A 230,686-nucleotide genomic window follows, 5' to 3' on the forward strand; every position below is an offset into this window, starting at 1 on the left:
GCGCGACCTGGCCGCCCGCCGGCACGGTCACGCCATAGCCCTCCCCGTCCAGCGCCGCAGTGCCCGCCGGCGACAGCCGCATCACCCGCAGCCGGCCGACGCGCTGCACGCGATCGGCGGCCAGGGTGAAGCGCGCGGTGACCGGCGTGTCGGACTGGTTGGCGAAGGCGAGATAGAGCGCATCGCCGCGATAGCCCGCGACATAGTTGAGTTCGCTCGCATCCGTCTTCACCAATCCGCGCGGCATCCACAGCCACACATCCCTGTCGCCATGGAAGCGGCCGGCACGATGGCCGTAGAAACCGTTCTGCAGATAGGCATAGCCCTCGATGAACTGCGCCGGAAAGTCGATCGCGCCGCCCGAACGGACATGCGCGTCGCTCACCAGATAGTCGAGCAGCATCGTCGCCATCGGCCAGATGTGATTATAGTGGAAGGAATTGACGCTGAGTTGCTTGTGATCGTGCAGCGGATAGTCCGCCGCCTCGTAGATCGTCGTGCGCGCGGTGTTGATGTGATAGCCGGGGAAGTTGCGATAGCGGCCGATGATCGCCGCCTTGGCGATGTCGCGCAGGAAGCCGTCCTGCGCATCCGCGCCGATGCGCAGCATCCACGGCGCGTAATTGGCCATGAAGATCGCGCGGTGGCCGGTGCTGGTGCCCGACGATTCCGCGGTCAGCCCGATTTCGGAGAGGCGCCACGCCGGCACCTGTTCCTCGGGCGCGGACATCGGCGTGTGGCCCTTGCCCTTGAGGTACCAGTAGACCGGCGCCTTACCGCCCGGATTGACCGTCACCGTCGCATCCGGGATCGCCGGTGCCATCCAGACGAACATCGCATAGCGGCGGGCGCCGCTCTGCGCGGCGGCGAGGAAACGGCGCGCGCCGGTCGCCTCGTAGAGCCGGTAGAGATCGACGAAGTCCGGCACGAATTCGGGCCAGAAGAAGAAGGCGCCATCCTCGAAGCGCGTCGCCGGTGTCACGACGCGGCGCTGCAGATAGCGGTCCGCCCCCGCCACCGCCTCGGCGAGAAGCGCGCGGTCTCCGGTCGCGGTGTAGAGCGACAGCGCGTTGGGCCAGGTGCGGCCGGATTCGGCGACGTCGAGGTTGCGGGTGCGATTGCCCTCGAACTCGCCGCGCGCCAGTGCCAGATAGGCAGGGTTGCGGCGATCGAAGATGTCGTAAAGCGCGGCCAGTTCGGAAACCGGCGCCGCCGGCCCCAGCAATTGCCGCGAGGGGTGCTGGATCTTCTGTTCGGGATCGAGGCTGAACAGGAATTTCTCCCGCGACAGCATGAACTCGACATAGGGGACGACGCGATCGTCGAAGATGTCGCGGCGATCGGTGACCAGCGCCAGCATCAGCGGGTTGAGGCTGCTGACATTCTTAACCGCGCCCGGCACGTCGGTGGAATAGGAGGATCCCTTGAGCTCCGCGATCCAGCGCGCATAGGCGCTCATCGAATAGTCGGTGATGGTGTCGAACGCGGCGTTGAGCGATCCCACAGCGTTGCTGCGATAGTCGCGAAAGCCATAGACGGTGCGTGCGAGCCGTTCGTAGAGCTGCGTCAGGTCGCGCGCCTCGCTGCGCACCAGATAGGCCGAAAAGCCGGTGCTCGCGCCCGCCGCCAGCTTCGAGCCTGCGCCGCCCATCACCGGCGCGAAGATCTGCGGGCTCGCCTGCCCATCCTCCGTCCGCACCGCGACGCCGAAGCGGCTGTTGTCCGCGGTGGGCAGCGGCTGGAACGGAAATTCGGACGGATGCGCGATCGCCGCATAGGCGGTGCCGCCGCGGCGGACCATCGCGGTGGGCAGGGGCGCGCGATAGGCCATCGTCAGATAGGCGCGATCGGGCATGCGCTTTTCCTGCCAGACCAGCGGCTGCCACACCTCGTCCGCCGCCGCCGGCGCCACCTGCGGCGCGCCGACATAGCCGACCGAAAAGTTCCCCGGCACCTTCGCGGTCAGATGCCAGCGCAGCAGCGGATAGGGCTTCGCCGCCAGATCGACCTCGGCGGTGAGCGTGAAGCGCGGGTCTGCCGGATAGTGGGCGATCAGCCGCGATCCCTGCCGGGCGATCCGCGCCGGGGCGAGGTGGATGCGTTCGCCGCTGTTGAAATAATCGGCGCTGCGCTTCTCCGCCCTGCCGTCGAGGATGCGGTCGTCGAAGCCGTCGCCCTGGCTGGAATCGTCGCGCTTGCTGGTGGCGAGGTCCGCCCGGGCGGGATCGAACGCGCGCCAGCTGGCGACGTTGTAGACGAGGTTGGGAATGCCCGCCGGCCGCAGCGCCATGCCCGGATCGTCGGCGCGATAGAGCACGACGAAATCGAGATCGAAACCGGCAAGTTCGGCGGGCAACGCCGCCACGGCGCTGGTGCCGGCGGGCGGCGATTGCGCGGGCGGCGATTGCGCCGGCAGCGCCGCCGCGCCCGCCCCCAGCATCATCGCCAGGGCCAGCGCGCCTGCGCCGATCCGGCGGCTCCTCGTCTGCAACACGATCGTCCCCATGCCTAGAAGCTGAACCGCAGCGCCGCGGTGAAGGTGCGGCCATTTTCGAGATAGGTGTTGGTCGCCTCCTCGAAGCTGCCATATTTGCGGATCGGCGCGTTGAGCAGGTTCGATCCCGACAGGCTGAATTTCACCTGCCCGGTGAGATCATAGTTGAACGAGGCCGAGAGCGTCTCGAACGCCTTGTAATACACGCCATCGCCATTGACGCCGATCTTGTCGAGGAAGCGGTCGCGCCAGCTATAGGCGATGCGCAGGCCCAGCGGCCCCTTTTCATAATAGGCCACCAGATTGGCGCTGTGCTTGGAAAGCCCCTCGATCGGCAGGTCGGCGCCGGTGCGCAGGTCGGCGATGCCCGAACGGCTGCTGATATAGGTGTAGGTGGCGCTGATGCCGAGGCCGTCGAACGGGCGCGGCAGGAAGCGGAAGGGCTGCTTCACCTGCGCCTCGAACCCCTTGATGGTCGCGCCGTCGCCATTGAAGGTGCGGTTGATGCGATAGGGCGTCTCGGGATCGTCGTCGGTCACGTCGGCATCGAGCCCGGGCAGCACCTCCTCGACGAGGCGGGTGTAGATGAAGCTTTCGACATCCTTGTAGAACAGCGCCACCGACACCAGCGATCCGCGCCCCGGATACCATTCCAGCGCCGCGTCGAACTGGTTGACGCGGAACGGCTCCAGCGCCGGATTGCCGCCCGATCCGCCGCCCGAGGTGGTGATCGAGAAGGAGGGAGACAGATCGCGCGTGTTGGGCCGCGCCATCACCCGCGCCGCGCCGAGGCGGAACAGCAGATCGGGCGTCACCTCCAGCCGCAGCGCCGCGCTCGGTAGCCAGTCGTCATAACGCAGCTTGATATCGACCGGATCGAAGGAGCCCGGATCGGCGGCGCCGCGGATGCCGAACGCGCCGGCCGCATGCACCTCGGTGCGGACGTAGCGCAGCCCGGCATTGCCGCTCATCGGCAGGCCGAACAGCGTCGATTCCACATTGGCCTGGGCGTAGGCCGCGTAGATCGGCTCATCGAGCGTGTAGCTGGAGGTCGGGTCATAGGCCTCCGGCGTGCAGTCCGGCCGGAACACGCGGCACACGCCGGCAAGATCGCCGAATTCGGGCGTGGCGACGAGGAAGCTGTCGGGGAAGCTGCCGGAGGCGCTGCCCAGCAGCCCGTCGAACGCGACGGTCTCATAATTATCGGGAAAGCCGCCCACCGCGAACGCGCCCGCGCCGGAAGCCGGGAAGGTGCTCTGGTCGCGATAGGTCGCGCGGCCGGTCGAGATCTTGCTGTAGCGCACGCCCGCCTCGATGCTGCGCAGGAAGGGCCCGCCGACATCGAAGTCCAGATCGACGCGGCCGGTGATCTCGTCCGACGTGTAGACGAACAGATTGTCGAAACTGGTGCGGTAGATGTAGAGCGCCGGATCGGTGAGAGAGAGGTTCGACGGCAAGCTGATCGACGGCACGTCGGTATCGCGGAAGTCGAAGCCGATCTGATAGGTCGAGCGGGTGTCGGCGCGCAGATAGGATTGCTGATAATCCTGCGTGCCCTTGGTGTAGGAGACTTCCGCGCTCAGTTCGATGCGGTCGCCCGCCTGCCAGCGCCCGCCGAATGCGCCCGAATAGATGTCGGTCGGCAGCGAGATGCGCTCGCCATTGCCCTGCACCGCGGCGCGCACCGTGCCGGCGACGATATTCTCGTTCTCGGAGACGACGAGATTGCTGTAGGCGGAACCGCTGCCGCTCAGCGGCACCGACAGCCAGCGCCGGTTCCGGTCGGTCTCCGCATGCGCATAGAGGAAGTCGGCATAGAGATCGAAATCGCTGCCGGGCGTGAAGGTGATCCCGGCGGTGACGCCCAGCTTGCTGCGCTTCTCCTCCAGCCGCTGGTAGCGGATGTCGTTGAAGTAGAAGATGTTGGTGCCGTCGCCATTGGGATCGCGCACTGCCGGGTTGCTGCTGAACGTGTCGGGCACCTCGCGCCAGCCGTTGAAGCTGTCGGTCGAATCCTGGACGATGTTGAGCTTCTGATAGTTGACGCCCAGCGACAGGCCGAGCTTGCCGTCCATGAACGACTTGGTGATCAGCCCGGTGGCGCGATAGGAGAAATCGTCCGCCTTGTCCTTGTAGACGAGTTGCAGCGAGCCGCCGACAAAGAGATCGTCCTTCGCGGACGCGCGGCGGGTGAGGATGTTGACGGTGCCGCCCAGCGACCCCTCGATCGCGGAAGCGGACGGCAGCTTGGTCACGTCCATCCGCGCGACCAGTTCGGACGGGATCAGAGTCAGCACATTATAGGCGCCGTCGTCGGGGCCGTCGGGCCCGCGGCCATAGGGGCTGATCAGGGTACGGCCATTGAATTCCAGCCGGTTCTGGCGAAGCCCGCGGATCGAGATGTCGCTCGCCTCGTCGATGCCGCGGCGAACCTGCACGCCCGACACGCGCTCCAGCGATTCAGCGACATTCTGGTCGGGCAGCTTGCCGATATCCTCCGCCACGATCGAATCGACGATCTGGTCGGACCGGCGCTTGATGTCGATTTCCTCGGCCTGCGTCGCGCGGATGCCGGTGACGACGATGTCCGCGCCGGCACCGGTCGCCTGCGCGGGTTGCGGGGGCTGTGCGCGTGCGGGCGGCGACTCGGCGTTCGCCTGAGCGAAACATTCGCCGGCACTCGCAGCCAGTGCCACCCCCAAGGCAAACCGTGCGATTTCGCAGGAAAAACCCATCATCCCATCCCCTCGGCAGCGAACGTGACGGTCGGTTGCCGTCCTGTTGTCGTGGCCTTTTTGTTGCTATTTTAGATATAGGTCAAGCGCGTTCGCACGGCAGCTGCGAGCGATCAGACTTTTTCCTCCTCGCGCTCCGTTCAGGCAGGGGGACCGCCAGCCGAAGGCTGGTGGTGGAGGGGCCGGCGCCGAAACATCCTGATCGTCGCGCAGTCGGATCGAGGGCTTCGGCGCCGGCCCCTCCAGCATTTGCTGCGCAAATGCTCCCCTCCCCCGCGCTGCGCGCGTGGGAGGAAAACAGCCTATCTGCGCGCGACAGCGCCTCAGATCACCCGCCCCGGCTCCGCCGCCATCGCCGCCCCAAGATGCTGGATCAGCAACGATGCAGCCGTCGATGGCGGCCGGCCGCTCGCGGTGATCAGCGACAGCGCCGACAGCGCGAACGCCGGGCTGCCGATCGGCACCAGGCACAGCCGACCCGTCGCAACCTCCTCGGCGACGTCGATCGGGGTCAGGAAGCCCATGCCGACGCCGTTCAGCACCAGCGACTTGATCAGGCTGATGGTGCTTGCGGTGGCGACGAAGCGCGGCGGGGTGCCGACGCTCGTGGCCCACGCACGATCGAGGATCTCGCGCAGCGCATTGCCTTCGATCGGGCCGATCAGCGCATGATCGGCGCAGGCCGAAAGCGCGATCTCGGTCTGCGTCGCGATCGGATGATCGGGCAGCACCACCGCGCCGAGTTGATAGACCAGCGTGCGCTCGACGCGGATGTCGTGGCGCGCGGGCGGGTTGAAGCAGATGCCGAAATCCGCGTCCCCCGCCAGCACCAGATCGGTGACCTGCGCCGACATCGCCATGCGCAGATGATAGACGATGCCCGGATAGACGCGGCTGAACGCCGCGAGGCTGCGCGTGACGAAGGCAGCGCTGCCCTCGACCACCGCGAGGTTGATCTCGCCGCGACGCAGCCCCTTCAGCGCGTCGAGCTGCGATTCGGCGTTGCGCAGTTCGCGGCGCCAGTTGCGGACGACGCCGATCATCACCTCCCCCGCCGCAGTCAGCCGAAGGCCCTGCGGGCGCCGCTCGAACAGCGCGGTGCCGAGTTGCCCCTCCATCTTCAGGATCTGCCGGTCGATGGCAGAGGCGGCGACGTTAAGCCGTTCGGACGCCTTGCGGATCGAGCCCGCGCGCGCGACCTCGTCGAAATAGATGGCGAAGCGAGACAGCATCGAGAAGGCCCTCCGGAACCGGGTGTTGCCTTTTTTAGAACGCATACCCCCGAAAATTGAACTGGATTTGCACGCGGCCGCGGTCAACATCTGCGTTCACGGCAAAAATGCCGGCAAGTGGGGGCGCACAGGTTGGACGGCCAGACGAACAGACGGGCCCTTTTGGGGGCGATGCCGGCCGCAGCTATCGGCCTGGCGCTTGCAGGATGCGGGCAGAAGGCCGCGGCAGACGGCAAGCAGAGCGGCCATCTCGGCGCCGCGCGCACCGTCGCCTGGGCCATCGGCACCACCGGGTCCGACTTCGTCACCGAAATCTCGCTGGGGATCGCCGACGCCGCCGAGATGCTCGGCTGGCGGTTCAACCGCATCCTCAACGCCGCCGCCTCGCCCGATGCGCATATCAGCGCGATCCGCCAGGCCGTCACCTCGCGCGCGGACGTGATCATCACCGTCGACTGGTATCAGGCGGTGGTCGATGAGATCGCCAAGGGCATGAAGCAGGGCGCGCGTTTCGCGCTGGTCAATTCGGCCAACAATCCGGACACGCTGGCACCCCTGAAGGTGCCGTTCGTCGGCCAGGACCCGCGCACCACCGGCAAGCTGATGGGCGAACGCATCGCCGAGGCGCTGAAGGCGAAGGGCGTCACCAGCGGATCGGTGCTGGTCGGCAACCCCTTCCCCGGCTCGCTCAACGTCGAGGAACGCATCGCCGGCGTCGGCGAAGGGCTGGCGTCGGCCGGCGGCGGGCTCAAACTCGTCGCCTTTCCCGACAATGCCGCGCAGGATTCGGCCGCGTCGGTCGGGCTTTACAAGGCCAAGATCACCGGCACCGGCGATGTCGTCGCGCATGCCGTCGCGGGCAGCGAGATGTCCGCGATCCCGCTGTCCAAGGCGCTCGCCGAACTCGGCTCCAGGCCTGGGCAGGTCATCGTCGGCGGCTGGGCGAGCAGCCTCAAGGTGCTCAACCTCGTCAAGGAGGGCGCGATGAGCTTCGCGCTCGACGAGAACCTCTATTATCAGGGCTTCTTCGCGACCTTGCTCGCCTGGTCCGAACTCGAACGCCAGATCCCCGCGATCGACCTCAGTTCCGGCCATGTCTGGGTGACGCCCGACAGCGTCGACGGCATGATCGAGAGCTATAACAACCGCATGAAGCGCGCGGCGGCCTATGGCCTCTCGTGACGCCACCGTCCTGCGCTTCGCGGAGCGGCCGGCGGTGAGCGCGGCCGAGGCGCCCGAACGACCGCCCGAACGACCGGTCCTGCTCGGCATCGGCGGGCTGACCCGCCATTTCGGCAGCGTCACCGCGGTGGCGGACATCGATCTCGACGTCCGCGCCGGCGAAGTCACCGCGCTGCTGGGAGACAATGGCGCGGGCAAGTCGACCCTGGTCTCGATGCTCTCGGGCGTCACCGCGCCGAGCGCGGGCGAGATGCGGATCGACGGCCGGCCGGTGAGCTTCGCCGACCCCGCCGAGGCGCGCGCGGCGGGCATCGCCACCGTGTTCCAGAACCTCTCGCTGATCGAGGACCGCAGCATCGCCGAGAATCTGTTTCTCGGCTGCGAACTGACCCGCTTCGGCTTCATCCTCGATCGCCGCCGCATGAAGGCTGAGGCGCAGGCCGTGCTCGATCGCATGCGCGTCAACCTGCCGCCGGTGACGACCGCGGTGCGCCACCTCTCCGGCGGCCAGCGCCAGGCGGTGGCGGTGGCGCGGACGATCCTGCGCGGCGCGCGGCTGGTGATCATGGACGAGCCCACCGCGGCGCTGGGCGTGCGCGAGACCGCCAAGGTGCTCGATCTGATCCGCTCGCTGCGCGACCAGGGATCGGCGGTGCTGCTGGTCAGCCACAACATGGACAATGTTTTCGACGTCGCCGATCGCGCGGTGATCCTGCGGCTCGGCCGCAAGGTCGCCGACCTGCGCATCGCCGCGACCAGCAAGGCGGACGTCGTCGGCCTCGTGATGGGAACCGGCGCATGAGCCGCGTCGCCGCCCTCCTCGCCAGCCGCCAGTCGGCGATGCTGGTGGTCGCGGTCGCGCTGTTCGCGCTGTTCGCCACCAACGCGCCGCACTTCCTCGACGGGCAGACCCAGTTCGAGATCCTGCGCATCACCGCCTTCACCCTGATCATCGGCCTGCCGCTCACCTATCTGGTGATCGCCGGCGAGGTCGACCTCTCGATCGGCTCGAACTACGGCCTGTGCAGCGTGGTGACCGCGCTGGCGATCGTCGACTGGGGCTGGAACCCGTGGGCCGCGGCGGCGCTCGGCGTGATGCTCGGCACCGCGATCGGGCTGTTCAACGGCGTCGCCACGGTGCGGCTGCGCATCCCCTCCTTCATCCTCACCATCGGCATGCTCAGCCTGCTGCGCGGGCTGGCGCTGGTGCTGACGATGGGGCTGTCGATCGACATTCCGGCGACGATCGAGAGCAGCTTCTTCGCGGTCTCCGGCGGCATGATCGGGCCGGTGCCGGTGCAGGTGCTGTGGGCGCTGGCGGCGTTCCTCGTCAGCGGCTTCGTGCTGCGCCACACCCTGTTCGGCGCGCGGCTCTACGCGACCGGCGGCAATGCGAAGGCGGCGCTGCAGATGGGCGTCAATCCGGGGCGGGTGAAGATCTGGACCTTCACCGTGCTCGGCTTCGCCTGCGGCCTCACCGGCGCGCTCACCGCCGGCTGGCTGCGGATCGGCGCGCCGACGACGGGCGCCGGCACCGAACTGGCGATCATCGCCGCGATCATCATCGGCGGCGCCGCGCTCAGCGGCGGCATCGGCACCGCGACCGGCACTTTGCTCGGCGCGCTGATCGTCAGCATGATGCAGACGGGCCTGATCCTGCTCGGCGTGCAGGGCAATTGGGTGCAGGTCTATGTCGGGCTGCTGATCGTGCTCGCCGCCGGCATCGAACCCTATCTGCGCCCCGACGGGGCGTTGAGCGAATGGCTGCGCGATCTGGGACGACGACGACCGGCCGGCTGACCCGCCCGCCCCCGCCGTCCCCGGCGCAGCATGACGACCGGAGTATCGACAGCGGCCGCCGCCCGGAAAGGGCGACGCGCCGGACGGGCCCCTGCGGCCTTTCGACCCAGTGTTTTTCGAGGTGAATGATGAGTGGTGAAGCGCTGCACTATGCCGAGGCCGAGGCGATCGGAAGCGAGGAGATCCCGATCGTCGATTTCGGCCGCTTCCTGAACGGCGACGCCGCCGATCGCGCCGCGGTGGCGGCGGAGATCAGCGCCGCGTGCCGCCGCATCGGCTTCTTCTACGTCACCAACCACGGCGTACCCGAAACCCTGCGCGAGAACGTGCTCGGCGAGGCGCGGGCCTTCTTCGCCGAGCCGATGGCGCGCAAGATGGAATGCGCGCCGCTGAAGGAAGGCCAGTGGTGCGGCTTCGTTCCCTCGCGCGGGGCGATGGAAGGCTGGGAACCGGGCGGCTCGTTCAAGACCGCGGATGCCGAGCGCGTCTCGGGCGGCACGCTCGAACAGTTCAACATGATGCGCGTGCTCAATGCCGACGATCCCAATTATGGCGGCGCCGATCCGGTCTATCAGCGCAACCTGTGGCCGCGCTTCCAGCCCGGCTTCGTCGAGACGATGATCGTCAACCAGCGCGCGGTGCTGAAACTCAGCGGCGAACTGATGGCGGCGCTGTCGATGGCGCTGGGCGTGGAGGAGGATTTCTTCGCGCGCTTCCACCGCAGCCCGCTCGCCACCTTCGGGCTCAACCATTATCCCGCGCGCACCGATACCCAGCCTTCGGACGCGGTCGGCGTCGGCGCGCATTGCGACGCATCCTCCTTCACCGTGCTGCTGCAGGACGATGTCGGCGGGCTGGAAGTGCGCGATCCCTCGGGCCGCTGGATCGCCGCGCCCTATGTGCCGGGCGCCTATGTCATCAACATCGGCGACACGATGATGGCGTGGACCAACGGCCATTTCGTCTCCACGCTGCACCGCGTCGTCAGCCGCCGACCGGTCGACCGCTTCTCGGCGACGATGTTCATGAATCCCGATCTCGACGCCCGCGTCGCGCCGCTCGACGCCTTCCTTGCCGAGGGTGAGGCGCCGCGGTTCGAGCCGTTCGACAATGGCGACTATATGAAGAGCTTCTACCAGAGATTCTACAACGTCTGGAAGAAGGTTTCACCGATATCCCAGTAAGGCGTGCAGAACATAAACAATAAAAATCCGTCAGAAGAACGAGAGAGGGGCCCGAAATTGAAGCCAGGGCAGGCTTGATTGCAAAGGGATATAAGAAATGACGGTCAAGACCAGGGAGATCTACCGCGCCGGCCTGCTCGCCTGCGCACTCGCTTCGTTCACCGCCTCGCCGCTCTGGGCGCAGAGCGCAGGCAGCGCCGCGCCCGCGCCCGAAGAGGCGCTGGACGACGAACCCAATGTGCTGGTGGTCACCGGCGCGCGCAACAAGTCGGCGATCCTGCCGACCGAGACCAGCGCGCTCGGCCTCGACATGAGCCAGCTCGAAACGCCGCGCGCCACCTCCACCGTGTCGCTCGCGATGATCGACCAGTACAGCCTGACCACGGTGCGCGATCTGATCGCGGTGACGCCGGGCGTGTTCACCGCCAGCTTCTATGGCGTCGACGGCACCGTGAACATCCGCGGCGAATATGCCGACAATTTCTTCCGCGGCTTCAAGCGCGTCGAGAACCAGGGCACCTACGTCACCCCGATCGAATCCTTCCTGGGGCTGGACATCGTCCGCGGCATCGCCTCCCCCGCCTACGGCACCGGCCGCGCCGGCGGCTATATGAACACGACGCCGCGCGTCGACCGCTCGGACCGCTTCCGCCGCGGCCAGGCTGCCGCGGGCGAGGTCGTCGCCTCGGTCGGCACCTATGATTATTACCGCGCGTCGGCCGAATATGGCACGCCGATCAAGCTCGGCGCCTATGATGCCGGCATCGACGTCTATGTCGAGAAGGCGCAGTTCTCGCAGTACTTCCATGGCATCGAGCCCAGGCATACGCTGGGCCAGATCGGCTTTTCGACCGACCTGCCGGGCGGCTTCACCCTCAACGCCGGCCTGCAATATTATGATGCCAGCGGCATGCAGGGCACCGTCGGCATCAACCGCATGACGCAGGATCTGATCGACAACCGCAACTATGTGTCGGGCAGCTTCCTCGCGCAGATCGCGCAGCCGGGTGCCGCCTATATCAACCCGGCGGATATCGTCGCGATCGGCGGCGTCACCAAATATTTCGGCGCCGCCAACGCCTATTCGACGATCGATCCGGCGACGATGCAGACGGTGAAGCTCGGCCGTCGCACGATCATCACCTCGCCCTACGACTTCGGCGATTCCGAGACGACCACCGCCTATGTCGACCTGATCCATGACCTGGGGCCGGGCACGATCAAGCTGCAGGGCTTCCTCGACGATCTCAACGCCGATTCCTACAACGGCTATGGCTTCGCCAAGCAATTGCGCGACCGCGCGGAGGAACTGCGTCTCTCCTACCAGGCGAAGTTCGATCCGGCGCCATGGCTCAGCGCCAACATCGTCACCGGGCTCGGCTATCGCCGCTACGAGGCGGACGAAGGCTATGTGTTCGCGCGCGGCTATCTCGTGCTCGACCGGCAGGACATCAGCGTCGGCGCGACGGCGGACAGCATCTTCAACCCGGTCTATGTCAACGGCCAGCCCTTCGACCAATATTATCACTCGACGGTGGACGGCTATGGCGCCTTCCTCAACGCCGACCTCAAGCTGTTCGGCGGGCTGAAGCTGACCGGCGGCATCCGCTATGACGATTATGACGTGGAGTCGATCAACACCGGCCTGCTCGACTATTCGGTGGCGCTCAACCGGCTCTACGAGGCCAGCGAGGATGCGACGAGTTGGTCGGCGAGCATCAGCTATGTCACGCCCTGGGGGATCGTGCCCTATTTCACCAAGGGCAGGTCCTACGCGCTAGAGACGCTGCAGGGTGGCGCGGTGACGCCGGGCAACGTCGCCAACAACACCTTCCTCTCCCCCACCAAGCTCACCGAAGGCGGCGTCAAGGGCTCCTTCTTCGACGACAGATTGTTCGTCAGCGCCTCGGTCTATCGCCAGCAGCGCCGCCAGTCCGAACTGCTCACCGGCAATTTCGTCGGCGCCACCACCCGGGGCGTCGAGGCCGAGCTGCGCTGGGCGGTCAACCGCCATTTCGGCCTCTCCGCGGTGGCGACACGCCAGAAGACGCGCATTGCCGGCTCGTCCTTCCTCGTCGTCACGCCGGACGATGTCGGGCTCGATCCGCTGCGCGGCTGGGGTTTCGTCTACCAGGCGGCGTCGGCGAGCTATGCCGGCCTCGCCACCGGCTATGTCGACCGTACCCAGCCGCGCTACGTGTTCGGCCTGTTCGGCAATTACGAGGCCGGCAACGGCTTCGGCGTGACATTGGGCGGCAATTATGTCGACACCACCAGCGGCCACCTGCCCGGCGCGATCCGGTATCCGGACTATGTGCTGATGCGCGGATCGCTGCACTATGATGTCGGCCGCTATCGCTTCGCGATCAACGTCAACAACATCCTCGACAAGCGCTACTACATCCCGCAGCGCAGCACCGATACCGAAAGCGTCGCGATGCCCGGGGAGGGGCGCACCGCGATCCTCAAGGTAACGGCGCGCTTCTGACGCGCGGGGCGCGCCGCCCCGCCGCCGGGCAAGGGGGCCCCGGGCGGGGCGGCGCGATCTCTGGCAGACATGGATCCGAAGGCCGACGATGGACGATCCCGAAACCATCCCGATGATCGACATGGCGCCGCTGCTGGGCGGCACCCCGGGCGCCGCCGCGCGCGTCGCGGCGGATATCGGCGCGGCGTGCCGCAGCACCGGCTTCTTCTCCATCGCCGGCCACGGCATCGATCCGGCATTGCTCGCCTCGGTCTATGGCGAATCCGCGCGCTTCTTCGCGCTGCCGGAGGCGGAAAAGCAGGCGCTGGCGATCAGCCGCTTCGGCGACAATCGCGGCTATGCCGGCTTCGGATCGGAAAGCCTCGATCCCGACAAGCCGGCGGACGCCAAGGAAGCCTTCAACATCGGCCGCGACGAGCCGCCGGACATCAACCACTGGCCCGCCCTCCCCGGCTTCGTCGACGTCATGTCGCGCTATTACGCGGCGATGCGGCGGCTGAGCGAACAGCTCCACCGGGCGATCGCGATCGACCTGGCGCTCGATCCGGATTTCTTCGCGCGCCGCATCGATCGCCCCCAGGCGACCTTGCGTCTGCTCCATTACCCGCCCCACCCCGGCCGCTTCGACGGCGATCGCTACGGCGCCGGCGCGCATACCGACTATGGCAATGTCACCATCCTCTCGCAGGACATGGTCGGCGGGCTGGAGGTGCGCACGCGCGACGGCCGCTGGATCGCGGCGACGCCGGTCCCCGGCACCTTCGTGTGCAACATCGGCGACTGCCTGATGCGCTGGAGCAACGACGTCTACGTCTCGACCCCCCACCGCGTCGCCAATCTCAGCGGGCGGGAGCGCTACTCGGTCGCCTTCTTCTTCGATCCCAATCCCGATGCGCTGGTCGCATGCCTGCCGACCTGCACCGATGCCGGCCGCCCGGCGCGCTACCCGCCGATTCTCGCCGCCGACTATCTGCGCGAGCGGCTCGATGCGACCTATGCGCACCGCCAGAAGGGCTGAGCGGACCGGGCCTTGGCGCCCGGGATCACGGCCCCGAGGCAAATCCTGCTTGATTTGAGCGCCGGTCCCGCCTTTTGTGCAGCCGGCTGTTCAAGACCGCCGCACCCCGGGGCAAGGCTGACCGATCGACAATGTCTCAGGACTTCACACTCATCACCTTCAACGACGGTTCGTCGCAGGCGCGTCTCTACACCGTCGAGCAGTGCGAAATCGCCGTGCAGGAAGGGCGCATCCGCCCCGACACGATGGTCACGGTCTATCGCGGCACCGAAAGCCGGACGGTTCGCGCCGACGCCTTCCCGCTGCTGGGGTCGCTGCTGTCGGTGATGCGCAGCGGCGGCATCGATATCGACAAGCGCCCCGACTATGACGAGGATCCGGGCGAGCGCGCGACCGAGATGACGCCCGGCTGGGTCGGCCGTTCGCTCGGCTGGAACCAGTCCCCGCAGGCGCCGGATGCCTATGACGCGGGCCAGCCCAGGACACGCGCACCGCATGACGATGGCGGCCGCCCGACCGAAGTCTATCGCGAGCCGCCGCCGCGGGAGCGGCGCAGCGACCCCGGCCGGGATCGTGGCGCGTCCGATCCCTATGGCAGGCGGCAGCCCCCCGGTCGCCAGACATCGGGCGGCGGCCAGGGCGGCGGCAATGATGGCCGTGGCAGTGGCGGCGGCGGCATGTCGGCGAAATGGTTCCTGCTGCTGCTCCTGCCCGTGCTGATCCTGCTGGGCGGCGTGGTCTATGTCCTCGGCGACCAGCTCGAATGGTGGCAGGGCGGCGGCAAGAGCGAGGACGTCGCCGACAACAGTTCCGATGCGGTCGACGGCGTCGAGCGCACCTTCTACACGGTCCGCCAGGTGGACGTGCAGGACAAGGCGCGCGCCGGCACGCCGATCACGACCCTGCCGCGCGGTACCTCGCTGAGCGGCGTCGTCGTCGAGGACGAGAATGACAGCGCCCGCAAATGGCTGCGCATCCGCTACGGCCCGCAGACCGGCCGCTTTGTCGCGCTGGTCGATCTCAGCGACAAGACGAGGCCGCTGCTCGATACCGCCGCGCTCAGCGGCGAACGCAGCCTGTCGGTCGCGGAGACGCTGCGCACCGAACCGTCGAGCAGCGCGCCCGCGGTCGAGGGCGGCGGCGCGTTGAGCGCGGGCACCAGCGTGATCGTGGCCGGCAAGGTCAACAGCGACTGGGTGGAAACGCTGCCGAGCGGCGGCGGCGTCGGCTATCTGCCGATCAGCGCATTCGGCGAGTCCACCGCCGGCGCCACGCCCACGCCCACGCCGGGCGACACCAGCGGCGGCATGCACCAGATCCTCGTCTCCAACACCTGCGCCACCAAGTCGCTGACGATCGCGATCTATTATTATGACGGGCAGCGCTGGCAGACCAACAACGGCCTGATCTGGACCTTCACGCCCAACAATTCGAGCTATCCGGTGATCGGCGAAAAGCGCCTGCTCGCCGCCAGCGACGTGATCTATTACACCGCTTATTATGGCGAGGGCTCGATCCGCGGGTTCGACGATGGCGACATCGAGGTGAATTATGGCGGCGAGAAGGTGAAGATGCGCCGCGCCTCGCTGAACAAGCTCGACGACGGCGACTATGAGATTCCGTTCAACTGCGACAGCTAGGCCGTGAATTTTCCTCGCCCACGCGCAGCGTCGGGGAGGAAAATCCTCGCCTACGGATACCGCACCGGCGGCGGCGGATCGGCCGGCAGCGGGATGAACTCGCTCTCCTCGGGCACCGCCGCAAAGCGCTGGTCGCGCCAGTCCGCCTTCGCCTGCTCGATGCGGTCGCGCGACGAGGAAACGAAGTTCCAGTAGATGAAGCGCGGTTCCGAAAGCGGCTCGCCGCCCACCAGCGCCAGCCGCGTCGCGCCATCGCCGCGCACGACGATCTCGGCACCGGGCTTCAGGAGCACCAGTTCGCCCGCCTCGAAGCGGCCGACCTGCCCTTCCACCGCCAGCGCGCCGTCGATCACATAGATCGCGCGTTCGACATGGTCGGTGCCGACGTGATAGCGCGCGCCGTCCGCCAGCGTGATCGCCGCGTAGATCATCTCCGAAAAGGTCTCGACCGGGGAGACCAGCCCGTCGAGCGCACCGATCACGAGGTTGATCGAAACGCCGCCCGCCGCGGCCGACGGGATCGCATCCGCACCGTGATGGACGAAGCTCGGCGCGGTTTCCTCATGCGTGCGCGGCAGCGCAACCCAGGTTTGCAGCCCGTGCAGCGCCCCGCCGGCGGCACGCACCGCGGGCGCGCTGCGCTCCGAATGGACGATGCCCGAGCCGGCGGTCATCCAGTTGACCTCGCCCGGGCGGATCGGCTGCACGCTGCCCACCGAATCGCGGTGCAGGATCTCGCCCTGGAACAGATAGGTGACCGTCGCGAGGCCGATATGCGGGTGCGGGCGCACGTCGAGGCCATGGCCGGCCTCCAGCGTCACCGGCCCCATCTCGTCGAGGAAGATGAACGGCCCCACCATCCGGCGATGCGCCGAGGGCAGCGCGCGCCGCACCTTGAAGCCGTCCCCCAGGTCGCGCAACGGCGGCAGTACCACCGTCTCGACCCCTTCGATCCCGCTTGGCCGCGTCGTCATTCTGATGCTCCCTGGTTGCCGGGCGACGATAGCAGGTCCGCCGCGCCGCTCCACCCGCTCAGCCCGGGTCGGAACCCGCTTCGGGCAAGGTCGTCACGAACGCCACCCGGCTAAGCCCCGGGGTGATGCGCGTTCCGGCATCCAGCCGTACCGGCTCGCCATCGAACAGCGCAAGCACCGGCTGCCCTTCGGCCAGCCGCAGCGCATCCGTCTCGGCCTCGTCGACCGCGCGGGCGCGCACCCAGTCTCCGGTCAGCCAGTCCCACCCCAGTTCGGCGATCGCACGCCAGTCGCGCGCATCGATCGCGGCGACGGCGAGGCGGGTGGCCCCCGGCTGGACGAACACCGCCTGATAGCGGGCCCGCAGCCCGGGCGCACCGGATATGCGGACGCCGCGGCCGAAGGTGCGCCGCCACGCGCCGAGCGCGGCGGACAGCATCCGCCGCGGCCGCCCGGCGCGCGCCATCTCCCGCGCGCGATACCAGTGCGCCGCCGGCCCGAGGATCAGCCCGACGAAGGCGCGATGGGGGCCCGCCTCGATCAGGGGGAGCGCGATACGGCGGGCGTCTTCATGCGCCGCCGCGACGATCGCCGCCGGATCGGCATCGCCATGCAGGCTGCGTGCGAGCAGGTTCATCGTGCCGCCCGGCAGGATCAGGAAGCCGCCCTCCCACGTCGCCAGCGCGCACAACGCGGCGTTGATCGTGCCGTCGCCGGCGAAGAGCACGACGAGATCGATTTCCGCCGCATCGAGGGCTGCCGCGTCCGGAAGCGACTCGGCGGGAAACGCGGTGCGTCCGCCAAGCGTCAAACCCCGATCGCGCAACAAAATCTCGATGGCCTCGCATTTGGCGGGGCTGGAAGAACCCGACGCCGGATTGGTGATCAGCCAGAGTTTCCGCATGTCACCCCACATTTCAGCAGCCGAAAAACGCATGCACTCGCGCGAAAACCGTCAACGCCGGTGATCGTTGCGCAGTCATGACAATGTCATGCCGATCTTTCGCGAGCGTGGATCGCGGCCCTGTCGAAAATTTGATCCGAAATGAGGGTTGGGAAAATGATCGACGGCTTATTAACCATTTGAACCCATAGCTGCCCTCGCCAACCACCGGAGCGATCGATGCGCCAGGATGCCCGCAGCTTACTCGAGAGATTGAACCGCCAGGACTTTCGCTATCGCGAATTTCCCGATCAGTTCGCCGATATGGAACTCTGGCCGCTGTTCCAGGCGCTGCTGACCGACGAGCGCGTGATCGGGGGCTACGACACGGAACTGCGCGGTGCCGACGTGGAAGTGCGGGAGCGCCTTCTCGAGGCCAGGCGCGGCCCGGCCGATCGTGGCGCCTCCGATCGTGGCCCCGCCGATCCTGGCCCCGCTCAGCATGGTGAGGCGCATGCGCCGTCGCGCACCGGCTTGTTCAGCCGATATGGCGGCGCCGCGCCGGAGCCGGCCGAGCGCAGCGGCAATCTGCGGCAGTTCCTCGGCCGCCTCGCGGACAAGGACTGATGTCTCTCATCCTCTTTCATTCGCCCAAGGGCGGCGTCGGCTCGAGCTTCCTCGCCGCACAACTGGCGATCCAGCTCGCGCAGCGCGGCCATCAGGTGACCGCGATCGATTTCACCTTCCAGGGCGCGTTGAAGCTGAACTTCGCGATGCTGCCGAGCCAGAGCCTCGCGAACATGAGCCGCACGCCGGGCGACGTCACCGTCGTCAACGGCGTCGAACTGCTCAACGGCTATGATCTGGCGCAGGAACGCGATTTCCGTGAAGCATTGGCGGCGGGGCATGCCGGCCTCTTCAATCCGGAGCATATCACCATCGCCGACGTGGCATCGGGCGATCGGGAGATGAAGTCGATCCTCTACGACCGCTGCGATCTCCACATCTGCACGCTGATGCCTGAGGCGGCCGCGCTCGCCACCTTGCCGCTGGTCGTGCCGGGCACCGCCACGGTGGCGCTCAGGAAGACCGCCTTCGTGCTCAATGCGATCGACGACACGCGCCGCCTGTCGCGCGACAGCAACAGGTTCGTGCGCCAACTGCTGGGCGATGCCCTCATCGCCAACGTCCGCCGCGACGAGGCGGTCAACGAGGCGCTGGCGCGGTTCGAACCGCTCACCAAGGCGGCGGCGAGCAGCCCCATTCACGGCGATGTCGCACGGCTCGCCGTCGCGGTCGAACAGCGCCTCGGCCGGGCCCCGGAGGCGGCGGAAGACGCCGGTGACGGCGCGCCCCGCGGTACGACGAAGCGATAGGACGGGACGATGGCAAAACAGGGGAAATCGTCGCTTCTGAACCTCGCGCTGAACGCGGCCGGCGCGGTCGCGGTCGGCTCGCTGGCCGTCCTCGTCATCACCGTGCCGATGGACCTTCAGGAACAGTGGATCTTCGCAGCCGTCTCGATTCTGGGCGCGATGGTCATGACCCGCGTGAAGGGCCAGCGCGCGACGCTGGCGATCGCCGCGCTCTCGCTGCTGGTCTCGACCCGCTACATCGTGTGGCGGACGACGACCACGCTCGATTTCGATTCGCCGATCGGCTTCTTTCTCGGCACCGGCCTCTATCTGGCCGAACTCTATGCCTGGATCATCCTCGTGCTCGGCTTCCTCCAGACCGCGTGGCAGCTGCCGCGGCCGGTGATCGAGCCGGAAGGCCCGCCCGAGGCATGGCCGACCGTCGACGTCTATGTGCCGACCTATAATGAGAGCCTCGAGATCGTCGCCAATACGGTCTACGCCGCGATGGATATGGACTATCCGGCCGATCGCTTCCGGGTGTTCATTCTCGACGACGGCCGGCGGCCGGAATTCCAGGCGTTCGCGCGCCAGGCAGGCTGCGGCTACCTGACCCGCGCGGACAATCTCCACGCCAAGGCCGGCAACATGAACGCGGCCATGAAGAAGACCGACGGCGAACTGATCGCGATCTTCGATTGCGACCATGTGCCGGTCCGTGCCTTCCTGCAGCTGACCGTCGGCTGGTTCGGCAAGGACCCCAAGCTGGCGCTGATGCAGACGCCGCACCATTTCTATTCGCCCGATCCCGTCCAGCGGAACCTGGGTGAATCGGTGAGCGACCTGCCGGGCGAAGGCGATCTCTTCTACGGCGCCGTCCAGCGCGGCAACGATCTGTGGAACGCCACCTTCTTCTGCGGTTCGTGCGCGATCATCCGCCGCGAGGCGCTGATGCAGACCAACGGCTTCGCCGGCGAGACGGTGACCGAGGATGCGCACACCGCGCTCAAGCTGCAGCGGATGGGCTGGAACACCGCCTATCTCGGCACGCGCCTGTCCGCCGGCCTCGCCACCGAGCGTCTCGTCATCCACATCGGCCAGCGCATCCGCTGGGCGCGCGGCATGACGCAGATCTTTCGCATCGACAATCCGCTCCTCGGCAAGGGCCTGAAGTTCACCCAGCGGCTTTGCTACCTGAACGCGATGCTGCACTTCCAGTTTCCGCTGCCGCGCATCGTGTTCCTCACCTCGCCGCTCGCCTATCTGCTGTTCGGCCAGAACATCATCCACGCCTCCGCGGCGCTGATCTTCGCCTATGCGCTGCCGCACCTCGTGGTTTCGGCGCAGTCGAGCGAGCGGACGCAGGGCGGCGATCGCCGGCCCTTCTGGGGCGAAGTCTATGAGACGCTGCTCTGTTTCCACCTGGTGAAGCCCACGGTCTTCACGATGTTCCAGCCGCGCAAGGGAAAGTTCAACGTGACCGACAAGGGCGGCATGCTCAACGATACCTATTATGATTTCACCACGGTGCGGCCGCACCTGTTCGTCGCCGGGCTGCTCGTGGCCGGCATCGCCTTCGGTTGCGTGAAATATTTCCTGTTCCCGCACATCTTCAACATCCAGCTCGACACGCTGCTGCTCAATACGATCTGGGCAGTGTTCAGCCTGGTGACGCTGATCGCGGCGCTCTCGGTCGCGCGCGAGCGCCGGCAGACGCGCCAGCACATCCGTATCGACGTCGCGCTGCCGGTGACGCTGCATTTCGAGGACGGCTATGTCGTGGAAGGCGTGACGCGGGACATTTCGATGGGCGGCTTCGCCGCAACCATGCCGCAGGGCTTCACCCTGCAGGGGCGTTCGGTCACCGCCGTCTCGTTGCCGATGGGGGATGATTCGCTGACGATCGAGGTCGAGACGGTCCGCATGGATCGTGGCGTCGCCCAGGTCCGCTTCGAACCGCTCGAGCCCATCCGCGCCCGCCTGCTCGTGCGCGCCGTAATGGGCCGCTGCGACGCGTGGCAACAGGCCAGGCCGACCGCCGCCGTCTCCAGCATGCGCTCGATGGCGGATATCCTGAAGGTGGACAGCCTGACGCTGCGGCGCATCTTCGCCTCGCTACGGCCCGGCAACAAGCGCCGGGCAGCCGCCGCCACGATGGTCGCGCTGCTCTGCGCCGCGGCCCTGTTCTTCACCGCCGGCCCCGCCTTCGCGCAGGCGATGCCCGACGCCGCGGTGCCAAACCCGGATGCGACCGCGATGGCGGGGGCGCCCCCCGCGCTGCCGGCGGGCCCGGGCGCCAAGCGCGAACGCGTGACGCTCAAGGATCTGCGCGTCGCCACGCCGATCCGGCTGGCCGGCGTCCGCGGCGAAATCGGCATCCCCTTCGGCATGCGCGGCGACCAGGTCGTCGCCGATGCCATGCTGACGCTCGACTTCGCCTATTCGCCCTCGATGCTGGGGGATCTCAGCCAGCTCGTCGTGCTGCTGAACGGTGAGGTCGTGCGCACGATCCAGCTCGATTCGGGGTCGGCCACCGGCCAGGTGCTGTCGATCCCGGTCAATCCGGCGCTGTTCCTGCCGGGCAACAATCAGCTCAACCTGCGGCTGCTCGGCCACTATGCCCGCGACTGCGAGGATCCGTTTCATTCGTCGCTGTGGGCCAATGTCAGCAATGTCCGCTCCTATTTCGAGCTGACGACGCAGCCGCTGCCGCTCGCCCCCAACCTCCAGCGCCTGCCGAACCCGTTCTACGACCAGTATGACATCAAGCCGCTGACCCTGCCCTTCGTGTTCGCCGGCTCGCCCAACGATCAGGAGCTGGAAGCCGCGGCGAGCGTCGCATCCTGGTTCGGCGGCATGGCCAGCTATCGCGGCTTCGCGTTCAAGCCTTCGTTCGGCCGCCTGCCGCAGGGCAATGCGGTCGTGTTCATGACGCCCGGCCGCGGCCTGCCCGGCATCCCCAACGCCATCGCCGGCGCCTCGCTCGGCGTCATCCGCAACCCGGTCGATCCCACCGGCCAGCTCCTGCTGGTGATGGGCCGCGATGCACGCGAGCTGAAGCTGGCCGCCGCGGCGCTGGCGAGCGGCCGTGGCGTGTTCGGCGGCACGCTGACTTCTGTCGACAATGCCCGCATTCCCGCCTACCCGCGCTACGGCGCGCCCAAATGGCTGCGCACGGACCGTCCGGTGCGGCTGGGCGAGATTGCGCCGTCCTACCGTCTGGAAGGTCTCGGCCTGCCGCCGGGTCCGCTCACCACCGACTTCCGCGTCGCGCCGGATCTCTTCTTCTGGCCGCGCCAGGGCGCCAATCTGAAGCTGCACTATCGCTATCCGGGCGCCAGCTGGCTCGATCGCCGCGCCTCGCGCCTCGATCTCTCGGTCAACGGCCAATATCTGCAGACGCTGCCGCTGGGCGGTGCGCGGTGGTGGGATCGCCTGTTCGCGCAGGAATATGCGACCGCCTACACCTCGCGCGCCGACGTGCTGCTGCCGCGCTACAACCTGTTCGGCCAGAACCAGCTCATCTTCGACTATAATCTGGTCATCGCCGACAAGAAGAAGTGCCAGGGCACGGTGCCGGACAATGTCCACACCAGCGTGCTGCCCGACAGCACGATCGACCTGACCCACGCCTATCATGCGCTGCGCATGCCCGACCTCGCGGCCTTCGCGAACGCCGGCTATCCCTTCACCATCCGCCCCGATCTCGCGGAAACCGCGGTGGTGATGGCGACGCAGCCGAGCAGCGCGACGGTGGAGGCGTATCTCCAGCTGATGGGCCGCTTCGGCGACGCCACCGGCGCGCCCGTCACCGGCATCATGGTCACCCGCTCGGTCGACAGCGAGGCGCTCGGTTCCAAGGACATCATCGTCATCGGCGGCATGCAGCTCGCCCAGTCGGAACAGCTCTTCGCCAAGGCGCCGGTGCGCTTCGAGGACGGTCGCCTGCGCGTGCCGCAGCGGTCGATGGTGGAACGGGTGTTCTACGGCTATTCGCCGTTCGATCGCGCGCCGGAAGCGGCGGATTCCTTCCTCTACAACACCGACAGCTTCACCGGCCTCGTCGGCTTCGAATCGCCGTTCGACAAGGCGCGCAGCGTCGTCGCCCTGCTCGCAAGCGATACGGTGACCCTGCCGGGCATGATCGAGGGCCTCGCCGACGTGAAGGTCAACGCGCTCGTCCAGGGCGACCTGTCGGTCGTCAATGGCGAGGGCATGGTGAGCTACGCCGTCGGCGACACCTATTGGGTGGGCGACCTGCCGTGGTTCATGCGCCTGGCCTACTGGTTCAGCCAGCACCCGATCCTGATGGCGCTTTCCGCCATCATCGTCGCGATCCTCGTCTGCGGTCCGATCTACCACATCCTCAAGCGTCAGGAGCGCAAGCGCCTGGCTGCCATCGACAAGGCCTGACCGATGCGAAACGCGTTGCTTTCCGTTTCCCTCCTCGCGCTGGCGATCACGGCGGTTCCGGCCCAGGCGCAGCAGGGTGTCGAAACGCTGCTCAGCCAGGGGCGCTACTGGCAGAGCAAGGGGCGGCAGGATCTGGCCCGGCAGGCCTTCCGCCGCGTGCTCGCGATCGATCCCGACAACGCCGCCGCCAAGGCAGCGTTGAGAGGGCCGGCACCCGCGCCCTCACCGGCGCCGCGGCCGGCGCAGGCGCAACGTCCGCAGCCGGCGCCCCGCCCCGCCGCCCCCGCCGATCGCGGCGGCGACGCCCGGGCCGCAGGCTATCGCGAGCTCGATCGCGGCAATCTCGCTGCGGCGGCCCGCCAGTTCCAGACCGCGATCTCGCGCAACGGCAATGATCGCGACGCGCTCGGCGGTCTCGGCATCGTCCGGCTGCGCGAGGGCCGCTTCGCCGATTCGCGCGACCTGCTGCTGCGCGCCTCGCGTGGCGGCGATGCCGGCAAATGGGCCGAGGCGCTGGGCTCCGCGCGCTTCTATGCCGGGATCGACGAGGCGAATGCCGCCGCCGATGCGGGCCGCACCGAGGATGCGCGCCGGATGGCCGAGGCGCTGATCGCCTCGGAGTTCCGCGACAAGGCGGCCGCCTACGATCTGCTGGGCAGCATCTACGAGCGCGAGGGGCGCTACGACCAGGCCGCCCAGCTCTATGCGCAGGCGGGCCAGGGCGCCGCCAAGGCCGATCCCAAGCTGCAGGCGCGCACGATCCGCGCGCAGGCGCTCGCCGCCGCCAATGCCGGTGACGCCAACGCGGCCAGCCAGCTCTTCCAGCGCGGCATCCTTGCCGATCAGAGCGATCCCTGGATCCGCTACGAATATGGCCGCTTCCTCGACCGGCAGGGCCGCCGCGCCGAAGTGGACGGCGTGATCGCCGGGCTGCGCAACAACACCGACGCGGACTCGCTGTTCGCGGCGGCGCTGCTCGCGCAGCAGATCGGCCGGCCCGCCGAGGCGGCCGCGCTGATCGAGCGCATTCCGTTCAGCCAGCGCACCGCCGAAATGGCGACGCTTTCGCGCAGCATCGGCGCGGACAATGCGATCTCGCGCGCGAAGCAGCTGACCGCGCAGGGCCTGACCACGCAGGCCGGCGCTGCGCTGCGCGAGGCGGCGGCGCAACCCAACCTCTCGATCTCCAACCGCAGCGCGATCGCGCAGGCGCTGCTCGACGCCGGGGACTTGGCGGGCGCCGCGCAGGTCGCGCAGGCGGCGCTGAACGAGCCGGCCGGCGACCCCGCCGACTATGAGGGCATCGTGCGCGTGCTCGCGCGGGCGGGGCAGGACAGTTTCGCGCTCTCCGCCATCCGCACCGCCAGCGAGCGTGCCGGCGGCACGATGGACGGCCAGCGCGCCGTCGCGCGGCTGAACGGAGTCCTCGCCGCCTCGCAGTCGGACCGGCTGCGCGAGCAGGGGCAATATGCGCAGGCGTTCGACCTGCTGCAGGGCCAGTGGAACCAGTCGCCCGGCAATCTCGATATCCTGTCGGCGCTCGCCCGCCTCTATCAGAGCGGCGGCCTCAACCCGCAGGCGGCGCAGACCTTCCAGATGGTGCTCAACCAGGCGCCGGCGGACAAGGGCGCCCTCCTCGGCCTGATCGACACCGCCGCGGCCTCGGGCGACTATGATCGCGCCCGCGCCGCCACCCAGCGCGCGATCGCGCTGAGCCCGGGCGATTACACCATCTATCTCGCCGCCGCACGGATGGAGCGCGCGCGCGGCAATGAGGGCAATGCCAAGCGCTACCTGCAGCGCGCGCGCCAACTCTACATCGGCCAGTCGGGCGGCGCGACCGGCGGCTTCACCGCGAACAACCCCTTCACCAACATGCAGCGCCAGGCGCCGGGGGCGCCGATGCAGGTCAATCCGTTCAACCTGGACGGCCGCGGCCAGCCGGTGGGCGTGCCCCCCGCCTATGATGCGGCGGTGCCGCAGGCCTATCCGCAGCCGCAGCCCGGTTATGCCGCGCCCGCGGCCCAGCCCTTCCCGGCTGCCCCCGGCTACGCCCCCCAGCCAGGCTATGCTCCGCAGGGCGGCTACGCTCCGCAGGGCGGCAGCGACTATGCCGCGCAGGCCTATCCGCCGCAGGCGGGCTTCCCGCCGGCCGCCCCTGCCGCCGGCGGCTTCCCCGCACCGGCCTATCCCGCGCAATCGTCCGGCCTGCAGCCGGCGGTGCCGGGCGACCCGGTGCTGGCGCAGATCGACCGCGACATGCGGGACATCGAGAGCGGCGGCGCGCCCCGCGTCGACGTCAACACCGGCTACCGCCAACGGTCGGGCGAGACCGGGCTCAGCCAGCTCCGCGAGTTGACCGGCGATGCGAAGATCTCGACCGGCCTTGCCGGCGGACGCGTCTCCGCCAAGGCGACCGCGGTGGTGCTCGACAGCGGTCGCCCGACCGGATCGGGCCTCGCGCGGTTCGGCCGCAACGGCACCCGCGAGGCCGAGGGCATCGTCGCGGCACAGCCGTCGCAGCTCGTGAACGCGGAAACGCAGCGCGATTCCGGTGTCGCGCTGTCGGCGGCCTATGAGCATGAACTGGTTCAGGGCGATGTCGGCATCACCCCGATCGGCTTCATCAAGACGCACATGACCGGCGGCATCGCCGTCACCCCGCGCCTGTCGCGCTACAGCACCGCGCGGGTGTGGGCGGAACGCCGCGCCGTTACCGACAGCATCGTTTCCTACGCCGGGACCTATGATCCGGTTTCGGGCCAGATGTGGGGCGCGGTGACGAAGACGGGCGGCGGCGTCTCCTTCTCCTATGATCGCGACGGAACCGGCGTCTATGCCGACGGTTCGTACCATCACTATGATGGTACCGCGGTCCGCGACAACGAAGGCGTTCAGGTGAATGTCGGCGGCTATCTGCGCGTCTGGAACGACAGCCGCTCCTCGGCAACGGTCGGCATCAACGCGAACTACCAGCGTTTCGACAACAACCAGAACTATTTCACGATCGGCCATGGCGGCTATTTCAGCCCGCAGAGTTTCTTCAGCGTCAGCTTCCCCATGCGCTACCAGCGGCGGACCGACCTGCTGGAAATCGAGGCGAGCGTAACCCCCGGTTATCAGAGCTTCGATCAGGACGCGGTCGGCCTCTACCCGGTGGACGTGGCCGCGCAGGCGGCGCTCGACGCGCTGAAGGCGCAGAACGACGATGTCCGCGCGCAATATGATTCGCTCAGCCGGACCGGCTTCGGTATCACGGCTGGCGGATCGGCCTATTATCGGGTCAGCGACGGCACGCGGGTCGGCGGCGAACTGAACTACAACACGTTCGGGCAGTATAAGGAATTCCGGAGCCTGCTCGGCATCCGTCAGACGATCGGAGGCAATAACTGATGTTCATGGGCCGTCTCGACCAGGATCGCCAGGATCCGGGCGTGAAGACGGGGCCGTCGCTCGTCAGGTCGTTGCCGGCGGTGGTGACGCTGATGCTCGACGAGATCCTTGCGTCGACCGACGATGCGCAATCGGCCGGCTTCTTCCGCAAGATCGGCGAGCGGATCGCAGGAGAACTCGACGTCGACGGGATCGAGGAGGCCGAGGATCTGGTCGATGCGATGAACGGGCTGTGGCGCATCCTCGGCTGGGGCGAAGTGCGCCTCGAACTCGATGACGAGGGCATCGACGTCTATCACCGCGGCATGCCGATGGACCTCGAAAGCGATGAAGCGGGCAATTGGGGCAAGGTTGCGCCGCACATCCTGGTGGGCGCTTATGAGCACTGGTTCCACCGGCTCGGCAGCGGCACGACCATCGCGACACGCATCCTGCGCCGATCGTCCGACCTGATCCTCCTTCGACACGGCTATTGACGCCATGGCTATCCTGCGCCGGACCGTGCTGTTGGGGGGATTGACGACGCTGATGGCCGGATGCGCTCCTGCCGCACCGCCCAAACCCCAGCGTATCGATGGCTGGGGCGATTTCCGGACGCGCTTCGTGCAGCCCGACGGGCGGGTGATCGATACCGGAAATCGCGGCATCAGCCATACCGAGAGCCAGGGCTATGGCATGCTGATGGCCGAAGCGGCGCACGACCGCGACGGCTTCGAGCGGATCTATGGCTGGACGCAGCGCACGCTCGCGCGGCAGGACGATGCGCTTTATTCATGGCGCTACGATCCGTCGCTGCCGGTGCCGGTCAGCGACCCCAACAACGCCACCGACGGCGATATCCTGATCGCCTGGGCGCTGATGCGCGCGGCGCAGCGCTGGAAGGTGCCGGCCTGGCGGACGCGCGCCGCGCAGATCCGCACGTCGATCCGCCTGCTGCTCATCCGCCAGCGCGGGCGGAGGACGCTGCTCGTTCCCGGCCTCCAGGGCTTCCTCCACCCCGACCGGACGACGATCAACCTGTCCTATTATATCTGGCCGGCGCTCGATGCGTTCCGCCAGGCCGATGGCGATGCCGCATGGGGCCCCGTGATCCGTGACGGGGAGGCGCTGCTGACCGACGCGCGCGCAGGCCCGCTCGCGCTGCCGACCGACTGGACCGACGTCTTCGATGACGGGCGCGCCTTGCCGGCGACCGGCAAGGATCCCTATTTCGGTTTCGACGCGATCCGCATCCCGCTCTATCTGTCGCTGGGCGGCCGGCCGGAGATGGCGCCGACGATCGCGCGCTTCTGGCACAGCTATGCCGACCAGAACCGTCCGATCCCCGCCTGGGTCGATGTCGTGACCGGCGCCACCGCGCCCTATGCCGTATCCGAAGGCGGCTGCGCGGTGGTCCGCCGCCTGCTGGGCAGCGCAGCCCCGCCCTGCGCGGCGAGCGGCCAGCCCGACTATTATGCGTCCGTCCTGAAAACGCTCGCGACGCTCTGAGGCGAGACTGCCGCGATCCGGCCTGGTCAGTGCGCGGCCGTGCAGCTTCCGGTGTGGCGACCCTCGAACGTATCGGCGAACGGCGCGCCGTTGCGGATGCCCTGGGTGTCGATCTGCACCAGTCGCGGCGTTTCGACGCGCACCGTCGTCAGTCCGTTGCCCGCACCCGGGCAGCTATAATGGACCGTCACCGTCTTCGGATCATTGGCGACGATATGGCGGCTGCACGCGATGCCGGCATGCTGCACCTGCAGCAACGCCATGCGGTCGCCCAGGCACATGCGCCGGGTCCCCTCTTCGCCGGCGATGCGCAACGTCCATTCGCCCCCCTCCAGCGCGGCGAGCGCGGGCACAGCGGGCGCGGCCGCGGGTTGCGCCGCGGCGAGACTTGCCAAACCGATAGGCGCGCACAGAAGCAGCCGCGCCAGACGCGTCGTCATCATTGCTTCGGATCCCCAGCCTGTGCCGTTTTCCCGGCGGTCGTGGCGACGTCCCTATGCGCTCACGACTCTCTTTCGATAAACGACCTATAGCATGATACGCACGCCCGGTCGCTGCCGATGGAGATAGGACGTCAGGCGGGTCTTTCCAGCGGGATCGGGAAGGTTCGCGAACAAAATTCGCAATTGACCGCGATCACGCCATCGGCGTCCGCCATCTCCGCGCGTTCCTCGTCGGGGAACTTCAGCAGCACCTCGGCGATATGGTCGGGGTCGCAGCGGCAGCCCTTGGCCAGTTGCGCGGCGCTCAGCACGCGCACCTCGGCCTCGTCCTCGTTGAACAGGCGCCAGATCAACGTCTCCAGCGGCAGCGACGGATCGACCAGTTCCTCGCCCTTCACGGTGCCGCCGATCACGCTCGCATGCTCCCAGGCGGCGTCATTCTCGCGCACGTGCAGCCGCTCGCCGCCCTCCTCGCCCTCGGGCAGGTGCTGGAGGAGCATGCCGCCGGCGACGCAGCCGATGCCGTCGATCCGCTCGACATGCGCGCGGATCAGGCTGGGGATCTGCTCCGATCGCTCGAAATAGTCGGATACCGCCTCGCACAGCGACGCGCCCTCCAGCGGCACGATGCCCTGGTAACGCTCGTTGGTCGCAGCCTGGTCGAAGGTGATCGCCAGATAACCCTTGCCGAACAGCGCGAACAGGCTGGGCTCGACCGGCATTTCCGCCAGCCGCTCCGCGTCGAAGCGCACATAGCCGCGCAGCTCGCCGGCACGGTAGTCGGCGACCAGCAGGTCGACGACGCCATTCTCGGTCTGGGCCTGCAGGGTGAGCTGGCCCTGATCGTCCTTCAGCATCGCGCCGAGCAGCGCGGTCAGCACCAGCGCCTCGCCCAGCAGGCGCTCGATCGGCAGCGGATAATTGTGCGCGGCGAGGATCTCCTCCAGCGCCGGCCCGATGCGGACGAGGCGGCCGCGCACGCTGCGCGACAGGATCGCGAAGCCGAGCGCGCGGTCGAGGTCGAGGGTCGGGGTATCGCTCATCAGAGCTTGCCCAGCGCCCACAACAGCACGGACTTCTGCGCATGAAGGCGGTTCTCCGCCTCGTTCCACACGCCCGACCGCGGGCCGTCGATCACCGCATCGACCACTTCCTCGCCGCGGTGCGCGGGCAGGCAGTGGAGGAACAGCGCGTCGGGCTTCGCCAGCGCCATCAGCGCCGGCGTCACCTGATAGGGCGTCATCGCCGCGAGCTTTTCCTCGGCATGCGCCTGTCCCATCGAGATCCAGGTGTCGGTGACGACCACGTCCGCATCCGCGACCGCCGCCTGCGCATCGCGCACGATGCGCACCGCGGCACCGCGGGCATTGGCGTCCGCCGCCCAGCGCGGCGCCGGCTCATAGCCCTCGGGCACCGCGACATCGACCGCGAAGCCGAGCAGCCCGGCCGCCTCGATGATCGAATGCAGCACGTTGTTGCCATCGCCCAGCCACGTCCATTTGAGGCCGGGCAGGCTCTTGCCGTCCTCGATCACGGTCAGCAGGTCCGCCATGATCTGGCACGGATGGCTGTCGTCGGTCAGGCCATTGATCACCGGTACGCCGGCATGTGCCGCCATCTCGGTCAGCTTGGCGTGATCGTCGGTGCGGATCATGATCGCGTCGACATAGCGGCCGAGCACGCGCGCGGTATCCGCCACGCTCTCGCCGCGTCCGAGCTGCATCGAGCCCGCGTCCATCACGATGCTGGTGCCGCCGAGCTGGCGGATCGCCATGTCGAACGACACCCGCGTCCGCGTCGAGTTCTTCTCGAAGATCATCGCCAGCGTATGGCCGGCGAGCGGCGCGTCCGCGTCCGCCCTGCCCTTGGGCCAGCCCTTGCGCGCCGCCTTGCGGTCAAGCGCGTCGGCGAGCATCGCCGCGACGCCGTCGCCGCCGGCGTCGCTCAGGTCGAGGAAGTGCCGGCTCATCAGGCCGGCGCCTGATAGCTGGCGGCTCCCGCCGACAGCCGCTCGATGAACTCGTCGACATGCGCCTGTTCGATCACCAGCGGCGGCAGGATGCGCATGACATTCTCGCCGGCGGCGACCGTCAGCAGGCCATGGTTGCGCAGGTGCGCGACGAAGGCGCGGCTGTCGCTCTTCATCTTGAGGCCGAGCATCAGCCCCTTGCCGCGGACGCTGTCGAACAGATGGTCATGGTTGGGGATGAACTGCTCCAGCGCCTGCACCAGCCGGTCGCTCATCTGGCGGACATTCTCGAGGAAACCGGGCTCGAGGATCACGTCGAACACCGCCTGCCCCGCCGCCATCGCCAGCGGGTTGCCGCCATAGGTGGAACCGTGCGTGCCGAACACCATGCCCGCCGCGGCCTTCTCGGTCGCGAGGCAGGCGCCCATCGGGAAACCGCCGCCGATGCCCTTGGCGCTCGCCATGATGTCCGGCGTCACGCCATACTGCTCATAGGCGTAGAGCGTGCCGGTGCGCGCGACGCCGCACTGGACCTCGTCGAACACCAGCATCAGGTCATGCTCGTCGCACAGCGCGCGCAGCCCCTGGATGAAGGCGTCGCTGCCCACGCGGATGCCGCCCTCGCCCTGGATCGGTTCGACCAGGAAACCGGCTGTGTTCTCGGTCATCAGCGCCTTGGCGCCTTCGAGATCGTCGAACCTGGCATAGGCGAAACCGGGCAGCAGCGGCTCGAAGCCCTCGCGCATCTTCGGCTGGTCGGTCGCGCTGATCGCACCGAGCGTGCGGCCGTGGAAGGCGTTGCCGAAGGTGATCAGCTCATGCTTGTGGGCGTTGCCCTTGGCATAATGATAGCGCCGCGCCGTCTTGATCGCGCACTCCACCGCTTCCGCCCCCGAATTGGTGAAGAACACGGTGTCGGCGAAGCTGTTGTCCACCAGCCGCTTCGCGAACGCTTCCCCCTGCGGGCTGCCGTAGAGGTTGGAGACGTGCATCAGCGTGGCGGCCTGATCCTGGATCGCCTTGGTCAGCACCGGATGGCCATGCCCCAGGATGTTGACGGCGATGCCGCTCGCGAAATCGAGATAGCGCTCGCCCTGCTCCCCATAGAGGTAGCAGCCCTCGCCTCGGACCGGACGCACCTCGCACCGCGGGTAGACGGGCATGAGTGGCGTGATGGTCATCTCAGTCTCTCCTGGCGAGGTTGCCGAAAACGCAAAAAGGCGACCAGAATGGTCGCCTGAGCGAGGCGGGCATATACCCGCCTGCCACAAGCGTCGTCAATGGCAACCCCCCGTCCGCGCCGGCGCTGTGCGGGGGAGATGCGCGTCGTTCCAACTGCTGTACGATGCCCGCATGGCTGGAGCCGCCCAACGCCGTCCTATCGGTGCCGCTGCGACGCTGGCAGTGCATGCCGCGCTGCTGGCGGCACTGCTGCTCATCCGCATGCCCCAGCCCCCTGCGCGGGTGCGCGCCGACGCGCTCCAGCTCTTCGACCTGCCCGCGCCGCAGCCGCCGCCCCAGCCGAGACCGGCGCCGTCTCCGCGCGCTGCCGGCTCAGCAGCCCCCGCCAACCTGCACAGCCTTCCCCGGCCCATCATCGCTCCCCAGGCCCCGATCCTGATCGCGCGGCCGCTCCCGGCACCGCCGATCGCCGCGACCGGCCCCGAGTCCACCGCCGGCGCAACCGACCATGCCGGCCCCGGCACCGGTGCGGCCGGGATCGGCGCCGGCCGCGGCAGCGGCAATGGCGGCGCCGGTATGGGCGGTGGAGGTACGGGCGGTGGCGGCACGCGCGCACGGCGCATCGCCGGGGGGATCAATGCCGCCGACTTGCCCCGCAAGGCGCGCGCGCGCGCCGCGGGCAGCGTCCTCATCCATCTCGCGGTCGGCGCCGACGGTCGCGTCACCGGCTGCAGCATCGCCCGGTCGAGCGGCGATGCGGCGCTCGATGCCGCCACCTGCCGGCTGGCAACGAGGCGCTTCCGCTATCGCCCCGCCACCGACGCCACCGGCCGTGCGATCGCCGACACCGCCGGCTGGCGGCAGGACTGGTGGGTGGAGGCCGATCAGAACTGAACCGAGGCGCCCGCATAATAGGTGCGGCCATAGCGCTCGTTCTGGATGATCCAGTCGCGACGGCCGCCCTGATATTGCCGGGTCGGCTCGTCGGTCAGGTTCTGCCCCTCCACGAACAGGCGGATGTTGGGCGTCAGCGCGAAGCTGGCCTTGGCGTCGAGCCGGCGCAGATCGTCATTATACTGGTCGGTCAGCGCCTCGCCGCCCAGCGCGATCAGCGCGCGGCCGGTGTGGTGATAGGCGACCGAGGCCTCGATCGGCCCCTTCTGGTAGAAAAGCTGCGCGCCGTAGAGCAGCCTGGACTGTTCGGGGAACGCCGCAGGCTCGCCGCGGCCGTCGACCTTCAACGTCGAGTCGATGAAGGTCGCATTGGCCTCCAGCCCGAAGCCCGAGAGGAAGCCCGGCAGGAACTCGAACTGCTGGCGATAGGCGAGTTCGAGGCCGACGATGTCAGCGCTGGTGCCGTTCTGCCGCTGCGAGATCGTCAGTTGATCATAGCTGTTGCCGCCATAGACGGTGTCGAACAGCGTGATCGTCTCCGTATAGATCGGGTTCTGGACGAACTTGGCGAACGCGCCGACCGAGATCAGGCCGCCGCGGGCGAAATACCATTCGGCGGAAGCGTCGAGCGCATCGGCAATATAGGGCTCGAGATTGGGGTTGCCGAGCGATACGGTGCCCTCGATCGTGTCGATGGAGCCGCCGGGGGTGAGGTCCGAATAATTGGGCCGGCCGACGCTGCGCGTATAGGCCAGGCGAACGACAACCTCGTCATTCGGCCGGATCCGGACAATCATGCTCGGCAGCCAGTTGGTGTAGCGGCGCTCGCCCGTCACCGGGATCACATCGCTGCCATCCTCAAGCTGGAAACCGCTTATGTCGAGTTCGGTGCGCTCGACGCGCAGGCCCGGCGTGATCGTGATCGCGCCGAAATCGATGTTCGCCATCGCATAGCCGGCCGCGATATTCTCCGAGAGGTCGAGATCGTTCAAGGTCGCGTTGGCGAGCGAAGCGTTCTCATCGAGCACGAAATATCTCGAATTGGCCGGGTCCGCGGTGAAATCGATGATCCTGTCGGCATCGATCACCGGCGTGATCAGATAGGGCCGCCCCTTGCGCGGGTAGGAAAACACATCCTCGCCCGCGAGATCGAACTGGCCGAGCGAGAAGCGCGTCGCGGAGCCGCCGCCGCGCGTATAGACGGTGTTGTTGGAATCGAAATCCTTGTCGGTCGCGCGATATTTGCCGCCGACGCGGATGAAGCTGTCATTGCCGAACGCCAGCTTGCGGGTCACGTCCAGCTTGCCCGTCCAGATATATTCGTCGCCGCGCTCGTCCTGCTCCGAATATTGGCGGAACTGGAGGCCATTGGCGGTCAGCGGCGTACGCGGCGTCGCGGTGAACAGCCTGTCCGAGAAGTCGAAGTCGACCGTGCCCGGATTGCCGCGGAACTGCCAGAGCTGGTTGGGCTCGATCACCTCGTTGTGCGAACGCGCACCGCCATAATCGAATACCCAGTCGTCTGTTTCGGTGCGGCCGCCGATCATGCCGATCAGCACCGACTTCTCCTTATATTCCAGCCGCAGGTCGGAACGCTGCTCGGTAACGGTGGAGGTGCCGGTCAGCCCGTCCGGATTGAAGCTGACGGTGCCCGCCTCGATCTGCGCCGCGGTCGCGAAGTCGAGCCGGTAGCGCTGGCGATACTCGTTCTCGGTGAACCTGCTGTAGAGGCCGCGGACGTACAGCCGCGTCGAGGGCGTCGCCTGCCAGTCGAACGAGGCGATGCCGCCGATGCGTTCGCGCTCCAGGTTGTAATCATTATATTTGATGTTGATCGGCGCGGCGCCGCGCGCGGCATCCCCATTGATCGCCCAATCGTCCGGATAGAGCCCGAAGCTCTGGAAATCGCGCTTCGAATAGCTCGCGCCCACGAGGATGCCGAACTGCTCGTCGCTGCCGAAACGGCCGCCGATGCTGGCGTCGGCGCGCACCGGCACCTTCTCGTTGAGCGTCTGGTAGCCCGCCTGCGCGGTCACCGAGACGATGAAGCGATCCTTGAAGTCGAACGCGGTCTGGGTGACGAGGTTGACGGTGCCGCCGATCCCCTGCCCGTCCAGCTCGGCGGTCTTGGCCTTGGTCACCTCGACGCGGTTGAGCAACTGGCCCGAGACGATGTCGAGCGGCAGCCGGCGGGTGTTGCCGTCCGGATTGCCCAGCTCGAAGCCGTTGACGGTATAATTGTTGAGGTCCGAAGGGATGCCGCGGATCGCGACATAGCGGCCCTCGCCCTGGTCATATTGCACGCCCACGCCCGGCAGCCGCTCGATCACCTCGGCGACATTCTTGTCGGGAAGCTGGCCGATCTCGTCGGACGCCGCGACATCGACGATGCCGATCGACTCGCGCTTGATCTCGATCGAGCGCTGCTGCTGCGCGCGCTGGCCGGTGACGACGATCTCGGTTTCGCCGGTTTCGGTCGCCTCCTGCGCGAAAGCCTGCGTGCCCGCGAACAGCGCGACCATGCTCACACCGATGGCCAGCGATTTGAACGCCATGATCTCTTCCCCACTTTTTATGAATGGGGCGCGGTTAGGCGTGCTGTGCGACAGTCGGGTGACGATCCCGGGACGCGAAGATGACAGCGTCCTTACCGGCCGCCGCGCCAGATCTTGAGGGGCGCGTCGTCGCCTACGCCGCGGTCGCCCCGCGCGCAGGCGCGCGGCTTCATCCTCGGCCCCAGGCACAGCCGCACCTCCTCCAGCCAGCCGCGCGGGTTGGCATCCACCGCCACCATGTCTGCCGTGATGCCCGTGTTGCGCTTGGCAAAGGTGCGGCGGAACGCGCCGGCGGTGAGCGGCTGGCGGGAAAGCGCGTCCATGTCCGGGAAGCGGACGGCGCGGTAGAGCATCGACGCCGCCTGGAAATAGCCGGCGGGGCTCCGCGCCGCGCAGGTGCCATGCTTCGCCCATTCGCGCTGCATCAATTGGACCGAGGGGGTGTCGCACAGATGGCGGCGGACGAGGTCCGCCGGCAGCGCCCCGGCCGGGCTGCACCAGCGCGGATCGCCGCCGCGATCCGATTCCGGCCACAACCCGTGGAGCACGAAGCCGAAGCGGTTGGCGCGGCCGCATTGCAGCCGGTCCGCCGCGCTGTCCTTGCGGGTGCGGCAATATTCGGGCGACCAGCTCATCGCCAGCAGATAGCCATCGACCGGCGTGCGGCGCGGCGCCTCGCCGCGCGGCGGGACGATCGCGCGCGCGGGCGGAATGGCGTCCGGCAAGCGGCAGGAAGGCGCCGCCGCCTGCACCGGCGTGGCGACGAACGCCAGCGCCAGCGCCAGCGCTGCGACCAGCTCAGACCGCCGCAAAATCGAGCCCGATATCGGCGGCGGGCGCGGACTGCGTCAGCCGGCCGACCGAGATACAGGTCACGCCGGTTTCGGCGATGGCGCGGATCGTATCGAGCCGCACCCCGCCCGAGGCTTCGGTCGGCACGCGCCCGCCGACCAGCGTCACCGCGCCGCGCAAGATGGCGGGCGCCATATTGTCGAGCAGCAGGTGGGTGGCGCCGGCGGCGAGCGCGGGTTCGATCTGGTCGACCCGGTCCACCTCGACGATGATCCGGGTGATCCCCGCCGCCGCGGCGCGGCGCACGGCCTCCTCGACGGAACCCGCGACCGCGACATGATTGTCCTTGATCATCGCCGCGTCCCACAGCCCCATGCGGTGGTTGGTCGCCCCGCCCATCCGCGTCGCATATTTCTCCAGCAGGCGCAGGCCCGGGATGGTCTTGCGGGTGTCGAGCAGGATCGCGCCGGTGCCGATGATCTTGTCGACATAGGTCCGCGTCATCGTCGCGATGCCCGACAGATGCTGCACGGTGTTGAGCGCCGACCGCTCGGCCGTCAGCATCGCCCGCGCATTGCCGCGCAGCCGCAGCAGATCGGTGCCCGCCGGAACGCGATCCCCCTCCTGCACCAGCCACGCGATCTCGACCGCCGGATCGAGCCGGCGGAAGAACGCCTCGGCGATGCCGAGCCCGGCGACGGTGACGGCGTCACGGCTGTCCATCACGCCTTCGAACCGCGCATCGGCGGGGATCACCGCGGCGGAGGTGATATCGCCCGCCTCGCCGAGATCCTCGGCCAGCGTCGCGGTGATGAAGGCGTCGATATCGAAACCGGGAAGAGAAAAGGTCATCAGTGATCCGATCGGCGGTGGACGCTCGGCCCTCCTAGTCGGTCTTCTCGCGGGCGAAAAGCTGAAGGGGTGCATCCCTTTTCCCGCTCGCGCGCATCCCTTTTCCCGCTCGCGCGTTTGCGCGTCCGGCAGCGGCAACGCGCAATGCGGTGCCGGCCGAGGTGCAGGGAGAGCGAAGATGCGGACGCGATGGATGGTCGCCGCGGCTTTGATCGCAGTGCCGGTTGCGGCGCAGGCGCATCATGGCTGGAGTTCCTATGATGCGGAAAAGACGATGACGGTGAAGGCGCCGCTCAGCGCGGTCACATGGGGCAATCCGCATGGTGCCGCAAAGGTCGAATGGCAGAAGCGGACATGGGATGTCGTGCTCGCGCCGGTCGCGCGGATGGAAGCGCGCGGCCTGACCCGTGAGATGCTGGCGCCGAAGAAGGCCGTCACGCTGGTCGGCTATCCCCGCCGCGACGGCACGCCCGAGATGCGCATCGAGCGGGTGATCGTCGACGGCAAGACCGTCGAGCTGCGCTGAGCCGTCCGGGCACGCGGCGCGGATGATCGACAGCTTCGCCGCCGCGGTCGAGGCATCGCAACTGGGCATGGTCGCGCGCGGATCGGCCTGGGCCTATCCGATCGCGAACCTCGTCCATCTGCTCGGGCTGGTGCTGCTGGTCGGCGGCATCGGCATCCTCGACCTGCGCATCCTCGGCGCCTTCCCGTCGCTGCCGTTGCCCGCCCTCTCGCGCGCGCTGACCCCGCTGGCGATCGCGGGGCTGATCCTGATGCTGCCGAGCGGGCTGGTGCTGTTCGCGGCCGACGCCGGCGCGCTGGTGGGATCGGACCGGTTCCGACTGAAGCTGGTGCTGATCGCGCTCGCCCTGGCCAATGCGCTGGCGTTCAGGGTCGTCGGGCGGGCCGATGCGCGGCCGACCGGAACGATGCGGCTGATGGCCGCGGTCTCGCTGGCGCTGTGGCTCGGCGTCGCCGCGCTGGGGCGGTTGATCGCATATAGTTGAGCCTCATTTGGTTGGGCCTCATTCCATCTCCCCTCGCGGGCGAAGGGATTCGCGCCTTCAGCGCAGCCCCAGCATCTTGTGGGTCTGCAAGGTCAGCCGCCACAGCGGGCGCGTCATCGCCAGCGCCACCGCGGCGTCGCGATTGGCCGGATAATCGGCATCGTCCATCGGCTGGACGAGGAAGTTGGCGAAGTCCCACCTCTCCAGCGCGTCGATATCGATCCCTGGCTGCGGCCACACCAGCTTGAGCTCATCCCCCCGCGTCTGCACCACGGCGCTGCCCGCCTTGGGGCTGATGCAGACCCAGTCGATCCCCGCAGGCGCCGCGATCGTGCCGTTGCTTTCGATCGCGATCTCGAAACCGGCATCATGCAACGCGTCGATCAGCGCCGCATCGACCTGCAGCAGCGGCTCCCCGCCGGTCAGCACGACATAGGGCCGTGCGCCCTCGGCCACGCCCCATAGCGCGCTGGCATGCGCGGCGAGCGCGGCGGCATCGGCGAAGCGGCCGCCCCCATCGCCGTCGGTACCGACGAAATCGGTGTCGCAGAACCGGCAGACCGCGGTGGCGCGATCCTTCTCGCGCCCGGTCCACAGATTGCAGCCCGCGAAACGCACGAACACCGCGCGGCGGCCCGCGCGACGGCCTTCCCCCTGCAATGTGAGGAAGGCTTCCTTGACCGCATAGCTCGCCATGTCAGGGCTGCTGCGCGTAGCCGGTCGGATCGGGCAGCCCCGCTTCCTCGAAGCCCCTGGCGCGCAGCCGGCAGCTGTCGCACAATCCGCAGTGAAGCCCCCCCGGCGCCGGATCGTAGCACGACCAGCTCATCCCCGCGTCGAGCCCCAGCCGTGCCGCCTCACGGACGATTTCGGCCTTGGTCATGTGTTGCAGCGGCGCACGGATGCGGAACCGGTCCCCCTCCACCCCCGCCTTGGTCGCAAGGTTGGCAAGCGCTTCGAACGCGTCGATGAATTCGGGGCGGCAATCCGGATAGCCCGAATAATCGAGCGCGTTGACGCCGACATAGAGGTCGCGCGCGCCCGCCGCCTCGGCCCAGCCCAGCGCCAGCGACAGGAAGATGGTGTTGCGCGCGGGTACATAGGTGACGGGAATGTCGTCCCCCACCCCGTCCTTGGGCACGGCGATGTCGGCGGTCAGCGCCGATCCGCCGAAGCTCCGCAGGTCCATCGGCAGCCGGACATGCCGTTCTGCACCCAGCGCCTGGGCGATCCGGCTTGCCGAGGCGATCTCGACCGCGTGGCGCTGGTTATAGTCGATCGTCAGCGCGAGCAGGCGAAAACCGTCTTCGCGGGCGCGCGCGGCGCTCACCATCGAATCGAGGCCGCCCGAAAGCAGCACGACCGCAAGCGGCGATGTGGATTGGGACATGTGCGTGCGGCTATCCCTCAAGCGCCGGCAACGCAAGCGCTGACACCGTAAATCCCCCGATTCCCCTTGACGTACGCCCCGCCGCCATGACCACTCGCGCGCTGGGTGTTGCCGGGGGGCGTGTGATGATCAGCTTCCATCGATCGATCCAGTTCAAGATTCTGGGCGTAGCGATCGGGCTGCTGGTGGCGATGGTGGCGGCGATGATCTTTGCGACGCAATCCACCGCACGGGTCAATCGCCAACTGGCGACCTTTACCGAAGCGATGCTGCCCTTCGCGCTGACCGCCAAGGACATGCGTGCCGCGATGCTCGGGGAGCAATGGGCGATCCTGCATCGGCAGCCCGGGCTGTGCGGCGCTGCCTTCGCGGCCCGCAGCAAGTCGATCCAGCAGCAGCTCGCAACGATGGAGACGTTCCGGCGGCATGGCGAAACGATCGCGGTCCTCGAGATCAACCGGTCCAAGTTCGTCGAGCTCCGGCCGCTGGTGGCGGAGATCGGCGAGCGCCATGGCCAGCTGATCGCCGACGTCGGCCGGCTGTGCGCGGCGGGCGATACCGAGGAGGGGCGCATCGCGGCGGCGCTGGCGCGCGACCGTGCGATCGAAATCGAGCATCATGTCGACGATCTCAGCGACGACATCGCCGCATTCTCGCGCCAGAGCGTCGATATGGTGCAGGCCAACGAGCAGCGCGCGCTCTATGCCAATCGCCTGCTGGTGGGCATCGCCGCGCTCGTCGGCCTCTACCTCGCCTGGCTGATCGCGCGCGGGCTGACGCGGCCGATCGAGCGGCTGCGGCAGGGCGCGCTGGCGGTGCAGTCGGGCAATCTCGAGCGCGAGGTGCCGGTGACGACCTCCGACGAGATCGGCGAGGTGACCCGCGCGTTCAACGCGATGATCGGCGAGCTGCGGCTGAAGGAAGAGATCAAGGCGACGTTCGGGCGCTATATCGACCCGCGGATCGTCTCCACCCTGATCTCGGCCGATGCCCAGCGATCGATGGCGGGGCAGCGGCAGCTGGTGACGATCTTCTTCTCCGATCTGGTCGGCTTCACGCCCATCGCGGACCGGCTGACGCCGGACGGGCTGGTGACGTTGATGAACGCCTATTTCACCGCGATGTCCGAAGCGATCCGCGCCGAAAACGGCATCATCGACAAATATATCGGCGATGCGGTGATGGCCTTCTGGACCGCCCCCTTCATCGCCGAGGGCAATCAGGCGGAGGCGGCGTGCCGCGCCGCGCTGGCGCAGTTCGACCGGCTCGCCGAATTCCGCCGTCAATTGCCCGACCTGATGCGGCTGCGGCATGATCTGCCGCCGATCGACATCCGCATCGGCCTGTCTTCGGGCGAGGCGGTGGTGGGCAGCATCGGATCGGATGCGGCGCGCAACTTCACGGTCATGGGCGATGTCGTCAACGCCGGGTCGCGGCTCGAAAGCGCCAACAAGTTCTACGGCACCCGCATCCTGATCGATCAGGCCGTGCGCGATCAGGCGGGTGCGTCCATCGCCGTACGGATGGTCGATTGCGTCATCCTCAAGGGCCGCAGCGAGGCCAGCCCGATCTTCGAACTGCGCGGCCTTGGCGGCGAAGGCGCGCAAGACGAACTGGTCGAACGCTATGACGCCGCCTTCGCCGCCTATAGGGAGGGCGATTGGGCGACGGCACAGAGCGGGTTCGACGCCTGCCTCGCCATCGCCCCCGCCGACGGCCCGGCGCGCCTGCTCGCCGCGCGTACCGCGATGCTGGCGGCCGAGCCGCCACAGGTCTGGTCGGGGGTGTGGAAGATGGAAACGAAATAGCGCGGCCCATATTCAATTCGCCTCGATATGCCGCTCCGCCTCGCTGATCAGCGCGACCTCGGCGAAATCCGGATCTTCCTGCTGGATCAGGAAGGCATCCGCGCGCGCTGGCTGCCTGCCGGGCTTGGCAGTAACTGTCGTGGCGCATGAAACTTCCCCGCGGCATCGTCGTTCTGTGGGCCGCCATTCCAACCCGGAGACACCGATGTCCGCCATGCCGACCGACCTGCTGAGCGCAGCCGACTTCGAATTTCCCGCGATCATGCTGACCGGGCAGGTCGACTACAACATGTATCAATTCTTCCGGCAGGCGCTGTCCAACGTGCCGCGGGACGGGCTGGTCATCGTCGAATTGTCGACCCTGGGCGGCGACCCCGAAGTCGCGCGGATGATGGGCGAGGATATCCGCTATCACAGCGATCTCCACCCTGAGCGCCGCATCGTCTTTCTCGGCAAGACCGCGATCTATTCGGCCGGCGCCACCTTCATGGGCTTCTTCGCGCGCCAGAACCGCTATCTCGCCCGCGGCACGCGGCTGATGATCCACGAACGCATCATCACCAAGCAGATCAACCTCCAGGGCCCCCTCACCTCGTGCATCGCCACGCTCAAGCAGACGCTGCATGAGATCGAGGCCTCGATCCAGATCCAGAACGAGGGGTTCCAGAACCTGATCCTGGGTTCCAGCGTGACGATGGACGACGTGCTGACCCGCGCCACCGAGAACTGGTATCTGGAGGCGAACGAGGCGAAGCAGCTCGGCCTGATCGAGGCGGTGATCTGAGTTTCGGCGCCGGCGCAAATTCATGTTGCGCCGCACCACCGGATGACGTTCTTTAGCGGCCATGCTCAAGGCCGCCGTTCACCACCTCACCGCCTATCATTATGACCGGCCGATCCGGCTGGGGCCGCAGGTCATCCGCCTGCGGCCGGCGCCCCACAGCCGCACCAAGGTGCCCAACTATGCGCTCAAGATCGAGCCGCAGGGGCATTTCCTGAACTGGCAGCAGGATCCGCACGGCAATTGGCAGGCGCGGATCGTGTTCCCCGATCCGGTCGACCATTTCCAGATCGAGGTGGACCTGCTGGCGGACCTCGACATCATCAACCCGTTCGACTTCTTCGTCGAACCCTATGCCGAGCAGTATCCCTTTACCTACGACGATGCGCTGACCACCGATCTCGCCGCCTATTTCGAGGTGGACGAGGAAGCCAGGGGCCCGCTGTTCGAGGCGCTGGTCGCCGGGCATGAGGGGCATGAAGGGCGCACGATCGACTTTCTCGTCGAGATCAACAGCGGGCTGCAGAAGCGCGTCGGCTATGTGATCCGCATGGAATCGGGCGTGCAGACGCCCGAGGAAACATTGGAGGTCGGCACCGGATCGTGCCGCGACAGCGCCTGGCTGCTCGTGCAGCTGCTGCGCCGGCTGGGCTTCGCCGCCCGTTTCGTCTCCGGCTATTCGATCCAGCTCGTCGCCGATGTCGAGCCGGTCGACGGGCCCCGGGGTGTCACCCAGGATGTCGTCGATCTTCACGCATGGGCGGAAGCCTATGTGCCAGGCGCCGGCTGGGTGGCGATGGATGCCACATCGGGCATGTTCGCCGGCGAGGGCCATATCCCGCTGTGCGCAACCCCGCACTATCGCTCCGCCTCGCCGATTTCAGGCATGGCCGAGCCCGCCGAGGTCGATTTCCGCTTCGAGATGAGCGTGGCGCGCATCGCCGAAGCCGTGCGCATCACCAAGCCCTTCACTGATGCGCGGTGGGCAGCGGTGCAGGCGCTGGGCGCGCAGGTGGACAAGGATCTCGTCGCGCAGGACGTGCGGCTGACCACCGGCGGCGAACCCACCTTCGTCGCGGTCGGCGCGGGCGAGGCGCCCGAATGGAATGGCGAGGCGGTCGGCCCCACCAAGGCGGGCTTTGCCGACAAGCTGGTGCGCGAGATGCGCGATCGCTTCGCACCGGGCGGCATGATCCATCACGGCCAGGGCAAATGGTATCCCGGCGAAAGCCTGCCGCGCTGGGCCTTTTCGGTCTATTGGCGCGGCGACGGCACCCCGGTGTGGCGCGACACCGCGCTGATCGCCACCGAGGACGCCGATGGGCGGCCCGCGACGACCGCCGACCAGGCGGAAAAATTCCTCGAGGGGCTGACCGACGCGCTCGGGGTGAAACGCGACTTCATCCTGCCGGTCTATGAGGATCCGGTCGCCTGGTCGCTCAAGGAAGCCGAGCTGCCCGCGAACACCGAGGCCACCGATCCGAAGATCGACGATCCCGAGGTCCGCGCGCGCATCGTGCGGACGTTCGAGCGCGGGCTCGGCAATGCGGTGGGCTATGCGCTGCCGGTGCAGCGCTGGCAGACGAAGCAGGCGCAGGGCTGGCTGAGCGAACGATGGTCGGTGCGGCGCGGGCGGCTGTTCGCTGTGCCCGGTGATTCGGCGCTGGGCTATCGCCTGCCGCTGGAATCGCTGCCCTATGTGCCGCCGGAAGACTATCCCTATATCAACCCGCGCGACACCAGCGAGCCGCTGGAACCGCTGCCCGATTTCCACGCCCCGAGCCAGGGCGGCGGCAATGGCACTGCGCCGCGCGCGCAACGCGCGTTCTCCGCACCGCCGCCGCCGCAGCAGCAGCGCGTGGAACAGGGCACGGCGATCGGGGGCGCGGTGCGCACCGCGATCACGGTGGAACCCAAGGCGCACTACCTGACCATCTTCATCCCGCCGACGCGCGCGCTGGAAGATTATCTGGAGCTGATCGCTGCGGTCGAGGAAACCGCCGAGGCGCTGCAGATCCCCGTCCGCATCGAAGGCTATGCCCCGCCATCCGATCCGCGGCTGAAGGTGTTGCGCGTCACGCCCGATCCCGGCGTGATCGAGGTCAACGTCCACCCGGCGGCGAGCTGGGCCGAGACGGTGGATATCACCGAGGAACTCTATGCGATGGCGCGGCGCCACGGGCTGACCGCGGACAAGTTCATGGTCGATGGCCGCGCGGTCGGCACCGGCGGCGGCAACCACATCGTGCTGGGCGGCCCCAGCATCAATGATTCGCCCTTCATCCGCCGGCCCGACCTGCTCAAGAGCTTCGTGCTCTACTGGCAGCGCCACCCGTCGCTCAGCTATCTGTTCTCCGGCCTGTTCATCGGCCCGACCAGCCAGGCGCCGCGCATCGACGAAGCGCGGCATGACGGTCTCTACGAGTTGGAGATCGCGCTCGCGCAGGTGCCCGCGCCCGGCGAGGGCGATACGCCGCCGGCCTGGCTGGTCGACCGGCTGTTCCGCAACCTGCTGGTCGACGTCACGGGCAACACCCACCGCACCGAAATCTGCATCGACAAGCTGTTCTCGCCGGACGGGCCGACCGGCCGGCTCGGTCTCGTCGAGTTCCGCGCCTTCGAGATGCCGCCCGACGCGCAGATGAGCCTTGCCCAGCAACTGGTGCTGCGCGCGCTGACCGCGTGGTTCTGGCGCGAGCCACAGCGGGGCAATCTCGTGCGTTGGGGCACCACGCTGCACGACCGCTTCATGCTGCCGCATTTCGTGTGGACCGACTTCGTCGAGGTGCTGGGCGACCTGCGGAGCGCCGGCTATGCGTTCGATCCGGCCTGGTTCGAGGCGCAGCGCCAGTTCCGCTTCCCGGTGCACGGCACCGTCGAGGCGGGCGGCGTCAGGCTCGAGATCGCGCATGCGCTGGAACCCTGGCACGTGCTGGGCGAAACCGGCGCGATCGGCGGAACGGTGCGCTATGTCGACAGCGCGACCGAGCGGCTGCAGGTCCATGCCACCGGGCTCGTGCCCGGCCGCCATGTCATCGCCTGCAACGGCCGCCGCGTGCCGCTGACCGGCACCGGCGTGCCCGGCGAGGCGGTTGGCGGCGTACGCTACAAGGCGTGGGCGCCCGCGAACACCATGCACCCGCGGCTGCCCGCGAACGCCCCGCTGACCTTGGACGTCCTCGATCAGTGGAGCGGCCGGTCGCTGGGCGGCTGCGTCTATCATGTCGCGCATCCGGGCGGGCGTCATTATGACGATGTGCCGATCAACGGCTATGAAGCGGAGGCGCGGCGCAAGGCGCGCTTCCAGGATCATGGCCACACGCCGGGTCGCGTGCCGATCCCGCCCGAAGAACTGCCGGGCGAATTCCCGATGACGCTGGATCTGCGCCGGCCGCCGGGGATCTGAACGATCGGCCGGCCCCTTCCCGTTCGGAGGGAGGGGCCAGTATTCGCTTGATCTCCCGGCTTCATCCTGCACCTTAAGGCCATGCGTTCCTTCGTTTCCCTGTCCGCGCTGCTGCTCGCGGCAGCCGCTGTCCCGCTCGCCCCTGCCCGCGCCGATGCGCCGCCGTTCGACCTGGCGGGCCCCACCCTGCGCGCCAAGGTCACGCGCAACGGGGTCACGCTGCCGATCGCCCAGGTGCCCGCGCTCGCCGCGGGCGATACGATCGAGATCGGCGCCGACCTCCCCTCCGACCAGTCGGCCAAATATATGCTGGTCTCCGCCTTCCTCCACGGCGCGACCAACCCGCCCTCCACCAAGTGGATCGACAGGGCGGAGACCTGGAAGAAGAAGGACAAGGACAGGCTGCTGAAACTGACCGTGCCCGAAGGCGCGCGGCAGCTGGTGCTGTTCATGGTCCCCGAAACCGGCGGCGATTATGGCAGCGTCACCAAGGCGGTGCGCGGCAAGCCCGGCGAGTTCGTGCGCGCGGCGCAGGAACTCAACCAGGCCTCGCTCGATCGGTCGCGGCTCGATACGTTCATGGCGGCGATCCGCGCGCAGGAAAATCTGCATCCCGAATATCTCAAGCGCGTCGCGCCGGTGCTCGCCAGCAGCCTCAGCACCAAGCTCAACGCCGAATGCCTGCAGAAGGTGATCGAATTGCAGGCCAACTGCCTGCTGGAGAATCGCGAATCGCTGGTGCTGGCCGATGTCCACACCAGTTCGATGACCGAGACCCTGGTCGGCGCCCCCACCGACCTCGCGCTGCAGATCAGTTCCACCCGCGTCGGCGGGCAAGGCTATTACAGCGCCTATATCGCGATCGCGCGCGATCTCGCGAAGATCTTCGGCGCCTTCAACAGCCCGCAATTCGATTATCTGCCGGCACTCGGGCTGCAGCGAGACGACAAGGTGTCGCTGATGCTCAACAGCGCGCCATCGTTCACCGCGCCCAAATCGGTGCTGGTCGTTGCCATGCCGACGGTGGAGGCGGATCAGCCGCCGCCGCTGCGCAACGGCGCGGACGGCGCGCTGTGCGCGACGCGTCCGGGGCTGGTGCTGCCGGTGGAAGGCGCGCCGCTGATCTATTCGACGGGCTATGCGCGCGAAGCGACGTTGCAGCTGACCGCCGCCAACGGCAGCAAGGTGGACGTGCCGCTTACCGCGCGCGCGGATCGCGGCGGCTATGTGGTGAGCGATGCGAACTGGCGCCCCGAAGGCTTCGGCACCAGCGCCACCGGCCATCTGCGCGCCATCTGGGGCTTCAAGCCCTTCGACGGCCCCGATTTCGCGCTGCAGTTCGCCACCGACGCGCCCTGGCGGCCGCTCGACGAGAATGCGCTCGTGGTCGGACGCGACAATGTCCTGCGGCTGAAGGGCGATGCGGCGGCGTGCGTCGACAGCATCAGCCTGCGCCAGCCCAATTCGGCGCCGCGCCCGCTGACCTGGAAGACCGTGGGGGGCGACATGATCGCGGTCGACCTGCCGCTGAAGGATGCCCGCCCCGGCGAACTGACCCTCGAGATCCGCCGCGCAGGGATCGACAAGACCGCGACCGTGCCGGTCCGCGCCTTTTCCGAGGCAAGCCGGCTCGACGCGCTGACCTATCATGCGGGGGACGACTGGGCGGTGCTGGCCGGCCGCCGGCTCGATCAGGTCGCGGGCGTGGAGATCGGCGGCCGCCGCTTCCGCCCCGACGGACTGACGCGCGAGGGCGATAGCGACCGGCTGCGGATCGTCGCCGAGGGCGCAACCGGGGCGGCGGCGAAGCCCGAAGCCGGCGCCAGCCTGTCCGCGAAGATCGCGCTCAGCGACGGGCGCAGCGTCGGGCTGCCCGTGCGAATCGCCGAGCCGCGCGTGCAGGTCGCGCTGGTCGGCAAGAACATCGCCCCCGCCGGCGAGGCCCCGGCGCTGCCGCTCGTCCCGGGCAGCGCCGACGTGCTCCCCGACTTCGCACGGCTGACCTTCTCCGTGCGCGCACCCGCGGGCATCCGCTTCGGCGCGACCGACGCGATCGAGATCGCCACCGCCGACGATCGCATCGCCGCGCAGCTTTCGGTCGGGCGCGGTCTGCAGCTCGAAAGCGCCGAGATCCTGATCGCCAACGTCGATGCCGCCGCGCTCGGTCCCTCCGCCTTCGGCCCGTTGCGCTTCCGCGTCGTCCGCCAGGGCGTGGCGGGAGACTGGCAACCGCTCGCCACGCTCGTCCGTCAGCCGCGCATCGATGCAATATATTGCACAGCCGAAAATTGCGAGATCCGCGGCAGCCGTCTGTTCCTGATCGACGCGGTGTCCGCCACGCCGGATTTTTCCGGGGCAAACCGGGTGCCGCAGGGGTTTACCGGGGGGGTATTTACGGTGCCGGTCGCCGTCGACGGCAAGCTCTATCTGCGGCTGCGCGACGCGCCCGAACTCGTCCACAGCGTGGCGGTTCCGGCGGCGCGGCCATGAGGGCGCTTCCGGTCGCGCTTGTAGCCGCGACATCGCTGATCGCCCCCCCCGCCGCCGCGCAGGATGCGGTGCCTGGCGCGGTGCAGGTCTTCGCCGACTGGGCGGTGGGCTGCGACAATGTGAGGGATTGCGAGGCGCAGGCGCTCGCCACCGAGGGGGAGGAGGTGCCCGCCTTCGTCACCGTCTCGCGGCGCGCGGGCGCCGGCGGACAGCCGACGATCGCGATCCCGTTCGCGGCGGGGCGGCGGCCGATCGCGCTGCTCGTCGACGGCAAGCGCTGGCCGCAACCGCTCAGGATCGAAGACGATCAGGTCCGGTTCGGCGCGGTCGCCACCGATCTATTGCTGCCGGTGCTGCTCAAGGCCGATCGCATCGAACTGATGGACGTGCAGGGCATCGTCGTCGGCCGGGCCTCGCTGACGGGCATCTCCGCCGCGCTCAAATATACGGACGAGGCGCAAGGCCGCACCGGCACCCCGACCGCGATCGTCGACAAGGGCGATCGCCCCGCGATCGAGGTGCCGCGCCGGGCGATGCCGGCGCCGATCGCGATCCCCGTCGCGACCCGCACCGCACCGCCCGACCGGCTGAGCGCCGGCTCGGTCAGGACCCTGCGGGAAACGAACGCCTGCGAAGCCGGACCGGACGCCGCCCCGCCGGAGGAAAGCTGGTTCCGGATCGACGAGCGGCACACGCTGCTGCTGCTGTCGTGCGGCGGTGGTGCCAACAACCGGTCCGCGCTGCCCTTCATCGTCACCAATGGCGGCCGCAAGAAAGGGCTGGCGGCAGACTATGCGCGGTTCGATCACCCCACCGGCTACACCGCCGAGCACGGCCAGACGCTGTTGCCCAACCCCGAATGGGACAAGGATGCCGGCACGATCACCAGCCGCATCGTCGGCAGCCCCAGCGGCGATTGCGGCAGCAGCCAGCGCTTTGCGTGGGACGGCGAGGCGTTTCGACTGATCGAGCAGCGCGCGATGAGCACGTGCCGCGGCAGCCTGCAATGGATCCGGGTTTGGACCGTACCGACGGCCGTGCCCAACGCCCTGACCGGGCGCTGAAGCCACCGATCAGGCGGGGACGTTCACCGCGAACAAGGTCGTGCCCTCATACCGGGGCTCGGCCGGGTTGAACAACGACTGTGGCTCGAACGCGCGATCGGACAAGGCGACGTCGTTGAGGCCGGTCAGCTTGAAGGCGCCGAGCTTCAACTCACGCGGCGGCCGGCCGTCGCGCTCCATGGTGACCCCATCGACATAGAGTTCGCCATGCTTGGTGTAGAGGATGTGGGGCGCCAAGGTGACCGCCATCTTGTTGTAGACGGCCGTTACACACAGTTGGCGGGCGATGCCCTCGAGAATGAGCTTGCTCGACATATTCGGGCGCATTTGGGCGTTCGCGTCTTCCCATGCAACCCGTTTTTGCGGCCGAACAGATGTGATCGCTGCAACCACTGTTGCAGGATATAACATCCGCCGGAGAGAAAGGATGCCGGAGCGGGGGGAACCGAACAGATGGGGGGGTATCGGTTCATCGACGCGCGGTGGGGGGCCCGCCACGATCAGACCCGGCAACCTGATCATCCCGCTTGGTTAACACGTACCAGCATAATTGCGACGGGCGACAGTGCGGCGGGGGTAACACGCGACGAAGCGGCCGAAAAAGACGGCGTGTAACCCGTGTCGCTTCACTTTAGATCCGCGCGCGCCGCTAAATAGGCGGACATCGCCGCCTGTGCCCGGGAGGTGAGCGTTATCAGCACGCGACGCGCATCGTCCGGATCGGGCCGGCGTTCGAACAGCCCCGCCTCCGTCAACATGCCTATCGCGCGCAGCGCAGTCGTCGCCGGCACCGCCGCGGCAATGCACAGGCTGGAGACCGACACCCGTTTGCCCTCGATCTGCGCCGCCATCAGGTCGAGCAGCATGTCCCATGCCGGCTCGCCGAACATCGCTGCATCGAAGAAGCGTCCGCGCAACCGTCGTTCCCGGATCATGCCGCGGATCGCCGTGGCGTCGAGAGCGCGCGCGTCCGCGGCAAACTCCGGCACTGCGGGGTTTGGGGCGCCCCAGCCGTCGATGGCGGGATCCCCCGACATTTCCGCGAGGGCGCCGGCGATGCGTGCCACCTCGGCGCTCAACGCCTTGAGGCGTGCGACGTCGCGCGCATCGCCATCGGCAACGCGGCTGCGCCGCCGACCGATGAGGGCGATGCCGAGCGCAGCGGCCCGCTCGGCCGGCGAAGGATTGCACAGCAGATCGACCGGCCCCGCCCCTACCCGGGCGAAGACAGGATCGAGCAGCGCCGGCACGACGCTGACGATCGCGGAGAGCCCGCCTGACCGAGCGCCGGCGTCGATGCGATCGAGCAGACGGTCGAGCGCGGCGCCGCCATCACCGTCGAGGTCGACCCACACGACGCCGATCCCCGGCCGCGCGGCAAGCGCGGCCTCCGCCTCGCCGGGCGCGACGATGGCAACGACGCGTGCACCTGCAGCCTCCGCCGCGGTCGCCGCACAGGCTGCGCCGCCCGGCGTATCCGCCACGATCAACAGCGGCGTTTCGCCCATGCTCCAGTCGTCCTGCGCATTCTCCCCGCGTTGATCGTATCGCACCGCTACCTCGCTTCACCCAGCTGCCATCGGCATGCCACCGGAACTCAGGCCGCTTGCCGTCGTTCGTCCACAGAACCTGAGGAGGAGCATCGCAATGTCCGGAGACTATGCCAAGCGTAACAGCCAGGGCGATCATCGCCTCAAGCAGGACGATCCCGTGGCGATCCGCCTGCTCAAGGAAGAACATCACATCTTCCGTACCCTCTTCGACAAGGCCGAGGCCAGCGACGGCGCGGCGCTGGTGCCCATCGCCCAGGAACTGTGCATGCGGCTGGCCGTCCACATGACGATCGAGGAGGAAATCCTCTACCCCGCGCTGAAACCCGTGATCGGCGAGGAAGAGGTGGACGAGGGCATCGTCGAACACCAGTCGGGCAAGCGGATCGTCGCGGAGCTCGAAAATCTCGACGGCACCGAAAAGCTCTACAAGTCCAAGGTCCACGTCCTCGGTGAGGAGACAGTCCACCATATCGACGAGGAGGATGAGGATCTGTTCGAGGAAGCCAAGGAAGCGCACGCCGCGGGCAAGATCGATCTGGACGCGCTCGGCGAGACGCTCCGCACCCGCCAGGCCGCGCTCTATGACGAGATCGCGGCGAAGGGCGAGGCGGAGAAGACCGGTGACGCCGTGGCCGAGGAACTGGAGACGGTCGGGCGCGGTTGAGGGGCCTCGGGCCCCTCCCCTCGCCCATCGTCAGTGGGCCATGGCCTTGACGATATCCTCGACCATCTTCTTGGCGTCGGCGAGCAGCATCATCGTGTTGTCCATGTAGAACACGTCATTGTCGACGCCGGCGTAGCCGACGCCGCCCATCGAGCGTTTCACGAACAGCACGGTCTTGGCCTTTTCGACGTCGAGCACCGGCATCCCGTAGATCGGCGAGGTCTTGTCGGTCTTGGCGGCCGGGTTGGTCACGTCGTTGGCGCCGATCACGAAGGCGACGTCCGCCTGCGCGAATTCGGAGTTGATGTCCTCCAGCTCGAACACCTCGTCATAGGGGACATTGGCTTCGGCGAGGAGCACGTTCATGTGACCGGGCATGCGGCCCGCGACCGGGTGGATCGCATATTTGACCGAGACGCCTTCCTTCTTGAGAACGTCACCCATCTCGCGCAGCGCGTGCTGCGCCTGCGCGACCGCCATGCCGTAACCCGGCACGATGATCACGCTTTCGGCCTGCTGCATCAGGAAGGCAGCGTCTTCGGCCGAGCCGCGCTTCCATGGGCGGTCCACCTTCGCACCGCCGCCGCCTGCGGCCACCTCGGTGCCGAATCCCCCGGCGATCACGCTGATGAAGCTGCGGTTCATTGCGCGGCACATGATATAGCTGAGGATCGCGCCCGAGCTGCCGACCAGCGCCCCGGTGATGATCATCGCCGAATTGCCGAGCGTGAATCCCATCGCCGCGGCCGCCCAGCCCGAATAGGAATTGAGCATCGACACGACCACCGGCATGTCCGCGCCGCCGATCGGGATGATCAGCAGGAAGCCGATGACGAAGCTGAGCGCTGTGATCGTCCAGAAGATCCATGGGCTTTGGTCGGTCAGGAAATAACCGATGAGGCCGAGGATCGCGGCGAGCGTGCCGAGGTTGATGAAATGCCGCGCCGGCAGCATGATCGGCGCGCCGCTCATATTGCCGTTGAGCTTGAGGAAGGCGATCACCGAGCCCGAGAAGGTGATCGCGCCGATCGCGATGCCCAGCCCCATCTCGATCCGGCTGACGGTGAAGATGATGCCCGCGCTGTCGGCAATGTGGAACGCCTGCGGGTTCAGGAACGCCGCGGCGGCCACCAGCACCGCCGCCATGCCGACCAGGGAGTGGAATGCCGCGACGAGCTGCGGCATCGCCGTCATCGCGATGCGGCGGGCAATGACGAAGCCGGCGATGCCGCCGATCGCGATTGCGACCAGGATTTCGGGCAGGCTCGCAATCTCATGCGTCACCAGGGTCGTGACGATCGCGATCGTCATGCCGATCATGCCGTAGCGATTGCCCTCGCGGCTCGTCGACGGGCTCGAAAGGCCGCGCAGGGCGAGGATGAAGCAGATCCCCGCGACGAGATAGGCCAGCGCAACCCAGGGATTGACAGGTGCGACCTGGTGCATCGATCGGTTTCCCCCAATTCAGTCCATTGATCCGGGGCGCAGCCGCGCGCCCGGCCGGCGTCCGAACGCCGCTTACTTGTCTTTCTTCTTGTACATGGCGAGCATGCGTTCGGTGACCGCGAAGCCGCCGAAGATGTTCACGCTGGCGAACACCACCGCGATCAGCCCGAGCCATTTGGCGGTGGGCGATCCTGCGGCCGCGCTGGCGATGAGGGCGCCGACGATGATGACCGACGAAATCGCATTGGTCACTGCCATCAGCGGCGTGTGCAGCGCCGGGGTGACCGACCAAACGACATAATAGCCCACGAAGCAGGCCAGCACGAAAATCGAGAGGATCGAGATGAAGTCCACTTTAGCCTCCCCCGGGTTGGCTCAACATCGTTATCCACCATTGCTTTTGTCGCATGGCGTTACCGTTAGCCCGTCGCATCGTTGGAAGAATGGCGCAAGCCGGTTTCAGCAACGAATTGCGACAAATCGAAGCAAAATGTGCATCGAACGCGGCGTCGGACGCGGTTCGCGCGCAACCCGGCGTGGCTGAACCGGCACCTGCCACCACCGCCTTCACCTCGCGGCGCACCCGGTGTAAGGGCCACGGCTTGCTTCAGGATGAGAGATGACGCGCAAATATTTCGGTACGGATGGCATCAGGGGGCGCACCAACACCGCGCCGATGACGCCTGACATCGCGATGAAGGTGGGCATGGCGGCGGGTGCGCATTTCCGGCGCGGCGCGCACCGCCATCGGGTGGTGATCGGCAAGGACACCCGTCTGTCCGGCTACATGATGGAATCGGCGATGGTCGCGGGCTTCACCGCGGTCGGCATGGACGTGGTGATGGTCGGGCCGATGCCCACCCCCGCGATCGCGATGCTGACGCGCGAGATGCGCGCCGATCTGGGCGTGATGATCTCCGCCAGCCACAATCCCTTCGCGGATAATGGCATCAAGCTGTTCGGGCCCGATGGCTACAAGCTTTCCGACGAGGACGAACTGGCGCTGGAGGCGCTGATCGACACGCCTGCGCCCCTCGCCGCTTCGGGAGACATCGGCCGCGCCCGCCGTATCGAGGATGCGCGCGGTCGTTACATCCACGCCGCCAAGAACAGTTTCCCCCAGCACCTGCGGCTCGACGGTCTCAAGATCGTGGTCGATTGCGCGAACGGCGCCGCCTATTCGGTGGCACCGGCGGCGCTGTGGGAACTGGGCGCCGAGGTGGTTTCGATCGGCGTCACCCCCAATGGCACCAACATCAATGACGGCGTCGGATCGACCGCGCCGGCGACCCTGCAGGAAACCGTGGTCGCCAGCGGCGCCGCGATCGGCATCGCGCTGGATGGCGACGCTGACCGGCTGATCGTGGTCGACGATGAGGGCCGCGTGGTCGATGGCGACCAGTTGATGGCGCTGATCGGATCGCGCTGGGCGCGGTCCGGGCAGTTGCGGGGCGGCGGCGTCGTCGCCACCGTCATGTCCAACCTCGGCCTCGAACGATTCTTTGCCGGAGAAGGTCTGTCGCTGGTGCGCACCAAGGTGGGCGACCGCTATGTGCTGGAGGCGATGCGCGAGGGCGGCTACAATGTCGGCGGCGAGCAATCGGGCCACATCATCCTGGCGGACCATGGCACCACCGGAGACGGGTTGGTCGCGGCGCTGCAGGTGCTTGCAGCGCTGGTCGAGAGCGGCAAGCCGGCAAGCGCATTGCTCCATCTGTTCGATCCGGTGCCACAGCTTCTGAAGAATGTGCGTTTCGCCGGCGGCAAGCCGCTGGAGGCGGACAGCGTGAAGGCCGCGATCACGGCGGGCGAGCGCGCGCTCAACGGATCCGGCCGGCTGGTCATCCGCCCCTCCGGCACCGAACCGGTGATCCGGGTGATGGCCGAAGGGGACGATGCCGCGACAGTCGAGGCGGTGGTCGATTCGATCTGCGATGCGGTGAAGGCCGCGGCCGCCTGATGGGCGGCGCAGGGGTTGCGACGCCACGCGTGCTGATCGTCGCCGGATCCGATTCGGGCGGCGGCGCCGGCATTCAGGCCGACATCAAGACGGTGACGATGCTGGGCGGACACGCGATGACCGCGATCACCGCGATCACCGCGCAGAACACGCTGGGCGTGACCGGCGTCCATCCGATCCCGACCGCGATGGTGATCGCGCAGATCGACGCGTGCGCGTCGGACATCGGCGTCGATGCGATCAAGATCGGCATGATCGGATCCGCGGAAACCGCCGACGCCGTTGCCGACCGGCTGGCGACGATGCCGGGCATCCCGGTGGTGTTCGATCCCGTGATGATCGCAACCAGCGGCTCGGTGCTTGCCGACGCCGGCACCATCGCCGCATTCGAGCGGTTGATGGCCGACGCTGCGGTGATCACCCCCAACGCGCCCGAACTGACCGCGCTGACCGGCCTGCCCACGGGCGATCATGTCGAACTGGCCGAGGCCGCGCTGGCGCTCGCCCGGCGGACGGGCACCGCGGTGCTCTCCAAGGGCGGGCATGTGGATGGCGATGTGGTACGCGATATCCTGATTCTTCCCGATGGCGGGCGCACCGATTTCAGCGACCCGCGCATCGACACGCGCCATACCCACGGCACCGGCTGCACCCTGGCGAGCGCGATCGCGACCGGCCTTGCCGAGGGTCTCGCCCTGCCCGCCGCCATCGCCCGCGCCCGCCGTTTCGTCCGCCTCGCCCTGCTCAATGCGCCCGGGCTTGGCCGCGGCCACGGCCCGATGGGCCAGCAGGCGGCGCGGCTGGACGCGATCCCGCGGCCGAGGAACGTCTGATCATGACCATCGATACGACCCCCAGCACGATCATTGCGGGCGTTGACGAGGCCGGGCGCGGGCCGCTCGCGGGGCCCGTGGTCGCCGCCGCGGTGGTGCTGTGCCCACACGGTATCGCCGGGCTGGACGACAGCAAGAAGCTGAGCGCGGCGCGGCGCGAGGCGCTGTTCGCGCAGATAAGCGCGGAATGCGTCGTCGGCGTCGGCATCGCCACCGTGGCGGAGATCGACGAGATCAACATCTTGTGGGCGACGATGCTGGCGATGACCCGCGCCGTCGAGGCGCTGGGGCTCGAGGTGGACGAGGTGCTGGTGGACGGCAATCGCTGCCCCGGCTGGCGCTGGCGCTCCCGCGCGATCGTCGGGGGCGATGCGCTGGAACCCTGCATCTCGGCGGCGTCGATCATCGCCAAGGTGACGCGCGACCGGATGATGGTGGAAGCCGACGCGCACTATCCCGGCTATGGCTGGTCGTCGAACAAGGGCTATGGCGCGCCGGTGCATCTGGAGGCGCTGCGCAGGCTTGGGCCGACGCCGCTGCACCGGCGCTCCTTTGCACCGGTGGCGCAGGCGCATCTGGACTTTTGATCGGGTGCGGAGCGCGCCTTCGCGCGCACCCTACAACTCCAGCGTCATGAACATGCTGTACGGATCCAGCACATAATCCCCGAACGGCGGGCATGCCACGAAGCCGTGCCGTGCATAGAGGCGCTGCGCCGGCTGGAAAGCCACCGGGGTTCCCGTCTCGAGGCTCAGCCGCCGGTACCCGCGGCTCCGCGCCACCGCGATGATATGCGTCAGCAATGCCGCCCCAACGCCGCGCTTCAGATAGGCATCGTCGGTGCGCATCGACTTGATTTCGCCATGCGCCGGATCGAGTTGCTTGAGCGCGCCGCAGCCCGCGAGCCGATCGCCATCCCAGATCGACCAGAAGCTGATTCCCGGCGCGCGCAGCCCCTCGATCGGCAGCACGTGGCAGCTTTCGGGCGGCGAATGTTCGAACATGCTTGCGAAGTGACGCGCGAGCAGCGCGCCGATTTCGGGCCCGGTCAAATCGTCTTCGATGATCCGCATCGCGTGACGGTAACCCGTCCGGATCATTTTTGCGACGAGTTGAGTCATTTTTCCCACACCACAAGGGATGGGGCGGCCGCGACTCCCGGTGACTCCATATTTCGTGGCGGACTCCTTACGTTCTCCGTGGTTAACGGATTATTTGGAATCCTTGTGCCCTAACCCCGTATTGACCGCGGACTCCGGCTCGCCAAAGGGTCTGCCCGCAACAAGACAGGGGGCGGCAGTTCATGGGTGTCATCGGCAAACTCAGGGTTCAGAAGGCGGAACCTACGGTCGAACTGCCGCTCGACCGCATCCTGATGGACGACTGCATCGCCGCCATGGCCTCGCTGCCCGATCGCTCGATCGACATGATCTTCGCCGATCCGCCCTACAACCTGCAACTCGGCGGCGACCTCCACCGGCCCGACGGCAGCCAGGTCGATGCGGTCGACGACGACTGGGACAAGTTCGACAGCTACGCCGCCTATGACGCCTTCACCAAGGCATGGCTGAAGGAAGCGCGCCGCATCCTGAAGGACAATGGCACGATCTGGGTGATCGGCAGCTATCACAACATCTTCCGCGTCGGTGCCGCCGTGCAGGACGAGGGGTATTGGATCCTCAACGACATCGTGTGGCGCAAGGCCAACCCGATGCCCAACTTCAAGGGCACGCGCTTCACCAACGCGCATGAGACGCTGATCTGGGCGTCCAAGTCCGAAGGATCGCGTTACACGTTCAACTATCGCGCGATGAAGACGCTGAACGACGAACTGCAGATGCGCTCGGACTGGTCCTTCCCGATCTGTTCGGGCCAGGAACGCATCAAGCGCGGCGGCACCAAGGCGCACCCGACGCAGAAGCCCGAGGCGTTGCTCTATCGCATCCTGCTGGCCTGCACCAAGCCGGGTGACGTGGTGCTCGATCCCTTCTTCGGCACCGGCACCACCGGCGCGGTCGCCAAGCGGCTGGGCCGCCGCTGGATCGGCATCGAGCGCGAGGCGACCTATATCGAGGTCGCGTCCGAGCGCATCGAGGCGGCGCTGCCGCTCGATGAATCTGCGGTGACGACGATGATGTCGCCCAAGGCCGCGCCCAAGGTGCCCTTCGGTACGATCGTCGAAACCGGCATGCTGGTGCCCGGCACCATGTTGTCCGACGCGAAGCGCCGCTGGCATGCGATCGTCCGTGCGGACGGATCGCTGCAGACCGAGGGCGAGGAAGGCTCGATCCACAAGGTGGGCGCAAGGCTGCAGGGTGCCCCCTCGTGCAACGGCTGGACGTTCTGGCATTATGAGGAAGCGGGCAAGCTGACGCCCATCGACGCGCTGCGCCAGCGCTACATCCTCGCTACCGAACCCTGATTCGATCCGGCTGGGGTTTGGCAGCCCCCGTCAGCGGCGATAAGGCAGGTGGATGGCCCGCATCTATCTTCGTCCCACCGGCTTCGTCGGTCCGCCCGCAGCGCCCGATGCGCGCGTCGATCGGTTGGCCGGCAGCGCGCTGCACTTCGCCGCCTACGAACTGATCGCGGTCACCGATGGCCAGCGCACGCGGCAGGATCTGGTGCCCGTCGCGGCGCTCGACGATGTCATCGCCGCGCTGCCCGATGCCCAGGCGATGGCGGCGGCGAAGATGCGCTACCGCCTGCTCGCCGCGCGCGCGCCAATCGAGATCCGCGGCGCGACGGTGGCGATGGATGCGCCGCAGGTGATGGCGATCCTCAACATGACGCCGGACAGCTTCTCGGACGGCGGCCGCCATATCGACGACGCCGGTGCCGCTGCGGCATCGGGCATGGCGATGGTCGCGGCCGGCGCCGCGATCATCGACGTCGGCGGCGAATCCACCCGCCCGGGCGCCGAGACCATTTCCGATGCCGACGAGATCGCGCGCACCGCGCCGCTGATCGAGCGGCTCGCCTCCGCCGGCGCCGCGATCTCGATCGACACGCGCAAGGCTGCGGTGATGGAGGCCGCGCTCGCGGCCGGCGCCGGGCTGGTCAACGATGTCGCATCGCTGCTGTATGACGATCGCGCGCTGGAGGTGGTCGTCACCGCCGGCTGCCCCGTCGCGCTGATGCATTTTCCCGGCACGCCGCAGGACCCGCATGGCAACGCCCGCTACGGCGACACGCTGATCGAAGTCTATGACTGGCTGGAGGCGCGGGTCGCCGCGGTCGAGGCGGCGGGCGTGCCGCGCGAGCGGATCATCGTCGATCCCGGCATCGGCTTCGGCAAGGCCCCGCACGAGAATATGGCGCTGATCGACGGCCTCGCGCTGTTCCACGGCCTCGGCTGCCCGGTACTGCTCGGCGCCAGCCGCAAGCGGCTGATCGGCGCGCTCGCCGGCGAGGCTCCCGCCGACCGCCGTCTCGGCGGCTCGATCGCACTGGCGCTGAAGGGCGCCGCGCTGGGTGCCCAAATGCTGCGCGTGCATGATGCATTCGAGACCGTGCAGGCGCTGCGGGTCTGGCGCGGCGGCGCCTGATCCTTCAGCCCAGCCAGCCGAGATCCTGCAGCGGCGCGACCATGCTGCGCGCCACCGGCGCCTCGATGCCGCCGGCGAGACGAAGCCGATAGTTGCGCCCGTCGCGGCGGACATCCTCGACCGCGCCACGGGCCACCCACCAGCTTCGGTGGACCTGTGCGCCGTCGATGCCGTCAAGTTCGGGTACGGCGTCGCGCATCCGCATCAGCAGCAGCGCCGAGCCTCGCGGCGTGTGGGCGCGGACATAATGATCCTCCATCTCCAGTGCGATCAGGTCACGCCCCAGGTGCGGCGGCAAACGATCGAGCAGGCGCGGCTCGGGCACCGAGGGCACCGAAGGCTCCGATGCCCGTGGTTCTGGCGCAGCCAGCGGCTCCGGCGGCTCCGGCGGCTCCGGCGGCTCCACGTCGGCCCGCACCGTCCGCGCGACCGTGGCACGGCGCGCTGCGGATCCGAACCAGAACAGGGTGCAGGCGATGCCGGCCACGATCAGCACATGCGCGTAGGTGCCGGCCAGTTGCTCGAACCGCGGCCAGGCATAGGGTAGCCCCAGGACGAAATTGGCGCACCAGATGATCAGCGTCATCGGCACCGCGGCGAGCGCACAGGCCGCCGCCCACAAGGCCTGCACCGGCAGGTCGAGGCGATAGGCGGTACGGGTGGCCAGCACCATCGCAGGCATGAACAGCGCATAGCCCGGAAGCGCGAGCAGCAGCCAATAGATGAGGCGGGCGGCGAACGGCAGTGCGTACATGCCGAACGGCCCGAGCAGCGCGAGCGCGACGGCGAGCGCCAGCATCACGCCGAGATCGATCGTCAGTCTGCGCGCGTCCGGCATCGGCCCCCTCATATCCCGCCCCTTCCCTAAGGCCCGTTCGCGCTTCGCGAAATGGCAAACGCCCGGAAATGGGCGCGTTTCACGAAGCTTTGGATCCGCTGGCGCAACCGCGGTTGCCGGCGAGCGGGCCGAGTCCAGCTTGGCCGGCACCGCCTTCAAAGGAGATCGATGATGAGAGTCCGCACTGCCCGCGCCACCGCCTTCAGCGACGTCTCCGCGCCACTGCGCGGCATTGCGTTTGGCGCGGCAGGCATAGTGTCGGTGCTCTCGGTCGTCGCGATCGGCAGGGCGGCAGCCGGCTTCGCCGACATACCGGCAGGCGCGAAAGAGATCGCGGTCATCATCCATATCGCGGCGGTGCTGCCCGCGGTACCGCTCGGCCTGTATGTGTTGATGACCCCGAAGGGCGATGCCCGGCACCGCATGCTCGGAAAGGTCTGGATGGTGCTGATGCTGGTGACGGCGCTTTCCGCACTGTTCATCCGCCATATCAACGGGGGGAATTTCAGCTTCATCCACCTCTTCGTGCCACTCGTCGTCGTCATGATGCTGCGTGCGATTTCCGCCGCGCGCCGCGGCCGGATCGACGCGCACAAGCGCCATATGGTCAGCCTGTTTCTGCTCGGGCTGCTCCTGCCGGGCCTGTTCGCGTTCGTGCCCGGCCGCCTGCTGTGGCATTGGCTGGTGGACTGAGCCCCTCGCGGGGGTTGAGAGGCGTGCGCCAGCCGATTAAGCAGGACCGAATCACAAGCACAGGGGTGGATATGGCAAGCGACAACAGCGGCGAGTTCGCCCAGCACCGGCAAACCTACGACGGCTTCATGGTGATGGTGAAATGGGGCACCGCGGCGGCCGTGATCGTCGCTGCCATCGTCATCATCCTGATCGCGAGCTGAGCGCGGCGATGAAGATCGCGATCCTCAAGGAAGGCGCGGACGGCGAGAAGCGCGTTTCCGCGACGCCGGAGACGGTCAAGAAATTCACGGCGCTGGGCGCCGAGATGGCCGTGGAATCCGGCGCCGGCGCCACCGCATCGATCGCCGATGCCGACTATCAGGCGGCGGGCGCCACCGTGACCGACCGGGTGACGGTGCTGAAGGATGCCGACATCGTGTTCGGCGTGCAGGGCCCCGATCCGATGAGCATCGCCGGCACCAAGCCTGGCGCATGGATCGTGGCGGGGCTCAACCCGTTCGGCGAACGCGCGCGCGTCGATGCCTATGCAGCGGGCGGGTACGAAGCGCTGGCAATGGAATTCATGCCACGCATCACCCGCGCGCAGTCCATGGACATCCTCTCCTCGCAATCCAACCTTTCCGGTTACAAGGCGGTGCTCGACGCGGCTTCCGAATATGGCCGTGCCTTCCCGATGATGATGACCGCGGCGGGCACCGTTTCCGCCGCGCGCCTGTTCGTGATGGGCGTCGGCGTCGCCGGGCTGCAGGCGATCGCCACCGGCCGCCGCCTTGGCGCGCAGGTTTCCGCCACCGACGTCCGCTCCGCCACCAAGGAGCAGATCGAGTCGCTGGGCGCGAAGGCGATCTTCGTCGAGAATGTGAAGGGCATCGAGGGCGAGGGCTCGGGGGGCTATGCCACCGAAATGTCCGACGAATATAAGGCGGCGCAGGCCGAACTGGTCTCCAGCCACATCGCCAAGCAGGACATCGTCATCACCACCGCGCTGATCCCCGGGCGCGCGGCGCCGCGGCTGATCAGCGACGCGCAGATCGCCTCGATGAAGCGCGGCAGCGTGATCGTCGACCTCGCGGTCCAACAGGGCGGCAATGTCGAGGGTGCTGTCGCGGGGCAAGTGGTCGAGCGCCACGGCGTCAAGATCGTCGGCCACCGCAACGTACCGAGCCGGCTCGCGGCGGATGCCTCGGCGCTCTACTCGCGGAACCTGTTCAACTTCCTCTCCGCCTTCTGGGACAAGGAAGCGGGACGGCCGGTGCTGGACGAAGAGATCGGCAACGCGATCCGCCTCACCCAGGGCGGCAAGGTGGTCAACGAGCGGCTCCTGGCGGCCTGATTTAACGGCCCGCACGAAATAATTTCGCTGGGCTGTCGATTCCGCGGCGCCTCGTTCGTCGTGAGAGTGAGGCGCTGCTGCCTCGCGATCGAAGGAGACGAACGATGCGTGTGATGGTCCAGATCCGGGCGACCGCCGACAGCGAAGCCGGCATCATGCCCGAGACGGAGATGCTCGAGGCGATGGGCAATTTCAACGAGGATCTGGTCAAGGCCGGCGTGCTGCTGGCCGGTGAGGGCCTGCACCCCTCATCGCGCGGCAAGCGCGTTGCCTATGACGGCCCCAACCGCATCGTCATCGACGGCCCTTTCGCCGAGGCGCGCGAGCTTATCGCCGGCTTCTGGATGTGGGAGGTCAAGGACATGGACGAGGCGGTGGCATGGGCGAAGCGCTGCCCCAATCCGATGCCCGGCCCCAGCGAGATCGAGATCCGGCCGGTATTCGAGGCCGCCGACTTCGGTGAGGCGATGACGCCGGAACTGCATGCGCAGGAAGACCGGTTGCGGGATCAGATCGCCGAACGGTGATGCCTCGAGCCGTTCGCAAGGCTTGAGCGGAGGGGCTTTTTGCCCGCGGCAAACCCCTCTAATCCCTCCAATGTGCCCCCGAACGACACCCAGCGGACCATCGAGGCGGTCTATCGGATCGAACAGCCCCGCCTGATCGCCGGGCTGGCGCGCATGCTCCGCGACGTGAGCCTTGCCGAAGAGTTCGCGCAGGATGCTTTGCTTGCAGCGCTTGCGGAATGGCCGGCGAGCGGGATCCCCGCCAGGCCCGCCGCCTGGCTGATGGCCACCGCCAAGCGCCGCGCGCTCGATCGCATCCGCCACGATGCGATGCGCGCCCGCAAGCAGGAGGAGATCGTTCGCGCGATGGACGCGGCGGAGGATGGCGGGTTCGGCGCCGTCGAGGCGGCGATCGACGACGAGATCGGCGACGAGCTGCTCGCGCTGATTTTCACCGCCTGCCACCCGATCCTCTCACCCGATGCCCGCGCCGCGCTGACCTTGCGGCTGATCGGCGGGCTGACCGTGCCCGAGATCGCCCGCGCCTTCCTGAGCGCCGAGGCGACGATCGCGCAGCGCATCGTCCGCGCCAAGAAGACGATTGCCGCCGCCGGGCTCGATTTCGAGGTGCCGCGCGGCGCCGCGCGCGCGGCGCGGCTCGCAGCGGTGCTCGAGGTCGTCTACCTGATCTTCAACGAGGGCTATGCGGCGACCGCGGGCGACGACCTGGTCCGCCCCGGCCTGTGCGCCGATGCGCAGCGGCTGGGCCGCATCCTCGCCGATCTCGCGCCGGAGGAACCCGAAGTCCACGGCCTGCTCGCGCTGATGGAGATCCAGGCATCCCGCCTGCGCGCGCGCACCGCGCCCGACGGATCGGTGGTGCCGCTGCCCGAACAGCATCGCGGGATGTGGGATCGGTTGCTGATCCGCCGCGGGCTGGCGGCGCTCGCTCGCGCCGAAGCGCTGGGTGGAGCCGACGGCATCTACGCGCTGCAGGCCAGCCTCGCCGCCTGCCATGCCCGCGCGGCGCATGCCGACGAGACCGACTGGCGGCAGATCGCGGCGCTCTACGACAGGCTGCTCGTCCGCCTCCCCTCCCCCATCGTCGCGCTCAACCGCGCGATCGCGATCGGGATGGCGTTCGGCCCCGAGGTCGGGCTGGTCGTGCTCGAAGCGCTGGCGGACGAGCCGATCCTCGCCGGCTATGCGCCGTTGCCCGCCGCGCGCGGCGACATGCTGGCGCGCTCGGGCCGGCCGGAGGAGGCCCGCACCGCGTTCGAGCAGGCGGCTTCGCTCACCCGCAACGCTGCCGAGCAGCGCCATTTGCTGGCGCGCGCCGCCGCCTGCGCGTGACGCTCGACGACGCGGCAGTCGCCGCCTTCATCACCGCCAACCTGCCGCTGGTCGAGACGCCCGGCATACCCGAAATCCGGCTGCATCAGGCCGCGCCCACCAGCGGGCTGCACCGGCTGGCGGCGGGGACCAAGACGTTCGCCTCGCCCTATTGGGCCTATCGCTGGGGTGGCGGGCTCGCGCTCGCGCGGCATGTGCTGGATCGGCCGGAGAGCGTCGCCGGGCGGCGCGTGCTCGATCTCGGCGCGGGTTCGGGGCTGGTCGGGATCGCGGCGGCTCTGGCCGGCGCGGCGGAGGTGCGCGCGGTGGACGTCGATCGCCACGCGACGATCGCCGCCGGGCTCAATGCCGTGGCGAACGGCGTCCGCATCGCGGCGGAGACCGGCGATCTCACGCGCGGCGGGGCGCCGGATACCGGACTGATCCTGGTCGGCGACCTTTTCTATGCGCCGGCATTGGCGCGGCGGGTGACGCGCTTCCTCGATCGCTGCGTCGGGGCGGGGATCGACGTGCTGGTCGGCGATCCGGCGCGGGCGCATCTGGCGCTGTCGCGGCTGGAGGAGATCGGCCGCTATGCGGTGACAGAGACCGGCGTATCGAAACCAGGTTTCGTCTATCGCTATCGCGCGAAGGATTAAGCCGCCGCGACTGCCCGCGCAGGCGCCACGCTGGCCGCCCGCCGCCGCCCGTGCCCCAGCACCACCAGCGCCGCGAGCCCGCACAGCACCGGCGGCAGCGCATAGGCCAGCCGGATCGCCCAAAGATTGGCCTCGGCGGCAGCGCCCGTCGCGCTAGTGCCGCCGATCGCGGCCAGCGCCGCCCAGGCCCCCAGCCCCATCGCCAGTTTCAAGGTGATGTTGCTCACCGAATAGCAGCTCGCGCCCTGGCGCAGTCCGGTGAGTGCAGCGGCGCGGGTGATTTCGGAGACCATCGTCCGCAGCAGCAGATAGTCGACGCCCATGAACAGGCTGCGCGCGATCAGGAAGAGGATGGCGGGAGCGACGTGCCCTGCAGGCAGCAGCAGCGCCAGCGGCATCACCGCGACCTGCCAGCCATAGCCCAGCGCCAGCAGGCGGCGATGCCCGATGCGGCCGGCGAGCTTGCCCCATAGCGGCAAGGTGAGCAGCGGCACCGCCGATTGCGCGAGCAACAGGCTGCTCGCCCAGCCCTCCAGCGCCAACCCGCGTTCGATGAAGAGCAGGAAGGTGGCGAACATCGCCGAATCCGACAGGCCGGCGAACAGGTAGAGCAGGAGCACCGGGTGCAGCGCCCGCGTGCGCAGGATCTGCCAGAACAGCCGCAGCGGGTTGCCGAGTTCCGCACGACGATCGTCGGCGATCACCGGTTCGGCGACGAAGCGCAGCACCATCGCCATCGAGAAGGGCGCGAACAGGATCAGCGTCAGCCCGAGCGCCGCGACCTGCCCTTCCCGCCCGATGCCGAGCATCCGTTCGAGCAGCGCCGGCAGCAAGAGGATGGCGATGCCGCCCGCCACCGCGAACCAGGTCTTTGCGCCGATGATGCGCAGCCGTTCCGCCGCGTCGCGGCCGAGTTCGAGCGCCCAGCCGCCATGCGGCGTGACCATCATCATGTAGCCGAGATGGAGCAGCAGGCAGGCGGCGATCAAGGTCGCCGGCCCCGTCCACGGCCATATGAAGAAGCTGCCGAGCGCACCGATGACGATCAGCGGCGTGCCCGCCGCCAACCAAGGCCGGCGATGACCGTAGCGGGTTGGGAAACGGTCGCTCGCCCAGCCGATCAGCGGATCGACCAGGCTGTCGAACAGCCGCGCCGCCATCAGCACGAACCCGGCGACGCCCAGCGACAGGCCAAGCGTGGTCGAGGAAATTGGGCAGATAGACGCGCCACGCCGTCTCGATCGTCTGCACGACGACCATCGGCAGTGAGAATGCGACAAGCCCGATCAGGCTCAGCCGCTCGGCCGATTCGCTCCGCACGGTGGCGCCCCTTTCGAGCGCGCGCTGTGACGATCCCCTGTGACGGGGGTATGACGCGGCGGTTCAGCTCGCGCCGGCGTCCAGGCGCGCGAGCACGGGCGCATAGTCGCTATCCGGGCCCGGCACGCGGCCCGAGCAGATGAGCGCACGGTTGCGGCCGCTGGCGAAGGCCGAGATGATCGCACCGTCGATCACCGACGCGGGACGGTTCGCCCCGAGCATCCCCTGCAGCATCCGGCCCGAGGTTCTCCCGCGCAGATAGCGCAGCCGCGCCGCGAAGGGCTGCAGCGCCGGGTTGCGTGCACAGGCCATGAACAATTCCTCCGTAGCGAGCATGTGCGCGCGTTGCGGCAACAGGCCGCCGAGCGCGGCGAGCGCCTCCGCGCGGCTCGGCAGCGGCGCATCGAGACCGCTTTCCTGCGTCATCCGGCGGTAGATCGCCTCGAACGCGCCCTGCAGCAGTTCGGCGCTGGTGCGAAACTTGTAGGAGACGACGCCGAGGGTCACACCCGCTTCCGCCGCCACGGCACGGTGGGTAAGCCCGGCCACCCCGCGCGCGGCGATCGTCCGCGCCGCCGCCGCCGCGACCGCATCGGCCACCGCATCGTCGCGCGGTGGTGGCGGCAGCAGGTCGTCGGCATCGGCACGGGCGCGTTCGAACCAGGGCGCCATCGTGCCGATCCGCCCATCGAGCCAACCCGCCCAACCATCGCACAGTTCGGCGAGCGCGGCCCGGTCCACCGGGCGGCGCCAGCGCAGCAGATGCATGCCCGTAACACCGTCGAACAGCCAGGCGAGCGCGGTTGCCATGTCCGCCAGGCCCAGCCGGGCGGCAAGTTCGTCCCAGAACAGGTGCCATAGCGCGTCCCACTTGGCCGAGCCGGCGATGTGGCGCGGATCGCGCAGCGCCGCGATCTGCGCCTCGCGCCGCGCAAAGGCGAGCGGGCGCTGCATCTCGCACCAGTCGTCGGCGAGCGCCGCGAGCAGGGGGCCGACCGCCGGGGCACCGGTTCCGATCGCAGACAATTGTTCCTCGCACCAGCGGTTCGCAGCGAGTCGCGCTGCCTGTTGCGCGTTTTCCAACAACTGTTCCAGATCGCCGAAATGATAATAGATCGAAGAGACCGGGAGCCCCGCAGCGGCGGCAAGCGGCCGCGCGGAAATCGCCGCCATACCTTCCGTCTCAAGCGCTAAAAATACCGCAGAAATCAGCTTTTCGGGCGAAGTCGGCGCCGCGGCGGCTGGCGGCAGAGGTGTATCGGGCATCGGATCTTCCTGTGTCTCGGCGCGCATCATCGTTCGATCGGCGCCAGGATACAAGTGTCACAGAGCTTACATACAAACGTTCTAATTGCCCGCCGACTCAAAGCGGGGATCGATCATGAAGCGCAGTTTTTCGACACGGATACGAACGTTCGCACTGGCCGGCGCGGCACTGTGCGCCGCCGCCCCGACGCTGGCCGCTGCGGCGGATGAAGCCGCGGCCGATGCCGCGCCCGAGCATGCGCAGCAGGATGCCGAGGGCGGCCTCGTCGACATCGTCGTCACCGCCGAGAAGCGCGAGACCAACCTGCAGAAGACGCCGATCGCGATCTCGGTGCTGGGCACGCAGGATCTCGCCAACCGCCACGTCCAGAGCCTGTCGGACCTGATGGACGGCGCCGTACCCTCGCTGCGCATCGCACCCTTCTTCTCGCGCAATTCGGCGCTGACGGTCGGGATCCGCGGCATCGTGCCGTTCGACGCCAACCAGCCGAGCCGCGACTCCGGCGTCGGCGTCTATATCGACGGCGTCTATCTCGGCCGTTCGCAGGGCCTCGGCATGGCGCTGATGGACGTCGAGCGCATCGAGGTGCTGAAAGGCCCGCAGGGCACGTTGTTCGGCCGCAACTCGACCGGCGGCGCGGTGAGCATCGTCACCAACAAGCCCTCGGGCGACTTCCAGCTCCGCCAGACCGTGGGCGTGCGCAATTTCGGCGGCTATTCGAGCGAGACGCACCTCGACCTGCCGTCCTTCGCCGGGATCAGCCTGAAGTTCGACGGGCTCATCTCCAAGCGTGACGGCACGGTGAAGAACACGCTTGCCGACGAGAAGGATTTCAACGCCTTCGACCGTCGCGGCATCCACGGCGCCGCGCTGTGGGAACCCAGCAGCCGCTTCAGCGCGCAGCTCGATGCCGATTACACCTATGACGTCACCACGCCCTATTACGTCCAGCTGCTCAACAAGAACCCGGCGGCGCCGGCGCTGGCACCGATCGTGCAGGTGCAGCCGGATCGGGCGAAGACGGTGGATATCGGCGTGCCGCAGCGGGGCAATGTCGGCGAGACCTGGGGCATCGGCCTGCACATGAACTTCAACGCGTCGGACGGGCTCGAGCTGCGCTCGATCACGTCCTACCGCCATCTCGAGCAGGACCAGTGGGACAATGGCATCGGCGCCCATGCCGGCGTGTTCCGGCCCAACGCCAATTTCGCGCGCTACAGCCTCGCCTCGCTGCGGCAGGAACAGTTCAGCCAGGAACTGCAGGCGCTCGGCAGCGTCGGCCGGCTCGATTATGTCGGCGGCCTTTATTATTATCACGAGTCTGGCGACGACGACGCCTGGAGCCCCAACACGATGCGTTGGAATGCCGACGGCACCGCCGCCACGCCGCTGCCGTCGCTGGAAGCCGGCGCCACCGGCCCCTTCCCGGACCGTGCGAGCACCGCGAAGGCGGACAGCTATGCGGTGTTCGGCCAGGCGACCTGGACGCCGCCGGTGCTGGACGACATGCTGAAACTGACGGTCGGCGGCCGCTACACGCATGACGACAAGAGCGGCCGGCTCTACAAGGTCAACGGCGCCGACGCACCCTATAGCTTCACCTTCACCGCCGACCGTTTCGATCCGCAGGTGACGGTGGCGTTCGATCCGAGCAACGCCGTGCAGCTCTATGGCAAATGGGGCACCGCTTATCGCGCCGGCGGCGCCAATTCGCGCTCGCTCACCTATCGCGCGTTCGGGCCGGAGAAGGTCTCCACCTTCGAGGCGGGGATGAAGTCCAGCTTCTGGGATCGCCGCGGCCGCTTCAACATCGCTGCCTATACGACCCGCTACACCGACATCCAGATCGACTTCAGCGCGACCAATCTCGACAACAGCAACCGCACCACGCTGGAAACCGTCAATGCCCCGGGTCATGGCACGATCCAGGGCATCGAGGTGGACGCCTCGATCGCACCGGTGCGCGGCCTGACGATCTCGGCGGGCTATGCCTATACCCACGGCGATCTGCCGCAGGCGGCCAATCCGTTCCGCGCCGGCGCGATCCAGGACGTGTTCGTGGTCTACACCCCCGAACATGCCGGCAGCGCCTCGATCGACTACACGGTGCCGGTGGCCGGCGACACCGTGATCCGCGCGCATCTCGATGCCAATGTGGCGGAAGGCTATCGCGCGCTTTCGGGCGAGGACACGATGACCGACAGCTCGTTCGTGGTGAACGGCCGGCTCTCGGTTGCCGGCATCTCGCTGACCCGCGGCGCCAATCTCGAACTGTCGCTGTGGTCGCGCAACCTGTTCAACGAACAGCATCTCTTCCTGCGCAGCGCCGCTGCCTACGCCGCTGGCGGCGATTACGGCATCTTCAACGAACCGCGCACCTTCGGCCTCGACGGCACGATCCGCTTCTGATCCTTTGGGAGTTCCTGACCATGCGTAACCTCAAATTCGCCAGCGCGCTCGGTGCGCTCGCCCTCCTCGCCGCCGGCGTCGCGACGAGCCTGCCGGTCGATGCCCGCGCGCCGGCGCAGGCCGCGCCCGCACACCCGCGCCTGCTGCCGCTGGAAGGCGGCCAGAATTTCCGCGATCTCGGCGGCTATCGTACCCGCAACGGCAAGACGGTGCGCTGGGGCGTGCTGTACCGCTCGGGCGCGATGAACGCGCTCACCGCCAACGACTATGCCTATCTGGACAGGATCGGCGTCCGCACGGTCTGCGATTTCCGCAGCACCGCCGAGCGCGATGCGGCGCCGGTGCGCTGGCCGGGCGGTCAGACGCCGACCATATTTGCGGACGATTATGTGCTCGATATGGGCGGCATGGACTTCCGCGCCGCGGCAAGCTGGTCCGCCGAGGATGCAAAGCGCAAGATGGCAGCGCTGTATCCGCACCTGCTCGACCAGTTCAACGGCCAGTATCGCCGTATGTTCGCGCAGCTGCTGGCGGGCAACGTACCGCTCGCCTTCAACTGTTCGGCGGGCAAGGATCGCACCGGCGTCGCCGCCGCGCTGATCCTGACCGCGCTCGATGTGCCGCGCGAAACGGCAATCGCCGATTATCTGCTTTCGAACCGATACTTCGACCCGAAGAAGGCCATGGCGAGCGACCCATCGACCGCGGCCTGGACGAAGCTGCCGCCGGCGGTGGTGAACGCGTTCATGGGCGTCGACCGTGCCTATATCGAGGCGGTTTTCAAGGTGATCGACACGCATCCCGGTGGTGCCAGGGCCTATCTGCGCGACAGGCTCGGGCTGGGCGATGCCGAGTTGAAGCAGCTTCGGGCGCGCTACACCGCCTGATCCCGTCTCCGGCAGTGCGGGAAGCCAGCCGCTTCCCGCACTGCCGAAGTCCTGCTCAGCGCTCGATGGGTTCGGGCGATGGCGTCCGGCCGCGAAGCGCATCGATCTCCGCCTGCCGGGTGCGGAGGTAGTTCGCGCGAACGGCCGCGTAGGGATCGTCGGCGCCCGCGCGCACGGCCTGGATCGCGCCATCGGCTTCCGCGCGCTCGTCGAGGAGGCGGAGGGTGGTCGTCGGCAGCACATAGGCCGGGTCGTTGAAGGGGCGCCCCACCGCGACCGGCAGCACCGAGAGATCGCCGATCCGCCCTACGAGATCGCGAACCGTCGTCGGCCCCATCAGCGGCAAATAGAGATAGGGTCCCGGCTTCACGCCATAATAGCCCAGGGTATAGCCGAAACCGTTGCGCCGCTGGGGAAGGTTGAACGGGGGCCGCTTCGCCATATCGAAAAGGCCGGCGACGCCGATCGTCGAATTGATCGCGAAACGCCCCAATGTTTCCGCGCTCTTGCCCGGCTTGAGTTGCAGCAGATAGTTGAGCGCGACGATCGGCTCCTGAAGATTGCCCAGCGCGTTGCGCAGCCCGCTGCGCACGGGAGATGGCACGGTGCGGCCGTAGGCACGGGCGACAGGCCCCGTAACCGCCTCGTCGACCGACTGAACGATGGCGAAGGATTCGGCATTGAGCCCCTGCAGCGGATCGCCGGCAGGCGTTCCGGGTCGCGCGGTCACGACGATCGCGCCATCCTGAGGCGGCGGCGGCTCCGCCGCCGCTTCCGGCTCGGCCATCGGCTGCGGATCCGCCCCCTCCACGGGCACCGCACTCTCCATGATCGGTGGAGATTCGGGGGCCTGGGCGGGGTCGATGACGGGAACGGCCTGCGCCCCGATCAAAGGCATCGCTATGATCGAAGCAAGGATACTCATTCACTCTGTCTCCAGCGCCCCATTCGGCTCGCCATTTTGACTAGAAGTCATGTGCGATGATCGAAATGCCCGATACGGCAATAAATCTGCCCATTCCTGCAGATGATCCGGTTTCGATGTTTCACAGGATCGGGCATATTGTCTGTGAAATCAGGCATGGTGCTCCGCCGCGGATGGCGCATTCTTCCCTCTCCGCCGGTTCGCCCGCGCAGCAAGAGTGAGCCCCCGTTCGAGATGACGAGAAGCACCATCCTGATCCCCCGCGCCGCGGGCATCGATCGCGTCCACGCCGCATCGGGCAATGTCTTGCCTGGCATCGCATTGCGTTGGAGCGGGCTGATGCTGGTGGCCGTGAGCTGGATCAGCGGCGCCATCTTCGCTGCCTATATCATCGCCTTTTTCGGTGGTGCCGCACTGGGCGGTGCCGGGGAGCGGTGGAACGAGTCGCTGCCCGATCTCTATGATGGCCGCGCGCTGGCCACGACCGCGGCGATCGGCGCGCATTTCATCGCCGGGGGCGTGCTGTTGCTGCTCGGCCCCATCCAGCTGATCGGCAGCGTCAGGCAGACGATCCCCGCGCTCCACCGCTGGCTGGGCCGGGTCTATCTCGTCTCCGCCGGGCTGGCGGGGCTCGGCGGGCTGGGCTTCATTGTCGGGCGCGGCACGATCGGCGGCACGCTGATGGATGTCGGCTTCGGCATCTATGGCGCGTTGATGGTGCTGTGCGCGGTGATGGCCTATGCCCATGCGCGGGCGCGCAACATCCGGGAACATCGCGGCTGGGCGATCCGCCTGTTCGCACTGACCGTCGGTTCTTGGCTCTACCGGATGGAATATGGCGCCTGGTTCCTGCTGACCGGCGGTGCCGGCATCGGTGACAGCTTCACCGGCTGGTTCGACGCGATCATGATGTTCTTCTTCTATATCCCCAACCTGATCGTGGCCGAGCTGTTCATCCGCAGCCGCCCGCAGGATCGCGGCACGGCGGCCGGCCTCGGCACGACGGCGGTGCTGCTGCTGGCCAGCACCTTCATCGTCTTCGCGACATGGACCTTCACCATGCGCAACTGGGGACCGCGGATGATCAGCGGTATCGCCGAAGCGTCGCGATAGGCCCGCCGCGGGCCGGCGCATCCCGCGCCCGAGCAACGGAACCGGACTTTCAGCGCCGGCGTGGCGACGATCGCACGCGCCTGCGCGCCCTCATGAAACGATCATCGGAGTAAGCGTATGGATTGGGCGGACGGCTATTTCACCGAACTCGAATATGTTCACGGCTATTATCGCGAACTGAACCCCGCGATGCTGCGCATCGCCTGCCTCGCCGCCGGCATCCAGCCCCCGCCGGCCGCGAACCCGGTGTATCTCGAACTCGGCTTCGGCCAGGGCGTCTCGATCAACATGCACGCCGCCGCTTCCGATGGCGATTACTGGGGCACCGACTTCAATCCCGCGCAGGCGGCGCATGCCGCCATGCTGTCCGCCGCGTCGGGCGCGCGCGCCTCGTTGTTCGACGAATCCTTCGAGGAATTCGCGGCGCGCGACGATCTGCCCGTGTTCGACATCATCGCGCTGCATGGCATCTGGAGCTGGATCTCTGAGAAGAACCGCGGCTTCATCCTCGAGATCATCCGCAAGAATCTCCGCGCCGGCGGCATCGTCTATATCAGCTACAACTGCTTTCCCGGCTGGGCGGCGCCAATGCCGATCCGCCACCTGATGTCGCAACACATGGCATTGGCCGGATCCGACCACCTCGGCCCCGCGGCCAAGATCAACGACGCGTTGAGCTATGTCCAGAAGATCGCCGGATCGGGCGCCTTCTATTTCGCGGCCAATCCGGCGATCGCCGCGCACATCCAGCAGATGAACGGCCACAGCCGCAATTATCTGGCACATGAATATTTCAACCGCGACTGGAACATCATGCATTTCTCGCAGGTCGCGACCTGCCTCCAGGGCGCGAAGCTGGGTTATGCCGGATCGGCGCGGCTGCTCGATCATATCGACGAGTACAACATGGTGCCCTCGGCGCAGAAACTGCTCGCCGAGGTGACGCATCCGATGCTGCGCCAGACGGTGCGCGACTATATCGTCAACCAGCAGTTCCGCATGGACATCTTCACCCGCGGCGCCCGCCGGCTGATCGGTCTGGAAATCCGCCACGGCTGGTATCAGGAGCGGTTCACGCTGATCGTTCCCGCCGCGACGATATCGATGACGCACAAGACGTCGACGGGCGAACTGACGCTCGACGAGAAAATCTATGGCCCGCTGATCGAATGCCTTGCCGAAGGCAATTATGCCGCCAAGACCGTCGAGGAGATTTGCGACGCGCGCCGCCTGGCCGCATTCGACATTCGCGAGATCGTGAGTGCGCTGCTGATGATGACCGGCCTGGGTTATGCCCAGCCGGCGCAGGCACCGGACGCCGACCGGCGGAATCGCTGCCGCGCGCTCAACCTGCACCTGTGCCAGCGCTCGCTGTCGAGCGGCGAGATTTCGACATTGGCCTCACCCATCCTCGGCGGCGGCAAGACCGTGGCGCAGGAGCATCAGATGGTGATCCTGGCGATGCTCGCCGGCATGGCCGATCCGCTCGACCAGGCGATCTATCTCAACAGCATCTTCGCGGAGAATGGCGGCAATCTGAACCGCGAGGGCAAACCCGTCAGGATCGGCGACGAGGCGATCGGCCAGTTCAAGGCGATCGCCGAAAAGTTCAGGAACGACGGCCATGTCCAGCTGCTTTCGGCGCTCGGCGTGCTTCCCGAAACACGGGAAAAACAAGCTCATGGATTGACTTTCGGCGCCAGTCGGTTGCTGACAGACTCTCCCGCCGTTCGGCTCTGACACCATGCCACGCCCCGCTTCGAGACCCCTTTCCATGAATCGACAACCCGTCGCCGAGACGTTCGGCTTTTTCCGGGCCTGGCTGCGGAACCCGCTCGGCGTCGCGGCCATTGCCCCATCCGGCAATGTCCTCGCCGAACTCATCACCTCACGCATCTCGCCCGAAACCGGGCCGGTCATCGAACTCGGCCCCGGCACCGGCGTGTTCACCCGTGCGCTGATGGCCAGGGGCGTGCGGCAGGAGGATCTCGCGCTCATCGAGTTCGAAGCGCACTTCGCAACGGCGCTCACCATCCGCTATCCGAATGCGCGCACGCTCAGGATGGACGCGGCCCGGCTGCACATGGTCGAACTGTTCGGCGGCCGGAAAGCCGGCGCGGTGGTCAGCGGCCTGCCGCTGCTGTCGATGCCGGCGCGCAAGGTGATCGCGATCGTGGCGGCGGCATTCAGCAAGCTGACGCCGGATGGCGCGCTCTACCAGTTCACCTACGGCCCGCGCTGCCCGGTGCCGGCGCTGTTGCTCGACCGCCTCGACCTGCGCGCGCAACGGATCGGCGGCACGCTGGCGAACCTGCCGCCGGCTTCGGTTTATCGGATCGATCGGCGATAGAGGGTAACGGATGTCCTCCCCGGCGCGCAGCGCCGGGGAGGACATCAGCCGCCTACCCTCCCAGAAACGGCAGCCGACGCGTCGGAACGCCCGTCAATGTCAGCATGGCATTCGCCACCGCCGGCGCAATCGGCGGGACGCCCGGTTCGCCCATGCCGCTGGGCCGGTTGGTGGAGGGCAGGATGTGCGTCTCGACCGTCGGCATCTCATTCATCCGCAGCACGCGATAGCGGTCGAAGTTCGTCTCCTGGACGATGCCGTCCTTCAACGTCACCGCGCCGTGGAGCGCCGCCGAGAGGCCGAAGCCGATCCCGCCCTCCATCTGCGCCCGGATCTGGTCGGGCGCGATGGCGATGCCGCAGTCGACGACGCCGGTCACCCGGCGGACGATCGGGCGCCCGTTCTCGATCCTGACCTCGGCGACCTGGCCGACCACCGTGCCGAAGGCTTCGTGGACCGCGATGCCCTGCGCCCAGCCGGGCTCCAGCGGCTTGCCCCAGCCCGCCGCGCGACACAGCGCATCGAGCACCGCGAGCCGCCGCGTCGCACCCGCCTTGCGGTAGAGCGCGCGGCGATAGTCCGCGGGATCGCGGCCGGCCCGACGGGCAAGCTGGTCGGCGATATGCTCCATCACCATGCCGTTGTAGGAATGCCCGACCGATCGCCAGAAGCTGACCGGCACCGGATAGTCCGGCGTGAAGAGCTTGCAGTCGACCAGCAACGCGGAGGCGAAATAGGGCGAATCCTTGACGCCCTCCGCGGCGATGTCATTGCCGATGGGCAGCAGCGACTGCGCCACCACGTGCTGCCGCCAGCGCGCAGGGAAGCCATCCGGCCCGAGTTCGATCCATGCGCGATGGTGCGCCATCGGCCGGAAGCAGCCCGCCGCCATCTCATCCTCGCGCGTCCACATCAGCTTGACCGGACGGCCGTCGACGCGCTTGGCGACGCGCAGGCATTCGACGAGATAGTCCGAGGTCATGAGCCCACGCCGGCCGAAGGATCCGCCGGCGGGCAGCACCTCGATATCGACCTTGCCGGGAAGGGTCAGCACCACGCGGGCAGCCTGGATCTGATCAACCGTCGGCAGCTGGCTGGCGGAAATGATCCTGACATCCCAGCCCTTCACCTGCGCGACGCAGTTCATCGTCTCCATGGGCGCGTGGGCGAGATAGGGGAAGTCCATCGCGAATTCGATCGCATCGCCGCCGAACGCCGCGTCGGGATCGTCGCCCTTGCTCTGGAAGCTGCGTGGTTCGAGGTCGGTGCGGCCGGCGCCGGCGTCGTGATAATGGCGGACCAGTTCGTCCGACGAGCGCATCTCGGCTTCGCTGTCGTCCCAGTGGATGCGTAGCGCCTCGCGGCCGCGGTGTGCGGCGATCATGGTCTCGGCGACCACCGCCACGCCGGTCTCGATCGCGAAGACGTCGACGACGCCCTTGATCCTGCGGGCGTCCGTGGCGTCGAAGCGCGCCAGCTTGCCGCCGAAGCGCGGGCTGTGCGCGACCAGCGCGGTCAGCATGCCCGGCAGCTGGACATCCTGCACATAGATCTGCGCGCCGCGGCTCTTGGCTGCGCTGTCCTTGCGCCGCACGCGGTCTGTACCGATCAGCCGATACGCCTCCGGCCGCTTGAGCACGGGCTCTTCGGGCGGCGTCTGGCGCGCGGCTTCGGCGAGCAGTTCGGCGAAGCTGGCCGCGCGCCGCGAGGGCGGATGCATCACCACCCCATCGCGCACGGCGATCGCTGCGGGCGGGACGTTCCACCGCGCCGCGGCAGCGGCGACGAACATCGCCCGCGCGGCGGCGCCCGCCTGGCGGAGCGTATCCCAATTGCCCGCCACCGACCCCGATCCGGCCGTCAGCTGCACGCCATAGACGCGGAAATTGCCACGGGCATCGACCACCCGCACCCGATCCCAATTGGCGTCGAGCTCCTCCGCCACCATCGCGGCGAGGCCGGCATGGATGCCCTGCCCCATTTCATGCTGCTTGTTGACGACCGTGACCCAACCATCCTGCGCGATGCGGATGAACGGGCCGAAGACGCTCGGCTCGGGATCGCTGCCGCCGCCCTGCAGGATCGCGCCGGCGACCTGCATCGGATGCGTCGCGGCATAGCCGACGACAAGCGCGCCGCCGACGAGGGTGCCTCCCAGGATCATCCGGCGGCGTGTCATCCGGAAGCCGGGCTTGGCGATGGTGGATTCGGTCACAGGCGGTCTCGCGCAAGGGAGGGAGGGGTCATGCTGGGCACCGCGCGCCGGTTTCGAGCCACGCCGCGATCAGCGCGCCGAATTCGGCCTGCGTGCCGGGCGCCGGGGTGCGGCTGCCGCCAGGATGCCAGGCCCAGCCGACCAGTTCGTCCTCGGCCATGTGGTGGAGCAGGGTCTCGCGGCCCATATGCGCCCGCGCCGGATCGAGCAGCTGCCGGCAGATCTCGCCCAGCGACTTGCCCTGCCAGGCCATCTCGATCGGCGCGAGCTGCCATTTGGGATTGCCCGGCACGCCCGCGGGGTCGAAGTTCGCCGCGCGATGGCAGGTCGAACAGCGCAGCGTCGACGCGCCGCCATCGGCGCCGCGCACCACCCAGGGCGAATGCGGCCGCATCGTGTCGGTCTGGGTCGGGCTGTCGGTGCGCGGATGGCAGTTCAGGCAGCGCGGGTGGCGGATCACGCGGCCGGCTTCCTCGAACAGCGCGACCGATCGCGCCGCCGGATCGGCGATGGCGGCGAAATCGGCGACCGGGCGCAGGTGCACGCTGCGCGCCCCGATCCGGGCGGCCGGCAGCGGCGCGCTCGCGGGCATCTCCCGCGGCCACAGCGCGATGGCGAGGGACAGGATGCCGATGGCGATCAGCACGGCGAGGATGGCGAGGCAGCCGAAGCGCCGGCGCCGGCGTCGGGTGGTCATGCGCGCGCTTGCCCGTCGAGCGCCGCGGCGACGTCATGGATCGCCGCGCGGATACGGTGGTAGGTGGCGCAGCGGCAGATATTGCCGCTCATCGCCAGATCGATGTCGCCGTCGCCCGGCGCGGGAACGGTCCGCAGCAAGGCGATCGCGCTCATGATCTGGCCGGATTGGCAGAAGCCGCACTGCGGCACGTCACGCGCGATCCAGGCGTCGCGGACGGCATCGGCCTGCGCGCCGGCGACCGCCTCGATCGTAACCACCTTCGCGCTGCCGACCGCCTCTAGCGGCACCGAACAGGCGCGCACCGGCTGTCCATCGAGATGCACGGTGCACGCGCCGCACTGCGCGACCCCGCAGCCATATTTGGTGCCCGTCAGCCGCAGCGTATCGCGCAGGATCCACAGCAGGGGCGTCTGCCCGTCCTCATCGATGCGATGCATCCGGTCATTGACTGAGAGATCATAAGCCATGGCCAAGGATTACGCCGGACCGCGACGCGGGCGAACGCCGGATCCTTCAGAAAAATTGCCCGATGCTGCGACGTTATCGCCCGCCTGCCATGGAGGATCGGGCATGAATCTCGTGGAACCCGGCATTCATCGCCCGCCGCGGCCGGCATAGCTTCGGTCCCAGTCGGCAACAGTCCGCCGCGACGCTGGCCGGCGCCCGCTCCCCCCAACTCCGGCAAGGACCGAACCATCATGCCCCTCATCATCCGCCAGCCGCTGGCGATCGCCTCGATCATGTTCATGGCCGTCACGCTTCCCGCCCGCGCCAGCTTCGCACAGGCATCCGCTGCGGCGGAGGTCATCGGCATCTGGGAGACGGAGGACCGCGGCATGAAGTTCGAGATGTTCGATGCCGGCGGCAGCTATTCGGGCCGGATGCTCTTCGGCCGACGCGCCATGGAGGCGGACGGCAAGACGTTCAGGAAGGATTCGAAGAATCCCGATCCAGCGCTGCGCGGCCGATCGCTGCAGGGTGTCGTCTTCCTGACCGGGTTCAAATGGGATGCGCGCAACCAGCGTTGGGACGGCGGCAGCATGTATGACGGCACGTCCGGGCGGACCTATTCGGCGCGGATCACGATGGCGAAGGGCGCGATGGAGCTTCGCGGCTATATGGGCACACCGATGCTCGGCCGCACGCTGAAGCTGCACCGGGTGCGATGACGCTCGTCCCGTTTGCGGGAGGGCCTCACAGGCCCCCCGCCGGCCCCGCCCGCGATCGGGCGGGGGACAGGATCAGACGAGCCGGCTCTGCTTGACCGCCGCTTCGATGAAGCTCTTGAACAGCGGGTGCGGGTCGAACGGCTTGGACTTGAGTTCCGGGTGGAACTGCACGCCGACGAACCAGGGGTGATCCGGCCGCTCGATGATCTCGGGCAGCGCGCCGTCGGGCGACATGCCGGAGAAGATCAGGCCGCCCTTTTCGAGCGGCTCGCGATAATGGACGTTGACCTCGTAGCGATGACGGTGGCGTTCCGAGATGTCCGTGGCGCCATAGATCGCCGAGACATGGCTGTTGCCGTCGAGCACCGCCTCATAGGCGCCGAGGCGCATCGTGCCGCCGAGATCGCCGCCGGCCTCGCGCTTCTGCAGGCCGTCCGCCGTCATCCATTCCTCGATCAGGCCGACGACGGGCTCGTCGGTCGGGCCGAATTCGGTGGTGGAGGCGTTGGCGATGCCCGCGGTGTTCCGCGCGCCCTCGATGCAGGCCATCTGCATGCCGAGGCAGATGCCGAAGAAGGGCGCCTGGCGTTCCCGCGCGAAGCGCACCGCGGCAATCTTGCCCTCCGAACCGCGCTCACCGAAGCCGCCGGGAACGAGGATGCCGTGCATCGGCTCGAGATAGGCGGCGATATCCGAATCGTCCTGCTCGAACAGTTCGGCATCGAGCCACTGGATGTTGACCTTGACGCGGTTGGCGATGCCGCCGTGGACCAGCGCCTCGTTCAGCGACTTATAGGCATCGGCCAGCCCGACATATTTGCCGACGACGCCGATCGTGACCTCGCCCTCGGGGTTGGTCAGCCGGTCCATGATATCGGTCCAGCGGCCGAGATGCGGTGCCGGGCCGACATCGACGCCGAAGGCGTTGAGCACTGCCATGTCGAGGCCCTCGGCATGATACTGCACCGGCACGTCATAGATGCTGCGCGCGTCCAGCGCGGGGATCACCGCTTCCTTGGGCACGTTGCAGAACAGGGCTATCTTGGCGCGCTCGCCGTCCGGCAGCGGGCGTTCGCAGCGGCAGACCAGCACGTCCGGCTGGATGCCGAGCGAGGTCAGGTCGCGCACGCTGTGCTGCGTCGGCTTGGTCTTCAGTTCGCCGGCGGCCGCGATGTAGGGCACCAGCGTGACATGGACGAAGATCGAGTTGTTGCGGCCGAGATCGTTCCGGAGCTGACGGATCGCCTCCATGAACGGCAGCGATTCGATGTCGCCCACCGTGCCGCCGATCTCGCACAGCACGAAATCGACATCGTCGGTATCGGTGCGCGCGAATTCCTTGATCGCGTCGGTCACGTGCGGGATCACCTGGACGGTGGCGCCGAGATAGTCGCCGCGGCGCTCCTTGGCGATGATCTGCTGGTAGATCCGGCCCGATGTGATGTTGTCCGCCTGGCGGCCGGGAACGCCGGTGAAGCGCTCATAATGGCCGAGGTCGAGGTCGGTCTCGGCCCCGTCGTCGGTCACATAGACCTCGCCATGCTGATAGGGGCTCATCGTCCCCGGATCGACGTTGAGATAGGGATCGAACTTGCGAATCCGAACCTTGTAGCCGCGTGCCTGGAGCAATGCTCCGAGGCTGGCCGCCATCAGGCCTTTGCCCAAGGATGACACCACGCCGCCGGTGATGAAAATGAACCGCGCCATGGGAATCAACGCCTAGCCCGAGTTGGTCGATGGGGACAAGCGCGCGAATCCGCGCGCTTGCATTTTTACGGTCGAACGAGCGCGCGGAGGCGCCGGTCGATGCTTATTGGGCGGGCGCGGCGCCGTTGGCCGGAGCCGCGCCATTGTCCGCGCTCTGCGCCGCGGCGGCGAGCGGATCGTCGCTCACCGGTGCCGGCGCCGCCGGCGCGCTCTGCTGCGACGGCTGCCGCGCGAGCGAGGTATCGATGTCGCCGGTGCGGTTGCTGACCGAGGCCAGCGCCGCGATCGCGATCGAGAGCACGACGAAGATCGTCGCGAGAATCGTCGTCGAACGCGTCAGAAAGTCAGCCGCGCCGCGCGCCGACATCAGCCCCGTGGGGCTGCCGCCCATGCCGAGCCCGCCGCCTTCGGAACGCTGGACGAGAATCACGCCCACCAGTGCCAGGGTAATCAGCGCGTGAACGACGAGGAGAAAGGTGAACAGCATGGGGCTCGATCTGACGATGCTTGGGATTGCGGGGCGACATAGCGAGAGGGGGGCCACTGTTCAACCGGCATCGTTCAACAAGCATCGCCACGGCCGGCGCAGCGCGCCCCCTTCGCCTTTCCACCTGCATCCCCTATCTGCGAAAGCGGCACCGCCGCCGATCGAGGAGACTGCATGAACCGCATATATCGCGCCGTTGCCGCGACAGGCCTGTCACTGGCGCTGCTGCTGGCCCCGGCCGCGCAGGCGCAGACCCCGGCGGCATCCGCCGCGGCAGCGCAGCGCCGTGCAGATCCGGCGCTGTGGGTGGTGAAGGACAAGGACACCACCGTCTATCTGTTCGGCACATTCCATCTGCTGCCGCCCGGCTACGGCTGGTTCGACGGCGGCGTGAAGAAGGCGTTCGATTCGTCGAGCGAGCTCGTCACCGAGGCGATCGAGCCCGACGCCAAGACGCTCCAGCCGCTGATGATGCGGCTGGCGATCAATCGGGACGGGCCGCCGCTGACGCAGAAGCTCTCCCCCAAGGCGCAGGCCGATTATCGGAAGGCGATGACGGAACTGGAACTCCCCATCGACATGTTCGAGCCGTTCGATCCGTGGGCGGCGGCGCTGAACATCCAGGTGGCGCTGTTCGAGAAGATGGGGTTCGGCCCCGATTCCGGTGCCGAGACGGTGCTCGAGGCGGCGGCGAAGGCCAGCGGCAAGGCGCGCCAGGAGCTTGAGGGTGCCGAACTTCAGATCCGCATTTTCGATGCGATGCCCGAGCGGGCGCAGATCGCGCTGCTCGAAAGCACCGTCCAGTCGATCCCCGAACAGCGTGCCGTGCTCAACCGGATGCTGGCGAGTTGGGCGGCCGGCGACGCGAAGACGCTGAGCACGCTGATGAACCAGTCGCTGGAAGAGACGCCCGAACTCTACAAGATCATGGTCACCGACCGGAACGCGCGCTGGGCGCAATGGATCGAACGCCGCATGCAGCAGCCGGGCACCGTGTTCGTCGCGGTCGGCGCCGCGCACCTCGCCGGCACCGGCAGCGTGCAGGATTATCTGAAAGCGCGGAAGCTGAGGGCGAAGCGCGTCAAATATTGATGCCCCGCCCTGCCCGCCAGAAACAAGGTTCCCCGATGCCGCGTCCTCGCTTCGTTTCCGCCCTGCTGCTGTTCCTCGCGGGCTGCGGCACCTCCACCCACGCCGAACCCGCCCACCCCGCGCTCTGGTCGTTCGCGGATGCGGACACCACGGTCTATCTGTTCGGAACCATCCACGTGCTGCCCGAGGGGGTGGACTGGGACGGCGGCCGCGTGGGCAAGGCGATCGGCCGCGCCGACCGGCTGATGCTGGAAGTTACCGACCCGGAGGGGCAGGCCGGGTTACAGCGCAGCTTCCAGGCGATGGCGAGCGCGCCCGGCCTGCCGCCGCTTGCCGAGCGCGTGGCGCCGGAGCATCGCGCGGAACTGGCCGCGATGCTCGCCAAGGCGCGCATTCCCCCGACCGCGCTCGATGGCATGGAGACCTGGGCGGCAGCGCTGACATTGGCCGCGACGCTCTATCCCGAGATCGGCGTCAGCGCCGACCAGGGCGTCGAGGCCCGGTTGACCGCGCGCTTCGCCGATGCCGGCAAGCCGGTGTCCGGGCTGGAGACCGCGACCGAGCAGTTCGGCTATTTCGATCGCCTGCCCGAAGCCGCACAGCGCATCTTTCTCACCAGCGTGATCAGCGAGCGGAACGAGGCCGGCAAGCAGTTCGACGCGATGATCGCGGCATGGCGCAAGGGCGATGTCGCGACATTGGCGATCACCGAGGATGACGAACTCAGCCTCTCCCCCGAACTCGCCGACGCGCTCAAGCGCCAGCGCAACGCCGCCTGGGCGGCGCGCCTGCAAAAGGCGCTCGACCAGCCCGGCACGGTGCTGGTGGCGGTGGGCGCCGCGCATCTGGCGGGCAAGGATTCGGTGCAGGAGATGCTGGAAGCGCGCGGCATCAAGGTGAAGCGGGTGCAGTAAACCAACCTCCTCCCCTTGTGTGCGAGGGCGGTGGGCGCTTGCATTCCCGCCCTTCCCCCGCTATGCGCCCCGGCTTCCGTCATGGTCATCCCTGGAGGCGTGGCGGAATGTTTAACCCAAGCGAATTGGAGATATGCGATGAGCGATCAGCTGACGCTGTCGGCCGAAGCGCGTGAGCGGAATGGCAAGGGAGCCTCCCGCGATCTGCGCAACAACGGCCGCGTGCCTGCCGTGATCTACGGCAACAAGGAAGACCCGGCCTCGATCCACGTCGAGGAAAAGGCGCTGTTCAAGCTGCTGCACACCGGCCACTTCATGAACTCGGTGGTGATGGTCGAGGTCGGCGGCAAGGCCGTCCGCACCCTGCCCAAGGACGTCCAGTTCCACCCGGTTACCGATCGCCCGCTGCATGTCGATTTCCTGCGCATCTCCGAGCACGCCACCGTCACGGTGCAGGTGCCGGTGATCTTCACCAATGAAGATGCCTCGCCGGGCCTCAAGCGCGGCGGCGTGCTCAACATCGTCCGCCACGAGCTGGACCTGGTGGTCGACGCGGCGCACATCCCCGACGACATCACCATCGACCTCTCCGGCTACGAGGTCGGCGATTCGATCCACCTCTCCAACATCACCCTGCCCAAGGGTGCTGCTTCGGCAATCGAAGACCGCGACTTCACCATCGCGACGATCGTTGCCCCGTCCGCGCTGAAGAGCAGCGACGGTGACAGCGATACGGCCGCCGAGGGCGAAGGCGAAGCCGAGGCTTGATCCAGCCTGGCCTGTCTTCGGGGACGGGTCATCGGATAGAGGGATGCCCGGCGCCGCCACGCGGTGTCGGGCATCTTCATGTGGATCGCCCGGCGAACGGGCGCTGATCGGGGAACCGGCGATGCAGATCTGGGTCGGCCTGGGCAATCCGGGCGCGCGCTACGCGCTGCACCGGCACAATGTGGGCTTCATGGCGATCGATGCGATTGCCGAGGTCCATGGCTTCGATCCGCCGCGCCAGCGCTTCCAGGGCTGGGCGCAGGAAGGCCGCATCGGCGGCAGCAGGATCCTGCTGCTGAAGCCCGCCACCTTCATGAACGAAAGCGGCCGCGCCGTGGGCGAAGCGATGCGCTTCTACAAGCGCGAGGTGGGCGACGTCACCGTCTTCCACGACGAGCTCGACCTCGCGCCGTTCAAGGTGAAGGTGAAGACCGGCGGCGGCACCGCCGGCCACAATGGCCTGCGCTCCACCGAGGCGCATATCGGCAATCCTTTCCGCCGCGTCCGCATCGGCATCGGCCATCCCGGCCACAAGGATCGGGTGACCGGCCATGTGCTGGGCAATTACGACAAGCGCGAGATGGATCCGCTCGTCGACATGCTGGGTGCGATCGCCGCCGAGGCGCCGCGCCTCGCCGATGGCGACGATGCGCGTTTCATGAATGACGTCGCGCTGCGCCTGCAGGACGACTGATCCGCGCTCAAGGCGTCACATTGACGATGACGCGCCGATAGCGCGTCAGGCTGGGCGTGCCGCTGTCGCTAACGGCGAGGACGATGTGCATCGTGCCGGTGTGGAGCACCCGGTCGGTCGGCACCGTCAGCACCGCTTCGGACGTGTCGGCGCCTTCGATCTGCACGGGAGAGGCGACGCGCGCCGACGAGACAGTGAAGCTGCCCGGTTCGGGATAGTGAAGCCACTGGTAGCGCAGCGTATCGCCATCGGGATCGCTCGATCCGGCGGCGCTCAGCCGGATTTTCTGCCCGGGGCGTGCGCTGATCTCGTCCGGCACGCCAAGGCGCGCGACCGGCGGATGGTTGGCCTCGCGATAGGGCTTCACCGTCCAGTCCATCCGCGCGGCGAAATCATTCTGATAGGCGCTGCGCCACCGCCAGATCGTCGCCTTGTTGCTGGTGTGCCACTGGCCGTCGACGCCCATCACCTCGTCTTCCCCATCGGACCAGAAGGCGCGCGTTTCGGGACGCAGGAACCATTTGCGGAAACGCGGCTGATAATATTCGTAGCGACCGCCCCAGCTTCCCCAGTCGGGATGCTCCGGGCTGCCGAGGCCATTGGGGATCAGGTAGAGGAAGGAGGGCGTATCGCCTTCCATGATGAATTCGGTGTGGGGATATTCGGCGCCAAGCGGTCCCTTGGCGCGGACATGCGTGTCGAGCCAGGGATTGTCGACGATCGCGAAGTCGGCACCGCCGAAGCGGCCATGGAAGCGATCGCCGCTGATCCCGCTCCAGATCGCAGCATGATACGCGCCGCCAGCGTGGAAACCGGGGCTGGCGATATAGAAGAGGTCCGGGAAACGGCTGCGGATCCAGGGGCCGCTATCGTCCTGATCGGAAATCGTATAGACGCGCAGCTTGGCGACGAAGCGCGCGACCTCCGCCGGCGAGCGCGTCGCCTGCACCTTCCACAGCGCCTGCGCCAGCACATTGGGCCCGCCCCAGACGATCACCCATACCGGCCGCACATCCTTGGCATCGACGCGATCGATGATGAGCTGCGATCCCGGGGAGTCATGCCGTTCCCCTACCGCCTCGAGGCCGTAGCGCGGGATGCCGGCACGGATCACCGATGCCAGCGCCGCCTCGGTCGGGAAGCCGCGCTCGTGCCGCTCCAGATTGGCGCGCACCTTGCCGTAGGCTGCGACGATCCTGCGGATGCGCTCCGGGGCGATGCGGTCCCGCTGGTGGATCGACGTCGTGGCGACGAGCCCCTCGACGTCCCACTGGTTGGCATAGGTCAGAAAGCGGACAAGCGACTGGGCATCGTCCGGCTCATTCTCGATATCGGTCAGGACGATCAGGCGCAGCCGTTCCGCCTTCGCGGGAGGTTGCGCCACAGCCGCGCCAGCCGCCAGCGCGAGGACCGCGCCCATGATCCACCGCACCAAGCCCATGCCACCCTCCTGCCCGCCAAGCGCTCTAAGGGCGCCCGACGGGCAGTTACGCTGGGTTTCCGAAAAGCGTCAATGCCGATTCGAAAATAGTCGAAATGCCATCGAAGTTTTTCGGACGCTCCCGCCGCGCCGCGGGGGGATGCGACGATTCACGCAGCCATCTGTATTTCACCCGGCTTCAACGCGTCGGTCACCACATCGAACTTCGTGAGCGTCGTGGCGCCGAAGGCGGTCGTCAGCGCCACGTCGGTGGCATCGCGGCCCCGCGCCATCAGGATGCGACCGATGCGCGGCTTGTTGTGGCGCGCATCGTAGGTGTACCAGCCGCCATCCACATAGACGTCGAACCATGCGCTGAAATCCATCGGGGCATCGACCGCCGGCACGCCGATATCGCCGAGATAGCCGGTGCAGTAGCGCGCCGGGATGTTGACGCAGCGGCACAGCGTCACTGCCAGATGCGCGAAATCCCGGCAGACGCCGACCTTTTCGCGATAGCCGTCGCTAGCGGTGCGATCGCAGCGCGCATGATGATAGCCGAACTCGATATGGTTGTGGACGAACGCGACGATCGCCTCGACGCGGCCACGCGCCGAAGGAATATGGCCGAACAGCGCCCACGCCTCATCCATCAGGTGCTGCGTCTCGCAATAGCGGCTACCCATCAGATAGACCAGAACGTCGTTGGGCAGCGCCTCGACCGGCGTCACCGGCACATCCGGGGCGCGCACATCAGGCCGGCCGCTGTCCGAGATCATGAAATCGGCTTTCAGCGTGATGCCGCCGGCAGGGATCGTCAACCGGGTCGCGACATTGCCGAACCCGTCTACGAAATCATACATCGGCACCTGCGGCGTCGTGACGATCCGGTGCGGTGAGCGAAGATCGCGGTTGCGCGACGGATGGATGCTCAGCAAGGCCACCATGCTCGTCGGTGCCGCGGCGTCGAAGGTGATGTCGTAACCGGCTCGGATCAGCATATTCAGGCCTCTACGCTTTATTTGTTCGTGTGGCGGGAGAACGTGTCGGATCGCGAATCGATCCGGTGCGACGATTTCGCAGAGCGGAACCGGCGACTTGTGCCAGGCGCTATGGCATCCTGTTTCATTGATCCATCGGAGTCCGCCCTTGCCGCCACTCACCTGCGCCCATTGCCGACAACTGCTCCAGGCCGAAGCGCGGGCCTGCCCGAGTTGCGGCCACGGCGCGGGCTTCGATCCGCTGACCAACGCGTTCCTTCATCTCGATATCGACAAGGGCCGCTGGCGCAACGCCGCCGGGCGAACGATGCCGCTGAAGCTGTGCGACAATGCGCGCTATGGGGTGTGCAACTGGCTCGTCGAGGCAGACAGCGTCCTCAACCTGTGCCGCTCATGCCGCCACAACCGCACCATTCCCGATCTTAGCGTGCCCGGCGTGCTGCAGCGCTGGGCGCAGGCAGAGCATGCCAAGCATCGTGTGATCTCAAGCCTCATCCAGTTGGGCTTGCCGCTGGAGACGCGCAACGAGAGCCCCCAGGGGCTGGCCTTCGATCTGCTCTACGATCCTTCCGCAGAGCAGGGCTATGCGCCGCAACTGCTGACCGGCCACGCCGGAGGCGTCGTGACCCTCAACCTGATCGAGACCGACGATTCCGCGCGCGAGCGCATCCGCCGCGACATGGGGGAGCCCTATCGCACCCTGATCGGCCATTTCCGGCATGAGGTGGCGCATCACTTCTGGCACCGCCTGGTCGAGTTCAGCCCCGACCTCGAACCCTTCCGCCAGCGCTTCGGCGACGAGCGTGCCGATTATGCCGCGGCACTGGCTGCGCATTACCAGAATCGCCAGCACGCTCCGCTTGCGGACTGGGAAGAAGCCTATGTCTCGGCCTATGCGACGGTCCATCCTTGGGAGGATTTCGCCGAAACCTTCGCGCACTACCTCCACATCGTCGACACGCTGGCGACGATCGGCCAGTTCGGCACCCGCATCGACGCACCGCCCGGCGCCACAGCGCCCGAGCCGCCGACGGTGGATTTCGATCCCTATACCGCCGACACGCCGACGCTGGCGCGCTGCTGGATCCCATTCGCCTTCGCGATCAACGCAATCAATCGCAGCATGGGCCAGCCCGATCTCTACCCGTTTCGGCTGACCCCGGCGATCATGCTCAAGCTCGACTTCATCAACCGCCTGGTCGCCTTCGCAGCGGGCCGCTGGGCGCCGAGCGAGAATGAAGGCGCGGATATCAAGGCGATGATGGCGGTGCTCGGCCTGGGCGTGGATCTGGCGTCCTGACGGTCAGTCGAGGTCGGCAGGCGGCGCTACCCGCCCGAACTCGCCGGCTCGAAATCGAACGCACCCGTCGCGCCATCGCCGGCCGGCGCCCTCGGAAGGCTGCGCGCTGCCTGTCGCAGCGCCGCCACCAGCGCCATCGGATCGGCCCCTTCCGCGCGCATCTCCGCCAACGACCGCGCACCATCGCGCTTGGCGAGGCGGCGGCCATCGGGGCCGGTCAGCAAGCGATGGTGATGATAGACCGGGCTCGGCAGGTCGAGCAGCGCCTGTAGCAGGCGGTGGACATGGGTGGCCGCGTAGAGATCCTCACCGCGGACGATGTCCGTGACGCCTTGCGCAGCGTCGTCGATCGTCACCGCCAGATGATAGCTGGTCGGCGCGTCCTTGCGCGCAAGGACGACATCGCCATGGATCTCGGGCGTCGCCGGTACCGCGCGATGCGCGCCATCGCTCCAGACCAGCGGCCCCGTCGCAGCCATCGCCGCAGCGACGTCGAGCCGCCAGGCGTGCGGCTCCGTTTCCATGCGGCGCGCGCGTTCGTCGGCCGGCAGCCGCCGACAGGTACCGGGGTAGAGCGGCCCATCGGGCCCGTGCGGCGCAGCGGCGCTCGCGGCGATCTCGGCGGCGATCGCAGCGCGCGTGCAGAAACAGGGATAGACCAGCCCCGCCGCCTTGAGCCGATCGAGCGCCGCCGCGTAGAGCGGCAGCCGCCCGGACTGGCGGACGACCGGCCCATATGGTGTCAGCCCGAGCCAGGCGAGATCCTCCACGATCCCCTCGACGAACGCCTCGCGCGTGCGACCGGGGTCGATATCCTCGATCCTCAGCAGGAAATGTCCTCCCGCATCCGCCGCGAAATCATGCGCGGCGAGCGCCGAAAAGGCATGGCCCAGATGCAGCCGGCCGGTGGGGCTCGGCGCAAAACGTGTCGTCACTGCCATGGAATCAGCCTCTTGACGCAGAGTCACGCGATCTGCTGTCATGCTCCCGTCACGTTCCTTGAGCAAAGAACGCGACGAGCAAGGGGGACGAGGCACCCATGTACCATCCCGATCTGATCCGGCATCCGGACAGTTGCCCCACTCTTGTGCTGAACGCGGACTACACGCCGCTCAGCTATTACCCGCTGAGCCTGTGGCCGTGGCAGACCGCGATAAAGGCGGTGTTTCTGGACAGGGTGGATATCGTCGCAACCTATGAACGGCAGGTGCGAAGTCCCACCAGCGCGATGAAGATCCCGTCGGTCATCGCGCTCAAGCAATATGTGAAACCCTCGCAATATCCCGCCTTCACCCGCTTCAACCTGTTCCTTCGCGACAAGTTCGCCTGCCAATATTGCGGCGCGACGAGGGACCTCACATTCGACCATGTCATCCCCCGCGCCTACGGTGGCCGCACGACCTGGGAGAATGTGGCAACCGCCTGCGCCCCCTGCAACCTGAGGAAGGGCGGCCGCACCCCGAACGAGGCCAAGATGCCGCTGCACCTCGCGCCGATCCGGCCGACGAGCTGGCAACTGCAGGAACATGGCCGCAGCTTCCCCCCCAATTTTCTGCACGAAAGCTGGCACGACTGGCTCTATTGGGACATCGAACTGGAGGCCTGAGATTCCCCCGTCCGCGTGCGGCGGGACCCGGTCCGATACCGTGCGGAAGCGCATGCACATGCCCTCCCCTCAACCCTCCCGCCAGCGGGAGGGGAATTACGCCAGGGGCATCGTCGGCAGCTTGCTGCCGCCGGACGCACGCTCCGAGCATGCGGGCAGCGCCAGCGCGACGAGAAGCAGGGCAAGGAACAATCGGGTTGCAGCCATGACGGTGCCGCCTTAGCCGCAAACGCCGCATTTTGAAATGAGCCCGGCGGCAAAAAAGGAGAGGCAGTCCATGCAAACCCCAGTTGACCGACCGTCCGCTGCAATGCAGCATCAGGGCATGGCCGCCGCTCCCCCCATCACGCAGAATCCCGACATCCGCTATCTCGGGCGGCTGCTGGGCGATGTCATCCGCAGCTATGGCGGCGAGACGCTGTTCCGCCGCACCGAATATATCCGCTCGGCCTCGGTCGACCGGCATCGCGGCGTCGCCGGCGCCGACGCGATCGACACCGGGCTCGATGCGTTGAGCCTGGACGATACGATCGCCTTCGTGCGCGGCTTCATGCTGTTTTCGATGCTCGCCAACCTCGCCGAAGACCGCCAGGGCGTCGCGACCGACCCCGGCGCGGACGTTGCGCACGCCCTCGAACGGCTGAAGGACGAGGGCGTCGATGCCCGCGCCGTCGCGGCGATGCTGGAAAAGGCGCTGGTCGCGCCCGTGCTCACCGCGCACCCCACCGAAGTGCGCCGCAAGTCGATGATCGACCATCGCAACCGCATCGCCGAACTGATGCTGTTGAAGGATATGGGCCACGCCGAGACGCGCGAGGGCGACAAGGTGGACGAGGCGATCCTGCGCCAGATCGCGCTGCTGTGGCAGACGCGCCCGCTGCGCCGCGAACGGCTCTATGTCGCCGATGAGGTGGAGAACGCGCTCGCCTATTTCCGCGATGCCTTCCTCCCCGCCCTTCCCGCGCTCTATGCCCGCTGGGATCGCGCGCTCGGCCAGCGCGTGCCCAGTTTCCTGCGCCCGGGAAGCTGGATCGGCGGCGACCGCGACGGCAACCCCAACGTGACTGCCGCCTCCCTTCAGCTCGCCCTCGCCCGCGCCGCCGAGACGGTGATCGGCCATTATCTCGAACAGCTCCATGCGCTGGGTGCCGAACTGTCGATCTCCACCGAGTTGGCGAGCGTCAGCGATGCGGTGGTGGCGCTGGCGGAAAAGAGCGGCGACGACAGCGCCGCGCGGCGCGACGAGCCCTATCGCCGCGCGATCAGCGGCATCTATGCACGCCTCGCCGCGACCTACAGCGAGATCAGCGGGCGCGCCGCGCCGCGCGCGATCACGATCAAGGCCGAGGCCTATCCCGATCCGCAGAGCTTCCGCGCAGACCTCGTCGCCATCGCGCTCGACCTTGCGCAGACAGGCGGTGGCGCGCTCAAGTCCGGCGGCGCGCTCGGGCGGCTGATCCGCGCGGTCGAGACCTTCGGCTTCCACCTCGCCACGCTCGACATGCGCCAGAACTCTTCGGTGCACGAGCGCGTCGTCGCCGAACTGCTCAAGGTCGCGGGCGTCGAAGCGGATTATCTGGCGCTCGACGAAGCCGCGCGGGTCGCGCTGCTGCGCCGCGAACTCGCCAATGCCCGCCCGCTGACCAGCCCCTTCGCCGGCTATAGCGACGAGACGCGCGGCGAACTCGACATCGTGCATGCCGCCGCGGCGGCGCATCGGCGCTACGGCCCCGCCTGCATCACCAATTACATCGTCTCGATGGCGCAGAGCGTGTCCGACCTGCTCGAGGTCAATATATTACTCAAGGAAGCCGGCCTCTACCGCCCCGGCGACACGCCCACCGCCGCGATCATGGCGGTGCCGCTGTTCGAGACGATCGGCGACCTCGACAAGGCGCCCGGCATCATGTCCGACTGGCTCTCGCTGCCCGAGATCGCCGGCATCTCGGCGCTGCGCGGCCATCAGGAAGTGATGATCGGCTATTCGGACAGCAACAAGGATGGCGGCTACCTCACCTCCACCTGGGGCCTCCACCAGGCCAGCCGCGCGCTGGTGCCGGTGTTCGAGCAGCATGGTGTGGCGATGCAGCTGTTCCACGGCCGCGGCGGTTCGGTCGGCCGCGGCGGCGGCTCCAGCTTCCAGGCGATCCGCGCGCAGCCGCACGGCACCGTCGCCGGCCGCATCCGCATCACCGAACAGGGCGAGGTGATCGCGGCCAAATATGGCAATGTCGAAAGCGCGATGACCAATCTGGAGGCGATGGCATCGGCGACGTTGCTCGCCTCGCTGGAGCCCGATCCGATCGGCGAGGCGGATCGCACGCGCTTCGCCGCCTGCATGGACCAGCTTTCGGACGATGCATTCAGGGCCTATCGCGGCCTCGTCTACGAGACCGACGGCTTCCGCCAATTCTTCCGGCAGATGACGCCGCTGACCGAGATCGCCGACCTCAAGATCGGATCGCGCCCCGCCAGCCGCAAGAAATCCGACGCGATCGAGGATCTGCGCGCGATCCCCTGGGTGTTCAGCTGGGCGCAGGCGCGCGTGATGCTGCCGGGCTGGTATGGCGTGGGCGAGGCGCTGGCGGCTTTCCGGGACCAGGCGCTGCTGCGCGAGATGGTGGAGGCATGGCCCTTCCTGCAATCGACGCTCGCCAACATGGAAATGGTGCTCGCCAAGTCCGACATGTTGATCGCCGCCAAATATGCCGAGCTGGTCGAGGACAAGACCGCCGCGCAGGCGATCTTCGGCCGCATCCGCGACGGCTGGCAGAAGGCGCATGACGGGCTGCTGACGGTGACCCGCCAGACCCGCCTGCTGGAAAAGAACCCGGCGCTGGATCAATCCATCCGCCTGCGCCTGCCCTATATCGAGCCGCTCAACCTGCTGCAGGTCGAACTCCTCAAGCGCCACCGCGCCGGCGAGGACGATGCGCGGATCCGCGAGGGCATCCAGCTGTCGATCAACGCGGTGGCGACGGCGCTGCGGAACAGCGGGTAAGACCCCTTTCCGCCCCGGGGGAGAGAAGACTCAGTCCGCGCTCGCCACGTCCCGCAGCATCTGCCCCTCGCGCCACCCCGCGATCGCCTCGACATCGACCCCCAGCCGCTCCAGCACGGCCACCGCCGCGTCGAGCCCCGGTGTTCCGGATTCCACGACCGGCACCAGGCCGATCTCGGCGAAGCGCGCCGCCTCCGCAGGATCGTCGACGATGGCGACGCGGGTGAGGCCGGGAAAGAACTGCCGGGCGATCGGTGTGATGCCGCTCGACGTTTCGAGGGACGGCGTGGTGATCACGCTGATGCGGCGGCCGGCCATGCCCAGCGGCTCCCAGATGCGCGGGTCGAAATAGTCGCCGAACACCACGTTGTAGCCATCGGCGGTCGCCTCGCGCAGGCGCTGCTCGTCATTCTCGATCGCGGCATAGTCGATGTCGAACGCGGCCAGCGCGTCGGCGACGGTGCGGCCGCGCTGGTTCATGCCGACGATGAACACCGGCGCGGTCAGCCCGCGCGGCTGCAGTTCGGGGTCGGCCGCGATCACCCGGCGCTGGCGCAGCCGCCCCGCCAGCGTGCGGCCGAACTGCGCGACGTTGGGCGTTACCGCGAGGCTCAGCGCCACCGCGGCGATCAGCACCGCACTATGCTCCTCGCCGATCAGCGCGCGCACCGGCGGCAGGCTGAAGATCACGAAGGCGAATTCGGAGCCCTGCGCCAGCAGGAAGCCGAGTTGCGCGGAGCCGGGCACCGACCAGCGGAAGGCGAGGCTGGCGATCGCGTTGAGCACCACCTTCCCCGCCACCAGCAGCGCTGCCGCGACCAGCACCCCCGGCCACAGCTCCGCCAGCGCCACGACATTCAGCGACAGGCCGACGGTGACGAAGAAGAAGCCGAGCAGCAGCCCGCGAAACGGCTTGATCTCCGACTGGATGATCGCGCGGTAGGGCGTTTCGGTGATGATCATGCCGCCGAGAAACGCGCCCAGGGTGAGCGACAGGCCGAGTTGCCCCGTCGCCCAGCCCGCCGCGAGCGCGATCAGCAGCGCCATCGCGGTGAACACCTCTTCATTGCGGTTGCGCGCGACGAGATCGAACAGCGGCCGCACCACCAGCTTGGCGAGCCCGGCCGCGACGAGGAAGGCGCCTACCGCCTTGAGCAATGCCATCCCCGCAGCCGGCGCGATCGCCTCCCCCGTGCCCAGCGCGGTGGCGACGATCAGCAGGAAGATCGCCGCGATATCCTGGAAAACGAGGATCGAGGTGGCGGTGAGCCCCACCGGGCAGTTCTGCTGGTGACGCTCCGCGATCAGCCGCGCGACCACAGCGGTCGAGGAAAGCGCCAATGTGGCGCCGACCAGCGCCGCCGCATAGAATGGCAGGCCGAACGCCATCGCGATCAACCCGAGCCCTACCGTACCGGCGATCATCTGCACCGGGCCGAAGCCGAACACGTCCGCCGCCTGATCCATCAGGTGGCGCGTCGAGAAATGCAGGCCGATGTCGAACAGCAGGAAGATCACGCCCAGTTCGGCGAGGATCTTGATGATCTCATTGGCTTCGACCCAACCGGTCGCGCGCAGGAAGATGCCGAGCGCGAGATAGCCGACGATCGGACTGAGCCCGAGGAGGCGCGATCCGATCGCCGCGACCACACCGCCGGCAAGCAGCAGGATCACCGGGGACAGCGCCTGGAGAACGGTCAGTTCCATCGCGGCGGCGCCGGCGGGCAGGACCGATCGGGGCCGTTCATCGCTCTATCATCCCTGTTCCCGCTGCCCGAGCAAAAAACTAGATCATGCCGTTGGTTACGGAGTGTAAAAAGATGTAAATCGGCTCAGGCGCAAGGATGTGCAATCCGGTTCGGCGCACATTTCAGGCCGAGCGGGTCTTTCCTGCTTCGGCGCGCCGCAGCAGCGCCGCGGCAGCAACCAGATCGCGCGTCGCGAGCCCCTCACCGAAACGGCGGCGAACCGGCGCGAGCAGCGTTACCGCCTCGGCGAAACGCCCCGAATCCACACGCTGTGCGGCAAGATCCGTCGCCACGCGCAGCTCGAACGCCAGGGCCCCGATCGCACGCGCGTCGGCCAGCGCCGCCCGACGCAGCGTCTCCGCCGCCGCCGTCTGCCCCGCGCGCTCGAGGATCGCGGCATCGATCCGCTGGGTTTCGGCGTGGCACCACCGCTCGCCCTGCGCCGCATTGTAGCGGTGCGCATCGGCGATCGTGGCGATGGCCTCTTCAAGCCGGCCATGGCGCGCGAGCGCGTCGGCGAGCAGGCCGAGGTGCATGCCGATGCGCATGGTGAAGCGCGCTTCCAGCAGCCCATCGATCGCCTCGCGCATCGCCGCGGTCGCATCGCTGCCGCGTAGATCGGCCAGCGCGGCGGCGAAGAAGCGCGCCACGGGCGCCCACAAGGCGATCGGCTCGCGTTCCAGGTTGGCGCGCAGCAGCGCGGTATAGCGGTCGAGCGCGGCTTCATCGCCAGTCCACAACGCCACCGGCAAGGCGGCAAGCCCGAGCGCGTTGGACTCCGAGACGATATGGCCGAGGCTGCCCGCCGCCGACACCGCGGCGTCTGCCGCCGCCGCCGCGGTGTCGGCATCGCCGCCCAGCCACGCGACGAACGGCAGGTAGCAGCGGATACCGATGAAGCGATCGACCTGGATGCCCGCCATGCGCGACCGGCCGTCGGGCCGGTCATAGGTTGCCGCAAGCCGGTCGAGCACCGCGCGGCTCTCCGCCAGTTCGCCGCCGAAGGCGCGCGCCCACGCACGCATCCGCTCGATCTCGGGTGTGATCGCCCCCGCCGCATCCGGTGCGCCGACGAACATCTCGGCATAGGCCGCCGCCTCGGCCATCCGGCCGGTCTGGATCAGGAAGAAGCAGAGGCCCACCTGCGCGCGCAGGCTGTGCCCTTCGCTGCCGGCCCGCTGGGCGAGAGCGATCGCATCCCGCCATGCAGCCTCGATGCCGGGCAGCAGCGTGCGGGTATAGATCATGCTCCACGCCCGGAAGCCGGCGAGCTTGGCCTCCAGCAGATCGTCGCACGGCACCGATGCCGCACGATCCAGCGCGCGTTCGACCGCCGCCTGCGCCTCGCTCATCAGCGAGGCCTCGAACCACAGCGGGATCGCGGCCACCGTCAGCCGGATACCCAGCGCGGCATCGCCGCCCTCGCCGAAGGCCCAGGCGAGCGCGGCGCGCAGATCGGGCAGGCGCCGGCGGTAGAGCCTGGTCCACTCGGCGGTATCGCGCCAATGCCATTCCTCCTCGGCATGCTCGAAGATGGCGAGCAGGCGTTCGGCATGCGCGGGCAGTGCCCGCACGTCCCCGCCCTCCTCGCGCCGCCGCCGCGCGGCGTGGCGGCGGGTGCTGTCGAGCAGGCGATAGCGCAGCGCCGGGCCATCGACCTGCGCTGCCAGCAGCGACTTGGCGACGAGGCCGCCCAGCGCCACCGCGACCGCAACCGGCGCCAGCGGTGCAGCGGCGGCGATCGCCACGGCATCGTCCTGTTCGAACGCGTCCGCGAACACCGAAACGAGCCGATGAACCGCCGCCTCGTCGCGCGACAGCAGGCGATAGCTCCAGTCGATCGTCTCCATCAGCGTTTCATGACGCAGCGGCGCCGTCCCCGCCTGGCGGTTGCGGAAGCCGAGATGCTCGTTGAGCATTGCCGGCAGCGTGCCCACGGGGTGCTGATCGACCTTCGCCGCGACCAGTTCGATCGCCAGCGGCACCCCGTCCAGCGCGCGGCAGACGCGCGCGATCGCGGCGCAATCGCCGTCGACGAGCTGATAGCCCGACCATTCGGCCGCGCGGCGGACGAACAGGTCGATCGCGGAGAAGCCCAGGGCCGTGGCGGCGGTCAACGGCATGCCGGGGGGCGGCACGGCGAGGGCATCGAGCCACACGACATGCTCGTCGGCCAGGCGGAGCGGTTCGCGGCTGGTCGCAAGCAGCAGCGCCGCGCCGCCGGCCGCGGCGAGGCGCCCGGCGAACAGTGTCGCCGCGGGCAGCACATGCTCGCAGCTGTCGAGCAGCACCAGCATGCGGCGACCGCGCAGATGCTCCACGGCGGCGGCGAGCAGGTCACCGGGATTGCCGCGCAGCCCCAGCGCCGCCACCAGCGCGGAGGGCAAGAGCAGCGGATCGTCGATCGTCGCGAGATCCACGAAGCAGAGCCCGTCGGGACAATCCGCCTCGAACGCGTGCGCCGCTGCCAGCGCGACCGTGGTCTTGCCGATGCCCCCCGCACCCACGACGCTCACATGCCGATGCGCCCTGAGATCGGCGAGGATCGCCGCCACCTCGGTGTCGCGGCCGACCATCTCGCGCGCCGCCGGAAAGCTGCGCGGCTCGACGTCGCCGGGCGCGGCCTCATCCTCGCCCATCGGACGATCGCCGACCTGGACGGGTGCGACGAAGCGGTAACCGCGCCCGGCGATCGTCGCGATATAGGTGGGCGGCATCTGCGTATCGCCCAGCGAGCGCCGCAGATTGTGCATGTTCACCTTGAGATTGCTGTCATGCACGAACGTGTCGGGCCACGCGGCTGCCATCAAGTCCTTCTTGTCGACCAGCGTGCCGCTGCGCTGGACGAGCAGGCATAGCAATTCGAACGCCCGGCCGCCCAGCCGCACCGGGAGATTGCCGTGCAGCAGCCGCTGCCGGCTGGGGATCAGTCGATAGGGCCCGAAGGCGTAGATCCGCTCCCATCCCGCCTCATCGTTCGACTGCCCGGCCATCCCGCATTTCCCCCGCCGCAACATCGCCCCCGCGCCGCCCCCGCCGCGGGTTCGCCCCGATCATGACGGGCGAGACCGCCATTACTCACTGTTAACCAAAGTCTGGCAAGAGGCTGCTGATTTTCCGGGAAAGAGAAGCGTGTTCCAGCTGCCCGACCTCGAGACGTTGCGTCTGTGCAGTACGGTTGCGACGATGTCCTTCGCCATCGTCTTCGCCGTGCTGTGGTTTGCACGCCGCAGCGAGACTCCGTTGCTCTACTGGTCGGCCAGCATGGGTCTCTATGGCCTGGTGCTGATCGCGTTCGGTTACGTGCCGCACGGCTCATGGATCGCAGTGAGCACCCTGATGGTGGTGCTGGCCTTCACCAACATCCTCGTCCTCGCCGGCATCCGCCGCTTCGAAGGGCTGCCGCCCTTCCACCCCTGGATGCTGCTTCCCATCCTGCTTCCCGCATCGGGCCATGCCCTGGCGGAATTGCTGCCGACGCCCGCGGACCCGATCGCGGCGATGGTGCTGGATGGCGCCGAGGGGCTGGCCCTGCTGTTGTCGATCACGATGATCGCCAGCGCCACGCTGCTGGGGTTCCCCGCAAGGCCGAGCCGCGGGCGGACGATCGCCGCAGTCGCACTGTTCGGCTATGTGCCGGCCTATGTCGCCGCGGCGGTTCTCAGCCAGGGCGCGGCGTCACCGGATATCGTTGCCATCATACCCCTGCTCGCCGACCAGGTCTTCCTCGGCGTCCTCAGCCTTGCGCTGCTCTCGATGGCCGGCGAGCGCGCGCTCGCCCAGCTGCGCCAGGTCGCGTTGCGCGACCCCCTGACCGGTGCGTGGAACCGCGCGGGGCTGGCGGCGGCGCAGGCCCGCCTGCTGGTGGAGGGCGCGGTGGTGGTGGCGGTGGACATCGATCATTTCAAGGCGATCAACGACCGCCACGGCCATGACGCCGGCGATCAGGTGCTGATCACGCTTTCCCATCATGCCTGCACGCTGGCGGACCAGCTTGGCGGATCCTTCGCGCGGGTGGGCGGCGACGAGTTCGTCGCCATTCTCCCGCCGGGCAGCGACGCGCATCGCTTCGCCGACCGGCTGAGTGCGCTCGGCCGTCGCCATCCCGTCCATCAGGGCACATGGACGATCAGCATCGGGCTGGCGCATGTCCAGGCCGGCGACACCAACTTCCACGATGCACGGCGCCGCGCCGATGGCCGGCTCTACGCGGCGAAGGCCGCAGGCCGCGACCAGGTCGCGGCCTGACCGTTTCGCGATGATGCTCGAAACACTGGTTGCCCGTTACGGCCTGATCGCGCTGTTCCTCGGCGCGGGGATCGAGGGGGAAACGGTCGTCATCCTCGGCGGGATCATGGTGCACCGGGGCATATTGCCGCCGCTGCCTGCGATCGCGGCGGCGGCGGCGGGCTCCTTCGTCGCCGACCAGATCTTCTTCGCGCTCGGCCGGCGCTTCCGCGACCATCGCTTCGTCCGCCGCATCCGTGACCGGCCCGCCTTCGCCCGCGCGCTCGCCACGTTCGAACGGCGCCCGACCGCCTTCGTCTTCGCCTTCCGCTTCCTCTACGGGCTGCGCACGGTAAGCCCCGTCGCGATCGGCACCACCACCTTGCCCACCGCCCGCTTCATGGGCGTCAACGCCGCCTCCGCGACGCTGTGGGGCACGACGTTCGTCGGCGCCGGCTATCTCTTCGGCCAAGCGATCGAAACCGCGTTCGGCCGCATCCGGCCGCTCGAACATGTGCTGATCCCCGCGGCGGCGGTGATCCTGCTGCTGGCCATCGGCGTGCGCGGGTGGCGCCGACGGCGATAGCCGGCGCTCAAAGCAGCGGGCTGACCAACCGCGCCAGGTTTTCCGCCAGCCGCGCGCCCCGCGGCCGCGCCCGCCATTCGTTCAGCGTCAGCAGGTCGCTGCTCGCCATGCAGGCCTGCTGCACCCGCTCCAACGCCGCGCAGGCCTGCGCATCGTGGAGGATCAGGCTGATCTCGGCGTTCAGCGTGAAGGACCGGACGTCGGCATTGCTCGATCCGACGACGCCGACGATGCCATCCATCGTGACGGTCTTCGCGTGGAGCAGGCGGTCGCGATAGCGATGGAGGCGCACCCCGGCCTCGAGCAGTTCGTCATAATAGGATCGCTGCGCCAGGCTGACGAAGCGCTGGTCGACGACGCGCGAGACGATGAGGTCCACCGCCACACCCCGCGCCACCGCATTGCCCAGCGCGGTCAGCAGCGCCTCGTCCGGAATCAGATAGGGTGAGACGATCGCCACATGATCGCGCGCGCCGTGGACGATCTCCACGAGCAGCCGCTCGAAGCCCGGCACGCCGAAATCCGGTCCGCTGGGCATAGCCTGCAGCAGCGTGCCGCCCGCCGGCGCGGCGATCGGCAGCGGTGCCGGCACCACCTCGGTCTCCATCGCCCAGTCGCTGGCGAACACCGCGTCGAGCGCCGCGACCACCGGTCCCTCGACCCGCGCGACGAGTTCGTCATTGACGATGCCCGGTTTGAAATCGCGATCGACGATGTTCTGCGATCCGACGAACCCCAGCGCGCCATCGACCAGGCACAATTTGCGATGATTGCGCAGGTCGCTTCGCGCGCGACGCAGCGCTGCAAAGCGCACCGGCAACACCAGCCGGGCGTCGACGCCTCGATCATGGAGCATCGCAAGGCTGCGCTTCGCCCAAGGGCGCGATCCCAGCGCGTCGATCAGCACGCGCACCACCACGCCCCGACTGCGCGCCCGGCCGAGCGCATCGGCGATGGCCCGGCCGGTCGCATCGTCGGCAAAGATATAGGTCAGCAGATGGACCCGCTGCGTCGCGCCGTCGATCGCCGCCACCATCGCGGCGATCGCCGCCTCATAGCCGGGGATCAGGCTGATCGCGTTGCCGCGGACCGCCGGGAAGCCGCCGAGGGTGCGGGCGAGGCGCGCGAGCTGCGACGGGTCCGGCGACGGTCCGCGCAATTCCCCCGCGATACCGACGCGCATCTTGGCGGTCGCCTCGAACCGCGCCCGCCGCCACGCCGGAAAGCTGGCGCGCCCGATCAGGCGGTAGAGCAGCAGCGCAGGCACGGGCAGGAACAGCACCAGCAGCAGCCAGCTGCGCGCCGCTTCGGGCGGACGGCGCAGCGGGATGATGATCACCATCACCGCGCGGATCGCCCATTCGAGCAGCAGATAGCCGAGCGCGAAATGCGATGCGTCGATCATCGCGCTCCCTGGCGCAGCCCTTTCATCTCAATCGAGCGCCGAAAAATCATCGCCGTACCGCGCCTCGATGAAGCGCATGTTCGCGGCAAAGGCGTCGAGATCGCCCTGCGCCAGCGAGCGCGACATGCCGCGGAGCCTGGTCGCCATCTTGTCGAGCCCCTCGTTGAGGATGAAACTCGCCGAATGGCCGGTCTTGCGGAAAATCTCGGCGCGATGCTCGGCGGGGATCTCGACATAGCTCTTGAGCAAGGTCGGCAAATGATTGTCGCGCATCTGCTGCAGGTCGATCAGGTCGGTCGCGGCGATACCGCGCGTCCGCGCGCGCGCCTCGACCTCGGCGATCAAGGTGCGGATCGTCAGGATGCGCGGCCGCGCGCCGTCGGGCAGGCGCGGATCCTCATAATCGAACGGCACCGGCGGGCGCGGGTCCGCCGACGGCAAGGGCGGGGGCGCCGGCGGTGCTGCGGGCGAAGCCGATGGCGGCTCGTGCGGCGGTGCGGGCGACAATCCCAACAGGCGCGCGAAGAAGTCGGACCAGCTCATATCCGCATGCCTTCCGGAATCCGGTCGCCGCGGTCAACTCCGATCATGGCGCATCGACCATCCGCCGTTTCCCGATTCCGTTTGGATTCCGTTTCGCGAAGCCCTAAATGCAGTTCATGAACGTGCTTCTCGTCCTGCTGATCGTGGCCGCCGTGATCGCGACGGTCGTTGCGCTTGTTCGCGGCATCGTCTCCTTCCTGCAGGAGACCGAGGCCGATCTTAAGAATGGCGGCCCCAGCCCTTCGGGCCTGCGCCAGAACCGCATGATGATGGCGCGCGTGATGTTTCAGGCGGTCGCGGTGCTGCTGGTGGCGGTGTTGCTGCTGCTCAATCGCTGATTCTCCGACGCCGGTGGTCAAGCTCAACAAGATCTACACGCGCACCGGCGATGGCGGCACGACCGGGCTGGTCGATGGATCGCGCGTCGCGAAGCATGATCTGCGGATGCAGGCGATCGGCGATGTCGATGAGGCCAACAGCGCGATCGGCGTGGCGATTGCGTCACAGGGCATGGAGCAGGCGGCCCGCGGCCGGCTGTTGACGATCCAGAACGACCTGTTCGATCTCGGTGCCGACCTTGCCACACCGGGCGAGGATTTCGCCCCGGGCGAGATGGTGCTGCGCATCGTGCCCGGGCAGGTCGCCCGGCTGGAAGCAGAGATCGATGCGATGAACGAGTCGCTCGCGCCGCTGCGCAGCTTCATCCTGCCCGGCGGATCGCCCGCGGTCGCCGCGGTCCACCTCGCCCGCGCGGTGATGCGTCGTGCCGAGCGGTCGGCAACCGCGGCGGCGGCGGACATGCCGCTCAACCCGCAGGCGCTGGCCTATCTCAATCGCCTGTCCGACCATCTTTTCGTTACCGCGCGCTGGTTGGCGGCGCAGGCCGGCGGCGACATATTGTGGGTGCCGGGCGCCTCGCGGTGATGCGCCCGCCTATCCGGAAGGATGGGGTTTGCCTTCGCCGATGTTCCCTGTATGTTCGCCCTCGCGGCACTGGCCGGATGAACCTTTGGCCGCAATCGCGCGTTTGGTAAGGGACGAGGGGCAGCAGGGATGCCGGAAAAGATGATGGCGACACGGCGCGACGCCGCGGTTTTGTGCGATCCGCTTCCCGCATTCTTCCGGCAGGTCCGCACGCTCAGCGCAGCGCTCGTGGCGTCGCTGTCGGATGCCGATGCGACGGTGCAGGCGATGGACGATGCCTCGCCCGCCAAATGGCACCTCGCGCATACGACCTGGTTCTTCGAAACCTTCGTGCTGCGCGATCACGTGCCGGGCTATGCGCTTTACGACGAACGCTGGCCCTTCCTGTTCAACAGCTATTACGAGGCCGAGGGAGAGCGCCACGCGCGCGCCCGGCGCGGCATGCTGACCCGGCCGGCGCTGGACGAGGTGCTCGAGTGGCGCGCGCATGTCGATGCCGCGGTGGAAGCGGCCCTGCCGGGGCTTTCGGCGGAAGCGCGCGCGCTGGTGACGCTCGGCTGCCATCATGAGCAGCAGCATCAAGAATTGCTGCAAACCGACATCCTCGCGTTGTTCGCGCTCAACCCGCTGGCGCCGGCCATATGGGCGGAGCCGCGCACGCCCCCTGCCCCCGCCCCCGCGCCGATCCGCTGGATCGAGGGTATGCGGGGCATCGTCGAGATCGGCGAGAATGGCGCGGACGGCTTCGCGTTCGATTGCGAGGGGCCCCGCCACCCGGTGCTGCTCCACCCCCACGCCATCGCCGACCGGCCGGTCACCAACAGCGAATGGATCGCCTTCATCGACGATGGCGGCTACCGGCGCCCCGACCATTGGCTGTCGGACGGCTGGACCTGGGTGAAGGCCAATGCAGTCGAGGCGCCGCTTTATTGGCGGCGCGCAGCGGACGGAGGCTGGAACGCCTTCGCCCTCGACGGTCTCCACGCCGTGCGCCCCGCCGCGCCCGTCACCCATATCAGCTATTATGAGGCAGAGGCGTTCGCGCGCTGGGCCGGCGCAAGGCTGCCGACCGAAGCCGAATGGGAAAGCGCCGCCCGGTGCTTCGATCCCGAAGGCGGCAACCTGCTCGATCGCGCGGGGCCGGCGAGGCCCTGCGCTTCGCCTGCCGGCGAAGGCGTCGGCCAGATGTTCGGGGATGTCTGGGAATGGACGGGCAGCGCCTATCTGCCCTACCCCGGCTTCCGCCCGGCCGCGGGCGCGGTGGGCGAATATAATGGCAAGTTCATGAGCGGGCAGTTCGTGTTGCGTGGCGGGAGCTGTGCCACGCCGCGTGGCCATGTCCGCGCCAGCTACCGCAACTTCTTCTATCCCCACCAGCGCTGGCAGTTCGCCGGCGTGCGTCTGGCAAAGGATCTGTGATGGCGACGATGCTCAACGTGGATCCGGCGTTTCGCGCCGACGTGCTGACGGGGCTGTCGCTGCGCCCGCGTGCGATCCCCGCGCGCTGGTTCTACGACCGGCAGGGTTCGGAACTGTTCGAGGCGATCACCCGGCTGCCCGAATATTATCCCACGCGCGTGGAGACGGCATTGCTCGAGCGGCACGCGGGCGAAATCGCGCAGCTCGTCGGCCCCGGCCGCGCGGTGGTCGAGTTCGGATCCGGATCCTCGACCAAGACGCCGCACATCCTCTCCGCGGTGGAGCCGGCGGCCTATGTGCCGATCGACATTTCGGGCGAGTTCCTGCGCCAGTCCGCGGCGGCGCTCGCGGCAGACTTCCCCAAGCTGCGCATCGAGCCGCTGGAAGCCGATTTCACCCAGCCGATCCAGCCGCCGGACAGCATCGCGGGGCTCCCCCGGCTGGGCTTTTTCCCGGGCTCGACGATCGGCAACATGGTTGCGCGTACTGCGGTCAACCTGCTGCGGGCGATGGTCGAAACGCTGGGGATTGGCGCCAAATTGCTGATCGGCATGGACCGTCGCAAGTCGCCCGAGGTGCTGATCCCCGCCTATGACGACGCGGCGGGCATCACCGCGCGATTCAACCTGAACCTGCTCGAGCGGATCAACCGCGAACTCGACGCCGACGTACCGGTGGACGCGTTTCGCCACCGCGCGGTGTGGAACGACGGCCATTCGCGGATCGAGATGCACCTGCAGGCGATGCGCGACCTGCGCTTCGCGATCGACGGCCGGCCGTTCGAGATGGCGGCGGGCGAAACGATCCATACCGAGAACAGCCACAAATACGGCCCCCACGACGCCCGTCTGCTGCTGCGCGCCGGCGCGTGGACGCCGATCGCCGAATGGACTGACCCGCAGGACCAGTTCGCGATCCTCCTGTGCGAGGCACAGGCGCCCGGCACCGCGCCGTAACACGCATCTCCCCGCCCGCTTGCGGGAGGGGACTCACGCACGCAAGACAGCAGCAACCTCGCCATCGTCCGTGCGTTTCTCCTGCGCCGCGTACGCCAGCCCGCCTCGCGACAATTCGCGACACAAAAGCCGGGCTGCGGACAAACGCAGGCGACACTCCGGGACCAAAAAGGTCTCGTTCAGTATGCACCAGGAGGTTCACATGAAGCGTCTTTCGATCCTGGCGGGTTTCGCCGCCATTGCCACCCTCACCATGCCGATCGCGGCACAGGCGGCGCCGTGGCAGAACATCAACGCGCGCCAGCAGCGGCTCGATACGCGGATCGATCAGGGCGTGCGCAGCGGATCGCTCAACCGCGCGGAGGCCCAGCGGCTGCGCGGCCAGTTCAACGATCTGGTTCGTCTCGAGGCGAGTTATCGCCGCAGCGGTGGCGGGCTCTCGGCCCGCGAGCGCGCCGACCTCGACCGCCGTTTCGACGGGCTGAGCGCGCGCATCAAGGTGCAGAAGAACGATCGCCAGGGCCGGGGCTGGTAAGCCCGATAAGGTGCCCCCGGAGAAGCGTGAGCCTTCTCCGGGGGCACCTTCGAAGTTTCAAACGCGTAAGTACCTTGGCCCGGATGGAAACGGCCTTGCCGCCGAGGAATTACGCCCGCCGCCTCACTCAATAGCGAAGATAGGCCCGCCGCTCCTCGGCCCATGCCGCCTCGTCGGGCAGCGTCAGCGCATCGAGATCCGCCGGCGTCGCGGCGGCATCATCCACCCATTCGCGCAGCAACGGGCTGCCGTTGATGACGTCGATCGGCAGCTTGCCGAACGCATATTCATAGGGGAAGTCGCGCCACAGCGGATAATCCGGGTGAAGCAGACGGATCGCCTTGAACGCCAGCGCCTGCAGCCGCCATGGCCGGAACGCGTCATGATCGTAACCCGGCGCCTCGGCATGGATGTGGATGCCGCTGCACAATTGGCCGACATGCTTGTGGAAGGTCGGCTCGAAGCTGCAGTGACGCAGGATGCAGCCCTCCAGCCATTGCGGCGCCAGATCGCGCATCACGCCGATCACCCGCTGCGCGGCGATGTCCGGCGCGCCGAACAGTTCGAGCGGCCGCGTCGTGCCCCGCCCTTCGGACAGGGTCGTGCCCTCCAGCATCACCGTACCGGCATAGGCGCGTGCCATGAACAGGTTCGGCGCGTTGGGGCTGGGGTTGATCCAGATACGTTCACCCAGCGGCCAGCCGAAGCCCGGTGCCGCGTCCGGCGCCCAGCCTTCCATCTCGACGATGCGATAGTCGAGGTCGAGCTTGTGGCGATCGATGAACCACAGGCCGAGTTCGCCCAAGGTCATGCCATGGCGCATCGGCATCGGCCCCGCACCGACGAAACTCTCCCAGCCCGGCTGCAAGGTCAGCCCCTCGATCGGACGGCCGGCGGGGTTGGGACGGTCGAGCACATACACCGCCTTGCCATGCTCCGCCGCGGCTTCGAGCACATAGAGCAGCGTCGTGATGAAGGTGTAGATGCGGCAGCCGACATCCTGCATGTCGACAAGCAGCACGTCGAAGGTGTGCATCGACTGGCCGGTCGGCCGGCGCACCTCGCCGTAGAGGCTGAACACCGGAATACCGTGGATAGGATCGTCGAAATCCGGCGATTCAACCATATTGTCCTGCTTGTCACCGCGCAGCCCATGCTGCGGCCCGAAGGCGGCGGTTACGTTCACCCCGGCCGCGACCAGTGCGTCGAGCGAATGGGTGAGGTCGGCGGTGACCGAGGCGGGGTGCGCGAGCAGCGCGACGCGGCGCCCCCTGAGCGACTGGAGCAGCGCCGGGTCGGCGAGCAGGCGATCGATACCGAAGTGCATGGGATCAGCCTGCTGCCGGGAGTTGCGCGACAAAGCAATCGCGATCATGGAAATCCGGCTTGTCGGCAGGATGGGCGAGCGCCCACCAGGATTTGCCGCCGCTGCGATCCTCGATCACCGCGGAAAGGCCGAGCGCGCCGACCTCCGCGAGCATCGGCAGCGGCGCCAGCCGCACCGTCAGCACAAGACGTTCGGGCGCTGCTTCCAACCGAATGTCCGGCGCGGGAAAGGCCTCCGCCGGGGCCATGCCCGCACGATAATCATCGAAGCGGTAGGCCGCCCAACGCTGCGACGGCGCGAAATTGGCTTCGAGATAGGCGCCGCTGCCGAGCGCGAAGAACGCCTCGAAGCAGGTGTGCTGCCACAGCCCGTCCCGCCGCTGCGGCGCCTCCGGCGACGGCAGCAGGATGCTGCCGACGGGCCCCGTCACGACATAGGCGATTTCCAGCGCGCTTTCCGCCCGCCGCGTCAGTTCTGCCTCGATCGCAAGGTCGGGCACGGCGGTGCCCGGAAACGGATACAGGCGGAATCTGTCCAAAACGCTCCCCAAATCGTTCGCCCCATGCTAGGCGCGCCGCGCCATGACCGAATATCAGTCCGATCTCCTAAGCCTGCTCGCCTCGCGCGGCTATATCCATCAAGTCACCGACGGCGGCGCGCTCGACGCGCTGGCGGCGAAGCAGGTCGTGCCGGGCTATATCGGCTTCGATCCCACCGCGCCCTCGCTCCATGTCGGCAGCCTCGTGCAGATCATGATGCTGCGCCGGCTGCAGCAGGCCGGCCACAAGCCGCTGGTGCTGATGGGCGGCGGCACGGGCAAGATCGGTGATCCGAGCTTCAAGGACGAGGCTCGCAAGCTGCTGACCGACGAGACGATTGCGGCCAATGTGGCGTCGATCAAGCGCGTCTTCGCCCGCTTCCTGACGTTCGGCGACGGCCCCACCGATGCGGTGATGCTCGACAATGCCGAATGGCTCGACCGGCTGGAATACATCCCGTTCCTGCGTGAGGTCGGCCAGCATTTCTCGGTCAACCGTATGCTGAGCTTCGATTCGGTGAAGCTGCGGCTCGATCGCGAACAGTCGCTGAGCTTCCTCGAATTCAACTATATGATCCTGCAGGCCTACGACTTCCGCGAGCTTTCGCAGCGTTATGCCTGCCGCCTGCAAATGGGCGGATCGGACCAGTGGGGCAATATCGTCAACGGCGTCGAACTGGCGCGTCGGATGGACGGTACCGAGGTGTTCGGCCTCACCACCCCGCTCATCACCACCGCGGACGGCGGCAAGATGGGCAAGACGATGTCGGGCGCAGTCTGGCTCAATGCCGACATGTGCAGCGCCTATGAGTATTGGCAGTTCTGGCGGAACACGCAGGATGCCGATGTCGGCCGCTTCCTGCGCCTGTTCACCGATCTGCCGCTGGACGAGATCGCCCGGCTTGAGGCGCTGGAAGGCGCCGGCATCAACGAAGCCAAGCGCGTGCTGGCGAACGAGGCGACCGCGATGGCGCATGGCGCCGAAGCCGCCGCAGAAGCCGCCGAAACCGCGCGCCGCACGTTCGAGGAGGGTTCCGCGGGCGACGCTCTGCCGACCTTGTCGGTGGAAGGCGGCTCGATCTCGATCGTCGATGCGTTGGTCGGCCTCGGTCTCGTCGCCTCAAAGGGCGAGGCACGCCGCCTGATCAAGGGCGGCGGCGCCCGCGTGGACGGCGAGAAGGTGGCCGACGACGCGCTGACGATCAGCGTGGGCTCGGCGCCGGTGAAGATCTCCGCCGGCAAGAAGGCCCACGGGGTGCTGGCGGGGTAATCCCCCGCCCCTACCCTTCGGCGCCTATCCGTAGGTCTTTACGCATGCGTCGAGAACGCGGATCGGCGGCCCGAGCTTGATCATTGTCGCCATCGCCTTGTAGCGGGCCTCCTGCTGCGCCTCTGCGGCTGACTGGCCGCGTGCTCGCAACTTCACCGCGATGCTGTCGTCCAGCTTCGCGCGCATGTCGTTATAGGCGGTGATCTGCTTGACCGCCGCCTCGTCGGTGGTCTGGATGCCGCGACCGATGAAGTCGGCGACGCCCGCACAGCCGAGTTCGGCGTCGAGCGGATCCTTCGGAAGATCGATCGGGCCGCTAGCGACGGTCGCCGGAAACGCCTGATCGCAGGCGCCCACCGCGTCCTTCCACTTGGAACCGGTCACCGGCTTTTCCAGTTCAGGCATGCGCTTGACCACCGCAGCGGCCTTGGACGGTTCGAAGCGATCGCTCTCCGCGCCGGCCAACATGGCATAATGGACGATCTTGCCCTGCGCATCGAGCGGCAGCGAGCCCTGGATCGTCTTGCTCTTCTCGCGCGCATCCACCGCCGTGACCACACCGCAGGTTGCCGCCTTCTCGATGGGGTCCGCAGGCAGGTCCAGCGCCTGTTCGCCACACCCGGCGAGCACAAGCGCCGTCGCCCCCAGCAGCATCACTCCACGCATATGTCCACTCCGCAACCGTAATGAGTGCAGGGTCTACGTATCGGTCAGGCATATGGTTCCGCCGGTGGAACCATGCAGGCAGCCGAACGCCCGGCGAGCAGGGCTCGCCGGGCGTTGGTCAAACCGGTCGTCTTTCCATCGGCGATGCGCCGATGGGCAAGGCATCAGACGTGGATGGGCTTACCCAAAACCGCCATCGCCGCTTCTTTGATCGCCTCTGAGTGCGTCGGGTGGGCATGGCAGGTGTAGGCGATATCCTCGCTGGTGGCGCCGAATTCCATCGCTTGGGCGACCTGCGCGATCATCGTGCCGGCAACCGACGTGATGATCCAGGCGCCGAGCACGCGGTCGGTCTTGGCGTCGGCGATGACCTTCACGAAACCGGTGGTGTCGTGGATGGTCTTGGCGCGGCTGTTGCCCGCCATCGGGAACTTGCCGACCTTGATCTCACCCTTCTCGCGCGCCTGTTCTTCGGTCAGGCCGACGCCGGCGATCTCGGGCAGCGTGTAGACCACGCTCGGGATCACATCGTGGTTCACGATGCCGGTCAGGCCGGCGATGTTCTCGGCGACGGCGATGCCTTCGTCCTCGGCCTTGTGCGCGAGCATCGGGCCCGGGATCACGTCACCGATCGCCCAGATGCCGTCGACCTTGGTCGCGAAGCTGTGATCAGTTTCGATCTGGCTGCGCTTGTTGAGCTCGATGCCCGCCTTGTCCAGGCCGAGGCCCTCGGTGTTCGGACGACGGCCGATCGAGACCAGCACGACATCGGCCTCGATCGTCGAGGCTTCGCCGCCGGCGGCGGGCTCGACGGTCAGGGTCACGCCCTTGTCGGTCTTGGTGGCACCCGTCACCTTGGTGCTGGTGACGATCTCGATGCCCTGCTTCCTGAAGATCTTGGCGGCTTCCTTGCGGATCTCGCCGTCCATGCCCGGCAGGATCTGGTCGAGATATTCGACCACGGTCACCTTCGCACCCAGGCGACGCCACACCGAGCCCAGTTCGAGCCCGATCACGCCCCCGCCGATGACGACCAGATGATCGGGCACCTTGGGCAGTTCGAGCGCGCTGGTCGAATCGATGATCGACTGATGGTCGATCTCGACGCCGGGCAGCGGGGTGACGCTGGAGCCGGTGGCGATGACGATGTTCTTGGCACGGTAGGTCTTGCCGGCGACCTCGACGCTGTCCTTGCCGGTGAAGGTCGCGAGGCCCTTCAGCCAGTCGACCTTGTTCTTCTTGAACAGGAAGGCGACGCCGCCGGTGAGGCCGGTCACGGCTTCCTTGCGGCTCGCGTGCATCGCATCGAGGTCGAGGCTGGCGCCTTCGACCTTAACGCCCCAGCGCGCAAGCGCGCCGGAATGCGCTTCCTCATAGAGGTGCGAGGCGTGGAGCAGCGCCTTGGAGGGAATGCAGCCGACGTTGAGGCAGGTGCCGCCCAGCGTCTCGCGGCTCTCCGCGCACGCCGTGCGCAGGCCAAGCTGCGCGGCGCGGATCGCGGCGACATAGCCGCCCGGGCCAGCGCCGATCACGAGGACGTCATAGTCGTAGTCAGCCATGGTGTACTTCACCTTTCACGCCGATTGCATTCCGGCAGTGTCCCCCCTCCCGCATGCGGGAGGGGGATGTTTATCAGAGGTCGATCAGAAGACGCGTCGGATCCTCGATCGCGTTCTTGAGCGCGACGAGGAAGGTCACCGCCTCGCGGCCGTCGATCAGGCGGTGATCGTAGCTGAGCGCCAGATACATCATCGGGCGAGCGACGATCTGGCCGTCACGAACCACCGGACGCTCCTCGATGCGGTGCAGACCGAGCACTGCCGACTGCGGCGGGTTGATGATCGGGGTCGACATCAGCGAGCCGAACACGCCGCCGTTGGAGATGGTGAAGGTACCGCCCTTCATCTCGTCCATCTTCAAGGTGCCGTCCTTGGCGCGCTTGCCGAAGTCACCGATGGTGCGCTCGATGCCGGCGACAGACAGGTCCTGCGCGTCGCGGATCACCGGCACGACCAGGCCGTTCGGCGCGGAGACCGCGACCGAGACGTCGACATAGTCGCGGTAGACGATCTCGTCGCCGTCGATCGAGGCGTTGACCGAAGGCACGTCCTTCAGCGCCTGGCAGGCGGCCTTCACGAAGAAGCCCATGAAGCCCAGGCGGACGCCATGCTTCTTTTCGAACAGGTCCTTGTACTTGGCGCGCGCCTCCATCACCGCCGTCATGTCGACGTCGTTGAAGGTGGTGAGCATCGCGGCCGTGTCCTGCGCCTCCTTGAGGCGGCGGGCGATGGTCTGGCGCAGCCGGGTCATCCGCACGCGCTCTTCGCGGCGGCCGCCGGTGGCGGGCAGCGCCGCGGTCGCGGGCGCGGGCGTCGTGGCGGGCGCCGCCGCCGGCTGCGCGGCGCCGGACTTAACCGCCGCCATCACATCGTCCTTGGTCAGGCGGCCGTCCTTGCCCGAACCCTTGATCGACGAGGGATCGAGGCCATGCTCCAGCACCAACCGGCGCACCGCCGGCGAGAGGGGAGGCGGGCCGGATTCATCGTCCGCGGCGGGCGCCGGGGCGGGCGCGGGTGCCACGATCTGCGCGGGGGCAGCGGCCGGAGCCGGCTTGGCCGCGGCTGCCGGAGCGGAAGCGGCGGCGCCGCCTTCCTCGATCACCGCGATCACCGCGCCGACCTCGACCGTGTCGCCCGGCTTGGCGGCATGCGCGCCCATCACGCCGGCCACCGGCGAGGGCACTTCCACCGCGACCTTGTCGGTCTCCAGGCTGGCGATCGGCTCATCAGCCTTCACCGGATCGCCCGGCTGCTTCAACCATTCGCCGATCGTCGCTTCGGTGATCGATTCGCCCAGAACGGGCACCTTAACGTCTGTCGCCATGATGAAACTTAGCCCTTCTTGCGGCGCTTGATCTCGGCGCGAACGCTGAGGCCGAGCGCATCGGCCACAAGCGCGCCCTGTTCGGAAAGATGACGGCTCGCGAGGCCGGTCGCGGGGGAGGCCGAAGCCGCACGGCCCGCGTAGCGCGCGCGCTTCGACTTCGTGCCCGCCTTCTTGAGGCACTCCTCGATGAGCGGCTCGACGAAGAACCACGCGCCGTTGTTCTTCGGCTCTTCCTGCGCCCAGACCACATCCTGAAGGTTGGTCAGGCGCTCGAGGCGCGCGACCAGCGGTTCGGACGGGAACGGATAGAGCTGCTCGACGCGGACGATCTCCGTATCCTTGACCTCGGCGGCATCGCGCGCCTCGATCAGGTCGTAGGCGACCTTGCCGGTGCACAGCACCAGCCGCTTCACATCCTCCGCCTTGGGCGGCGTCGGATCGGACTTGAGTCGCTGGAAATGCGATGCGCCGATGAAGTCCTCGGCGCTCGACACCGCCATCTTGTGGCGAAGCAGCGACTTGGGCGTCATCATCACCAGCGGCTTGCGGAAGCTGCGGTGCATCTGGCGGCGCAGGATGTGGAAATAATTGGCAGGCGTGGTGACGTTCGCCACCTGCATATTGTCCTGCGCGCAGAGCTGCAGATAGCGCTCCAGTCGGGCCGACGAATGCTCCGGCCCCTGGCCTTCGTAACCGTGCGGCAGCAGCAGCACGATACCGTTGGCGCGCAGCCACTTGGCTTCGGCGGCAGCCATATACTGGTCGATGATGATCTGCGCGCCGTTGGCGAAGTCACCGAACTGCGCTTCCCACAGCACCAGCGTCTTCGGATCGGTCATGGCATAGCCATATTCGAAACCGAGCACGCCATATTCGGACAGCGGGCTATCCAGAACCTCGATCCGACCATGAGGCACGGTCGCGAGGGGGATGTATTTCTCCTCGCTCTTCTGATCGACCCACACCGCATGGCGCTGACTGAACGTACCGCGGCCCGAATCCTGGCCCGACAGGCGAACGCCGAAACCTTCGGACACCAGGCTGCCGAACGCCAGCGCTTCGCCCGTCGCCCAGTCGAAACCCTGGCCGGACTTGAACATCTCGCGCTTCGCGTCGAGCACACGGCCCAGCGTCTTGTGGATTTCGAGATCGTCGGGAACCGTCGTCAGGGTGCGGCCGAGGCTGTCGAACAGCTTCTTGTCGATGCTGGTCTCGACGTTGCGCGGCGCATTTTCCGGATCGGCCGGGCGGTTCAGCCCCGACCAGCGACCGCTGAACCAGTCCGCGGCGTTGGCCTTGTAGCCTGCCGCCGCCTGGAACTCCTGCTCCAGCACCGCGACGAAGCGGTCGGCATATTCGCCGGCATAATTGCCGTCGATAACGTTCTGCTCGCGCAGCTTCTTCGCATAGATCTCGCTCACCGGCGGATGCTGGCGGATCTTCGCGTACATCAGCGGCTGGGTGAAGCTCGGCTCGTCGCCCTCATTGTGACCGAAGCGGCGATAGCACCACATGTCGATCACGACGTCCTTGTCGAACTTCTGGCGGAACTCGATCGCCATTTTGCAGGCGAAGGTCACCGCCTCCGGATCGTCGCCGTTCACATGGAAGATCGGCGCCTGGACGCCCTTCGCCACATCCGACGGATAGGGCGAGTTGCGCGCGAATTGCGGGCTGGTCGTGAAACCGATCTGGTTGTTGATGATGAAGTGGATGCAGCCGCCGGTGGCGTAGCCGCGGATGCCCTGGAAACCCAGCGTCTCCCAGACGATGCCCTGCCCCGCGAATGCGGCATCGCCGTGCAGCAGGATCGGCAGCACCTGATCCATTTCCTCGAGATCGTCGCGCATCTGCAGGGTCGCGCGCGCCTTGCCGAGCACCACCGGATCCACCGTTTCGAGGTGCGACGGGTTCGGCACCAGCGACATATGGACCTTGATACCGTCGAACTCGCGGTCGGTGGAGGTGCCGAGGTGATACTTCACGTCGCCCGAGCCGCCGACATCGTCCGGATTGGACGAGCCGCCCGAGAACTCGTGGAAGATCACGCGATAGGGCTTGGCCATCACGTTCGCCAGCACGTTGAGGCGGCCACGGTGGGCCATGCCGATCACGATCTCGCGCACGCCCATCTGGCCGCCATATTTGATCACCGCCTCGAAGGCCGGGATCATCGATTCGCCGCCATCGAGGCCGAAGCGCTTCGTGCCGACATATTTGCGGCCGAGGAACTTCTCGTACTGCTCGCCCTGGATCACCTTGGAGAGGATCGCGATCTTGCCCTCGGGCGAGAACTCGATGGCCTTGTCCTTGCCTTCCATGCGCTGCTGGAGGAAGTGGCGCTCCTCCGTATCGGCGATGTGCATATATTCGAGGCCGACATTGCCGCAGTAGTTCGCGCGCAGGATGTCGACGAGTTCGCGAACGGTCGCGCGATCGAGGCCCAGCGTGCCGCCCAGATAGACCTGGCGGTCGAGATCCTCGCCGCTGAAGCCGTGATATTCGGGCGTCAGGTCGGCGGGAAGTTCGCGCTTGCTGAGGCCAAGCGGATCGAGATTGGCAGCGAGGTGACCGCGCACGCGATAGGTGCGGATCAGCATCTGCGCGCGGATCGCATCACCCGCGGCGCGAGCAATTTCGTCCGCAGACACCGGCGTCGGCGCAGGAGCGCGCTTCGGCGCGGCCTTCGGCTCCACCTGCATCTGGGTGGGATCGAGCCCCGCGGTCAGCGCATCGGTGTCGCTGGGGGGCCAGTTCGGCCGCGCCCAGCTCGGAGCCGCGGTCGTCTGCTCGACGCCCTCGAACCAGTCTCGCCACGCCGGATCGACCGACTCGGGACTGGCGACATAGCGACGATAGAGCGTCTCGACGAACCCCGGGCTCACGCCCTCGATACCGTCGAACTCCTGGCCTTCAAAACCCATCTTCACACTCCTGGGGCTTTCCCGTCCGCGGAAAGCCCGCTCCTCTGCAGCGCCGACCGCGCCCCGCCGGCTGGGCGGGGCGCTTCGATCAGCCCTTCAGCACTTCGGCCAGCGTGGTGCCCAGCTCGGACGGGCTGGACGCCACCTTGATACCCGCCTGTTCCATCGCCGCGATCTTGTCTTCGGCGCCGCCCTTGCCGCCCGAAACGATCGCACCCGCATGGCCCATGCGACGGCCCGGAGGGGCCGTGCGGCCGGCGATGAAGCCCGCCATCGGCTTCTTGCGGCCGCGCTTCGCCTCGTCCTTGAGGAACTGCGCAGCCTGCTCCTCGGCGTCGCCGCCGATCTCGCCGATCATGATGATCGACTGGGTCTCGTCGTCGGCCAGGAACAACTCGAGCACGTCGATGAAGTTCGTGCCATTGACGGGGTCGCCACCGATGCCGACCGCGGTGGTCTGGCCGAGGCCGATCGCCGTGGTCTGGAACACGGCCTCATAGGTAAGCGTGCCCGAGCGCGAAACAACGCCCACCGAACCCTTCTTGAAGATCGAGCCCGGCATGATGCCGATCTTGCATTCGTTCGGCGTCAGCACGCCCGGGCAGTTCGGCCCGATCAGGCGCGACTTGGAGCCGCTGAGCGCCCGCTTGACCTTGACCATGTCGAGCACCGGAATGCCCTCGGTGATGCACACGATCAGCGGCACCTCGGCGTCGATGGCCTCGAGGATCGAGTCGGCCGCGAAGGGCGGCGGCACGTAGACGACGCTGGCATCGGCACCGGTCTTGGTGATCGCCTCGGCGACGGTATCGAACACCGGCAGGCCGATGTGCGTCTCACCGCCCTTGCCGGGCGTGACGCCGCCGACCATCTGCGTGCCATAGGCCAGCGCCTGTTCCGTGTGGAACGTGCCTGTGGCGCCGGTCATCCCCTGAGTGATGACCTTGGTGTTCTTGTTGACGAGAATGCTCATTCGGTCCCGCTTCCCTTCGCGTTTATCCTCTGCGCCATCAGGCTGACGCCCACGACGTGTAATTGCGCTGCGACTTCGCTGCCCTTCGGCACGAAGCCGATCTGGGTCTTGCTGTGGTCCCTGGCGACGACGCCGGGTTCCCAGATGTAACTCAGGAAAACCTCCGGAATGTCGGTCTTCCTGAACCCTTCGCCGCCGAACCGCCGAACCGCCGCGTCGGACAGCGGCGCATCGGCGGTCATGTCGTAGACGCGGCATCCGACGGTGATGCCCTCTTCGCCATTGTCCACCGCCGAGAGCGCGAGCTCCAGCGGGCGGCCGGCCACGGTGCGGCGATATTCGCCGCCCTCATGGGGCAGCGGCACCGATTTGCCGAAGGCGACAAGCTCTCCGAACGGACTGTCCGGGTCTGGCGTAAACCGTTCCCAGCCGGCGGCACGGATCGCAGCGTCAGCCGTTGCCGCGCTCTCCAGCGAGGTGCAGGCCCCCTTGAACGCCGCAAGCACGGCATCCTCGGGATAGGCGGGCGACGCTGCCGCCGCCTGGGCCTGCATCACCAGCAGCAGAGCGGGCAGCAGCATCACGCCAGGCTTTCGTCGATCCCCTTGCAGGCGACCAGCAGTTCCTTGACCGCATCGACGGAGACGGCGAGGTTGGCCTTCGCCTCATCGTTGAGCGCGATCTCGATGACCTTCTCGACGCCGCCGGCGCCGATGATCACCGGCACGCCGACATAGAGGTCGTTCACGCCATACTCGCCGCTCAGATAGGCAGCGCAGGGCAGGACGCGCTTCTTGTCCTTCAGATAGGCCTCGGCCATCTCGATGCCCGCGGTCGCCGGCGCATAGAAGGCCGAACCGGTCTTGAGCAACGCGACGATCTCGCCGCCGCCGCCGCGCGTGCGCTTGACGATCTCGTCGATGCGCTCCTGCGTCGACCAGCCCATCTTGATGAGGTCGGGGATCGGGATGCCGGCGACGGTCGAATATTCGACCACGGGGACCATCGTGTCGCCATGGCCGCCGAGGACGAACGCGGTGACGTCCTGAACCGAGACCTTGAACTCTTCGGCGAGGAAGCTGCGGAAGCGCGCCGAATCGAGCACACCGGCCATGCCGACGACCTTGTTGTGCGGCAGGCCCGAGAATTCGCGCAGCGCCCACACCATCGCGTCGAGCGGGTTGGTGATGCAGATGACGAAGGCGTCGGGGGCGTTGGCCTTGATGCCCTCACCCACCGCCTTCATGACCTTCAGGTTGATACCCAGCAGATCGTCGCGGCTCATGCCCGGCTTGCGGGCGATGCCGGCGGTGACGATGATCACGTCGGCGCCAGCGATGTCGGCATAGTCGTTCGTGCCCTTGAGGGCGACGTCGAAGCCTTCCACCGGAGCGCACTGCGACAGGTCGAGCGCCTTGCCCTGGGGCACGCCTTCGACCACGTCGAACAGCACGACGTCACCGAGTTCCTTGGAAGCTGCGAGGTGCGCGAGCGTGCCGCCGATATTGCCTGCGCCGATGAGCGCGATCTTCTTCCGGGCCATCCAAATGGTCTCCCTAGCGATTCCGAATGCCCGGACTTGACACTTTGAGACCGGAGCGCGGCCCGCTTAGGCCTATCGGAACGCGGGGACAACCTGCAAAAAGCTTAGCCACCCGGAAATCTTTGCAACTACGAATTAGTTGCAATAAACCACATCCCTGCCGCGATATCAAGCATCGCCCGCAAGATCCTGATACAGCATCAGCGTATTGCCGTCAGGATCATAAAAGGTCAGCAGCCTGACCATGCCGGGTATGTCGTCGATCGGCCCATCCTGTTTGACGCCCGCCGCGTCGAGCACGGCCTTCGCGGCATCGATATCGACAACCCCGAAGGTGGGGGTGACGCCGCCCGGAGTCGCGACCTCGACCTGCGACAATCCCATATTCACCCGCGCGACAGGCGTGCTGAGTTCGCACCAGGCGATATCGTCCATGCGGTAGAGCACGGTCATGCCGAGCACCGCCTGGTACCAGGGGATCGAACGGTCGAGGCTGGTCACGCCCAGCGCCATCGTCAGCCCGCCATCGAATTCGATCGCCATCGCACCGCTCCCCGTTCGTCGATTCACGTTCCATTTGTATATCAACTATATTATTCGTCAATCGATGCTGACGCTATCGGATCTTCAGACAATGGGCGCCAATCGTTGGGCGATGCCGTTGATGGCGGCGCTGGATGGCGCCGGCGAAATCCGCTTCGCGGTGGCGGAGACGCGGCTGGCGGCGCCCCGCAACAGCTTGTCGCGCGCGTTCGACCATGTCGTCGCCGCCGGCTGGGTGATGCGCAATCCGGGACATGGCCATCCCTTGCGCCCAGAATATCTGCTGACCGACGCCGGACGCGCGATCGCTGCCGCCGCCGCACGCACGATGGCGGAACGCAGCGCGCAGGGCCTCTCCCCCGCCGATCTCGGCCGCTGGACCCTGCCGCTGGTAGCCGGCATTGCCGGTGAGAAGCGCCGTTTCGGCGACCTGCTGACGCGGTTGGCACCGGTCACCCCGCGCGCGCTCTCGCTGACGATCAAGCAGGGCATGGGGGCGTCGCTGATCGCGCGCGACCTCCGGCCGGCCAGCTTTCCGCCGCTGCCGCTCTACGGCCTCACCCCGCGCGGGAGGGCGCTCGCCGAGGCGCTGCTGGCATGAGAAAAGCTATGGCGCACCGCGACTTGGCGGCATAGCCTGCGTGCATCAGATCATCAGGGGGATCCTCATGCGCCGTCTCGCCGCCATCGCCGCCGCCTTGCTCGCCGCCACGCCGCTCGCGGCGCAGACCGCGCCCGCCAAGCCCGAGCCGGTCACCATCATCCACGCCGGCGCGTTGCTCGCCGAACCCGGCAAGCCGCCGCGCGGCGCCAGCACGATCGTCATCCGCGGCGGCAAGATCGCCGAGATCCGCGATGGCTATGCCACGCCCGAAGCCGGCGCGAAGCTCGTCGACCTCAAGGATCGTTTCGTGATGCCGGGCCTGATCGACATGCACGTCCATCTCTGGGGTATCGGCGGCGATCCGATGCGCGACCGGTTGACCGCGCTCAACCGCGACGATGCCGATGACATGATGTACGCGGTGAGCAATGCGCGCGTCACGCTCGATGCCGGCTTCACCACCGTCCGCGATCTCGGCGGCAATCCCCGCGGCATGCGTGCGCTGCGCGAGGGCGTCGAACGCGGCGACGTCGCGGGGCCGACGATCGTCAATGCCGGCGCGCCGATTTCGGTGTCGGGCGGCCATGGCGACCCCAGCAACGGGCTGGCGGAAACCTTCGCCGACGCCGTCCACCAGCATCAGATCAACACCTGCGACGGCCCCGACGATTGCCGCCGCGCGGTGCGGCAGCAGGTGGCGCTCGGCGCGCAGGTCATCAAATATATGTCGACCGGCGGGGTGCTTTCCAACGTTTCGGGCGGCCTCGGCCGGGCGATGACCGACGAGGAGATGAAGGCGGTCATCGAGACGTCGCACGGCCTCGGCCGCAAGGTCGCGACGCATAGCCATGCCGCGGCGGGCACCAAGGCGGCGATTGCGGCGGGGGTCGATACCGTCGATCATGGCACCTTCCTCGACGATGAGGCGATCCGGCTGTTCAAGGCCAATGGCACCTGGCTGGTGCCGACGATGCTGGCACCCAATGCCGCGGTTCAGCAGGCGCGCGCCGGCGTGCTGCCGCCCGCGGTGATTCCCAAGGCGGAGGAAGCGGCGGCCGCTGCCTTCGCCAGCCATTCCAAGGCGATCGCCGCCGGCGTGAAGATCGCGTTCGGCACGGACACCGGCGTCTCAAAGCATGGCGACAATGCCCAGGAATTCGCACTGCTGGTCAAAGCGGGACTGACGCCCGCCGCCGCGCTCAAGACCGCGACGGTCAACGCCGCCGAGGCGCTCGGCCGCGATGCGACGATCGGCACGATCGCGCCGGGCAAGGATGCGGACATCATCGCGGTGGCCGGCAGCCCGCTGGAGGATGTGCGGCGGATGGAGCAGGTCGATTTCGTGATGCGCCACGGCGTGGTGCACAAGCTGGCGGGCAAGCGGCAGGGCTTTCCGGCGGAGTGAGCGATGGTGCCCCTCCCCCCGGGAGGGGCACCTTACACCCTACCCCGCGTGGCCATGCCCCAGTGCGAGGTACGTCTCGGAGCGCATCTCCAGCAGCCGGCTCACCGTCCGCTCGAATTCGAACGCGCCATCGCCCGCCGGATAGAGCACGTCCGGCTCCGCATCGGCGCTGACCAGCAGCTTGACCTTATATTCGTAGAGCGCGTCGATCAGCGTCACGAAGCGCGCTGCCTCGTTGCGGTTCTCCGGCCCGAGCACCGGCACGCCGACGATGATGACGGTATGATAGCGCCGTGCGATCGCGAGATAATCCTGCGCGCCGCGGGCCTCGCCGCACAGCCGCTTGAACGAGAAGACCGCGACACCCTTCAGGCTCTTGGGCACGTGCATCGTCCGCCCGCCCGGCACAGCAATATCCTCCGAGGGCACGTGGATGCTGTCTTCGGGCGGAAAGTCGGTCAGGCGGAAGAAGGCCTCGCGCATCGCGGCGGTCGCTTCCGGCCCGTTGGGCGAGCGCCACAGGCTCATGTCGCCCAAGCGGTCGCGGCGATAGTCGGTCGGCCCGTTCAGCGCGATCACGTCGAGCCGCTGCTCGACCAGCGCGATGAAGGGCAGGAAATGCTGCCGGTTGAGCCCGTCCTTGTAGAGATCCTTGGGCGCGCGGTTCGAGGTTGCGACGATGGTGACGTCCTTGTCGACGATCAGCGCGGTGAACAGCCGCGACAGGATCATCGCGTCGGCGGTGTTGTTGACCACCATCTCGTCGAACGCAAGCAGCCGCGCCTCATCGGCGAGCGCCGCCGCAACCGGCTGGATCGGGTCACCGACCTCCTTGTCGCGCTCCACGCGCAGGCGGGCGTGGACGTCGAGCATGAACTCGTGGAAATGGACGCGACGCTTGCGGTCGATCTTCAGGCACCCGAAGAACAGGTCCATCAGCATCGATTTGCCGCGCCCGACGCCGCCCCACATATAGAGGCCGCGCACCGGATCCGGCTTGCGGCCGATCACCCGCCACAGGATCGAGCCGCGCGTCGGCACCGCCTCGAGTTCCGCCTGCAAGGTCGTCAAACGCTCCGCCGCCGCGCGCTGCTCGGGGTCGGGGCGAAGCTGGCCCGATGCGATCAGCGCTTCGTAACGGTCGATGACGATGCTCAAGCCGGCGTTCCCGTAGAGGCGCGCCGGACGGTGCCGGCGAAGGAAAGGATGTTGGTTTCGGCCTGGCGGATCAGGCCGCGCAGGAAGATCAGCCGGCGCGTCGTGCGCAGGATCTCGACCTCCGCCTCGAGCGCGATGCCGATGCGGCCCGCGCCGATGAACTGCGCCGAGAGATCGACGGTTACCGCGCCTTCGGCCGCTTCGACGCCCAGCACCTGCGCCGCCGCGAACAGCGCGGTATCGGCGAAGGACATCAGCACGCCGCCATGGACGGCACCGAGCACGTTCGAATGGCGATGCTCCGGCATCATCCGGACGATCGCGCGCCCCGCCGCATCCGTCCGGACGTGCATGTCACCCAGCACGGCGATGAAGCGCGTCGGGTCGCCCGGCAGCCAGTGCCGCCAGCCGTCCTTCCCGTCTACGGTCTCGCTTCCGTCCCCCAGCACCGTCGCGTCAGATCGCGCGCTCGGCCACCATCTTCTTGACCTCGGCGATCGCGCGCGCGGGGCTCAGGCCCTTCGGGCAGACGTTGGAGCAGTTCATGATGGTGTGGCAGCGATAGAGGCGGAACGGATCTTCCAACTCGTCGAGGCGCTCACCGGTCATCTCGTCGCGGCTGTCGGCCAGCCAGCGATAGGCCTGCAGCAGGATCGCCGGCCCCAGGAACTTGTCGCTGTTCCACCAATAGCTCGGGCAGGAGGTGGAGCAGCAGGCGCACAGGATGCACTCGTAGAGGCCGTCCAGCTTGGCACGGTCTTCCGGCGACTGGAGACGCTCCTTGCCCGAGGGCTGCGGCGTCACCGTCTTCAGCCAGGGCTGGATCGAGGCGTATTGCGCATAGAAGTGCGTGAAATCGGGGACGAGATCCTTGATCACGTCCATGTGCGGCAGCGGCGTGATACGGACGTCGCCCTTGCAGTCCTCGATCGCGGTGGTGCAGGCGAGGCCGTTCTTGCCGTTGATGTTCATCGAGCACGAACCGCAGATCCCCTCGCGGCAGGAGCGGCGGAACGTCAGGCTCGGGTCCTGCTCGCTCTTCATCTTGATCAGCGCGTCGAGCACCATCGGCCCGGTTTCATCCAGGTCGAGCTCGAACGTGTCGTAATGCGGATTCTCGCCGGCGTCGGGATCGTAGCGATAGACCTTGAACTTCTTGACGTTCGTCGCTTCCGGATCCGCCTTGTGGGTCTTGCCGTCGGGCTTGATCTTGCTGTTTGCCGGAAGGGTGAATTCTGCCATCTGTTCGATCCGATCGCCGCTGGAATGGACCCCCGATAGTCAATCGGGGCCCGCACCTCAACCGCCTATCAGATCGACGCGTTCAAGGCGTGTTTCGGCGATCGCTGCGATCGATTCGCATCAATTGTTCGCGGACGCAGCGCGGCGCCCGGCAACCCACCAGAAGCGGCCGCCCTGCAGCAGCGCCGCGACCATCATCCCCCCGCCCGATGCCCAGACCAGCGCCGGCGCGCCAAGGCCGCGATCGACCAGCAGCCAGCCGAGCCCGCCGGTGATGACGAAGAAGGCGAGGATGCTGTTGACGCCCGATGCCACCTGATCGCCGAACGACCGCAGCGCATAGACGAACACGACCTGCACGCCGTCGAACAGGATGAAGGGCGCCCAGATCGCGAGCAGCGCCGCCGCCAGCAGATGCACCGCATCGGTGCCGGGAAACAGCATGACGACCGGTGTGGCCGCGAAGCCGAGCAGGATGGCGAGCAATGCCGTGCCCGCGAACGTCATCGCCGCAGCGATCAGCGCGCGCGGCGCCGCCGCCTGCGGCTGCCCCTCCCCCACCGCATTGCCCACGCGGACGCCGGCGGCGGAGCCCAGCCCCAGCGCCAGCGCGAAGGTGACGTTGTGCAGCGAGAAGACGATCTGGAAAGCGTGCGCCGAAACCTCGCCCAGCCGGGTCGAGAGCGCGATCAGGAAGGAGAAGCCCGCCAGTTCCAGCGCAGACGCGATCGCCGGCACCAGTCCGAAGCCGATCAGGCGGGGCACCAGCGCACGGCCGCGCGCCAGGGCCGCCCGGCCGCGATCGCGCACGCCGCGCGCGTCTGCATCAGGCAAGGTCCAGCACGCGAGCAGCATGAAAATGCCGCCGCCAAACGAGGCCGCGCTGGTGGCAATGCCCGCACCCACCGCGCCCAGCGCCGGCATCCCCAGATGACCACCGGCAAGCGCCCAGGCCGCGACCGCATTGGCGGGCAGCATCGCCAGGTTGACCACCATCACCCGCCGAGGGCGGCTGACGCCCTCCAGGAAATAGCTGGCCGCGACGAGGATGAACTGGCCCGGATAGGCGATCGCCATCACCCGCACCACGCGCGCCGCATCGGGCACCAGCGCGGGTTCGACCCCGATCAGCAGCAGCAAGGATTCGGCCGCGAGCAGCAGCACCGTCATCGCGGCGATGCCAAGCCCCAGCCCCATCGCGATGCCTCCGCGCAGTGCGTCACCCGTCGCCGGCAGATCCCGCGCGCCATCGCTGCGCGATGCGAACACCAGCACGCCCGACATCCAGGCAAGCCCCGAAACGATGCTGATATAGGTGAGCGTGCGGCTGGCCCCGAGCGCCGCCGCCTCATGCGTGCTGACCGCGCCGACCACGATGATGTCGGTGACGTGCAGAATCGTCCAGTTCAGGCTGGTGAGCACGACTGGCCAGGCGAGCCGCAGAAGCTGCCGCGTCTCGGCGCCGAGGACGGTCGATCGGGTCCGCATCGGCGCGCGGTAGCGGCTCCGCCCGCCAGCGGCAATCGGCCGCTCGACCGGCATCGCGGGTATTCTGCAGGCAGGCAGTTCGCCCCGCACAATTTTTCCTGAAGAGGGCCGTTGCCAGCCCCAAAACCCTTCGCTATAGGCACCGGCCTGCCAGCCACCGGGGCAACTGGTGGCAGTTCATCCTCGTGCGGTCGTGGCGGAACTGGTAGACGCGCAACGTTGAGGTCGTTGTGGGCGAAAGCCCGTGGAAGTTCGAGTCTTCTCGACCGCACCAGGAGCTTCCGGATGGCATCCGGAAGCGCCTCATCGCAGCCCGCAGCTGCGCTTGCAGGCGCCATTCTCCTTAAAGCCAAAGCATAGTCCGATGGATGGCCATCCGCCGATCATCGCACCATCGGTATCGCGAACGGCGTAGGCAACCGCGCTGCATCGTGTCAGTGTGGGCGTCATGGCGTTGCAGGGACCCCGCAACCGATCAATCGCAGCGCGGGCGACGCTGCTGCTTTCGCTGGTCATCGGCTTGATCTTCGTAGCAGCGGGCGTCAGCGTGTATTTCGACATACGCGAACAGACGCTCAGCCAGACGCTCGTCCAGCTCGATAGCTACAGCGGCCAGGTCTCGGCCTTGCAGGAGTCGCGGTTCGCGCGTCTCGGCGCAGCCCACCGCAACGCCCGGGCGCTGCTTCTGGCCGAACTCGCCTCGGGCGACAGCAACGAAAACGCCCGGCTGTTCAACCGGCTTTTCCCGAGCGACGGCAGGGGCGCGCGCCGCAGCATCGATCTGCTGTTCGATGGCGGACAGACGCCGTTCGGCTTCGTGCGCGGCGTGGGCGCCTTCGTGCGCGCTGAACCTGACATGCAGGAGAAGAGCCTGCTGCTCGCCGCCACGCGGGTGGCGCATGCGGTAGGCGAAGGCGTCCGCCCCGACCTCAAGAGCCTCTATTTCTTCACGCCGGACAATGCGCTCATCATGTTCGCACCGGATCGCAAGGACCAGTTGCGCTTCTATCGCAAGACCGCGCCCCCTTCGCTCGACTTTCAGGGCGAAACCTTTGCGCGGATCAGCACACCGCAGGCCAATCCGCGGCGGGAAACCCGATGCACCCCGCTCGTCCATATCCTGTATGATCGCACCGGCCGCACCTGGACGACCGGGTGCATGACGCCCGTCGATGTCGGCGGCAGGCATATCGGCACCTGGGGAACCAGCCTGTTGCTCGAAGACCTGCTGGGCGCGACCGAACTGGACGGTCCACCCGGCGCCGATGTCGTGCTGGTTTCCACCGAGGGCATGCTGATCCGTCACCCCCGCTACACCCGGCAAAGCCGCGCGGGCGCCGAGAAGCTGCTGGATCTGACCGCCACGCGCGATCCCGCGCTGCAGGCGCTGTGGGCGTTCGTGCAACGCCACGGCTCCGCGCCGTTCGTGGGCAGGGCCCGCGGCCTCCATGCCTATGTAGCCATGCGCCGTATTCCCACGCCGGGCTGGTACGTGATGGTGATGCAGGATGAATCGGTGCTGCGCGCGGCGGCCACCCGCGCGCTCATCCGCGTCGGGATCACCGCCGCGCTGTGCCTGGTGATCCAGGCCGTCGTCGTCGCCCTGCTGCTGCGCCGCTACGTCCGCCAGCCGCTGAAACGTCTGGCCGAACAGACGCGGGACCTGACGAGCCGCATCGAACCCGGCCCGGTTGCCGATTTTGACGACGATCTCGGCGGCGACGAGGTCCAGCGCCTGGCGCATGATTTCGCCGTCATGTCGACGCGGCTGACGGAAGCGCATGAGGGGCTCGAACGGCAGGTCGCCAAGCGTACCGAGCAGCTTCGCGAGGCCAATGCCGAACTGGCCAGGCTGGCGGATTTCGATGCGCTGACATCGCTTCCCAACCGCCGCCGGATGATCCGCGACATCGAGGCCAGGCTCGCATCGAGCGATGCGTCATCGCTCTACATGCTGCTGCTCGATATCGATTTTTTCAAACACGTGAACGACACCTATGGCCATCTCGCCGGCGACCGGCTGCTGGCGGACGTCGCCGCGGACGCTCGCGCGGTATTGCATCCCGACGATCTGTTCGGTCGGATCGGCGGCGAGGAATTCATGGCGATGATCGAGGCGGAAAGCCTTGGCGAGGCTTGGGAAAGAACGGAGCATCTGCGCGAGACGCTTGCCGGCAGGCGGCGCAAGCTGGACGGTTCGAGCGACGTCGCCGTGACGGTCAGCATCGGTATCGCCGCCGCGTTTCCCGGCGCGTCCTTCTCAGCGCTGTACGCTACCGCCGACGCGGCGCTCTATGACGCCAAACGAAACGGACGCAACCAATGCAGCTTCGGCGACGCGGTGGTGGACTGACCCGTTCCGCATGCGCTTGGCCCACCGGCGCGCAACCGACGGGCCTGGGCCCATCGGCCGCGCAAGCGATCAATCCTCCGCCGGATCCTGATATTTGAATGGATCGGTCGGCGCGTTCTGCGTCGGCAGCGGCCTGCAGCAGCATGCCGGCCAGCACCACGGAACCCTGTCGCATATCCTCCGCCTTCAGATGATCGAACGTGTCCATGCCGCTGTGGTGGATGCGCGTCGAATAATCGAGCGGATCCTGGATAAACTGGTAACCCGGCACGCCAACCGCCTGCATGAAGACATGGTCGGTGCCGCCGGTGGGTGCGGCGACCACGCTGGTCGCGCCCATGCTGGCGAAGGGGCTCAGCCATTCGCGCAGCATCGGCACCGCGGCGACATTGCCCTCGGCATGGATGCCGCGCAGCTTGCCCGAGCCATTGTCGATGTTGAAATAGGCCTTGAGATCCGCATAGCCGGGCTTGGGCGTGATCGGGAAACGGTAGCGATAGCGGAAATACATCTGCTCGCGGCCTTCCTCGGCCGCCGGCCCGGGCGCACGCGTGGCGAGATATTTGTCGACATAGGCCATCGATCCGAACAGCCCCTGCTCCTCGCCGGACCAGAGCGCGAAGCGGATCGTGCGCTTCGGCTTCACGCCCAGCCGCGCGAGGATGCGCGCCGCCTCCATGATCATCGCACTGCCCGCGGCATTGTCCGCGGCACCATCGCCCGCCACCCAGCTGTCGAGATGCGCGCCGGCCATGACATAGCCGGCCTTGGGATCGGACCCCGGAATCTCGGCGATGATGTTGTAGGCGTTGATATCGCTGTCATCGAAACGCACATCGCTGTTGATCTCCAGCACCGGTGCGGCGCCTGTCTTCGCAAGGCGCGCGAGCCGGCGATAATCCTCCGCGGCGATTTCGATCCCCGGGAGCGCGGGCGTGTCGCCGCGCTTGAAGTCATAACCCTCGCCATGCAGCAGCTTGCCATCACGATAGGCGATCCGTGCCCAAGCGAGCGCGCCCTCGGCCTTGAGGAAGGCATCGAGCTGTCGGCCGAATCTCAGCTCCGCGATCGTTTTCTCGATGCCTTCAGGGTCATATTTCGGCTGTCGATAGGCATCGAGCTTCTCGATATCCTCCCCCTTCAGCCGCTTGAAGGGCGCCTCGCCCGGCTCGCTACCCGTACCGGGCATCGAGACCAGCACGATCTTGCCCGCCAGCTTGCCGCGCCACGCCGCGAAATCCCGCGCCTTCTTCATCGGCGCGACGACGATCGGCGCGCTGATCGTGCCGTTGGTGGCGGGCGTCCAGGCGACGGGGATCGAGGTCAGCATCAGCGGGCGCGGCGCGCTCATCCGCACCGAAGACGATGCGATCCACCAGCCCCGCCCGAACGGGAAGCCTTCCTTGCGGACATTGACGAGACCCCAGTCGCGAAAACGCTCGGCGGTCCATGCCTCGGCCTGTCGCATCTGCGGCGAATTGGTCATGCGGCCGCCGATATCGTCGGTCAGGTGCTGCGCGGTCTGCATCACCTCGCTGCGGTTCAGCCCCTCGTCGATGATGCGGTTGAGGTCATCCGCCTGCTGAGCGGCGACCGGCATGGCGAGGGCAAACAGCGGCAGAAGCAGAAAAGTACGGCGCATCGATATCCCCGTTTTCGGCCGGTGTCGTCGGATTGCGCCCAGCCTATCCCCGTTCGCCGGGCAGCGCCAGAAACACGGCGTTAACCGTCTCGATTCGATCGCCAATTCCGCGCGGCGGCAGATTGGAATCCAACTGGCGGCGCACGCGCCCCTGACTGCGTTTCACCGCAACCAACCTGTGCGGCCCCGGCCGCTACGGCAGGCTTTGCCGCAAAAGGGGATCATGCCGACTATCTGGCCCTGCCGCCGGCTGCCCGTGGCGCACAGGGTTTTGCGCCTTCGCCAACGGCGAGATCGAGCGCGGTTATCCAGCGTCTCGGCGTTCGCGTTGGCGTGGATAAAGCCAGTACCTTGCGGAGCCGGCGGTGGTGAGCCGCAGTCGCGCCGGTCACCCCCGCCCTCACCGCATCGGCCAGAGCGTCGAACGCGCCGCCATGGCGTCGATCAGAAGCGCCTCGGCTGCTGGGTGTCGGAAAAAACGTTGTGCGATGCGGCAAAACACCGAAAGCAATGCCCCCGTCCGTGAGCTTGGGTCCGCATTCCCGCAGCCAGATCCTCCCCCTGAGAAAGCCGAATAGTCCGCGTAGCGTTCTTGCGTAGGTTTGCGGCTTACGCCGGAACCATCAGGCGCTGTGCTTGAGAGCCGTACGGCACGGGGAAAGTTTTGACATGGCGACTTACGACGGGACTCCGGACGATGACGTCATCGCCGGTGATTCGCTGGGGGCGGAAGCGGACACGATCAATGGCCTGCTCGGCAACGACACGCTGTCGGGCGGCGAAGACAATGATGTGCTGAACGGCGGTGACGGCAATGACACGCTTTCGGGTGGGGCCGGGCTGGACATCGTCAACGGCGACGCCGGCGACGACATCCTCACGATCGCAGCCGCGAGCGACATCGTGGCCGGCGAGACCTATGATGGCGGCGAAGGCGCCGACGTGCTGCGCATCGATGCGGCCGAAGCGCTCGACCTCTCGTCGGTGACGCTGGCCGGCATCGAGGCGATCGAGCAGGCAGGTGCCCATGACGTCGCCCTCACCGCCGCGCAGCTCGATGCGCTGGAAACCATCGCCGCGGGCAGCGTGACGCTGACCACCGGCGGCTCCATCGCGCTTTCGCTCGCCGCCGCCACCGTCGGCGCGTTCAACCTTTCGGCCGATGGCAACGCGATCGACCTTTCCGGGTCGGTCGGCGACCAGACCGTCAATGGCGGCATCGGCGAGGACAGCATCCGCGGCGGCACCGGCGCCGACATGCTTTCCGGCGGTGACGGCGACGACATGCTGTTTGCCGGCCCCGGCGCGGATGCGCTGAGCGGCGGCGCCGGCGACGATGCCTTCTTTATCGAGGATCCGGCGGATATCGTCGCGGGCACCAGCTTCGATGGCGGCGACGGCACCGACACGCTCCACATCACCGCGGCAGCCGATATCGATCTCTCGGCGGCGACGCTGACCAGCATAGAAACCATCGCCCAGACCGGCCCCCATGACGTCGCGCTCACCGCGGCACAGCTCGACGCGCTCGAGGCGATCACCGCCGGCAGCGTGACCCTCACCACCGGCGGTGCGGTGGCACTGGCGAGCGCGACCGTCGGGGCGTTCAACCTTTCAGCCGATGGCAATACGCTCGATCTCACCGGATCGGCCGGCGACCAGACCGTCAACGGCAACGCCGGCATCGACATCGTCACCGGTTCGGCCGGCAACGATACGCTGCGCGGCGGCGCCGGTGCCGACACATTGTCCGGCAGCGACGGCAACGACACGCTCTATGGCGGCGCCGGTGCGGATGCGCTGAGCGGCGGTGCGGGCGACGACGCCTTCCATATCGAGGATGTCGCCGACATCGAGGCTGGCGAAAGCTATGACGGCGGCACCGGTACCGACACGCTGCATCTGGACTTTGCCGAGGACGTCGATCTTTCGGGCGTCGCGCTGACGGATATCGAGCGCGTCGTCCAGGCGGGCGCTGCCAACACGATCGCGCTCACCGCGGCGCAACTCGATGCGCTCGGCCATGTGTCGGCGCTGCAGGTGGTGCTGACGACCGGCGGCACGGTGGTGCTCGACGGCTTCGAGAACGGGGTGAGCCTGTTCACCCTCGCCGATCAGGCGACGACGTTCGACGCGAGCGGCGCGAGCAGCGGCGTGACCGCGGCCGGCGGTTCCGCCGCCGATCGCATCACAGGCTCGGCGAGCGCCGACAGCCTGACCGGCGGTGAAGGCAATGATGTGCTCGAAGGCGGCGCGGGCGATGACCTGATCGCGGGCGGCGGCGGAATCGATGTTGCGGCCTATACGGGCGCGGCGGCCGCCGTCACCATCGACCTCGCGGCGGGCACCGCCACCGGCGGCGCCGGCAGCGACACGCTGGCCGGGATCGAGAACATCAGCGGCTCCGCGTTCGATGATACGCTGTATGGCGATGCCGGTGCCAACCTCATCGATGGCGGCGCCGGCAACGACCTGATCGACGGCCGCGGCGGCATCGACACCGCAAGCTACGCGTCCGCTGTGGAGGGCGTGACCGTCAACCTCGCGCTCACCACCGCGCAGAACACCGGCGGTGCCGGCATCGACCGATTGGTCGGCATCGAGAATCTGATCGGTTCGGCGTTCAACGACGTGCTGATCGGCAACAACCTCGCCAACATGCTGGACGGCGGGCTGGGCGACGACATGATCGACGGCGCATCGGGCATCGACACTTTGAGCTACGCCTCGGCCACTGCCGGGGTCAGCGTCAACCTCGCCCTCACCGCCGCGCAGAACACCGGCGGCGCGGGCATCGACACGATCGTGCGCATCGAGAACCTGATCGGATCGGCGTTCGACGACGTGCTGACCGGATACACCGCCGGCAGCATCCGCAACATCATCGATGGCGGTGCGGGCAATGACCTGATCGACGGCGGCGCCGGCGTCGGCGCCGATACGCTGATCGGCGGCGACGGCATCGACACGCTCAGCTACACGAGCGCTGTCGCGCGAGTCAGCGTCCGGCTCGACCTCTCCAGCGCGCAGAACACGCTCGGCGCGGGCGCGGACACACTGTCCGGCTTCGAGAACCTGGTCGGCAGCGCGTTCCATGACAAGCTTACCGGCGCGGCCGGCGCCAACCGCATCGAAGGCGCTGCCGGCAATGACGAGATCGACGGGCTTGCCGGCGACGACGTGCTGCTGGGCGGGGACGGCAACGACCTGATCCGCGGCGGGCTGGGCGACGACCTGATCGACGGCGGCGCGGGTGCCGACGTGGCGAGCTACGCCGACGCCGCATCCGGCGTGACGGTGAGCCTGCTGGTCGCCGGTCCGCAGAGCACCGGCGGCGGCGGTATCGACACCCTGACCGACATCGAAGGACTGATCGGAACCAATTTCGCCGACGTGCTGATCGGCAATGCCGGGGACAACAGCCTGTCGGGTAGCGGCGGCAACGACATTGTGTCCGGCGATCTGGGCAATGACGCGATCGACGGCGGCACGGGCAACGATACGCTGGACTATTCGCTGGTCGGTTCCGGCGTAACGGTCAACCTGATCGCGACCTGGGGGCAGAACACCGGCGGCGCCGGCATCGATACGATCCGCAGCATCGAGAATGTCATCGGTAGCGCGTTCGACGACCTGCTGACGGGCAACATCTATTCGAACATCCTGTCGGGCGGTGACGGCAACGACATTCTGACCGGCAGTACGGGCAACGACACGCTCAACGGCGGCGCTGGATCCGACACTGCGAGCTATGCGACCGCAACCGGCGCGGTCATCGTCAACCTGGCCGCTACCAGCGGGCAGGCGCGGCTCGGTGCCGGTACCGACACGCTGATCAGCATCGAGAATGTCACCGGCTCGGCCTATAACGACACGCTGACCGGCGACGCCGGCGACAATGTGCTGATCGGCAATGCCGGAGACGACACGCTGACCGGCGGCCTTGGAAACGATGTGCTGAACGGCGGCGCGGGCCGCGACACCGCAAGCTATTTCGGAGCGGCCGCGGGTGTCGCCGTCAGCCTGCTGACCACCGCCGCGCAGGACAGCATCGGCGCTGGAACCGACACGCTGCTGTCGATCGAGAACATCGTCGGTTCGAACTTCGACGACGTGCTGACCGGCAATTCGCAGTTCAACACGCTCTTCGGCGGTGTCGGCAACGACATGCTGAGCGGTGGCAGTGGCGACGACGTGCTCGACGGCGGCAATGGCGACGACCGGCTGTTCGGCGGCAATGGCGATGACATCTTCTTCGGCCGTGCCGGCAGCGATTATATGGACGGCGGCGCCGGCAACGACATCGTCAGCTATGAAACCACTTCGGCGGGTGTCCATGTCAATCTGGGCCTCGCGACGCCGCAGGTGATCGGCGGCGGACACGGCACCGATACGCTGATCAGCGTCGAAAGCGTGCTCGGTTCCAACTTCGCCGATGTGCTGATCGGGTCGAGCGCGGCCAATGCCCTCACGGGCGGCGGTGATGCCGATACGCTGACCGGCGGCGGCGGCAACGACACCTTCTTCTATATGGACGTGTCGGAAAGCACGACCGCGGCGCCCGATCTGATCACCGATTTTTCGGCCGGCGACATGCTCGACCTGTGGCAGATCGACGCCGATGTCGGAACGCCGGACGTCAACGACGCATTTCGTTTTGTCGAGAGCTTCAGTGGCTCGGCGGGCGAGTTGACGCTCGCCTTCGACGCAGGGACCGATCGGACGACGCTGCTCGCCGACAACAATGGCGACGGGGTTGCGGATTTTTCGATCCTGTTCGCAGGCGATATTACCGCCTTCACCGGAACCTGGGTGCTCTGATCCGGTGCCCGGCGATCGAACGCACGACCCATCGTGAGCAAGGTCAAACCGTATCGGCGCTCTGGCGGACCACAGGCTGGTAGCGCTCGCTTGAGAACGGTCGAGCGATTCGCGTCACTGTCGGTCGCGTCTTCGGCATCGCCAGCTTCGGCCGCGCGACGACGGCGCGCGTGGCCGACGCAGGCTGCGATTGCCGGCAAGCCAAGGCGAACGCCCTACTTCGTGCGGCGCGGTCCCAAGCCGAAAGTCGCTCCGGGAATCATGGATTGCACTCAACGCAATCCATGTTATCCTTTTTGATCAGGGCAGATATTCGCCCTTCTGGTGGGGTTTAGCCAAGCGGTAGAATCAAGCGCTCTTATGTGCGCTGGCGCCGCTTATGGTTGCGAGATGAAGGCCTCGCGAATGGAACGATCTATCAATGCTTCCCTCGTTCTCAAGAATGCTCTCGCTCGTGAGGGATTGAGGCGAATTCTAACGGACGGGGGCTATAATGTCGCTCAGTCGATTGAGGATATTGATCAGCTCGTCAATAGCGATAGTCACATCATCATCGTCGACCAGGCGATCATGGAGCAAGACGGCATCGATCGGATCTCGGAACTGATCGGCCGGTTCGACCGGGCAAAGCTGGTGGTGCTGACGGAGAATTTCGATTTCGACACGATGAGCCGAATCTTCGCTGCCGGCGCTTATGGTTATGTGCTCAACGACGTGCCCTATCAGGCCTTCCTCGCGAAGATGCAACTCGTGTCGATGGGTGAGAAAGTCGCGCCCGCCGATCTGATCGACACGCTACGCGATCTTCACCAGACCGACGGCCGCGACAACCATAGCGCTGATGTCGCACGGTTCGATCTTACCCCGCGCGAGCAAGATATCTTGCGCGGCCTTGTGATGGGGCTGCCCAACAAGGTGATCTCGCGGGAGCTCGGCGTCAGCGAAGCGACGGTAAAATTGGCCGTCAAAACGATTTTTCGCAAGCTTTCGGTGCACAATCGCACGCAGGCGGCGATCCTGGCGAGGGAACTGGGCCTGTTCGCCGATCGCAGCCCGCCACGCACGACCAGTCGGGCGGCCTTGATCCTGTTCCTCGCCGGCGCCGCGCTTACCCAATCGCTCGACAACTGGCCCGGGCTGATCTGACGCGCCACGGCCGCGGTCCTTTCCGATTGCGCTGACTGCATTCACCCCGCGCGGCTTTGCGTGGTGCGCAGTGGGATATCCGTGCGCAAATAGGTGAGCGAGCGCCAGGCCCATTCGATGGGACCATATCGGAAGCGCGCAAACCACAGTCGGGCGACGACCAATTGCGCTGCGATACCGCAAAGGCCGACCCACAGGCGCGTCACGCTGTCCCAATCGTCGTAAACGCCCAATCCAAAAGGATAGAACAAGGGGACGAAAATCAACGACTGGAGAATGTAGAGGCTAAGGGTAGCCCTACCAACCGAGGCCAATGGTATGAGCAAAACGGCCGCCCTGCTCAGCCACAGCTCGCACAACAGCAGCACCCATATTGCCGTGACCGCGAGATCGAACCATCCGCCCACGATTACGCTCAAAAGGCGATACCCATCGTCAGATAGAAATTGCGGCACCGCAGCATGACTCATTGCAGCAACGGCGAAGTGAGTCGCCAGCGCGGCGACGACCGCCGCGACGAGCGCGATGCGGCGCGCCCTGCCGTTCGCCGATAGGCGACCGAAGAAATCGATCCGCCCCAGAACCATCCCGACGAGGTAAAGCCCCGCGATCTGCAGGATGCGGCCCGAATGAAGCAGGAAGGCCCATTTGGCGATCTGCCCATCGACCAGATTCTCGCGCAAAACCGCGCCGAAATTGCCGTGGAGGTAGATCGGCATTGCCGGATCGCCGCCCGCCAACGCCGCGCCGGCCGCCTCACCGGGACCGCCCCCCAGGAAGATCGCGGCGAACTGGACCCACAATACAGGCTGCAGCAGGAACGCGGCTGCGATCGCCACGATCACCTGATTGCTCTTTACCCTGTGGAACAGCGGCAGCATCAGTCCCAGCAGTGCGAGGAGCTGGATGATGTCACCGCGATAGATCAATGCGTGCAGCGATCCGATCGCCGCGAGCACGATGAGGCGCCAGATGAAACGCCCCGAGAAATCGACGCCGCGCGCCGCCGCGCCGCGCATCAGCGCGAAGAAGCCGAAGCCGAAACAGAGCGCGAGCAGGGAGAAACTCTTGCCCATGAACAGCAGGAAGATGCCATGGATGATGGCATCCTCACGCGGAGCGGCCCAGTAGAGCTCATAGCTCTCCATCATGTGGACCAGGAACAGAGCCATCAGCGCAAACCCGCGGATGACATCAACCACGATTAACCGATCACCCCGCACCGCACTCATTCCCCGCCCTGATGAGTCAGCCCCTTGGTAGCCCATTGCAACGAAAATGGACAAGATTCATGCTATAAATTCCGAAGGGGTTCTTCCCTTCCCCCAATTGGGGGATTATAGAGTGTGACGGCGATCACACTCATGTTGCGATGCTGCACTGCGTCAATATGGATTTGAATCCGGTTTAACATTTATATCCATTTGATCCTCGGCGGGCATTTATGGGCAGCCCCCTCTATCCCTTGACTGCCGAGCCTTATCCGAAAGCGCGCGAGACTCCGCGCCTTCCTCGGACCTATGAAAGCGGCACCCGGAAGGGTCTCAAGTAAATCTAGTGGGGGGGTTTTCATGCCGAGAACTACCGAGGATCTAATTCAGCTTACCGATCGTGAATATCAAGTGCTGCGGCTCGTAGCGCTGGGTCTGTCGGCCAAGGAGGCCGCGCTTGAACTGGCCATCGCGCCCTGCACCGTCGAGCGTCACGTGGAAAACGTTCGACTCAAGACCAGGACACGTAATCGTGCGCACATGATCGCTCATGTGATCCGGGAAGGCTTGCTGCCGACCGAGCGCGGTGTTGCGAACATGCGTCTCGCCTGACGGGCGGTCGGCGAACGCGGGTCGCAATCAAAGGGTTTGAGCCCAACCAATGACAAGGTCGCCAGAAGCTTGAATGGCGGCGGTGCGAAGACCAGAACTTCCAATTCGCACCGTCGTCATTCGAGGCTGCAGCCCAATTTCAAGTTCGGTCAACGGAATGACCAGCCCTTCGCCAAGGGCCTTCACGCAGGCTTCCTTGCGGACCCAGATCGCAAGGAAGGCGTGATCGATTATTTGCCCGGATCGCTGGAGCGCGCGCAACGCCGCTCGCTCGGCGGGGGTGTAATGCAGTTCCATCAACTCCGCCGCGTCGTCGATCGGCCGGAGCTGTTCCGCATCCACGCCGATCGCAGCGCCCTCTGAAATTCCGATCAAGACCCGGTCCGCGGCATAGCTGATGCTGCATTGCGCGTTCGCGGCGCAGCGCAGGTGGAGCTTGCCGCGCGCATCGCGCACCACATCCTCCACCCCTGCTGCGCCGCCGAAGCAGCGCGCGGCAATCAAGCGCAATCCGGCATGGCCGGCGATATAGCGCCGGCGCAGCGCCGCCGTGCGGAAGCGGTCTGCGCGCTGCCGCTCCTCGGCACCCAGCAGGTCCAGCAGGGCCGCCGAGGGCTCCACTGAGAGCGATACCAGCCACATCGGAAACGGGGCGCCGGTTGCGTCCAGCGGCAGGATCGACAGGCCATTGGGCGCCGGCATGCCCTGTGCTGGCGCCGCCATGGACCATGACTGCATCATTCTATCCCTGGCGCGGGCGCGGCATCAACGCGGAATGGTGGACGAAATCGGCAAGCAGCCGCGGCGGATCCGCGCTGTCCGACCGCTGCACCGCCTGCTTCGCGCGATCGAACAGATGTGCGCCGATCCAGGCGGCATCCGCAAGCATTCCATAGAAGCGGCCGTGATTCTTCGTGAAATAGCGCCGCCGCGAGTCGAACCAATAGGCGGGCAGCCGGCGGACAACCGCCTGCTTGCCGGTCACGCCCGTACTCTGCCCGGCAATGTGCAGCACCTCCGCCTCGGCGACGTACCAGCATTCCCAGCCGGCGCGGCGCGCCTGCAGGCAAAGGTCGGTTTCCTCATAATAGAGGAAATAATCCTCGTCGAAGCGCAGGCCGGCCTCCAGCAGGTCGCGGCGAACGACGAAGCTGGCACCGGACACCCAGTCGACCGGTGCAGTCCCTTCCTCCATCCGCCGCGCCGTCGCCTGATTGCGCAGCAGCCGCGAGGCGATCCCCCAGCGTGCGCCGCGCTCGATCTCGCCGAGCACGGTCGGGAAGCGGAAGGCATAGGGCCACAAGCTGCCGTCGCCCTCGCGCAACGCGCTGCCGGCGATGCCGGCCCGCGGATGTTCCGCCATGAATCGCGCCAGCGCCCCCGTGGCGCCCGGCATCACCCGCGTATCCGGGTTGAGCATCCAGATCAGATCGGCGGGATCCGGCTGCGCCAGCGCATGATCGATGCCGACATTGTTGCCCGCGCCGAAGCCGCCGTTGCGGCCCGCTTCCAGTACGGTCGCCCACGACCAGCTCCGCGCCTCGATCGCCGCCGCGATCCGCGCCGCGGATCCATCGCCCGACTCGTTGTCGACGACGATCACGCGCAGCGAGCACATCTCCGCCCTTTCAGCCTCGAGCGAGTCGAGGCAGGCGATCGCCAGATCGGCGGTGCGGTAGTTGACGATGACGACGTCGATCGACGGCCGCCCGGCCGCCTCCCCTCCCCCCGACATCGTCATTCGGCCGCCACCGCCATCATCGTCTCGTCGGCCAGATCGAGGTCGGCGATCGGCTGCAGGCCGGCACGGTCCGCGGCGCTGTCCACCGCATCCTGGAACCAGCGGGCAAGCGTGCCGACATGCGGTTCCTGCAACACGCTGCTGTGGCCGCCGGGCACCGAAACCACCATCACCTCGTCCATCACGCGCCGGCCCCAGCCAAGCGCATAGTCGGCATAAACGAGCTGGTAGGGCAGATCGTCGATCTGGCCATTGCCCTGCGACGCCTTGAACAAGGCCACCGAGCCCCCGGCGAACAGCCCCTCGGGCCGGTGCAGCTTGTGGGCGACCTCGTAGAGCTTGAGGAAGCTGATCGCATCCTGGTGCATCGCCGTCTCCGCGCCGCCCGTATTGGCGTCACGGATCTGCTGGACGGTGCGGCGGTCGCGGGCCTGGCGGAGGCGCGAGCCGATCTCCCAGCGCAGCGCGTTGGCCGTCTTGCGCGCGAGCGACGGCAGGAAGGTGAACAGCCCCTGCTCGCCGACCAGCACGCGGATCCGGTCGAGCCGCGAGCGGGTGATATAGAAGGGCCGCTTCGCCGCCCCGACATCCGCCGCATCGATGATGCCGACGAACGCGACGCGCTGGCCGACGTCCTGAAGCTGCCGCGCCATTTCGAACGCGATCACGCCGCCGGCGCACAGCCCGGCGAGCATATAGGGTCCCTCGGCCTGAACCGTGCGGATCCGTTCGATATAGTTGGCCGCCATTTCCTGGATGCGGGTGTGGGCAAAGCCGCCCGCCGCATTGCGCAGCGGTTCCACGCCATAGATCGGCCGCGCCGGATCGAGACGCAGCGCGAGGCCGCGATAGAGCAATGTCTCGCCCAGACCGTCATGCACGAAGAAGATCGGCGTCTGCGAACCGCCGGGGCGGATCGTTACCACATCATGGCTGGCCGCTGGAATGGCCGGCACATCGATCATCGCGCCCTCGCCCGTCGACGCGGCATCGGCCGCCGCCGATCCTTCGGGATCGATGATGCGCGCAAGATGCGCCACGGTGGGCGTGTCGAGCAGCGCCGCCAACGGCAGGGTCCGTCCGGTCTTCTTGCGCAGCCGGTTGGTGAACTGCACCGCGAGCAGCGAATGCCCCCCCAGATCGAAGAAATTATCGTGCCGCGCGATCGGCGAGATGCCGAGCAGTTCGGACCATAGGTCGGCAATCACCTGTTCGGTGGCGGTCGCCGGCAGATCGGCGTCGGCGGCGCCATCGTCATTCGCCGCCATCCGCCGCGCGGTGCGCCTGGGCGCGCGCAATCGGGCCAGCGCCGGATCGAGATCATAGGGTGACAGGATGACATGCGGTCGCGCCGGGCCGGCAAGCAGCAGGTCGATCGCGCGCAGCCCTTCCTCGGGCAGGATCGCTTCCATCCGCTCGACCGGCGCCACCGCGCCGACGGCGCCGGCAGCCCGCTCCGGCTCGGCCACGCGCGCGAGACTGCTGGCGTCGCGCACGCGCATCATCGTGAAATCGCTGATCTCGGCGAGCACCGTGCCCGCCGGATCGGCGATGGTCACGTCGAACGTCGCGGTGAGGCCGGCGGTCTCGCCATTCGAGCGATAGCGAATGTGGCTGACGACCTTCGGCGGCAGCGGCGCATGGAGCACCATCCGGCGATAGGCGAAGGGCGCGAAGAAATCGCGCGCCGGATCATAGCCGTGGATCAGGCGCTGCGCGCCCGCGGTGGCGAAGTCGAGCAGCGCAGGATGAAGCAGCACGCGATCGAACTCGCCGTGGAAGGCGGCGTCGACCTCCAGCGTCAGCAACGCCTCGTCATCGCCCAACCGGGCGGTCTTCACATTGTCCCAGCGCGGGCCGAAGCGCAGCACCGGGCTGTCCTCGGCGGCGCCATGGGTGCCGCAGCGGCCGCCGATCTGCGCCAGATTGAGCCGGCCGGCAACCTCGGTCACACCATCGGCGGAAACGAGACCGGTGGCATGTTCGACCCACGCGCCGGTGCCCCCCGCCGGGCGGCCGAGCACGACGAAGCGCCAGTCGGCGCCGACGCGGCGGCGCAGATGGACGCGCAGGTCGCGTGCCGAACCGTCGCTCACCGCGAAAGGCGAAAGGAAGGTCACGTCGGACAGAACCGCCGGCCCGGGACTGACCAGCGCGTGCGCCGCGCGGGCCAGCTCAAGATAGCCCGTGCCCGGGATCAACGCGCCGGCATTGGCGATGCGATGCTCGTCGAGCAGCCAGTGCGTCGCGGGCGACAAGGTCGCCGCAGCGACCAGCTCGTCGTCCGACAGCGCGTGCAGCCGCTCCAGTATGGGATGGTCGACGGCGCTGCCTTCGCCCAGTTCGTCGGGCAGCCCTGCGCCGCCTTCGCCGGCACCGTTGAGACCGGCGGCCATGCCGACCTCGCTCCACTGGCTCCAGCCCACAGACAACACCTGCGTCACCGGATCGTCGTTCCGCGCCTGCGCATAGGCATCGAGAAAAGCGTTCGCCGCGGCATAATCGGCCTGCCCCGCCAGCCCTGCGAACGCGCTGATCGACGAGAACAGCATGATGAAGTCGACCGGCCGATCGGCCAGCGCCACGTCGAGCGCCAGCGTGCCGGCCAGCTTGGGCTTGAGCACCGCCTCGATCGAGGCGCGCGTCTTGGTTTCGATCAGTCCGTCATCGAGCGTGCCTGCGGCGTGGAACACGCCGGCGATCGGCCCCAGCCGCTGCGCGATGCCGCGGATCGCGATGCGCATTCCGCGCACATCGCCGACATCGGCGACGACGACCTCGACGGTCGCGCCGGCCGCTTCCAGCGCCAGCACCTTGCGGATGCGATCCTCGACCGCCGGCTCGGCGGTGCGGGCGGCGATCAGTTCGGCCCATTCCTCGCGCGGCGGCAGGCCGGTGCGGGCGATCAGCGCCACGCGCGCCTGATGCTTCTCGGCCAGATGGCGTGCGATGGTGAGGCCGAGGCCGCCGAGGCCGCCGGTGATGACGTAGGTGCCGTCCGCGCGAATCCGCGGTGCGGGCGTCGGCCCATCGGCGGGCGCGGCGCCGATCGCCTGATGCTCCTGCACCCAGCGCTCGCCGGCGCGATAGCAGATCGGGCCGCCCGACCAGCTCTGCGCCAGCTCGCCGATCAGCGCATCCGCCAGCCCGTCCCATGCGCGGGTCGCGCCTGCGGCGGGCAGCGCCACATCCACGCTGCGGATATGCAGGCTGGGATATTCGGTGGGGATCACCCGCGCCGCGCCCAGCGCCGTCGCTTTCACCGGCATCAGCCCGCGATCCTCGCCCAGGCGCTGGGCATGATCGGTGACGAGGCAGATTTCCACCGACGCCTCGCCAAGCTGGCGCGCCAGTTCGGGCGCGATCGCAACGAGGCTGTGGAAGCCGCGCTTGAGCAGCTTGGGCGTCCCGTTCGGCCGCCAGCCCGATCCCGTGACCAGCCAGCAATGATAGATTTGCGTCGGGAGCCGGCCTTCGGCGGCGAGGCAGTCGAACAACTGCGCATAGTCGGCGGTGCTCGCCGGATCGACGGTGAAGCGGTCGCTGCCCCGCCGGCGGAAGCGGTCGCTGGCGCGGACCAGCACGACTTCGCGGCCGGCCGCACGCAGCCGGTCGACGATCCGCCGAGACAGCCCCGAACGATCCTCGAGCACCATTGCCGGACCCTCGGCCACCGCGGCAGCGGGAGTCGCCGAGCGCGTCCAGACCGGTTCGTAGCGCCAATCCGCGACATCCTCGTGCCGGTCGAGCGCGGCATCGGGATCGTCCTGCGCGGCGACCGCGAAGGTACCGGCATCGAACCAGTGGCGCTGCCGCTCGAAACGATAGGTCGGCAGGGGCAGCCTCAACCGTTGCTCGCCGGCGAAATAGGCATCCCAGTCGACCGTGACGCCGAGCGCCCAGAGCTGGCCCATCGTGTCGAACACGAAGGCATCGTCCTCCACCGCCTGGTCGGGATGACGCAGCGAGCTGAGCACCGGCTGCTGCTTCTGGCGGCCGGGGTTCTGGCGCGCGAGGCTCGCCATGCCACGGCCGGGGCCGACTTCGAGCAGCGCGCAATCGGGATCGGCGAGCAGGCGCTGCAGGCCATCGGTGAAGCGCACCGTCTCGCGCAGGTGGCGCACCCAATATTCGGGGTCGGTCACATCGCACGCCTGCACCCAATCGCCGGTCAGGTTGGAGGCGAAGGGGATTTGCGGCGCCTTGAGCGGGATCGTCCGCATCAGCGCCCGGAATTCGGGCAGGATCGGATCGAGCATCGGCGAATGCGCGGCAACCGAGATCCGCACCACCTGCGCCTCGATCTCTTGCGCCTCGAGCTCGGCGTGGAAGCGCGCGATCGCGGCGGCGGGTCCGGAGACGACGCACAGCCGCGGCGCGTTGATCGTCGCGATCGAAAGGTCGGCGGGCAACAAGGGCAGCAGTTCGGCCTCGGCCATCGGCACGCTCAGCATGCCGCCGTCGCGGATCGTTTCGAACAGCCGCCCACGGGCGCTGACGATGCGCAGGCCCGCTTCGAGGTCGATCACACCGGAGATGTGCGCGGCGGCATATTCGCCCGAGCTGTGGCCGATCATCCCGCTCGGCTTGACGCCGATCGCCATCCAGAAGCGCGCGAGCGCGGTCTGGATGATGAACAGCGCCGGCAGTGCGATCGAGGGGCGTTCGAGTTCCCGCGCGGCCTGCGCACGATCGGCATCTGCCGGAAACATCCAGCGCTTGATGCCGGTCACGCCGATGCGGTCGCAGATGGCGAGCGCCTTGTCGACCTCGGCGCGGAACGACGGTTCGGCCTCATACAGGCCCCGTGCCATGTCGACATGCTGCGGCCCGGCACCGCAGAAGAGGAAGGAGACCGGCCGATCGGCGATCGCCGCCACCGCGGCACGCTCGGGCGTCGCGCGCAGCCGCTCGGCTGCCTCGGCGGCCGTGGCCGCCACCGCGAAGCGGCGATAGGGCAGATGCTGCCGGCCGATCGCCAGCGTATAGGCGGCGTCGGCGAGGTTGATCGTCGGCTGCGCATCGAGATGGTCGGCGAGCGCCGCGGCATTGGCGCCGGCGACGGCATCGGAACGCGCGGAGGTCAGCAGGATCTGGCGGCTGCGGCTGCGGCCGCTGGCGCGCCGCGCCGGCGCTTCCTCAAGCACGACATGCGCATTGGTGCCGCCGACGCCGAGCGAGCTGATGCCCGCGCGGCGCGGCTGGGGGGCCCCCGGCCGCCCGCGGTCAGCCACGGCGCCCGCGCCGCCTGCACGCGGAACGGGCTGCCCTCGAACGCGCAGCCCGGATTGGGGGCGGTGAAGTTCAGCGACGCGGGCAGTTCGCGGTTGTGCAGCGACAGCGCGACCTTGATCAGGCCGGCGGCGCCCGCCGCGGTATCGGTATGGCCGATATTGGCCTTCACCGAACCGATCGCGCAGTGGCCGACGCGGTCGGTCGACTGGCGGAACGCCTGGGTGAGCGCGGCGATTTCGATCGGATCGCCCACCGGCGTGCCGGTGCCATGCGCCTCGACATAGCTGATCGAGCCGGCATCGACATCCGCCATCGCCAGCGCCTCGGCGATCACCTTGGCCTGGCCATCGACGCTGGGGGCGAGATAGCCGACCTTGCCGGCGCCGTCGTTGTTGATCGCGGAACCACGCAGCACCGCATAGATATGGTCACCCGCCTCGATCGCGTCCGCCAGCCGGCGCAACGCGACCACGGCGACGCCGCTGCCGAAAACGGTACCCTGCGAGTCCGCGTCGAACGGCCGGCAGTGACCGTCGGGCGACAGGATCTCGCCCTCTTCGAACACATAGCCCTGGCGGTGCGGCAGCTCGATCGAGGTGCCGCCGGCGATCGCCATGTCGCATTCGCCGCTGATCAGGCTCTGCGCGGCCATGTGGATCGAAACCAGCGAGGTCGAGCAGGCGGTCTGCACATTGATGCTCGGCCCCTTGAGGTCGAACAGATAGGAGACGCGCGTGGTGAGGAAGTCCTTGTCGTTGCTGGTGTGGCGCAGCAGGAACAGACCGACGTCGCGGACCAGCTTGGGATTGGTCAGCAGGTTGTAGGGCATGTAGGCGTTGTGGCCCGAGCCCGCGAACACGCCGATCGTGCCATCGAAGCGCTGCGGAGTGTGGCCGGCATTTTCCAGCGCTTCCCACGCGCATTCCAGGAAGTGGCGGTGCTGCGGGTCCATGATGGCGGCGTCGCGCGGCGAAAGGCCGAACAGCGACGCATCGAAACATTCCATGTCAGTAAGCGGCGCGCCGCGGCGGACATAATTGCGGTTGCGCAGCATCGCCGGGCTGACGCCCGCCGCGATCAGTTCCTCGTCGCTATAGGTTTCGACGCCTTCGCGTCCCTCGCTGAGCAACGACCAGTAAGCGTCGAGCCCGCGCGCATTGGCGAAGCGGCACGACATGCCGACGATGGCGATCGCGGTGTCCGAAACCGCATCGTCATCATTGGGATCGAAAGCGTTGGGATCTTGATACATGGGTTCAATTCCGTGCGAGAGCGCGGGCGGCGCCGCGGCGTTGCAGGGCGGCGCGGCGGTTGCGGGCGCGATCCAGCCCCTCCTGCGCGGACGCCGGCTGGTCGTCCGACCGGGAGAGATGCGCACCCAGCGCTGCGATGGTGGGAAAGCGGAAGATGTCGGTCAGCGGCAGTGGCCGTTCGGCGATCGCGGCCAGCCGGCGATGCACCTGCACCGCGAGCAGCGAATGGCCGCCGAGATCGAAGAAATTGTCGCGCAGGCCGACCCGCGGCAGCTTGAGCACGTCGCACCAGATTGCCTGGATCTGCGCTTCGAGGGGGCTCTGCTCCTCAGGCTCGCCCTCACATTCGGCATCGGTCGCCGGCACCTGCTGCACCGGTTCGGGCAGCGCGTTGCGATCGGTCTTGCCGTTGGGCGTGCGCGGCAGCGCGTCGAGCAGCATGAAGTGCGACGGCACCATGAACTCGGGCAGGCCGCTGCGCAGATGCTCGCGCAGTTCGTCGGCCGCCGGGGCCGCGCCGGGACGCGCCACCGCATAGGCGATCAGCCGCGCCTCGGCGCCGCTGCCGCGCGCCACCACGACGACTTCGGCGACGGCGGGATGCGCGGCGAGCCGCGCCTCGATCTCGCCCAGTTCGATGCGATAGCCGCGGATCTTCACCTGATGGTCGAGGCGCCCCAGGAACTCCAGCGTGCCGTCGGCGCGCTGGCGGGCAAGGTCACCGGTACGATAGGCGCGGGCACCCGTTGCGAACGGATCCGCCACGAAGCGCTCCGCGGTCAGCTCGGCGCGGTTGAGATAGCCGCGCACCACGCCGTCTCCCGCGATCACCAGTTCGCCGGGCGTGCCCGGGCGGACGGGCTCGAAGCGGCGGTCGAGGATGTAGATCTGCTGGTTGACCAGCGGCCGGCCGAGCGGCGGCACCATATCCTCGGTCGTGAGGTTGTGCACCGCAGACCAGATCGTGGTTTCGGTGGGGCCATACATGTTCATCACGCTGCCCCCGACCAGACCGGTCATGTCGCGGGCGAGATGCGGCGGAAAGGCTTCGCCGCCCACCATTAGCCGGCGGAGCGCGGCAAGCTGCGGCCGTGCGGCCGGGTCGCTCGCCAGCATCTGCACCAGCGAGGGCGTGCATTGCAGGTGGGTTACGCCATGGCGCGCCATCAGGTCGGGAAGCGCCTCGCCGCCCTCGCCCGCCGTCGGGTTGGCGAGCTGCCGCAGCCGGTTGAGCGCAGGCAGATGCTCCAGCACCGTCGTCACGGGGATGCCGAAGTCGATCAGGCAGCCGATCTCGTTGACGCCGATCGCGCGCAACCGCTGGATGAGGTCCATGCAGCCCTCGGGCGTGCCGAAGAGGCCGCTGGTCTCGAAATAGCGATCGAACGCATGTTCGAGCAGCGCCTCGGTCTCCTCCTCGCTCAGTTCCGAAAGCTCGATCTGGTCGCCGGGCTCCGCACCCTCCGGGCGCCGGAAGGTCGGGAAGGACCAGGCATATTGCTGCAAAAGGTTGGTCGAGGTGCGCAGATATTCGATCAGCGGCCGGCGGGCGATCTGGCGGATCTGCGCGACATCGTCACCGACGAAGCTGTGCAGCATCAGCGTGACACGGCCCTCACCGGGGTGCCCCGCCTCACGCCAGGCGGCGCGATAGGTCGCGATCTTCTCGGCGACCTCCTCCACCTTCTGGCCGAGCAGGTGGGTGAGCACATAGGCACCGGTGCGGCCGGCGGCGGCAAAGGTTGCCGCGTTGCCGGCGGACGTGATCCACACCGGCAGTTCGGGCTGGACAGGCCGGGGGTAGACCTGAACCGCCACGTCATGGCCGAGTGCACCGGGGAAGCTTCGCTTCTCTCCGCGCCACAACGCCCGCACATCCTCCATGCTGCGCGCCAGCGCGCCGCTGCGGTCGCCGAAGTTCGCGGGGTTCAGCACGAAATCGTTCGGCTGCCAGCCCGAGGCGAAGGCGATGCCGACGCGACCGTTGGAAAGATTATCGACCAGCGCCCATTCCTCCGCGATGCGGATCGGATGGTGCAATGGTGCGACGACGCTGCCCGCGCGGATCTTGATCCGGGAGGTGCTGGCCGCGATCGCCGCCGAGGTGACCGAAGGATTGGGATAGAGGCCGCCGAAGGCGTGGAAGTGACGCTCCGGCGTCCACACCGCCTCGAAGCCGTTGGCGTCGCCGAAGCGGGCGCCATCCAGCAGCAGGCGATATTGTTCGGCGGCGCTGCCGCTGTCGGCGCTGCCGAAATAGAACAGGCTGAAGTCGAGCGGTTGGGCCGAAACGCCCTTGGCGGGGACGTCGCCGCGCACCTCGCGCTCGGTGGCGATCACGACATGATAGCCGCGGGTCAGCGGCCAGCTTAGCTCAAGCACCGAGATGTCGAAGCTGAGGCTCGTCACGGCCAGCCAGGTGCCGTCGGCTTCGATCTTTTCATCCATGCCCGCGAAGAAGTTGAGCACGTTGCGATGTTCGACCATCACGCCCTTGGGCAGGCCGGTGGAGCCGGAGGTGTAGATCACATAGGCAAGGTTTTCCGGCCGGCCGCCGCCATCGAAGGGCGCGGCCGGAAGCAGGGCGATCGCGCCACCCGAATCGTCGAGATTGACGATGCGCGCTTCGGTATCGGGCAGATCGGCGATCAGCGAGGACTGGGTGACGACAACCGCCAGCCCGGAATCGCTGACCATGTGCGCCAGCCGGTCGCGTGGATAGGCGGGGTCGAGCGGCACATAGGCGCCGCCCGCCTTGTGGATGCCGAGCATCGCGACGACCATCTCGACCGAACGTTCGAGGTTGAGGCCGACGAGCACGTCCGGCCCGACCCCGAGATCGGCAAGATAGCGCGCCATCCGGTTGGAGCGCGCGTCGAGCTCGGCATAGGTCAGCGAGACGCCGCGCGCGGTGATCGCGATGCGGTCTGGCGTCCGCGCCGCCTGCGCGGCGAAAAGCTGGTGCGTGCCGGCGGCGGTGGAGGTCGGCGCCTGACCGGCATTCCATTCGCGCACCACGCGGACATATTCGGTGGGATCGAGCAGCGACAGCCGCGCGATCGGGACCTCGGGCGCGGCGGCGGAGGCCGCCAGCATCGCTTCGAACCCCTGCCACAGATCGGCGACTGCGGCCGCGTCGATCCGCGCCGGGTCGAACGACCAGCGGCAGGCGGTGCCGTTGGCGGCGATGGCGATGTGCAGCACCGTCTCGACCGCAGGCGCCGCCTGATCGAGGCTGTCGACCATCTGCACCGTCACCGGGTGCGCGAAGCTGGTGCGGCCCCGCAGTTCGGGGGTGCGCGCGATCAGGTCCGCCGCGATGGCGACACGCTTGTGCATGGTGCCGATCTCTTGCGCGGTCGCGTCGGCCAGCGCGTCGAGCGACGCCGTCCAGTCGAGCCGCACGCGCAACGGCAATTCCGCAGCGAACCAGCGCGCGACGCCGTCCAGCCGCGAGGCATGAACCTGATCGGCATAGCCGATATCGACCTGATCGCGATCGGCGACACGGCCGAGCCAGGCGATGGTCGCCGCCAGCAGCGCCTGCGCCGAACCTGTCGCGACGCTGCGGTCGAGCGTAGCGCGGTCGGCGAGCGGCGAGGCATCCGCCGCGGTGAACTGCGGCAGTTGCAGCACATCGCGCGCGGCGAGGCGGCGCTGCCACCAGCCCTCATAACGGCCCGCGGCGCCATCGAGCGCATGCAGCGCGGCGCGGGCATCGGGATCGAGCGCCGGCAACTGGTCCCCGGCGGCCGTCGCCGGCAATCCGGTCGTTCGGCCGTCGAGGTCCGCCAAGCGCAGGATGCGCAGATCGGTGCTGCCGGTGGCGATCACCGGCATATCGCCGCCTTCCAGGATCGTGCCCGGCGCGGCGCCGGAGGCACTGTCGAGCAGCGCGACCTCCTGAACCAGCAGCAGCGTATCGCCGAACACCGCCTTGGGCGCACCAAGCGGATTGCGATAGCTGCCGAAATCGAGCGCCGACACCAGCCGGGCGATTTCCGCGGCGGGCGCCCGCCAAACGATGGGCGCCGCGGCCTGCGGCCGATCGGCGCGGCCGAACAGGCGCAGCGGCGCGCTCGGCTGCGGCTGGCGGCGCATGGTGCCGGTATCGAGCTCCTTCACCAGCAGCGCGAAGCTGCGGATGCCGGCCTCGAAACATTTGGTGTTGAGCGAGAGCGCGCTTTCGCCCTCGTCGATGTCGACGGGCTCGGCGACGACGATGTCGCCGGCGTCGATCGCATCGGTCATCAGGTGCCAGGTCACCCCATGCTGGCGTTCTCCGCCGAGGAGCGCCCACACCGGCGTGTTGAGCCCGGCATAATCGGGCAGCGGGCCATCATGGAAGTTGATCGCGGCGCGGCGCGGCAGCGCCAGCACCGGCGCGGGCACCAGCGACAGGTTGGTGATGCTGAACAGATAGTCGATCGGGCCGAGGCCGGCGGTCAACAGCGCGCTGGCGTGGCCGAACAGCGGCAGCCCGGCGCGACGTGCCCAATCGGCGGCGGCGCCCTGCCCCGCGACCACCGCCACGATCTCGTGGCCGCTGCGCTGAAGCATGTCGGCGCATTCGACGAGCAAAGTCTCGTTGCCGATCAGCACCGAACGCAGTTTGGCCGTGGGTTCGACGCTGATCCTGCCTTCGTTCATGGCCGAGACAAACCGGTCGATAGTCCCCGGAACCGTCAATCCATCCATGGAGATCTCCCTCTTGATCTCATGGTAGGCAGCGCCCGCGGCCGCAGCTATTTCAACAACCCCGTAGGCAAAATCGGTAGGATTTTTCCGCGCGGGGAATTTTCGGGACCGGTTCGTCCCACTCAAGAAAACATCAGGCGCCGCGGTCGATCGAACCGCGGCGCCTGACTGATCCATTCGGATAAGCGAGAGATGGTGATCGCTCGGGCGATCGACTTCCGGATTACTTATACTCGATCAATCGGCTGCGGCGTTTGCGCCAATAGTCGATCTGCCCCTGCAGGTGCGGCAGCTTGCCGAGCGTGATGAAGCTGGCGAATACCGGGCCGCCCTTCATGCACACGCGCAGCCACAGCAGCGGCCACAGCGGCCAGGCGATCGGCAGCGACCAGAATGTGTTGCTGACGACGCGATGCCACAGCCGCGGATTTTCACGCCCGCGGCGCACCACCGCCTCCGCCATTGCATAGCCGCTGCGGCGGTTGCGCTGCCACCATTGGCGAAAGCGTGTCATCGCCGCGTCATGCACCGTCATCTCGCGCTCGATCCGGCGAATGCGCCAGCCGGCACGGCGGATGCGGTGGCACAGATCGGGTTCCTCGCCCGCGATCAGATCGGGCGAGAAGCCGCCGACCTCGCGGAACGGCCCGGTGCGGAACAGCGCGTCGCCGCCGCAGGTATCCGCGATGCCCACCGGCGTGTTCCATTCGCGATCGCACAACCAGTTATAGGGGCTGACGCCGGGGTGGCGTTCGCGCCGCCGGCCACAGACCGAGGCCAGGTCGGGCTCCGCCCCGATCGCCTCGAGCGCGGCTTCGAGCCAGCCATCGACCAGTTCGCAATCGCCATCGACGAAATGGATGAAGGGCAGATCGGGCACGCGCTCCATCATCCACGCCGCGCCGGCGTTGCGCGCGCGCGCCGCGGTGAACGGGATCGACGTATCGAGTTCGATCACCGGAATGCCGTGGCTGCGCGCCAGCGCGACGCTGCCATCCTTCGACCCCGAGTCGACATAGACCACGAGTTGCGCCTTCGGCAGGATGCTGGCGAGCGACAGGCGCAGCCTTTCCCCCTCGTTCCGGCCGATGATGACGAAGCCGACATCGGGCACGGCAGCACCGCTGCCTTCGAATTTCCGCATGGACATATCGTTCATGGCTTTCGTTCCGTCCGGATCCATTGCTTCTGGCGGCGGGTGGCGAACTGGGCGATGATCGGCAGCTTCCACAGCAGATAGGCCGGCAGTTGCGCCAGGCTGCGCGCCGGCAGCAGAGCCCGTCCATGTGCGTGCCACGCGCCGATCAGGCCGATGGCGAGCATGAGTTCGAGACCGATCAGCAAGAGAACAGGCGTGGAGAAGCCGGCGAGCAGCAGCGCGGCGAATGTCGCGAGGCCGGCGATGCCGATCAGCAGCACCGTGGGCGGCACCATCAGGTCGAGCGCCACCATCAGCAGCCCTGCACGCAGCAGGCGCGGCACATAGACCGCCATCGAATGCAGCATGCCATGTTCCCAGCGGCGGCGCTGCCCCTCGGTGCCACGCTGCGAGCTGGCGGCGCTGGTGAAACGCGCCGTCTCTTCGAACAGCACCTTTTCGCCTTCGAGCAGCAGGTCCAGCCCCATGTCCAGATCCTCGACGAGCGAGTCGGGCCGCCATTCGATGCGGCGGAACAGTTCGCGCGGAAAGGCCATGCCGCTGCCCTGCAGCAGCGCGGCTCCCGCCAACGCGGCCAGCGCACGCTGGCGCACCAGATTCTTGATGAGGAACGCGAAGCAGGAGACGCGGACGATCGCGGTCGCGTCATCCGGCGGCAGCATCAGATAGGCGCCCTGCACCACCGCGTGGCAACGCCCCGCAGTCTCGGCGAGGCGCTGGAGCGCAAGCGGCTCCGGCTCGCAATCGGCGTCGACGATGACCACCACCGTATCGGCACCCGCCGACAGGTGCGCCCGGCCGAATTCCAGCGCGCAGCCCTTGCCGCGCCGCTCGGGATCGGTTCGCTCGATGACCGTCGCCCCCAGACCGCGTGCGATGGCGGCGGTCTCGTCGGTGCAATTGTCCGCGATCACGATCAGCCGGTCTTGGGGGCGAAGTTGCGCGAGCACCGCCCGCACCGGCCCGGCGATGCCCGCAGCCTCATCGTGCGCGGGCATCAGCACGGTAAAGGCGGGCGCGCCGACGGCGGGCGCGATGGCCCGCGCCCGTGCCCAGGCGCCGGTGACGCACTCGATCGCGAGCACCGCCACGGGCAGCGCAACGATCAGGCAGAGCAGCCAGACGAACAGCAGCATCATCGTTCAGCGCCTTCGATCTGCCTTCAGGCGCTGCGGCGGCGCTGCAGCACGGGCGGGATCCAGTCCGCCTTCAGATGCTGCATCATGATCCGCCAGTCGCGCTTGTCGGTGGTGCCGGGACGGCGGCGGAAATCGGTGGTGCGCTCGATCCCCTTTTCCACCTTGCGGGCGGTGTAGTAATAGGTCGCGATCGAGCGCCGCGACCGTTCGGGCGGGCAGTTCAGCGGATCGGGGTGGCCGTGGAAGGTATCGCTGTCGGTGTTGAACACCACGGCGCGGCCCAGCAGCGGCAGGACCCGCTGCTCCGCCGCCTTCATCTTGCGATCCCACAGCTCCAGCGCACCGCCATAGCCGGCATCCCAATCATCATTGAGATAGATCAGCAGGTTGAGCCGCCGGTCGACGTTCATGTCATTGTGGTGCGGAAAGTCGGCATGGATGCCGAGATGGCCGCCGCGCCGCGTTTCGTGCAAGCCGGCACCGGCATGATAGGGATCGGCGATCAGCCCCTCGATCCCCGTCATCGCGGAGAGGAAGGCGAGAAAGGCGCGCGAGTTGAGTTCCGCGAACAGCACCCGCGTCGCGGGGCCGTGGCACTCGTCGGGGCGGAACTGAAACTTGTAGCGTTCCTGATCGCGCAGGAAGCAATCCTGCCCGCTGCTGTCGGGAAATTCCGCGACGACCTGCCGCAGCAGATCCTCGTCGAGGAAATCGTCCATCACCATGTGCGGGAAGGGCGCGTTGGCACGATAGGCCGTCGCAAGCCCTTCGCCGGCCGCATGGCACTGGTCGAAGTCGAAGCACCGGTAACCACCGAGATCGGTTAAACTGAGCAGTGGCATTCCCACCCCTTTTCAGGATCGACGCACGAGATGAAGCGCGCGGCGAACGGCGCGTTTCAGATGCCCTAAATTAAGCGCTTCCAACCGGTTCGGAACAAGCCGTCAAAACACCTACGGATTTCTCATAATCGACAGCGTTCGGGGTGGATGAATAGAAGCAGGTACCGTCGGACTGGAGGTTTTTGCCGGTGCATATCGGGCTTTGCTCCCCTCATTGGCCGCCATCTGGCGCGGCGAACGGTATCGTCAGCTATGTGGCGGCGGTGCGGAATCACTTCATCGCCAGCGGCCATGACGCGTCGGTGATCGCCGACGGCCAGCTGTTCCTGGGCGATGGCCGCGCGGTGCCGCTGGTTCAGGCAGAGAATGGCGGCAGCCTGTTCGCCAGGCTGGGTCGCAAGGCGATGCACCGGATCGATTCACTCAACGACGGCGCGATGCCCGAAGTCGGCCGAATCATCGCGCGGCAGGTGAACGCCGCACGCGCCATCGCGCCGATCGACATCGTCGAGATGGAGGAAAGCTTCGGCTGGTCGGATACCGTGCGCCGGCGCACCGCGGTGCCGATCGTCACCCGGCTTCACGGCCCGCATTTCCTGAAACCCCCGCGTCCGCGCACGCCCGACGAGCAACGCGCCGACCGGCAGCGCATCGGTGCCGAGGGTCGCGCCGTGCGCGGTGCGCGCACGCTCACCGCGCCGACCCGCGCGGTGATGGACGCGACCTGCAATCAATATGCGCGCGCAGCGACCGCCGCGAGCAACGTCATCCCCAATCCGATCGCGCTGGCGCCGCCCGCGATCCGCTGGAGCGCCGAGCGCTGCGAGCCCGGACATATCCTCGCCGTCGGCCGCTTCGATTACTGGAAGGGGGCGGACACGATGCTGCGCGCGTTCGACACGCTGCTGCGCAGCCGCCCCGACGCCCGCCTGACATTGGTCGGCCCGGACATGGGGCTGGAGGTCGCGGCGGGCAAGCTGGTCAACTATGACGCGTTCGTCGCCGAACATCTCTCGCCCCAGGCGCAAGCCCGCACGCGCTATCTGGGCAAGCAGACGCCCGACCAGATCACCGCGCTGCGCCATACCGCGCAGGTCACCGTCTGCGCCTCGCGCTGGGAGAATTTCCCCTATGCGCTGCTGGAAGGCTTCGCCGCAGGCTGCCCGATGGTCTGCACCGACTGGCCGGGGGGCCGGGAGATCATCGTCGATGGCGAGAGCGGCCTGCTGACCCCCGTCGGCGATGCCGATGCGCTGGCGGCGCGGCTGGACATGCTGCTGGGCAATCCGGCGCTCATGACGAAAATCGCAGAAGGCGGCTTCATCCGGTGCCGCGATCATTTCTCGGTAGAGGCGGTCGGGGCGCAGCTCCTCGACTGCTACAGCGCCGCACTGGAAGGCAAATCATGAGTCACGGACAGGTCCAGAAGCTGGCACCGCCCGCGTTCGACGCGCGCGCATTGATCCGCAAGCTGCTGGAGATCGCACAGCGCGATACCAACGTCGTCGTCATCTTCGTGGTGATCAACAATCTGCTGCGCGCGGTCAGCAGCGTGATCCTCACCCGGCTGCTGGTGCCCGAGGTGTTCGGCATCGCCGGGGTCATCGGGTCGATCTCGTTCACCGTCGCGATGGCGTCGGATCTCGGGTTCCAGGCCTTCGTGGTCCGCCATGCCGAGGGCGACAATCGCCGCTTCCTCGATACGGTGTGGACGATCTCGCTGATCCGCTCCGCCTTCCTGACCGTGCTGCTGATGGCGCTCGCCGAGCCGATCGCGCTGCTGTTCGACAAGCCCGAACTGGCGCCGATCATCTTCGTCTCGTCGCTGACCTTCATCATCGAGGGGGTCGCCTCGCTGACCTTGCTGACGGCGCTGCGCAACCGCCAGATCCTGCGGCTGTCGCTGCTGGAGGCCGCGGTGGTGGTCATCCAGATCATCTTTGCCGCCACGCTCGCCTATTTCTGGCGGAACTACTGGGCGATCCTCGTCGCGATGCTGGTGAGCAGCAGCTTCAAGACGTTGCTCAGCTACGTGATGTTCTCCAACTCGGCGCGCCGCTTTGCCTGGGAACCGGTCTTCGCGAAGGATTTGTGGAAGTTCGCGCGGTTCGTCACCGGATCGAGCCTGATCTCGCTGGTGCTCGCGCAATCGGACAAGCTGTTGCTGGCGCGGCTGATGCCGCTCGACGATTTCGGCCTCTATATCCTTGCGGGCAACCTCGCATCCGCCCCCCTCGCCTTCACCGGCGCCTATGCCAGCCGCGTCCTCTACCCGACCTATTCGCAGCTCTTCCGCGAAGGCGTCGCCGATCTGCGCGCGCAATTCTACGCCAAGCGCTGGATGCCCTCGCTGCTGTTCACCTTCGCCGCGGGCGGCCTGATCGGATCGGCGCCGCTGGTGATCACCATCCTCTACGACCCGCGCTATGCGGACGCCGCCATCTACCTGCAGATCCTCGCGATCGCGCCGATGCTGGCGCTCGCCAGCAACGCCGCCAACGAGGCGCTCACCGCCACCGGCCGCATCCGCGCCACCTTCGAGGCGAGCGTCGCCAAGCTGATCTGGCTGGTGATCGCGGCACCCACCGGCTTCTATTTGGGCGGCGCCATCGGCCTTGTGCTGGGGGTCGCGATGATGGAGGTCGCCGCGCTGGCGCTCAAATGGTGGCAGATGCACCGCGCCAGCCTGCTCGACATGCGGCAGGAGATGATCTTCCTGGCGGCGGGCGGCGCGGGCATCCTGGTAGGAACGATCGGCGACCTGATCATCCGGCGGTTGTTCATCTGATACCGGCCGGAAATGCACTAATGGGATGGACCCGATCGGATCAGTGATGGTCCGGTCGGGTTTATTCTTTGAGGACTTGCGCTGCTGCTGAACACCCTGCTGTCAGCCATTCCGGTCTCTAGAGAGCAACAGAGGTGGCAACGATTTTAACAGCCATTCGCCGTTTGATCGAACGGTTCGATCGCTACCGAAATTGCGGTCGCGGCGATCTCTCCATCCATCCCGTAGGTCCCGGCGAGATGCAGAGCGTGCTCGTCGCCGGTCCTTTCAATCCACAACGCCGCGAGCACGTTCTGATGATTCCAGTCTTCCAATCTTAAAGATTGGATACCGTCGATCGTGAATGTCACCAAAGCATGGCGGTCCAAGATAAAATAACCGGCCTCGTCGACCTCGCTTGTCGTTCGCCACGCATGGATCCGGATTGTGGATGAGTACGGGGCGCGCCTGAGATCGAGAAACAAGACCTCAGCGTCGTGAAAGTTGGGAGAGCAGCCGAACCATTCAACCAAGCTGGCCCAACCCGGAATCGACACGAATTCGCTCATTCAACGCCGATAACTCAGATGGAGCCGTCGTCAAACGGCCGTATGAGAGAAGCGTTGGCCAGCCCCACTCGTCTCCCAAAGCGAGGGCTCGGCGGGGCGAAGGTGACAAAGGTTACAGTGAATTCGGCCTGTTCGCCGCTCCGATAGCGCCCGCCCCTACGACGCCAGCGCCTTGAATCCGACCAGCGGCACCACTTCCGGCGCGGGCTGCAGCGCCGGCACCTCTTCCGCCACCGCCCAGTGGCGTACCCCCAGCAGCGCGGCGGAGAAGCCGAAGATGCCGAACAGGTAGAAGGCGGGGCGGCCGCCGAAGGAGGTGAAGATCAGCATCTCCGCCACCATCAGCAGGCAGCCGAAGGCGAAGGCGGTCGGCGCGATCAGGCGAGGTACCTGGGCGGGGCGCGAGGTGGCGAGCGCAGTGAGGAAGACGGCGAAACCGCCGGCGAACATCACGATGCCGAGGCTGCCGCCGATCAGCATGATCCAGATATAGGTGTTGACGAAGTCGATGATGCCTTCGCCCTGGCGCAGGTCTTCAAGCCGCTCGAGGATCTGCGGCGTCGAATAGCCATAGATCGGGCTGCGCCAGAATTCTTCCATACCGCGCTCGAACAGCATCCGGCGATATTCGGACGTATCGCTGGAATTGCCCGACATCCCCAGGGATTCGGAGAGGTGGGGGGAGAATTGAGCGGCTGTGAACAGCGCCATCGCGCCGGCGCCGATCACCATCAGCTTGCCCATCAGCGGTGCGAAGCGGCCGCGGATCGCGTCGCTGGCGAGGATGGCGATGCACAGCCCGATCCAGGCGCCGCGCGATTGCGGGGCGTAAAGGCCGAAGATCGCGATCGACAGCACCGCCCCATGATACATCCAGGATCGGAAATGATCGCGGCACACCCACAGCGCGAGCGTGAACATCGCCAGCACCATCGCCGCCGAGGTCGGCTCCATGAACGGCCCGCCGGCGCGCAGCATGCCGGCGCGTGCCTTGACGATCAGCATCATCGGCACGCCATATTTGGCATAGAGATCGTTATACATCGGCCAGGTCCGCAGCGCCTCATAGCCGAGGATCGCGGCGAACACGACCGCGCCGCACGCCAGCCACAAGGTCGTGCGCTCGACATCGTCGACGTTGCGAATGCCGCGGCTGACGACATAATAGGGCAGGCCGAGGTCGATCATCACGTTGAGCGAGGCGCGCAGGAAGTTGGAGATGCTGGTGTCGCGCGAAAGCGCCGCGGCGATCATCAGCACGATGCCGATCGCCACAGCATCCCATTGCGCGCCCGGCCGCCCCTTCTGCGGATTGAACAGGATCGCGGCGCCGGCGCCGAAGCCCAGCGCATCGAGCATGCCGAATTCGAACAGCTTGAGCGATCCCACCGCCACGCTCATGTCGAGCGGCGGGAGCAGCAGCATCGAGAAGAGATAGACCGGCACCATCCGCTCGAAGGCGCCGCGAGCGATCAGCGGCACCCACAGCAGCATGACGATCTGCAGCATGAACAGCTTGGGCAGCGAGAAAACGACCAGCGGCATCGCCACGGCGACGCCCAACGCGACATTGCCGACGACGTCGCGATGCTCCGCCTTAAGGCAATGGCGGAACAGCCACGCCGAACCGCCGCTGACGATGGCGATGTGCAGCGCGGGCTTCAGATAGCCGAGGCCGCCGAACGGCACCCCCAGCACCACCGAGACGAGCGCGACGGCAATCAGTCCGACAGGCATCAGCGTCGTCGCAACAGGAACTGCTGCACGGCGCGCAGCTTGGGCGCCTCTTCCACGGGCTGGCCGGCATATTCGCGCAGGCCCCAGGAGCCGTAATCGGCGATCGGCGCGGTCGACGCATAGAGCATCAGGGTGCTGTGAATGCGCTTATCCCATTGTTCGAGGTAGCGCTGGTAGACATCGGCCATGCGCGGATCGCGCTGAATCGCCTGCGCCAGCGCCATATCGTTGGTCACGAGATGCTGGCCGCCCTCATAGGCGATGAAGCGCTTGCCGAAGCGTGCGGCGAGCGTGCGGTTCTGTTCGGCGAACCCCATCGTCTCGTCGATCGCCTTGGGCATGTGCGCGAACACGCGGTCGACCGAGCCGGCGTCGATCCCGTCGAGCTCCATCCAGATGTAGGGCGCGGTCGCCAGCGCATCGATCCATTGCGCCGTATCCTCATAGCCGAGGATCAGTTCGCCCAGATAGGGATTGACGTGCTGGTAGGATGCGACACGGACGAGCTTGCCCGGCCGATCCGCGAACACCTCCGTCCAGATCTTCATCGCGGTGCGCACCTTCTGCGCATAGCGCAAGGTCTGCGCGGTGGTGCCGTCGCCATCGCCCAGCTTCAGCGCCCGCCCCTCGCGCTCGGCCTGTTCGGAGACGTCGAAGATCGCGTTCCACACCTCGTTGCCGAGTTCGACATGGACCGTCCGGTCGGGATCGAGCCGGTCATGCACCAGCTTCGCGAAGTTGCGGATATAGGCTTCGTCCGCCTTGTAGGGCATCAGCAGCCAGGGGTCGGCGTCGGTCTGGTTGACGAGGTCGACCATATCCTCGATCGACACGCCACCGGCCACCGCCTGCGACCCGTGCGTCGGCAAGGTGCGGTCGGACCAGCGGACCGCGGCATTGTCGTTGATCCGCTGCCAGTCGAGGAATCGGATCAACCCGAACTGCTTCACATAGGCGACGAATTCGGGGTGGAAGCGCTCTGCCGCCGGGCGGCTCGTCTCGCGGCAGTCGATCGCGCGCAACGGATCGCCGGGATTTGTGCGCATCAGTTCCACCCACGCGCCTTCATCCGGATTGCCGGTAACGGTGAGGTCGAAGGTCAGTGAATTGGAACCACGATCGCGCACGCGCGCCGCGCCGCCGGCGTCGAGCTCACCGCTGCCCTGCCAGGTGCAGCGCACCAGCGTGGTGCCGAACGGTGCCGGCGGCAAGGTCAACGGGCGCGGCGCGGTCTGGCCGGGCTTCAGCGAGCGCACCCAGCCTTCGCGATCGATCTGGTCGGCGGGCAGCGCCGTCCAGCCATCGCCCTCGTTGGAGAACCATTCGCTTTGCGCGATCAGGTTGGTGAACACCTGCTGGCGGTTGTGCACCGGCAGGCCGAACAGGTTGATGCCGATCGCGGTGGTCGTCACGGGCGCCGGTACCGAAGCGGCCGCGGGCGCGGCGGCGGTCGCGCCGCCGGTCAGCCGCTCGATGCGACCCGGAAAGGCATAGGCGGCAACCGCGGTCGCCACCCCCACCAGCCCGAGGGCGCCGACGATCCGAGCATAGAGCTTCCGCCGCCGACTACGCTTGAACGATCCGGGATAGGGCAACGCAACGCCTCCACACCATGCCATGCCCCGACCGATCTAGCCGTGGGAGGCGCCGAACGGCATTGGCAGATTTAAGACCGGCCGATTGCCCGCCGCCGATCAGCGTGCCGAATTTGCCACTGGCGCGAACGGATTCCGCCGCGAACGGCTGCGCAGGTCGCGCGCCCAGACGATCGAGAAGCGCGCCCATTTGACCCGTGCCGTCCACGTCCCTTGGCTCTCCCGCCAGCCATAATCGCGCACATAGCCGAGATAGGCGGGTACATAATCGCGGGCGAGCGCCGCGCCGCAATCGGCGGGTGCCGGCGGCCCGGTGCGCCAGCGCTGCATGAAAAGCGTGGCGAAACCCTGGAGCGCCTGCGCGGTGCGTGGATCGACCGCAGCGGGCGCCCACGCCTTCTCCGGCAGGGCACCGTGGATCGCCGCATGCGCGATCAACGCGACGAACCAGGTGCCGGTCTCGGTCAGATGAACGTCGTCGGTGAACAGCAGCGCGATCGTGTCGCGCGGCGCCGTGCCCGAGAGCCCGTCGATCCCGCGCGGAGAGACCGCCTCGGCGACCAGTTCGGCCAGCGCCTCCGCCGCCGGGATCAGCGCGACGCGATGGCGGTTGTTTTCCGCCGCCAGCCGCCGGTTGAGCTGCGCGGCGGTGCAGTGCCACGCCAGCGCGGCGGACCGCTCATAGTCGATCCAGCGCCCCGGCGTGTCGGCGCCCGAATGGCCGAGCCAGCTCGTATAGAGGAAGGTGCGGCTGCCCGGATTGGCGGCCTCGAAGCGGCGGATGTAGTCGAGCGCATTGCCGATCGTATCGTCCCACATCAGGCTTTCGAGCAGGGAATCCCGCTCGGTGATGATCAGCGTGTCGTATCGCCCCGCCGGATGCGGCGACGCGATCTCGTGCAGCACGTCCGCCCGCGCACCGGCGCGGTCGAGCCCCTCCCGATAGCCGGCATCGCCGCCCCGCCCGCGCGTGCGCATCTCGATGGTCGATCCGTAGAGGTGCTGCATGTTCCAGTCGAACGGCCGGCCACCGGCTGCGGCGATCGCGGCAAGATGATCGGGCAAGGGTCGCGCTGTGAGGCTGTGGCCCGAGACGAACAGCCGTCGCGGCGGCGTCGCCGCCGGTTGCCGCTCGGGCACGGGCGCATGCGCGTCGGGGCCCGGCACGGGTGCCTGCTCGATCCGCGCGCTTCCCGCGAGACCGCCCATCACCACCAGTGCCGCAATCCCCGCTGCCCGCATCCTATTGCTGCGTCCGGCCGCGTCGCCAGCTCCGTTCGATCTGGAAGATTTCGGGGCCTTCGATCAGGTAGCGCCGCCACATCCGGCGCGGGTTCGATCCCAGCCGATAGAGCCATTCCAGCGACATGCGCTGCAGGATCGGCGGCGCGCGATCCTGCACGCCGGTCAGGAAATCGAGGCTGGCGCCGACGCAGAAACCGATGCCGGTGATGCCGCCGGCACGCTTGGCGCGATAGGCCAGGATCTCCTGCTGCGGCGATCCCACGGCGAGGAAGATGTAGCGCGCCCGAGCGTTCATCAAGAAGCGCACCGCGTCCGCCACGGCGATCGGGTTGTGGATGAAACCCATCGGCGGATCATGATGCACGACATCGGTCAGCCCATATTGTTCGGCGAGCTGCGCGATCACCGCGGGGCGCCCGCCGACGATCGCGACCCGATCGTTCGGCTGGATGACATGCTCGAACAGTTCGGCTGTCAAGTCGCTGCCGGGAACCACCGGCAGCGCGAAGCCCACCCGCTTCGCCAGCCGCGCGAGGATGCGGCTGTCGCACAGCGTCATCCACGCCGCGCGATAGGCCGGCCACAGATCCGACCGGCTGCGCTGCAGCCGCACGACATGATCGACATTGGGGGTGACGATATAGGCGAAGGGCGCCGTCGCCGGGCGGTCACGGACCTTCTCGATCACCGAATCCGTGCCCTGCATCGTGAAGGACACGTCGATGAACTGGACGGTCGACTGCGCCAGCGCGCCGCCGACGCCTGGGGGTGCGGCCATGCCGGCCGCTGCACGTTCAGCGCCAAGGGACATCCGGGGAAGCCTCTCTCTAGCCCGCCTCGGTGAAACCGTCGGCAAAGCGACGCACCAGGCGATGTCGGTTCTGGGTCGGTTGTGCTCAAAAACTGGTCCGCGTCGCCGCCGGGCCGGCTGCCGGTTTCGCGCGACCGGTCCGACCCGTCGATCGGAGGAACCGAGAACATGGTCCGACGCGGGCCCCCATTATGGAAGATCGCGCACCAATTTCTGCTTGGCGAACACGGCTCCCTTTTTTGCCTAGGAAAAATGAGCGGCGGCCATGCGGACGAATGCAGCGACGGACCGACTGGCATTTCTCCCAACCGCCAAGGGAGGACGGCAATCGACGAATTCCGGCACCCCCGCCGGACGATTAGCCTGCGGGCAGTTGATTTTCGGGAGCAATGCTCGTGTCCACCACCTGGTTACTGTCCAATCGCCGCAGCCTCGCACGGGGCCTGAGGGCGGTCGCGCTGATTGGTGCGATGGCTGCAACAGCCCCCGCCACCGCCGAACCGGCGCCCGGTCCCACACCGCGGGTGACCGCCACGGTGCCGCCGGTCAGCCAGTATCGCGTCAACCCGGGTGACGACCTCGACGTTTTCGTGTGGGGCGAGGAACGCATGCAGCGCTCGGTGCGCGTCCAGCCCGACGGCACCTTTTCCTTTCCGCTGGCGGGCACGATCAAGGCGATGGGCCGCAACGTGACCGATATCGCCGCCGACATCCGGGAACGCATCGCGGTCAACTACCGCTCGACCGCGCCCGATGTCACCGTTTCGGTGCGCGATGCCACGGGACTGCGCTTCTTCGTGGTCGGCAAGGTCCGTACGCCGGGCAGCTTTTCCAGCGGTTCGGCCGTCAACATCCTGCAGGCGCTCAGCATGGCCGGCGGTGCGGCCGAATTCGCCGACATCAGCAATGCCGTCATCCTGCGCCAGACGCCTTCCGGCCAGATCGTCGAGCCGGTGCAACTCAACACCGTCCTGAAGGGCGGCCGGGCGCTCAAGGCCGGCAGTCTTTCGCGGCCCCTGCCGATGCTCATGAGCGGTGACGTCCTTGTCATCCCGTGAGCACCCGTCATCCCGTGACCGGATGCCGGGCCGCGTGCCCGTGCGCCGGATGCTCTTCGGGGCGATCGCCGCACCAGCGGCGATCTTCGCGCCCAAATGCCTGGCGCAGACCGAGATCCGCATCGAAGCGGACGCCAATGTGCTCTATTCGGACAATCCTTTCCTGAGCTCGGACAAGAACACCGATGCCGGCGCCGCCGAGATCGTCGCGCGGCCTGAGATCGAGGTGCCGCTGGGGCCGGGCACGACCATCGAAGTCGGCGGCCGGGCCGGATTTCGGCAGTATACGCGACGCTATGGGAACTTCGTGACCGGGCGTGCCGATGCGACCTTCCGGCATCGCGACAGCGAATATCTCACGCTGATGAGCAACGTCGCCTATTCGCGCGAGCTCGCCGCGGACGTGCTGACCGACAGCATCGACGCGGCGGTCGACACGCGGCGAATGCGCCAGGCCTATGGCGCGCGCACCTCGGTGGAATGGAATCCCAACGCGCGCTGGCAGTTCCTGGCCGACGCGGGCTGGCAGAAGACCAGCTATCCGGGATCGACGCTGCTTCAATCGACGAACGCCTATGATGTCGGCGTCACCGCCAGCCGCCGGGTGAGCGAATTGATGACCGTCGGCCTGCGCGGCGAATTCACCTCCAGCCGCATCGCCAATGGCGGCACGACCGAGGCGAAGTCGATCGGCGTCACGGTGGCACGCCGGCTGAACGCCAACTGGCGCGCCGACGCCACCGCGGGCATCGAATGGGCGAGTCTCGGCGGCCTTCCCGGCATACCCAACAACAACGGCAACGACCGGTCCCGCTTCAGCGGCTCGGTGAACCTCTGCTACGATCCGCGCCGCATGACCTTGTGCCTGACGGGCGCGATCCGCAGCGAGGTCAGCGGGCTCGGCGGCCTCCAGCGCGAAACGGCGGTGGGCGCGACATTGGCGGTGCCGACCAGCACGCGCGGCCGGGTGACCGCCAGCGCCGACTATCGCCGCGCGCAATTGCCGGGCTTCGGCGAAACCGACGTGCTGCGCGGCTCCGCCGCCTACGAACATCGCATGACTGAAACCATCTCCGTTCGCGCCGGTGCGGATTACCTCCAGCGCACGCGCGCGGACGGCAACCGGGTGGGCGCCGTGGTGGTGCAGATCGGCGTGACTTACCGGGGACGAGACAGATGACCGCTCAACAGACCGCCGATGGCCTGGGGATTTATCCACGCGAGATCCTCGCGATCCTTTTTCGCCGCCGTTACTGGCTGCTGCTGCCGGTACTGGTCGGCCTCATCGGTGCGGTCGGCGCCATCGTCATGCAGCGCCCGATGTACAAATCGCAGGCGACGTTGCTGATCGATTCGGCGCAGATCGTGCTCGGGCCGGGCACCACCCCGCTCAGCAGCATCGCCAACGAACGCATCGCCAAGATCCGCCAGCAGGTCGTCAGTCGCGACAGCCTGAGCGCGCTCATCCGCGAGAACGGGCTCTACCCCAAGGAGCGCGCGGCGATGGAGTTCGAGAATGTGCTGGCGATCGCGCGCAGTGCGATCGGCGTCGACCTCGTCGGCGCGAACCAGAACAACAACAACGGCAGCACGATCGCCTTCACCCTTTCCTTCACCTACCAGGACGCCGGAAAGGCGCGCGCGGTGACCGAGCGGCTGACCAAGCAGTTCCTGGTCGAAGACAAGCGCTTCCGCACCCAGCAGGCCGAAGGCACCGCGACCTTCCTCGGCCGCCGCGCGGAGGAACTCCGCCGCCAGCTCAGCGAGCTGGAAGAGAAGCGCCGCGGCGTCGAGGCCCGTTATGCCGGCGCGCTGCCGAGCCATATCGCGCTCAGCGCCCAGTCCGGCGCCGCGCTGCGCGCCGAGGTTTCGCGCATCGACGCCGAATCGCAGGGCATCGCGCAGCAGAACGGCATTCTCGTAACGACGATACGGTCCGCGCAGCAGGCGCCGCCCCCGGGCCAGGAAGCCGTGCGCCGCGCGGAGGAGAAGCTCAACCAGCTCGAGGCGGTCTATTCCGACGATTATCCCGGCGTGGTCGCCGCGCGCGCCGCGCTGGCACGCGAACAGGCGGCTGCCCGCCGGGCGCAGCCCGACGGTCGCGCCGACGTGATCGAGGCGGAGATCGCATCCGGCCGCGCGCGCATCGACATGCTCGCCGCGCGGCGCAGCGAGCTGGTCGCCGCCATCGCCGACCTCGACCATCGTTCTGCGCAGGCACCGCAGGCCGCCTACGAGCTGAACATGATCGAGCGCGAATATGACAACATCAAGCGCCAATATGAGGCGCTCCGCGAGAAGCAGCTCGATGCGCAGGTCGCCGCCAACCTCCAGTCGGAGGACAAGGGCGAGCGCTTCTCGGTGGTGGACGAGCCCAGCATGCCGCACGAGTCGCTGGGCACGAAGCCGATGATCCTGCTGCTGATGGGCGTGTTCGGCGGGGGCGGTGCCGGCGTGGCGCTGGCACTCGGTTTCGAACTGCTGCGCGGCACCATCCATGGCGAGGAGACGCTGACCAAGCTCCTCAAGGCACCGCCCCTGGGCGTCGTGCCGGTCACCCGGCAGCCGAGCGTGCTGCCCTGGTTCTTCGGGCGCAACAAGACCGGACGGGCAACAGCGCCCGCCGGCATGATGGGAGGAAAACGCTATGCAGGCTGAGATCGACACCGCACCGGTCGTCCGGCTCAACCGGGCAAACGAGGACGTACCCGTGATGCCGGATTACAGCCCCGACCGGGACCTGCTGGCCGCCAACCTCGTCGTCGGCTTCGAACCGATGAACGAGCGCGTCCATCCCTTCTTCAACATGCGCTCGCAATTGCTGCGCGCGGTCCACTCGTCGGGAAAGCGCGTGTTCGGCGTCACCTCGGTGCAGCCCGGCAACGGCAAGACGCACATCTCGATCAACCTCGCCGCCGCGCTCAGCCGGATCTACCCGACGATCCTGATCGAGCTCGATCTGCGCCGCCCCTCGGTCGGCAACCGGCTGGGGCTGCCGCAGCTGCAGCCGGGCATGGACGATTATCTGATGGGCACCGTGCCGTGGCGCGAGACCTGCCTGCGCATCCACGGCTTCGACCTCACCGTTTCGCGCGTGCGCGATCCGCGCGACAATGCCGAGGAGTTGCTGGCATCGCCGCGCCTACCCGACCTGATCGCGTCGCTGCGTGGCATCGAGGGCAGCCCGGTGATCATCGTCGATACGCCGCCGGCGCTGGTGAACGACGATCTCATGCTGATCTCGCGCGTGATCGACGGCGTGGTGATGGTGGTCCAGGAGGCGCGCACGCCCAAGCGGGCGCTGCTCGATGCGATCAACTCGCTCAACCCCACGCCGATCGTCGGCTCGGTGCTGAACATGTCGATCTCCAGCCCGCAGCAGCACCACGACTATGGCTATTATTACATGCCGCCCGAGCGCAGCGGCGCCCGCTGACCTTCACCCCGGAACAGCGCTGGCCGGCATCGACCCGGCCACGCGGATTGGACGACGATGACCGACATTGATCCCCGCTCCTGCTCCGCCGTGAAGCACGGTTCGATCCTTGCGCCTTCGATCGAGGGGGAGAAACGATGAAGCCGCCCTCCGAACGATCCATCTGGCTCAGGAATCTACCGGCGCGCACCATGCTCAAGCTGCTCAACCAACCCCGTGTCCGCACCACGCTCGGCGATCGCTATGAGCGTGCGCTGGAACAGCATCGCAGCATCCTGCCGCGCCTCAGCGGCATCGATGCGGAGATCGTCGCCGCGCTCGACCGCGACGGCGTGTTCGTCACCACGGTCGACGCGCTCGGCCTGTCGGACAGCGGCACGATCGTGGGCACCGCGGCGATGCTCGCCGAACAGTTCGCCCCCGAGGCGCGCGCGCGCGCGGCGGGCGGCGAGGCGTTCACCATCGTCCCGCCCGAGCGGATCGTGAACAACCCCGCGATCTATTTCTGGGGGCTGCACGACCGGCTGCTCGACATCGCCGAATCCTATATCGGCCTGCCACCCGCCTATGACGGCGTGGCGATCAACTATACCGTCGCCGACGGGCGCGAGATCTCCACGCGCAAGTGGCACCGCGACTGGGAAGACCGGCGGATGCTGAAGGTGGCGGTCTATGTCCACGACGTCGACGAGGGCGGCGGCCCGTTCCAGATGATCCGCCGGCACGACACGCTGCAGAACGACAGCGACGGGTTCGACTATAGCCTGGCCGACGATACCGAACTCGAGCGCCGGCTCGGTGCCGGTTTCACCCGTGATATCGTAAGCTGCACGGGCAAGGCCGGCACGGTGATCTTCACCGACACCGCGCGCTTCTTCCACCGCGGCAAGCCGGCGATCGAGCGCGACCGTGCCGCCATCTTCTACAGCTATTTTGCCAGCCGGCCGCGCCATCCCTTCCTGTGCGAACGCACGGGCATGACACGCGGCGACATCGCCCGGCTGGCCCATGCCCTGCCCCACCGCCAGCGCGACGCCGCGCTATGGCGGCGGCGGCTGTCGACCGCGCTGCGGATCATCCCGCCGGCGACGCTGTAGGGGCGGGACCCGCGGCGCGGCTCGGGGGGCCGCGCCGCGGGTGTTCGTATTCGGGTGCGGAGCCTGTGAAAATTCGCTCGCCTACTCGGCGCGCACGGAAGAAGAACACCGCTCCCCGTTCGTCCCGAGCGAAGTCGAGCATCTGTCTTCCAGGTCAAGCGGGTTTGGGCGCCCACACGCGATTTTTGGTGATGAGGGTGTTGGCAAGCGCGACGAGTTTTCGTGCGACGGCGATGAGGGCGAGCTTTGGAGCTTTTCCGCGCGCGAGAAGGCCATCGTAGAAGCGCTTCAAGTCGGGGTTGCGGCGGCTGGCGACGAGCGCGGCCATGTAGAGGGTGGATCTGAGCTCGGCGCGTCCGCCGCGTATGGATCGCTTGCCGCGCATGCCGCCGCTGTCGCGGGCGAAGGGCGCGAGGCCGACGAGGGCTGCGGCCTGCTTGTTGGTAATGCGGCCGAGTTCGTGGAGGTATGAGAGGAAGGCCTGGGTGCTGATGGGGCCGATGGCGGGGATGGATCGCAGGATTTTGGCTTTGCGCGTCATCTCGGCATCAGCCTTGATCAGTTCCTCGATCTTCACCTCGATGCGATCGATATGCGTGGCGATCGAGCTCAGCCTTCTTTTATGTTCGCTCTTGAGGAAGCTGCCCTGCGTGACGCTGAGCCTGTTGCGCAGCGCGGTCTGTTCGGCGAGCGCCGCGGTGCGGGCGCTGACGAGTTCCTGAAGCTCCTCCTGCCGCCGGCTCACCGGCTCGGATGCCGAGAGGCCGAAGCGATCGGCCATCAATGCCAGCATGGCGGCATCGATCGCATCGGTCTTGGCGAGTTTGCCGGCAGCCTCGGCGAACAGCCTGGCCCTCAGCGGATTGACGAGCGCCACCGGCAGTCCGGCATCATGCAGATGGCGTTGGACGTCCCGATGATAGCGCGACGTCGGCTCCATCAGCACCAGCTTCACCGCGAACCGGCCGAGCACCTCGACCAGGCGGTCATGCCCGGCACTGTCGTTGCTCACCCGCAGCTGCTCGCCCACCGGGTGAATGTGGATGTCCAAATTGGCCTTGCTCACATCGACGCCGACATGGACCTCCGGCAGCGACTTGTCCTCGACCTTTCCTTGCATACGGGACTTGCTCCCCTTCATCTGTTCAGGCCAGACTTGAAGGGACGGACGGACCGATCTCGACTACGGCTCGAACCAAGGGACACTCGGTCCCGTCCGTCCGACCGCCGGGGGTGGCCACCCCCGGCGGTCGCCCTTCTGGACTACCAGATCGGGCTGACCGCAAGATGCAAGGGATGGTTCGAGCGCAGCCGAGAACCGAGACCCGCTCGGAGCGTGTCCCCATGCCGTCTCGGCTTCGCTCGACGGCTCCCCTCGACTTCGCTCGGGGCGAACGGTTTAGAAGAGCGACGCTCTATCGGCAGCGCCACATCCCCTCAGACGAAGGGCCGGAACAGCTCCGCGAGATGCTCGGCATTCTGATCGGGGTCATGCATCTCGCGGACGCGGGCGCGGCCGATCTCGCCCATCGTGCGGAGTTGCTCCGGGGTGGCGTCCAGCGCCGCGCCCAGCGCGTCGGCCAGCGCCTCGATCGAGCCCGACGGGATCAGCCAGCCATTCTGCGCGTCGACCAGCTCGGGCACGCCCGCGATCGCGGTGGCGATCACCGGCCGGCCGACCGCCAGCGCCTCCATCAGCACCACCGGCAACCCCTCCGCGAAGCTCGGCAGAACGAAGGCGCGTGCGTTGAGCACCTCGCGCCGCACATCCTCCGATCCGCGCCAGCCGAGCAGGCGCACGCGCTGCTGCAACCCCAGGCGCACGATCTGCGCCTCGATATCCTTGCGGCCCTCGCCATCGCCGATCACGTCGATGGTGAACTCCCGCCGCTGTGCCAGCCGTGCTGCGGCCTCGATCAGCAGCGGCAGCCCTTTCTGCGCGCTCAGCCGGGCGACGCAGACCAGCCGCGATCCGGCAAAGGCAGCGCCGTCATCCACCTCGGTGCTCAGGAAATGCGGCGCGACCGCGCAGCGCACGACCTCGATCCGCTCCCAATGCCGGGGATGCGACCAGCGCATCAATTGCCCGCGGCCGAAGCTCGACACGCCGGCGACGAACGCCGCGTCGGCGATCTTGCCCGGCAGATCGAGCGAGACGGGCGAGTCGAACTCGTCGGGGCCGTGCGCGGTGAAGCTGTAGGTGATCGGCGTCATCCGCGCCGCCAGCCGCGCGACCGCCACCGGATTGGTGCCGAAATGGGCATGGACGTGGCGCACGCGGTTGCGCTCCAGCTGATCGGCGAGCAGAGCCGCCTCGGCGAAATAGGCGAAGGCGCGCACCATGCCCCGGCCACCGTCGATGCGCAGCGCATCCCGCAACGCAGCGACGGTGGGCCCCGGCCGGGCGAGGAAGCGCGCCAGCACCGCGCGTGCGAGCTGGCGGCCATTGCCTTCCAGCAGCACGGCGGTGCGCCGTTCCTCCGCGCGATCCTCGGCATCGCTGAACCGGTCGGGCGACTTGCGGATCGTGAAGCGATCGACGGTCAGCCCCTGCCGCTCCAGCGCGGCGATCTCGGTTCGGATGAAGCTGTGGCTGACCTTGGGATAGACGTTGACCAGATAGGCCACCCGATCGGTCTGCCGGCCGAATCCGCGGGCGATGTTCGGCCCCGTACCGCGGCTGTCGGGGGCGTCCGAAAGCGGTTCGCCCCCCGTGCCGACATAGCTGAAGACTTTTGGCTTCATCTTTCCCCCGCCTCTCGCCGCCGATTATGGCCGAGCGCGCGCGATCGAGGCATTCCCACTTTTCCCAAGCCAAACTTCCTTGCCAACTTACCGGTCTACATCAGCCGGATGCGCCCCGCGCTTCGCACATGCGATGGTGCAGCATGTTTGGAGGGGGCGAATGAACCTTGTTCTTGTCGTGCTGCTGGTGTGGCTGCTGCCATCGCTGATGTTCGTCGTCGCAGCATTGGGCGCGCTGCCGTGCAAGCGCGCCGCCCGGTCGCTGTCGCGACTGGTCCGGCGGCGGACGAATGGTCTCGCGCATGCCGCCGGGCGCTGATCATGCCGATGCCCTTCCGGTCGCCGGGCGCGACGCACGGTTTCGTGCGTGGCCGCCCAAACAATGGGTGCCGCCGTTGATCAGTTTCCAGCCAGGAATGGACAGGCTGCGCCGGCTCCTGGGCCGGCCGGTGCAGGACGTTACCGCCAGGGCGGTCGACCATTGGACGGTCGCGCGCGGCAGCCGCGTGGAGATCAAGCCGGCCAAGGTGCTCCCCGGCCAGCTCGATCGCATCCGCGGCACGGAATTCGGATCGATCGACGAGGTGATCCGCGACTTTTCGGGCGGGTTCGATTCGATCCAGGGCGCGACGACGGCCTACCGGCTCGAAAACGTCACGCTGATGGATGGCGTGCTCTATTCGGCGGACGCGACGCGGCATCTGCGCAAGCGCAACAGCCGACTGCCGTTCCGTCGCAAGCCCAAGGACGAGATTCGCGCGACCATGTATGAAAGCTGGACCGGCAATCGCTGGTTCGGCAACTGGCTGGCCGAGGATACGCTGACCTATCGGCTGGCCGAATCCGAAGGCATGCCCTTCACCACCAACCGTACCATCGGCCACATGAGCGCCTATGAGCAACGGCTGGACATGACGCCGACGCGCATGCTGGAGGTGCGCTTCGCGGACCTGATCCTGTTCGAGGATTTCGCCCACAACGAGCACAAGCGCCAGCGTGCGATCGATTTCCGCCGTCGCATGGTCGGCCAGCATGTCCGCCGCCATCCCGGCGTGTTCCTGCTGCGCGGCAGTGCCGGCGATCGCCGCGTGCTGCTCAACGAACGCGAGATCGCGGAGACGCTCGCCGCCAAGCGCGGGTTCCAGGTTCTCGATCCGGTGCGCGCGGATGTCGACGAGATCGTTCGCGTCTGCGGCGGTGCCGATGTGGTGGCGGGCACCGAGGGCAGCCACCTCGTCCACGGGCTGATGCTGATGCCGCCGGATGCGCGCGCGCTGGTGATCCAGCCGCCGGCACGCGCGGTCTCGGTGCTCAAGATGTTCACGGACCGTCAGGGTCAGGATTTTTCGCTGGTCGTCGGAGAGGGAAGCAATGAAGCCTTCAGCGCAGATGTCGGAGAGATCGAGCATACCCTCGATCTCGCCTGAGGCGCCGCAAGCGCGCGCGGGCATCGGCGCGGCATGGGCGACCATGCGCGACGATTACCGGCGCCACGGCTCCTCGATCACCAACGGCGCGTTCGTGTCGCTGTGCGTCTACCGGTTCGGCCATTGGGGCATCCGGCGGCGCAACCCGCTGGCGCGCGCGCTGGCGCGCAAGGCCTATGGCTTTGCCAACCTGTTCGTCGCCAACGTCACCAAGATCTGGATCCCGCCGAAGGTGACGATCGGCAAGGACTTCCACATCGTGAACAACGAAGGATCGCTCTCGATCCATCCGGACACGGTGATCGGCGACCGGCTGGGCGTGATGCACAACGTCACCATCGGCACCAACATGCGCGATGGCGCGCCGGTGATCGGCGACGATGTGTTCATCGGCGTCAATTCGACGGTGCTCGGCAAGATCCGCATCGGCGATCGCGTGAAGATCGCGGCCAACACCGCGGTCACCTCCAACGTGCCGTCCGACTCGATCGTCGTCGGCTCACCCGCCAAGATCTATCCGCGACTGGGGCCCCTCAGATGAACCCGCTTGCCACCACGCTTCACGAACTGTTCGCCGACAATCTGCAGCACCGCGCGGACAAGATCTTCCTGATCGATGCCGATCGCGAGGCGCGCTATGCCGAGGTGGCGACCGAGGTCGACCGCGTCGCCGCGCATCTTTCCGCCATCGGCATCCTGCCCGGCGACCGCGTGGTCGTGCAGGTGCGCAAGGGCGTGCGCGAGGTCGCGGCGATGCTGGGCGTCGCGAAGATCGGCGCGGTGGTCGTCAACGTCAACACGGTGTGGACGATCGACCAGATCCAGTTCGTCACCGAGGACAGCGGCGCCCGCGCGCTGATCGTGGAGCCGGCGATGGCGCGCGCGCTGACCGCCGCGGCGATCGGCAGCGCCACCCCGCTGCCGCCGCTGCTCGTCACCGGCAATGGCGGCGGCGTGGCGGGGGCGCAGGCCTGGGATGCGCTTTCCCACCCCCTTAACACCCCCTCAACACACCGCCTGGACACCGATCTGGCCGCGATCATCTATACATCGGGGTCGACGGGCAAACCCAAGGGGGTGATGCTGAGCCATCGCAACATCCTGGCCGGCGCGCGCTCCGTCGCCCGCTATCTGAAGCTGGGCGAGAACGACCGGCTGCTGAGCGTGCTGCCCTACAGCTTCGACTATGGCTTCAACCAGCTCACCACGATGATGCTGGTCGGCGGCACCGTCGTCCACCAGCCGGTGACGCTCGCCACCGAAGTCGCGCGCGCGCTGCAGAAGCACCGCATCACCGGTTTCGCGGCGGTGCCGCCGCTGTGGATCCAGCTCGCGCGGCTGCTCGAAGCCTCGCCGATGGATTTTCCCGATCTGCGCTTCGTGACCAATTCGGGCGGCAAGATCCCGCAGAGCGTGCTCGAGCGCATGCCGGACCTGTTCCCCGGTACCGACATCGTGCTGATGTACGGCCTGACCGAGGCGTTCCGCTCGACATATCTGGAGCCGCATCGCTTCCACGCCAAGATGGGTTCGATCGGTCGCGCCATTCCGGGGTCGGAGATCTATGTGATCAAGGCCGGGATCGGCATCGCCGGCCCGGGCGAGCAGGGCGAGCTGGTCCATCGCGGCCCGCTGGTCAGCCTCGGCTACTGGAACCGCCCCGAGGCGACCGCCGAGAAGATCCGCCCCTGCCCCGAACTCGCCGCGCTGATCGGCGACGAGCCCGTGGTCTACAGCGGCGACGTCGTGCGCGTCGACGCGGATGGCGACCTCTGGTTCGTCAGCCGCAACGATGCGCTGATCAAGGCGAGCGGCTTCCGCATCAGCCCGGAAGAGGTGGAAGATCTCGTCCACCGCAGCGCGCTTGCCGCCGACGTCGTCGCGTTCGGCGTGGCCGACGATGTGCTGGGCCAATGCGTCCACATCGCCGTCACCTTGCTGCCGGGGGCCACCAGCGAGGCGCTGATGGCGCACTGCCGGCAGGTGATGCCCGCCTATATGATTCCCCGCCAGATCCACGTCTGGGGCGACGCGATGCCGCGCACCGCGAGCGGCAAGCTCGCCCGGCCCGACGTCGTCCGCCGCTGCGCCGCCGCGCCGGCGGCCATCCAACTCTGATCATTTCTCCAAGGAGCAATCCCGTGGCACTCACCGAAGCCCTGCTGATCCAGAACATCCGCGAATTTTCCGGGTTCGATGGCGAACCGACGATCGACACGCCGCTCTTCTCGTCGGGCGCGCTCGATTCGGTGGCGATGCTCGACCTGATCGCGTTCATCGAGAAGGCGACCGGCATCGAGATCCGCGCGGACGAGGTGACGCTCGACAATTTCGACACCGCCGAGCGCATCCTGCGCTTCGCGGGGGAGCGCGTGGCGTGATCTCCGCCTGGACGGACCAGTGGCTGCGCGTCGCGGCGGATCGCTTCGGCACGCCCGCGTTCGTCTATTTCACGGACCTGATCGCCGAGCGCATCGACCAGATCGACGCCGCGTTCGGCGGCCGCTTCGCGCTGAGCTTCGCGGTCAAGAGCAACCCCAACCCGGCGCTGCTCGCGTGGCTGCGCGGCCGCATCGACCATCTCGACATCTCGTCGATCGGCGAGATGCGGCTTGCGATGCAGGCCGGGTGGGACGCCGCACGGATGAGCTTCACCGGCCCCGGCAAGCGCGCGTTCGAGATCGAGGAAGCGGTGCGCGCGGGCATCGGCAACCTCGTGGTCGAATCGCTGCGCGAGGCGCGGCTGGCGGATGCGGTCGCGCGCGGCGAGGGCCGTGTGCAGCCGATCGTGGTGCGCATCGCCCCGGCGAGCGTGCCCAAGGGTTTCGGCGACCAGATGGCGGGACGCCCGAGCGCGTTCGGCATCGACATCGAGGATGCCGAACCGGCGCTCGCCGAGATGCTCGCCCTGCCCGGCCTGCGGCTGACCGGCCTGCACATCTATTCGGGCACACAATGCCTGAAGCCCGAGCCGATCGTCGAGAATTACCGCGGCTTCCTGACGATCTTCCGCGACCTGTGCGGCCGCTTCGACCTCACCCCCGAGACCCTGATCTTCGGATCGGGGCTCGGCGTGCCCTATCATGACCAGGACGTGCCGCTCGACCTCGGCGCGGTCGCCGCCGGCATCATTCCCGAACTCGACGCCTTCCGCGGCGAGACTCGCTTCGGCGACGCGGTGCCGATGCTGGAGCTGGGCCGCTATCTGGTCGCCGAGGCCGGCTATTTCCTGACCCGCGTCATTTCGATCAAGGAATCGCGCGGCAGCCGCATCGCGATCTGCGACGGCGGCATGAACAACCACCTGCCCGCCTCCGGCCACTTCGGCATGGTGATCCGCCGCAACTATTCGATGCACAAGCTGGGCGGCGGCGAGCCCGTGGGCAAGGTCGACATCGTCGGCCCGCTCTGCACCTCGATCGACCGGCTCGCCTCCGGCATCGAACTGCCCGAGATCGCGGAGGGCGACATCATCGCCGTCCACAACAGCGGCGCCTATGGCCTCACCGCCAGCCCGATCCACTTCATCAGCCACGCGCCGCCGGTGGAATTGCTGGTTTCCGGCAACGCGATCAGCGACATTTCCCGTGACCTCAACGCCCTGCCGCCGCCGGCCGATGCGGCGGATGCGGCGCGGCGGCGGGCCTGATCGCACCCGACCGGCACATGGGGAGGCCCGCCATGCTCGACCCCCTGACCGCACGCGCGCCCGCGGACGGCGCCGGCGGCACACGCGGACGACCGCTCAGCAAGGCGCACCGCCGCGTGCAGATCTATCTGCTGCTCGCGGCGATCGACCTGCTCGCGCTGCTGATCGGCTATGCCGTCGCCGCCGACGTCCGGCTGCAGCCGCACAAGGCGGTGCAGCTCGCCGCGGTGCTGGTCGTGCTGGCGCCCATGTATCTCGCGATCAGCTTCCAGCTCGGCGGCTACAGCATCCGCGCGCTCGATCGCTGGACGCGCGGCGTGCGCTCTGCCCTGACCGCGCTCGCGCTCGCCGCGCTGGCGATCGTCGCGATCGCCTTCGCGTGGAAGGTGGGTGCCGACTATTCGCGGCTGTTCTTCGCCATGGGCACCGGCATCGCCGCCGTGCTGATCGTCGCGGGCCGCTACATGGTCGGCCGCTATGGGCGCCGCGTGCTGCCGCACGGGCCGCTGGAAGTGATCGTGCTCAGCGACCGGCCGGGCGCGGCCGACGACCGGCGCCACCGCCGCGTCGACCTGCGCGCGTTCGAGGTTGCCGCCGATCTCAACTGCCCCGACTCGCTCGACCGGCTGGGCCGCGCGATCGGCAGTGCCGACCGCGTGGTCATCGATTGCGCGCCCGCCGGGCGGCAACGCTGGGTGACCGCGCTCAAGGGGTCGGGCATCGACATCGAGATCCTCGTGCCCGAGTTCGAGGCGCTGGGCGTGCTCGACATCGGCGAGCAGGACGGGCGGATGACCGCCTGCGTCGCGCGCGGCCAGCTTTCGCTGCGCGCACGGGCGCTGAAGCGTGCGTTCGACGTGGCGGCGGTGCTGTGGCTGGCGCCGCTGCTGATCGCGGCGCTGCTCATCGTCTCGCTGCTGATCAAGCTCGACGATGGCGGCCCGATCTTCTTCGTCCAGCGCCGCATCGGCCGCGGCAACCGCTTCTTCGACGTCTACAAGTTCCGCACGATGCGCGTCGCGACGCTGGACGCCGCCGGCACGCAATCGGCGACCCGCGACGACGCCCGCGTCACCCGCATCGGCGCCTTCCTGCGGCGCACCAGCATCGATGAACTGCCGCAACTGCTCAACGTGCTGATGGGCAGCATGAGCATCGTCGGCCCGCGCCCGCACGCGCTGGGATCGACCGCGGAGGATGCGCTGTTCTGGGCGGTCGACCCGCGTTACTGGCTGCGCCACGCGACCAAGCCCGGCCTCACCGGCCTCGCCCAGGTCCGCGGCTTCCGCGGCGCCACCGACAGCCGCGCCGCGCTGATCGGCCGCATCCAGGCCGACCTCGAATATCTCACCGGCTGGACGCTCTGGCGCGACATGCGGATCCTGCTGGCGACGGTGAAGGTGGTGGCGCACCCGAACGCGTATTGAAGATGACGTGCTCGCCCGATTTTTACCAGTCAGGGGAGCACGTCACCGGCAAACAGTAGCGCGGGATAGTTCTTCTCAGTACAGGAGGCCTACCGGGATCGTCTTTTCGTTTCCGTTCACGAAAATGCGGCCCCGCGCGATCTCTACTTTTCTCGGTTTGCCCTTTGCGTCCCGGGCGAAACTTCGGAAGGTGAAGCTTGGTGCCTCGTTGACGTCAGACGTGATCTGGGCGAGCATTTCTGCCGCCAGCGCCTCTCCCAGCATCAGGCTGCGGGTGTTGTCGGTGCGCCAGTGCACGCCACCCATCGAACGGCCCATGGCGACATTCTGCGCGAGCTTGTTAAGTTCGCCCTCAATGGTAAGCTTTTCGGCAACAGCCTTGTCTGCAGCGCTACTACTGGATTGGTTAAGGGCAATACGGTTGTCGAAATACGTGATCCCGTCATGCCCCGTCAACGGAGTCCCGCTTGGTGCAGTCGGACGATACACGGTAATCGGTCTTCCTTTTCCGTAGGGTTCATCGCGTTCCTCAAGCGTGCCGAAGGCGATCGGTACGTCAGCCCCATCAGCTTCGGTTGTGAAGGTCATAAAAAATGCCTTCAGCACGGTGACACAGGCCCCGGCGACCGTGGCATGTCCGGCGCCGTAGGCGGGATGCGTGGGGCTGCCTGCTGAGAAGGCCATTGGCAAAAGCATCGTCTCTCCAGCAGCGCCACCGCCATTTTTTGATCTTGTGATAGACTTGATCTCTTTGATCGCATCGGTGTCGCAGATCCAGCGGGGCAGGCCGTAGTCGCGTTTACGTCCGCCGACACCCAGATTCTGGACATGCACCAATCCGCCATAGGCTTCGGGACGCAGGCGCAGATTGACCTGCCACTTCTGCCGCCAGACCACCTTGAGCGCGCGCGTTGCCACTTCGGATACCAGCGCCAGGATATGCGGGCCGCCGAGTACACCAAAGCCAGCTTCCCGATCAGGCAATGCGCCCTTTACGATGCTGTTGCCAACATCGTGATAGGGGTTGCCGAGCGGCCACTTGGCGGCACCTGAAAGCAGGATCAGGGCAGCGTTGAAATATGCCTGGTGCAAAGCGTCCTTGTTCACGAAGCGTGCCAGATCACGCATGGTGCTGATGTATCGCTCATCTTGTTCGTAATGTTTCCCCTCGTCGGGCGCGGTAGCGGAATAAACCGCCTCGTTTGAACCGGGATAGGCATTGCCGGCATCGTCGCGCCCGGAGTTCTGCACCGCCAACCAGTCACCGAAGTCCGTAAGGTAATCCAATCCGGCAGCGTAGGGCCGCTGGCGCTGATCGATGCGCTGCGTCCCGAAACGCGCGGGACGCAAGAAAAACTGACTGATCATCGGCCCCACCTCGTCGCCGGGCAGACCAAGGCGGAACAGGGTATTGTCACTGAAATCCAGAAACTGATCCGACGAACCGGCCACGTCCAGTCCAAGGATGAAACGATCCTCAGGACCGTCGCTGTTGGGTGGAGCGGGCATTTCAAATTTGCTATCATTCGTGATGAAGCTCGATTTGATCGCTTGCTTGAAGCGCTTGTTGATTTCCTTTCTTGCCTTTCCGACCAATGGGTCAGCCGTCGTTGCGCTGCCATCGAATTGGCCGACATCGAGATCGCGCAGTGCGGCCATCCAGTAAAGCTCGAGCATCTCCGCCGCCGTGGTGTTCGAAGTGACGCCGGGGGCGGGTGGCATTGCATATTGGGCGGGGTGATGAATCAGCCGGTCGCTCGCCAATCCCCCTTGCGGATTGGTGAAGGCTGCCGCGAGTTTGGGCTTGTCAGGCTTGGGTCGCGTAACATCTCTTTGCGCCCCGCCCGGCACCTGCGCGAATTCGCTGCCATCGCCGCGCGTCGCCGACACAAGCGCCGCGAATGCCGCTGCATCTACTTCGCCAAATTCGTTGTGGGGCAGGGTTTTGTGGAAGCTTCCGACGCCTCGCACGGCATGGTAGCTCTCGCTGCTACCATCGGTTTCCCTGACATGAAAGACGCGGTTTGTATCGCCGTTTCCAGATCTCATCAAAATACCTCCCCAATTTCGCCAACTTAGATACACCCGGGAACCGCACCAGCCTTGGCAGGAGGAGGCTCTCTTGTGATATCCGATTTATATTTGATATTTTATTGGCGACTCGCTCAAAGTCGAAATTTATATGATAGCTCTCAATATTTCCACGCAATTCCATGCGCCTTATTTATCCAATCATTTCATCAAGATCTTTTAGCTTTTCGGGCAGGAAAGCATGGGTGCAGACTGACGCCCCTTGCGGTCAAACATCCCATTTTCGAAGCAGGCGATTGGTGAAAAGGCGATATTGAATAGCGCATTTGCCATCTCGATCGCGATCGACAACTGATTTTTTGATAAAAAAATTATAAAAACGAATAATATGGTAATTCCTCATTATATGCGCCGAAAATAACCCAGACGTTCGTTGTAAACGGCCTTATGATCGTAGCACTTTATGAGTCTAAATTATACCAAGTCTCATTGATCAGAACCCATGTGCCCACTGGCGCAGACCAATGGACATGATGCGCCAAGGCTGGTCGACGAGCTTGTTCCAAGCGAAGCAGCAGTGATCGACGATGTCATCGTAGGATGAGAAGATGCGGTTCGACAGCCAGTTGTCGCGCATAAACTGCCAGACATTTTCGACGGGGTTGAGTTCCGGGCATCTGGGCGGCAGCGGGCAGGAGGGTGATGTTGTCGGGCACGACCAGTTCTGCCGAGCCATGCCATCCGGCCTGATCGAGGATCAGGACGGCATGCGCTCCCGGCGCGACGTGGAAGGCGATCTCTTCGAGATGCATGCTCATGGCCTAGCTGTTGCAACGGGGCATGACGATGCCAGCGGCCTTGCCCTCGGCGGGACAGATCGCCCCAAAGATCCAGGCCGAGGCCCCGCGCTGGTCCTTGGGTGCTGATGGTCGGGTGCCCCGCTTGGCCCAGCGGCGTGTGAGCTTGGTCTGTTGGCCGATGCGCGCCTCATCCTGCCACCACAATTCTATCACGGTGCCGCGCGGCAAGGATCGTCGGACTTCTGCCAGTTGGCCTGCGAAGCTTTTTTAAAATCGGCGATGGCGTCCTCTTTCTGGCCGTGGTGCCGGGGGCGGGCCGAGAGCTTGCGGAAGCCCAACGCGCGCATCTCTCGGCTCAGAGTCTGCTTGGTAATCGAAAGGCCGAACTCGTCCCACACCCACTGTGCCAGATCGATGAGGCGCCAACGGACCACCCCATGTGCTGCGGGGATTGGACCCGCTTCAACCTGCTGTGCAAGAGCGCGGCGCTGTGCAGCACTCAGGATCGAGACTTTGCCGGGGGCCTTGCGCAATATCAGCCCGTCCGGGCCATCCGCGTTGAAGCGGATCACCCAATCCCGGACGATCTGAAGTGTCACGCCAGCTGACTTGGCTGCTTCGCTCCGACTGCTACCATCAAGGATCAACGCCAACGCCAGCAACCGCCGGACCTGGTCCGGATCGTCACAGCTCCGAGAAAATCGCCGTAAATCCCCCGGCGTGAAATCTGATCGAACCCCAATCGCTGCCGCCATCGCAAGCCTCCGCGTGCTTGCTCTGGTGAATCAGAAAATTACCCCTGCGCGAATCCCCCGCGTGAGTCAGCATCACTGGGACTTGGTATAAGGGGATGGTCTGCTTCGAGGCGAAATTGGGGATACGGTTCATTGCGAGCGTGACGGCGATCATCATTCCAAGCGGTTCAAGACGGGATGGCCCGGTGAGCTTAACAGGGGGTACACACCCACCGGGCCTGTCCGCCCCTCTGGTCCAAGGGGCGGGAAATCGTATCGCCAATCGCCACGACTGACCGAACATTCCTACTGACATTCATGTTAATAAAATGTGAATCGCATGAGCACTTCAAACCGACACAGCTCCCCATCGATTTTCGCTATCTGTTCTCCTCATCGCGCTGGTATAGGGGAGTGGAAAGGTAGGTTGCGGCGATGCAAGGCGATCTGGTTTCGAATGCGGCCAGCAAAGAGCTGTCCACGTCTTTGGTTGAGGCGGCAGAGCGCGAAAGCCTTCGGCTGACTTCGCCGAGCCTCGCATTGCAGGCTGCGTTAAATGCCTCGTCGATCCGCGAGTTGGCTCTAGCCCATCAGCAAAACGCCGCGCTTTTAGCGTCAAGCCTTGCGCGGACGGTTGAGGCTTCCGGGCTTGCCTCCATTCAAGCGCGCCTGCCGACCGTCGTAATGCCAAAAATCGGCGAGTCTGCTGCAGGACTCGCGTCCATGGAGCGCTTTCGCACGCCTTCGCTGGATCTCGTGACGATTGCAGCGGGCGCGGCACATTACCAAAGCGTTATGGCGCAATTCGCTCAGTCGCCATCGGTCATGACCGCGCAAGCTGAGATGGCACGTGCGCTCGCGCCTATAGCGGCAAGATACGTCGAGCCGCTGCGCGAATTTGCCTACCATGCCAAGGCTTTGAGCGATGGTATGCTGCCCGCATGAAAGATGTAAGCGCAGCGTTTGTCGCGCTGGAGGAATTACGCGGCGGGCCTCCGGCTGGCACGCTCACGGCAATCGTTGAAGCGCTGGCGATATCCTCGACGAAATACGCACCGGTGAATTACGATTATCCGGATGACGAGGTAATCTCCGCCGAGGATCAGGCGGCGTTGGACGGGCTACCGCTTCTCAGCCAGTCGATCGTGGAGCGTCGCGAGAAAACGAAGGACGGCACGCTGATCAAGGTTGTCGGTCCTATCTGGGGTCGGATCGTTGATATCCTTCGAACGGATTGGAACGCTGCCTACCAACTTCCGCCTGAACGGTTCGAAGAGTTGGTTGCGGGCGCGTTCGAGCGAGAAGGCTATCACGATGTGATATTAACGCCGCGATCGGGAGATTGCGGACGGGATGTTATTGCCGTGAGGAGAGGTGTTGGATCTATCAAGATCATCACCTCGGTCAAACGTTATGCGGCCAATCGAAAAGTGCCCCATGATGATATCCGCGCGCTCGTCGGCGTTCTGAACTGCGAGCAGGATGCATCAAAAGGCATGCTGGTTACCACGTCAAGGTTTCCCGCGAGGATAGAGCAAGAGCGCTTTCTTGCCCCCCTATTCCCGCATCGGCTCGAATTGATGGACGGGCCGCAGCTACTCAAGTGGCTCTGTAGGCTGCGCCGTAATTAGTACAGCTCGCGATGCTAGCTGATTTAATGATAACAGGTGGAGTTGTTAATGCCGATCCCGCAGCCTGCGCAGGGCTTCTTGAATGCATCCCGTGCGAGTGTTTCCAGCCTTAATGCGATCAATGCTGGCGTGATGATACGCAATGCCGAGAATTATCTTTGGGAAGCGATCTCGTGGGTCAAGCCATCGGAGTTAATTGATCTCGCCCGTGACGAGGCCGTTGCGCGCATTCGCGATGTTGCAGAGGGATTGATTGATTCCAGCGGATTTCCTCGCCAGCCGGATGTTGCAGCCATGCAAGCACAGGAACGGGCTATGGCGTCGATTGATAGTGTCGAAGCGCAGATGAAGCTTGCCGGACCAAGCGAAAAGGCCATTGGCTTGGGTGAGGCTTGGGAAAGTCCAGCATAGGTTGATCGAACAAAACGCATAGAGACGCGACGCCACAAGGAAGCTGTGTAGCGCACTGTATTTGATAAGGTGGCTGATTAGATTGAATCGATAGCCGGAGCCGATATGGACGGAATTCTGAAACCGGAAACGATCATATTCTTCGTGCTTTTTGCCGTGCCCGGCATAGTTGCGCTCTATGTGCGCGCGCAGTTTTTGACAGGCCGCATGCCTCCCTTGGGTGAAGGCATTGTCGGTTACGTTATCCTGTCTCTTATTTATCACGCGGCGATATTCCCCTTCGCGTCATCATTCTACGCAACTCCATCGGTGCGGGGATGGTACGCGGCTGGATGGTTCTCCCTGTTGTTTTTAGGTCCAGCGATCCTCGGTTTCGCATTGGGCTTGAACATCAGAAAAGGGTGGTCGAAAAAGCTGCTCAGTTACTTGAAAATCAATACAATCCATCCGGTAAATTCGGCTTGGGACTGGCGGTTTGGCGACTGTAAGGAGTGCTGGGTGATGGCCGTCTTGAAAGACGGCACGAAATGGTATGGCTATCTTGGCACGGACTCATTCATGTCATCTGATGTCGCCGAGCGAGATATTTTTATCCAGCATGTTTACGATTATGAAGGTAATGATAAACCCTGGACGCCAAAGAATACAAGTGTCTGGATAGCTCATGGCGAGATCCAGAGTTTAGAGTTCTGGCCACGACAATAAGGGAATATTGAGATGTCTAAAGGCAGATCACCTACTCCTCCGAGCACCGGCTCTCGCCCGCTCAATGAGGGATATCAGCCAACCAATCGAGGCCATCAGCCGACTGCGGCAATACCGCCAACGCGGATTGATGGTGGTCATCAGCCGACCGGCCAAGGTGCGCCGGGCCCGGGTACGCCTCCGAGCCAAGGCGGCGGCGGAAAAAAATAACTGATCTTTCTGGGTCGTCGCCGACTAAACCTCGGCGACTGACCTAACAAGAACCAGCGTATCAATATCGATATCGTCCCGGGAGATATGCTGAGGAAGCTCACTCGCGGTCTTGTCGATCACGGCCGCCTCGATCCTGACCCTTGCCTGCTTTAGCGCGCTTCCCACCGATTGGCCGCTTGCCACAGCCGCATAAAATTGCTGTGCAAACACGATTGCCGCCGTGTCGAGCACCGCGTCAGACATGGCGATCACCACCGGCACAGCCGGTAGTATGGCCGAGGCGCCATCGAGCGTGTCGCAGGCATTCAAGACAAGAAGTCGGGGCGGCTCATCAGTGGCGTCCAAAGCTTTGACCAAGAGATCAAATCCTACCTCTTGTTGCGAAGGCGCTTCGAGGTATCCGCCATCGAAAACGACGCCCTCATCGCCGCCATGTCCGGAAAAATGTACAATGTGAGGCCGGACATCGTTCAACCCGTCGAGCAAATCCTGAAACGACGCAGCGGTGCGCTGTTCGACATCAACGAGGTCACGATACTTCGCTCCGCGAAGAGCCCGTTGCACCTCGCGCACTTCCGCATCCGTGCGCAGGTTCATCGTCGGATTTGCCGTAAGGTAGAGAACCCGGAGCTTCTCGGGCTCGGGCGGACGGATATGGACGTAATGAACCTGCGGCGCCGACAAGCGCGCAATGTCGCGCGCATGATCCTTTTCCATTTGTCGCCGCTTGGTCGCTTCCCGTTCTGCCGATTGACGATCAGTTTTTTCAGCCGATTCAAGGCTGCGCTGCTTGTTGGCGATCTCGCGCGCATTGTTGGCGATCTTTTTGCCAACATCTGCTGCTTTTTTGCCGGCGGCCACCGCCTTTTGCCGATCGCGTTCCGCTCCACGCAGGTAGGTATTCGCGCTTGAGCTGGAAGATGCCCGCATAGCCGAGCCTTCCTGTCGCCTGACATTCTCCATCGCTTTCGCGGCGTCGCTTTCATGGCGATAGAGTTCCTTACGAAGCGCAGCTTCCTTTTCAAGAAGGCGAGCGAGATCGCGACGATGGGAATCGGACGACATAGGGCCTCCGGGGCGTTAGCGTTATGTTCAATCTATGTTCAACGCGACGTTCCGTCCAGCTTCGCAAAGCACCTGCCACTATTGCTGGCACGCTCGCACTCTGGGGAGTCTCCTGCATCCGGCGCACCAATCCGTTTGGGGCGACGTATCGGCATCTCGTCCGGCGAGGCAAGAACCCTAAAGTCGCGCTCACCGCGACGATGCGCAAGCTCATCATCCTCGCAAATACGCTGATTGCCGAGAAGCGCCCTTGGCAGACCGAACGTCCAGAAGGAGCTATCACGCCCAGCCTTGTTTGAGACGTAAGCCGCCGGTCGTCGCCACTTCCTCTTGCCGGGCCTATCGCCAATGTAATAATGTATCGTCGCGTTCAACGGTAGGGAGATGCGATGACCGAACTTAGCATGCGCGATTTACATGTGACGAGGAAAGCCCTCGCGATAGCGATCCTGATTATCGAGCGCGATGAAAGCGCGCTCCAGTCGTACTCCGACATGCAGGACATGAAGGACCTGCTGAGCCGCCTGATCGAAAGCGACGGGGAACTGGCATCCTATCAACGCGCGGCGCGTATTGCCGTTGACGGCAGGCCCGATTGAACGCCCTTCGGTCGTCATCATGCCGAGCCGCGCTGCGATGTTTGGGTCTTCGCGCGCCTCAGCATGATGAAGAAGGCGCAAAATATCTAATATTTATGTTGACTTAACACAGATGCTTGCGCGCATCGGTATCTCAATCCTTTCCACCAACTCCGACCTATCAGGATAAAGTTCGAACCGTGCATTCACCTTTTGGAGAAAGAGTGCGCTATATCCAGTATGACATGCAAATTGGCGCGATAAGCAATTGGGGACGTGCTACCTTCCCTTATCCAGAATCGGCAGGAGGGGATATTGTCACAGCAGCTTTTAAGCGCAACCAAGCCATCCGAGAGCAGCCGGGTCATTGATTATGAGAATGCTGAAATCGTTGCCGGCTTCGTCAACGACACTTTTTTCTTGGTGGTCAGCGGGCATGCGCCATGCCTGAATATGGACGTGACGCTGTCGCCTCTCATATATGTCACGTGCCCCGACTATTGGGGCATTGAAGTCGTGGGAACGCTAAAGGGCGGATTTTGTCTCACCGCGATCCGGCCCTACACCGTTTCTATTCCGCTCGCCGGAATCACTGGTTCGAAAGGCGTTGAACTTATCGGCCGTTCGAAATCTGAGCAATTCGACGTCACGGGCGGATGTTCGTGATCATTGTCCACTCGTTCAGCCTGACATAGTGCTGTTGCTCATGAGTGATGATGGAGCGCCGCCTTCCGCTCAACGCTCCTCAGCCGAATGCGAAAGCCCTGCCTTGGAGGGGAAGGATAAAAACCACGGTTGAAGAGTCTCCCTACCGCCCGCGCAACGCCGCCACCGCGGCGCGCGTCGGCGTGGTCAGCGGCTCCGGCAGCGCGTCGAGCGCGAACCAGGCCATGCCGTCATGCTTGGTCGGCTCCAGATTGACCGGCTCCCCGCCGAAGTCGGTGACCAGATAGACCGGCGCCACCCAGTGCGTGCCTGCCGCGCGGTCGATCTGGTCGACGAAGCACAGCAGGTCGACCGGCTGGATCGCGATACCGAGCTCTTCGGCGATTTCGCGGCGGGTGGCTGCCGCCGCGGGCTCGAACAGGTCGATCTTGCCGCCCGGCAGCCCCCAGGCGCCCGCTTCGGGCTCCTTCAGGCGGCGAACGAGCAGGATGCGACCGTCGACGACGATCGCGGCGCCGCATCCGGCACGGGGTTCGGACTGCATCGTCGGCGCTCCTGACACATCATGGTTGCGCGCGCCTGCCATGATCGGCGGCGGTTTGTCGACCATCCCGATGGTGACCCATCCGCATAGCCCCCTCGCTCGTTTGGGCTCCGGGAAATTCCCCCCCAGATTCCCGTCTGTTTTCCGACGATACCAACGCCCCCCGCTCTCGCGCACGGTTCGCACCATGAGAGGGAGCGCATCATGATCTGCCCGGCACGCCGACAGTTCCATGTGCCGACGCCGGATATGCCGGCGCCGGGTGCCGCCCCCATGCCAGCATGACCGAAACGCCCTTGCCGACAACCGACGAAGCCGACGCGGCGGCGGTCGTCGCCGTGCCGCGCTGGCGGCTCTGGCCGCGCGCGCGGCTGGCGCGGCTTGCCTGTTCGGTGCTGGCGGTTGCCGGCGCCTTCCTGTTCGCAATGGCCGCCACCCGGCTCGACCCTACCGCGCCGCCGCCGCCGATCCCGGCCCGGATGCTGCGCGCGCCGCCGCAGCCCGGCCTGCCGCCGATGTCCGACGCCGGGCCCGAAATCCCCTATGACGCTGCCGCCAACACCGCGCGCACGATGAACGCGCAGACCGCGTTCGTGCCGGGTGCGCTGGTGCTCTCACCGCCCTTCGTCTTCGCGGGCAATACGCTCGACCGCCAGCGCGCGATCGACTGCCTCGCGGTTGCCGCCTTCTACGAGGCGGGAACCGGCGTGGCGGACCAGCGCGCGGTGATGCAGGTGGTGCTCAACCGGGCGCGCCACCCGATCTTCCCGAGCAGCGTGTGCGGCGTCGTGTTCCAGGGATCGGACCGCACCACCGGTTGCCAGTTCACCTTCACCTGCGACGGCGCGATGTATCGCCGCCGCCCCTCTCCGCTCGCCTGGGCGCAGGCGCAGCAGGTGGCGATGCAGATGCTGTCCGGATCGACCGATCCGGTGGTCGGCATGGCGACGCACTACCACACCGACTGGGTCCACCCCGCCTGGAGCGGCCAGATGGACAAGATCGCCGCGATCCGCACCCATCTGTTCTTCCGGATGCGCGGTGCGGCGGGCGCGTTGCGCTCATTCCGCGCCAGTTCGAGCGGCGTCGAGCCGCGGATCGCGCGCCTCGAACTGCTTTCGCTTGCCCACCGCGCCGACGCGCCGGCGGGCGGCCCGCAACTGGTCGCCGTCCCGCTGCAGGATCTGGAAACGCCGCCGCCAGCGGCGGCCGCGGCGTCGCCCGACCGCATCCTCGTCGGTGCGATCGAGCGCCTGCCCGATCGCACGAGCGCCCCCGATTCCGACATCTTCCTCGTCGCGCTCGATCCCGGCGCCGGCGCGGACAGTTTCATGGCGATGGCGGAAGCGCGCTGCGGCCGCCGCAGCCATTGCCGCTTTCTCGGCTGGACCGATGCCGCGCGCAAGCCCAGCCAGTTTCCCATACCGGGCGCCGCGATCGACGCGATGTCGTTCAGCTTCATTCGCCAGGGCAAGGCCGAGCCGGCCCGGGCGCGATGGAACTGCGCCCAATTCCCCCGCCAGGACGAGAGCCAATGCCTCAGCCGCGGCTCCTGAACCGCCGCGCGGCAGGCGCGCGCCCGCACACCCCGTTCGACAGGATGGATGACTGACATGCTCGTTCCGATCCAACGCGACCGCCGTTCCGCCGTGCTCGTCACCGGCGGCGCCGGCTATATCGGCAGCCACGCCGTGCTTGCCCTGCTGGATGCCGGCCATGACGTTGTCGTGATCGACAACCTCAGCAGCGGCTTCCGCTGGGCAGTGCATCCCGACGCCACCTTCTACCAGGGCGACGTCGCCGACAGCGCGCTGCTCGGGCGGATCTTCAAGGAGCATCGCATCGCCGCGGTGCTGCATTTCGCGGGATCGCTGATCGTCTCGGAATCGGTCGGCAACCCGCTCAAATATTATCACAACAATTCGGAGACGAGCCGGCTGCTGCTTTCCGCGATGATCGACGGCGGCGTGCGCAACATCGTCTTCTCGTCGACCGCGGCGGTCTATGGCGACGGCCAGCACGGACTGGTGGAGGAGACGTCCCCCACCCAGCCGATCAATCCCTATGGCATGTCCAAGCTGCTGACCGAGGCGATGATCCGCGACACCGCGCGCGCACACGGCATGGATTATTGCATCCTGCGCTATTTCAACGTCGCCGGTGCCGATCCCGACCTGCGTTCGGGCCAGTCGACGATCGGCGCGACGCACCTGATCAAGGTCGCGGTCGAAGCGGCGCTCGGCCGCCGCTCGCACGTCGCGGTGTTCGGCAGCGACTTCCCGACCCGCGACGGCACCGGCATCCGCGACTATATCCATGTTTCCGACCTTGCCGACGCGCATGTGCTGGCGCTGGATCATCTGCTCAACCATGACGGCGCGGCGCTGACGCTCAACTGCGGCTATGGCACCGGCTATTCGGTGAGCGAGGTGCTCGACTCGGTCGACCGCGTCTCCGGCATCCGCGTGCCGCGCCGCATGGAGCCGCGCCGCAGCGGCGATCCCGCGTCATTGGTCGCGTCGAACGCCCGCATCCGCGAGGCGCTGGGCTGGCTGCCGCGCCATGATTGCCTGGATGCGATCGTGCAGCACGCGCTGGCGTGGGAACAGGCGATGGAAGCGCGCAAGGTGGGGTGAGCGATCACCGCGCTCAGAGCGGCGAGCATTCCATCCGAGCCCTTCGCCCTGATCAGCCAGTGAGCGAAGTCGAAACGGCGCATCGAAGATGACAAGCTCGGGGCAACCCCTTCGATGCGGGCCTTCGCCCCGCGTAGTCGCTCCTCAGGGCGAACGGTTCAAACATAGCGCTTGGCGCGTCGATCCGATTCCGGCGGCCTCCTCACCCTCCGTTCGCCTCGAGCGCAGTCGAGGAACGGGAGGCCCGCGCGGCACTGTTTGACGCGACTTTCGTGTGACTCGTCCCTCGACTTCGCTCGGGACGAACGGTTTGGGGGCGGACCTGCTCCTCCCGGCCTTCCCGCGTGCAGCGGACGATGCGGCAGCGTCCTCACCCCAGCAGCGCCGTGACCCGCGCCGCCAGCGTGTCCATCGCGAAGGGCTTGGTGATCAGCGCCATGTCGCCGCCCAGTTGCTGGCCGCCGATGACGGCGCTTTCGGCATAGCCGGTGATGAACACCACCTTCAGCCCGGGCAGCAGCACGCGGGCGCGGTCGGCGAGCTGGCGGCCGTTCATGCCGCCCGGCAGCCCGACATCGGTGACGAGCAGATCGATACGCGCGCCGCCTTCGAGAATCGCGAGCGCCGAGGTGCCGTCACCCGCCTCGAGCACGGCGTGGCCCAGTTCGCCGACCACCTCGGTCGCCAGCATGCGCACCGTCGGCTCATCGTCGACGACGAGGATCGTCCGCCCGCTCGCCCCGCGCGGCTCGGCGATACCTGCGCTCGCCAGCGGCACCGCATCCTCGGCCGCGCCGAGGTGGCGGGGCAGGTAGATGCACATCGTCGTGCCGTGGCCGAGATCGGTCTGGATCCGCACCTGCCCGCCGGACTGGCGGGCGAAACCGTAGATCATCGAGAGGCCAAGCCCGGTGCCCTCGCCGATCGGCTTGGTGGTGAAGAAGGGATCGAACGCGCGTTCCGCCACCTCCTCGGTCATGCCGGTGCCGGTATCGGTGACGCACAGCGAGATATATTGGCCCGCCGCCAGCCCACGCTCGCGCCCCGCCTGGTCGTCGAGCCAGGTGTTGGCGGTCTCGATGGTGATGCGGCCGCCATCGGGCATCGCGTCGCGCGCGTTGATGCACAGGTTGAGCAGCGCGTTCTCGAGCTGGTTGGGATCGACCATCGTCGTCCACAGCCCCGCCTGACCCACGATCTCCACCTCGATGCCCGGCCCCGCGGTGCTGCGGACCAGTTCCTCGATCCCCGTGACCAGCCGGTTGGCGTCGGTCGGCCGCGGATCGAGCGTCTGGCGGCGCGAAAAGGCAAGCAGGCGGTGCGTCAGCGCCGCCGCACGCCGCACCGCCCCCTGCGCCGCGGTGGCATAGCGTTCGAGATCACCGACCCGGCCCTGGCCGATGCGCAACTGCATCATCTCCAGCGCGCCCGAGATGCCCGCGAGCAGATTGTTGAAATCATGGGCGAGGCCGCCGGTGAGCTGGCCGACCGCCTCCATCTTCTGCGCCTGGCGCAGCGCATCCTCGACGCGGCCGAGATCGGCGGCGGTGGTCGCCACCTCCGCCTCCAGCCCGACATTCTGTTCGCGCAGCTGGCGTTCGAGCGACTTCTGCACCGACACGTCGAGCATCGCCCCGACCATGCGCGTGGCGGCACCATCGGCATCGCGGATCACATAGCCGCGATCGAGCACGTCCGCGTAGCCGCCGTCCGCGCGGCAAAACCGATATTCGTCGGTCCACACCGTCTCGCGGCCATCGATCACGCGATGGATGCTCGCATCGATCCGCTGGCGGTCCTCCGGATGAATATGGTCCAGCCACCATTGTCCGCTCGGTTCGACCTGCTCGGGGCGATGACCATAGGCGCGTTCCAGTGCGGCATTCCACTCGACGAGGCCGCTGCGGAAATTCCAGTCCCACACCGCATCGTTGGTGGCCATACCGGCCATGCGCAGCCGCTCCTCGGTCTCCGCCAGCAGCGCGTCCGCGCGACGCCGCTCGGTGACATCCTGCACGGTACCGATCAACCGGGTGGGAAGCACGCCGTCAAAGAAGACCAGGCCGTGCGCCTCGATATGGCGCTCGATGCCATCTTCGATGCCGATGGTGCGATATTCGATGTCGTAGCGGTGATTTCCGCGCGGATCGAGCGACGCCGCCACCGCGCGATCGGCGCGCTCGCGATCTTCCGGATGCAAGCCGGCGAGAAAGGAGTCCGCATAGGTGATCGGTGCGTCCGGCCCCAGGCCGAACAACGCCTTGCAGCGTGCATCCCAGCGCAGCGTGCCTTCCTGCGGGCGAAAGTCGAAGCGGCCGAGCTGCGCCGCGCGTGCCGCAAGTTCCAGTTCCTCGCGGCTTTCCTCAAGCGCCCGTTCGGTCTTGCGGCGCTGGGTGAGATCGGTGAACAGGATCGCGACGTGGTGAAGCGCCGGATCGTCAACGCGATAGGCGTGAACCATGTACCAGCGATCGCCGAGCGCGCGCGCAGGCAATTCGAACCGCGCCGGCACCCCGCTCTTCGCGACCGCGCCATAAACGTCGAACCAGTGCTGCTCATGATCGGGTGCGATCTCCCGCATCCAGCGGCCCGTGGCGTCGCGGATACCGGTGTAGGCGGGAAAGGCCTTGTTGACCTCCAGGAACCGATAGTCGGCAGGTTCACCGCCATCGCCGAACTTCACCTCGATCACGCAAAAACCGGCGTCGATCGAATTGAACAAGGATCGATAGCGCAGCTCGCTGGCCTTCAACGCGGCTTCTGCCCGCGCGCGATCGACCGTTTCGGCAGCGCGCAGCGCGACATCCTCGGCGCGGGCGATCTCCGCTTCGCTCCACGTCCGCGGATCGGCGTGCACGAACAGCACCGAAGACAGGCGTTCCTCGCGCAGGAGCGGACAAACGATCAGCGCCCCGGCATCGATCGCCTGCCAAGCGGAGGCGTAGGGCGCGGTGCGTGGATCGGTCGCACAATCGTCGACCACGCTGGTGCCACCGGCGCGCAATTCCTCCAGCAACGCCGTCCCGAACGCGGCGGTCTGAAGCACGGTTCCGGCCATGGTCGCGACGCCCGGTGCCGCCCAGTCGCTCTCGATGCGGACCGTGTTTCCGTCCGCTGCCACTTCGGCATAGCCGCAGCGCCTGACGCCGATCGATTCACCCAGCATGCGCGATGCAGTCGCCATGATGTCCGAAGGATCCTCGAGCCCGCGCAGCCGCTCCACCAGCTCGAGCTGAAAGCTCTGGCGGGCGAGCAATTCGTCGCGGTCAAGGGCGTGCGAACGGGGCATTGCGTATCCATCGGCGAAGCGTGGAAGCTTGTCGAGCATCGCGTTGGCGGAGCCTGAACAAGGTGGCGCAGCCCGGCGCCGGCTGGCGCGGTGCGGGCGGGCAGATGCTCATCGGTTGTTATGCGACCGCCGCAGGCGGGGGCTCTGCGGGCCAGTCGTCGGGCGCGATGGTCGGCAATTCCTCGAAGCGGGCCTGCGAGATGCCGAGCTTCAGCGCGTCCTTACCCAGTTGCGCCGCGTCGGCATCCAGCGCGCGGAACTGCTGGTCGATCCCGGCGACGCCGCCCGTCCCGACCACGAAATAGTCGATCCGGCCACCATCGCAGGCGATCATGGCGTCGACCACGTTGCCGATCTTTTCACCGCCCTCGGTCACCAGCGGCAGGCCGGCAAAGCCGGTGGCATTGACCAGCCGGGCGCGCGGCGAACGGTCGCTCTTCTCTGCCGCCGCCTCCGCGCCTTCCTCATAGGCGCGCTGGCGGCCCAGCCAGCGCCAGATGCCGACGATGTTGACCAGGGTGAGGAAGATGTTGGTCGCCAGCAGATTGGTCTGGCCCGAGGTCAGCCCCACCGTCGACCAGCCGATCGAGCCGATCGTGAAGACGACGAAGCCCCACCCCGTCACCCGCGCGCCGAGATTGGCCGCGGTCATCATTGCGGCGATCATCGTCGCCGCCGGCGCGACCCAGCCGGCTATGGTTGCGATCATATGGACGCTTCCTCCCTGTTGGCCGACAGGCAACGTCCGATGCCGGGGGAAGTGCCGCCGCCTATTCGTCCGCCGGCGCCTCGTTCGCGAACCAGCGTTCGGGCGCCGCGCGGCCCTCGGTCGCCAAGGTCAGCGGATCGTAGAGACGGCCGCCCTTCATCACCGCGCTGATGCGCCGGGCGTTGGCGATGTCGGCGCGGGGGTCCGCCTCCAGCACGACCATGTCCGCGAACTTGCCCGGCACGATGCTGCCGACATCGTCGGCATGGCCGACGATCGTCGCACCGTCGATGGTCGCGGCGCGGAGCACCTCCATCGGCGTCGCGCCGCCGCTGGCGAAGGCCTGCATCTCCCAATGCAGGCCGAGCCCCGGCATCTCGCCATGGCTGCCCATGCCGACGAGCCCGCCGGCGCGCTGCAGCGTCGCGGCGTCGGCGGCGAACTGCGCGTAGGACTGGGCTTCGCGCGGCAGCCAGCGGCGGTTGCGCAGCTTCCCGGTCAACACCGCGGGCGGCATCCACTGCCTGAGCTTCGGATCGTCCTGCGGGCGCTTCTCGATGATGTAGTCGAACAGCGCCGGGCCGCCGCCATAGAGCACCGACAGGGTCGGCGTGTAGGCGATGCGGCTTTCCGCCATCAGCCGGATGACGTCGCTGCGCAGCGGGGTGATCGGCAAGTTGTGCTCGTTGCCGGCGAAGCCGTCGATCGCGTGGGTAAGGCCAAGCACGAGGTCGCTCGCGCCCTCGGTGGTGGGCATCATGCCCAGGTCCTGCGCGGCCTGGACGGTGAACTGCCGCTGCGCGCGATCGCCGACCATATAGGCCTTGATGTTGCGCGTGCGATAATGGTCGCGATAGCGGCGGAGTACGTCGAGCGCGTCCGCCTTGCTGTGGATTTCGCTGTTCACGAACACGCCCGGCCCGGTCGACCAGGCGCGCGGCCCCGGCATCATGCCGGCGTCGATCATGTCCTGATAGGCGAAGATGTCGGTGGTGAAGGGCTGCACCTCGAGCGCGGAGGTGACCCCGAAGGCGAGGTCCGCCGCGAATTCCCAATAGCCACGATCATGGATGCCGCGGCGGATGCCGAAGAAATGCGCGTGGGTGTCGACGAAGCCCGGCACGATGAAGCGGCCGCGCGCATCCTGCACCTTCGCCCCCGCCGGAACCGGCACCGCGCCGGTCCGCCCGACCGCGACGATGCGGTCGCCGCTGACGACGACGTCGGCGTCGGCGATCGCCGCCTCCCCCTCCATCGGCAGCACCGTCGCGCCGCGCAGCACCACGCTGCCCGCCGGCACGTCACGCGGCACGGAGACGGTGATGTCGGTGGTGGTGGCGGCCGCCTCGGCACCGGCGTTCGCGCTGGCGGCGGCGACACGACGGAAACTGCCTCCCACCGACCAGGTGATGCTGGCGCCATCGGGCGACCAGCCGAAGAAATCGGCGCCCACCCGCGTCAGCTTCGCGCGCGCCACGCCGGGAACGCCGAGGTTGAGCGTCGCCGGCTTGCCCGCGGTGCGCGCGGGCATGTCGAGCAGATAGAGCTGCGATGCCGCCCTGGCGAGAATGGCGCGCCCGTCCGGGCTGACCCGCGCATCCTCGACCGGCAGCGGCACGCCGACATATTGGCCCATCGCGCGTGCGACGATGCCGACCTCGTCGGTGATCGCGCCGCCTTCCGCCGCGACCGACTTCAGCCCGCCCTGGCCGTAGAACCAGATGCGACCGTCCCGGGTGAGGTGCGGCGAGCGCATGCCCACGGCGTGCGCGACCGGCTTCGGCGTGCCGCCGGTCGCCGGCAGCGCGAGCAGGTCCGTCACGCGATCGTCGGCGATCTCCGAAGGCGCGCGCAGCCGGTCATAATGACTGGATCGGAGCACGTAGAGGCGCGTGCCGTCCGCCGCGTACAGCGGCTCGCTGTAGAAGCCGGGCGCATCGGTCAGCCGGCGCGGCGCGCCGCCGGCAGCGGGCACGCTCCACAGCGCGCCGCCATCCTTTGCGGTCCAGCCGACATAGGCGATGCTGCGGCCATCGGGCGACCAGGCGGGCTGGAAGGCGTCGGCCGCGACCAGCCGGCGCGGGGTGCCGCCGCCCACCGCCTGCACATAGAGGCCGCTGAGCGCGGTGAAGGCGATCTGCCGGCCGTCGGGCGAGAGGCGTGGCGCCTGCGCGACGCGAACCCTGACCGGGCCGGTCTCCTCGCGCTGGCGGACGCGGGTGTTGGCGCCAAGCGGCAGGCTGACCGGCGCGGTGAACGGCACTTTGCTGCGCCGGCCGGTAGCGACATCGATGCGGACGATGCCGCCATCGACGCCGGCGACGATCGCCTTGTCGTCGGGCGTGAACACGAAGCGCGGCAGCAGATCGTCATAATAGCCGCTCTCCTGCCCGTCGCGATCGACCGGCCAGGCGAGCCAGCGATCCGCGCCGGTTTCCAGATTGCGCAGGCGCAGCCCGGCGCGCTTGCCGTTGCGGCTGCCATAAGCCAGCCAGCGCCCGTCATGCGACAGCGCCGGGCGGAACGCGCCGCCGCCGCCCACCGGCACCACCGTCTCCTCGACGTCGGTGGCGAGGTCGCGCCGGGCGATGCGCCAGTTGGGGGCGTCGTCGGGCGACCAGGTGGTACCGGACTTGGTGGCATAATAGGCGTATCGGCCGTCGGGCGAGATCGACGCGCCCATCGCGTTGATGCGATGGTCCCAATCCTCATTGCCGTTGGGCTGCGCCTTGACGACGGTGACACCGGCACCGCCCGCCACCGGGAATTTCATCAGCTCGAACGCGAGCACCGAATGCACCGCGCGCGAGACATAGAGGCTTTCGCCATCGGGCGACCAAGCCGGGGCGGCGTAGAGCGCCAGCGACCGGTCCTGCGAGATCTGGCGCAATCCGGTGCCGTCGATGTTGGCGACCCACAGGTTGGTGACGCCCGAGCGATCCGAGACGAAGGCGAAGCTTTTGCCGTCCGGCGAGATCACCGGATTGCGCTCGAACGCCATGCCGGTGAGCAGCGGCCGCGCGGTGCCGCCCGCCGCGTCGAGCGCGTAAATATCGCCCAGCAGGTCGAACAGGATCGTGCGGCCGTTGGGTGACAGGTCCAGCATCATCCACGTCGCCTCGCTGGCGTCGAACGCCAGGGTGCGGGCGGGGGCGAGCGGCAGCGCGGTGCCGTCTTCCGCGTGGGCGATACCGACAAGCGCGAATGCGGGCAGCATCGCGCCGAGCAACCGGCGGAACGGCGTGTTCATGAACGTCCCCAACAAGCGAACGAGGGCGCCCGCGCACCACCGGTGCGCGGGCGAAGGCCGATCAGAGCGACCAGTCGAGCCGGATGCCGATCGTCCGCGGACGCACGATCGAGCCCGCCGGCGTCACCTGCGACGTGAACGGTGCGTTGAGGATGCCATATTCGTCAAAGATGTTGTTGGCGAATGCGAGGATGCGGAACTTCTCCATGAGCGTCACCGACGCGCGCAGATCGAAGATGTTGAAATTGCCGCGGGTCGCATCGTTGCCGAAGGCGACCGGTGCCGACGAAAGATAACGATGCGCGATCTCGATCGTCGGCTTGCCGGAGACATCGGCGAGATCGAGCTTCACATTGTTGGCGATCGACCATTTCGACGAGCCCGGCAGCCGCGTACCCGAGGCATAGCCGCCGCCCGCCGCGAAGGTATCGGGCAGGAAGTCGGTCAGCTGCGCATCCTGATAGGTCAGGTTGGTCGAGACCGACAGATAGGGCAGCGGCTCGACGGTGGTCGAAAATTCGACGCCCGACACATTGGCGCTGCCCGCGTTGGAGACATAGGAATAATAGCTCGGTTCCGGGCCGAACAGGCGGGCCTGGATGTCCTTCCAGTCGATCGTGAACACCGTCGCATCGACATACATGCGATTCTCGAACAGCGAGACCTTCACGCCGGCTTCGTAATTGTCGACCGTATCGCTGTCATAGGCGGCGGGGATGCTCGGCAGCAGCCCGGCATTGGGGTTGATGCCGCCGACGCGATAGCCGCGCGAATAGGTCATATAAGCCATCACCGTGTCGGTCGGCCGGGCGGTGATCGTCACCTTCGGGGTGAACCCATCCTCGCTCTGGCTCACCCTGCCGCCACTGTCCGTGGGCGTGTAGCCGCCGGGATAGCCGCCGAGCGCGCCGGCCTGGTTGAGCACGGTGCCCCTGTAGCTGTTCCAGAAATAGCGGCCGCCGAAGCTGATCTCGAATTCGTCGACCGGCCGGATGGCGAGTTCGCCGAAGATTCCGAAATCCTCGTTCACCGTGTCCGAGAGATAGCCGTAGAGGCGATCGCCCGGGGTGAGTTGCGCGCCGGTGAAGCCGCCGAACAGGCCCGGATTGGCGTCGATGAAGTCGGCGGCCCCCGCCTGGAAGATCTGGTCGTAGCTGGTCTTCTTGGCGCGCATATAGCTGGTGCCGATCAGCCAGCGGAACATGCCGGTTCCGTTCGATGCCAGCCGCGCCTCGGCGCTCTTGATGTTCGCGTGTGCGTCACCCAACGAATAGGCGGCCTCGTCGCCCGTCGTCACGCCGGTGACATAGGCATAGGGGTAGGAGAAGACGGTGGTGTTGTTCTTCTCGACGATTGATCCGAGCACGGTCAGCGTGCCGAAGCTCAGATCCTGATCGACGCGCAGCGAGTTCAGCAAGAAGTCGGTTTCCTGCGGCTCGGCGCGCGGCGTGTTGCGGATGTAGGGATTGTCGAGGTCCAGATAGGTCTGGTCGTCGAGCTTCGTCTCCTGATAGGTCAAGAGATAGGTGATCTTCGAGCCTTCGGCCGGCGTGAACACCACCGATCCGCGCAGCCCGCGGGTGCGGAAATCATTGGCGCCATCGACGCCGGTGCCGGGATTGTCGAGATAGCCGGCATCCACGCGCTGCAGCGCCATCACGCGCACCGCCAGCTTGTCTGCGATGATCGGCACGTTGATCATCGCCTTGGCGGCATAGTTGAGCTCGCCATCGGCATTCTTGGTGTAGCCGACGAGGCCCTGCGCCGCCGCGTCGAACTTGGTCGGGTCGGCGGTCTTGACGATATAGTTGACGAGGCCGCCGAGTGTGGACGAGCCGAACAGGGTGCCCTGCGGGCCGCGCAGCACCTCGACGCGGTCGATGTCGAACGTGTCGACGTCGGGAATGCCGATCGGGAAGCCGGGCTCCACCAGCGGGATGTCGTTCAGATAATAGCCGACCGTGGTCTGGCCCTGTTCGTGATAGGTCGTCGCGGCGATGCCGCGGATCACGACTTCGGAAATGCCCGGCTGATAATCGTTGAACACCACGCCCGGCAGCCGGACGATATAGTCCGAAAGGCTGTTGGCGTTGGCGGCGGCGAGATCCTCGCCGGTCACCGCGCTCATCGCGAGCGGGGTCTGGCGGATGCTTTCCTCGCGCTTGGTCGCGGTGACGATGATGTCGCCGTCCGCAGGCTCCTCGGCATGCGCGGTGCCCGAAATGCCGGCAATGCCGCCGATCGCGAGCGCGAGCACGGAGGTGCGCGCCGCCTTCATCAACTTGGTTCTGGTCATCGTTCTGCCCTTTCGCCCTGAAGGAGGCCGCGTTTTTCGCGTGCCGCCCAAAAAGTCCGTTTCCTGCGGTTCTATTCCTGTCAGCCGGTGGCGCCGTGGCGCTCCTTCCCGTCCACCACGGTGCGCAGCACCTTCGCACCGGTGATCCCGGCCGGATCGTCGCGGATCAGATCGCGGTCGAGCACCGCGAAGTCGGCGATGTTGCCGGGCTTCAGCGTGCCAAGCCGATCGTCCTGGAAACCCGCATAGGCATTTTCGGCGGTATAGGCATGGAGCGCCTGCGCGGCCGTCACCCGCTGTTCGGGCAGCCATCCGCCGGGGTTGGCGCCGTCGATCGTCTGGCGCAGCACCGCCGCCGCGACGCCGCTCAGCGGATCGATCGGCGCCACCGGCCAGTCCGACCCGAAGGTGACGTGCGCGCCGCTGTCGATCAGCGACCTGAACGCGTAGGTGCCGTTCAGGCGCTGCTCGCCGATCCGCTTCACCGCCCAGCGGCCATCGTCGATCGCGTGATAGGGCTGCACCGAGGCGATGACACCCTGCTGCCTGAAGCGCGGAATGTCGGCCGGATCGAGATGCTGGGCATGTTCGATGCGGAAGCGGCGGTCGCGCGGGCCGTTGGCGGCCGCGACGCGCCGGTAGATGTCGAGCAGGTCGGCATTGGCGGCATCGCCGATCGCGTGGGTGGTCACATGCAGCCCCGCAGCGTCGGCGCCCCTGATCCACGCCTCGATCCTGTCGAGTGGATCGAGCGCGATGCCGTGGCTGTCGGGCGCGTCGGTATAGGGCTGACGGAACAGCGCGGTGCGCGAGCCGAGCGAGCCATCGACCAGCCCCTTCATCGCCCCCCAGCGCACCCAGTCGTCGCCGCGGCCCTCTGCCTCGACGAGCGCCGCCATCCGTTCCCAATCCTTCAGGGGCACGAAGGAATAGAAGCGCATCGGCAGTTTCTTGGGGCTGCCGCGCAGACGGTGCAGCGCATCCTGCGTCGTCCAGTCGAGCTCGGTGACGTGGACCTGGGTCACGCCGCGCGACAACGCATAGGCGGTGCCGGCGGCGAGCGTTCTTTCGATCTCCGCTTCGGTCGGCGGGGTGATGACGCGTTCGACCAGGTCCTTGGCGGTATCCTTGACGATGCCGGTGGGCTCGCCATTGGCGTCGCGGACGATCACGCCGCCCGCCGGATCGGGCGTATCGCGGGTGATGCCGGCCAGCTTCAGCGCGACGCTGTTGCAGAGATACATGTGAAGATCGAGCCGCGCGACGGCGACCGGCGTGTTCGGCGTGACCGCATCGATCCAGTCGCGCCGGGGCAGTTCGCCGCCCCAGAGCTGCTCGTCCCAATGGCCGCCTTCCAGCCACTTGCCCGCCGGCAGCTTCGCCGCCGCCTCACCGACGCGGCGCGCGAATTCCGCCGGGGTCGCGGCATCGCGCAGGCTGGGCTGCGCGAGCATCGCCGAGCCGCGCAGGAAGTGGGTGTGATTGTCGATGAAGCCCGGCATGACGAAGGCGCCGCCAAGATCGACGACCCGGGTCGCGCGGCCGATGCCGGCGCGGACCGCGGCGCTGCCGAGCGCGGCGATGCGGTTGCCGCTGATCGCGATCGCATCGCTCGGCGCCGTCTTCGCACCGGTCCAGATGCGCGCGTTGACATAGGCGGTGTCGAAGGCGGTGTTGGCGGCCCAGCCCGCGCGCGCCACCAGCAGCGCGGCGCCGCCACCCAGCAGCGACCGGCGTGAGAGATCGATCATCGTCACGCCAGCGTCTCCTCGGCGGTCGTGGGGAGCGGCAGGCGATCGGCGTTCATGCGCCGCATCCAGTCCGCCAGCTCGGTATCGGCGGTGCCGGCGATCAGTTCGGCCGCAACCTCCGCCGTTTCCTCCTGGCCCAGCTTGAAGCGCGCATCGATCGCGCGGACATGCGCGCGGAAGGCGATGATCCGCGGCAGCAACTGGCCGAGGCGATCGCCCGCATCGGCGACGGTCCACGGATTGGGCTGCGACGCTTCCATCGTGTCGGTGAGCTGCTCGACCGAGGCGAGCGTCTCTTCCTCGATGAACTCCACCTCGACCGCGATCATCGCGACCGCGAAATTCCAGGTCGGTGCCCAGTGCGGCTTCGAGACCAGCGCCGGGGACATATAGCCCTGGGGTCCAGAGAAGAGCAGCACCGCATGCGGGTCTGCCCGCAGCGCCGCGACCTGCGCATTGCGGCGCGAACAATGGCCGAGAAGCGAGACGAGCCGCCCCTCCGCATCGGTTTCGGCCAGCATCGGCAGCGGCGTAGCGTCGAAGCCGGCGGCGCCATGGTTGACGAGCCACGCGAGCGGATGCTCGGCGATCAGCTTGAGAAGGTCGGACGTGGACCCGGATGGAAAGTGCATGCCGCGAACGTTTCGCAAGACTGAACCCGTCGAAACATCCAGAATTGCAAAAGCGAGGGGTCCAGCAACGTCAGGCCCGCGCCGTGTCGCGCAGGCCACAGATCGCGGCGGCGAGATCGACCTCGTCGAGGCTGGCGAAACCCAGCCGCAACCCCCGCTCCGCCTCGGGCCGGACCATATAGCTGTGCGAGGGGGCGAAGCTGAGCCCGAGCGCGGGGGCGCGGCTCTCGATCCGGTCGAGCGCGGCATGGTCGCGGAAGCCGAGCCACAGCGCGACGCCGCCCTGCGGCAGCCGCATGTCGACCATATCCCCGAACGCGTCGCGCACCGCGCCGGCGGCGGCATCGCGCCGGCCCGCATAGATTTGCGTCGCCTTGCGGGCATGGCGGCGCACCTCGCCGCTGTCGATCAGCTCGGCGGCGGCATCCTCAGTCAAGGTGTTGCCCATGCCGTCGATCAGCGAGACCTCATAGGCGAGCGCGTCGATCACCTGCGCGGGCGCCGCGACATAGCCGATCCGCAGCGCCGGCAGCAGCAGCTTGGAGAGCGAGCCGACATACAGGACGTGCTCGGGCGCGTAACTCGCCATCGGCAGCAGCGGCTGCGAGCCGAAGCGGAACTCATGGTCATAATCATCCTCGATGATCGCGAAGCCGAACTGGCGCGCGAGGTCGAGCAGCCGCAGCCGCCGCTCGGGCCTGAGCGAGACGGTGGTCGGGAACTGGTGGTGCGGGGTGAGGAAGATCGCGGCGACGCGGTGCGCCCGGCACTGGCGCTCGACATCCTCGACGTCCAGCCCCTCGGCATCGAGGCGCACCGGCACCACCTGCGATCCGCAGGCGCGGAAGGCGGCGACCGCGGGCTCGTAGGTCAGTTCCTCGACCAGCGCCATCGCGCCCGGCCGGGTGAGGATGCGCGCGGCGAGGAAGATGCCCTGCTGGCTGCCGCGGGTGATGAGGATGTTTTCCGGCCCCACCATCAGCCCGCGCTGGCCCTGGAGCATCGTCGCGACGCTCTGGCGCAGCAGCGGCGACCCGCGCGGATCGCGATAGAGCAGCCGGTTCTCGCGCGACGCCCTGATCGCCGCCGAGCGATAGGCGCGGGCGACGAGTTCGGCGGGAAAGATCGACCCGTCCGGCGCCCCTTCGTCCAGCTTCAGCCAGCGCCCCGCCGGCACCGCGATCGGCCGATCGGGCGCGCGGCGGAACGGATAGGCGATCAGCCGCTCGGGCTCGAACGCGGTGGGCAGGCCGGCCCCCTGCGCGGGTTCCGCCTCCGGCAACGAGGCCGAGACGATCGTGCCGCGGCGGCCGAGCGATTCGAGCCAGCCTTGCGCCACCAGTTCGTCATAGGCGGTGACGATCGTCTTGCGGTTGACGGCAAGCGCCGTCGCCAGTTCGCGGGTGCCCGGCAGATAGGTGCCGGGCTGGAGACGCCCGCGCTGGATCTCGTGGATCAGCGCATGGACGATCTGCATGTAGAGCGGGGTCTCGCCATCGGGCTGGAGACGCTGGGCGAGAACGGTTTTCCAAGGGCGGAGCATGGGGGTGGTCTTTCAATTTGCGCGAATGCGACCGAGGCCGCACTGAGCCCTCCCTCCACTCTGTTCGCCCCGAGCGAAGTCGAGGCGTGGCTCGAGCGCAGCCGAGAGCCGAGACCCGCTCGGAGCCTGGCCCAACCTCGCCGTCTCGGCTTCGCTCGGGGCGAACGGGTGAGGAGATCCATGTATCGCCTGGCCCCGTCTACCACCCTTCAAGCTTACAGCAAGGGAGCCAGCCGCTCCTTCAACCAGTCCGCGCCGTCCCCGATCGCGCGCATCGCGATCGGCGCCGTGGCCATCGCCTCCAGAAAGCTGTGCGTCGCCCCCGGGTAGACGCTCAGCCGGTGTGGCACGCCTGCCGCGGCGAACCGCTCCGCCAGGGCAAGGCTCTGTTCCGCCAGCAGATCACGCTCCGCGACGACGAGCAACGCCGGCGGCAGGCGGGTCATGTCGGCAAGCAAGGGGCAGACATAGGGATCGCCGCGATCGGCGTCGTCGCGCAGATAATTGCCGTAGAACCAGTCCATCTCGGCGCGGTTGAGCACCGCATCGGGGCCGCCCAGTTCCGCCTCGGCCGCGTCCGACGAGCGGTCCGAATAGGTGCCGTAGTTGAGCAGCATCGCCTGCAGCCCTGGCCCCTCAGCGCCATCACGCAGCCGCAGGCAGGCGGCGAGCGCGAGGTTGGCACCGGCGGAATCGCCGCCGATCGCGAGCCGCGTCGCGTCGATCCCCAGCGCCGCGCCCTCGGCCGCCAGCCAGCGCAGCACCGTCAGCACCGCCTCCAGTGCGACCGGATAGCGCGCCTCGGGCGACAGCGGATAATCGACGCCGACCACCGCAAAGCCGCCCGCCGCAGCATATTCGCGCATCAGCCGGTCGTGCGTGTCGATGCTGAACAAGGTGAAGCCGCCACCATGCAGATAGATCAGCGCCGGCGGCATCGCGTCTCCGGTCGGGCGATGGATGCGGACGCGGAAGCGGTGATCGCCGCTTTCCAGCCGGTGATCGTCGGTCCGCGCCATCGCGGGGCCACCGGCGCGCAACGGCGCGCGGACGATCTCAGCGACCGCGCGGGCGCGCGCGATGCTGAGCGCGTCCAACGCCGGATGCTCGCGCCAGCGGCTGGAGAGGCGGCGGTTGAAGGCGGCTATATCGGGATCGATCGGGTCGGTCATCCGCTGTGCGGCCACGTCCAGATCAGGATGTTGGCCAACAGCACCAGCGCGGCGCCGAGCATCAGCAGCGGCTGCTTGCGATCCCCGCCCCGACGGAACAGCGCGATCGCGCCGAAGACGAGTGCGATGACCGCCAGCATGGCGATGGCGGTGACGATGTTGAAGAGGTCACGGCTTTGCATGGGCTGCTTAAAGGCGGGTTGGGCGGGGGACTGCAAGCCCTCCGTGCTGTAGCAGATGATCGTCGTCCCCGACGCTGCGCGCCGGGGAGGACAATGGTCTCCCGCGCGGGATCACATGCATTCAGCCGGGAACACCCATCACCCCTGCAACACCCGCGCATAGTCCCCGGCATCCACATTCCCGCCGGACAGGATCACCAGCGTCCGCTTGCCGGGCGCCACCTTGCCCGCGAGCACCGCCGCGAGCGCGACCGCGCCGCCGGGTTCGACCACGACACGTAGATGGCGGAAGGCGTGGCGCTGCGCCGCCGCGACCTCGGCCTCGCTCACTGCGACGCCGCGCGCACCGCGGGCCTTGAGCACGTCGAAGGTCAAGGGCGAGACGCGCGTCGTCTGCAGCGCGTCGCAGGCGGTGGGTGGCGGGTTGGGGCCGACCGGCACGAGCTCCCCCAGGTCCAGCGAACGGCCCATATCGTCCCACCCCTCCGGCTCGGCGACGACGATCTCCGCGCCCGGCACAGCCAGCGCGATGCCGGCGGAGAGGCCACCGCCGCCACAGGGGATGACGATCCGGTCGGGCGCCGCCAGCCCCCGTTCCGCCATCTGGCGCACTGCATCCAGCCCCGCCGTGCCCTGCCCTTCGATGACCCAGGGGTCGTCGAAGCTTGGCACCAGCACCGCGCCGCGCTCCGCCGCGAGCGCCGCCGCGATCGCCTCGCGGCTTTCGGTCGCGCGATCGTAGCGAATCACCTCCGCCCCCAGCGCCACGGTCGATTCGCGTTTCGCCGCGGGTGCGTCTGCCGGCATGACGATGGCGGCGGCGATGCCCAGCCGGCGCGCCGCCCAGGCGACGCCCTGCGCGTGATTCCCCGACGAAAACGCGACGACTCCCGCCGCCTTTTCAGCCTCGCTCAGGTCACTCAGCCGATGCCATGCGCCCCGCAGCTTGAACGCGCCCATCGGCTGGAGCGATTCGGCTTTGCACAGCAGCGGTTCGTCGAAAAAGGGCAGCGGCAGAAGCGGCGTCGACGGCACGATTTTATCAAGCTTTTCCAATGCCTTGATGACCCCTTCGACGGTCGGTCGGCGCGACTTATCCACAGCCTTGTCTCCGAATTGAAACATTTGAACGAGCGCCCGCTTTACATGGGGGTGCGTGCTGAATATATCGCGCCCTCCCGCTGCCCCATGGGACTTCCACCGCAAGGCAGCACGTTCCGTGAACTACCCACTGGAGGTCCCTTGAGTTGCACAAGCATCATAGCGCGCTGGGGCTAGCTGCCGCCCTTCGTCCGGTCCAGCCGGTCACGCTCGTTCGCCCGCACGCCGCTCGCCGTGCCGCCCGTTTCTTCGTCGAGAAGTTTCCGGGTACGGCCATGTATGCGGTGAAGGCGAATCCCTCGCCGGAACTGATCACGCTCCTTTGGGAAAGCGGGATCACGCATTTCGACGTCGCGTCGATCGCCGAGGTTCGCCTCGTCGCGAAGGCCGCGCCGGGTGCCACCCTGTGCTTCATGCACCCGGTGAAGGCCGAGGAAGCGATCGCGGAAGCCTATTTCGATCATGGCGTTCGCACCTTCTCGCTCGACACGATCGAGGAGCTGGACAAGATCGTCCGTGCCACCCGCGGCGCGGAAGACCTTACGCTGTGCGTAAGGCTGCGGGTGTCGTCCGAGCATTCGAAGCTCAGCCTCGCCTCGAAGTTCGGCGCTGCGCCGGGTGAGACCAAGGATCTGCTGATCGCCGTCCGCCAGGTCGCCGATGCGCTGGGCATCTGCTTCCACGTCGGCAGCCAGGCGATGACGCCGGACGCCTATGCCCAGGCGATGGAGCGCGTGCGCGCCGCGATCGTCGAGGCCGGCGTCACCGTCGACGTCGTCGACGTCGGTGGCGGCTTCCCGTCGAGCTATCCGGGCATGGAGCCGCCGCCGCTGGAGCGTTATTTCGAGACGATCCATCGCGCGTTCGAGAGCCTGCCGGTCAGCTATTCGGCCGAACTGTGGTGCGAGCCGGGCCGTGCGCTGTGCGCCGAATACAGCTCTCTCGTGGTGCGCGTCGAGCGTCGCCGCGGCGATGAGCTTTACATCAACGACGGCGCCTATGGCGCGCTGTTCGATGCGGCGCATGTCGGCTGGCGTTTCCCGGTGATGCTGCTGCGCGAGCCGGAATCGAACGCGAAGATGGTGCCGTTCAGCTTCTACGGCCCGACCTGCGACGATCTCGATCATATGGCAGGCCCGTTCCTGCTGCCTGCCGATGTTCGCGCCGGCGACTATATCGAGATCGGCATGCTTGGCGCCTATGGCTGCGCGATGCGGACCGGCTTCAACGGTTTCGGCGAGGCGCCGGCCCATGACGTCACCGACGAGCCGATGGTCTCGCTCTACATCGAGCTGGACGAGCCGGCGGCGATGCCGTCGAACGTCGTCACGCTGTAACCTTCGTCCTGCACTCGGCTCTCTTCCCCCCTCCCGTCTTGCGGGAGGGGTTGGAGGAGGGCATGCCGTTTCCGCCTGATTTCTGGCCCTGACAGGCCCTCCCCCAACCCCTCCCGCCCAGGCGGAAGGGGGATATTGCTGCTGGAGATTCGAATGACCGAAGCCATCAACGACACCCGCAAGGCCGAGTTGCTCTCGACCGTCGTCGAGCATGTCGACATCACCACGTTCGACGCCCGCCCGATCATCGATGCCATGGGCAAGATGAGCTTCACCAGCCGCGACCTCGCGCGCGCCACCGGCATCTACAACCAGATGCTGAACGACCCGGACTGCTCGATCTTCCTCGTCATCGCCGGCTCGACCTCGGCGGGTGGCTGCATGGATCTCTATGCGGAGCTGCTGCGCTCCAACATGATCGACGGCGTGGTCGCCACCGGCGCGTCGATCGTCGACATGGATTTCTTCGAGGGCCTCGGCCACAAGCATTATCAGGCGCTCGAAGTGCCCGACGACAACACGCTGCGCTCGCTCTACATCGACCGCATCTACGACACCTATATCGACGAAGAGCAGCTTCAGGACTGCGACCACACGATCGGCGCGATCGCCGACTCGCTGGAGCCCAAGGCCTATTCGAGCCGCGCCTTCATCCGCGAGATGGGCAAGTATCTGGCCGAGCACGGCAAGAAGGAGAACAGCCTCGTCAAGCTCGCCTATGAGCATGACGTGCCGATCTTCTGCCCGGCGTTCGTCGACAGCTCGGCGGGCTTCGGCCTCGTCAAGCACCAGGTCGAGCGCGCGAAGGAGGGCAAGCCCTACATGGTGCTCGACGCCATCGCCGACTTCCGCGAACTGACCGACATCAAGATCAAGGCGGGCACCACCGGCCTGCTGATGATCGGCGGCGGCGTGCCGAAGAACTTCATCCAGGACACCGTGGTGTGCGCCGAGATCCTCGGCCATGAGAATGTCGAGATGCACAAATACGCCGTGCAGATCACCGTCGCCGACGTGCGCGACGGCGCCTGCTCCTCTTCCACGCTCAAGGAAGCGGCGAGCTGGGGCAAGGTCGACACCACGCTGGAGCAGATGGTGTTCGCCGAGGCCGGCTCGGTGATGCCGCTGCTGGCGTCGGACGCCTATCATCGCGGCGCGTGGAAGACCCGCACCAAGCGCGCCTGGGGCAAGATCTTCGACTGATGCGACTTTGGGCCCTCTCCCGCGACGTGCGGGAGAGGGCTTTTTCATGCTTGCTCGCCCTCTTCACCCTTCTATTTGTCGGAGTATAAGCACCTGACAACGGAGGGGTTCACATGCCGCAGATCGATCGTCGCAGCCTTCTCGTCGCCGGTTCGGCCGGTCTCGTCGCTGCGGCGGCGCCGGCATCCGGTGCGGGCAAGACCGCTGCGACGCCCCTCGCGCCCCGCCCGCCGATGGGCTGGAACAGCTGGAACAGCTTCGCGACCACCATCACCGAGGACCAGGCGCGCGAGACCGCGCGGATCATGGCAGCGAAGCTGCTGCCGGCGGGCTATGACGTCTTCACCGTCGACATCCAGTGGTACGAGCCCGAGGCGCGGGGCTATGACTATAATCGCGCGCCGCAGCCGGCGATGGACGCGCATGGCCGGCTGATCCCCGCCCCCAACCGCTTTCCCTCATCGGCCGACGGCAAGGGCTTCGCGCCGCTCGCCGCCGAGGTCCATGCGCTCGGGCTGAAGTTCGGCATCCATGTGATGCGTGGCATCCCCCGCGCGGCGGTGAAGCGCAACCTGCCGATCCTGGACACCCGCTACCGCGCCGCCGACGTCGCCGACACGACCAGCATCTGTTCGTGGAACCCGGACATGTACGGCGTCGACATGACGAAGCCCGGCGCGCAGGCCTATTATGACAGCCTCTTCCGGCTCTACGCGTCGTGGGGCGTCGATTTCGTCAAGATGGACGATATGAGCCGCCCCTATGACGCGCATGCCGCCGAGATCGAGGCGGCGGCGAAGGCGATCGCCGCCAGCGGCCGGCCGATGATGCTCAGCCTCTCGCCCGGCGAGACGCCGGTGGTGCGCGCCGGCCATGTCGCGCGCCACGCGCAGATGTGGCGGATCAGCGACGATTTCTGGGACGAGTGGGCGATGCTCGAGGCACAGTTCACCCGGCTGGAGAACTGGAACCCGCACCGCGCGCCCGGCCGCTGGCCCGACGCCGACATGCTGCCGCTCGGCCGCCTGCGCATGGGCGAAAGCGACACCCGCTTCGCGCCGGACGAGCAGCGCACCTTGATGACGCTCTGGTCGATCGCGCGCTCGCCGCTGATCATGGGCGGCGACCTGCGCCACCTCGACGCGCCGACATTGGCGCTGCTCACCAACCGCGAGGTGCTGGCGGTCAACCAGGCGAGCACCGCCAACCAGCCGCATTTCGTGGAGGATGGCACGCGGGTGTGGTCGGCGCGGCCCGAGCGCGGCGGCGGCCTCTATGTGGCGCTGTTCAATACCGGAAAGAGCGCGAAGCCGGTCGGCGTGCCGCTGGCGATGCTTGGGGTGTCGGGGACGGTCAATGTCCGGGATTTGTGGACGGGTGCCGCAGACGGGGAGGCGACCGGGCGGCTGGTGCGGACGCTGCCGGCGCACGGGGCCGGGCTGTATCGGCTGGGGTGAGGCCAAGGCCTCACGCCCCCACTCCGTTCGCCCCGAGCGAAGTCGAGGGGATGTTCGAGCGAAGCCGAGAACAGAGACCCGCTCGGAGTGTGGCCCAACCCGCCGTCTCGGCTTCGACGGCCCCCTCGACTGCGTTCGGGGCGAACGGAGGGGGCATCGGGCCGCTGACAAGGGCGCTCGCGGATGCTCCCCTTACACTGCCTCACCCAGCCGCGCCTCCACCAGATCCAGCGGCATCGCCCCGCCCCCCAGCACCACGCCATGGAAGCGCTGCAGGCTGAATCCGCGCTTCGCCCTTGCCTTTTCTCGCAGATCCAGCAGCCGCAACTGGCCCAGCTTGTAGCCCAGCGCCTGCCCCGGCCATGCCATGTAGCGCTCGATCTCGGCGGTCACCTCGCTGTCGGCGGAACCGGTGGTGTCGCGCATGTAGGTGATCGCCCGCATCCGGCTCCAGCGCTTGTGGTGCATGCCGGTATCGACCACCAGCCGCACCGCGCGGAACAGCTCGTCCTGCAGGCGGCCGAGGTCTCCGAGCGGATCTTTCGCATAGGCGCCCAGTTCCGCCATCAGCCGCTCGCTATAGAGCGCCCAGCCTTCCTGATAGGCATTGAAGCTGGCGATGCGGATCATCAGCGGCGCTTCGGGCAGCGCAGTCGCGATCGATCCCTGGGTGTGGTGGCCGGGCACGCCTTCATGATAGCTCAGGGTCGGCAGGCTGAAGCGCGGCACCGCGCGCATGTCGCGCAGGTTGATCCAGTAGGTGCCGGGCCGAGAGCCGTCGAGCGAGGGGCCGTCATAATAGCCGCCCGGCGCCCCTTCCTGCGAGGCGACCGGCACGCGCTTCACCACCAGATGCTGCGTCGGGATCAGGTCCGGCGGCAGCAGGTCCGGATAGCGCGCCTCCGCGGCGGAGACGAGGCCGCGGACATAGTCGAGCAATTCGTCGCGCCCGGCATCGCTGTCGGCGAACTGGTTGGCGGGGTCGCTGGCGAGCGCATCCATCCGTGCGCCGACGCTGCCCCCGGTCAGCCCGCGGGCGCGCAGCAGCGCTTCCATCTCGGCGGAGATGCGCGCGACCTCGTCGAGCCCGAGCGCGTGGACATCCTCGGGCGGCAGCGGCGTGTCGCCGAGCGCGCGGACGTTGGCGGCGTAGAGCGCCGCCCCCTCGGGCTGCGCCCACAGCCCATCCTCCTCGCGCGCGGTCACCAGCATCGCCGCGATCCGGTTGCGCAGCTTCGCGATCGCCGGACGGGCGCGGCGGCGCAGCGCGGTGGTCGCGCGGCGGATCGCGGTGCGGCGCATCTCCACCGACAGGCCGGCCTCGCCGATGCGCTGCGTGAAGCTGCGGATCAGCACATGATCCTCGGCCTTGCCGGCGAGGAAGGCATCGAGCACCGGCAGGGTCCGCATCAGCAGCGCGCGCGGCGGCCGGCAGCCCGCCGCCTCGTCCGCCTTCAGTTTCTCGACGACGCCGGCGAAGCCGCCCTCGAACCCGTCGAGCTTGGCGATCCACGCATCGACCGCGCGCGGCGTCGCGACCGACTGCTGCGAGGCGAGCATGTTGACCGTATCGATATGCGGCCCCGCCACCTGGGTGACGAGATAAGGCACGTGCCCCGAGAAGTTGAACGGGTTGGTGCGGCCATAGGCGATGCCCGCGCTGCGCACGCCATTCTCCAGGATCGCCCCTGCCACCGCCAGCCGCGTCGCGGTGAGCGGGTCGGCGGCGACGCGGATCGTCGCGAGCCGTTCGGCACCCTCGCGCAGCGCGTCGCGCCACGCCGCCTCGCCGGCGGGCGAATAATCGTCCATCCGCCGCGCCGCGGGGCCGCCGTTCATCGCGGCGGGCGTGCCGTTGTAGGTCGCGGTCTCGGGGATGTGCGCGAGCAGTTCGTCGGTCAGCACATCGAGCGGCCCGACCGTGGGCGGCGGCAAGATGCGCGGTGGCCTGGCCTTGGGTTTTGGCCGCGTGGCCGCGAAACCGGGTACGGATGTCGCCGCTAGAGCAAGGCCGGCCACAGTCTGCCGGCGGGAAAACAGGCGCATCGCGTCCCTTTCGATTGTCGGCTCCTTCGTGACATCCGGCGACTTTGCGGGCAACAGGCAGAACCATGATCGAGATCGATTATGAGGGCGCCGTCGCCCGCCTGACCCTGGACCGCGCAGCCAGCCGCAACGCGCTGGGCCTTGCGGACTGGACCGCGCTGGCACAGGCCGCCGCCGCCCTCGCGACCTCTTCGGCGCGCGTGCTGCTGATCCGATCGGCGGTGCCCGGCACCTTCTGCGCGGGATCCGACCTCAAGCAGCTCGCCACATTGCATGAGGACGAGACCGCCCGCGCGCCGTTCCGCGGCGCGATGCGCGCTGCGCTGGACGGCATCGCCGACCTGCCGATGCCGACGATCGCGCTGATCGAGGGCGGCGCGTTCGGCGCCGGCGTCGCGCTGGCGATGGCGTGCGACATGCGCATCGCCTCCCCCACCGCGCGCTTCGCGATCCCGCCCGCGCGGCTCGGCATCCTGTATCCCGCGACCGACGTGAACCGGCTGGCCGAACTTGTCGGCCGCGGGCAGGCGATGCTGCTGCTGACCGGCGGTACCGCGATCGGCGCGGACGAAGCCGCAAGGATCGGGCTGGTCGAGCGCGTCGCCGCGGATGCCGCCGCGTCCGCCGACCAGCTTGCGCAGACGATCGCCGCCAACGCGCCCACCAGCGTGAAGCTGCTCAAGCATATGGTGACCGATTTCTACCCGTTCATCGAGATGGATGGCGATCTGTCGCTGGGGGACCGGCTGTTCGACGACGCGTTCGGCAGCCCCGAGTGCGGCGAGGGGATGGCGGCGCTGGCGGAAAAGCGCCCGCCCGAATTCCGCGGATGAGACCGCGCACCGTCGATGGCGACGCCGGCATCCTGATCATCGGCGATCATGCCTCGGCGCATGTGCCCGACGACATCGCGCTCGGCATCGATCCGGCGCTGCTGACCCGGCATGTCGCGATCGACATCGGCGTGGCGCCGGTCGCCGAGGCGCTGTGCGCGACGCTGGGCTGCGCGGCGGTGCTGGCGACCGTCTCCCGCCTCGTCGTCGATCTCAACCGCGAAGAGGACGCGCCGGGGCTGATCCCGATCGCGAGCGACGGCCATGCCATCCCCGGGAATGCGCTGGATCATGACGGCCGCGCGCACCGGATCGCGCGCTTCTGGCGCCCCTATCATGATGTGGTGGCCGAACGCATCGCGACGACGCACCCTGCGCTGCTGGTCTCGCTGCACAGCTTCACGCCACAGCTTGCCAGCCGGCCGGACGAAGCGCGGCCCTGGCATGTCGGCATCCTCTACAATGAAGACGATCGCGCGGCACGGGTCGCGATCCCGGTGCTGGAGGCGGCCGGCCTCATCGTCGGCGACCAGCTTCCCTATTCGGGCAAAGCGCTCAACGCGACGATGAACCGTCACGGCGAGGGCAGCGGCACGCCCTATCTCGGCATCGAGATGCGGCAGGATCTGGTGAGCGACGCCGCCGGCGTCGCGCGCATGGCCGGATTGCTCGCCCCCGCGATCCTGGCGGCGCGCGAGGCACTGGCGTGAGCGCGTGGGACGCCGGGCGCCCGATCCTGACGGCGGGAGAGACGCGCGCGGCGGAACAGGCGTTGTTCGACGGCGGCATGAGCGTGGAGGCGCTGATGGCCCGCGCCGGCGCCGCGCTCGCCGAACTGGTCTGGCGCCATGCCGGGCCGGTCGACACGCTGATCGTCTGCGGCCCCGGCAACAACGGCGGGGACGGCTATGTCGCCGCCGCGCTGCTGCGCCGGCTGGGCATGACTGTGCGGGTCGCCGCGCTCGCCGCGCCGCGCACCGATGCCGCGCGCCATGCCCGCGATGGCTGGGGCGGCGCGGTCGAGGCGTTCGCGGAGAGTGCCCCGGCGACGGTGCTGGTCGACGCACTGTTCGGCACCGGCCTCACCCGCGGGCTCGATACGGCGGTCGCGACCAAACTCGCCGCGCTCGCGGCCGCCGCCACCGTCACCATCGCCGTCGATCTGCCCAGCGGCATCGCCACCGACGATGGCGCGGTGCTGACCGAGGGACTGCCGCGCTTCGACCTGACATTGGCGCTGGGCGCGCTCAAGCCCGCACACCGGCTGCGCCCGGCGGCGGACCATGTCGGCCGCGTCGTCGTCGGCGAGATCGGCATCCCGACCGACGCCACAGGGCTGCGCGAACTCGCCCGGCCGCGGCTCTCGGCGCCGACCGCGGCCGACCATAAATATAGCCGCGGCATGGTCGCGGTCGCGGGCGGGGCGATGCCGGGTGCCGCGCTGCTCGCCGCCACCGCCGCGCAGCGTGCCGGCGCAGGCTATGTCGCGCTTTCGAACGGCGCCGGCGGCGGGCCGATGGCGCTGGTGCATCGTCCGTTGGAGGCGCTGATCGACGATAAGCGGGTCGGCGCGCTGGCGATCGGCCCCGGCCTGGGCCGCGACAGTGCCGCGCGCGACATCCTGGCGGTGGCGCTCGGCAGCGCGCGGCCGCTGCTGGTGGACGCCGACGCGCTGGTGCTGCTCGGCCAGCCGGGATTGAAGCGCCTCGGCGCGCTCGAGGCGATGGCGATCCTCACCCCGCACGAGGGCGAATTCGCAAAGCTCTTTCCCGGCATCGCCAGCGACCGGCTGAGCCGCGCCCGTGCCGGCGCCGCGCGATCGGGCGCGGTGCTGTTGCTGAAGGGCAGCGACAGCATCGTCGCCCACCCCGATGGCCGCGCGGTGATCGCGCCCGCCGCGCCGGCATGGCTTGCCAGCGCCGGTACGGGTGACGTACTGGCCGGCACGATCGCGGCGATGCGCGCGCGCGGGCTCGATGCGTTCGATGCCGCCTGCGCGGGGTTGTGGCTGCATGGTGAAGCGGCGCGGATCGCCGGACCCGCGCTGATCGCCGACGATCTCGCCGCGGCGCTGCCGCGTGCATTGGAGCAATGTTTGTGAGTGTCATTCTTCGCGTCGCCGCCCGGGGCGATGGCGTTACCGCCGATGGCCGTTTCTTCGCGCTCGCCGCCCCGGGCGACAGCATCGGCGGCGATGGCGGCATCATTCCCGGCCCGCATCATGCCGAGCCGCCCTGCCGCCATTTCCCCACCTGCGGCGGCTGCCAGCTCCAGCATCTCGACGATGCCAGCTATGCGGATTTCCTGAACGACCGCGTGGCCGCCGCGCTTTCCGGCCAGCAGCTCGACGCGCCGATCCTGTCCCCGCACATCTCGCCGCCGTTCAGCCGCCGCCGCGCCTCGCTGCGCGCGGAACGGCGCGGGCGCAGCGTGCTGCTGGGCTTCAACGAGGGGCGCAGCCACCGCATCGTCGACGTCGCCGAATGCCATGTGCTGCGGCCGGAATTGTTCGCGCTGGTCGCGCCGCTGCGCAAACTCCTCGTCGGGCTGCTGCCCGACCGGCGCGGCGGCGAGGTGCGGATGAGCCTGGCCGACCAGGGCGTCGACCTGCTGATCGAGGGCGTCGAGGCCGCCGGGCTCGACGCCGCCGAGTTGCTGACCGCCTTTGCCGAGGCAAACAAGCTCGCCCGCCTCGCGATCGACGACGGCTATGGCCCGCAGACGCGGTGGGAGCCCGAGCCGGTGACGATCACCCTGGGCGGCGTGCCCGTGCCGCTGCCCCCCGCCGCCTTCCTGCAGGCGACCGAGGATGGCGAGGCCGCGCTGGTCGCCGCGGTGCGCGCCGGCATCGGCGGCGCGACGACCGTCGCGGACCTGTTCGCGGGCCTCGGCACCTTCGCGCTGGCGATGGCCGACGGGCGCCGCGTCTATGCCGCGGAAGCCGCGCGCGATGCGGTGTTGTCGCTCAAGGCCGCCGGCGCGCGTGCGCAGCTCCAGCTCTTCGCCGACCATCGCGACCTCTACCGCCGCCCGCTCGACGAGAAGGAATGCGCGCGCTTCGAGGCGGTGGTGCTCGATCCGCCGCGCAGCGGCGCGGAAGCGCAGATGCCCGCGCTCGCCAAGGCCGGCCCGCCGCGCATCGCCTACGCCTCCTGCAACCCCGCGACCTTCGCGCGCGACGCGAAGCTGCTGATCGCAGGCGGCTATCGGCTGGAGCAGGTGATGCCGATCGGCCAGTTCCGCTGGTCCACCCACGCCGAACTGGTGGGGCATTTCGTGCGATGAAGTTCGCCTGGCGAGATCTTCGGCAGCGCATCCCCGGAGACGGGTTGGATACCGCCCGCCGGCGGCTCGCCACATTGGCCGGGGCGGTGCTGCTGGCGCTCGCCGCCTTGCTCTTCGCCAAGGCCGGCGATGGCGCGCAGCGGCTGTTCGCGGCGCTCGCCGGCCATTTTCCTTATGCGCCGCTGCTGGTGACGCCCCTGGTTTTCGCCGGCATCGTCTGGCTCACCCGCCGCTTCGCGCCAGAGGCCAAGGGATCGGGCATCCCGCAGGTGATCGCCGCGGGGCGCGCGCCAGGCACGCCCTGGTCGAACGGCCTGGTCTCGATCCGCGTCGCCATCGCCAAGTTCGTGCTGACCGTGGCGATGCTGGCGTCGGGCGCCTCGGTCGGCCGCGAAGGGCCGACGGTGCAGATCAGCGCCGCGCTGATGGTGGGCGTCCACCGGCTGCTGCGCGTGCCGATCAGCGCGGGCGTGCTGATCGCCGGCGGCGCGGCGGGGGTCGCGGCCGCGTTCAACACGCCGCTCGCCGGCGTCGCCTTCGCGATCGAGGAACTCGCCGCCGCCTATGAGCAACGGGTGGCGGTGCTGGTGATGGGCGCGGTCATGATCGCCGGCCTCACCAGCCTGGGGATCGCGGGCGACTATATCTACTTCGGCGCGATGGGCGACACGATGAAGCTGCACAACCTGCTGCTCGCGGCCCCGCTCGCCGGGATCGTCGGCGGTCTGCTCGGCGGATTGTTCACCCGCGCGGTGCTGGCGTTCGGGCAGAGCGCGGCGCCCACGATCGCCGCCATGCGCGCGCGGCCGATCGCCTTCGCGGGGGGCTGCGGACTGGTCGTGGCGGCGCTGGGCATCGTCACCGGCGGCGCCACCTGGGGCACGGGGTACGAGACCACGCGCCTGCTCGTCGAAGGGCATGGCGGCTCGATCTGGTTCGCGCCGGCCAAGTTCGTCGCGGCGCTCGCGACGACATTGAGCGGCGCACCGGGCGGCATCTTCGCCCCCTCGCTGGCGGTGGGCGCCGGCGTCGGCGAGGTGCTGACCGAATTCTTCCCGCAGTCTCCCACGGGCGCGCTCGTGCTGCTCGGCATGGTCGGCTATTTCACCGGCGTCGTCCGCGCGCCCTTCACCGCGATCATCATCGTCAGCGAAACGACCGCGAGCCGCGGCATGATCATGCCCTTCTTCCTGACCGCGCTGATCGCCGACGCCGTGAGCGGGCTGGTCTGCCGCGAGCGGCTGTATCATGGCCTGTCGCGGGCATTCCTGGCGACGGCGCCCGCGGCCGACGAGGATGCCGAACGCCGCAGCTGAGGTTGCCCGGATGAAAGACATCGTGATCGCCCGCCTCGACGCCGCCGACGATGTCCGCCCACCTACCGTAATCGCCAGCGGAAATTTTCTCCCCCTGTCGATTTCGCCATGCCCCGTTCGTCGTTTCCATGTCAGGCCGGTGAGCCCGGCCCAACGAAGGAGGCAGTCCATGCGTGTGATGGTGTTCGTGAAGGCGACCGAGGACAGCGAGAAAGGCTTCGCGCGGACGCCCGAGACCGAGGCGATGATGGAGGCGATGGGCCGGTTCAACGATGAACTGAGCGCCGCCGGCGTGCTGCTGATGGCCGACGGCCTGAAACCGACGTCGGACGCCAAGCGCGTCGCCTTCGACGGCCCCCGCCGTTCGGTGATCGACGGCCCCTTCGCCGAGGCGCGCGAGCAGGTCGCCGGCTTCTGGCTGTGGGAGGTCAAGGATATGGACGAGGCGGTCGCCTGGGTGAAGCGCTGCCCCAATCCAATGACGGGGCCCAGCGAAATCGAGATTCGGCCGATCTACGAACCGGTCGACCTGGCGTGACCGTCATGAAAAAGGGGGCCGCCGCTGCACGCAGCCGCCCCCTCGGTCGTCGATCCGCGATCAGAAGCGGAAACCGACACCCGCCGCGACATGGCGGCGCTGCAGGTTGATGCCGTAGAACTTGCCGTAATCGGCATAGTTGATCTCGGCGAAGCCGTAAAACTTCTCGCCGAAGTTCACGTCGGCACCGATCGCCCCCTGAACGCCGCCCTTGCTGGCGCTGCCGCTGCCGAAGCTGGTTTCCGCCTTGAACTCGATGCTGGCGTAGCCGAGCTTGCCGTAGACCAGAACGGTCGGCGAAACGGCATAGCCCAGACGCAGGCCGGCACCCAGATTGCCCTCTTCCTTCAGGCACTCGCCACCGTCGCACAGCTCGACGCTGGAGAATTCATAGGTAATGTAGGGGCCCGCGACCACGCGGTCGCCGAGCTTGAAGTCGACGCCGGCCTCGCCGCCATAGGACACGGCGCTGCCGATCTTGTAAACGTCGCCATCCTCGCTGACCGTGGGCGTTTCATAGCCGAGGCGCGCTTCGATGCGGATGCCGTCGAAATCGTCCGCGCTGACATCCTGCGCGCACGCGACACCGGGGACGCTCGCCAAGACGGCGGCGCCAAGCAGATAGATCTTCATGTAATCCCCCAAATCGAACCTGATGTTCAGGCGTCCGGCCAAGATTGACCCCAATTCAGGCCGAACGAGCGCGCGAATAGGGGAGGCACCGGACATCGTCCAGACCTTTTCCATAAAAATTCAATCCGATATGCTATATGTGAAGGCCCCGTAACACATTCGGATTTGGTCACCAGGCGCGGTGACGACAGCCCGGATGGGCTGCCGCGCTGTTCACATGGCCGGCGGCGGGCAGCTATAGGCTTTCCTGTAGGACTGCCCCCAGCACCGCAACAGCGCGTCGAGCACTGCTTTACCCCGCTCCCGAAACGGCGCTCGATCGGCTGGAGCAGGCGGTGCGTTCCGCGTCCGATGTGGTCGCGGCCGCGAACATGGTGGGGCGCATCCTGCCGCAACCCTCTACGCCGGGCTTGACCCCTTCGAAGCCCACGCCAAGCCCAGGCCGCCCGCGCCCGGCGTGATCTGACGAACGCCTCAGGCGAGCGTCAGGTAGATCTCCGCCTCGATCACCCAGTCCGCCCCCATATCCCGCCATTTCGCGGAATAGATGCCGGAGGCCAGCCGGTCGCCACCGCCGGCGGGCACGCCTTCCCATCGACCCTGTTCGAGCGCGATCGGCTCGACCGGCGATGCGGTGATCGCCTCGGGCATGCGGATATAGACGGTGCGCGCGGGGGCGGCGAACTCGCGCTTCCAAGCCATGAGCTGCGCCTTGCGCCCGGCGATCACCGCGCTGTCGGTGCCGGTGACGAGGATCGCGTCGGGCGCGAGGAGCGGGCCGATCGCGGGCAGATCGGCGTCGGCGAGCGCGCGGTTGAACGCGGCGCGGCGCAGGCGGATGGCGATGTCGGGCGCGGTCGCGGTCATGCGCCAGCCTTGGCGGGCGTTCGCGCGCCGCGCAATGGCCACGGTGCGCACGGAACGGGGGCGGCACAGGCACGTTGGGCGCTCGCAACCCGAGGGGTCACCGATGAAGCCGATCCTTGCCGTTCTTCCGCTGCTCGCGCTGACCGCCGCCCCCGCCATCGCGCAGGAGGCCGCGCAAGAGGGCGCGCCGCGCGACCTGTGCAGCGACCGGCCTGGGCTCAATACGTCGGCCTGCACCGTCGATCCCGGGCGGCTGCAAGCGGAAATCGGCCTCGCCGGCTGGACGCTCGACCGCCAGCCCGACGAGCGCAGCGACGAGATCGACGCCGGCGAGATCCTGCTGCGCTACGGCATCGGCGCCACCACCGAGCTCCGGCTGGGATGGACCGCCTTCGGCCATATCCGCACGCGCGACCGGGCAACCGGTGCGATCGACCGCGCGTCCGGCACGGGCGACGTGACCATCGGCCTCAAGCAGAACCTGCGCCATCCGGCCGAATCCGCGCCGGAGCTGGCGGTGGCGCTGCTGCCCTCGGTCACCCTGCCGACGGGGAGCAACGGCGTCGGCGCGGGCGCGTGGAGCGCGGGGCTGATCGTGCCGGCCAGCTACACACTCAACGACACGCTCTCCTTCGAGCTCTCTCCCGAGATCGACGCCGCCGCCGACCAGGACGGGTCGGGCCGCCACCTCGCCTACGGCACCGCCGTGGGTGTCAGCGTGAATCTGACGGACACGGTGACGATGACGCCCGAATTCCAGATCCTCGCCGATCGCGATCCGGCCGATCCTGTCACGATGGCCAGCGCCGCGCTGTCGATCGCCGTCCAGCCCGCCGAGATGACGCAGATCGACGTCCAGGCGGTGGCCGGCATCGATCATGACGCGCCCGACATCGCGCTGTCCTTCGGGCTGACGCGCAAGTTCTAGGACGTTGCCGCGGACCGAGCGAGGCGATGGTCCGGCCCTTCGTTGCCACGAGACGCGCCACCCGCGGTAATACCGCCGGCATCCAGATCAGCGGGCGGGCAGATAGCAGGCGGGCGCGCCGCGAACCGGGCGACGCGCCTGCCCGCCTCATTTGATGACGATGTCGAACTGGCCTTGCGTGTCGATCACGATCGTCGGGCGCCGCTCCGCGACATCGTCACCCTCCTCACCCGCGCCGGATTCTGCGCCGAACGGCCAGGGGCGGCGGAGATCGAGCAGGCGGCGCTTCGCCCGGCGCCTGATCCTGGGCGGCGGCATCGCCACCGCCTCCCAGCAATCATTGGCGATGTAGGCATAGGGAATGGTGCCGTTGCCCGCGCCATAGGGGCACTGGCTGCCCCATGCGGTCCCCCAGCTGTTGCGCAGGATGAAGAAGCCGCCGCCGGGCTGATCGGCATCGTCCTGATAGCCGATCAGGCACATTGCATGTCCGCCCGCGCCGGCCTCGTTGCCGATGCGCATGTTGAGCCGCCCGGTCTGCGTCGCATAGGTGCTCTGGTACCAGCTGTTATAGACCGGCACCGAGAAGCCGACGCAGGATCCCGCCGCCAGCGCGGACTTGATCGCGAAGACATCCCTGGGCCCCAGCACGACCGGTGCGATCCGGTAGTTCGCGGCATCGCCCAGCGCGCCGGCGGGCTGCACGCCATTGTTGTTGCAGGGCGGGTTGGGATTGTAGGGCCACACCGCCTCGCGCGCGGCGCCGATATTCGCGAGCACCTCGGCACCCTTCACCTGCCAGGTGCCGCAGGCGCCCGGCGCGCCGTCGATCAGCTTGATCTGGTGGTAGAGAAATTGCTCGGAGAATTCGACCGTTTCGCCCGAGGCCAGCCGCCAATGCTCGTGCGCCGCGCTCAGCGCATGCGCCACGCATGTACCGCGCGGCCCCTGCTGTCGCACCGGCGGCATGCTCTTGGCGTGGCTGACGCTGGGCGGCAGCGCCGCGGCGGCAAATCCCATCAGCGCGGCGGGCGGCGCGACCGCGAGGCTGGCGATCTCGGCCGCCACCTCGGCGGTCGGTTCGAGCGATCCGAGCGCGAACGCCCCCATCGCCGGTGCCGCGGCGAAAGCGGAGAAGGTCTGTTGGGGCAGCATGGTGGCCGCCGCATCGGCAAGCGCGTCCACGCCGATCGCAGCGCCGAGCACATCGTCGAGCTGCGCCCGCACATCGGGCAGCGCCATGATCGCCGCGACCTGCTCGGCATCGGTAATCCCCAGGTCGCGCAGCGCCGCGATACCCGGGAAATCATCCCCGACCGGATGCCCGCCGAACGCCGAGAAGTCCGATCGATACCCATTGCCTTCCAACGACATCGCGCAATTCCTTTCCCTCCAGAAGGATGAAGCCGGTGCGGCTTCGGATGCGCGACCCTCAGGTGCTTTTCTGTTTATTCGTCCGTATCGGGGCGCAGCGCACCCATCCCATAGTCGGCCGTATCGGCGGGACCGGCCATGCCCAGCCCGCCCTGCTCGCGGCGATGGGCCTCGGTCAGGCCGACAAGCCGGCTGACCTCGCCGGCATCGACCCCGGTCTGTTCGGACAGCGCGGCGACGCCGCCGCTGGTCCTGGCCATCGCGATGAGCTGGTCGGCCGTGGTGATCCAGGCACCCCGCAGCTTCGCCAGCGCCTCGTCGGGCCACAGGCCGAGCTCATCGAGTTTGACGTCCGCAGACATTGAAGGCTTTCCCGAAACATCGATGCCGGGCCGCATGCCTGCGCCACCCGACGGCGCGGCCACGGCCGGGTGTGCGGGCAACGCGCGCTCCTTCGGAGTCGGACGTCCCCGGCGTTCCCGCCTGCCCGGATCATATCACGCCGCCCGTCCGGGTTGAAGACGCGCTGGTGGCACGCTGCGCGATTGCGGCGCGGGGCCCGGCCACCCATATTGGCGCGATGGCGATCCAGATCCGTACCACGCTCGACGAGCCCGATACCGGCCAGAGCTTCGTTCCCCATCGTCCCCAGCGCCCCGAGAAGACCGAGGGCGGCCGGCCGTTCAAGCTCGTGTCGGACTATGAACCTTCGGGCGACCAGCCGACCGCGATCGCCGAACTGGTCGGGCAGGCGCGGCAGGGCGAGCGCGACCAGGTGCTGCTGGGCGTCACCGGCTCGGGCAAGACCTTCACCATGGCGAAAGTCATCCAGACGCTGCAGCGCCCCGCACTGGTGCTGGCGCCCAACAAGATCCTCGCAGCCCAGCTCTATGGCGAGTTCAAGAGCTTCTTCCCCGAGAATGCGGTCGAATATTTCGTCAGCTATTACGACTATTACCAGCCCGAGGCCTATGTGCCGCGGTCCGACACCTACATCGAGAAGGAAAGCTCGGTGAACGAGGCGATCGACCGCATGCGCCACTCCGCGACGCGATCGCTGCTGGAGCGCGACGACGTGCTGATCGTCGCCTCGGTCTCGTGCCTCTACGGCATCGGCTCGGTCGAGACCTATTCGGCGATGATCTTCGACCTCAAGAAGGGCCAGACCGTCGACCAGCGCGAGATCGTCCGCAAGCTGGTGGCGCTGCAATACAAGCGCAACGACGCCGCCTTCACCCGCGGCACCTTTCGCGTGCGCGGCGACAGCCTGGAGATCTTCCCCTCGCACTATGAGGATACAGCGTGGCGCGTCGCCTTCTTCGGCGACGATATCGAGGAGATCGTCGAGTTCGATCCGCTGACCGGCAAGAAGGTCGCGAGCCTCGACCATGTCCGCGTGTTCGCCAACAGCCACTATGTGACGCCGGGGCCGACCTTGAAGCAGGCGATGGAGGCCATCCGCTTCGAGCTGACCGAGCGGCTCAAGGAATTGCACATCGAGGGACGGCTGCTGGAAGCGCAGCGGCTGGAGCAGCGCACCAATTTCGACCTCGAGATGATCGCGGCAACGGGCAGCTGCGCCGGCATCGAGAATTACAGCCGCTTCCTGACCGGCCGGCTTCCGGGGGAGCCGCCGCCTACGCTGTTCGAGTATCTGCCGGAAAACGCGCTGCTGTTCGTCGACGAGAGCCACCAGACGATCGGTCAGGTCAACGGCATGGCGCGCGGCGACCATCGCCGCAAGATCACGCTCGCCGAATATGGCTTCCGCCTGCCGAGCTGCATCGACAACCGCCCGCTGCGCTTCAACGAGTGGGACGCGATGCGCCCGCAGACCGTCTATGTCTCGGCGACGCCCGGCGACTGGGAGATGCAGCAGACCGGCGGCGTGTTCGCCGAACAGGTGATCCGCCCGACCGGCCTGATCGACCCGCCGGTGGAGATCCGCCCGGTCGAGAGCCAGGTCGACGACCTGATCCACGAGGCGCGCGAGACCGCCGCCAAGGGCTATCGCACGCTGGTGACGACGCTCACCAAGCGGATGGCGGAGGATCTGACCGAATATCTCCACGAGGCCGGCCTCAAGGTCCGCTACATGCACTCGGACACCGAGACGCTTGAGCGCATCGAGCTGATCCGCGACCTGCGCATGGGGGTGTACGACATCCTCGTCGGCATCAACCTGCTGCGCGAGGGGCTCGACATTCCCGAATGCGGGCTGGTCGCGATCCTCGATGCCGACAAGGAAGGCTTCCTGCGTTCGGAGACGTCGCTGATCCAGACGATCGGCCGCGCCGCGCGCAACGTGGACGGGCGGGTGATCCTCTATGCCGATCGCATCACCGGCAGCATGGAACGCGCGATGCGCGAGACCGAGCGGCGGCGCGAGAAGCAGGAAGCCTATAACACCGAGCATGGCATCACCCCGCAGACGATCAAGCGCAACATCTCCGACGTGATCAGCCATTTGTCGTCGCGCGACCAGGTGACGGTGGAGATCGACGACGAACGCCCGCACATGGTCGGCCACAATCTGCGCAGCTATATCGAGGAGCTCGAAAAGAAGATGCGCAAGGCCGCCTCCGACCTCGAATTCGAGGAGGCCGGGCGTCTGCGCGACGAGATCCGTGCGCTGGAGGCGGAAGAACTGGGGCTCCCCGAGGCGGAGCGCAAGGCGCCGATCATGGGCCGCAGCAACGAGGGCAAGCCCGGCACGCGCAAGACGCGGTTCGGCAAGACGCAGCGCAAGTTCGGGGGCGGCAGCCGAAAGTAGGTCAGCCCGCCCCGGACAGAACCGCGCGATCCTCGTCATCAAGCTCCACCGGCTCACCCCCGCGGATCAGCTCGGCGAAGCCCTCGTTCGGCGTCATCACCGTCAGCGTGTAGAGCTTGGTGGTGCCGGTGTTCTCCACGACATGCTCCGCGCCGGGGCGCAGCAGCAGCGCATCGCCCCTGGCGAGCGGCAGCGCCTTGCCCTGGCAATGCGCGATACCCTCGCCGTGGAGGACGTAGAAGAATTCGTGCGCGACGCTGTGGCTGTTCGGCGGGGTGCTGCCGCCGACGGTGAAGATCTCGACCACGCAGACGTTGGCGAACCCCTCCGTCTCGGGATCGAACAGCAGCGCGAAATAATTGGTGTCGGCGGGGGCGATGCGGAAGGCGGAGACCGCGGTCGCGCGCGCCAGCAACGCGGCGGGTAGCGTCATGGGGCGGTCCTTATGGCATCGAGCGGATAGGCGCTGATCTCGGCCAGCAAGGTGGCGAGGCGGTGCGCGGCGAAGGCGACCGCCGCGGCACCCTTGGCCGCGGTGGCAGGGCGCGGGTCGCCGACCGCGCCGGACGGGTTCACGTCCTGCGTCATCCAGCCCATGCCGACGCCACCCTCCAGTCGCAGCACCTGATGGTCGCGCTCGATCGTGGCACCGGCGGAGGGGAAATTCTCCATCTTCTCCGCCTTCACCACCTCGGGGCGCAGGTGCATCATCATCGAGGTCTCGATGTCGCCGGCGTGGATGCCGTGGCGTTCCTCGTCGCGATCGAAAAGCCCCTCGGGGAGCCCGAGCGCATAGCTGCTCGCGGCGACCGCGAGGATCGCGTGGCGCACGCGCAGGTCGCGCACCACCACGTCCACCAGTTGCGGCTGGCCGCCGTGCGAGTTGAAGATCAGCAGCTTGCGAAACCCGGCGCGGACGACGCTGTCGGCCACATCGGTCCACAGCGCGATCAAGGTCGCGGCGCCGATCGAGAGCGTGCCGGGATAGGCGCCATGCTCGTTGCTCTTGCCGACGGGAAGCTGGGGCAGCAGGTAGACGGGCACGTCCGCCGCCACGAGGGGCGCCGCCGCCGCGACGATTCCGGCGTTGAGATCGGAATCCACCGAGACCGGCAGATGCGGCCCATGCTGCTCGATCGCAGCCACCGGCATCACCGCGACCGCGCGGGCGGAATCGATGTCGCGGAAATCCTGCCAGCCAAGGTCGCGCCAATGATGCAGCATCAGCGCGCCCCGACCACCGCCGTCAGCGCCGCGCCGGTGGTGACCAGCCCGAAGCATTGGCGGATGTTGTAGAGCGTCGCCTGCGTGCAGAAGTCGGGCGAGGTGGTCGCCGCGCAATCCTCCAGCAGCACGCAATCATAGCCGAGGAAATTGGCGTCCTGCAGCGTGCACATCACGCACTGGTCGAGGTTGACGCCGGCGAACAGCAGGGTCGTGACGCCGAGGTTGCGCAATATGCTGTCGAGCGGCGTGTCCCAGAAGCCGGACATGCGATATTTGTCGACACGGATGTCGCCCGCGGCCGGCGCCAGTTCATCGACCACCGCCGCCGCCCAGCTTCCCGCCTGCAGCACCGGCGCACCATTGGAGGGCAAGGGCGCGCCAAGGCCGACGCCCTCGCCATTCGGATCATAGACGCCGAGCAACGCCGGGCTGATGTTGAGCAGGTCCGGCCGGTTGCCCCAGTTGAGCCACAGCACCGGCACATCGGCGGCGCGCAGCGCGGGCAAGGTGGCGAGCAACGGCGCGATCGGCGCGCGCGCGGGCGCGACGTCCACGCCGATCGAGGCCAGCCAACCGTCCGGGTGGCAGAAGTCGTTCTGCATGTCGATCACGAGGATCGCGGTGCGCGCGAGGTCGATGGTCAGCGCGCGCGGCTCGGCGGCGACGTCGACGATGCGCGGCGCGATCGTCGGGCGGACAAGGTCGACGCGCTCGGGCGAGACCTGCCAGCGATTGTGGCGCGTGGCGCCGAGCGGCTTCATGGCAATGCTTCCTTCCGCCGCGGGCGCGGCGTGATGAGGGTCGCCAGGAACACCAGCGCCGGCACGCAGCCGAACAGCTGGAAGGCGAGCGCGAAGGATCCGGTCGCATCCCGGATCGCGCCACCGGCGAGCGAATTGAACGAGGAGATCGCGACCAATGTGCAGATGATCGAGAACAGCTCCAGATTATGCTTCTTCCCGAAATATTCGAGCAGCAGCAGCGTGGAGGAGAGCGCGGTGAGGCCGACGCCGACGCCGGTCAGCACCGCATAGGTCAGCAGCAGCGCCGGCGTCGTCGCGATCGACAAGGTCCAGACGCCGATCGTCGTGCAGGCCAGGCCGACCAGCAGCAGCAGCTTGCGGTTGACCACCTCGCCGATCGCGCCGCCCAGCAGCCGCGCGCCCACCTGCACGGCGGCTTCGAGGCTGAGCATGCCTGCCGCGACGGCGGGGGTGATGGCAAGCTGGGTGAGATGCGCCACCGACATGCTGGCGACGCAGCTCAGCACGAGCAACTGTGCCAGATAGGCCCCGAAGATCAGCCAGAATTGCGGCGCGCGCAGCGCCTCGCGCACCGCCCAGCCCTCTTCCGCCGCGGCGGCGGGCTTGGCGGCGGCGGCCTGCGCATGGGTGTCGCTGCCGCGCCCTACGATCAGCGTGCAGAGCAGCCCGACGACGACGATGCAGGCGGCGAGCACCATCCACACCATCCGCCAATTGCCGTCGAAGCCGGACATGATGCTGAGCACGATCCACGGCCCGGCGACGCCCCCCAGCGATCCCGAGGTGAAATAGATGCCGAACACCAGCGAACGCCGGCTGAACATCGCCGAGAGGACATGCGTGCCGGGGATCAGCGCGAGCATCTGATAGCCGATGCCGCACAGGATCGTGCCCGCGAAGAAGGGTGTCAGCCCCTGCGCGCGGCTGAGGCAGAGCAGCCCGCCGGCCAGCACGACGGTACCCAGCAGCAATGGCGCGCGCACGCCGAAGCGGCGGATCAGCCGCGCCGGCACGAAGGAGGATGCCGCGCAGGAGACGCCGAGCAGGGTGAAGCCCAGCCCCGCCTGCGTCCAGCTCCACCCCAGTTCGGTGACCATCGACGGCAGGGTGACGCCGAGCGCCGAGAAGGTGGCGGCGAAGCCGAAGAAGAACAGCGCGCTGAACGAGAAGAGAACCGCGATCGCCCAGCGCCCGAGATGCGTCGTCCCCGCGGCATCGGGTGCCGCGGTCAGCCGGGCGGCCCAGCCGCCGGCGCTGCGCGTCGCGATGCTCATGCCGCGAGCCCGCCCTGCCCGCTGATCCACAGCCGGTAGACGAGGCGCTCGTAGCGCGTGTCGTCATAGTCGGTGGCGCGGTGCATGGTGTAGCGATTGTTCCAGACGAGAATGTCGCCGGCCTGCCATTTGTGGCGGTAGACGAAGCGGTCCTGCGTGGCATGGGCGATCAGATCCCGCACGCGCTGGCGGCCCGCATCCGGTTCCTCGCCGAGGATCTCCCTGGTCGATCCGCTGCTGAGGTAGAAATTGCGGCTGCCGTCCGGCCGGGTCAGCACCAGCGGGTGGACGACGTCCGGCGCGCGCTCGGCCTGCTCGGCGGTCACGACCGATCGCGCCTGCGGATCGAGCTGGCCGATCAGATGGACGAAGCTGTGCAGCACCTGCTTGTCTTCGATCGCCGCGCGCTCCGCCTCGGGCAGCGCCTCGAACGCGGCGCGCATGTCGGCCAGCAATGTGTCGGCACCCTCGGGCGGCGTTTCCAGCGCGTAGAGCACGGTCGTATCGAGCGGCTCGCGCAGATAGGAGCCGTCGGTGTGCCAGCCCATGCCGTCGCGGTGGACGCCGATGCGCCTGCCGTCCACTTCCTTGTTGGACAGGATGTAGATCGTCGGATAGCCGGGCAAGGTGAACTGCTCGCGGGTATGATCCTCGAGCGGGCCGAGCGCAGCGCCGAACCGGGTGAGCTGGTCCGGCGTCAGCGACTGGCCGCGGATCACCATCACGCTGCCCTTACGGTAGAGCGCGGCGATCCCGGCGAGTTCGGCGTCGCTCGCGGTCGCCAAGTCGAGGCCGGCAACCTCCGCGCCGAAGCCGTCGCCGATCGGCGTGACGTGGAAGCGCGTCCCGGTGGCTGTGTCGGACATCGTTCAACCCTTGCTGGCAGAGGTGATGGAGGTGACCGTCGCGCCGGTCCGTGCGCGGCGCAACGCCGGCGGCCTGGGGCCGTCGCCGCGGACTTCGGTTTCACCATGCTCGCGCAGCAGCTTGAGCAGGCGGCGACGGACGATCAGGCCGGGATGGTCGGAAATCATCGATCCCTCCTCCCCCGTACTCGCGTCGAGCGGCGCGTCGAAATCGGTCGATTCCAGGATCTCGCGATCCTCCTCGATCACCGCCGCGTCCCACGCCACCAGTTCGGCGGTCGAGCAATCCTCCTCGCGATCGTTGCGGTAGAGGATCTGCGCGATGTGGATGCTGCTGTCGTCGATCGGCGTCGCGCAGTTGAAGATGATGTGGCGCATGCCTGTGGGATATTCGATGTCGAGCCGGCGGCAGAACGGCAGATACCAGCGGTTGCGCAGCCGGCGCTCGACCATCGGCGCATCCGTACCGGTGACACGGTGCGATTCCGGCGGGTTGCGGATCTCCACCGTCGCGTCCGCCTCGAACCCGAATTCGGTTTCGTTGAGCTGGTACTTCTTGGGAACCGGCTGCTCCATCTGCCCGAACGTGCCCTTGTGCACGAACGAGAAATGGGCGTTGTCGAAGGAATTCTCCATGAACCGCAGCGGCGCGGTCTGCCAGCTCTCGTTGAACTGGTGGATGCGGCGATACTCCGGCAGATCATCCTCGACGATCGTCGGGATATCGGCGATCGGCTCGCCCAGGCAGACCCACGCATAGCCATAGCGCGCGACGCAGCGATAGGCGTCGACGCCGAATTCGGGCAGCGGCTTGTCCGCCGCGAATTGCGGGATGCGGGTCAGCCTGCCACCGCGATCATAGGTCCAGCCATGATAGCCGCAGACGATATTGCCCTTGTCGCACCAGCCCTTGGAAAGCTTGGCGGTACGGTGGCAGCAGCGGTCGCGCAGCGCGGCGGGCTCACCTGCGGCATCGAGGAACAGCACAATATCCTCGCCCATCAGCCGGAACGGCCGGGGACCGTCGGCAAGGGCGTTCAGCGGATGCGTCGCATACCAGAACTTGCGCAGCACCGGCTGCTTGGTCGTCAACATTCAACTTTACCCCTGTTCGGCCGGCCCCGCCCCTTAGAGGGACTGGCGGGACCGGCCGGTCTTCACCGTGCCGTCAGAAACGGTACGAAACGGTGCCGAACACCTGACGCGGATTGACATATTCGACACTGGTGGTGAGCGCGCCGTACGGATCGGTGAACAGCGAGTTCACGCCATTCCGGTCGAAGAGGTTCTGCGCCGAGACCGAAAAGGTGAAGGCGCTGTCGTGCGGCGCATATTGGACCGACGCGTTGAAAAGCGTGTAGGCCGGCACCCTGTCGAGCGGGCCGCCATCGAAGATGCGCGAGTTGAAGCTGCCGCGATAGACGACCTCGCCGCGCAAGGTGAGCTGCCCGGCACCGACATCGGCATCATAGGTGGTCGAGAAATTGCCCTGCACGCCGGGCAGCTTGGCGACCTTGTTGCCATTGGTGTTCTGCAGATTGTTCTGCACCGCCGCGATGATCGACGGGTTATAGCCATAGCCCGTCACATAGGGCTGCGGCAGCCCGAGCGCGATCGCCTGGGCGCGGCGGATCGCCAGCGCGCCCTGGCTGTCGATCGTGAAGAAGTCCCCCTTGAACTCGCCCTTCGCCAGCGACAGCATGCCGTCGAACCGCAGGCCGTCCATCGGCAGGATCGAGGCTTCGAATTCCGCACCGTAAATCTCGGCGTGGGGGATGTTCCAGCTGCCGCCCGAATTCACGCGCGGATCCTCCGCCGTGTACTGGTAGTCATCATACCAGTAGTAGAAGCCCGAGGCGTTCAGCCGCACCTTGCGATCGAAGAACTCGTTCTTTGTACCGATCTCCAGCGCGTCGACCATTTCCTTCTTGTAGGATTGGGGCACCTGCACCGAACCCTGGTTGAAGTTGACGCCGCTCGGCTTGTAGCCGCGCGACAGGGTCGCATAGACCATGTTGGTCGGCGTGATCTGGTAGTCGACCCCGAGCTTGCCGGTGAAGGCATCGCTGGTCACGCGGCGCGGGTTGGCCGGGCCGAACTGGTTGAAGAAGTTGATCGGCTGGCCGGTGGTCTTGTCCCAGCTGTAGCGCAGGCCCGCGGTCAGCGAGAGCGCGTCGGTGGCGTGGTAGGTCGCCTGGCCGTAACCGGCGACGGATGTGTGCTGATAGGGGCTGTAGGTCGCGAAGACGATCGGCATGCCCTGATAGGTCAAGGCCGGGCCGCTGCCGAGCGACAGATAATCCTTCAGCGCGCGCTGGCGCAGGTAGAAGCCGCCGACCGTCCAGTCGAGCGGGCCGCCGGCCTGCGAGGCGAGCGAGACTTCCTGCGTGAACGCCTTGCTGCGATCGTTCCAGCGCACGGTGTGGACGTAGAAGCTGCCGGCGAGACGATCGGTGTCGGCGGTCTGCTCCTTCAGCATATACTGATAGGCAGTGACCGACTTCAGCGTCGCGAATTCGCCGAGGTCGTAGGCCAGCGACAGGTCGACCATCCGCGTCTTCAGTTCGAAGGTGCTCGGATAGTCCTGGTCGACGGTGCGTGCGCCCGGCGTGGTGTCGAGCACATTCTTCTGCAGCGCGCCGTTGCGATCGGTGTCGAAGGTCTGCGCGGAGAGGATCGCGGTGAAGGCACTGCTCGGCTGCCACAGCAGCGAGCCGCGCAGGCCGAGATTGTTGGCGTCGTCCAGATCATATTCGGAGCGGTTGGCCACGCCGATCGACTTGCCGTAGCCGTCATGGCGCAGATATTGCGCGCTGACCCGCGCCGCCATCGTGTCCGAAATCGGGATGTTCAGCCCGGCACGCGCCTTCGCATAGTTATAATTGCCATAGCTCAGCGCCACGTCGCCGCTGGCTTCGCCCAGCACCGGCTTCTTCGTGATCACGTTGATCGCGCCGCCGGTCGAGGTCTGGCCGAACACGGTTCCCTGCGGCCCGCGCAGCACCTCGACGCGCTCGACATCCAGCAGGTCCTGCGCCAGCGCCATGACGTGCGCGACGTAGACGCCGTTGATGTGGAAGGCGACGCCCGGCTGCGAATTGGGGTTGGCCGACGTCTCGTAACCGATGCCGCGGATCGCGATGATGCGCGCGCTGCCCTCGCTCTTGGAGATGCTGAGACCGGGCACGATGCCGTTGAGATCGTTGAGTTCGTTGGCGTTGCGGCGCTGCAGTTCGTCGTTGCCGACGACGGTGATCGACAGCGGCGCGCGTTGCAGCGTCGTCTCGCGCTTTTCGCCGACGACGACGATATCGTTGAGCCCCTCATCGCCATCGGCGGCAGGTGCGCGCGCCGAAACATCGGCGCTGGCGGATTGCGCCGATGCCACCCCCGGCATGAGCGCAATCACGGAAGCGCTTCCGAACAGAAGCGCGGATTTGTATATGTTTCTGACCATCATAAGTGACCCCAATATGAATTGCGGTTCACTCCCCCAGCACATGCCGACTTGTGTCTTCGGCTCTTTTTTGTCGTCGTCAAACCCACAGAATGACTGGCGCAATGGCTGATCGCGACCTGTCACCCGACTCCGACAAGCCCGACTAGACCATAGGAGACCGATGCCCCAAAGAACTGTTTTGCTCTCACACCGATGCCTTTAAGGTCTCACTCGAGGCGGGGTCGATCCCGATGCCGCCGGATGGGGATCGACGCATGCTGCACGCCCGCCTGCTGCGCTACATCGACGAAGTCGCCCGCAGGGGCTCGATCCGCAAGGCGGCGGCGCATCTCAACATCGCCTCCACCGCGATCAACCGCCAGATCATCGCCTATGAGGAAGAGCTCGGCACCCAGATCTTCGAGCGGCTGCCGCGCAGCGTACGGCCGACCGCGGCAGGCGAAGTGCTGCTCCAGCATATCCGCAACACGCTGAAGGAGCATGACCGGGCGCATGCGGAGATCGCGGCGTTGCAGGGGCTGCGCGGCGGCAGCGTGGCGATCGCGACCTTCGAGAATCTCGCGGCGAACCTGATGCCGCAGGTGTCGCAGGCCTTCCGCCGCAGCCACCCGCGCATCCAGGTCAATGTGTTCAGCGTGTTCCGCCAACAGCTTCCCCAGGGGCTGGCGAGCGGCGAATATGATCTGGCGCTCGGCTACAACATCTCCTCGACGCCGGGTTCGTCGGTGTTGCACGAGTTCGAGACGCGGCTGGGCGCGGTGGTGGCGGCCGACCATCCGCTCGCCGCCGAGCCGGTGGTGCGGCTGAGCGACTGCACCGCCTATCCGATCATCGTCGGCAACGAGACGATGAGCATCTATGGGATCATCCATGATGCCTTCGCGCAGGCCAATCTGATCTTCCGACCGCAGATCGTCTCCAACTCGGTGAGCTTCATGAAGCATCTTGCGCGGCGGCAGGAGGGCGTGACCTTCATGACGCCGGTGGACATCGCCGAGGAGGCCGCGCGCGGCGAGCTGGTCTATGTGCCGATCCGCGATAGGGTGGTGCGGCCGCAGCCGCTGAGCCTGATCTATCGCAAGAACGGCACGCTCAATTCCGCGGTCAGCCGGCTGGCGGAGGAGATCCGTATCGAACTCCGGGCGCAACTCGCATGACCGGCGACGCCATCCCCACGACGCGCCGCCGCGACGCCGAGCGCACCCGCGCCGCGCTGTTCAGGGCGGCCACGCGCGAGTTCGGGACGCATGGTTTCGCCGGCGCCAGGATCGAGCGGATCGTGGCGGGCGCGGGCTGCAACATCCGGATGATCTACCATCATTTCGGCAGCAAGGCGGCGCTCTACCAGGCGGTCGTCGAGAGTGCTTATGCCGATCTCCGGGCCGAAGAGGCGAAGCTCGACCTCGACCTCGACGATCCCTTCGGCTGCCTCGATACGTTGCTGCGCTTCACCATGCGCTATTTCGCCAGCCACCCGCATCTCGAAGGGCTGATCCGCTCCGAGAACGACACCCGCGCCCGCGTCGTCGGCACCTCCCCCGCGATCCGCGCGTCGAGCGACCGGCTGAAAGGGCGGCTGGAAGCGATCGTCGCTGCGGGCGAGGCGAAGGGGC

The 230,686-nt window shown here is 67.4% G+C and carries 185 protein-coding genes, 1 tRNA gene and 3 pseudogenes (2 of these 189 running past the window's edge); 96 read left to right on the forward strand and 93 right to left on the reverse strand.

The window, feature by feature from the left end; all coding sequences use genetic code 11:
• From NX02_RS15360 to NX02_RS15370, 3 genes are all read right to left on the reverse strand, one after another.
• Window positions 1-2,494: the 5' portion of a hypothetical protein gene (locus NX02_RS15360; RefSeq protein ID WP_158014034.1), read on the reverse strand. Its footprint begins 362 nt before the window's first position; the window shows 2,494 of its 2,856 coding nt (coding positions 1-2,494); its start codon is at window positions 2,492-2,494; its stop codon lies off the left edge, out of view.
• Window positions 2,495-2,508: 14 nt separating this feature from the next.
• Window positions 2,509-5,232 carry a TonB-dependent receptor gene (locus NX02_RS15365; RefSeq protein ID WP_025293089.1) on the reverse strand — a complete coding sequence of 908 codons (2,724 nt, stop codon included), beginning with the start codon at window positions 5,230-5,232 and terminating at the stop codon, window positions 2,509-2,511.
• A gap of 320 nt (window positions 5,233-5,552) precedes the next feature.
• Window positions 5,553-6,461: a LysR family transcriptional regulator gene (locus NX02_RS15370; protein ID WP_025293090.1), complete on the reverse strand. Its 909-nt coding sequence runs from the start codon at window positions 6,459-6,461 to the stop codon at window positions 5,553-5,555.
• A 171-nt stretch (window positions 6,462-6,632) separates the two neighbouring features.
• Here NX02_RS15370 and NX02_RS15375 point away from each other — a divergent pair, with 171 nt between their 5' ends.
• The 7 genes from NX02_RS15375 to NX02_RS15405 all read left to right on the forward strand — a co-directional run bounded on the left by NX02_RS15375 (window position 6,633) and on the right by NX02_RS15405 (window position 15,773).
• Window positions 6,633-7,643: a substrate-binding domain-containing protein gene (locus NX02_RS15375; protein WP_025293091.1), complete on the forward strand. Its 1,011-nt coding sequence runs from the start codon at window positions 6,633-6,635 to the stop codon at window positions 7,641-7,643.
• Window positions 7,630-8,445: an ATP-binding cassette domain-containing protein gene (locus NX02_RS15380; RefSeq protein WP_084717817.1), complete on the forward strand. Its 816-nt coding sequence runs from the start codon at window positions 7,630-7,632 to the stop codon at window positions 8,443-8,445. Before NX02_RS15375 ends, NX02_RS15380 begins: the two co-directional genes overlap by 14 nt.
• Window positions 8,442-9,443 carry an ABC transporter permease gene (locus tag NX02_RS15385; protein ID WP_025293093.1) on the forward strand — a complete coding sequence of 334 codons (1,002 nt, stop codon included), beginning with the start codon at window positions 8,442-8,444 and terminating at the stop codon, window positions 9,441-9,443. The genes NX02_RS15380 and NX02_RS15385 overlap by 4 nt, the downstream gene beginning before the upstream one ends.
• A gap of 125 nt (window positions 9,444-9,568) precedes the next feature.
• Window positions 9,569-10,627, forward strand: a complete 1,059-nt coding sequence (locus NX02_RS15390) for an isopenicillin N synthase family dioxygenase (protein WP_025293094.1) — start codon at window positions 9,569-9,571, stop codon at window positions 10,625-10,627.
• Between the two features lie 97 nt (window positions 10,628-10,724).
• Window positions 10,725-13,115: a TonB-dependent siderophore receptor gene (locus tag NX02_RS15395; protein ID WP_025293095.1), complete on the forward strand. Its 2,391-nt coding sequence runs from the start codon at window positions 10,725-10,727 to the stop codon at window positions 13,113-13,115.
• An 88-nt stretch (window positions 13,116-13,203) separates the two neighbouring features.
• Window positions 13,204-14,133: an isopenicillin N synthase family dioxygenase gene (locus NX02_RS15400; protein ID WP_025293096.1), complete on the forward strand. Its 930-nt coding sequence runs from the start codon at window positions 13,204-13,206 to the stop codon at window positions 14,131-14,133.
• 131 nt (window positions 14,134-14,264) lie between these two features.
• The gene (locus tag NX02_RS15405; protein WP_025293097.1) at window positions 14,265-15,773 is read left to right on the forward strand and encodes an SH3 domain-containing protein; all 1,509 of its coding nucleotides are present in this window, start codon (window positions 14,265-14,267) and stop codon (window positions 15,771-15,773) included.
• A 50-nt stretch (window positions 15,774-15,823) separates the two neighbouring features.
• On the opposite strand, the gene NX02_RS15410 is transcribed toward NX02_RS15405, so the two are convergent.
• Window positions 15,824-16,747: a pirin family protein gene (locus tag NX02_RS15410; protein ID WP_025293098.1), complete on the reverse strand. Its 924-nt coding sequence runs from the start codon at window positions 16,745-16,747 to the stop codon at window positions 15,824-15,826.
• A gap of 58 nt (window positions 16,748-16,805) precedes the next feature.
• Window positions 16,806-17,651, reverse strand: a complete 846-nt coding sequence (locus NX02_RS15415) for a diacylglycerol/lipid kinase family protein (RefSeq protein ID WP_025293099.1) — start codon at window positions 17,649-17,651, stop codon at window positions 16,806-16,808.
• Between the two features lie 219 nt (window positions 17,652-17,870).
• On the opposite strand from NX02_RS15415, the gene NX02_RS15420 reads away from it, so the two are divergent.
• Genes NX02_RS15420 through NX02_RS15445 form a run of 6 tightly spaced genes read left to right on the forward strand, consistent with a single transcriptional unit; the run spans window position 17,871 to window position 28,279 of the window.
• Complete coding sequence (locus NX02_RS15420; protein WP_025293100.1) at window positions 17,871-18,257, forward strand: hypothetical protein; 387 nt, start codon at window positions 17,871-17,873, stop codon at window positions 18,255-18,257.
• The gene (locus NX02_RS15425) at window positions 18,257-19,006 is read left to right on the forward strand and encodes a cellulose synthase operon protein YhjQ/BcsQ (RefSeq protein WP_025293101.1); all 750 of its coding nucleotides are present in this window, start codon (window positions 18,257-18,259) and stop codon (window positions 19,004-19,006) included. Before NX02_RS15420 ends, NX02_RS15425 begins: the two co-directional genes overlap by 1 nt.
• 9 nt (window positions 19,007-19,015) lie before the next feature.
• Window positions 19,016-23,398: a UDP-forming cellulose synthase catalytic subunit gene (gene bcsA, locus NX02_RS15430; RefSeq protein ID WP_025293102.1), complete on the forward strand. Its 4,383-nt coding sequence runs from the start codon at window positions 19,016-19,018 to the stop codon at window positions 23,396-23,398.
• A gap of 3 nt (window positions 23,399-23,401) precedes the next feature.
• Window positions 23,402-26,791, forward strand: coding sequence for a cellulose biosynthesis protein BcsC (locus tag NX02_RS15435; RefSeq protein ID WP_025293103.1), 3,390 nt, complete (start codon window positions 23,402-23,404; stop codon window positions 26,789-26,791).
• The gene (bcsD, locus tag NX02_RS15440; RefSeq protein WP_025293104.1) at window positions 26,791-27,267 is read left to right on the forward strand and encodes a cellulose biosynthesis protein BcsD; all 477 of its coding nucleotides are present in this window, start codon (window positions 26,791-26,793) and stop codon (window positions 27,265-27,267) included. The genes NX02_RS15435 and bcsD overlap by 1 nt, the downstream gene beginning before the upstream one ends.
• 4 nt (window positions 27,268-27,271) lie before the next feature.
• Entirely contained in the window at window positions 27,272-28,279 is a 1,008-nt protein-coding gene (locus NX02_RS15445; RefSeq protein ID WP_025293105.1) for a family 8 glycosyl hydrolase, read from the forward strand.
• Window positions 28,280-28,305: 26 nt separating this feature from the next.
• Here the strand turns inward: NX02_RS15445 and NX02_RS15450 are convergent, their stop codons facing one another.
• From NX02_RS15450 to NX02_RS15465, 4 genes are all read right to left on the reverse strand, one after another.
• A complete protein-coding gene (locus tag NX02_RS15450) occupies window positions 28,306-28,722 on the reverse strand; it encodes a hypothetical protein (RefSeq protein ID WP_025293106.1) in 417 nt (138 codons plus the stop codon).
• A gap of 131 nt (window positions 28,723-28,853) precedes the next feature.
• Window positions 28,854-29,765 (reverse strand): Hsp33 family molecular chaperone HslO, encoded by a 912-nt coding sequence (locus NX02_RS15455; protein WP_025293107.1) that lies wholly within the window; start codon window positions 29,763-29,765, stop codon window positions 28,854-28,856.
• The gene (argF, locus tag NX02_RS15460) at window positions 29,765-30,691 is read right to left on the reverse strand and encodes an ornithine carbamoyltransferase (protein ID WP_025293108.1); all 927 of its coding nucleotides are present in this window, start codon (window positions 30,689-30,691) and stop codon (window positions 29,765-29,767) included. The genes NX02_RS15455 and argF overlap by 1 nt, the downstream gene beginning before the upstream one ends.
• Window positions 30,691-31,872, reverse strand: coding sequence for an aspartate aminotransferase family protein (locus NX02_RS15465; RefSeq protein ID WP_025293109.1), 1,182 nt, complete (start codon window positions 31,870-31,872; stop codon window positions 30,691-30,693). The genes argF and NX02_RS15465 overlap by 1 nt, the downstream gene beginning before the upstream one ends.
• A gap of 172 nt (window positions 31,873-32,044) precedes the next feature.
• On the opposite strand from NX02_RS15465, the gene NX02_RS32490 reads away from it, so the two are divergent.
• Window positions 32,045-32,767, forward strand: coding sequence for a TonB family protein (locus NX02_RS32490; protein WP_039996618.1), 723 nt, complete (start codon window positions 32,045-32,047; stop codon window positions 32,765-32,767).
• Here NX02_RS32490 and NX02_RS15475 read toward each other — a convergent pair.
• The 3 genes from NX02_RS15475 to nadC form a co-directional block, all read right to left on the reverse strand.
• On the reverse strand, window positions 32,758-35,322 hold the full coding sequence (locus tag NX02_RS15475; RefSeq protein WP_025293111.1) for a TonB-dependent receptor: 2,565 nt from the start codon (window positions 35,320-35,322) through the stop codon (window positions 32,758-32,760). The two genes, NX02_RS32490 and NX02_RS15475, sit on opposite strands and share 10 nt — an antisense overlap.
• Window positions 35,323-35,414: 92 nt before the next feature.
• Window positions 35,415-36,134, reverse strand: coding sequence for a ribonuclease T2 family protein (locus NX02_RS15480; RefSeq protein ID WP_025293112.1), 720 nt, complete (start codon window positions 36,132-36,134; stop codon window positions 35,415-35,417).
• On the reverse strand, window positions 36,121-36,966 hold the full coding sequence (gene nadC / locus NX02_RS15485; RefSeq protein ID WP_025293113.1) for a carboxylating nicotinate-nucleotide diphosphorylase: 846 nt from the start codon (window positions 36,964-36,966) through the stop codon (window positions 36,121-36,123). Before nadC ends, NX02_RS15480 begins: the two co-directional genes overlap by 14 nt.
• Window positions 36,967-37,144: 178 nt before the next feature.
• Here nadC and NX02_RS15490 point away from each other — a divergent pair, with 178 nt between their 5' ends.
• Together NX02_RS15490 and NX02_RS15495 are read left to right on the forward strand one after the other, a co-directional pair.
• The gene (locus tag NX02_RS15490) at window positions 37,145-37,492 is read left to right on the forward strand and encodes a DUF6152 family protein (protein ID WP_025293114.1); all 348 of its coding nucleotides are present in this window, start codon (window positions 37,145-37,147) and stop codon (window positions 37,490-37,492) included.
• Window positions 37,493-37,514: 22 nt separating this feature from the next.
• Window positions 37,515-37,976, forward strand: a complete 462-nt coding sequence (locus NX02_RS15495; RefSeq protein WP_039996619.1) for a hypothetical protein — start codon at window positions 37,515-37,517, stop codon at window positions 37,974-37,976.
• A 57-nt stretch (window positions 37,977-38,033) separates the two neighbouring features.
• Here NX02_RS15495 and queE read toward each other — a convergent pair whose 3' ends face one another.
• Window positions 38,034-38,672, reverse strand: a complete 639-nt coding sequence (gene queE, locus NX02_RS15500; RefSeq protein ID WP_025293116.1) for a 7-carboxy-7-deazaguanine synthase — start codon at window positions 38,670-38,672, stop codon at window positions 38,034-38,036.
• 1 nt (window position 38,673) lies between these two features.
• Entirely contained in the window at window positions 38,674-39,366 is a 693-nt protein-coding gene (gene queC / locus NX02_RS15505) for a 7-cyano-7-deazaguanine synthase QueC (RefSeq protein ID WP_025293117.1), read from the reverse strand.
• Window positions 39,367-39,491: 125 nt separating this feature from the next.
• Between queC and NX02_RS15510 the strand changes: the two genes are divergently transcribed.
• Complete coding sequence (locus NX02_RS15510) at window positions 39,492-41,174, forward strand: adenylate/guanylate cyclase domain-containing protein (protein ID WP_025293118.1); 1,683 nt, start codon at window positions 39,492-39,494, stop codon at window positions 41,172-41,174.
• Between the two features lie 12 nt (window positions 41,175-41,186).
• Here NX02_RS15510 and NX02_RS15515 read toward each other — a convergent pair whose 3' ends face one another.
• Window positions 41,187-41,390: a hypothetical protein gene (locus NX02_RS15515; RefSeq protein WP_047099799.1), complete on the reverse strand. Its 204-nt coding sequence runs from the start codon at window positions 41,388-41,390 to the stop codon at window positions 41,187-41,189.
• On the opposite strand from NX02_RS15515, the gene NX02_RS15520 reads away from it, so the two are divergent.
• From NX02_RS15520 to NX02_RS15535, 4 genes are all read left to right on the forward strand, one after another.
• Window positions 41,389-41,958, forward strand: coding sequence for a Clp protease/crotonase-like domain-containing protein (locus NX02_RS15520; RefSeq protein WP_039997629.1), 570 nt, complete (start codon window positions 41,389-41,391; stop codon window positions 41,956-41,958). The two genes, NX02_RS15515 and NX02_RS15520, sit on opposite strands and share 2 nt — an antisense overlap.
• Window positions 41,959-42,019: 61 nt before the next feature.
• The gene (locus tag NX02_RS15525; RefSeq protein ID WP_025293120.1) at window positions 42,020-45,361 is read left to right on the forward strand and encodes a transglutaminase family protein; all 3,342 of its coding nucleotides are present in this window, start codon (window positions 42,020-42,022) and stop codon (window positions 45,359-45,361) included.
• A gap of 81 nt (window positions 45,362-45,442) precedes the next feature.
• On the forward strand, window positions 45,443-47,851 hold the full coding sequence (locus tag NX02_RS15530) for a hypothetical protein (protein ID WP_025293121.1): 2,409 nt from the start codon (window positions 45,443-45,445) through the stop codon (window positions 47,849-47,851).
• Window positions 47,848-48,915, forward strand: a complete 1,068-nt coding sequence (locus NX02_RS15535; protein ID WP_025293122.1) for a DUF1176 domain-containing protein — start codon at window positions 47,848-47,850, stop codon at window positions 48,913-48,915. The genes NX02_RS15530 and NX02_RS15535 overlap by 4 nt, the downstream gene beginning before the upstream one ends.
• A 9-nt stretch (window positions 48,916-48,924) precedes the next feature.
• Here NX02_RS15535 and NX02_RS15540 read toward each other — a convergent pair whose 3' ends face one another.
• Entirely contained in the window at window positions 48,925-49,230 is a 306-nt protein-coding gene (locus NX02_RS15540; protein ID WP_025293123.1) for a hypothetical protein, read from the reverse strand.
• 311 nt (window positions 49,231-49,541) lie between these two features.
• Window positions 49,542-50,468 (reverse strand): winged helix DNA-binding protein, encoded by a 927-nt coding sequence (locus NX02_RS15545; protein WP_245648605.1) that lies wholly within the window; start codon window positions 50,466-50,468, stop codon window positions 49,542-49,544.
• A gap of 94 nt (window positions 50,469-50,562) precedes the next feature.
• Between NX02_RS15545 and NX02_RS15550 the strand changes: the two genes are divergently transcribed.
• Window positions 50,563-51,132 carry a hemerythrin domain-containing protein gene (locus NX02_RS15550; RefSeq protein WP_025293125.1) on the forward strand — a complete coding sequence of 190 codons (570 nt, stop codon included), beginning with the start codon at window positions 50,563-50,565 and terminating at the stop codon, window positions 51,130-51,132.
• Window positions 51,133-51,162: 30 nt separating this feature from the next.
• Here NX02_RS15550 and NX02_RS15555 read toward each other — a convergent pair whose 3' ends face one another.
• Window positions 51,163-52,578: an NAD(P)(+) transhydrogenase (Re/Si-specific) subunit beta gene (locus tag NX02_RS15555; RefSeq protein WP_025293126.1), complete on the reverse strand. Its 1,416-nt coding sequence runs from the start codon at window positions 52,576-52,578 to the stop codon at window positions 51,163-51,165.
• A 72-nt stretch (window positions 52,579-52,650) separates the two neighbouring features.
• Window positions 52,651-52,932 (reverse strand): NAD(P) transhydrogenase subunit alpha part 2, encoded by a 282-nt coding sequence (locus NX02_RS15560; protein WP_025293127.1) that lies wholly within the window; start codon window positions 52,930-52,932, stop codon window positions 52,651-52,653.
• Between the two features lie 265 nt (window positions 52,933-53,197).
• Between NX02_RS15560 and glmM the strand changes: the two genes are divergently transcribed.
• Genes glmM through NX02_RS15575 form a run of 3 tightly spaced genes read left to right on the forward strand, consistent with a single transcriptional unit; the run spans window position 53,198 to window position 55,958 of the window.
• Window positions 53,198-54,538 carry a phosphoglucosamine mutase gene (glmM, locus tag NX02_RS15565; protein WP_025293128.1) on the forward strand — a complete coding sequence of 447 codons (1,341 nt, stop codon included), beginning with the start codon at window positions 53,198-53,200 and terminating at the stop codon, window positions 54,536-54,538.
• Window positions 54,538-55,371, forward strand: a complete 834-nt coding sequence (gene thiD / locus NX02_RS15570) for a bifunctional hydroxymethylpyrimidine kinase/phosphomethylpyrimidine kinase (protein WP_025293129.1) — start codon at window positions 54,538-54,540, stop codon at window positions 55,369-55,371. Before glmM ends, thiD begins: the two co-directional genes overlap by 1 nt.
• A 2-nt stretch (window positions 55,372-55,373) precedes the next feature.
• Window positions 55,374-55,958 carry a ribonuclease HII gene (locus NX02_RS15575; protein ID WP_025293130.1) on the forward strand — a complete coding sequence of 195 codons (585 nt, stop codon included), beginning with the start codon at window positions 55,374-55,376 and terminating at the stop codon, window positions 55,956-55,958.
• A 30-nt stretch (window positions 55,959-55,988) separates the two neighbouring features.
• Here NX02_RS15575 and NX02_RS15580 read toward each other — a convergent pair whose 3' ends face one another.
• The gene (locus NX02_RS15580; protein WP_425424006.1) at window positions 55,989-56,423 is read right to left on the reverse strand and encodes a GNAT family N-acetyltransferase; all 435 of its coding nucleotides are present in this window, start codon (window positions 56,421-56,423) and stop codon (window positions 55,989-55,991) included.
• A gap of 251 nt (window positions 56,424-56,674) precedes the next feature.
• Between NX02_RS15580 and NX02_RS15585 the strand changes: the two genes are divergently transcribed.
• Both NX02_RS15585 and folP read left to right on the forward strand, forming a co-directional pair.
• Entirely contained in the window at window positions 56,675-57,793 is a 1,119-nt protein-coding gene (locus NX02_RS15585; protein ID WP_025293132.1) for a site-specific DNA-methyltransferase, read from the forward strand.
• 52 nt (window positions 57,794-57,845) lie between these two features.
• Window positions 57,846-58,919: a dihydropteroate synthase gene (gene folP / locus NX02_RS15590; RefSeq protein WP_025293133.1), complete on the forward strand. Its 1,074-nt coding sequence runs from the start codon at window positions 57,846-57,848 to the stop codon at window positions 58,917-58,919.
• Window positions 58,920-58,923: 4 nt separating this feature from the next.
• On the opposite strand, the gene NX02_RS15595 is transcribed toward folP, so the two are convergent.
• Window positions 58,924-59,757 carry a LytTR family DNA-binding domain-containing protein gene (locus NX02_RS15595; protein ID WP_025293134.1) on the reverse strand — a complete coding sequence of 278 codons (834 nt, stop codon included), beginning with the start codon at window positions 59,755-59,757 and terminating at the stop codon, window positions 58,924-58,926.
• A gap of 168 nt (window positions 59,758-59,925) precedes the next feature.
• On the opposite strand from NX02_RS15595, the gene NX02_RS15600 reads away from it, so the two are divergent.
• The 6 genes and pseudogenes from NX02_RS15600 to NX02_RS33325 all read left to right on the forward strand — a co-directional run bounded on the left by NX02_RS15600 (window position 59,926) and on the right by NX02_RS33325 (window position 64,283).
• On the forward strand, window positions 59,926-60,450 hold the full coding sequence (locus tag NX02_RS15600; RefSeq protein ID WP_053000653.1) for a DUF2306 domain-containing protein: 525 nt from the start codon (window positions 59,926-59,928) through the stop codon (window positions 60,448-60,450).
• Between the two features lie 71 nt (window positions 60,451-60,521).
• Window positions 60,522-60,653, forward strand: coding sequence for an aa3-type cytochrome c oxidase subunit IV (locus NX02_RS15605; RefSeq protein WP_025293136.1), 132 nt, complete (start codon window positions 60,522-60,524; stop codon window positions 60,651-60,653).
• 8 nt (window positions 60,654-60,661) lie between these two features.
• Entirely contained in the window at window positions 60,662-61,786 is a 1,125-nt protein-coding gene (locus NX02_RS15610; protein ID WP_025293137.1) for an NAD(P) transhydrogenase subunit alpha, read from the forward strand.
• A gap of 104 nt (window positions 61,787-61,890) precedes the next feature.
• Window positions 61,891-62,238 (forward strand): annotated as a pseudogene (locus NX02_RS15615) (YciI family protein); the annotation flags it as partial.
• Window positions 62,239-62,385: 147 nt separating this feature from the next.
• Window positions 62,386-63,645, forward strand: coding sequence for an RNA polymerase sigma factor (locus NX02_RS33320; RefSeq protein ID WP_025293139.1), 1,260 nt, complete (start codon window positions 62,386-62,388; stop codon window positions 63,643-63,645).
• Complete coding sequence (locus tag NX02_RS33325) at window positions 63,642-64,283, forward strand: class I SAM-dependent methyltransferase (protein WP_025293140.1); 642 nt, start codon at window positions 63,642-63,644, stop codon at window positions 64,281-64,283. Before NX02_RS33320 ends, NX02_RS33325 begins: the two co-directional genes overlap by 4 nt.
• Here NX02_RS33325 and NX02_RS15630 read toward each other — a convergent pair.
• On the reverse strand, window positions 64,280-65,563 hold the full coding sequence (locus NX02_RS15630) for an MFS transporter (RefSeq protein ID WP_281178213.1): 1,284 nt from the start codon (window positions 65,561-65,563) through the stop codon (window positions 64,280-64,282). The two genes, NX02_RS33325 and NX02_RS15630, sit on opposite strands and share 4 nt — an antisense overlap.
• 103 nt (window positions 65,564-65,666) lie before the next feature.
• Window positions 65,667-66,776, reverse strand: coding sequence for a TetR/AcrR family transcriptional regulator (locus tag NX02_RS15635; protein ID WP_162232733.1), 1,110 nt, complete (start codon window positions 66,774-66,776; stop codon window positions 65,667-65,669).
• Between the two features lie 208 nt (window positions 66,777-66,984).
• Here NX02_RS15635 and NX02_RS15640 point away from each other — a divergent pair, with 208 nt between their 5' ends.
• Together NX02_RS15640 and NX02_RS15645 are read left to right on the forward strand one after the other, a co-directional pair.
• Window positions 66,985-69,279 carry a TonB-dependent receptor gene (locus NX02_RS15640; RefSeq protein WP_025293143.1) on the forward strand — a complete coding sequence of 765 codons (2,295 nt, stop codon included), beginning with the start codon at window positions 66,985-66,987 and terminating at the stop codon, window positions 69,277-69,279.
• A 20-nt stretch (window positions 69,280-69,299) separates the two neighbouring features.
• The gene (locus NX02_RS15645; RefSeq protein ID WP_025293144.1) at window positions 69,300-70,166 is read left to right on the forward strand and encodes a tyrosine-protein phosphatase; all 867 of its coding nucleotides are present in this window, start codon (window positions 69,300-69,302) and stop codon (window positions 70,164-70,166) included.
• Window positions 70,167-70,221: 55 nt separating this feature from the next.
• Here the strand turns inward: NX02_RS15645 and NX02_RS15650 are convergent, their stop codons facing one another.
• A complete protein-coding gene (locus tag NX02_RS15650) occupies window positions 70,222-71,091 on the reverse strand; it encodes an MlaA family lipoprotein (RefSeq protein WP_084717827.1) in 870 nt (289 codons plus the stop codon).
• Between the two features lie 234 nt (window positions 71,092-71,325).
• On the opposite strand from NX02_RS15650, the gene NX02_RS15655 reads away from it, so the two are divergent.
• From NX02_RS15655 to NX02_RS15665, 3 genes are all read left to right on the forward strand, one after another.
• Window positions 71,326-72,204: a DUF2306 domain-containing protein gene (locus NX02_RS15655; protein WP_025293146.1), complete on the forward strand. Its 879-nt coding sequence runs from the start codon at window positions 71,326-71,328 to the stop codon at window positions 72,202-72,204.
• Between the two features lie 117 nt (window positions 72,205-72,321).
• Window positions 72,322-73,944: a class I SAM-dependent methyltransferase gene (locus NX02_RS15660; RefSeq protein WP_025293147.1), complete on the forward strand. Its 1,623-nt coding sequence runs from the start codon at window positions 72,322-72,324 to the stop codon at window positions 73,942-73,944.
• A 34-nt stretch (window positions 73,945-73,978) separates the two neighbouring features.
• Window positions 73,979-74,554 carry a class I SAM-dependent methyltransferase gene (locus NX02_RS15665; RefSeq protein ID WP_039996621.1) on the forward strand — a complete coding sequence of 192 codons (576 nt, stop codon included), beginning with the start codon at window positions 73,979-73,981 and terminating at the stop codon, window positions 74,552-74,554.
• Between the two features lie 52 nt (window positions 74,555-74,606).
• Here the strand turns inward: NX02_RS15665 and NX02_RS15670 are convergent, their stop codons facing one another.
• The 3 genes from NX02_RS15670 to NX02_RS15680 are packed head-to-tail and all read right to left on the reverse strand — an operon-like array spanning window position 74,607 to window position 77,936.
• Window positions 74,607-76,769: a xanthine dehydrogenase family protein molybdopterin-binding subunit gene (locus NX02_RS15670; RefSeq protein WP_025293148.1), complete on the reverse strand. Its 2,163-nt coding sequence runs from the start codon at window positions 76,767-76,769 to the stop codon at window positions 74,607-74,609.
• Between the two features lie 28 nt (window positions 76,770-76,797).
• Window positions 76,798-77,466, reverse strand: coding sequence for a hypothetical protein (locus NX02_RS15675; protein ID WP_025293149.1), 669 nt, complete (start codon window positions 77,464-77,466; stop codon window positions 76,798-76,800).
• Complete coding sequence (locus tag NX02_RS15680) at window positions 77,463-77,936, reverse strand: (2Fe-2S)-binding protein (protein WP_025293150.1); 474 nt, start codon at window positions 77,934-77,936, stop codon at window positions 77,463-77,465. Before NX02_RS15680 ends, NX02_RS15675 begins: the two co-directional genes overlap by 4 nt.
• Before the next feature lie 231 nt (window positions 77,937-78,167).
• Between NX02_RS15680 and NX02_RS15685 the strand changes: the two genes are divergently transcribed.
• Window positions 78,168-78,638: a DUF2147 domain-containing protein gene (locus tag NX02_RS15685; protein WP_025293151.1), complete on the forward strand. Its 471-nt coding sequence runs from the start codon at window positions 78,168-78,170 to the stop codon at window positions 78,636-78,638.
• A 72-nt stretch (window positions 78,639-78,710) separates the two neighbouring features.
• Here NX02_RS15685 and NX02_RS15690 read toward each other — a convergent pair whose 3' ends face one another.
• On the reverse strand, window positions 78,711-80,345 hold the full coding sequence (locus NX02_RS15690) for a CTP synthase (protein ID WP_025293152.1): 1,635 nt from the start codon (window positions 80,343-80,345) through the stop codon (window positions 78,711-78,713).
• Between the two features lie 103 nt (window positions 80,346-80,448).
• Entirely contained in the window at window positions 80,449-80,829 is a 381-nt protein-coding gene (gene secG / locus NX02_RS15695; RefSeq protein ID WP_025293153.1) for a preprotein translocase subunit SecG, read from the reverse strand.
• Window positions 80,830-81,006: 177 nt separating this feature from the next.
• Here secG and NX02_RS15700 point away from each other — a divergent pair, with 177 nt between their 5' ends.
• The 4 genes from NX02_RS15700 to pth all read left to right on the forward strand — a co-directional run bounded on the left by NX02_RS15700 (window position 81,007) and on the right by pth (window position 84,300).
• Window positions 81,007-81,924, forward strand: coding sequence for a TraB/GumN family protein (locus tag NX02_RS15700; protein WP_025293154.1), 918 nt, complete (start codon window positions 81,007-81,009; stop codon window positions 81,922-81,924).
• Between the two features lie 35 nt (window positions 81,925-81,959).
• Window positions 81,960-82,838: a TraB/GumN family protein gene (locus NX02_RS15705; protein WP_025293155.1), complete on the forward strand. Its 879-nt coding sequence runs from the start codon at window positions 81,960-81,962 to the stop codon at window positions 82,836-82,838.
• 138 nt (window positions 82,839-82,976) lie between these two features.
• On the forward strand, window positions 82,977-83,606 hold the full coding sequence (locus tag NX02_RS15710; protein WP_025293156.1) for a 50S ribosomal protein L25/general stress protein Ctc: 630 nt from the start codon (window positions 82,977-82,979) through the stop codon (window positions 83,604-83,606).
• Window positions 83,607-83,727: 121 nt separating this feature from the next.
• Window positions 83,728-84,300 (forward strand): aminoacyl-tRNA hydrolase, encoded by a 573-nt coding sequence (pth, locus tag NX02_RS15715; RefSeq protein ID WP_025293157.1) that lies wholly within the window; start codon window positions 83,728-83,730, stop codon window positions 84,298-84,300.
• A 7-nt stretch (window positions 84,301-84,307) separates the two neighbouring features.
• Here pth and NX02_RS15720 read toward each other — a convergent pair whose 3' ends face one another.
• Together NX02_RS15720 and NX02_RS15725 are read right to left on the reverse strand one after the other, a co-directional pair.
• Window positions 84,308-85,741: a DUF1593 domain-containing protein gene (locus tag NX02_RS15720; RefSeq protein WP_084717829.1), complete on the reverse strand. Its 1,434-nt coding sequence runs from the start codon at window positions 85,739-85,741 to the stop codon at window positions 84,308-84,310.
• A 149-nt stretch (window positions 85,742-85,890) separates the two neighbouring features.
• On the reverse strand, window positions 85,891-86,721 hold the full coding sequence (locus NX02_RS15725; RefSeq protein ID WP_025293159.1) for a transglutaminase-like domain-containing protein: 831 nt from the start codon (window positions 86,719-86,721) through the stop codon (window positions 85,891-85,893).
• 148 nt (window positions 86,722-86,869) lie between these two features.
• Here NX02_RS15725 and NX02_RS15730 point away from each other — a divergent pair, with 148 nt between their 5' ends.
• Window positions 86,870-88,021 carry a zinc-binding metallopeptidase family protein gene (locus tag NX02_RS15730; RefSeq protein ID WP_025293160.1) on the forward strand — a complete coding sequence of 384 codons (1,152 nt, stop codon included), beginning with the start codon at window positions 86,870-86,872 and terminating at the stop codon, window positions 88,019-88,021.
• Window positions 88,022-88,047: 26 nt separating this feature from the next.
• Here NX02_RS15730 and gluQRS read toward each other — a convergent pair whose 3' ends face one another.
• Window positions 88,048-88,962: a tRNA glutamyl-Q(34) synthetase GluQRS gene (gene gluQRS / locus NX02_RS15735; RefSeq protein ID WP_025293161.1), complete on the reverse strand. Its 915-nt coding sequence runs from the start codon at window positions 88,960-88,962 to the stop codon at window positions 88,048-88,050.
• 98 nt (window positions 88,963-89,060) lie between these two features.
• Here gluQRS and NX02_RS15740 point away from each other — a divergent pair, with 98 nt between their 5' ends.
• On the forward strand, window positions 89,061-89,627 hold the full coding sequence (locus tag NX02_RS15740) for an HNH endonuclease (RefSeq protein ID WP_025293162.1): 567 nt from the start codon (window positions 89,061-89,063) through the stop codon (window positions 89,625-89,627).
• Window positions 89,628-89,952: 325 nt separating this feature from the next.
• Window positions 89,953-92,628, forward strand: a complete 2,676-nt coding sequence (gene ppc / locus NX02_RS15745) for a phosphoenolpyruvate carboxylase (protein WP_025293163.1) — start codon at window positions 89,953-89,955, stop codon at window positions 92,626-92,628.
• 30 nt (window positions 92,629-92,658) lie between these two features.
• Here ppc and NX02_RS15750 read toward each other — a convergent pair whose 3' ends face one another.
• The gene (locus tag NX02_RS15750) at window positions 92,659-94,335 is read right to left on the reverse strand and encodes a cation:proton antiporter domain-containing protein (protein ID WP_039996624.1); all 1,677 of its coding nucleotides are present in this window, start codon (window positions 94,333-94,335) and stop codon (window positions 92,659-92,661) included.
• Window positions 94,336-94,498: 163 nt separating this feature from the next.
• On the reverse strand, window positions 94,499-97,369 hold the full coding sequence (locus tag NX02_RS15755; protein WP_025293165.1) for an ATP-binding protein: 2,871 nt from the start codon (window positions 97,367-97,369) through the stop codon (window positions 94,499-94,501).
• 139 nt (window positions 97,370-97,508) lie between these two features.
• Between NX02_RS15755 and NX02_RS15760 the strand changes: the two genes are divergently transcribed.
• On the forward strand, window positions 97,509-98,624 hold the full coding sequence (locus tag NX02_RS15760; RefSeq protein WP_025293166.1) for a GGDEF domain-containing protein: 1,116 nt from the start codon (window positions 97,509-97,511) through the stop codon (window positions 98,622-98,624).
• Window positions 98,625-98,634: 10 nt separating this feature from the next.
• Complete coding sequence (locus NX02_RS15765; protein ID WP_025293167.1) at window positions 98,635-99,189, forward strand: DedA family protein; 555 nt, start codon at window positions 98,635-98,637, stop codon at window positions 99,187-99,189.
• 7 nt (window positions 99,190-99,196) lie between these two features.
• On the opposite strand, the gene NX02_RS15770 is transcribed toward NX02_RS15765, so the two are convergent.
• Together NX02_RS15770 and NX02_RS15775 are read right to left on the reverse strand one after the other, a co-directional pair.
• A complete protein-coding gene (locus NX02_RS15770) occupies window positions 99,197-100,594 on the reverse strand; it encodes a phospholipase D-like domain-containing protein (protein ID WP_025293168.1) in 1,398 nt (465 codons plus the stop codon).
• 27 nt (window positions 100,595-100,621) lie between these two features.
• Complete coding sequence (locus NX02_RS15775) at window positions 100,622-101,137, reverse strand: hypothetical protein (protein WP_025293169.1); 516 nt, start codon at window positions 101,135-101,137, stop codon at window positions 100,622-100,624.
• A gap of 116 nt (window positions 101,138-101,253) precedes the next feature.
• Between NX02_RS15775 and NX02_RS15780 the strand changes: the two genes are divergently transcribed.
• The 5 genes from NX02_RS15780 (at window position 101,254) to NX02_RS15800 (ending at window position 104,971) form a co-directional block, all read left to right on the forward strand.
• A complete protein-coding gene (locus NX02_RS15780) occupies window positions 101,254-101,475 on the forward strand; it encodes a twin transmembrane helix small protein (RefSeq protein WP_025293170.1) in 222 nt (73 codons plus the stop codon).
• A 13-nt stretch (window positions 101,476-101,488) separates the two neighbouring features.
• On the forward strand, window positions 101,489-102,061 hold the full coding sequence (locus NX02_RS15785; protein ID WP_025293171.1) for a cob(I)yrinic acid a,c-diamide adenosyltransferase: 573 nt from the start codon (window positions 101,489-101,491) through the stop codon (window positions 102,059-102,061).
• Window positions 102,062-102,205: 144 nt separating this feature from the next.
• The gene (gene egtB / locus NX02_RS15790; protein ID WP_025293172.1) at window positions 102,206-103,480 is read left to right on the forward strand and encodes an ergothioneine biosynthesis protein EgtB; all 1,275 of its coding nucleotides are present in this window, start codon (window positions 102,206-102,208) and stop codon (window positions 103,478-103,480) included.
• On the forward strand, window positions 103,480-104,436 hold the full coding sequence (gene egtD, locus NX02_RS15795; RefSeq protein ID WP_025293173.1) for an L-histidine N(alpha)-methyltransferase: 957 nt from the start codon (window positions 103,480-103,482) through the stop codon (window positions 104,434-104,436). The genes egtB and egtD overlap by 1 nt, the downstream gene beginning before the upstream one ends.
• 202 nt (window positions 104,437-104,638) lie before the next feature.
• Entirely contained in the window at window positions 104,639-104,971 is a 333-nt protein-coding gene (locus NX02_RS15800; protein ID WP_025293174.1) for a hypothetical protein, read from the forward strand.
• A 127-nt stretch (window positions 104,972-105,098) separates the two neighbouring features.
• Here NX02_RS15800 and NX02_RS15805 read toward each other — a convergent pair whose 3' ends face one another.
• Together NX02_RS15805 and NX02_RS15810 are read right to left on the reverse strand one after the other, a co-directional pair.
• Window positions 105,099-106,298: an exo-beta-N-acetylmuramidase NamZ family protein gene (locus NX02_RS15805; RefSeq protein ID WP_025293175.1), complete on the reverse strand. Its 1,200-nt coding sequence runs from the start codon at window positions 106,296-106,298 to the stop codon at window positions 105,099-105,101.
• A gap of 4 nt (window positions 106,299-106,302) precedes the next feature.
• The gene (locus tag NX02_RS15810) at window positions 106,303-106,836 is read right to left on the reverse strand and encodes a DOMON-like domain-containing protein (protein ID WP_025293176.1); all 534 of its coding nucleotides are present in this window, start codon (window positions 106,834-106,836) and stop codon (window positions 106,303-106,305) included.
• Between the two features lie 43 nt (window positions 106,837-106,879).
• Between NX02_RS15810 and tyrS the strand changes: the two genes are divergently transcribed.
• Entirely contained in the window at window positions 106,880-108,106 is a 1,227-nt protein-coding gene (tyrS, locus tag NX02_RS15815) for a tyrosine--tRNA ligase (protein WP_025293177.1), read from the forward strand.
• Between the two features lie 24 nt (window positions 108,107-108,130).
• Here the strand turns inward: tyrS and NX02_RS15820 are convergent, their stop codons facing one another.
• From NX02_RS15820 to NX02_RS15855, 8 genes are all read right to left on the reverse strand, one after another.
• The gene (locus NX02_RS15820) at window positions 108,131-108,772 is read right to left on the reverse strand and encodes a hypothetical protein (protein WP_039996625.1); all 642 of its coding nucleotides are present in this window, start codon (window positions 108,770-108,772) and stop codon (window positions 108,131-108,133) included.
• A gap of 164 nt (window positions 108,773-108,936) precedes the next feature.
• The gene (gene lpdA / locus NX02_RS15825) at window positions 108,937-110,331 is read right to left on the reverse strand and encodes a dihydrolipoyl dehydrogenase (RefSeq protein ID WP_025293179.1); all 1,395 of its coding nucleotides are present in this window, start codon (window positions 110,329-110,331) and stop codon (window positions 108,937-108,939) included.
• A gap of 73 nt (window positions 110,332-110,404) precedes the next feature.
• A complete protein-coding gene (gene odhB, locus NX02_RS15830; protein ID WP_025293180.1) occupies window positions 110,405-111,655 on the reverse strand; it encodes a 2-oxoglutarate dehydrogenase complex dihydrolipoyllysine-residue succinyltransferase in 1,251 nt (416 codons plus the stop codon).
• An 8-nt stretch (window positions 111,656-111,663) separates the two neighbouring features.
• Window positions 111,664-114,582: a 2-oxoglutarate dehydrogenase E1 component gene (locus NX02_RS15835; protein ID WP_025293181.1), complete on the reverse strand. Its 2,919-nt coding sequence runs from the start codon at window positions 114,580-114,582 to the stop codon at window positions 111,664-111,666.
• An 88-nt stretch (window positions 114,583-114,670) separates the two neighbouring features.
• Window positions 114,671-115,555 carry a succinate--CoA ligase subunit alpha gene (sucD, locus tag NX02_RS15840; RefSeq protein ID WP_025293182.1) on the reverse strand — a complete coding sequence of 295 codons (885 nt, stop codon included), beginning with the start codon at window positions 115,553-115,555 and terminating at the stop codon, window positions 114,671-114,673.
• On the reverse strand, window positions 115,552-116,136 hold the full coding sequence (locus NX02_RS15845) for a hypothetical protein (protein WP_025293183.1): 585 nt from the start codon (window positions 116,134-116,136) through the stop codon (window positions 115,552-115,554). Before NX02_RS15845 ends, sucD begins: the two co-directional genes overlap by 4 nt.
• Window positions 116,136-117,098, reverse strand: a complete 963-nt coding sequence (gene mdh, locus NX02_RS15850) for a malate dehydrogenase (RefSeq protein ID WP_025293184.1) — start codon at window positions 117,096-117,098, stop codon at window positions 116,136-116,138. Before mdh ends, NX02_RS15845 begins: the two co-directional genes overlap by 1 nt.
• 168 nt (window positions 117,099-117,266) lie before the next feature.
• Complete coding sequence (locus NX02_RS15855) at window positions 117,267-117,641, reverse strand: VOC family protein (RefSeq protein ID WP_025293185.1); 375 nt, start codon at window positions 117,639-117,641, stop codon at window positions 117,267-117,269.
• A gap of 91 nt (window positions 117,642-117,732) precedes the next feature.
• On the opposite strand from NX02_RS15855, the gene NX02_RS15860 reads away from it, so the two are divergent.
• Both NX02_RS15860 and NX02_RS15865 read left to right on the forward strand, forming a co-directional pair.
• The gene (locus NX02_RS15860) at window positions 117,733-118,242 is read left to right on the forward strand and encodes a winged helix-turn-helix transcriptional regulator (RefSeq protein WP_162232683.1); all 510 of its coding nucleotides are present in this window, start codon (window positions 117,733-117,735) and stop codon (window positions 118,240-118,242) included.
• A 67-nt stretch (window positions 118,243-118,309) separates the two neighbouring features.
• Window positions 118,310-119,650 carry an amidohydrolase family protein gene (locus tag NX02_RS15865; protein ID WP_025293187.1) on the forward strand — a complete coding sequence of 447 codons (1,341 nt, stop codon included), beginning with the start codon at window positions 118,310-118,312 and terminating at the stop codon, window positions 119,648-119,650.
• 39 nt (window positions 119,651-119,689) lie between these two features.
• Here the strand turns inward: NX02_RS15865 and zapE are convergent, their stop codons facing one another.
• The 4 genes from zapE to NX02_RS15885 form a co-directional block, all read right to left on the reverse strand.
• Entirely contained in the window at window positions 119,690-120,808 is a 1,119-nt protein-coding gene (zapE, locus tag NX02_RS15870; RefSeq protein ID WP_025293188.1) for a cell division protein ZapE, read from the reverse strand.
• Complete coding sequence (locus tag NX02_RS15875) at window positions 120,805-121,257, reverse strand: PaaI family thioesterase (RefSeq protein ID WP_025293189.1); 453 nt, start codon at window positions 121,255-121,257, stop codon at window positions 120,805-120,807. The genes zapE and NX02_RS15875 overlap by 4 nt, the downstream gene beginning before the upstream one ends.
• Window positions 121,258-121,264: 7 nt before the next feature.
• The gene (locus NX02_RS15880; protein WP_025293190.1) at window positions 121,265-122,050 is read right to left on the reverse strand and encodes a succinate dehydrogenase iron-sulfur subunit; all 786 of its coding nucleotides are present in this window, start codon (window positions 122,048-122,050) and stop codon (window positions 121,265-121,267) included.
• A 120-nt stretch (window positions 122,051-122,170) separates the two neighbouring features.
• Window positions 122,171-123,628: an MATE family efflux transporter gene (locus tag NX02_RS15885; protein WP_245648606.1), complete on the reverse strand. Its 1,458-nt coding sequence runs from the start codon at window positions 123,626-123,628 to the stop codon at window positions 122,171-122,173.
• Between the two features lie 97 nt (window positions 123,629-123,725).
• On the opposite strand from NX02_RS15885, the gene NX02_RS15890 reads away from it, so the two are divergent.
• Together NX02_RS15890 and NX02_RS15895 are read left to right on the forward strand one after the other, a co-directional pair.
• Window positions 123,726-123,812 (forward strand) — tRNA-Leu (locus NX02_RS15890).
• A 174-nt stretch (window positions 123,813-123,986) separates the two neighbouring features.
• Window positions 123,987-125,891, forward strand: a complete 1,905-nt coding sequence (locus NX02_RS15895) for a sensor domain-containing diguanylate cyclase (RefSeq protein ID WP_025293192.1) — start codon at window positions 123,987-123,989, stop codon at window positions 125,889-125,891.
• Window positions 125,892-125,960: 69 nt separating this feature from the next.
• On the opposite strand, the pseudogene NX02_RS15900 reads toward NX02_RS15895, so the two are convergent.
• Window positions 125,961-127,533: pseudogene (locus NX02_RS15900) on the reverse strand (M20/M25/M40 family metallo-hydrolase).
• Window positions 127,534-128,202: 669 nt separating this feature from the next.
• On the opposite strand from NX02_RS15900, the gene NX02_RS33910 reads away from it, so the two are divergent.
• Window positions 128,203-132,354, forward strand: coding sequence for a beta strand repeat-containing protein (locus tag NX02_RS33910; protein ID WP_025293193.1), 4,152 nt, complete (start codon window positions 128,203-128,205; stop codon window positions 132,352-132,354).
• Between the two features lie 390 nt (window positions 132,355-132,744).
• On the forward strand, window positions 132,745-133,500 hold the full coding sequence (locus NX02_RS15910) for a LuxR C-terminal-related transcriptional regulator (RefSeq protein WP_162232684.1): 756 nt from the start codon (window positions 132,745-132,747) through the stop codon (window positions 133,498-133,500).
• A 41-nt stretch (window positions 133,501-133,541) separates the two neighbouring features.
• On the opposite strand, the gene NX02_RS15915 is transcribed toward NX02_RS15910, so the two are convergent.
• Window positions 133,542-134,732, reverse strand: coding sequence for a DUF418 domain-containing protein (locus NX02_RS15915; RefSeq protein WP_039996627.1), 1,191 nt, complete (start codon window positions 134,730-134,732; stop codon window positions 133,542-133,544).
• 339 nt (window positions 134,733-135,071) lie between these two features.
• Here NX02_RS15915 and NX02_RS15920 point away from each other — a divergent pair, with 339 nt between their 5' ends.
• On the forward strand, window positions 135,072-135,323 hold the full coding sequence (locus NX02_RS15920; RefSeq protein WP_025293196.1) for a response regulator transcription factor: 252 nt from the start codon (window positions 135,072-135,074) through the stop codon (window positions 135,321-135,323).
• Between the two features lie 27 nt (window positions 135,324-135,350).
• On the opposite strand, the gene NX02_RS15925 is transcribed toward NX02_RS15920, so the two are convergent.
• The 8 genes from NX02_RS15925 to NX02_RS15955 form a co-directional block, all read right to left on the reverse strand.
• Window positions 135,351-136,064 (reverse strand): 4'-phosphopantetheinyl transferase family protein, encoded by a 714-nt coding sequence (locus tag NX02_RS15925; RefSeq protein ID WP_053000658.1) that lies wholly within the window; start codon window positions 136,062-136,064, stop codon window positions 135,351-135,353.
• A gap of 1 nt (window position 136,065) precedes the next feature.
• Entirely contained in the window at window positions 136,066-137,064 is a 999-nt protein-coding gene (locus NX02_RS15930) for a glycosyltransferase family 2 protein (protein ID WP_245648607.1), read from the reverse strand.
• A complete protein-coding gene (locus NX02_RS33610; RefSeq protein WP_245648882.1) occupies window positions 137,061-142,211 on the reverse strand; it encodes an SDR family NAD(P)-dependent oxidoreductase in 5,151 nt (1,716 codons plus the stop codon). Before NX02_RS33610 ends, NX02_RS15930 begins: the two co-directional genes overlap by 4 nt.
• A complete protein-coding gene (locus tag NX02_RS31625; protein ID WP_084717835.1) occupies window positions 142,148-143,551 on the reverse strand; it encodes a beta-ketoacyl synthase N-terminal-like domain-containing protein in 1,404 nt (467 codons plus the stop codon). Before NX02_RS31625 ends, NX02_RS33610 begins: the two co-directional genes overlap by 64 nt.
• A 4-nt stretch (window positions 143,552-143,555) precedes the next feature.
• Entirely contained in the window at window positions 143,556-148,250 is a 4,695-nt protein-coding gene (locus tag NX02_RS15940) for a MupA/Atu3671 family FMN-dependent luciferase-like monooxygenase (protein ID WP_245648608.1), read from the reverse strand.
• A 223-nt stretch (window positions 148,251-148,473) separates the two neighbouring features.
• The gene (locus NX02_RS15945) at window positions 148,474-149,394 is read right to left on the reverse strand and encodes a glycosyltransferase family 2 protein (RefSeq protein ID WP_047100077.1); all 921 of its coding nucleotides are present in this window, start codon (window positions 149,392-149,394) and stop codon (window positions 148,474-148,476) included.
• Between the two features lie 11 nt (window positions 149,395-149,405).
• A complete protein-coding gene (locus tag NX02_RS15950; protein WP_039996629.1) occupies window positions 149,406-150,548 on the reverse strand; it encodes a glycosyltransferase family 2 protein in 1,143 nt (380 codons plus the stop codon).
• Window positions 150,549-150,571: 23 nt separating this feature from the next.
• Window positions 150,572-151,390, reverse strand: a complete 819-nt coding sequence (locus NX02_RS15955; protein WP_025293201.1) for a 2OG-Fe(II) oxygenase — start codon at window positions 151,388-151,390, stop codon at window positions 150,572-150,574.
• 188 nt (window positions 151,391-151,578) lie between these two features.
• On the opposite strand from NX02_RS15955, the gene NX02_RS15960 reads away from it, so the two are divergent.
• Window positions 151,579-152,799: a glycosyltransferase family 4 protein gene (locus NX02_RS15960; protein WP_281178217.1), complete on the forward strand. Its 1,221-nt coding sequence runs from the start codon at window positions 151,579-151,581 to the stop codon at window positions 152,797-152,799.
• Window positions 152,796-154,178, forward strand: coding sequence for an oligosaccharide flippase family protein (locus NX02_RS15965; RefSeq protein ID WP_025293203.1), 1,383 nt, complete (start codon window positions 152,796-152,798; stop codon window positions 154,176-154,178). Before NX02_RS15960 ends, NX02_RS15965 begins: the two co-directional genes overlap by 4 nt.
• Before the next feature lie 146 nt (window positions 154,179-154,324).
• Here NX02_RS15965 and NX02_RS15970 read toward each other — a convergent pair whose 3' ends face one another.
• From NX02_RS15970 to NX02_RS15990, 5 genes are all read right to left on the reverse strand, one after another.
• A complete protein-coding gene (locus NX02_RS15970; protein WP_025293204.1) occupies window positions 154,325-154,726 on the reverse strand; it encodes an Imm50 family immunity protein in 402 nt (133 codons plus the stop codon).
• A 156-nt stretch (window positions 154,727-154,882) separates the two neighbouring features.
• Window positions 154,883-156,463, reverse strand: coding sequence for an O-antigen ligase family protein (locus NX02_RS15975; protein WP_025293205.1), 1,581 nt, complete (start codon window positions 156,461-156,463; stop codon window positions 154,883-154,885).
• Window positions 156,463-158,058, reverse strand: a complete 1,596-nt coding sequence (locus NX02_RS15980) for a hypothetical protein (protein ID WP_025293206.1) — start codon at window positions 158,056-158,058, stop codon at window positions 156,463-156,465. Before NX02_RS15980 ends, NX02_RS15975 begins: the two co-directional genes overlap by 1 nt.
• Window positions 158,059-158,157: 99 nt before the next feature.
• Window positions 158,158-159,300, reverse strand: a complete 1,143-nt coding sequence (locus NX02_RS15985; protein WP_158014040.1) for a hypothetical protein — start codon at window positions 159,298-159,300, stop codon at window positions 158,158-158,160.
• Window position 159,301: 1 nt separating this feature from the next.
• Window positions 159,302-160,081 (reverse strand): WecB/TagA/CpsF family glycosyltransferase, encoded by a 780-nt coding sequence (locus NX02_RS15990; protein WP_025293208.1) that lies wholly within the window; start codon window positions 160,079-160,081, stop codon window positions 159,302-159,304.
• Between the two features lie 503 nt (window positions 160,082-160,584).
• Between NX02_RS15990 and NX02_RS15995 the strand changes: the two genes are divergently transcribed.
• The 5 genes from NX02_RS15995 to NX02_RS16015 all read left to right on the forward strand — a co-directional run bounded on the left by NX02_RS15995 (window position 160,585) and on the right by NX02_RS16015 (window position 165,705).
• Window positions 160,585-161,172: a polysaccharide biosynthesis/export family protein gene (locus tag NX02_RS15995; protein WP_039997657.1), complete on the forward strand. Its 588-nt coding sequence runs from the start codon at window positions 160,585-160,587 to the stop codon at window positions 161,170-161,172.
• 34 nt (window positions 161,173-161,206) lie between these two features.
• The gene (locus NX02_RS16000; protein ID WP_162232686.1) at window positions 161,207-162,352 is read left to right on the forward strand and encodes a hypothetical protein; all 1,146 of its coding nucleotides are present in this window, start codon (window positions 161,207-161,209) and stop codon (window positions 162,350-162,352) included.
• The gene (locus NX02_RS16005; RefSeq protein WP_025293211.1) at window positions 162,349-163,830 is read left to right on the forward strand and encodes a GumC family protein; all 1,482 of its coding nucleotides are present in this window, start codon (window positions 162,349-162,351) and stop codon (window positions 163,828-163,830) included. Before NX02_RS16000 ends, NX02_RS16005 begins: the two co-directional genes overlap by 4 nt.
• Window positions 163,820-164,608 carry a CpsD/CapB family tyrosine-protein kinase gene (locus tag NX02_RS16010; RefSeq protein ID WP_025293212.1) on the forward strand — a complete coding sequence of 263 codons (789 nt, stop codon included), beginning with the start codon at window positions 163,820-163,822 and terminating at the stop codon, window positions 164,606-164,608. The genes NX02_RS16005 and NX02_RS16010 overlap by 11 nt, the downstream gene beginning before the upstream one ends.
• A 137-nt stretch (window positions 164,609-164,745) precedes the next feature.
• Window positions 164,746-165,705, forward strand: a complete 960-nt coding sequence (locus NX02_RS16015) for a phytanoyl-CoA dioxygenase family protein (protein WP_025293213.1) — start codon at window positions 164,746-164,748, stop codon at window positions 165,703-165,705.
• A 154-nt stretch (window positions 165,706-165,859) separates the two neighbouring features.
• On the opposite strand, the gene NX02_RS16020 is transcribed toward NX02_RS16015, so the two are convergent.
• Window positions 165,860-166,825, reverse strand: coding sequence for an IS110 family RNA-guided transposase (locus NX02_RS16020; RefSeq protein WP_025290252.1), 966 nt, complete (start codon window positions 166,823-166,825; stop codon window positions 165,860-165,862).
• Window positions 166,826-167,142: 317 nt separating this feature from the next.
• Entirely contained in the window at window positions 167,143-168,450 is a 1,308-nt protein-coding gene (locus tag NX02_RS16025; RefSeq protein WP_025293214.1) for a glycosyltransferase, read from the reverse strand.
• A 160-nt stretch (window positions 168,451-168,610) separates the two neighbouring features.
• On the opposite strand from NX02_RS16025, the gene NX02_RS32500 reads away from it, so the two are divergent.
• The 7 genes from NX02_RS32500 to NX02_RS16055 are packed head-to-tail and all read left to right on the forward strand — an operon-like array spanning window position 168,611 to window position 174,953.
• Window positions 168,611-168,769 (forward strand): hypothetical protein, encoded by a 159-nt coding sequence (locus NX02_RS32500; RefSeq protein ID WP_158014041.1) that lies wholly within the window; start codon window positions 168,611-168,613, stop codon window positions 168,767-168,769.
• Entirely contained in the window at window positions 168,753-169,877 is a 1,125-nt protein-coding gene (locus NX02_RS16030; RefSeq protein WP_084717839.1) for a glycosyltransferase family 61 protein, read from the forward strand. Before NX02_RS32500 ends, NX02_RS16030 begins: the two co-directional genes overlap by 17 nt.
• Window positions 169,878-169,920: 43 nt before the next feature.
• Window positions 169,921-170,418 (forward strand): serine O-acetyltransferase, encoded by a 498-nt coding sequence (locus tag NX02_RS16035; protein WP_039996631.1) that lies wholly within the window; start codon window positions 169,921-169,923, stop codon window positions 170,416-170,418.
• Window positions 170,415-171,995, forward strand: a complete 1,581-nt coding sequence (locus NX02_RS16040; RefSeq protein WP_025293217.1) for an AMP-binding protein — start codon at window positions 170,415-170,417, stop codon at window positions 171,993-171,995. The genes NX02_RS16035 and NX02_RS16040 overlap by 4 nt, the downstream gene beginning before the upstream one ends.
• A 23-nt stretch (window positions 171,996-172,018) precedes the next feature.
• The gene (locus NX02_RS16045; protein WP_025293218.1) at window positions 172,019-172,258 is read left to right on the forward strand and encodes an acyl carrier protein; all 240 of its coding nucleotides are present in this window, start codon (window positions 172,019-172,021) and stop codon (window positions 172,256-172,258) included.
• Window positions 172,255-173,526 (forward strand): type III PLP-dependent enzyme, encoded by a 1,272-nt coding sequence (locus NX02_RS16050; RefSeq protein ID WP_025293219.1) that lies wholly within the window; start codon window positions 172,255-172,257, stop codon window positions 173,524-173,526. Before NX02_RS16045 ends, NX02_RS16050 begins: the two co-directional genes overlap by 4 nt.
• A gap of 32 nt (window positions 173,527-173,558) precedes the next feature.
• Complete coding sequence (locus NX02_RS16055) at window positions 173,559-174,953, forward strand: exopolysaccharide biosynthesis polyprenyl glycosylphosphotransferase (RefSeq protein WP_047099800.1); 1,395 nt, start codon at window positions 173,559-173,561, stop codon at window positions 174,951-174,953.
• Between the two features lie 75 nt (window positions 174,954-175,028).
• On the opposite strand, the gene NX02_RS16060 is transcribed toward NX02_RS16055, so the two are convergent.
• Together NX02_RS16060 and NX02_RS31630 are read right to left on the reverse strand one after the other, a co-directional pair.
• Complete coding sequence (locus tag NX02_RS16060; RefSeq protein ID WP_158014042.1) at window positions 175,029-177,002, reverse strand: phosphatase PAP2 family protein; 1,974 nt, start codon at window positions 177,000-177,002, stop codon at window positions 175,029-175,031.
• A 475-nt stretch (window positions 177,003-177,477) separates the two neighbouring features.
• Window positions 177,478-178,539: pseudogene (locus tag NX02_RS31630) on the reverse strand (IS630 family transposase).
• Between the two features lie 414 nt (window positions 178,540-178,953).
• On the opposite strand from NX02_RS31630, the gene NX02_RS16080 reads away from it, so the two are divergent.
• From NX02_RS16080 to NX02_RS30765, 4 genes are all read left to right on the forward strand, one after another.
• Entirely contained in the window at window positions 178,954-179,463 is a 510-nt protein-coding gene (locus NX02_RS16080; protein ID WP_025293224.1) for a hypothetical protein, read from the forward strand.
• A complete protein-coding gene (locus NX02_RS30760; protein ID WP_025293225.1) occupies window positions 179,460-180,149 on the forward strand; it encodes a restriction endonuclease in 690 nt (229 codons plus the stop codon). Before NX02_RS16080 ends, NX02_RS30760 begins: the two co-directional genes overlap by 4 nt.
• 48 nt (window positions 180,150-180,197) lie before the next feature.
• A complete protein-coding gene (locus tag NX02_RS32505) occupies window positions 180,198-180,560 on the forward strand; it encodes a hypothetical protein (protein WP_158014043.1) in 363 nt (120 codons plus the stop codon).
• Between the two features lie 105 nt (window positions 180,561-180,665).
• Window positions 180,666-181,265, forward strand: a complete 600-nt coding sequence (locus tag NX02_RS30765; RefSeq protein WP_025293226.1) for a DUF6338 family protein — start codon at window positions 180,666-180,668, stop codon at window positions 181,263-181,265.
• Between the two features lie 234 nt (window positions 181,266-181,499).
• On the opposite strand, the gene NX02_RS31635 is transcribed toward NX02_RS30765, so the two are convergent.
• Window positions 181,500-182,543 carry a CHAT domain-containing protein gene (locus tag NX02_RS31635; protein ID WP_039996632.1) on the reverse strand — a complete coding sequence of 348 codons (1,044 nt, stop codon included), beginning with the start codon at window positions 182,541-182,543 and terminating at the stop codon, window positions 181,500-181,502.
• A 389-nt stretch (window positions 182,544-182,932) separates the two neighbouring features.
• Between NX02_RS31635 and NX02_RS16100 the strand changes: the two genes are divergently transcribed.
• Entirely contained in the window at window positions 182,933-183,142 is a 210-nt protein-coding gene (locus NX02_RS16100) for a hypothetical protein (protein ID WP_025293229.1), read from the forward strand.
• Window positions 183,143-183,436: 294 nt separating this feature from the next.
• A complete protein-coding gene (locus tag NX02_RS31640; protein ID WP_084718285.1) occupies window positions 183,437-183,787 on the forward strand; it encodes a hypothetical protein in 351 nt (116 codons plus the stop codon).
• A 142-nt stretch (window positions 183,788-183,929) separates the two neighbouring features.
• Here the strand turns inward: NX02_RS31640 and NX02_RS16105 are convergent, their stop codons facing one another.
• The gene (locus NX02_RS16105; protein ID WP_025293230.1) at window positions 183,930-184,331 is read right to left on the reverse strand and encodes an NUDIX hydrolase; all 402 of its coding nucleotides are present in this window, start codon (window positions 184,329-184,331) and stop codon (window positions 183,930-183,932) included.
• A gap of 296 nt (window positions 184,332-184,627) precedes the next feature.
• Here NX02_RS16105 and NX02_RS16110 point away from each other — a divergent pair, with 296 nt between their 5' ends.
• Together NX02_RS16110 and galE are read left to right on the forward strand one after the other, a co-directional pair.
• Entirely contained in the window at window positions 184,628-185,887 is a 1,260-nt protein-coding gene (locus tag NX02_RS16110; RefSeq protein WP_162232687.1) for a cell wall hydrolase, read from the forward strand.
• A gap of 57 nt (window positions 185,888-185,944) precedes the next feature.
• Window positions 185,945-186,967, forward strand: coding sequence for a UDP-glucose 4-epimerase GalE (gene galE, locus NX02_RS16115; protein WP_025293232.1), 1,023 nt, complete (start codon window positions 185,945-185,947; stop codon window positions 186,965-186,967).
• Between the two features lie 370 nt (window positions 186,968-187,337).
• On the opposite strand, the gene NX02_RS16120 is transcribed toward galE, so the two are convergent.
• The 10 genes from NX02_RS16120 to NX02_RS16165 all read right to left on the reverse strand — a co-directional run bounded on the left by NX02_RS16120 (window position 187,338) and on the right by NX02_RS16165 (window position 202,916).
• Window positions 187,338-190,256 carry a PAS domain-containing protein gene (locus tag NX02_RS16120; protein WP_025293233.1) on the reverse strand — a complete coding sequence of 973 codons (2,919 nt, stop codon included), beginning with the start codon at window positions 190,254-190,256 and terminating at the stop codon, window positions 187,338-187,340.
• Between the two features lie 118 nt (window positions 190,257-190,374).
• Window positions 190,375-190,965 carry a PRC-barrel domain-containing protein gene (locus NX02_RS16125; protein WP_245648609.1) on the reverse strand — a complete coding sequence of 197 codons (591 nt, stop codon included), beginning with the start codon at window positions 190,963-190,965 and terminating at the stop codon, window positions 190,375-190,377.
• Window positions 190,966-191,026: 61 nt separating this feature from the next.
• A complete protein-coding gene (locus tag NX02_RS16130) occupies window positions 191,027-194,215 on the reverse strand; it encodes an amidohydrolase family protein (RefSeq protein ID WP_025293235.1) in 3,189 nt (1,062 codons plus the stop codon).
• A gap of 61 nt (window positions 194,216-194,276) precedes the next feature.
• A complete protein-coding gene (locus NX02_RS16135) occupies window positions 194,277-196,511 on the reverse strand; it encodes a TonB-dependent receptor (RefSeq protein WP_025293236.1) in 2,235 nt (744 codons plus the stop codon).
• 80 nt (window positions 196,512-196,591) lie between these two features.
• Window positions 196,592-198,262 (reverse strand): amidohydrolase, encoded by a 1,671-nt coding sequence (locus NX02_RS16140; RefSeq protein WP_025293237.1) that lies wholly within the window; start codon window positions 198,260-198,262, stop codon window positions 196,592-196,594.
• 2 nt (window positions 198,263-198,264) lie between these two features.
• Entirely contained in the window at window positions 198,265-198,894 is a 630-nt protein-coding gene (locus tag NX02_RS16145) for an FMN-binding negative transcriptional regulator (protein ID WP_025293238.1), read from the reverse strand.
• A 70-nt stretch (window positions 198,895-198,964) separates the two neighbouring features.
• On the reverse strand, window positions 198,965-200,437 hold the full coding sequence (pdxR, locus tag NX02_RS16150) for a MocR-like pyridoxine biosynthesis transcription factor PdxR (protein WP_025293239.1): 1,473 nt from the start codon (window positions 200,435-200,437) through the stop codon (window positions 198,965-198,967).
• A 215-nt stretch (window positions 200,438-200,652) separates the two neighbouring features.
• The gene (locus NX02_RS16155) at window positions 200,653-201,609 is read right to left on the reverse strand and encodes an alpha/beta hydrolase (protein WP_025293240.1); all 957 of its coding nucleotides are present in this window, start codon (window positions 201,607-201,609) and stop codon (window positions 200,653-200,655) included.
• Window positions 201,606-201,791: a hypothetical protein gene (locus tag NX02_RS16160; protein ID WP_025293241.1), complete on the reverse strand. Its 186-nt coding sequence runs from the start codon at window positions 201,789-201,791 to the stop codon at window positions 201,606-201,608. The genes NX02_RS16155 and NX02_RS16160 overlap by 4 nt, the downstream gene beginning before the upstream one ends.
• 138 nt (window positions 201,792-201,929) lie before the next feature.
• Window positions 201,930-202,916 (reverse strand): threonine ammonia-lyase, encoded by a 987-nt coding sequence (locus NX02_RS16165; RefSeq protein WP_084717843.1) that lies wholly within the window; start codon window positions 202,914-202,916, stop codon window positions 201,930-201,932.
• 122 nt (window positions 202,917-203,038) lie between these two features.
• On the opposite strand from NX02_RS16165, the gene NX02_RS16170 reads away from it, so the two are divergent.
• The 3 genes from NX02_RS16170 (at window position 203,039) to NX02_RS16180 (ending at window position 206,889) form a co-directional block, all read left to right on the forward strand.
• Window positions 203,039-204,229, forward strand: coding sequence for a type III PLP-dependent enzyme (locus NX02_RS16170; RefSeq protein ID WP_025293243.1), 1,191 nt, complete (start codon window positions 203,039-203,041; stop codon window positions 204,227-204,229).
• A gap of 153 nt (window positions 204,230-204,382) precedes the next feature.
• A complete protein-coding gene (locus tag NX02_RS16175) occupies window positions 204,383-205,432 on the forward strand; it encodes a 1,9-bis(guanidino)-5-aza-nonane synthase (RefSeq protein ID WP_025293244.1) in 1,050 nt (349 codons plus the stop codon).
• Between the two features lie 113 nt (window positions 205,433-205,545).
• Window positions 205,546-206,889, forward strand: coding sequence for a glycoside hydrolase family 27 protein (locus NX02_RS16180; protein ID WP_025293245.1), 1,344 nt, complete (start codon window positions 205,546-205,548; stop codon window positions 206,887-206,889).
• Window positions 206,890-207,081: 192 nt separating this feature from the next.
• Here NX02_RS16180 and NX02_RS16185 read toward each other — a convergent pair whose 3' ends face one another.
• A complete protein-coding gene (locus NX02_RS16185; RefSeq protein WP_245648611.1) occupies window positions 207,082-208,824 on the reverse strand; it encodes a DUF885 domain-containing protein in 1,743 nt (580 codons plus the stop codon).
• Between the two features lie 176 nt (window positions 208,825-209,000).
• On the opposite strand from NX02_RS16185, the gene NX02_RS16190 reads away from it, so the two are divergent.
• The 6 genes from NX02_RS16190 to NX02_RS16215 all read left to right on the forward strand — a co-directional run bounded on the left by NX02_RS16190 (window position 209,001) and on the right by NX02_RS16215 (window position 214,907).
• Window positions 209,001-209,768: an enoyl-CoA hydratase/isomerase family protein gene (locus NX02_RS16190; protein ID WP_025293247.1), complete on the forward strand. Its 768-nt coding sequence runs from the start codon at window positions 209,001-209,003 to the stop codon at window positions 209,766-209,768.
• A complete protein-coding gene (locus tag NX02_RS16195; RefSeq protein ID WP_025293248.1) occupies window positions 209,765-210,478 on the forward strand; it encodes an N-formylglutamate amidohydrolase in 714 nt (237 codons plus the stop codon). The genes NX02_RS16190 and NX02_RS16195 overlap by 4 nt, the downstream gene beginning before the upstream one ends.
• A complete protein-coding gene (locus NX02_RS16200) occupies window positions 210,475-211,869 on the forward strand; it encodes a bifunctional ADP-dependent NAD(P)H-hydrate dehydratase/NAD(P)H-hydrate epimerase (RefSeq protein ID WP_025293249.1) in 1,395 nt (464 codons plus the stop codon). The genes NX02_RS16195 and NX02_RS16200 overlap by 4 nt, the downstream gene beginning before the upstream one ends.
• A complete protein-coding gene (locus tag NX02_RS16205; RefSeq protein WP_025293250.1) occupies window positions 211,860-213,053 on the forward strand; it encodes a class I SAM-dependent RNA methyltransferase in 1,194 nt (397 codons plus the stop codon). The genes NX02_RS16200 and NX02_RS16205 overlap by 10 nt, the downstream gene beginning before the upstream one ends.
• A complete protein-coding gene (locus NX02_RS16210; RefSeq protein WP_025293251.1) occupies window positions 213,050-214,369 on the forward strand; it encodes a chloride channel protein in 1,320 nt (439 codons plus the stop codon). Before NX02_RS16205 ends, NX02_RS16210 begins: the two co-directional genes overlap by 4 nt.
• 169 nt (window positions 214,370-214,538) lie before the next feature.
• A complete protein-coding gene (locus NX02_RS16215) occupies window positions 214,539-214,907 on the forward strand; it encodes a YciI family protein (protein ID WP_025293252.1) in 369 nt (122 codons plus the stop codon).
• A gap of 60 nt (window positions 214,908-214,967) precedes the next feature.
• Here NX02_RS16215 and NX02_RS30780 read toward each other — a convergent pair whose 3' ends face one another.
• Window positions 214,968-215,540, reverse strand: coding sequence for an outer membrane protein (locus NX02_RS30780; protein WP_025293253.1), 573 nt, complete (start codon window positions 215,538-215,540; stop codon window positions 214,968-214,970).
• A 474-nt stretch (window positions 215,541-216,014) separates the two neighbouring features.
• Window positions 216,015-216,407 carry a nuclear transport factor 2 family protein gene (locus NX02_RS16225; protein ID WP_025293254.1) on the reverse strand — a complete coding sequence of 131 codons (393 nt, stop codon included), beginning with the start codon at window positions 216,405-216,407 and terminating at the stop codon, window positions 216,015-216,017.
• 103 nt (window positions 216,408-216,510) lie between these two features.
• On the opposite strand from NX02_RS16225, the gene NX02_RS16230 reads away from it, so the two are divergent.
• Window positions 216,511-217,335, forward strand: a complete 825-nt coding sequence (locus NX02_RS16230; protein ID WP_025293255.1) for a transporter — start codon at window positions 216,511-216,513, stop codon at window positions 217,333-217,335.
• Window positions 217,336-217,482: 147 nt separating this feature from the next.
• Here NX02_RS16230 and NX02_RS16235 read toward each other — a convergent pair whose 3' ends face one another.
• Both NX02_RS16235 and NX02_RS16240 read right to left on the reverse strand, forming a co-directional pair.
• Window positions 217,483-218,709 (reverse strand): C1 family peptidase, encoded by a 1,227-nt coding sequence (locus NX02_RS16235; RefSeq protein ID WP_025293256.1) that lies wholly within the window; start codon window positions 218,707-218,709, stop codon window positions 217,483-217,485.
• Between the two features lie 74 nt (window positions 218,710-218,783).
• The gene (locus NX02_RS16240) at window positions 218,784-219,071 is read right to left on the reverse strand and encodes a helix-hairpin-helix domain-containing protein (RefSeq protein ID WP_025293257.1); all 288 of its coding nucleotides are present in this window, start codon (window positions 219,069-219,071) and stop codon (window positions 218,784-218,786) included.
• A 218-nt stretch (window positions 219,072-219,289) separates the two neighbouring features.
• Here NX02_RS16240 and uvrB point away from each other — a divergent pair, with 218 nt between their 5' ends.
• Window positions 219,290-221,482, forward strand: coding sequence for an excinuclease ABC subunit UvrB (gene uvrB / locus NX02_RS16245; protein WP_025293258.1), 2,193 nt, complete (start codon window positions 219,290-219,292; stop codon window positions 221,480-221,482).
• 1 nt (window position 221,483) lies between these two features.
• Here the strand turns inward: uvrB and NX02_RS16250 are convergent, their stop codons facing one another.
• From NX02_RS16250 to NX02_RS16280, 7 genes are all read right to left on the reverse strand, one after another.
• Window positions 221,484-221,915, reverse strand: a complete 432-nt coding sequence (locus NX02_RS16250; RefSeq protein WP_025293259.1) for a cupin domain-containing protein — start codon at window positions 221,913-221,915, stop codon at window positions 221,484-221,486.
• Window positions 221,912-222,706 carry a creatininase family protein gene (locus NX02_RS16255; protein WP_025293260.1) on the reverse strand — a complete coding sequence of 265 codons (795 nt, stop codon included), beginning with the start codon at window positions 222,704-222,706 and terminating at the stop codon, window positions 221,912-221,914. The genes NX02_RS16250 and NX02_RS16255 overlap by 4 nt, the downstream gene beginning before the upstream one ends.
• A complete protein-coding gene (locus tag NX02_RS16260; protein WP_025293261.1) occupies window positions 222,706-223,470 on the reverse strand; it encodes a cysteine hydrolase family protein in 765 nt (254 codons plus the stop codon). The genes NX02_RS16255 and NX02_RS16260 overlap by 1 nt, the downstream gene beginning before the upstream one ends.
• Window positions 223,467-224,747 (reverse strand): MFS transporter, encoded by a 1,281-nt coding sequence (locus NX02_RS16265; protein WP_025293262.1) that lies wholly within the window; start codon window positions 224,745-224,747, stop codon window positions 223,467-223,469. Before NX02_RS16265 ends, NX02_RS16260 begins: the two co-directional genes overlap by 4 nt.
• Window positions 224,744-225,613 carry a TauD/TfdA dioxygenase family protein gene (locus tag NX02_RS16270; RefSeq protein WP_025293263.1) on the reverse strand — a complete coding sequence of 290 codons (870 nt, stop codon included), beginning with the start codon at window positions 225,611-225,613 and terminating at the stop codon, window positions 224,744-224,746. Before NX02_RS16270 ends, NX02_RS16265 begins: the two co-directional genes overlap by 4 nt.
• Before the next feature lie 3 nt (window positions 225,614-225,616).
• Window positions 225,617-226,708, reverse strand: coding sequence for an aromatic ring-hydroxylating oxygenase subunit alpha (locus NX02_RS16275; protein ID WP_025293264.1), 1,092 nt, complete (start codon window positions 226,706-226,708; stop codon window positions 225,617-225,619).
• A gap of 73 nt (window positions 226,709-226,781) precedes the next feature.
• The gene (locus NX02_RS16280) at window positions 226,782-229,022 is read right to left on the reverse strand and encodes a TonB-dependent receptor (protein WP_245648613.1); all 2,241 of its coding nucleotides are present in this window, start codon (window positions 229,020-229,022) and stop codon (window positions 226,782-226,784) included.
• A 305-nt stretch (window positions 229,023-229,327) separates the two neighbouring features.
• On the opposite strand from NX02_RS16280, the gene NX02_RS16285 reads away from it, so the two are divergent.
• Together NX02_RS16285 and NX02_RS16290 are read left to right on the forward strand one after the other, a co-directional pair.
• Complete coding sequence (locus tag NX02_RS16285; protein WP_025293266.1) at window positions 229,328-230,230, forward strand: LysR family transcriptional regulator; 903 nt, start codon at window positions 229,328-229,330, stop codon at window positions 230,228-230,230.
• On the forward strand, window positions 230,227-230,686 hold the 5' portion of the coding sequence (locus NX02_RS16290) for a TetR/AcrR family transcriptional regulator (RefSeq protein WP_025293267.1). It continues 185 nt past the right edge of the window; 460 of the gene's 645 nt are visible here — the first part of the coding sequence; it begins with the start codon at window positions 230,227-230,229; the stop codon falls past the right edge of the window. Before NX02_RS16285 ends, NX02_RS16290 begins: the two co-directional genes overlap by 4 nt.

The organism is Sphingomonas sanxanigenens DSM 19645 = NX02 (assembly GCF_000512205.2).
In the GTDB taxonomy this organism is placed as follows: Bacteria; Pseudomonadota; Alphaproteobacteria; order Sphingomonadales; family Sphingomonadaceae; genus Sphingomonas_D; species Sphingomonas_D sanxanigenens.

Bases quoted from the DNA above. Each gene is read 5' to 3' on its own strand.
- NX02_RS15400 (WP_025293096.1), top strand. From the start codon at position 13,204: ATGGACGATCCCGAAACCATCCCGATGATCGACATGGCGCCGCTGCTG.
- NX02_RS33910 (WP_025293193.1), top strand. From the start codon at position 128,203: ATGGCGACTTACGACGGGACTCCGGACGATGACGTCATCGCCGGTGAT.
- argF (WP_025293108.1), bottom strand. From the start codon at position 30,691: ATGAGCCGGCACTTCCTCGACCTGAGCGACGCCGGCGGCGACGGCGTC.
- folP (WP_025293133.1), top strand. From the start codon at position 57,846: ATGGCCCGCATCTATCTTCGTCCCACCGGCTTCGTCGGTCCGCCCGCA.
- NX02_RS15680 (WP_025293150.1), bottom strand. From the start codon at position 77,936: ATGGCTTATGATCTCTCAGTCAATGACCGGATGCATCGCATCGATGAG.
- pth (WP_025293157.1), top strand. From the start codon at position 83,728: ATGCAGATCTGGGTCGGCCTGGGCAATCCGGGCGCGCGCTACGCGCTG.
- NX02_RS15515 (WP_047099799.1), bottom strand. From the start codon at position 41,390: ATGGCGGACATCGGTGTCTCCGGGTTGGAATGGCGGCCCACAGAACGA.
- NX02_RS16155 (WP_025293240.1), bottom strand. From the start codon at position 201,609: ATGACCGACCCGATCGATCCCGATATAGCCGCCTTCAACCGCCGCCTC.
- NX02_RS15660 (WP_025293147.1), top strand. From the start codon at position 72,322: ATGGATTGGGCGGACGGCTATTTCACCGAACTCGAATATGTTCACGGC.
- nadC (WP_025293113.1), bottom strand. From the start codon at position 36,966: ATGACCTTTTCTCTTCCCGGTTTCGATATCGACGCCTTCATCACCGCG.
- NX02_RS32490 (WP_039996618.1), top strand. From the start codon at position 32,045: ATGGCTGGAGCCGCCCAACGCCGTCCTATCGGTGCCGCTGCGACGCTG.
- queE (WP_025293116.1), bottom strand. From the start codon at position 38,672: ATGGCGAGCTATGCGGTCAAGGAAGCCTTCCTCACATTGCAGGGGGAA.
- NX02_RS16260 (WP_025293261.1), bottom strand. From the start codon at position 223,470: ATGAAGCCGCTCGGCGCCACGCGCCACAATCGCTGGCAGGTCTCGCCC.
- NX02_RS15955 (WP_025293201.1), bottom strand. From the start codon at position 151,390: ATGCCACTGCTCAGTTTAACCGATCTCGGTGGTTACCGGTGCTTCGAC.
- NX02_RS15390 (WP_025293094.1), top strand. From the start codon at position 9,569: ATGATGAGTGGTGAAGCGCTGCACTATGCCGAGGCCGAGGCGATCGGA.
- NX02_RS15395 (WP_025293095.1), top strand. From the start codon at position 10,725: ATGACGGTCAAGACCAGGGAGATCTACCGCGCCGGCCTGCTCGCCTGC.
- NX02_RS16010 (WP_025293212.1), top strand. From the start codon at position 163,820: ATGCAGGCTGAGATCGACACCGCACCGGTCGTCCGGCTCAACCGGGCA.
- NX02_RS16055 (WP_047099800.1), top strand. From the start codon at position 173,559: ATGCTCGACCCCCTGACCGCACGCGCGCCCGCGGACGGCGCCGGCGGC.
- NX02_RS15775 (WP_025293169.1), bottom strand. From the start codon at position 101,137: ATGAGCTGGTCCGACTTCTTCGCGCGCCTGTTGGGATTGTCGCCCGCA.
- NX02_RS15415 (WP_025293099.1), bottom strand. From the start codon at position 17,651: ATGCGGAAACTCTGGCTGATCACCAATCCGGCGTCGGGTTCTTCCAGC.
- NX02_RS32505 (WP_158014043.1), top strand. From the start codon at position 180,198: ATGCCGATCCCGCAGCCTGCGCAGGGCTTCTTGAATGCATCCCGTGCG.
- NX02_RS16240 (WP_025293257.1), bottom strand. From the start codon at position 219,071: ATGTCTGCGGACGTCAAACTCGATGAGCTCGGCCTGTGGCCCGACGAG.
- NX02_RS15410 (WP_025293098.1), bottom strand. From the start codon at position 16,747: ATGACGACGCGGCCAAGCGGGATCGAAGGGGTCGAGACGGTGGTACTG.
- NX02_RS15405 (WP_025293097.1), top strand. From the start codon at position 14,265: ATGTCTCAGGACTTCACACTCATCACCTTCAACGACGGTTCGTCGCAG.
- NX02_RS15365 (WP_025293089.1), bottom strand. From the start codon at position 5,232: ATGATGGGTTTTTCCTGCGAAATCGCACGGTTTGCCTTGGGGGTGGCA.
- thiD (WP_025293129.1), top strand. From the start codon at position 54,538: ATGGGCGGCGCAGGGGTTGCGACGCCACGCGTGCTGATCGTCGCCGGA.
- NX02_RS15605 (WP_025293136.1), top strand. From the start codon at position 60,522: ATGGCAAGCGACAACAGCGGCGAGTTCGCCCAGCACCGGCAAACCTAC.
- NX02_RS30760 (WP_025293225.1), top strand. From the start codon at position 179,460: ATGAAAGATGTAAGCGCAGCGTTTGTCGCGCTGGAGGAATTACGCGGC.
- NX02_RS15780 (WP_025293170.1), top strand. From the start codon at position 101,254: ATGAACGTGCTTCTCGTCCTGCTGATCGTGGCCGCCGTGATCGCGACG.
- NX02_RS16205 (WP_025293250.1), top strand. From the start codon at position 211,860: ATGTTTGTGAGTGTCATTCTTCGCGTCGCCGCCCGGGGCGATGGCGTT.
- NX02_RS15990 (WP_025293208.1), bottom strand. From the start codon at position 160,081: ATGGCCGCACCCCCAGGCGTCGGCGGCGCGCTGGCGCAGTCGACCGTC.
- NX02_RS16025 (WP_025293214.1), bottom strand. From the start codon at position 168,450: ATGAAGCCAAAAGTCTTCAGCTATGTCGGCACGGGGGGCGAACCGCTT.
- NX02_RS15675 (WP_025293149.1), bottom strand. From the start codon at position 77,466: ATGACCACCCGACGCCGGCGCCGGCGCTTCGGCTGCCTCGCCATCCTC.
- NX02_RS15725 (WP_025293159.1), bottom strand. From the start codon at position 86,721: ATGCTGATCCGAGCCGGTTACGACATCACCTTCGACGCCGCGGCACCG.
- NX02_RS32500 (WP_158014041.1), top strand. From the start codon at position 168,611: ATGAACCTTGTTCTTGTCGTGCTGCTGGTGTGGCTGCTGCCATCGCTG.
- NX02_RS15740 (WP_025293162.1), top strand. From the start codon at position 89,061: ATGTACCATCCCGATCTGATCCGGCATCCGGACAGTTGCCCCACTCTT.
- NX02_RS30765 (WP_025293226.1), top strand. From the start codon at position 180,666: ATGGACGGAATTCTGAAACCGGAAACGATCATATTCTTCGTGCTTTTT.
- NX02_RS15835 (WP_025293181.1), bottom strand. From the start codon at position 114,582: ATGGGTTTTGAAGGCCAGGAGTTCGACGGTATCGAGGGCGTGAGCCCG.
- NX02_RS16130 (WP_025293235.1), bottom strand. From the start codon at position 194,215: ATGAACACGCCGTTCCGCCGGTTGCTCGGCGCGATGCTGCCCGCATTC.
- NX02_RS30780 (WP_025293253.1), bottom strand. From the start codon at position 215,540: ATGAAGATCTATCTGCTTGGCGCCGCCGTCTTGGCGAGCGTCCCCGGT.
- NX02_RS15710 (WP_025293156.1), top strand. From the start codon at position 82,977: ATGAGCGATCAGCTGACGCTGTCGGCCGAAGCGCGTGAGCGGAATGGC.
- NX02_RS16175 (WP_025293244.1), top strand. From the start codon at position 204,383: ATGACCGAAGCCATCAACGACACCCGCAAGGCCGAGTTGCTCTCGACC.
- NX02_RS15445 (WP_025293105.1), top strand. From the start codon at position 27,272: ATGGCTATCCTGCGCCGGACCGTGCTGTTGGGGGGATTGACGACGCTG.
- NX02_RS15845 (WP_025293183.1), bottom strand. From the start codon at position 116,136: ATGCTGCTGCCCGCTCTGCTGCTGGTGATGCAGGCCCAGGCGGCGGCA.
- bcsA (WP_025293102.1), top strand. From the start codon at position 19,016: ATGGCAAAACAGGGGAAATCGTCGCTTCTGAACCTCGCGCTGAACGCG.
- NX02_RS16255 (WP_025293260.1), bottom strand. From the start codon at position 222,706: ATGCTGCATCATTGGCGCGACCTTGGCTGGCAGGATTTCCGCGACATC.
- ppc (WP_025293163.1), top strand. From the start codon at position 89,953: ATGGCCGCCGCTCCCCCCATCACGCAGAATCCCGACATCCGCTATCTC.
- NX02_RS16235 (WP_025293256.1), bottom strand. From the start codon at position 218,709: ATGTCGTTGGAAGGCAATGGGTATCGATCGGACTTCTCGGCGTTCGGC.
- NX02_RS15770 (WP_025293168.1), bottom strand. From the start codon at position 100,594: ATGATCGACGCATCGCATTTCGCGCTCGGCTATCTGCTGCTCGAATGG.
- NX02_RS16250 (WP_025293259.1), bottom strand. From the start codon at position 221,915: ATGACGCTACCCGCCGCGTTGCTGGCGCGCGCGACCGCGGTCTCCGCC.
- NX02_RS16165 (WP_084717843.1), bottom strand. From the start codon at position 202,916: ATGTTTCAATTCGGAGACAAGGCTGTGGATAAGTCGCGCCGACCGACC.
- NX02_RS16265 (WP_025293262.1), bottom strand. From the start codon at position 224,747: ATGAGCATCGCGACGCGCAGCGCCGGCGGCTGGGCCGCCCGGCTGACC.
- NX02_RS15945 (WP_047100077.1), bottom strand. From the start codon at position 149,394: ATGCGGAAATTCGAAGGCAGCGGTGCTGCCGTGCCCGATGTCGGCTTC.
- NX02_RS15600 (WP_053000653.1), top strand. From the start codon at position 59,926: ATGATGAGAGTCCGCACTGCCCGCGCCACCGCCTTCAGCGACGTCTCC.
- NX02_RS16020 (WP_025290252.1), bottom strand. From the start codon at position 166,825: ATGCAAGGAAAGGTCGAGGACAAGTCGCTGCCGGAGGTCCATGTCGGC.
- NX02_RS15995 (WP_039997657.1), top strand. From the start codon at position 160,585: ATGGCTGCAACAGCCCCCGCCACCGCCGAACCGGCGCCCGGTCCCACA.
- NX02_RS15855 (WP_025293185.1), bottom strand. From the start codon at position 117,641: ATGGCGATCGAATTCGATGGCGGGCTGACGATGGCGCTGGGCGTGACC.
- NX02_RS15375 (WP_025293091.1), top strand. From the start codon at position 6,633: ATGCCGGCCGCAGCTATCGGCCTGGCGCTTGCAGGATGCGGGCAGAAG.
- NX02_RS15425 (WP_025293101.1), top strand. From the start codon at position 18,257: ATGTCTCTCATCCTCTTTCATTCGCCCAAGGGCGGCGTCGGCTCGAGC.
- NX02_RS15380 (WP_084717817.1), top strand. From the start codon at position 7,630: ATGGCCTCTCGTGACGCCACCGTCCTGCGCTTCGCGGAGCGGCCGGCG.
- NX02_RS15985 (WP_158014040.1), bottom strand. From the start codon at position 159,300: ATGCGGGCAGCGGGGATTGCGGCACTGGTGGTGATGGGCGGTCTCGCG.
- NX02_RS15530 (WP_025293121.1), top strand. From the start codon at position 45,443: ATGCGTTCCTTCGTTTCCCTGTCCGCGCTGCTGCTCGCGGCAGCCGCT.
- NX02_RS15665 (WP_039996621.1), top strand. From the start codon at position 73,979: ATGAATCGACAACCCGTCGCCGAGACGTTCGGCTTTTTCCGGGCCTGG.
- lpdA (WP_025293179.1), bottom strand. From the start codon at position 110,331: ATGGCTGACTACGACTATGACGTCCTCGTGATCGGCGCTGGCCCGGGC.
- NX02_RS15650 (WP_084717827.1), bottom strand. From the start codon at position 71,091: ATGAGTATCCTTGCTTCGATCATAGCGATGCCTTTGATCGGGGCGCAG.
- NX02_RS16285 (WP_025293266.1), top strand. From the start codon at position 229,328: ATGCTGCACGCCCGCCTGCTGCGCTACATCGACGAAGTCGCCCGCAGG.
- NX02_RS15800 (WP_025293174.1), top strand. From the start codon at position 104,639: ATGAAGCGTCTTTCGATCCTGGCGGGTTTCGCCGCCATTGCCACCCTC.
- NX02_RS15940 (WP_245648608.1), bottom strand. From the start codon at position 148,250: ATGGATGGATTGACGGTTCCGGGGACTATCGACCGGTTTGTCTCGGCC.
- NX02_RS16080 (WP_025293224.1), top strand. From the start codon at position 178,954: ATGCAAGGCGATCTGGTTTCGAATGCGGCCAGCAAAGAGCTGTCCACG.
- NX02_RS15975 (WP_025293205.1), bottom strand. From the start codon at position 156,463: ATGCCTGTCGGACTGATTGCCGTCGCGCTCGTCTCGGTGGTGCTGGGG.
- NX02_RS15970 (WP_025293204.1), bottom strand. From the start codon at position 154,726: ATGAGCGAATTCGTGTCGATTCCGGGTTGGGCCAGCTTGGTTGAATGG.
- NX02_RS15465 (WP_025293109.1), bottom strand. From the start codon at position 31,872: ATGACCATCACGCCACTCATGCCCGTCTACCCGCGGTGCGAGGTGCGT.
- NX02_RS15595 (WP_025293134.1), bottom strand. From the start codon at position 59,757: ATGCCGGACGCGCGCAGACTGACGATCGATCTCGGCGTGATGCTGGCG.
- NX02_RS15965 (WP_025293203.1), top strand. From the start codon at position 152,796: ATGAGTCACGGACAGGTCCAGAAGCTGGCACCGCCCGCGTTCGACGCG.
- NX02_RS16180 (WP_025293245.1), top strand. From the start codon at position 205,546: ATGCCGCAGATCGATCGTCGCAGCCTTCTCGTCGCCGGTTCGGCCGGT.
- NX02_RS16270 (WP_025293263.1), bottom strand. From the start codon at position 225,613: ATGTCCGACACAGCCACCGGGACGCGCTTCCACGTCACGCCGATCGGC.
- NX02_RS15385 (WP_025293093.1), top strand. From the start codon at position 8,442: ATGAGCCGCGTCGCCGCCCTCCTCGCCAGCCGCCAGTCGGCGATGCTG.
- NX02_RS15690 (WP_025293152.1), bottom strand. From the start codon at position 80,345: ATGGCGCGGTTCATTTTCATCACCGGCGGCGTGGTGTCATCCTTGGGC.
- NX02_RS15370 (WP_025293090.1), bottom strand. From the start codon at position 6,461: ATGCTGTCTCGCTTCGCCATCTATTTCGACGAGGTCGCGCGCGCGGGC.
- NX02_RS16140 (WP_025293237.1), bottom strand. From the start codon at position 198,262: ATGATCGATCTCTCACGCCGGTCGCTGCTGGGTGGCGGCGCCGCGCTG.
- NX02_RS15575 (WP_025293130.1), top strand. From the start codon at position 55,374: ATGACCATCGATACGACCCCCAGCACGATCATTGCGGGCGTTGACGAG.
- NX02_RS16225 (WP_025293254.1), bottom strand. From the start codon at position 216,407: ATGACCGCGACCGCGCCCGACATCGCCATCCGCCTGCGCCGCGCCGCG.
- NX02_RS15435 (WP_025293103.1), top strand. From the start codon at position 23,402: ATGCGAAACGCGTTGCTTTCCGTTTCCCTCCTCGCGCTGGCGATCACG.
- NX02_RS15860 (WP_162232683.1), top strand. From the start codon at position 117,733: ATGGGCGCCAATCGTTGGGCGATGCCGTTGATGGCGGCGCTGGATGGC.
- egtB (WP_025293172.1), top strand. From the start codon at position 102,206: ATGGCGACACGGCGCGACGCCGCGGTTTTGTGCGATCCGCTTCCCGCA.
- NX02_RS16190 (WP_025293247.1), top strand. From the start codon at position 209,001: ATGATCGAGATCGATTATGAGGGCGCCGTCGCCCGCCTGACCCTGGAC.
- NX02_RS15520 (WP_039997629.1), top strand. From the start codon at position 41,389: ATGCCGACCGACCTGCTGAGCGCAGCCGACTTCGAATTTCCCGCGATC.
- NX02_RS15535 (WP_025293122.1), top strand. From the start codon at position 47,848: ATGAGGGCGCTTCCGGTCGCGCTTGTAGCCGCGACATCGCTGATCGCC.
- gluQRS (WP_025293161.1), bottom strand. From the start codon at position 88,962: ATGGCAGTGACGACACGTTTTGCGCCGAGCCCCACCGGCCGGCTGCAT.
- NX02_RS15640 (WP_025293143.1), top strand. From the start codon at position 66,985: ATGAAGCGCAGTTTTTCGACACGGATACGAACGTTCGCACTGGCCGGC.
- NX02_RS16100 (WP_025293229.1), top strand. From the start codon at position 182,933: ATGACCGAACTTAGCATGCGCGATTTACATGTGACGAGGAAAGCCCTC.
- NX02_RS16120 (WP_025293233.1), bottom strand. From the start codon at position 190,256: ATGCCCCGTTCGCACGCCCTTGACCGCGACGAATTGCTCGCCCGCCAG.
- NX02_RS15685 (WP_025293151.1), top strand. From the start codon at position 78,168: ATGCCCCTCATCATCCGCCAGCCGCTGGCGATCGCCTCGATCATGTTC.
- NX02_RS15820 (WP_039996625.1), bottom strand. From the start codon at position 108,772: ATGCGTGGAGTGATGCTGCTGGGGGCGACGGCGCTTGTGCTCGCCGGG.
- NX02_RS16035 (WP_039996631.1), top strand. From the start codon at position 169,921: ATGCGCGACGATTACCGGCGCCACGGCTCCTCGATCACCAACGGCGCG.
- NX02_RS15585 (WP_025293132.1), top strand. From the start codon at position 56,675: ATGGGTGTCATCGGCAAACTCAGGGTTCAGAAGGCGGAACCTACGGTC.
- NX02_RS16125 (WP_245648609.1), bottom strand. From the start codon at position 190,965: ATGATCGCAACCATAGCCGGCTGGGTCGCGCCGGCGGCGACGATGATC.
- tyrS (WP_025293177.1), top strand. From the start codon at position 106,880: ATGACCGAATATCAGTCCGATCTCCTAAGCCTGCTCGCCTCGCGCGGC.
- NX02_RS16160 (WP_025293241.1), bottom strand. From the start codon at position 201,791: ATGCAAAGCCGTGACCTCTTCAACATCGTCACCGCCATCGCCATGCTG.
- NX02_RS15550 (WP_025293125.1), top strand. From the start codon at position 50,563: ATGTCCGGAGACTATGCCAAGCGTAACAGCCAGGGCGATCATCGCCTC.
- NX02_RS15510 (WP_025293118.1), top strand. From the start codon at position 39,492: ATGATCAGCTTCCATCGATCGATCCAGTTCAAGATTCTGGGCGTAGCG.
- NX02_RS15895 (WP_025293192.1), top strand. From the start codon at position 123,987: ATGGCGTTGCAGGGACCCCGCAACCGATCAATCGCAGCGCGGGCGACG.
- NX02_RS16135 (WP_025293236.1), bottom strand. From the start codon at position 196,511: ATGACCAGAACCAAGTTGATGAAGGCGGCGCGCACCTCCGTGCTCGCG.
- NX02_RS15420 (WP_025293100.1), top strand. From the start codon at position 17,871: ATGCGCCAGGATGCCCGCAGCTTACTCGAGAGATTGAACCGCCAGGAC.
- NX02_RS15805 (WP_025293175.1), bottom strand. From the start codon at position 106,298: ATGCACTTCGGTATCGATCGCCTGCTCGCCGACCCGGCGCTGCTCCAG.
- NX02_RS15950 (WP_039996629.1), bottom strand. From the start codon at position 150,548: ATGATGCTGCTGTTCGTCTGGCTGCTCTGCCTGATCGTTGCGCTGCCC.
- bcsD (WP_025293104.1), top strand. From the start codon at position 26,791: ATGTTCATGGGCCGTCTCGACCAGGATCGCCAGGATCCGGGCGTGAAG.
- queC (WP_025293117.1), bottom strand. From the start codon at position 39,366: ATGTCCCAATCCACATCGCCGCTTGCGGTCGTGCTGCTTTCGGGCGGC.
- NX02_RS16145 (WP_025293238.1), bottom strand. From the start codon at position 198,894: ATGCACTTTCCATCCGGGTCCACGTCCGACCTTCTCAAGCTGATCGCC.
- NX02_RS15455 (WP_025293107.1), bottom strand. From the start codon at position 29,765: ATGAGCGATACCCCGACCCTCGACCTCGACCGCGCGCTCGGCTTCGCG.
- NX02_RS16040 (WP_025293217.1), top strand. From the start codon at position 170,415: ATGAACCCGCTTGCCACCACGCTTCACGAACTGTTCGCCGACAATCTG.
- NX02_RS15635 (WP_162232733.1), bottom strand. From the start codon at position 66,776: ATGGCGGCGATTTCCGCGCGGCCGCTTGCCGCCGCTGCGGGGCTCCCG.
- NX02_RS15490 (WP_025293114.1), top strand. From the start codon at position 37,145: ATGCGGACGCGATGGATGGTCGCCGCGGCTTTGATCGCAGTGCCGGTT.
- NX02_RS15495 (WP_039996619.1), top strand. From the start codon at position 37,515: ATGATCGACAGCTTCGCCGCCGCGGTCGAGGCATCGCAACTGGGCATG.
- NX02_RS16195 (WP_025293248.1), top strand. From the start codon at position 209,765: ATGAGACCGCGCACCGTCGATGGCGACGCCGGCATCCTGATCATCGGC.
- NX02_RS16210 (WP_025293251.1), top strand. From the start codon at position 213,050: ATGAAGTTCGCCTGGCGAGATCTTCGGCAGCGCATCCCCGGAGACGGG.
- NX02_RS15655 (WP_025293146.1), top strand. From the start codon at position 71,326: ATGACGAGAAGCACCATCCTGATCCCCCGCGCCGCGGGCATCGATCGC.
- NX02_RS15555 (WP_025293126.1), bottom strand. From the start codon at position 52,578: ATGCACCAGGTCGCACCTGTCAATCCCTGGGTTGCGCTGGCCTATCTC.
- NX02_RS16230 (WP_025293255.1), top strand. From the start codon at position 216,511: ATGAAGCCGATCCTTGCCGTTCTTCCGCTGCTCGCGCTGACCGCCGCC.
- NX02_RS15920 (WP_025293196.1), top strand. From the start codon at position 135,072: ATGCCGAGAACTACCGAGGATCTAATTCAGCTTACCGATCGTGAATAT.
- NX02_RS15765 (WP_025293167.1), top strand. From the start codon at position 98,635: ATGATGCTCGAAACACTGGTTGCCCGTTACGGCCTGATCGCGCTGTTC.
- egtD (WP_025293173.1), top strand. From the start codon at position 103,480: ATGGCGACGATGCTCAACGTGGATCCGGCGTTTCGCGCCGACGTGCTG.
- NX02_RS15915 (WP_039996627.1), bottom strand. From the start codon at position 134,732: ATGAGTGCGGTGCGGGGTGATCGGTTAATCGTGGTTGATGTCATCCGC.
- NX02_RS16105 (WP_025293230.1), bottom strand. From the start codon at position 184,331: ATGCAGTCCGAACCCCGTGCCGGATGCGGCGCCGCGATCGTCGTCGAC.
- NX02_RS16215 (WP_025293252.1), top strand. From the start codon at position 214,539: ATGCGTGTGATGGTGTTCGTGAAGGCGACCGAGGACAGCGAGAAAGGC.
- NX02_RS31635 (WP_039996632.1), bottom strand. From the start codon at position 182,543: ATGTCGTCCGATTCCCATCGTCGCGATCTCGCTCGCCTTCTTGAAAAG.
- NX02_RS15865 (WP_025293187.1), top strand. From the start codon at position 118,310: ATGCGCCGTCTCGCCGCCATCGCCGCCGCCTTGCTCGCCGCCACGCCG.
- glmM (WP_025293128.1), top strand. From the start codon at position 53,198: ATGACGCGCAAATATTTCGGTACGGATGGCATCAGGGGGCGCACCAAC.
- NX02_RS15750 (WP_039996624.1), bottom strand. From the start codon at position 94,335: ATGGAACTGACCGTTCTCCAGGCGCTGTCCCCGGTGATCCTGCTGCTT.
- NX02_RS15705 (WP_025293155.1), top strand. From the start codon at position 81,960: ATGCCGCGTCCTCGCTTCGTTTCCGCCCTGCTGCTGTTCCTCGCGGGC.
- NX02_RS16015 (WP_025293213.1), top strand. From the start codon at position 164,746: ATGAAGCCGCCCTCCGAACGATCCATCTGGCTCAGGAATCTACCGGCG.
- galE (WP_025293232.1), top strand. From the start codon at position 185,945: ATGCTCGTTCCGATCCAACGCGACCGCCGTTCCGCCGTGCTCGTCACC.
- uvrB (WP_025293258.1), top strand. From the start codon at position 219,290: ATGGCGATCCAGATCCGTACCACGCTCGACGAGCCCGATACCGGCCAG.
- NX02_RS15720 (WP_084717829.1), bottom strand. From the start codon at position 85,741: ATGGGCTTGGTGCGGTGGATCATGGGCGCGGTCCTCGCGCTGGCGGCT.
- NX02_RS15645 (WP_025293144.1), top strand. From the start codon at position 69,300: ATGCGTAACCTCAAATTCGCCAGCGCGCTCGGTGCGCTCGCCCTCCTC.
- NX02_RS15910 (WP_162232684.1), top strand. From the start codon at position 132,745: ATGAAGGCCTCGCGAATGGAACGATCTATCAATGCTTCCCTCGTTCTC.
- NX02_RS15475 (WP_025293111.1), bottom strand. From the start codon at position 35,322: ATGGCGTTCAAATCGCTGGCCATCGGTGTGAGCATGGTCGCGCTGTTC.
- NX02_RS15450 (WP_025293106.1), bottom strand. From the start codon at position 28,722: ATGATGACGACGCGTCTGGCGCGGCTGCTTCTGTGCGCGCCTATCGGT.
- NX02_RS15755 (WP_025293165.1), bottom strand. From the start codon at position 97,369: ATGGCCGGGCAGTCGAACGATGAGGCGGGATGGGAGCGGATCTACGCC.
- NX02_RS15700 (WP_025293154.1), top strand. From the start codon at position 81,007: ATGAACCGCATATATCGCGCCGTTGCCGCGACAGGCCTGTCACTGGCG.
- mdh (WP_025293184.1), bottom strand. From the start codon at position 117,098: ATGGCCCGGAAGAAGATCGCGCTCATCGGCGCAGGCAATATCGGCGGC.
- pdxR (WP_025293239.1), bottom strand. From the start codon at position 200,437: ATGCTCCGCCCTTGGAAAACCGTTCTCGCCCAGCGTCTCCAGCCCGAT.
- NX02_RS15925 (WP_053000658.1), bottom strand. From the start codon at position 136,064: ATGATGCAGTCATGGTCCATGGCGGCGCCAGCACAGGGCATGCCGGCG.
- NX02_RS15880 (WP_025293190.1), bottom strand. From the start codon at position 122,050: ATGGCAGAATTCACCCTTCCGGCAAACAGCAAGATCAAGCCCGACGGC.
- NX02_RS16005 (WP_025293211.1), top strand. From the start codon at position 162,349: ATGACCGCTCAACAGACCGCCGATGGCCTGGGGATTTATCCACGCGAG.
- sucD (WP_025293182.1), bottom strand. From the start codon at position 115,555: ATGAGCATTCTCGTCAACAAGAACACCAAGGTCATCACTCAGGGGATG.
- NX02_RS15525 (WP_025293120.1), top strand. From the start codon at position 42,020: ATGCTCAAGGCCGCCGTTCACCACCTCACCGCCTATCATTATGACCGG.
- NX02_RS15610 (WP_025293137.1), top strand. From the start codon at position 60,662: ATGAAGATCGCGATCCTCAAGGAAGGCGCGGACGGCGAGAAGCGCGTT.
- NX02_RS16030 (WP_084717839.1), top strand. From the start codon at position 168,753: ATGCCGCCGGGCGCTGATCATGCCGATGCCCTTCCGGTCGCCGGGCGC.
- NX02_RS16060 (WP_158014042.1), bottom strand. From the start codon at position 177,002: ATGAGATCTGGAAACGGCGATACAAACCGCGTCTTTCATGTCAGGGAA.
- odhB (WP_025293180.1), bottom strand. From the start codon at position 111,655: ATGGCGACAGACGTTAAGGTGCCCGTTCTGGGCGAATCGATCACCGAA.
- NX02_RS15930 (WP_245648607.1), bottom strand. From the start codon at position 137,064: ATGACGATGTCGGGGGGAGGGGAGGCGGCCGGGCGGCCGTCGATCGAC.
- NX02_RS31625 (WP_084717835.1), bottom strand. From the start codon at position 143,551: ATGTATCAAGATCCCAACGCTTTCGATCCCAATGATGACGATGCGGTT.
- NX02_RS16275 (WP_025293264.1), bottom strand. From the start codon at position 226,708: ATGTTGACGACCAAGCAGCCGGTGCTGCGCAAGTTCTGGTATGCGACG.
- NX02_RS15540 (WP_025293123.1), bottom strand. From the start codon at position 49,230: ATGTCGAGCAAGCTCATTCTCGAGGGCATCGCCCGCCAACTGTGTGTA.